Genomic DNA, 172,023 nt, shown 5'->3' with positions numbered 1-172,023 from the left:
CAAATGCGACGCAGCAACCCGTCATGCCTGATGACCATAGCGAGTCGGTACCACCCCTTCCCATCCCGAACAGGACCGTGAAACGACTCCACGCCGATGATAGTGCGGATTGCCCGTGTGAAAGTAGGTAATCGTCAGGCTCCTTATTCAAGCCAAGACCCCGCCCTCAAAAGCGGGGTCTTGGCGTTTGTGGGGCGCGCGTTTTGACGTCGCTTCCCTAGCGGGCCGAGCCGCGGCGGCTTAAGCAAGTCTATTTCCACCATTCCCAGCGGCAGTCCGCCGCACAACCGTCACTCGGCTGGGCGGCGTCTGGTTCGCCAACTCGCGGCCACTTTACCGTTCACGAACCCGTTATCCTCAGCGGGACAGCAAACGCGCCGGTTCGCATATCCGTTCTGAACTCTCGGGTCCTAAGCTGTTCACGCCTCTGCCAAAAACCGCTGCGCCAACCGCACCCAGTACGTGGCTCCGACCGGCAGCAACTCATCGTTGAAATCGTAGCTCGCATTGTGCAGCATGCAGGGACCGGCGCCATGCCCGGCCTCGCGATGCCCACCGTTGCCGTTTCCAAGAAACGCATAACACCCAGGTTTCGCCAGCAGCATGAACGAAAAGTCTTCTGCGCCCATCGTCGGTTCGACGGTATCGTCAACCTTCTCCTCACCGACGACTTCCTTCATCACCGCCGCAGCGAATCGTGCTTCCTTCCCGCTATTGATCGTCGGCGGATAGTTGCGATGGAAGGTCATTTCGACCGAACACTCGTAGGCTTCAGCTGTGCTCTGCACGATCTTCCGCATCCGCGCCTCGATCAGATCGAGCGTCACCGTCGTGAAAGTCCGAACGGTCCCCGCAAGCCACGCGGAATCGGGCACGACGTTGACGGCATCGCCGGCATGAATCTGGGTGATCGACAGGACGGCGGTATCGAGCGGCTTCTTGTTTCGCGTGATCACGCTTTGCAGGCCATTTGCGATTTGCACGGCCGTGAACACAGGATCACGTCCGTTATGCGGCAAAGCCGCATGCGAGCCCACGCCCGTGATTTCAATGCGGAATTCGTTACTCGACGCCATGATCGGACCTTCGGTGACGCCGAAATGTCCGGCCGGCATGCCCGGCCAGTTGTGGATGCCGAATACGGCATCGACCGGAAAGCGCGTGAACAGCCCGTCGTCGATCATCGCCTGCGCGCCGGCACCGCCTTCCTCGGCCGGTTGAAAGATGAAGACGATCGTGCCGTCGAAATCACCGTGCTTGGCGAGATGGCGCGCCGCGCCCAGCAGCATCGCGGTATGTCCATCGTGACCGCAAGCATGCATCTTCCCTTTGTTTTTCGAGCGGTGATCGAAGGTATTCAGTTCATGGATCGGCAGCGCGTCCATATCAGCGCGCAAGCCGATCGACTTCGTCCCCGTCCCCCGCTTGAGCAGGCCAACCACACCGGTTTTTCCGATGCCTTCATGCACCTCGATACCCCATCCAGCCAACGTTTTAGCAACGAGTGACGCTGTCTGCGTTTCTTCGTATCGCAATTCGGGATTGGCGTGGATTGTTCGTCGGAGAGTCTGAATTTCGCCGCGAGCGGCTTGGATTTCAGGAAGCAGTTTCATGATGGATTGAGTGTCTGGCTGTGTGCAGTTTGATCCGGACAGTCGATTCCGGAGAAGATCAAAATCGATTCTACGCCCATCCCTATTTTTGACGGCCATGTGTCAGATCCGGACGCCGGAACGTAATAAAATCAACACCTTCATCCGCGCAGTCCCTCGATACAAAACATGAACGCTCCCGCTGAATTCGCCCGCGCCGTCTGTCCGCACGATTGCCCTGATACCTGCGCGATGCGCGTGACCGTCGACAACGGCCGCGCGATCAAGGTTGTCGGCGAACCAGATCACCCGCCGACACAAGGCGTCCTATGCACGAAGGTCAGCCGATATGCGGATCGCGTGCATCATCCACGCCGGCTGACGACGCCGATGCGGCGGATCGGGCGAAAAGGCGAAGGGCGCTTCGAGCCGATCAGTTGGGACGAAGCGCTGCGCCTCGCGGGCGAGCGTCTGTCGGAAATCGCGGGCCGCGCGCCGGAAGCGATCGTGCCGTACAGCTATGCCGGCACGATGGGTTTCGTGCAGGGCGACAGCATCGCGCAGCGGTTTTTCCATAAGCTCGGTGCATCGCAACTGGACCGAACCATTTGCGCAGCGGCTGGCGCGGCGGGCCTCAAATATACATACGGCGCAAGCCTCGGGATGCTTACGGAGTTTTTCTCCGAGAGCGAGGTGATTCTGATCTGGGGAGCAAACCCGATCGCGTCGAATTTGCACTTCTGGACGCGTGCGCAGGAAGCGAAACGCAACGGCGCGCGCCTGATCGCAATCGATCCGTACCGCTCGCTCACTGCCGAAAAATGCCATCAGCACATCGCACTCAAGCCGGGCACCGACGGCGCGCTTGCGCTCGGCATGATGCATGTACTGATCGCGGAAGACATGCTCGATCACGCTTACATTGCCGATCACACGCTTGGTTTCGATCAACTGAAAGCGCGCGCGCTCGACTATCCGCCTGCGCGCGTCGCTGAAATCTGTGGAATCGACGAGCAGGTGGTCGTGGATCTCGCGCGTCTCTATGGCGGCACGAAAAAGTCGGCGATTCGGCTGAACTACGGCATGCAGCGCGTGCGCGGCGGCGGCAACGCCGTTCGCGCGATCGCCTGTCTGCCGTCACTGACGGGCGCCTGGCGCGAGCGCGCGGGCGGTGCGCTGTTGTCATCGTCGGGCTGGGCGCCCGTCGATTCGCATGCGTTGTCGAGGCCCGACCTGATGCCGGGTTGGCCGTCGAAGCAGCCGCGCGTCGTGAACATGAACGCGATCGGCGACGCGCTGTGCCATCCGGGTGACGCCGCATTCGGGCCGAAGGTCGAAGCGATCGTCGTGTACAACTCGAACCCGGTCGCGGTGGCGCCGGACTCCGAACGCGTCGCCGCCGGATTTGCGCGCGAGGATCTGTTCACGATCGTGCTCGAGCACTTCCAGACAGACACGGCCGACTATGCCGATTTGCTGCTGCCCGCGACGACCCAGCTCGAGCATCTCGATGTCCACAAGTCGTACGGCCACACGCACGTGATGGTCAACTTGCCCGCGATCGCGCCTGTCGGCGACGCGCGTCCGAACACGGAAATCTTCCGCGGCATCGCGCGCGCGATGGGCCTCGACGAGCCGGCGCTGTATGAAAGCGATGAGGCGGTGGCGTCGACGGCGTTTCGTTGGGACGATTCGATGCTGGAAGGCTGCAACTGGGAAACGCTCAAGCGCGATGGCTGGGCAAAGCTGAATGTCCCCGATGCGCCGTTCGCGAACGGCGGCTTTCGCACGCCGTCCGGCAAGTGCGAGTTCTATAGCGAGCGTCTCGCGCAAGCGGGCCTCGAACCGGTGCCGGACTATCTGCCGCCTTATGAGTCGGCGGACGGTTCGCCCGAGCTCGCGGCCCGTTATCCGCTCGCGATGATCTCTCCGCCCGCGCGCAATTTCCTCAACAGTACGTTCGTGAACGTCGAAAGCCTGCGTGCGACGGAAGGCGAGCCGCACCTCGATATCCATCCCGACGACGCAAGCGAACGCGGCATCAACGACGGCGATCAGGTCCGCATCTTCAACGATCGCGGCTCGATGCAGGCACGCGCCCGCGTGACCGACAAGGCGCGTGTGGGGCTCGTCGTCGGCTTGTCGATCTGGTGGAAAAAGCTCGCGCCGGACGGCCGCAACGCCAACCAGGTGACCAGCCAGGCGCTGACCGACCTCGGCGGCTCCGCCACTTTCTACGATTGTCTCGTTGAGGTCGAACGAGCCTGAGTCGCTTTTTCGCACGCGCAGCGGACGCAAGTGCTGCGCCTTCGCGCCCCGATCCGCGCTTTCGAGTACGGCGTCTAACTGGGGGCTTATCCCGAATCTCGGCGCGTGTGCGCATGCTACGATGCGGGTTTTAGCACGACCATTCGAAAATCACGGAGGAGACGCCGTATGGAAAAAGTCTGGCTGAAGTCGTATCCGCCCGGCGTGCCAAAAGAGATCGATCCGACGCAATACGAATCGGTCACTGCGATGCTGGAGGAGAGCTTCCGCGAATATCGCGCAAAGCCGGCATTCGCCTGCATGGGCAAGCAGATCACGTACGGCGAACTCGACAGCCTGTCGACGCGGCTTGCCGGTTGGCTCCAGTCGAAGGGGATCGCGCGCGGCGCGCGTATCGCCATCATGATGCCCAACGTGTTGCAGTATCCCGTCGCGCTTGCGGCGATCCTACGCGCGGGTTACGTCGTCGTGAACGTGAACCCGCTGTATACGCCACGCGAGCTCGAGCATCAACTGAAAGACAGCGGCGCGGAAGCGATCATCCTGCTCGAGAATTTCGCGGTGACGTTGCAGGCGATCGTACGCAATACGTCGATCAAACATATCGTCGTCGCGTCGATGGGCGATCTGATGGGCGCGAAGGGATTGATCGTCAATTTCGTCGTACGTCGCGTGAAGAAGATGGTGCCCGCCTGGAATCTGCCGGGCCACGTCAGCTTCAACGATGCCATTTCCGCAGGCGCGCGCAGCAAGTTCACGCCCGTGAAGCAGAGTCCCGACGACGTCGCGTTTCTTCAGTACACAGGCGGCACGACGGGCGTCGCGAAGGGCGCAACGCTCCTGCACCGCAATCTGGTCGCGAACGTGCTGCAGTCGCATGTGTGGGTCGAACCGGCGCGCAAGAAGCGCGGCGATATCGACCAGTTCGTGACCGTTGTCGCGCTGCCGCTGTATCACGTGTTCGCGCTGACGGTTTGCGGTCTGCTGACGATCCGCACGGGCGGCCTCGGTGTGCTGATTCCGAATCCGCGCGATATCGCCGGCATGATCAAGTCGCTGCACGGCTACAAAATCACGACGTTCCCCGCCGTGAATACGCTGTACAACGCGATGCTCAATCATCCTGATTTCGCAAAGCTAGATTTCTCGAATCTGCTGGTCGCGAACGCCGGTGGGATGGCCGTGCAGGAAGCCGTCGCGAACCGCTGGTACGAGCGCACGCACGCGCCGATCGTCGAAGGTTACGGCTTGTCCGAGACGTCGCCGTGCGTTACCTGCAATCCGACCACGGTCACTGAATACAGCGGCACGATCGGTCTGCCGCTGCCGTCGACGGAAGTATCGATTCGCGACGACGACGGCAATGAACTGCCGCCCGGCCAGGCGGGCGAGTTGTGTATTCGAGGTCCGCAAGTGATGGCGGGCTACTGGAACCGGCCGGACGAAACGGCGAAGGTGATGACGTCCGACGGCTTCTTCCGTTCAGGCGACATCGCGACCGTCAACGACGACGGCTTCGTGAAGATCGTCGACCGGAAGAAGGACATGATTCTGGTGTCGGGCTTCAACGTCTATCCGAACGAGATCGAGGACGTGGTCGCCAAGCACCCCGGCGTATTCGAAGTGGCGGCTGTCGGCGTGCCCGACGAGCATTCGGGCGAAGCGGTGAAGCTTTACATCGTGAAGAAGGACGACGCGATCACGGACGCCGACATCTTCGCGTACTGCAAGACTCAACTGACCGGCTACAAGCGGCCGCGGATCGTCGAGTTTCGCAAGGAGCTGCCGAAGAGCAATGTCGGCAAGATCCTGCGTCGCGAATTGCGTGACGGCCGGGCGTGAAAATCGCACTCAGGTAAGAGCACAGGCGAGAGAGACCACTAGCGCATAGATCGACACGACAGTCGGCAAACGAGACCCGAAAAGGCCTGACGGTTCATCCCGTTGGGCCTTTTCTATTTGACAGGCTGACGGGCGCACCAATAAAAAAGGGCGCCCTAAGGCGCCCTCGAGGGTAACTACGCTTTCACAACTTATTAGAACTTGTGACGGATACCGACGCGAGCCGTCAACTGGTTGTTCGAGTTCGACGGCGTCAGACCGTTGATCGAAGCAACTGCTTGCTGGCCCGTCGAGTCCGTACCCGAAGCGTGCTGGTACACGCCGATCAGGTAGACGTCCGTGCGCTTCGACAGGAAGTAGTCTGCGCCGATTGCGCCCTGGTTGTAGTGCGCGCCGCCATGACCGTTGAACGAAGCGAGGCGCGTGTAATCGTATGCTGCGCCCAGAACGAGAGCCGGCGTCAACTGATACTTGAAGTTGATTTCGCCGTTGTTGAACGTTGCCGAGCCGCGGTAAGCCGGAGCCGTGACGTTCTCCGTGCCGAGGTTGCCGAACTGGATGAACGAATACGTCACGCCGACCGTTGCTGCGCCGAACGTGTACGCACCACCTGCGCCGCCGACCTGGTACGAGTTGGCCGTAGCGAAGCCCGAGATGACCGGGTTACCCTGGACGCCCGTAACCTTGCCGATGTTGTTCGTCGGGTTCGCGCCGCTGCTCGGCACGTTGCCCCAGAACGAGGTATTCGGATCGCGGACGTTCAAGTAGCCAGCACCCAACACCAGCGGACCGTTGTTGTAGCCAGCGCCCAACGACCAGATCTGGTTGCGGCCCGTCGCGCCTGCAACGCCACCGAGGCTATACATGCCGCCGAACGTCAGGCCGGCGTAGTTCGCGCTCGTGAACTTGATTGCGTTGTTCACGCGGTTTGCGTTGTTGAAGTTGTCCAGATCGTCCGGGTGAGCCGCGATGTAGCCGCCCCACTGGTCGCCGGCTTCCAGCGGACCGACGTAGTCGACCACGGAGTCATACTGGCGACCCATCGTAACCGTACCGAACTGGCTCGACAGACCAACATAAGCCTGACGGCCGAACAGCGCGCCGCCCTGACCAGACTTGCCGGAGTTCACGTCGAAGCCGCTTTCCAGCACGAAGACCGCTTTGAGGCCACCGCCCAGATCTTCGGTACCGCGCAGGCCCCAACGGCTGCCTTGCAGAACGCCGCTCGACAGGTTGTACAGGCTCGAGTTCGTACGGCCAGTGCCAGCTGCCGTCTGCACGTGGTTCGTGTAGTTAAAACCTTCGTCAATAATGCCGTACAACGTCACGCTGCTCTGAGCATGAGCGGCGCCAGCAAACGCGCCCAATGCTGCCAGAGCGAGAAGCGACTTTTTCATCGAAAGATCTCCAAGGAATTGCGAATTATTTTCAAGCAAGGCAAGTATTTATCTGTGTTGCGACCTTGCGTAACTTCTTCGAGAAGTTGCCACGTAATGTAGCAAAGACACCAAAGCGCACAAAGAAAAAGCGGGGCGGCGACCAGGCCGCTGTTTCGTTTACGCAACATGATCTAAAATCCAGAATCGGCTGTCCTAAACGCTTCGGAATTTTCCTTGCCACCGGCCGCAAAGCCTTGATGGACAGGGGTTTGCGCGAAGCGATCCGGACGCCGCGTCGTGGAGACCAGAATGCTGCTTGATGAGTTGATTAATGAGTTCGATCGGGGTTTACGCTCAATGACCGGGGTGTCGCGCATGTCGCGTCCGCTACCCGTTCCACCCGCGTCGACGGAGCCAGTCGAACTGACTGATGAGGAGCGCGCGCACGCGGCGGGCTTGATGCGCGTGAATCACGTCGGCGAGGTATGCGCGCAGGCGCTGTATCAGGCGCAAAAACTGGCGACGCGCTCGCCGGCGCTCAAGCAGGCCTTCGAGCATGCCGCGCGCGAAGAGGAAGATCACCTCGCGTGGACGTATAAGCGCCTCGAAGCGCTCAATTCGCGTCCAAGCCTGCTCAATCCGCTCTGGTATGCTGGCGCCCTCGCGATCGGTCTTGCAGCCGGCCGCCTTGGTGATCGAGTGAGTCTTGGCTTCATGGCAGAGACGGAGCGGCAGGTGGAACTGCATCTGGACGGCCATCTGACCACGCTGCCGGAAGGCGATCACGAGTCGCGCGCGATCGTCGAACAGATGCGTATCGATGAAGCCGCACACGGCAAGGCCGCAACGGATGCGGGTGGCGTCGAGTTGCCGTTCCCGGCGCGCGCGCTGATGCGGGCCGCGTCGAAGATCATGACCCGCACGGCGTATCACGTGTAATCTGGTTTAAAGCAAAACTGTTCGAAGTGGGTGGCGCACCCCGCGTCGCCCCGGAAATTCGCTCCAAATCTTCCGTCTTCCCGCGCTTTTCATCCGCCAGGAACGCTTTTATTCCACGCTCTTCCCTCGCACATTTCACGTATCACCTTCACAAGTTTCGTTAGTTCATTCATTTATAACGATTTTCCATTTTTAGGCGTCACCTGAGCAGGCGTCGCTAAGTCCTTGTTCTAGCAAACAAAATTCGTCAAAAAACCGCCAGTCTCCCTTGACCCGTGTTGGGGGTTACTCTAAAGTGGGAGACAGTGTGAGAAAGTGTATTTTTGTGTGATCCAACGCGCTTTCTTCGGTAAATTTCCAGAATCGGGCGACATCTTTCAGCGCCCTGAAAAAAGGGGAGTGAAGTGTTCCAAGGGGCGTCAGCGCTGACACTCGATGCGAAGGGGCGGATGTCCGTCCCGTCTCGCTATCGTGATGCGCTGCAAGGACAGGCAGAAGGCCGAGTGACGATTACGCGTCACCCGGACGGCTGCCTGTTGCTGTTTCCGCGCCCTGAGTGGGAAGTCTTCCGTGCCAAGATCGTCGCACTGCCGATGGAAGCCAAATGGTTTCAGCGCATCTTCCTCGGCAGTGCTGCGGATGTCGATCTGGACACGGCTGGCCGCGTGCTGATCGCGCCCGAGCTGCGCCAGGCGGCGAAGCTGGAAAAAGAAGTGATGTTGCTGGGAATGGGAAGCCGGTTCGAGATCTGGGACAAGGAAACCTACGACGCGCAGGAACAGGCGGCGATGTCGCAGGGCATGCCCGAGTCTCTGAAGAACTTCACATTCTGACCGCAGGTAATACATATGGCGCCTGCGATGAGTAACGAATTGCAGCATCGCACGGTGCTGCTCGAAGAAGCGGTGAATGCGCTCGTCACGCGCGCGGACGGTATCTATATAGATGGCACGTTCGGGCGCGGCGGGCATAGCCGCGCGGTGCTGGCAAAGCTGGGCGAATCGGGGCGTCTGATCGGCTTCGACAAGGACCCGCTCGCCATTGCCACCGCGCAGCAGATCGCCGATCCGCGCTTCGAGATCGTGCATGAAAGTTTCGCATCACTGCGCGACGCGATGAGCGAGCGCGGGGTAGGGCGTGTGTCGGGGGTGTTGCTGGATCTGGGCGTGTCGTCGCCGCAGTTCGACGACCCGGAGCGGGGTTTCAGTTTCCGCGCCGACGGCCCGCTCGACATGCGGATGGACCCGACGCGCGGCGAGTCCGCCGCGGATTGGCTGGCTCGGGCCACGGTGCAGGAAATGACGGAGGTGATACGGGATTATGGGGAAGAACGGTTTGCTTTTCAGATTGCAAAGGCGCTTGCTGCTCGCCGGGCAGAGTCCGACCGTCTTGGGCCTCTCGTCAGCACGGGCGAGCTTGCCCAAATCGTGGCTAACGTCGTCAAAACCCGTGAGAAGGGTAAGGACCCGGCAACCCGCACCTTTCAAGCTATACGGATTCACATCAATCAAGAGCTTGCGGAGCTGCAAGTCGTACTAGAAGCAGCATTGTCGTTGCTGGAGCAAGGGGGGCGGCTGGTCGTGATCAGCTTTCATTCGCTCGAAGACCGGATCGTCAAGCGGTTCATGCAGGCGCACTCGAATGCGCCTGCTGTCGATCGCCGTCTTCCGATCCGCGCCGTCGACCTGCCGAGCCCGCCGCTCAAACTGATTGGCCGCGTATTCGCGAGCGACGCCGAAGTCGCCGCGAACCCCCGCGCCCGTTCCGCCGTGATGCGCGTCGCGGAGCGGATCGCGCCATGAACCGCCTCAATATCTTCCTGCTGATCGTCGTGATGGGTTGTGCGCTTTCCGTCGTCAACGCGACCAATCAGCAGCGTCAGTTCTTTATCCAGTTGCAGCGCGCCCAATCGCAGGAGCGCCAGCTGCAGCAGGACTATTCGCAGCTTCAATATCAGCAGAGCGCGTTGTCGAAGACCTCGCGGATCGAGCAGATCGCGACTGATTCTCTCAAGATGCAGGGCGCGACCACGGGACGCACGCAATATCTGACGCTCGACGCCGGCTCCGCCAAGGCCGAAGACGCGCCGATCCCGGTCTCGGCGCCGACTCCGGCGTCGGTCGCGAAAGCTCGTGGAGCCACGCGATGAAGAAATCGTCGAACAAGAACAAGAGCGTCGCGTTCTCGGCGAATCCGATTCTCTCGGTGCGCCTGCCGATGTGGCGCTCGAAGCTCGTCGTGTTCCTGCTCTTCATGGCGTTCGTCGCGTTGACGGCGCGCGCGTTCTGGATTCAGGGCCCGGGTAACGGCTTCTATCAGAAGCAGGGCGAAAGCCGCTATCAGCGCCGCCTGGAGTTGCCGGCCACGCGTGGCAAGATTCTCGACCGTAACGGCCTCGTGCTCGCGACGAGCCTGCCCGTGCGCGCAATCTGGGCGATTCCCGAGTCGGTGCCCGACGACCTCGGTGCGGACAAGCTCGCCGATCTCGCCAAGCTGCTCGACATGACGCAGCCGGAGCTGCGCAAGAAGCTGTCGGAAGACAAGACGTTCGTCTATGTGAAGCGCCAGGTGCCCGTCGAGGTGGCCGCGAAAGTGGAGGCGCTGGGCATCCCCGGCATCTACCAGCGCAACGAGTACAAGCGCTTTTATCCGGAAGGCGAAATCACGGCTCACCTGATCGGCTTCACGAATGTCGAGGACGAAGGTCAGGAAGGCGTCGAACTCGGCGACCAGAAGATGCTCGCGGGCGTGGCGGGCAGCCGTCGCGTGATCAAGGACCGTCTCGGCCATATCGTCGAAGACGTGGACGAGCAGGTCGTGCCGCACAACGGCGCCGACGTCGACCTGTCGATCGACAGCAAGATCCAGTACATCGCGTACACGAACCTGAAAGCGGCCGTGCAGAAGTTCAAGGCCAAAGCGGGCGCCGCGATGGTGATCGACGTGCAAACGGGCGAAGTGCTCGCGCTCGTCAATTATCCGACCTATAACCCGAACGACCGCTCGCATCTGACGGGCGAGCAGCTGCGCAACCGCATCCTGACCGACACGTTCGAGCCGGGCTCGATCATGAAGCCGTTCACGGTGTCGCTCGCGCTCGATCTGCACCGCGTTACGCCGACTACACTGGTTGATACGGGTGGCGGCCGTTTCGTGCTGGACGGCGCACCCATCACCGACGACTCCGGCTTCGGCGTGCTGACGGTCGGCGGCGTGATCCAGAAGTCGAGCAACATCGGCGCGACCAAGATCGCGATGCAGCTCAGGCCCGAAGAGATGTGGAACATGTATACGGGCATTGGTCTCGGTCAGGCGCCGAAGGTCGGTTTCCCGGGCGCGGCGGCGGGCCGTCTGCGCCCCTGGAAGAGCTGGCGCCGTATCGAGCAGGCGACGATGTCGTACGGCTACGGTCTGTCCGTGTCGCTGTTCCAGCTGGGCCGCGCCTACACGGCCATCGCGAACGACGGCCGGATCCTGCCCGTGTCGATTTTCCGCACACCGAAAGACCAGCCGGCCACTGGCACGCAAGTCTTCGCGCCGACCACCGCGCGCGAAGTCCGCGCGATGCTCGAAACCGTTGTGTCGCCTGGCGGTACGTCGCCGGATGCGGCCGTGCCCGGCTATCGCGTAGGCGGCAAGTCGGGTACGGCGTACAAGCACGTCGGCCGTGGCTATGACCACAGCAAGTACCGCGCGTCGTTCGTCGGCATGGCGCCGATGCCGAATCCGCGCATCGTGGTGGCCGTGTCTGTCGACGAACCGACGGCGGGCAGCCACTTCGGCGGCCAGGTGTCGGGTCCGGTGTTCTCGTCGATCGTCGGCGACACGCTGCGCTCGCTGAACGTGCCGCCCGATCAGCCCGTCAAGCAGATGGTCGTGTCGGACGAAATGAATCCCGCGAAGCCTGCCGCCGCGTCGCAACCTGCCGCGAACGGCGCAAACAACGGTGCAAAGAAACTTTCGACGCACGCCGCGCCGAAGAAGCTGCAGATTTCAGACAGTACGAAGAACCGCCCCGGAGTTGTTAGATGAGTGCGCTGCGTTCTTCTCATCCAGCGCAACAGCAGATTGCTGACGCGCTAACCTGGCTGCGCGCACGCGTGCAGCCAGGCGCACATTTGCACGCCGATACCCGCAAGATCGCGGCAGGCGACGTGTTTCTCGCGTATGCCGTCGACGGCGCGGACAACCGTCCGTTCATCGCGAACGCGATCGAGCGCGGCGCGGCTGCCGTACTCGTGCAGTCGGACGGTTTTGCGGGCGATATCGACGCCGCGACGATGTTCGCCGTGCCGAGCCTGAACGAACTGGCAGGCACAATCGCGAGCGCGTGGTACGGCGATCCGAGCGACGCAATGCGCGTGATCGGCGTGACGGGCACGAACGGCAAGACGTCCTGCACGAACTGGATTTCGGCCGCGCTGACGGCGCTCGGCCAGCCGTGCGCGATCATCGGCACGCTGGGCAGCGGCATGCCGGGCCACCTCGTGTACACAGGCTTCACGACGCCCGACGCACCGCAACTGCAACGCAACCTCGCGCATTTGCGCGCCGCGGGTGCGAAGGCCGTCGCGATGGAAGTGTCGTCGCACGCGCTGCATCAGGGGCGCGTGAACGGCACCGCGTTCAGTGTCGCCGTGTTCACGAATCTCACGCAGGATCACCTCGACTATCACGGCACATTCGAAGCCTACGAAGCCGCGAAAGCGCGCCTGTTCGCGTGGCCCGAACTGAAGGCCGCCGTCATCAACGCCGATGACGAAGCGGGCCGCCGCCTGATCGCAAGCACGAAAGGTCACGCGAAAACCATCGCATACGCGCTTCAATCGCACGCCGACGTGCAGGCCGACGCGTCGATCGTCGCGTCCAATGTGCGCGCGACGGCGACGGGCACGGCGTTCCACATCGCGTCGGACTGGGGCAATACCGACATCGAGGTCAACACGCTCGGCACGTTCAACGTGAGCAATCTGCTCGGCGTGCTCGGCGCGCTGCTCGCATCCGACGTGCCGTTCGACGCCGCGGTCGCGCAACTCGCGAAGCTCGAATCGGTGAACGGCCGGATGGAGCGCCTCGGCGGCCGCCTGCAGAACGACGAGCCACTCGTCGTGATCGACTTTGCGCACACGCCGGATGCGCTCGAAAAGACACTGACAGCATTGCGCCCGATCGCCGATGCGCGCGGCGGCAAGCTGATCTGCATGTTCGGCTGCGGCGGCGACCGCGACGCGACCAAGCGTCCGTTGATGGGTGAAATCGCGGAGCGCTGCGCCGATGGCGTCGTTGTGACGAGCGACAACCCGCGCAGCGAAGATCCGCAAAGAATCATCGACCAGATCGCGGCCGGCATGAAGGACGCGTCGAAGGCGCGCCGCATTGAAGACCGCGCGAGCGCGATCCTGCAAGCCGTGCGTTGCGCGGCGCGCGAGGACGTCATCGTGCTGGCGGGCAAGGGTCACGAATCGACGCAGGAAATCATGGGCAAGAAGCGCGCGTTCTCGGATCAGGATCACGCGCGGCTCGCGCTGGCTGCACGCACCACGCACGCACGCGGAGGTAGCGAATCATGATGTTCACGCTGCGTGAAGCCGCCGCACTGATTCCTGGCGCAACAGTAACGGGCGACGAATCGGTCGCGTGCGAGCGTGTTTCGACGGACAGCCGTTCGTGCGGTCCCGGCGATCTGTTCGTCGCGCTGAAGGGCGACCGTTTCGACGCGCACGATTTTCTGGCCGACGTCGCCGCGCGCAACGTGAGCGCGGTGCTCGTCACCCGCACGCCGGACAACTTCAACGTGCCCGCATTGCGCGTGACGGGCGATACGCGCACGGCGTTGGGCGCATTGGCCAACGGCTGGCGTCGCCGCTTTGCGATGCCGCTAGTCGCGGTAACGGGCAGCAACGGCAAGACGACGGTCAAGGAAATGATCTCGTCGATCTTCGCGGCGGCTGTCGGTGAGCAATCGCGTCTTGCGACGGCCGGCAATTTCAACAACGACGTCGGCTTGCCGCTGACGCTGTTCCGTCTGAACGAAACGCACCAGCTCGCCGTCGTCGAACTCGGCATGAACCATCCGGGCGAAACGGCGCTGCTCGGCACGATCGCCGAGCCGACTGTCGCGGTCGTCAACAACGCGCAGCGCGAGCATCAGGAATTCATGGCGACGGTCGAGGCCGTCGCGCTCGAGCACGCGAGCGTGATTCACGCGCTTAAAGCCGAAGGCGTCGCCGTGTTCCCGGCCAACGATGCCTATGCCGGCATCTGGCGCGTCGCGGCAACGGGCAATCGTATCGTCGATTTCGCGCTGAACACGGACGAACGCACGACGGAAGCTGCGGTCCAAGGCACACTCGACGGCAATCAGTTGAGCATCGATACGCCCGAAGGCCACGTCGATGTCACGCTGCAAGTGCTCGGCGCGCACAACGCGCACAACGCTCTGGCAGCGACGGCGGCAGCGCTCGCCTCAGGTGTTTCGCTCGAAGCGATCAAGCGCGGTCTCGAAGCATTTGGCGCAGTGAAGGGCCGCTTGCAGGTGAAGCGCGCGGTGCTCGGCTCGATGGCTGGCGCGACCGTGATCGACGACACCTACAACGCGAATCCCGATTCGATGCTCGCCGCCATCGACGTGCTCGCTGAGCGTCCGTCGCCGCGCGTGCTGGTGATGGGCGACATGGGTGAAGTCGGCGACAACGGTCCGGAGTTTCATCGCGAAGTCGGCGCGTACGCGAAGGCGCGCGGCATCGATGCGCTGTATGCGCTGGGCGATGCATCCCGTGATGCCTGCGCCGCGTACGGCAGCGAAGCACACCATTGCGACGACGTGAACACGCTCGTCGCGCAATTGCAGCAGGCCGGTTACGGCGCGGCTGCGACGTATCTCGTGAAAGGCTCGCGCTTCATGAAAATGGAGCGCGTGGTGGACGCCGTTACGAGTCCACAACCCGCTGCACCGGGCTCGACGCCCGGCGCACACTGAAAGAGAAGGACAGAAGTATGTTACTGGCGCTGGCGCAATGGCTGCAGAACGACGTAGGCTTTTTGCGCGTGTTCAGTTATCTGACGTTTCGTGCTGTCGCGGCGACGATCACCGCGCTGTTGATCGGGCTCGTCTGCGGCCCGTGGGTGATCCGCAAGCTCGCGCAGATGAAGGTCGGCCAGGCCGTGCGCAAGGACGGCCCGCAGACGCACCTCGTGAAATCGGGCACGCCGACGATGGGCGGCGTGCTGATTCTGATCGGCATCGCCGTGTCCACGCTGTTGTGGGCCGACCTGACCAACCGCTTCATCTGGATCGTGATGCTCGTCACGTTCGGTTTTGGCGTGATCGGCTGGGTCGACGACTATCGCAAGGTCGTCTACAAGGACCCGCGCGGCATGTCGTCGCGCGAAAAGTATTTCTGGCAGTCGGTGATTGGTCTCTTCGCAGCCGTGTATCTCGCGTTCAGCGTGTCGGAAGCGAGCAACGTGCGCGTGTTCGACCTGTTCATGGCGTGGGTGCGCAGCGGCCTTTCGATGGGCCTGCCCGCGCGTGCCGACCTGTTGCTGCCGTTCCTCAAGTCGATGACCTATCCGCTCGGCGTGTGGGGCTTCATCGCGCTGACGTATTTCGTGATCGTCGGTTCGAGCAACGCAGTGAATCTCACCGACGGTCTCGACGGCCTCGTCATCATGCCCGTCGTGCTGGTCGGCTCGTCACTCGGCGTGTTCGCGTACGTGATGGGCAGTGCCGTCTATTCGAAATACCTGCTGTTTCCGCACATCGCGGGCGCGGGCGAAATGCTGATCTTCTGCTCGGCGATGGGCGGGGCAGGGCTCGCGTTCCTGTGGTTCAACACGCACCCGGCGCAAGTGTTCATGGGCGACGTCGGCGCGCTCGCGCTGGGCGGCGCGCTCGGCACGATCGCCGTGATCGTGCGTCAGGAAATCGTGCTGTTCATCATGGGCGGGATTTTCGTCGCCGAGACGGTGTCGGTGATGTTGCAAGTCACGTGGTTCAAGTTCACGAAGGCGCGTTTCGGTGAAGGCCGCCGCATCTTCAAGATGGCGCCGCTGCATCACCACTTCGAATTGTCGGGCTGGAAGGAAACGCAAGTGGTGGTGCGTTTCTGGATCATCACGCTGATGTTGTGCCTGTTCGGTTTGTCCACGCTCAAGTTGCGTTAAGCCGCATTCGAGTCGTACTTAAAGTCGCAAGCAAGTCGCAAAGCAAGGGGAAGCAGTCGATGTTTGGCGAGAAGTTTCGGGATCGGCAAAAGCCGATGGTGCTCGTGCTGGGGCTCGGTGAATCGGGCCTCGCGATGGCGCGCTGGTGCGCGCGGCATGGTTGCCGCCTGCGCATTGCCGACACGCGCGAAGTGCCGCCGAATCTGTCCGCGCTCGAAGCGCATGGCATCGACGGGGATTTTGTCGGCGGGCCGTTTTCCGAGGTGCTGCTGGAAGGCGTCGAGCTGGTCGCGATCAGCCCGGGCCTGTCGCCGCTCGCCGCCGATCTCGTGCCGCTGATCGCCGCCGCGCGCGAACGCGATATCCCCGTGTGGGGCGAACTCGAATTCTTCGCGCAAGCGTTGCGCACGCTTGGCGAAAGCGGTTACGCGCCGAAGGTGATCGCGATCACGGGTACGAATGGCAAGACCACGACGACAAGTCTGACGGGCCTGTTGTGCGAGCGCGCGGGCAAGAAGGTCGCGGTCGCGGGCAACATCAGCCCGGCCGCGCTCGACAAGCTGACGGAAGCGATCGACAACACCGCGCTGCCCGACGTATGGGTGCTCGAGCTGTCGAGCTTCCAGCTGGAAACTGCGCACACGTTCGAGCCGGACGCTGCCGTGATCCTGAACATCACGCAGGATCATCTGGACTGGCACGGTGGTCTCGATGCGTACGCAGCGGCGAAGGGCAAGATTTTCGGCAAGAACACGGTGCGTGTGCTCAACCGCGACGACGCTCGCGTCATGGCGCTCGCGCCGTCGCAGCCAGGCGGCGCGCAGGTGGTGACGTTCGGCACAGGCGAACCGGCGCGCGACGGCGACCTCGGCTTGATGCGCGAGAGCGGCATGATCTGGCTCGTTGATGCGCACGATCGCGACGCGACCGACGAACCCGCGCCCACGCGCCGTCGCAAGAGTGAATCCACGACGCCGCCGAACATCGGGCTGAAGCGTCTGATGCCCGCCGACGCGCTGCGTATCCGCGGCTTGCACAACGCGACCAACGCGCTGGCCGCGTTCGCGCTCGCGCGCGCCATCGGTCTGCCAGGCGCGCCGCTGTTGCACGGCTTGCGCGAGTATCGCGGCGAGCCGCATCGAGTCGAACTGATTGCGTCGATCGACGGTGTCGATTACGTCGACGACAGCAAGGGCACCAACGTCGGCGCGACGGTTGCCGCGCTCGACGGCCTCGCACAGCGCGTCGTGTTGATCGCGGGCGGCGACGGCAAGGGCCAGGAATTCGATCCGCTCGCCGAGCCGGTGATGCGCTGGTGCCGCGCGGTGATGCTGATCGGCCGCGACGCGCCGCAGATTCGCGCGGCGCTCGCGCATACGGGCATCGCGATGACCGATCACGCCACACTCGAAGAAGCGACGCGCGCAGCCAGCGCCGTCGCGCAACCGGGCGACGCCGTCCTGCTGTCGCCCGCGTGCGCCAGCTTCGACATGTTCAAGGGTTACGCGCATCGCGCCGCAGTGTTCAAGAGCGCGGTCGAAGACATCGCTGCCGAACGGGGGACGATGATATGAGCTGGACGGAACGCTTCGGGTCGCAACTCGGCAAACAGCGTGGCTCCGCAGGTGGCGCGGCGGCAGCCGAGCGCACGTCGCGCACGGGCGGGCTGTCGAGCGCCGTCAACGGTGTGCGTCCGCTGCGCTCGCGGATGCTCGACTACGACCACTCGCTGCTGTGGGTGGTCGTCGCGCTGCTCGGTCTCGGCATCGTGATGGTGTACTCGGCGTCGATTACGATGCCGGACTCGCCGAAGTACGCGGCGTATCACGACTATGCATTCCTCGTGCGCCAGATCCTCTTTGTCGTGATGGGATCGGTGGCGGGCGTGATCGCGTTCCGCATCCCCATTTCGACGTGGGACAAATACGCGCCCAAGCTCTTTCTGATCGCGCTCGTCACGCTCGTGATCGTGCTGATCCCGCACGTCGGCAAGGGCGTGAACGGCGCGCGCCGCTGGATTCCCCTCGGCATCACGAACATGCAGCCGTCGGAAATCATGAAGCTCGCCGTGACGATCTACGCGGCGAACTACACGGTGCGCAAGCAGGAATACATGCACAGCTTCGCCAAGGGCTTTCTGCCGATGGGCTTCGCCGTCGGCGTGGTCGGCATGCTGCTGCTGCTCGAGCCGGACATGGGCGCGTTCATGGTGATCGCGGCAATCGCGATGGGCCTGTTGTTCCTCGGCGGCGTGAACGGGAAGATTTTCGGCGGACTAGTGGCGACGGCTGTCGGTACATTCACGTTGCTCGTGTGGGCGTCGCCGTGGCGTCGCGAGCGGATCTTCGCGTACCTCGATCCGTGGGATGACCGTTATGCGCAGGGCAAGGCGTATCAATTGACGCACTCGCTGATCGCGTTTGGCCGTGGCGAATGGTTTGGCGTGGGACTCGGCGGCAGTGTCGAGAAGCTCAACTATCTGCCCGAAGCGCACACCGACTTCATTCTCGCCGTGATCGGCGAAGAACTCGGCTTCGTCGGCGTGCTCGTCGTGATCCTGATGTTTTACTGGATCGTGCGCCGTTCGTTCGAGATTGGCCGTCAGGCGCTCGCACTCGACCGCACGTTTGCAGGTCTGGTCGCGAAGGGCGTCGGCATCTGGTTCGGCGCGCAGACCTTCATCAACATGGGCGTGAACCTCGGCCTGCTGCCGACCAAGGGTCTCACGCTGCCGCTCGTCAGCTACGGCGGCTCGGGCATTTTGCTGAACTGCGTGGCGGTTGCGGTGCTGATGCGGGTCGACTACGAGAACCGGGTCCTCATGCGCGGGGGCAAGGTATGACGATGCAACAACGCACGCTGATGGTGATGGCGGGAGGCACCGGGGGACACGTGTTCCCGGGCCTCGCCGTCGCGCACCTGATGCAGGCGTGGGGCTGGCGCGTCGTGTGGCTCGGCAATCCCGCCGGCATGGAAGCGACGCTCGTCCCGAAACACGGCATTCCGATGGAGTACGTGCAGTTCGGCGGCCTGCGCGGCAAGGGCATGAAGACCAAGCTGATGCTGCCCGTGAATCTGCTGCGCGCGTGCATGCAGAGTCTGTCGGTGCTGCGTCGCGTGAAGCCCGATGTCGTGCTCGGCATGGGCGGCTACATCACGTTCCCGGCGGGTGTGATGACGGCATTGAGCGGCACGCCGCTCGTGCTGCATGAACAGAATTCAATCGCCGGTCTCGCGAACAAGGTGCTCGCGAAGCTCGCCAAGCGCGTGCTCGTCGCTTTTCCGGATGCGTTGCCGCATGCGGAATGGACGGGTAATCCAATTCGTGAGGAACTTGCGCGCACGCCAGCACCCAAAGCACGCTACGCGGCGCGTAGTGGACCGCTTAACGTGCTGGTGGTGGGCGGCAGCCTGGGCGCGGCGGCATTGAATGAAGTGGTGCCTCGCGCGCTGGCGCAACTCGCACCGCAAGAGCGTCCGCGCATCGTGCATCAGGCGGGCGCAAAGCATATCGACGCATTGCGCGCGAACTACGAAGCAGCAGGCATCGCGACGGGTGACGACGTACAACTCGTGCCGTTCATCGACGACATGACGAGCGCCTATGCGAACGCCGATCTCGTGATCTGCCGTTCGGGCGCGATGACAGTCGCCGAGATCGCGGCGGTGGGCGTGGCGGCATTCTTCGTGCCGTTCCCGTACGCCGTCGACGATCACCAGACAACTAACGCAGCGTTTCTCGCCGATCACGGCGCGGCGCTGCTCGTGCAACAACGCGACCTGTCGGTGGATAACCTCGCCGACTGGTTGCGCAGCCAGACGCGGGCGTCGCTCGCTGAGATGGCGGAGCGTTCGCGCTCGCTCGCGAAACCCGATGCCACCGAACAGGTCGCGCAGATCTGCGCAACGGTGGCAGGCGTGACACCGAGCCTGAGCCCGGAAGGAAAGCAGCAATGAAACATATCGTCAAACACATTCACTTCGTCGGGATCGGCGGCGCGGGCATGAGCGGCATCGCCGAAGTGCTCGTCAATCTCGGCTATCAGGTGAGCGGTTCGGATCTGTCGCGCAATGCGGTGACGGAGCGCCTCGCCGCGCTCGGCGCGCGTATCGCGATCGGTCACGACGCAGAGAACATCGAAGGCGCGAATGCCGTTGTCGTTTCGACGGCTGTGCGCAGCGACAACCCGGAAGTGCTGGCCGCGCGCCATCGCCGTATTCCCATCGTGCCGCGCGCGGTGATGCTCGCGGAACTGATGCGCCTGAAGCAGGGCATCGCGATTGCCGGCACGCACGGCAAGACGACCACGACGTCGCTGGTGGCGAGCGTGCTCGCGGCGGGCGGTCTCGATCCGACGTTCGTGATCGGCGGGCGGCTGATCAGCGCGGGCGCGAATGCGCGCCTCGGTACGGGCGATTTCATCGTCGCCGAAGCGGATGAATCGGATGCGTCGTTCCTGAACCTGTTCCCGGTGATCGAAGTCATCACGAACATCGACGCCGATCACATGGACACCTACGGCCACGACTTCGCGCGGCTCAAGCAGGCGTTCATTGAATTTACGCACCGTCTGCCGTTCTACGGTATTGCGGTGCTGTGCGTCGACGATCCGAACGTGAAGGAGATCCTGCCGTTCGTGTCGAAGCCGATCATCCGTTACGGCTTCGCGCCCGACGCGCAGGTGCGCGCGGTCAATGTCGAAGCGCACGAAGGCAAGATGCATTTCACGGCGATGCGCGAAGACGCGGCGCCTATCGACATCGTTTTGAACCTGCCTGGTCTCCACAACGTGCAGAACGCGTTGGCCGCAATTGCAATTGCGACTGAACTTGAGGTGAAAGATGCCGATATCCAGCGAGCGCTCGCGGATTTCAACGGCGTCGGCCGGCGTTTCCAGCGCTACGGCGAAGTGAGCGTGACGGGCGGCGGCGCCTACACGCTCGTCGACGATTACGGCCACCACCCCGTGGAAATGGCCGCGACGATTGCGGCGGCGCGTGGCGCATTCCCCGACAAGCGCCTCGTGCTCGCATTCCAGCCGCACCGCTTCACGCGCACGCGCGACTGCTTCGAAGATTTCGTGAAGGTGCTGTCGACGGTCGATGCGCTCGTGCTGACGGAAGTCTACGCAGCGGGCGAAGCGCCTATCGTCGCGGCGGACGGCCGTGCGCTCACGCGTTCGATCCGTGTGGTGGGCAAGGTCGAGCCGGTGTTTGTCGAATCAGTGGATGAAGTGCCGGACGCGCTCGCTGCAATTGTGCGTGACGGCGATGTGGTGATCACGATGGGCGCAGGTTCGATCGGCAGCGTGCCGGGTCGGCTTGCAGGAAACGAAGGTGCGAAATGAGCAGTATCGATCCTAAATCTTTTGGCAAGGTTGCGGTCCTTCTCGGCGGTGTGTCCGCCGAGCGCGAAGTGTCGCTGAACTCGGGCCGTCTCGTGCTGCAAGGGCTGCGCGATGCGGGTGTCGACGCGCATCCGTTCGATCCGTCCGAGCGTCCGCTTGCGGCGTTGAAGGACGAAGGCTTCGTGCGCGCGTTCAACGCGCTGCATGGCGGCTACGGCGAGAACGGTCAGATTCAGGGCGCGCTCGATTTCTACGGCATCCGGTATACGGGCAGCGGCGTGCTCGGCTCGGCGCTCGGTCTCGACAAGTTCCGCACGAAGCTCGTGTGGCAGCAACTCGGCGTGCCGACGCCGCCGTTCGAAGCGGTGCTGCGCGGCGACGACTACGCCGCGCGCGCGAACGACATCGTCGCGAAGCTCGGTTTGCCGCTGTTCGTGAAGCCGGCGAGCGAAGGTTCGAGCGTCGCCGTCATCAAGGTGAAGACGGCCGATGCGCTCGTGCCCGCGCTCGAAGAAGCGGTGAAGTTCGACAAGATCGTCGTCGTCGAAAAGAGCATCGAAGGCGGCGGTGAGTACACGGCGTGCATCGCGGGCGATCTCGATCTGCCCGTCATCCGCATCGTGCCCGCCGGCGAGTTCTACGACTATCACGCGAAGTACATCGCCAACGACACGCAGTACCTGATTCCATGCGGCATTGCCGCCGACGAAGAAGCGCGCCTGAAGAAGATCGCGCGCCAGGCGTTCGACGTGCTCGGCTGCACCGATTGGGGCCGCGCCGACTTCATGCTGGACGGCGAAGGCAATCCGTATTTCCTGGAAGTGAACACGGCGCCCGGCATGACGGACCACTCGTTGCCGCCGAAGGCCGCGCGTGCTGTCGGCATCAGCTACCAGGAACTGGTGGTGAAGGTGCTTGCATTGACGCTGAAGGACTAAGAGGATCGCGCCCGGATCATGTGGAACAACGTACGCCAGCTCAATCTCGCCGCCAACGCGTTGCACGCGTTGTTGCTGCTCGTGCTGCTGGCGGCGGGCGCGTACTGGCTGATCCAGCGCCCGAACTTCACGCTGCGCGAGATCCGTATCGATGGCGATACCGAGCACATCAACTCGCCGACGGTGCGCGCGGGTGTGGTCGGCCGGTTGAAGGGCAACTTCTTCACTGTCGATCTCGACACGGCGCGCCAGGCGTTCGAGCAGATGCCGTGGGTGCGTCACGCGAGCGTGCGCCGCGTTTGGCCGAATGCGCTCGCGGTGACGCTCGAAGAGTACAAGCCGCTCGGCACATGGGGAGCCGATCAGCTGGTGAGCACCGACGGAGAGGTGTTCACGGCGAACCAGGGCGAGCTCGAAGAAGAGCTGCCCGCGTTCGATGGCCCGGATGGGTCCGCGAAAGAAGTCGTCGCGCGTTATCAGGACTTCAAGAAGTGGTTCGCGCCCGTAGGGGCGACGCCGGATGAAGTGACACTGACACCACGCTTTGCGTGGACGGTGAAGCTGTCGAACGGCATGCAGGTCGAAATTGGACGCGAGCGCAATCAGGACACGCTCTACGACCGCTGCAAGCGGCTCACCGCGGCATGGGGCGCGGTGACGCAACGTTGGGGGAAGGACATCGAATATGCGGACTTGCGTTATCCGAACGGTTTCGCCATTCGTGCGGCAGGCATGCGCTTCATTACGGAACCCGACAAGGGCAAGAAGTAACAGGACATCACACGCAATGAGCACGCTATGAGTAAAGACTATAAAGATCTGCTGGTAGCCCTCGACATCGGCACGGCGAAAGTGGTCGCCATCGTCGCCGAGCTGAAGGGCGAAGGTCATTACGAGGTGATCGGACTCGGCCAGAGCGAATCGAAAGGGCTCAAGAAAGGCGTCGTGGTGAACATCGAGGCCACGGTGCAGTCTATTCAGCGCGCGCTCGAAGAAGCCGAACTGATGGCCGACTGCAAGATCACGAACGTGTTCACCGGGATCGCTGGCAGCCATATCCGCAGCTTCAATTCGAGCGGGATGGTCGCGATCAAGGAAAAGGAAGTGACGCAGACGGACGTCGCGCGTGTGATCGAGACGGCCAAGGCGATCAACATTCCGACCGATCAGCAGGTGCTGCACATCCTGACGCAGGAATTCATCATCGACGGCCAGGAAGATGTGCGCGAGCCGATCGGCATGAGCGGCATCCGCCTCGAAGTGAAGGTCCACATCGTGACGGGCGCGGTGAGCGCGGCGCAGAACATCGTCAAGTGCGTGCGCCGCTGCGGCCTCGAAGTGAACGATCTGATCCTGCAGCCGCTCGCGTCGTCGCTCGCGGTGCTGACGGAAGACGAGAAGGAACTGGGCGTGGTGCTGGTCGATATCGGCGGCGGCACGACTGACATTGCCATCTTCAGCGAAGGCGCGATCCGTCACACGGCCGTGATCCCCATTGCCGGCGACCAGATCACGAGCGATATCGCGATGGCGCTGCGCACGCCGACGCCGGATGCCGAAGACATCAAGGTCAGCTACGGCATCGCGAAGCAGGCACTTGCCGATCCCGACGAGATGATCGAGGTGCCGGGTCTGGGCGAGCGTGGTCCTCGCACGCTGTCGCGCCAGGCGCTCGCGGCCGTGGTCGAGCCGCGCGTCGAAGAACTGTTTTCGCTCGTGCAGCAGGTGGTGCGCGAGTCGGGTTACGAAGAGCTGCTGAGCTCGGGCGTCGTGCTGACGGGCGGCGCGTCGATGATGCCGGGCATGGTCGAGCTGGGTGAGGACATTTTCCTGAAGCCGGTGCGCATCGGCGTGCCGGAGTATGCAGGCGGTCTCGCGGACGTGGTGCGCAATCCGCGCTATTCGACGGCAATGGGTTTGCTAGTCGAAGGACGCTCGCAACGCATGCGTGGCCGCAAGGTCGCGGTGCAGTCGGGATCGATGGGTCAGGTGTTCACGAGGATGAAGGACTGGTTCCTCGGCAATTTCTAAAAGAATTCGAAGCAAAAGGGAAATTCGCGCCGGTGCCGGCGGCCGGCGCGCGACAGGAGGTTGCCCGATCTCTTGCCGAATAACGGCCGAGGAAGTGGTTCTTTTTTTCTTGACGGAGGCAACATGGAATTCCAGATGCTGGAAACGGAAACCAACGGCACCATCATCAAGGTGGTGGGCGTCGGTGGTGCGGGCGGCAATGCAGTCACGCACATGATCAATCGCGGCGTGCAAGGCGTCGACTTCATCGTGATGAACACGGACGCACAGGCGCTGTCGCGCTCGCGCGCGCCGAATGTCATCCAGTTGGGCAACACGGGTCTTGGCGCAGGCGCGAAGCCGGAAATGGGCCGCTCGGCAGCAGAAGAAGCACGTGAGCGCATCGCGGACGCACTGCGTGGCGCGCACATGGTGTTCATCACGGCAGGCATGGGCGGCGGCACGGGCACGGGCGCAGCACCCGTGGTCGCGCAGATCGCCAAGGAAATGGGCATCCTGACGGTTGGTGTCGTCAGCAAGCCTTTCGAGTTCGAAGGCGGCAAGCGCATGCGCGTCGCCGAAGCCGGTTCGCAGCAACTGGAGGATCACGTCGACTCGCTGATCGTCGTCCTGAACGACAAGCTGTTCGAGGTGATGGGCGATGACGCCGAGATGGACAAGTGCTTCCAGTGCGCTGACGACGTGCTCAACAACGCAGTTGCCGGTATCGCGGAAATCATCAACGTCGACGGTCTGGTGAACGTCGACTTCGAAGACGTGAAGACGGTGATGGGCGAGCAGGGCAAGGCGATGATGGGCACGGCGACGGTGGCTGGCGTCGATCGCGCGCGTCTCGCGGCGGAACAGGCCGTTGCGAGCCCGCTGCTGGAAGGCGTCGATCTGTCGGGCGCGCGTGGCGTGCTGGTGAACATCACGTCGAGCCGTTCGCTGCGTCTGTCGGAAACGCGCGAAGTGATGAACACGATTAAGAGCTATGCTGCCGATGACGCGACCGTGATTTTCGGCGCGGTGTACGACGACGCAATGGGCGATGCGCTGCGCGTGACGGTAGTGGCAACGGGTCTGGGCCGCGCTGCGAAGAAGCAGCAATCGGCACCGATGACGCTGCTGCGCACGGGTACGGACAACCAGCCGGTGGGCGCAATGCAACATGCGTACACGCCGCATCACGCAGCGACGGCGGACTACGGTTCGCTGGATACGCCGGCAGTGTGGCGCACCTCGCGTGATACGGCTGCTTCGCACGTGCAGGCGCTGCAGGAAAAGGGCGTCGACACGTACGACATCCCGGCCTTCCTGCGCAAGCAGGCGGACTGAGGTTCACGCAGGAGCGGGCTTTCTGCGGCGTAATCTTGATTGATGGTTGATTACGCGCAGCAGAACTGCACGAGCGTGGCGGGTGGAACGGCAAAAAGGCCGCGTTGGATTGCACGCGCGGCATGGACAAGTGCCCTCTTCGTGGTTGTGAAGCGGATCGGGTCACTGTCGCCGGATGAATACTCCACTGCGGCACGAGACCGTGCGAGCGTGCTCCGCATCGATGCGAAGGAACGAGCATGATTAAGGTAGGTGAAAAGCTTCCCCAGGCGACCGTTTACGAATTGATCGAAGACGAACGCGAGGGCTGCACGATCGGGCCGAACAGCTTCGACGTGCGCGAGCAGACGGCGGGCAAGCGCGTGGTGATCTTCGGATTGCCGGGCGCGTTCACGCCCACCTGTTCGGCGAAGCACGTGCCGGGCTATGTCGAGCAGGCAGAGAAATTGCGTACTGCTGGTATCGACGAAATCTGGTGCGTATCCGTCAACGACGCGTTCGTGATGGGCGCGTGGGCACGCGATCAGCACACCTCGGGCAAGGTGCGCATGATGGCGGACGGAAGCGCGGCTTTCACCCGAGCCCTCGGTCTGGAGCAGGATTTGTCGGCGCGCGGCATGGGAATCCGTTCCCAGCGCTACGCGATGGTGGTCGACGACGGCGTGGTCAAGACGCTGCACGTCGAGGCACCCGGCAAGTTCGAAGTGAGCGATGCGGCCAGTATTCTCGCGACGCTGAGCCAGCCATGACACGGCCTTGAAGCTTCGTCGCAGCCGCGCAGAGTGGTTTGTTGCGCTGCGGCAACGCTTTTCGTGACGCTGTTGTGACAGGCCGTAACGCGGGCCGATGACCGGAAACGCCTCCGTTCCGGGCATCGGCCCGTCACGCTTCCCGATTAGGTAACGTAGAGAAACAGATTGAAACGCCAGCGCAACGACGCTCCGGAAACGATTGGAGTATAATTCGTGCTATGAATTAAAAAATCCTGATTGGGATTTTCAATCGAATAGAAGACCATCATGTTGAAGCAGCGCACTATCAAACAAATCGTCAAGACGGTTGGCATCGGCCTGCATTCGGGGCGGAAGGTCGACCTGACGCTCCGCCCGGCGGCGCCGGATACGGGTATTGTGTTTTGCCGCGTGGATTTGCCCACGCCGGTGGACATTCCCGCGTCCGCAATGGCGATTGGCGATACGCGGCTCGCATCGGTGTTGCAGAAAGACGGCGCGCGCGTGTCGACGGTCGAGCACTTGATGTCCGCGTGTGCGGGCCTCGGGATCGACAACCTCTACGTCGACGTCACCGCTGAAGAAATTCCCATCATGGACGGCAGCGCAGCGTCCTTCGTGTTCCTGATCCAGTCGGCGGGCATCGAAGAGCAGAACGCAGCGAAGAAGTTCATCAAGGTCACCAAGCCCGTCGAAATCCGCGACGGCGACAAGTTTGCGCGACTCGACCCGTACTTTGGCTTCAAGCTGAAGTTCACGATCGACTTCCGCCATCCCGCTGTCGACAAGACGGGCCAGGCGCTCGAGGTGGATTTCGCGAACACGTCGTATGTGCGTGAAATCGCTCGTGCGCGTACGTTCGGCTTCGCGCATGAAGTCGAAATGATGCGCGAGCTGGGTCTGGCGCGCGGCGGCAGCATGGACAACGCGATCGTGCTCGACGAGTACCGCATCCTGAACAACGACGGTCTGCGGTACGACGACGAATTCGTGAAGCACAAGATGCTGGACGCGATTGGCGATCTGTACGTGGTCGGCCACCCGTTGCTCGCGGCATATGACGCGTACAAGTCGGGCCACGGCCTGAACAACGCACTGCTGCGCGAACTGCTGGCGCATGAAGATTCGTACGAAATCGTCACGTTCGACGATACGCAGAAGGCGCCGCGCGGTTTCGCGTACGATACGCAGACGGCTTTTGCCTAAGGCCAGTCTGTCGCCTCGGTGACAACCGGGGCTGAAATGAAAAAGCGACCTGAACGGTCGCTTTTTTCATTTCAGCACGTGATGCGCACACTCATTTCCGGTGACGAGCCGCCATGCGCGCCAGCGCTTCTCGCAACGGCGACGGTTCCAGCGTTTCGCTCAGTTCGTGCAGCGCGTCCGCGCCCGCGCGCGACATGCGCGCCTGCTTGACGCGCGGTGGCTCTTTCACAGATTGCGGACGCACGCGAATCTTCAGCGCATTGACGGCCCAGCCGCGCTGCTGCAATTCCGACAGCAGACGCGGTTCCAGATGCCGCAGCCGCGCGGCGAGCGCATTGTGGGCGGCAAACAGCGCCAGCACGCCGTCCTTGATGAAGCCGGGCTCGACGGTAGTCGCCAGATAGTCGGGCAGCAACTCGGCGAGATCGCGCTCCAGCGCGGCAACCTGCTCGACGCCCGCGCGCAGCGCGGCGAATGCATCGGTGCGGTTTAGGACCTCGACCACCGCCTGCGGCCTGCGTACGCCGAACGACTTCGAGCCCAGCTTCGGGCCGGGCTTGAGCGACTGCCTTGAAAACGGTGAGAAACGGCTCATCTGGGATTCTGGTGACGGCCCGCGCCCCGCGCGTGCCCGATGCCGGGATTGTACCGTGCGGAACTGGCGCGCAACCCCCGCCTCCCGACATGCGGGACGCCGACATCGGCAGCGCTTTCGCCCTGGCCGGATGGCCAGGCTTCTTGCCGCTGACACAGGCGTACGCGGGGGCGCGTGCTAAAATCCGTGATTCGAATTTACTCTTGGACCTAAGCCGCCGAGGCCCCTCCGACAACGAGTTGCAACAAGGTGAAAGGGTGTTAAAACCGGCCTTGCAACCCCCCGCCGAAGCCGCGACGCAACCACGATCCGATGACCACCGGTTTTCTACAAAAGATTTTTGGCAGCCGCAACCAGCGGCTCGTCAAGCAATATCAAAAGACCGTCACGGCGATCAATGCGCTCGAACCGCAGATCGAGCAATTGACGGATGATCAACTGCGCGCGAAAACCACGGAATTCCGGCAACGCGTGAGCAGCGGCGAGTCGCTCGACAAGCTTCTGCCCGAGGCGTTCGCGGTCTGTCGCGAGGCGAGCAAGCGCGTGCTGAAGATGCGGCACTTCGACGTGCAGCTGATCGGCGGCATGGTCCTGCACTACGGCAAGATCGCGGAAATGCGCACGGGCGAGGGCAAGACGCTGGTCGCCACGCTACCCGTGTACCTGAACGCGCTCTCGGGCCGCGGCGTGCACGTCGTCACGGTGAACGACTACCTCGCCCAACGCGACGCTGAGTGGATGGCGCGCCTGTACAACTTCCTCGGTCTGTCGGTGGGTATCAACCTGTCGCAGATGGACCACGGCATGAAGCAGGAAGCGTACGCCGCGGACATCACGTACGGCACGAACAACGAGTTCGGCTTCGACTACCTGCGCGACAACATGGTCTACGAGACCGATGCGCGCGTGCAGCGGGCACTGAATTTCGCGGTCGTCGACGAAGTGGACTCGATCCTGATCGACGAAGCGCGGACGCCGCTCATCATCTCGGGCCAGGCCGAAGATCACACCGAACTCTACGTGCGCATGAACGCGCTGCCGCCGCTGCTCGACCGCCAGATCGGCGAGGAGAAGGCCGACGGCACGGGCGTCGAAAAGCCGGGCGACTACACGCTGGACGAAAAGGCGCGCCAGGTGTTCCTGACGGAATCGGGCCACGAAAAGGCCGAGCGTCTGCTCGCCGAGTGGGGCCTGATCGGCGAGGGCGAAAGCCTCTACGCGCCGCAGAACATCACGCTGATGCACCACGTGTACGCCGCGCTGCGTGCGCACACGCTGTTTTACAAAGACCAGCACTACGTCGTGCAGAACAACGAAGTGGTGATCGTCGACGAATTCACGGGCCGTCTGATGGCGGGCCGGCGCTGGTCGGATGGTCTGCATCAGGCCGTCGAAGCGAAGGAACACGTGAAGATCCAGAGCGAGAACCAGACGCTCGCATCGATCACGTTCCAGAACTATTTCCGCATGTACGCGAAGCTGTCCGGCATGACGGGTACGGCCGACACGGAAGCGTACGAATTCAACGAGATCTACGGGCTTGAGACGGTCGTGATTCCGACCAATCGCCCGCCGAAGCGGATCGACAAGCAGGACCAGATCTACAAGACGGCGATGGAACGCTACAACGCCGTCATTCGCGACATCCGCGACTGCTACGAGCGTGGCCAGCCGGTGCTGGTCGGCACGACGTCGATCGAAAATTCCGAAGTGCTGTCGCAACTGCTGAACAAGGCCGGTTTGCCGCACGAAGTGCTGAACGCGAAGCAGCACGCGCGTGAAGCGGCAATCGTCGCGGAAGCGGGCCGTCCGAAGCGCGTCACGATCGCCACCAACATGGCCGGTCGCGGTACCGACATTGTGCTGGGCGGCAATGCCGAAAAGCAGGCCGCGTTCATCGAAGCCGATCTGACGATCCCCGAAGACGAAAAGGCGGGCCGCATCCAGAAGCTGCACGACGAATGGCAAGCGCTGCACGATCAGGTGAAGGCTGCGGGCGGTCTACACATCATCGGCACCGAGCGCCATGAATCGCGCCGTATCGACAACCAGTTGCGCGGCCGCGCGGGCCGTCAGGGCGATCCGGGCTCGTCGCGTTTCTATCTGTCGCTGGAAGATCCGCTGCTGCGCATTTTCGCGGGCGACCGCGTGCGCGCCATCATGGACCGCCTGAAGATGCCGGAAGGCGAGGCGATCGAAGCGGGCATCGTCACGCGTTCGATCGAATCGGCGCAGCGCAAGGTCGAAGCGCGCAACTTCGATATCCGTAAGCAACTGCTCGAATACGACGACGTGTCGAACGATCAGCGCAAGGTGATCTACCAGCAGCGCAACGAACTGCTCGAAGCGCACGACATCACCGAAACGATCGGCGCGATGCGTCACGGCGTGGTTAGCGACATCGTCCATCAGTTCGTGCCGGCGGGCAGCATCGAAGAGCAGTGGGATGTGCCTGAACTCGAAGAAGTGCTGCGCAACGACTGGCAGCTCGACCTCGCCATTCAGGAGATGATCAACGAATCACAGTCGATCAACGCCGACGAGATTCTCGAAGCCGTGACTGCGGCAGCGGACGAAGCTTACGAGTCGAAGGTCGAGCAGGTAGGCCGCGAGTCGTTCAGCGCGTTCGAGCGCTCGGTCATGCTGCAGACACTGGACCGCAGCTGGCGCGAACACCTCGCCGCGCTCGATCACCTGCGCCAGGGTATTCATCTGCGCGGCTATGCGCAGAAGAACCCGAAGCAGGAGTACAAGCGCGAAGCGTTCGAACTGTTTGCAGCGATGCTCGACTCGGTGAAGCTGGAAGTCACGCGCATCGTCATGAATGTGCAGATCCAGTCGCCGGAACAGCTGGAACTGGCCGCCGAGCAGATGGAAGAGCAAGGCAGCCATCTGGTGGACAACGTCGAGTTTCGCCATGCCGATTACGCAGAAGGCGGCGCGGCTGTCGCGGCGGCGCCCGTCGCGGCGAATGCGGCAGCAGCGATGATCGGCGATGCGATGGCTCACGGCCAGAGCGCCGCGGCGCCGCTGTCTGGCGACAACGTGCCGAAGGTCGGCCGGAACGATCCCTGCCCGTGCGGCAGCGGCAAGAAGTACAAGCAGTGCCACGGCAAGATTGCGTGACACACGAAGGCGGCGCGCGTTAAGCGCGCCGCGTCGTTTGAAGCGTGCATTGCTGGTGATTTCGCGGTGGCGCAGGTCCATCTGGCGCCATCACTTTTGATCCCTAATGCCGGCGTCCGCCGGCATTTCAGTCTCGACAGGTCGCAAACATGGCTGTCAATTTCCCCTTGATCGATCCCGCTCAACTCTATCCCGTCGCCGGCGTCACGCTAGGCTGGGCCGAGGCGAATATCCGCAAGCCGAACCGCAAGGACGTGCTCGTCATTTCCGTCGACGAAGGCGCGACGGTCGCGGGCGTGTTCACGTTGAACCGCTTTTGCGCAGCGCCCGTGACGGTGTGCCGCGAGCATCTGGAGCATGTACGCGCGGGCGGCAAGGGCATTCGCGCACTGGTCGTGAACACGGGCAATGCGAACGCTGGCACGGGCGAGCCGGGCATGGCGCACGCGCGCGAAACGTGCGACGAACTCGCGCGCCTCGCGGGTATCGCGCCCGAGCAGGTGCTGCCGTTCTCGACGGGCGTGATTCTCGAGCCGCTGCCTATTGATCGACTGAAAGCCGGTTTGCCGGCCGCGCTGGCGAACCGTCAGGCTGCCCACTGGTACGACGCCGCGCAGGCCATCATGACCACCGACACGCTGCCGAAAGCCGTGTCGCGCCAGGTCAAGGTCGACGGCCACACGGTGACCATGACGGGCATCAGCAAGGGCGCGGGCATGATCAAGCCGAACATGGCGACGATGCTCGGCTTTCTCGCATTCGATGCCAATGTCGCGCAACCGGTGCTCGACGAACTGGTCAAGCATGTCGCAGACCGCTCGTTCAACTGCGTCACGATCGACGGCGATACGTCGACCAACGACTCGTTCATCCTGATCGCATCGGGCAAGTCGACCCTGCCTGCCATCACGTCGACGGATTCGCCCGCCTATGTCGCCCTGCGCGATGCCGTGACGGAAACGGCGCAGACGCTCTCGCAACTGATCGTGCGCGACGGCGAAGGCGCGACGAAGTTCATGACGGTGCAGGTCGAAGGCGGATCGACTGTCGCCGAGTGCCGCCAGATCGCTTACGCGATCGGCCATTCGCCGCTCGTGAAGACGGCGTTCTACGCATCGGATCCGAACCTCGGCCGCATTCTGGCCGCCATCGGCTATGCAGGCGTGACGGACCTCGATGTGGGCAAGATCGACCTGTATCTGGATGATGTGCTCGTCGCGAAAGCGGGCGGGCGCAACCCCGAGTACAAGGAAGAAGACGGGCAGCGCGTGATGAAGAAGGCCGAAATCCTGATTCGCGTCGTGCTTGGTCGCGGCGATGCGCAAGCGACGATCTGGACGTGCGATCTGTCGCATGATTACGTAAGCATCAACGCCGACTACCGTTCCTGATTCACGCCGATCACGACATGGATAAACTCGAACAATTCCTGAGCCGCGCCGAAGCCGTGCTGGTGCGGCTCGAAGCGATGCTTCCGCCGGCTTCGCCGCAAATCGACTGGTCCGCGGCTGTTGCGTTCCGCTGGCGCAAGCGCCAGGGGCGCGGCTACTTGCAGCCGGTTCCCGCAATCTCGCTGATTTCGCTCGACGATCTGCAGAACATTGATCGCCAGAAAAACCTGATCGAGCAGAACACGAAGCAGTTCGTCAGCAAGCAGCCCGCCAACAACGTGCTGCTTACGGGCGCGCGTGGCACGGGCAAGTCGTCGCTGATCAAGGCGTGCCTGAACGCGTATTCGAAGGACGGTCTGCGTCTGATCGAAGTCGACAAGGACGATCTGCACGATCTGGGCGATATCGTCGATCTGATCTCGGCGCGTCCCGAACGCTTCATCGTATTCTGCGACGACCTGTCGTTCGAAGAGGGTGAGTCGGGCTACAAGGCGCTGAAGGTGGCACTCGATGGATCGGTGGCCGCGCAGTCGGACAATGTGCTGATCTACGCGACGTCGAATCGCCGCCATCTGCTGCCCGAGTACATGAGCGACAACGAGACGTACAAGCACACGTCCGACGGCGAAATTCATCCAGGCGAAGTGGTCGAAGAAAAGATCTCGCTGTCCGAGCGCTTTGGCCTGTGGGTCAGTTTCTACCCGTTCAAGCAGGACGACTATCTGTCGATCGTCGCGCACTGGCTGCATCACTTCGGCTGCAACGACGCCGATGTCGAAGCGGCGCGCGGTGACGCGCTGATCTGGGCGCTGGAGCGCGGCTCGCGCTCGGGGCGCGTCGCGTGGCAGTTCGCGCGCGACTGGTCCGGCAAGCGGGCACAGGCATGAGCGACGCAGCGCAAAGCCACGCTAGCGAGTTGAACGAAGCTGGCCGTCCCGTCACGGAAGTGGCCGTCGGCGTGCTCGTTCAGCCCGATGGCCGCTATCTGCTCGCGCAACGGCCCGCCGGTAAACCGTACGAAGGCTATTGGGAGTTTCCGGGCGGCAAGCTGGAGCCGGGTGAAACGGTGGAAGCGGCGCTCGCGCGCGAACTGCACGAAGAACTCGGCATCGACGTGCAGGCGAGCCATCGCTGGCACGTGCTCGAGCACGACTACCCGCACGCCTACGTGCGTCTCTATTTCTGCAAGGTGACGGCGTGGCACGGCGAGCCGCACGGGCGCGAAGGTCAGGCGTTCGCGTGGCAGACGCTGCCAGCGCAGGTGTCGCCGCTGTTGCCCGCGACGATTCCCGTGCTGGAGTGGCTCGCGGCGGAGTGACCTGAAGGCGGCGTCGCCTGGTGCGGCTTCCGCCTCGCTACGGATGGCGACGCGCGATGTGCCCGTTCAGTGCGAGCGGTGCTCGCCGGGCGTGTCGTCGGTTGGCGGTTCTTCGTCGGTGCCGCCGATCTTGTATTTCTCGGCAGCCCACGCGCCGAGATCGACCTGCTTGCAGCGCTCGGAACAGAAGGGACGGAAGCGGTTCTCGGGAGTCCAGCGGACATCTCTACCGCAGCTTGGGCATTTGACTACAGTGACCATTCGATAAAACGTTCAATCGCAAACAATGAAGCCAACTAAGTGAGGCTGTTCGCGTTAGTTTAAAGACTGCACAGCGTCAACTGGAACGGCACGTCGACATCGACCGCGCGCGGACGCAGATCGCCGTCCTGCACGGTGAAGCGCACCCACAACATGTACTTGTTGGCACTGGCCTCCGGAATCACCCGCAATTCCGGTGCCACGCGTACCTGCATCAGCTGATACGTGCGACCCGACAGCATTTGCTGGTAACTGCCCTGCATGGCCATCACTTTCGACGCCTGCCCCGATTCGCGCGCAAGCCGCAGCACGATGGCAGCTGCGTCACGTAGCGGCAGAAGCGGCATGACCCACTTGGCAATGTCCTGGCGACGCTGGTCGGGATGCGTCTGCTGCCACGCGTAGTACGACGGAAGATCAAACTTGCAGGTGCCGCCCGGGATGATCGCGCGGCTGCGAATGCTCGCGAGCCATTCGTTGTCAGCAAGATGCTGGCCAGTCTTGCCTTGCATTTGCGTCAGCCCGGCGAGCGTCTGTTCGATTTCGCCGAGGACGGCTTCGAGTGCGTTCTGCTCGATGCCGGGATTACCGCGAAACGGAGCGAGCGTTTGACGCTGCCGCTCCAGTTCCTTCATCAAATCGGACTTCAGATCCGCGCGGCCCGCGACTTCCGAGATTTCGAACAGCGTAGTCAGCGCGACGTGATGTTCCCTGGCATCTTCCTGAGTCAGAAAGAACGTGAAGCGCTCGAACAGATCTTCGAGGCGCAGCAGCGTCCGGATTCGCTCATTGAAGGGATACTCGTAAAGGATCAAGCGGGCTCGCCTCGGGCGTGGTCGGTGACGGAATTGCAGGACATTCTAATGCCGTGAGACTACCCTAGCAATCACACACTTTTTTGGCGAGCTTCTGTCAATTTTTGAGCGGTATTACGCGCATTCGTTGCGTGTAGATGCTGATCCCGACAACATGCGCGCACGCTACCGACAATGCACAGAATCGCTCACGGCTTAGGCACCCGCGAGCGAAACATACGTGCGATGAAGCTGATCGACGTCAACGTCGAGTTCTTCGAGGGAGCGGTTGTCGTTGACGATTACGTCGTCGGCGGCGGCAAGGCGCGCTTCGCGCGTGGCCTGGCGCGCGATGATCGCGAGTACCTGTTCGCGCGTGAACGCATTGCGGCGCATGACGCGCGCGATCTGCGTCTCGACGCTGCAATCGACGGCCAGCACGCGATTCACACGCGTTTTCCAGCTACCTGATTCGACGAGCAACGGCACGACGACGATCACATAAGGTCCCGGCGCCTGTTGACGCTGACGCTCTGTCTCCGCGCGGATCAAAGGATGCGTGATTGCTTCGAGCCGTTTGCGCGCATTCTCGTCGCTGAAAACCAGCGCGCGCATACGGGCGCGATCGAGCGAGCCGTCTGAGGCAACGAATGACGGACCGAACTCCGTCGCGATGGACGGCATGGCGAGCCCCCGCGGCGCGGTGATGCGATGCGCAATCACGTCGGTATCGACGAGGGTCACGCCGCGTTTTGCGAACAGATCGGCAACCGTGGACTTGCCGCTGCCGATGCCGCCCGTCAATCCAACAGCAAACATGCGTCAGCCTCCCAAAGCCATGTAAAGCGGCGTGCCGACGAATAGCGTCACGGCGCCGCCTGCCGCGAGGAACGGACCGAAGGGCAGCGGCTCTTCGAAACGCATGCGCCCGATCCATGTCGCCACCAGGCCGACGACGGCGCCCGTCACGGCGGCAATCAGAATGATCTGCGGCAGCGCGGCCCAACCGAGCCACGCGCCGAGCGCGGCGAGCAGCTTGAAGTCGCCATAACCCATGCCTTCGACGCCTCGCACGATCTTGAACACCCAATGTACGCACCACAGCGCCAGATAGCCTGCAATCGCGCCGATCACGGCGTCGTGCAGACTCGCGAACACTGCATTGAAATTGACGATGAGGCCGGCCCAGAGCAACGGCAAGGTCATCGAGTCCGGCAACAGGTGTGTGTCGATATCGATCGCGCTCATTGCCAGCAGCGTCGCGCATAGGGCGAACGCAGCGAGCGCGGTGCCCGTTGCGCCAAACGAGATGAGCGCGCCCAGGGCCAGCGCCGCGCTCGACAGTTCGAGCAGCGGATATCGAAAGCTCACGTGCGTCTTGCAGTGCGAGCACCGGCCGCGCAACAGCAGATAGCTGAGCACCGGGACGTTCTCCCACGCGCGCAGCACGTGGCCGCAATGTGGGCATGCGCTGCGCGGCAACCAGAGGTTGTAGCGCTCGGGCAGGCCGTCTTCATCGAATGCGTGGTCCGTCGCTTCGCTCACTTCGGCGCGCCATGCGCGCTCGAGCATGATCGGCAAGCGATGCACGACAACGTTCAGGAAGCTGCCGATCACCAGACCGAACGCAATCACGAATGCGATCTGCGCACCCGCAGGCAACATGCCGAAGGCCGCGCCGAGGCTGTCTGCGAAACGGGCGAGCGGGCCGCTGAAGGAAGGTTCTGACACGGACGTGAGCGTGGTCGGCATGATCGATTGTCTGGATTCGGCTGCGATGCTACTACACCACGTTGCCAAGTTGGATGATGGGAAGATACATCGCGACGACCAGCCCGCCGACCAGCCCGCCCAGCACGACGATCACGAGCGGCTCGCACAGGCTCGCGAGGCCCGCAATCTTTTCGTCTACCTGACGATCGCTCAGCGACGCCACGTCGAGCAGCATCGTATCCAGCGTGCCCGACTCTTCGGCGATGGCGACGGGTTGCACGATTTCTTCGGGGAAACATTGCGCTTCACGCATCGCGGGCGCGAGCCGCACGCCGCGTCTAAGTTGCGCTGAGATCGCGACTGTCGCGCGATCGAACCAGGCGTTGCCGGTTGCATGCGTGAGCGAATCGAATGCATCGGCGAGCGGCGTGCCGGCCGACAGTAACGTGCCGAGCGCGCGGCTCCAGCGCGCTGCGCACAGCGTCGTGAGCAGCGAGCCGGCGACGGGCAGACGCAGCATCGCGCGGGCGAACTGAAGACGAGCCGCTTCCGAGCGCCGCAACACGCGACGCATCGCGAACATGAGCACGCACGCGAGCGAGGCGAGTGGCACGCTCCAGCGGCCAGCCGCGGCGGACATCGCGAGTACGAGTTGCGTCGGCGCCGGCAGCTTCGCGCCGAAGCCGTCGAAGATCTGCTTGAACGTCGGGACGACCCACACGAGCAGCGCGGCTGTGATGGCGAGCGCGAGCAGCAGGATCGCGACGGGGTAGGTGAGCGCGGCGCGCACTTTCGCGCGCTGGGCGGCAGCGCGCTCGCGGTCGTCGGCGAGCCGTGCAAGGACGGTCGACAGCGCGCCCGATGCCTCGCCGACCTCGACCAGTTGGCAGTACAACGCGCCGAACTGCGCCGGGTGACGGGCAAGCGCCGACGAAAAGCCCAAGCCCGCGGTGATATCACGCGCTAACGCGTGCAGGATGCGCGGCATGCCCTTGGTTCGCGCGTGCTCATTCGATGATGCATGCGCCAACAGTTCGAGCGATGGCGCAAGCGGCAAGCCCGCGCGCAGCAGACTCGACAGCTGGCGAGTGAACAATGTGACGTCGGCGGCGCGTGCTGTGGGCTGAGGCGCTGCGCCGCGCGCAGTCCATTCGACGGCATAGAGTGCGTCCTGTTTCAGCAACGCGCGCGCTGTCGAGAGATGCGGCGCGATTACCATTCCGCGCCGACGCACGCCTTGCGCGTCGAACGCACGCCACTCGAAGCGCTGTTCCTGGATGGTCGTAGCCGTCATGCGACCTCCGTTGCGCTCAATGCTTCGGCGAGGCTCGTCGTGCCGTCGAAAGCGCGGGCCAGCGCGGCTTCGCGCAAGGTTTGCACGCGCTCGATGTGTGCCTGTCGCGCGATCTCATGCGTACCGGCGCGCGCGACGATGAGTTCGCGCATCGCGTCCGAAACGGGCATGGTTTGATGAATGCCGATTCGTCCGCGAAAGCCGATCCCATGACACGCTTCGCATCCCTGTGGAACGTAGGGGCGCCAGTGCGCTATCTGATCGTCGGACACGCCGGCCGCGCGTAGCGAAGTGGGCGTTTCCGGCGCAGCTTGCCTGCATGCAGGACACAGACGCCGCACCAGCCGCTGCGCCGTGACAAGTCGCAGCGCGGCCGCGAGGTTGTAGGGCTCGACGCCGATGTCGATCAGACGCGCGATGGCCGCGGGCGCATCGTTCGTATGCAGTGTTGACAGGACGAGGTGCCCTGTTTGCGCTGCCTTGACTGCGACGTCGGCTGTCTCTTCGTCACGGATTTCGCCGACCATGATGACGTCCGGGTCCTGACGCAGGAACGCCCGCAGCGCGACGGCAAACGTCAACCCGGCCTTGTCGCGCACGCTGACCTGGTTGATGCCCGCGAGCTGGATTTCGGCTGGATCTTCGACCGAACAGAGATTGCGCGACTCGGCATTCAGCAGTTGCAGGAAGCAGTACAGCGACATCGTCTTGCCGCTTCCCGTCGGACCCGTGACGAGCACGAGCCCGTGAGGTGAGCGGATCGACCGGTCCACGATGTCGCGCTGCCCGGGCGCGAGTCCGAGCGAATCGAGCGAGAGATTTGCGGGCAGCGCTTCGAGCCGCCGCAGCACGAGTTTTTCGCCGAACAGCGTGGGCAGCGAGTTCACGCGATAGTCTTCGACGCGACCTGCCGCGATTGGCAGGCGCAAGCGGCCGTCCTGCGGCACGCGCCGCTCAGCGATATCCATGCGCGCCAGCACTTTCACGCGCGTGATGAACGCGTCGCGCAGATGCGCGGGTGGCCGCCCAAGCTCGTGCAGCACGCCGTCGACGCGCAGACGCATCCGCCAGCCGTGCTCCATCGGTTCGATGTGCAGATCGGATGCGTTGAGGCGCGCGGCTTCCTGCAGCGTGTCGGCGAGCAGGCGTACGGCGGGCGGGCTGTCCGCGTCAGGCGTGGTGGGTTGAAGCGCCGGCCTGTTCGTGGCGACGTTGGGCGAGGGTGCTGCGGACAGAGAAGAGGTGCGCATGGGAAGCCGGCTGCGAGCCGCCTGTAAAACATGACGGCTCATCATCCGGTATCGCGCAGGGGGCCGCTATTCAGCCGAATGGCCAGGTGCGCGGTCAGCGGCCGACAAGCCGCTTGATCTTCGACCCCGGTGCGGGACCGGGGCGAAAGATCTTAACTGTTCTGATTGCCTGATCGTCGCTGCGAAGAACTTCGATTTTGATGTCGTTGATCTTTACGCAGACATCGCCTTCTGGAATTTCTTCGAGAACTTCCAGGATCAATCCGTTCAGCGTTTTCGGGCCGTCCGTCGGCAACTTCAGTTGCAGCCAGCGGTTCAACTCGCGCAGCGGCATGCTGCCAGCGACGATGCATTCACCTTCCTCGTTCCAGCCGCCGCGCGAACTGGCGCTACGCGGCACGGACGTCGTGAACTCGCCGATCAGTTCCTCGATGATGTCCTCGGGTGTCACGAGTCCCTGCAGTTCGCCGTACTCATCGACGACGAGCGCAGTGCGATGACGGCTTTCCTGGAAGAACTGGAGCTGCTGGAAAACGGGCGTGCCCGTCGGCACGAAGTACGGCTCCGCGAGCAGTTCGCGCAGCGTGTCGCGTTCCAGTTCCTGGTTGTGCAGGGCGGATAGCGTCTTGCGCACGTGGAGCACGCCGAGCACTCGGTCGAAATCGCCTTGATAGACGATCAGCTTGTTGTGATAGCAGGTTTCGAGCTGATGCATGATCTGCTCGAATGGCGCGTCGAAGTCGAGGGCTTCGATGCGGCGGCGCGGGATCATCACGTCGTCGACCGTAATGTTTTCGAGGTCGAACAGGTTGAGCAGAATGCTGCGGTGCTTGGTCGGCATGAAGCTGCCGGACTCGAGCACGATGGTGCGCAGCTCCTCCGTCGACAGCCGCTGGTCGTGCGCGCCCTTGGTATTGATATGCAGCACGCGCAGGATGGAGTTCGCGAACAGGTTGACGAACCAGATCAGCGGCTTCGACACGCGCATGAGCGGCGCGATCAGCAGGCTGGCGGGAAGCGCGATCTTTTCCGGGAACGTTGCGCCGACGATCTTCGGCGTGATTTCGGCGAACACGATGATGAGAAACGCGACGATACCCGTCGCGATCGACAGCACGACGTTATTGCTGCCGAAGGTGTGCAACGCGATCGACGTGGTCAGCACGGGGATGATCGTGTTGAACAGGTTGTTGCCGATCAGGACGGTGCTGAGCAGTTCATCCGTGCGCGCGAGCAGGCCTTGAGTGGTCTTCGCGCCGAGCGCACCCTTGGTCGCGAGATGTTTCAGGCGATGGCGGTTGATCGCCATCATCGCTGTCTCGGAAATGGCAAAGAAGCTGGAGCAGATGAGAAGCAGGACGACGGCGCCTATTTGCGCCCATAAGGGAAGTTGTTCCACGCGACGTGAATAAGAGAAGGGGAGGGATTGGGAGAATATAGCAGAGGGGCTGGGAGCCCTCAGTGGGCGGACGGGCAGCTTGGATCTCGCGCAGCCTTTCAATGCGCGGCAGTACGCGATTGCCCCTGTCCGTACGACGGACGAAAAAAAACCGCGCAATGCGCGGTTTTTTCATAATCTGGTCGGGGTGAGAGGATTCGAACCTCCGGCCTCTACGTCCCGAACGTAGCGCTCTACCAGGCTAAGCTACACCCCGATTTGGTACTGCGGTTCACTCGATCCGGACTAATCCGGCGTTTCAGTCTTATTTAAGACTGCCTCGTCGTCGAGTAAGAACATAATTCTAGCAGGCTTTCTTTGTAAATGGAATCGGGAAACGAAGAAATTGCTGCAACTGCGGCCTGTGCTTCCTGCTTCGCGCATTCGAGCGTGTGATCCAGCGCGCCGGAACGCGTGATGGCCTCGAAAATTTCGTCGAAGCGGTCCGTGCCGCCTTGCTCGATTGCCTCGCGCGCAAGCGCCGCCTGCTCTGCCGTGCCGCGTTCGATCAGATAGATGAGTGGCAGCGTCGGCTTGCCTTCACGCAGGTCGTCGCCGGCGTTCTTGCCCATCGATTCCGGCGTGCCCGTGTAGTCGAGCCAGTCGTCCATGATCTGGAATGCCGTGCCGATGCGCCGGCCGAATTCTGCTGCGGCAGCTTCAATGGTCGCGTCCGCGCCCGCCAGCACAGCGCCCAACTGAGCCGCCGCCTCGAACAGTTTCGCCGTCTTGTAGCGGATCACCTGCATGTAACGCGCTTCGTCGACGTCGGCGTCGTGCATGTTCAACAACTGCAGCACTTCGCCTTCGGAAATGATGTTGGTCGCTTCCGAAAGAATCTCCATCACACGCATCTTCCCCACGCCGACCATCATCTGGAACGAGCGGGAATACAGAAAGTCACCGACCAGCACGCTCGCCGCGTTGCCGAACAGCGCATTCGCCGTCTGGCGGCCACGGCGTAGATCGGATTCGTCGACGACGTCGTCGTGCAGGAGCGTGGCCGTATGGATGAACTCGACGACGGCCGCCAGTTCGTGCCGATACCCCGTCCTGTCGCCGAGCGCGCCTGACACGAGCAACAGCAGCGCGGGCCGCAGGCGCTTGCCTCCGGCACTGATGATGTACTCGGAGATCTGGTTGATCAGCATCACCTCGGACGCCAGACGGTGCCGGATGACGCGATTCACCTGCTGCATGTCTTCGGCGATCGGAGCGAGCAGATTTGCTGCGTTGGGGGTGGGGGTGGCGGTTGACGACATGGTGGCGAATTCGGGTAGTGCCGCGAATTATAAGGCGAACTGCGGCATTTCCGCGCCGGACACCATTAGTTCATGGCCGTTTTGACCCGTTTGCGGATGGATCGCCTGCATTTGTCGCGCACGGGACGGGTGATCGCGGTCGTTGTCAACTGATTTTGACCGCGCAGCTAACTCTATGTATAATCGAGGGTTTCCGCGCGTGGTGCGTGGGGAAAATGAATCCAGAGTGAGGTTTTCAATGTACGCGGTCATAAAAACCGGCGGCAAGCAGTATAAAGTTGCTGTCGGCGAAAAACTTAAAGTAGAACAGATACCGGCAGACATTGACGCTGAAATCACGCTCGACCAGGTTCTCGCAGTGGGCGAAGGCGAATCGATTAAGTTCGGTACGCCGCTGGTCAGTGGGGCTTCCGTCAAAGCTACCGTCGTGTCTCAAGGTCGTCACAAGAAAGTGACCATCTTCAAGATGCGCCGCCGGAAGCACTACCAGAAGCATGGCGGCCACCGCCAGAACTACACCGAACTGCGCATCGACGCGATCAACGCGTAAGCGCATCGGGCAAGGAGCTAACAAATGGCACACAAAAAGGCAGGCGGATCGTCCCGGAACGGCCGCGACTCCGAGTCGAAGCGACTTGGCGTGAAAGTGTACGGCGGTCAGGCGATCCTGGCTGGCGGCATCATCGTGCGTCAACGCGGCACGCGTATGCACCCGGGTGAAAACGTCGGCATCGGCAAGGACCACACCTTGTTCGCGCTGACGGACGGCCACGTCAAGTTCACGACGAAGGGCGCCGGCAAGAAGCATCTGGTCAACGTCGTCCCGGCTGCTGTCTGAGCTTAGTCAGGCACGGGCTTCAGGACCGGAAAAAAGGCCCCGCGAAGTTTGCGGGGCCTTTTTGTTTGCAGGCTTTTCGGACTTCTATTCGCGGACCTGCGCCGTTGCGGCATCTCGTTGTCGCGATGGGACAAGAATCAGACTCAAACTGGCCGTTTGGCCAATGGTGCGCGCGCGTCACGCGCGGCAAAATAGCAATACCTACGGGACGGAGTAACGCATGAAGTTCATTGACGAAGCGAGGATTGAAGTCATCGCCGGCGACGGAGGAGATGGCAGCGCGTCGATGCGCCGCGAGAAATTCGTCCCGTTCGGCGGTCCGGACGGCGGCGACGGCGGCCGCGGCGGCAGCGTCTTTGCAGTCGCAGACCGCAACATCAACACGCTGATCGACTACCGCTACGCGAAAAAGCATCAGGCGCGCAACGGCGAAAACGGTCGTGGCTCGGATTGCTATGGCAAGGGCGGCGACGACATCACGTTGCGCATGCCCGTCGGCACGATCATCACCGACATGGATACGGGCGAGCTGATCGCCGACCTTACCGAGCACAACCAGACTGTGCAGATCGCGCAGGGCGGCTCGGGCGGCCTCGGTAACCTGCATTTCAAGTCCAGTACGAATCGCGCGCCGCGTCAGAAGACGGAAGGCAAGCCGGGCGAGCGCCGGATGGTGCGCCTCGAATTGAAGGTGCTGGCCGACGTCGGTTTGCTCGGTATGCCGAACGCAGGCAAGTCGACGTTTATCTCGTCGGTGTCGAACGCGAAGCCGAAAATCGCGGATTATCCGTTCACCACGCTCGCGCCGAATCTCGGCGTCGTGCGCGTCGGGCCGAGCCGCAGCTTCGTGATCGCCGACATTCCGGGGCTGATCGAAGGCGCGGCGGAAGGCGCTGGCCTGGGTCATCAGTTCCTGCGGCACTTGCAGCGCACGGGCTTGCTGCTGCATATCGTCGATCTCGCGCCGTTTGACGAAGCTGTAGATCCCGTCGCGGAAGCGAAGGCGATCGTCAACGAGCTGCGCAAGTACGACGAAGAGCTGTTCGGCAAGCCTCGCTGGCTCGTGCTGAACAAGCTCGACATGGTTCCTGAAGACGAGCGCGAAGCACGCGTGGCCAAATTCCGGAAGGGCTTCGAATGGGATGGCCCGGTCTTCGAAATCTCGGCGCTCACGGGCCAAGGCTGCGAAAACCTGTGCTACGCCGTGTACGACTACATCTCCGAGCATTCGGATGCGCACCGCGAGGCGGAAGCCGAGGATCTGGCCGCTGACGTGCGCTTCCGCGAGGGGCAGGCGGGCGGTGCCGCGGGAACACCCGTCGAGCCGCAGGAGTAAGCAGCCGTACCCTGGACGCCGGCGCACTCCCAGCATGCGCCGGCCTTACGAATCATCTTGGAGACCGCGCACAATGCGTTCCGTTATCGCAGATTCCAGGCGATTGGTGGTGAAAGTCGGTTCGAGTCTCGTCACGAACGACGGGCGCGGGCTCGATCACGCGGCGATTGGCCGCTGGGCCGCGCAGATCGCCGCGCTGCGCGAGCAGGGCAAGGAAGTCGTGCTCGTCAGCTCGGGCGCGATCGCCGAGGGTATGCAGCGCCTTGGCTGGACCAAGCGTCCGCGTGAAATCGACGAACTGCAGGCGGCCGCGGCCGTCGGTCAGATGGGGCTGGCGCAGGTCTATGAAAGCCGCTTCGCCGAGCATTCCATTCGCACCGCGCAAATCCTGCTGACGCATGCCGACCTGGCCGATCGCGAACGCTATCTGAACGCGCGCTCCACGCTGCTGACGTTGCTGCGCCTTGGCGTGGTGCCGATCATCAACGAAAACGACACCGTCGTCACCGACGAAATCAAGTTCGGCGACAACGATACGCTCGGTGCGCTGGTCGCGAATCTGATCGAAGGCGATGCGCTGATCATCCTGACCGACCAGCAAGGTCTCTTCACCGCAGACCCGCGCAAAGATCCCACTGCGACGCTCGTCCAGCAGGCCGATGCGGGCTTGCCGGAACTCGAGGCGATGGCGGGCGGTGCAGGGTCGAGTCTCGGCCGCGGCGGCATGCTGACGAAAATTCTCGCGGCGAAGCGCGCGGCTCACAGCGGCGCGAATACGGTGATCGCGAGCGGCCGTGAGGCGGACGTGCTCGCGCGGCTCGCATCGGGCGAGGCGATTGGCACGCAACTGATCGCGCGTACGGCCCGCATGGCCGCGCGCAAACAGTGGATGGCGGACCACCTACAGGTGCGCGGGCATGTGGTGATCGACGATGGCGCCGTTGAAAAGCTAACGGAAGGCGGCAAGAGTCTGCTGCCGATCGGCGTGGTTGGCGTGCAGGGCGCGTTCGCGCGCGGCGAGGTGATTGCGTGTCTGAGCCCGTCGGGGCGCGAGGTGGCGCGTGGGCTGACGAACTACAGCAGCGCGGAGACGAAGCTGATCCAGCGTCGTCCGAGCGGCGAGATCGAATCGGTGTTGGGTTACATGCTGGAGCCCGAACTCATCCATCGGGACAATCTGGTGCTCATCTAGAAGCGCTCCCGTCCGCGACGCCCAGAAAAAAGCCGTTCCATCGCAAGATGGAACGGCTTTTTGTTGCGCCTGCATCGAGCCGCGGAGCCTTCCGCGGGCGGATGATAGACCGTCGTGTCAGCCTCCGCGAATCAACGTGCTGTTCACGCGCTTGTACCTGATATTGTTCAGAATCGCATCCGCCTTGCCGACGGGCAGCTTGCTCGTGCAGAAGTAATCCTGATATAGCGCCGCGTGATACGCGTTCAGATCGCCGTTTTCGATGCGCGACCAGTCGTTTTCGACCGTCCGGTCCCAACCGTCGTGATCGGCGTTGAGTCCTGCGTACAGCTTCCACGAGTAGTCCTCGCAGCGAATCCCTTCGTAGTTCACGTTGCGCGCGCCGCTCGGGCTCGTGACCACCACCGTGTAGCGAATCACGCCGTCGCTGTCGACCGTCAGCGATTTTGCATCGAGCGCGAACTGCAGCGGTGTGTTCTGCGAGACGGTGAACGGCAGCAGATCGCCGGGCTGCGGCATGGCCGGGAGCGTATCGACTTTCTTTTCGGTCCACGTCGACGGCCGGTCGAACAGATACTGAAAGTCGCTCTTGGGTCCCTCGGACTTGGAAGCGTCAGTCGGCGTGGAACTCTTGGTGCTCGAACAGCCAGCCAGCAGAACGCCCGCGGCGACACACGCCGCGGCGAAAGCAAATACTTTCAATGTGATTTCCTCGAAACGCCGGCGCAGCGTGTCACACGCCGCACCGGCAGATGCGGCCTGGACAGCCGCTTAGCGTCAGTCGCGTAGCCCCGGTGCCTGAACGGCCGCGGGATCTTCCGTCGACGAACAGTCAGACCCGATTGTCGCACGCAGCGTAGTCTCGACTACAAATGACGTCGTGACGGTCGTCACGGACGCTGCGGACTCCATCGACGCCCCAGGCGGCGCATTCACCGACGATGCCATCCGTGGATAGCGCTGCCCGTGATGATGTCCACCGGGCCGTTCCGTGCGCGGCGCAGGACGCCGCAGGAAACGGGACAATTCCGTTAACGCCAGCTGATACACATCCCGCTTGAACTCGATCACACAGTCGAGCGGCACCCAGTATTCGTTCCAGCGCCAGGCATCGAACTCAGGGTGATCGGACGCGCGCAAACAAATGTCGCAATCGCGTCCAACCATCCGGAGCAAGAACCAGATCTGCTTCTGGCCGCGGTAATGGCCGCGGACCTCACGCTTGATGAACTTGTCAGGCACCTCATAACGCAACCAGTCACGCGTGCGACCGATAACCTTGACGTGCTCCGGAAGCAGGCCGGTTTCTTCGTGCAATTCCCTGAACATCGCCTGCACGGGGGTCTCACCATACTTGATGCCCCCTTGCGGAAACTGCCAGGAATGTTCACGCAGACGCTTGCCCCAAAACACCTCGTTGTGCGCGTTCAAGAGGATGATGCCGACGTTCGGGCGAAAGCCTTCACGATCCAGCATACAACCACCTTCGAATCCTTTAAAATTGCTTTGATTATAAACAGATAACGGGTCTGACGCACCGCCTCGCACCAGATTGGCGCGATTGCCCGCAACAAGCCTCGTCCAACGCCTCGAAAGCCGCTTTCCGGCGCTTTTGGCGCGTCGTCGGACAAGTGCTCGCGCATGCGACAATCGCTTTTCGGCCTGTCGCAGCGTGCGCCGGCATGACCAGGCGCTCAGGCGCGCGAACCCATCGTCTTACCCTTTCGGGCGGCCACTTTGGTCCGCCGCTTTTGGAAAATTCTGAATGAAAGCCTCCCGATTCTTTATTGGCACCCTGAAGGAAGCGCCCGCCGACGCGGAAATCGTCAGTCACAAGCTCATGGTGCGTGCCGGCATGATCCGGCGCGTCGCTGGCGGCATCTACAACTATCTGCCAATTGGCCTGCGTTCGATCCGCAAGGTGGAAGCGATCGTGCGCGAGGAAATGAACCGGGCAGGCGGGATCGAACTGCTGATGCCGGCTGTGCAGCCGGCGGAGCTGTGGCAGGAATCGGGCCGCTGGGAAAAATATGGTCCCGAACTGCTGCGCTTCAAGGACCGCAAGCAGACTGACTTCGTGATCGGACCGACGCACGAAGAAGTCGTGACGGACATCGCGCGCAACCAGATCAAGAGCTACCGTCAGTTGCCCGTGAACTTCTATCAGATCCAGACGAAGTTCCGCGACGAAATCCGTCCGCGTTTCGGCGTGATGCGCGGCCGCGAATTCATCATGAAGGACGCGTATTCGTTCGATAAGGACATGGACGGCCTGAAAGAGTCGTATCGCAAGATGTACGACGCTTATGTGCGCATTTTCACGCGCCTCGGCCTCGATTTCCGCGCGGTCGCGGCGGACAACGGCTCGATCGGCGGCAGCGGCTCGCATGAATTCCACGTGATCGCCGATACGGGCGAGGACGACATCGCTTACTGCCCGACGTCGGACTTCGCGTCCAACGTCGAAGCGGCTGAAGCGTTGCCGCTGATTGCGGAACGCGCTGCACCGAAGGAAGAACTCAAGAAGACGCCGACGCCGGGCAAGGCCAAGTGCGAAGCCGTCGCCGAATATCTGGACATTCCGCTCGAAAAGACGATCAAGTCGATCATCCTCGCCACCGAAAACGAAGGCGCCGAGCCGACCATCTGGCTGCTGATGCTGCGCGGCGACCACGATCTGAACGAGATCAAGGTCAACAAGCTGCCGGGTCTCGCCGAGTTCCGCTTCGCGACGGAGGAAGAAATCGTCGCGTGGTTCGGCACGCCGCCGGGCTACCTCGGGCCGCTGAACACGAAGAAGCCGATCAAGGTGATCGCGGACCGCACGGTCGCGAACATGAGCGACTTCGTGGTCGGCACGAACGAAGTCGATTACCACACGACGGGCGTCAACTGGGGCCGTGATCTGCCCGAGCCGGTCGTCGCGGACATCCGCAACGTGAAGAAGGGCGATCCGTCGCCGGACGGCAAGGGCGTGATCGACATCTGCCGCGGCATCGAAGTCGGCCACGTGTTCCAGCTTGGCACGAAGTATTCGGAAGCGATGAACGCGACGTGCCTCGACGAAAACGGCAAGCCGCAGCCGATGCAAATGGGCTGCTACGGCATCGGTGTCACACGCATTCTCGGCGCTGCGATCGAGCAGAATTTCGACGACAAGGGCATCATCTGGCCGGAATCGATCGCGCCGTTCGAAGTCGTGCTGTGCCCGATGGGTTACGACCGCAGCGACGCCGTGCGCGAGCAGGCGGACAAGCTGCACGACGAACTGACGGCAGCGGGCATCGACGTGATTCTCGACGATCGCGGCGAGCGTCCGGGCGTGATGTTCGCGGACTGGGAACTGATCGGTGTGCCGCATCGTCTCGTGATCGGCGATCGTGGTCTCAAGGACGGCAAGATCGAGTATCAGGGCCGCCGCGACGCGGAAGCCACGCTGCTGCCCGTCGAAGGCGCGGCGCAGGCCGTGATCGACAAGATCAACGCAGCGCTCGCGCGCTGACGGGAGCGGACGGTGGAGTACAACTTCCTGTCCGCGACCATCCTGCTGATTCTCATCACTGATCCACTCGGCAACATCCCGCTCTTCATCAACTGCTTGCGGGGTGTTGCGCCTCACCGGCGCATCCGCGTGATTCTGCGCGAAGTCGCCATCGCGTTCGTGATCCTGCTGGTCTTCATGCTCGTCGGCGACCGCTTTCTGCGGATGATGAGCCTGACCGATCTGTCGTTGCGCATCGGCGGCGGGATCGTGCTGTTCCTGATCGCGCTGCGGATGATCTTTCCGCATCCCGACGGCCCGTTCGGCGCGGACACGCGCGCTGCCGAGCCGATGATCGTGCCGCTGGCGATTCCGGCGCTCGCGGGTCCGTCGGCGCTGGCGACGGTGATGCTGCTGACATCGCAGGCGCCGAACAAGATGTTCGAATGGGTGGCGGCGCTGACGGTGACGATGATCGTCTGCGCGATCGTGCTGGTGCTCGCGGAGCGCATCCAGCAATGGCTCGGCGAGCGCACGGTGATGGCGTTCGAGCGGCTGATGGGTCTCGTGCTCGTCGCGATTTCAGTGGAGATGATGCTCGGTGGCATCCGCACTTTCGTGCATCAGCTCGAAAAATAGCAGTTGATCGAAGCAACAAAAAAGCGACCCCGAGAGGTCGCTTTTTTTCTGCGGCGTGAGGAAGCGTCAGGCGACTTCCGTCAGCGCGCGGATAGTCGGCAGATTGCGCCAGTAGCCCTTCGCGTCCATCCCGCAGCCGAATACGTAGCGGTCCGGCACTTCGAAACCGCAGAAATCGGGGTGCAGCGGCTTCGCCTTCTGAAGAATTTTCTCGCACAGCACCGCGCTCATGAAGCGCTTCGCGCCCATATCCATGATGCGGTCGCGGATCGCGGCCATTGTCTCGCCTTCATCGAGGATGTCGTCGAGCACGAGCACGACGCGGTCCTTCACCGAACCCGAAGGCGCGACGCGCCATTGCATCTCGGCGCTGCCCTTGATCGCGTTGCGATAGCGGGTGAGGTGGATGTAGTCGAATTCGAGCGGGAAATCGAGGTGCGGCAGCAGCATGCCTGTGAACACCGCTGCGCCGCCCATCACCGACAGCACGAGCGGAAAGTCTTCGGCCATTTCGGCGCGGATCGCCTCGGCCATGTGGCTGATGGAGGCGTTGACGTCGCTGGCCGAAACGATTTCTTCGGAGTGACTGAAAATGTGGAGAGCTTCTTCGCGATTCATGACGTCTGACGGGCGGTAACTGTATACATAGTGTGAAAGACAACGACCCTGCGCGCTACAGCATATACCCGCGCCTTGGTTCGGCATACGCGCCGGGCCGTGGTGGCCGCCGCGCGCTCGCATTTGGCGGCGAGCGCACAACGGCCGGCAAGGATCAGCGCATGCCCGGCAACATGCCCTTCATGCCGCGCATCATCTTCTGCAGATTGCCGCCCTTGAGCTTTTTCATCATGGTGCGCATCTGGTCGTACTGATTCAGCAAGCGGTTGACTTCCTGCACCTGCACGCCCGCACCTGCGGCGATGCGGCGCTTGCGCGTCGCCTTGATCAGATCGGGCTTCGCGCGCTCCTGCGCGGTCATCGAGTTGATGATGCCTTCCATGCGGCGCATCTGCTTTTCAGCCTGGCCCATGTCGGCATTCGACGCGGCCTGCTGGAACTGCGCGGGCAGCTTGTCCATCAGCGACGACAGACCGCCCATCTTCTTCATCTGCGAAAGCTGTGCGCGGAAATCGTTCAGATCGAAATCGCCGCCTTTCTTGACCTTGTCGGCGAGCTTCTGCGCGGCCTGCACATCGACGCCGCGCTGCGCTTCCTCGACGAGCGCGAGAATGTCGCCCATGCCGAGAATCCGGTTCGCCATGCGATCCGGGTAGAAAATCTCGAGGCCGTCGAGCTTTTCCGCGACGCCGACGAACTTGATCGGCTTGCCCGTCACGTGACGCACGGACAGCGCCGCGCCGCCGCGCGAATCGCCGTCGAGCTTGGTCAGCACGACGCCCGTGAGCGGTAGCGCGTCGTTGAACGCCTTCGCGGTGTTCACTGCATCCTGACCGAGCATGGCGTCGACGACGAACAGCGTTTCGGCCGGATTCAGTTCCTTATGCAGCGCGGTGATCTCGTTCATCATCGCTTCGTCGATGCCGAGACGGCCGGCCGTGTCGACGAGCAGAACGTCGTGATAATGGCGCTTCGCCCAGTCGACGGCGGCGCGCGCGATATCGACGGGTTTCTGGTCCGGCTGCGACGGGAAGAAGTCGGCGCCGACTTGTTCGGTCACCGTCTTCAACTGCGCGATAGCGGCGGGGCGGTACACGTCGCACGACACCGTCAGCACTTTCTTCTTGTACTTCTCGCGCAGCAGCTTCGCGAGCTTGCCGACCGTGGTGGTTTTACCGGCACCCTGCAGGCCGGCCATCAGGATAATGGCGGGCGGCGTGACGGCGAGATCGAGTTCGGCGGCCTTGCCTTCGTAGTCGCCGCCGATCACGGCCGTCAGCTCGCGCTGCACGACGCCGACCAGCGCCTGACCCGGCGACAGGCTGGCGATCACTTCCTCGCCGAGCGCCTTCTCCTTCACCTTCGCGATGAAGTCGCGCACGACGGGCAGCGCCACGTCCGCTTCGAGGAGTGCGAGGCGCACTTCGCGCAGCATCTCCTGGGTATTCGCCTCGGTGAGCCGGGCTTCGCCGCGCAGCGTCTTGACGACGCGCGCCATCCGTTGAGTGAGGTTGTCGAGCATGGGGGGCGATGAGCAGTGCGGCCGGCTCCGTCACCGCGCGACAGCGGCGGACTTTGGAGGGCCTGGTGTAAACTTCGAATATGGATATTGTACTGTATGCCCTCACTGCGCTCCTGTACGGCGGTCTCGCCGTCGCGGGCTGGCGCGCGCACCGGCAGGCGTCGGCCGCGCCGCTGCTCGAGAGCGTGTCGCCGCTGTCTCCCGCTGCGCCGCTGCCCGCGGGCGGGCGAGGGCTCGCGGCCGCCTCCGCCGGCATGTCGATGACGACGCGCATCGTGCTGCTCGTCGCGCTGCTCGCGCACGGCGTGCTGCTGCACACCACGATTTTCCCGCACGACGCGATGGTGTTCGGCTTCGCGTTCGCGCTGTCCGCGATGTTCTGGCTCGGCGCGGGCATCTACTGGATCGAGAGTTTCTTTTTTCCGCTCGACGGCCTGCGTCTGCTCGTGCTGCCGCTCGCGTGCGTCGCGTCGCTGCTGCCGCTCGTGTTCAACGGCGTACACGTGCTGTCGTACGCTGCCGATCCGCTGTTCAAGCTGCACTTCCTGATCGCCAACGTCGCCTATGGTCTGTTCGTGATCGCCGCGCTGCACGCGGTGCTGATGCTGCTCGTCGAGCGACGTTTGCACGCGATGCGCGGCGGCGGGCTTGCGCGTCAGAGCGCCGCGAGCAACGACGGCTGGCTGTCGAGCTGGCTCGACACACTGCCGCCGCTGCTCACGCTCGAGACGCTGCTGTTCCGTCTGATCGGCGCGGGTTTCGTGCTGCTCACGCTGACGCTGGTATCGGGCATGCTGTTCAACGAACAACTGCTCGACCGCGCGCTGCAGCTCGATCACAAGACCGTGTTCGCGCTGCTGTCGTGGGTCATGTTCGGCGCGCTGCTGACGGCGCGCAAGGTGTCGGGTTGGCGCGGCCGCGCGGCATTGCGCTGGGTGCTCGCGTCGTTCGTCGCGTTGCTGCTCGCGTATGTCGGCAGCCGTTTTGTCTTCGAGGTGCTGTTGCACCGTCCTGTGGTCTGAGTGTCATGCGACAAATTTTTCTGCTGATTCTGTTGTTCATCGTTGGCCAGTGGCTGGTGAAGGCGCTGCGTCGTGCCGAAGCGTCGCGCACGTCGGCGCGTACGGGTGCGGGCGGCGACGCCGGCGCCAACGCGCGCACGGGCGCGCGCGCCAATGGTCAAGCGAGCGGTAGCGCAAACGGCAAACCCGCCGCTCAACTCGCCGAGCCGATGATCCGTTGCGCCCAATGCGGCGTGCATGCGCCGAAGAGCGATTCCGTGCTCGTCGCGGGCCAGACGTTCTGCTCGCACGATCACGCGCAGCGTTACTCCGCTCGCCCGACGGGCCGCGACGCGCGATGACGGCACACGCCACCGCGCGTTTCACCGTCGATGCAAACGGCTGGATCAACGAAGCGCGCAAGCTGCCGTCGCCGAATTTCGAGGTGCGGCCGAACGGCGCACGTCCTACGCTGATCGTCGTTCACAACATCAGCCTGCCGCCGAACGAATTCGGCGGCACGGGCATCACCGACCTCTTCCTCAACCGTCTCGATTGCGACGCGCATCCGTACTACGACGCTCATCTGCGCGACGTGCGGGTGTCCGCGCATTTCGTGATCCATCGCGACGGCGCGCTGGAGCAGTACGTATCGTGCGACGAGCGCGCGTGGCACGCGGGCGCATCCAGCTTCTTCGGGCGCGAGCGCTGCAACGACTTTTCGATCGGCATCGAGCTCGAAGGGAGCGACGCATCGGCGTTCGAAGCGGCGCAATACGAGACGCTCGCGCCGCTCGTGCAGGCACTTGCCGCGCACTATGCGATCGAGGCGCTCGCGGGCCATTCCGACATCGCGCCGGGCCGCAAGACCGATCCCGGCCCGCACTTCGACTGGCCGCGTCTGCAGCGCGATACCGCGCTCGCCGATCAGTACTTCCCCTATCTGCATCCGTCGACGCGCGCGCCGATAACCCCGTAAGCGCGTGACTTTTTCTGCGCGGTATCCAACAGACAGCGCAAGCGCGCTGTGAGCGCACGTCATTTCCCCGACAGCTTTTTCCGACGCGGGCATCGCAAAAGTCAAGATCGTCAGACCAAATAAAAGAATTTGCGATCACGGTTCAGTACACTATACTTCGTGCCGTTAATCAGTTTTTGCACAAGATGTAGTGTTTGTCAGGCGGCGCCCCGCTCCATGAGCATGGCGCCGTCAGCATTACCGGCACTGAAAAATCTGATGCGGCGCAACCAGTTACGACAACCGGTGCGTCGGCAAATTCGAAGAAAAGGCGCAGCCAAGTGATCGCGACACACACAACGTTGAAGTACGTCCCGACGGATCTGTCGCATCCGGCCTCTCTGTTTCAAGGTTCCCGCTGTTCCTCTTCTTCACCCTCATCGCATGCGTCCGGGGTGGCGCAGCGTTTGTACTAATCCGCGGTAACTCCGCACTATTCCAAGACCAGGAGCTTTGCACATGCAAACCACCGACAACGTGACGACCCGGTTCGAAGGCGCACCCGCTGGCCGCCCCGAAGCGCTCGCACAGGGCGCCGCAGCGCTCGCGCCGCAGACGAGCTACGCCGACTACAAGGTGATCCGTCGCAATGGCAGCGTGGTGTCGTTCGAGCCTTCGAAAATCGCCATCGCCGTGACGAAGGCATTTCTGGCCGTCAACGGTGGTCAGGGCGCGGCGTCGGCACGCGTTCGCGAACTGGTCGAGCAACTCACGCAGAACGTCGTGCGCGCGTTGGTGCGCAGCCGTCCGAACGGCGGCACGTTCCATATCGAAGACATTCAGGATCAGGTCGAACTCGCGCTGATGCGCACGGGTGAGCACAACGTTGCTCGCGCTTACGTGCTGTACCGCGAGAAGCGCAGCCAGGAGCGCAGCCATGAGCCGGAAGTCGCAGCAGGTGCTTCGGGTCTGAACGTGACCGACAACGGCATCACGCGTCCGCTCGATATGGCAGCGCTGCGCGGCATCATCGAATCCGCTTGCGCGAATCTGGGCGACGCAGTGAGCGCCGAGCCGATCGTTACGGAAACGATCAAGAACCTGTACGACGGCGTGCCGATGACCCAGGTCTACGACTCGGCCATCCTCGCTGCGCGCACGATGATCGAGAAGGACCCGGCATACAGCCAGGTCACGGCTCGCATCCTGCTGCACACGATCCGCCGCGAGATCCTCGAAGAAGAAGTCACGCAAGCCGAAATGGGCGAGCGCTATGCCGAATACTTCCCGCTCTTCATCAAGCGCGGTGTGAACGCCGAACTGCTCGACGAGAAGCTGCTGCAGTTCGACCTGAAGCGTCTGGGCGCCGCGCTCGACGCGAACCGCGACCTGCAATTCGGCTACCTCGGCCTGCAAACGCTGTATGACCGCTACTTCCTGCATAGCGACGGCGTGCGTATCGAAATGCCGCAGGCATTCTTTATGCGTGTCGCGATGGGTCTGTCGCTGAACGAGATCGACCGCGAAGCGCGCGCGATCGAGTTCTACAACGTGCTGTCGTCGTTCGACTTCATGTCGTCGACGCCCACGCTGTTCAACTCGGGCACGCGCCGCTCGCAACTGTCGTCGTGCTACCTGACGACGGTCGACGACGACCTCGACGGCATCTACGAAGCGCTGAAGGAAAACGCGCTGCTGTCGAAGTTCGCCGGCGGTCTGGGCAACGACTGGACGCGCGTGCGCGCGCTCGGCTCGCACATCAAGGGCACCAACGGCAAGTCGCAAGGCGTCGTCCCGTTCCTGAAGGTCGTCAACGACACGGCCGTTGCCGTGAACCAGGGCGGCAAGCGCAAGGGCGCAGTGTGCGCGTACCTGGAATCGTGGCACCTCGACATCGAAGAATTCCTCGAGCTGCGCAAGAACACGGGTGACGACCGTCGCCGCACGCACGACATGAACACGGCGAACTGGATTCCCGACCTGTTCATGAAGCGCGTTCACGAAGGCGGCGACTGGACGCTGTTCTCGCCGTCCACCTGCCCGGACCTGCACGACCTGTTCGGCGCGGACTTCGAGAAGGCCTACACGGCTTACGAAGAGAAAGCGGCGCGCGGCGAGATCAAGCTGTTCAAGAAGATCCCGGCGGCGCAACTGTGGCGCAAGATGCTCGGCATGCTGTTCGAAACGGGCCACCCGTGGATCACGTTCAAAGACCCGTGCAATGTGCGCTCGCCGCAACAGCACGTCGGCGTCGTCCACTCGTCGAACCTGTGTACGGAAATCACGCTGAACACGAGCGACACCGAAATCGCCGTCTGCAACCTCGGCTCGGTGAACCTCGTCGCGCATCTGAAGGAACAGGCGGACGGCACGGTTGTGCTCGACCACGACAAGCTGAAGCGCACGATCAGCGTCGCGATGCGCATGCTCGACAACGTGATCGACATCAACTACTACGCGGTCGCGAAGGCGCGTAACTCGAACCTGAAGCACCGCCCGGTGGGTATGGGCATCATGGGCTTCCAGGATTGCCTGCACGTGCTGCGCACGCCGTACGCATCGCAGGAAGCCGTCGAGTTCGCCGACCGTTCGATGGAAGCCGTTTGCTACTACGCATACTGGGCGTCGACGGAACTGGCGGAAGAGCGCGGCCGTTACGCGACCTACCGCGGCTCGCTGTGGGATCGCGGCATCCTCCCGCAGGACACGCTGAAGCTGCTCGAGGAAGCGCGCGGCGGCTACATCGAAGTGGATTCGAGCGAATCGATGGACTGGGCGTCGCTGCGCTCGCGCATCTCGACGTACGGCATGCGCAACTCGAACTGCGTCGCGATCGCGCCGACGGCGACGATCTCGAACATCATCGGCGTGTCTGCATGTATCGAGCCGACGTTCCAGAACCTGTATGTGAAGTCGAACCTGTCGGGCGAATTCACGGTGGTGAACGACTACCTCGTGCGTGACCTGAAGGCGCGCGGCCTGTGGGACGAAGTGATGGTCGCCGACCTGAAGTACTTCGACGGCTCGCTGTCGCGCATCGACCGCGTGCCGGGCGACCTGCGCGCAATCTACGCGACGGCGTTCGAAGTCGATGCAACGTGGCTGGTCGAAGCTGCGTCGCGCCGTCAGAAGTGGATCGACCAGGCGCAGTCGCTGAACATCTATATGGCAGGCGCGTCAGGCAAGAAGCTCGACGAGGTCTACAAGCTCGCATGGCTGCGCGGCCTGAAGACGACGTACTACCTCCGCACGATGGCGGCAACGCACGTCGAGAAGTCGACGGTCGCACACGGCGCGCTGAACGCAGTGCCGTCGAGCGACGGCGGCGCGGGTGGTGCGGGTGGTGCGGGTGGCGCAGCGGGTGGCTTCGGTGTCGGCGGCGGCGTGGGTTCGTCGGGTGTGACGGGCGGCTTCCAGGCATCGGCTGCGCCCGCAGTCGAAGCAGCGCCCGAAGCGGATGGTCCCGTGTGCATGATGCGTCCGGGCGATCCTGGCTTCGAAGAGTGCGAAGCCTGCCAGTAAGCGCAGCGCTTCATATAGTAGAGAGTCAGCCGCCGGCTCCCGCCGGCGGTAGTAGCAAAGCAGCAGACAGGAAGTAGCAGATCAGCAACACGCGATGAGCGGAGTCAGCCGAACGCGCCGCTCATCGCGACACGAAGCCAGCGTGGCGCTCGTTGCAGTCGGAAGAGCAGCAAGCGACGCAGCGAGGAACATCACGTGCTACACCTCATCGACACGTGCGAGGAAACCCTGAACGGCGCTCGCATGATGAAGTCGTAGAGTGAGCGGCGAGATGCCGATACATCACGCACCCGACACGCTTCGCACGACACGCGCAACGCAAGCGAAGCAGCAACGTTTCGAGTTCGGAACAACGCAGAAGCAACGCATACGCATCACTGAAGCAACGCGCTTTCGATCGTGCATCGTGCTTCATCGACACACGTTTCGATCGAATCGCAACGAGTGACCTTCACACACCGATGAACAAAGTGTTGTATGTAGGTCGCAACGCGATTCGAAAACAGGATTTTTCATGAGCGAGCCCTTTTAACGCTCGTGAAAAGATGGTACAAACCGATCTAAATTGATGGTGACATTTATGCTCAACTGGGATGACGAGATCACTGCCGTAACTCCCTCGAGTGCTTCGCAACAAAACGTGTTGCGCAACGCTGCGGGAACGGCCGTCGGTTCGCAAGTCGAAACGCGTTCCGCTCATCAAGCTCCCTCGGCTCAAAACATCTTCGCGAACGACTTCGCAGTCGCTCCGCTGGCAGAGATCAACTCGCCGGCAGTCGCTTCCGAAGCGCGCGTGAATGTCGCCGACAAACGCATCATCAACGGCCAGACTGACGTCAATCAGCTCGTGCCGTTCAAATACAAGTGGGCGTGGGAGAAGTACCTCTCCGGTTGCGCGAACCACTGGATGCCGCAAGAAATCAACATGTCGCGCGACATCGCTCTGTGGAAAGACCCGAACGGTCTGACTGAAGACGAGCGCCGCGTCGTCAAGCGCAACCTCGGCTTCTTCGTGACGGCCGACTCGCTCGCTGCGAACAACATCGTTCTCGGCACGTACCGCCACATCACGGCGCCCGAATGCCGCCAGTTCCTGCTGCGCCAGGCGTTCGAAGAGGCGATCCACACGCACGCATACCAGTACATCGTCGAGTCGCTCGGTCTCGACGAGGGCGAAATCTTCAACGCGTATCACGAAGTCAAGTCGATCCGCGACAAAGACGAATTCCTGATTCCGTTCATCCACACGCTGACCGACCCGGCCTTCAAGACGGGTACGCTCGAGGCAGACCAGAAACTGCTCAAGTCGCTGATCGTGTTCGCGTGCGTGATGGAAGGGCTGTTCTTCTACGTCGGCTTTACGCAAATCCTGGCGCTCGGCCGCCAGAACAAGATGACGGGCGCGGCGGAACAGTACCAATACATCCTGCGTGACGAGTCGATGCACTGCAACTTCGGCATCGACCTGATCAACCAGATCAAACTCGAAAACCCGCATCTGTGGACGGCTGAGTTCCGCGCGGAGATCCGCGAAATCTTCAAGCATGCGGTCGACCTCGAATATCGCTACGCAGAAGACACGATGCCGCGCGGGGTGCTCGGCCTCAATGCGTCGATGTTCAAGAGCTATCTGCGCTTCATCTGCAACCGCCGTTGCCAGCAGATCGGTCTCGATCCGCTGTTCCCGAACGAGGAAAACCCGTTCCCGTGGATGAGCGAGATGATCGACCTGAAGAAGGAACGCAACTTCTTCGAGACGCGGGTTATCGAATATCAGACCGGTGGCGCGCTGTCCTGGGAATAACCCAACGCGTCGCATATGTATTTGATGGGGTTGCCGCTGGCTGTGCCGCGGCAAGTTTGGTGAGGAGCATGACCGCCTGATGCAGAGCGTGCCCGGTGCGCCGTGGATAACCACGGCCTATAAAGATCACAGGCACTTTGCGAACCCTTCAGTGGGATGGGCAAACTTCCCCCCGGAAAAAGCCGTTCGCCGTAAAGCGAGCGGCTCGATCAAACGATTCGCGGCGTCGAGATTGGGCGCCGACTGGACTTGGCGCGCTGTGCCCGATGGCACGGCGCGCCTTACCGTATTCATTAGCGTAAGCGCGCTGGAGCTGCGTACGCCGATGAATAGCCCGCTTCGCAGTGGCCGCCGTGAGAAGCGTCCGCGGGAAGCGGGTTTTGACGAAGGGTGTAGTTTGAACTGACTCTCATCTGAAAACCTGAAGGAGAAAATGATGGCACTCGCCAAGAAGAAACCGGCAGCCAAGAAGGCTGCAGCGAAGAAGGTCGTTGCGAAGAAGGCTGCTCCGGCGAAGAAGGCAGCGGTGAAGAAGGTTGCCGTGAAGAAGGTCGCTGCGAAGAAAGTCGCCGTGAAGAAGGTTGCTGCGAAGAAGGCAGCACCGGCGAAGAAGGCAGCTGCGAAGAAGGTCGCAACGAAGAAAGTTGCAGCGAAGAAAGTTGCAGCGAAGAAAGTCGCCGTGAAGAAGGTTGCTGCGAAGAAGGCAGCACCGGCGAAGAAGGCTGCAGCGAAGAAAGTCGCCGTGAAGAAGGTTGCTGCGAAGAAGGCAGCGCCGGCGAAGAAGGCTGCAGCGAAGAAGGCCGCTGCTAAGAAGGCGCCTGCGAAAAAGGCTGCCGCCAAAAAGGCTGCCCCTGCGAAGAAGGCTGCCGCGAAGAAGGCCGCTGCGCCTGCGCAGAAGGCTGCGCCTGCGAAGAAGGCTGTTGCGAAGAAGGCAGCACCTGCTCCGGCTGCGCCCGCTGCTTCGACGGCGCCTGCTGCTACGGTGAAGACGGCGCTGAACCCGGCTGCAGCATGGCCGTTCCCGACGGGCAGCCGTCCGTAAGAAGTGACGCACGTGAGTGCGTCGGTTGATTGAGTAGCGGTTGTTGCTCGATCAGCGTTGATCCCGTCGCCGGGTGACTGGTGGCGGGATTTTTTGCTTTTTGGTTTTGCGTTTTGCTGCGCAGGCAGTGTGGTTTGTTTGTGTTTGCGCTGGCATCCGCAATTCGTTAGCTTGCTTCAAGCGTCGCCCCTGTGCGGGGCGGCACCTACTTTTCTTTGCCGCCGCAAAGAAAAGTAGGCAAAAGAAAGCGGCTAACACCGCCAGTGCTAGTTCCTGCCTGCGGGCCCCCAACGGCCGCGCGCTTCACACGGTAACGCGCTGGTTCGCGTATGTTGCCAACGCTCTCTCTTTACGCCTCACCCACTTCATGTACCCGCGTCGCAGCACGCCATGTCAGATAGTGCTCTGCCGCCCAGGTGGCAAACTGTGTGTAGGCTTTCGCGCCGTATGCGCACCACTCCGGACTGAATCGCAAGATTGGTGTTTCTGGTAAGAGCGCTAACCTGTGCGGTGCGACAACCTACACACAGTTTGCCACCTGGGCGGCAGCAACCATTCGCTGCCGCCAGCCGTTGTGCGGGTATTTGAAGTGGGTGAGGCGGTCATTCAGTGCGTTGGCAACGCACGCGAACAGAAATGTCGCCGCGTGAAGTGTGGGACCGGTTGGGGGCCCTCAGGCAAACACAAGAACTGGCGGTGTTAGCCGCTTTCTTTTGCCTACTTTTCTTTGCGGCGGCAAAGAAAAGTAGGTGCCGCCCCGCACAGGGGCGACGCTTGAAGCACGAAGGCAAAACGCGGATGCCAGCGAATCGGCAAACGCACAGCGGTGACACATGGAAGCACGAAGGCATGACGCGGATGCCAGCGAATCGGCAAACGCACAGTGGCAACACATGAAGCACGAAGGCATACCGCGGATGCCAGCACAAACGCAAAACCCGGATGCCACAGCAAGAGCAAAACGCGGTTGCCACCGCAAAGGCAAAAAAACCAAAACCACCGCCTCGCAGAAACGCGCAAACCACAAACCCCGATCAACAGACAAATCAAGCGCAACCAGGGAGGGGGCCCGCCGCCCCAGAAGGCAAAAAAAAACGCATGCACAGGGGAGCACATGCGTGTGAGGTTGCCGTCACGGCGCTTCCACGCCGCCGGCAGGGAAAACAGAAAAGCTCAATGCGTAACGCGAGTCACACCACCACTCGACAACAGTCGAACCCGCTCGCCTGCGCGAAAAATCTCACCCGTCGCGCTTTGCGTAATGGCGCGCATATCGCCATTATCGAGCCGCACGGTAATCTCGACGCCATCTCGCATCGCCGTGCTGTTCTCGATCGTATTACCCGCGACAGCGCCCGCCAGGCCGCCAACAATACCCGTCAGTATCGACCCGCGCCCGCCACCGATCGCGCTGCCCGCCACCGCGCCGAGCGCACCGCCACCAATCGCCCCAATGCCGCTAGGCTGGCCATTGTTCGAACTGATCTTGACCGCGCGCACGCTGTCGACAACGCCCATGCGCACCGTCTCTTCGCGCTGCGCTTGCGACGACGTATAGACATCAGCGGAACTGCTGTTGTACGCACAGCCCGTCATGGCGAGCGAACTCGCGATCACCGCGCCCAGTACCAGGCGACTCAACGTACGACTCGTTGTTTTCATTCCCTTGACTCCAAACGGGCTCGTTTCGAGCCCCTCAAACCCGACCGGTCAAGCGCGGCGTATGCGCAGCAGGCTTTACCCGACTACATCAGGCGCCCTGCGGCAGTTCGTAACCGAATGCCTGCTTGAACCGTTCGTTGATCTCCGCGCGCGACGGCGCATAATTCTGCGGCCCTTGATGTTCGATCTTGAGCGCGCCCATCAGGCTCGCGAGACGGCCGGTGGTCGCCCAGCCCAGACCCTTCTCGATGCCGTACAGCAGACCACCCCGGAACGCATCGCCGCAACCCGTGGGGTCCAGCACCTGCTTTGCCTTGACGGCCTGAATCTCTTCGATGCCGCCTGCGTGGTGAATCTGCGCCCCGTGCTCGCCGCGCGTCACGATCAGCGCATCGACGTGGCTCGCGATCTCTTCGATCGACCAGCCCGTCTTGTTGCTCACCAGCGCAGCTTCGTAATCATTGACTGCGACGTAGGTGGCAAGTTCAATCATGCGGCGCAGCGACGCGCCGTCGAAGAGGGGCAGCCCTTGGCCCGGATCGAAAATGAACGGCGTGCCCGCCGCCGCGAACTGTTCGGAGTGCTGGATCATGCCGTCGAAGCCATCCGGCGCGACGATGCCGAGCGTTACGCCAGGCTGGTCCGCGCGGTTCAGATGCGACTGCATCATCGCGCCCGGGTGGAATGCCGTGATCTGATTGTTCTCGAGATCGGTCGTAATCATCGCCTGCGCCGAGTACGTGTCGGGCAGCACGCGCACGTGCGTTTTCGACAGGCCGAGCGCGTCGAGACGGTCGATGTACACCTGCGCATCGACGGCGCCGAGCGTCGCCATGATATGCGCATCGCCGCCGAGCAGATGCAGCGAGTAGGCGATATTGCCCGCGCAGCCGCCAAACTCGCGGCGCATCGTCGGCACGAGGAAGCTGACGTTCAGGATGTGGACCTGCTCCGGCAGGATGTGCTCCCGAAAGCGCCCTTCGAAGGTCATGATGTTGTCGTAGGCGAGCGAGCCGCAAATCAGCGTAGCCAAGGCGAGCGTTCCTATAAGTGTCGTTCGGATGGAAAAAGGGTGCGACGATGTGACAGCGCCGCGCCCGGAGTGAAACGGGCGCGGCGCTGTGTCGACGCAAATATAAAGCTTACTTCAGCGCGGCGAGCGCTGCGTCGTAGTTCGGCTCGTTCTTGATTTCGCTGACGAGTTCGGCATGCACGACCTTGTCGTTTTCGTCGACGACGACCACGGCGCGTGCCGTCAGGCCGGTCAGCGGACCGCTCGTCACGTCGACGCCGTACGCCTGCGCGAACTCATGGCCGCGGAAGGTCGATGCCGTCACGACGTTTTCGATGCCTTCCGTCGTGCAGAAGCGCGAAGCCGCGAACGGCAGGTCGCCCGACACGACGATCACAGCTGTGTTGCTCAGCTTCGCGGCGGCTTCGTTGAACTTGCGCGTGGAGGTTGCGCAGGTCGGCGTGTCGAGGCTCGGGACGATGTTCAGCACCTTGCGCTTGCCCGCAAAGTCGGCGAGCGTCAGCGGCTTGAGATCCTTGCCGACCAGCGAGAAGGCAGGCGCTGCCTGGCCCACGGACGGGAACTTGCCAGCGACTTCGATCGGGTTGCCACCCAGCGTGACTTGACTCATGTTGTGCTCCGAAGATTCGTCAGGGATTGACGGGATGCGCGCCCGGTTCGTGCCGGGCGCGCGGAAAACCTGCGCGCGCCGCAGAGCTGTCAGTTACGGATAGAAGATCTGCACGCGGAAATTCGAGGCGACGGCATCGCCGGTGTCGAGGCGCACGATCATCGTCTGCGTCGTGCGGGCGGGTAGGCCCGCCGCGATCGGCGTACCGGGTTTCACATAGTCTTGCGGCCACAGCACACGCCGCACGGCGATGTTGTTGTTCTCGTCGAGCAGCGTCAGTTCGACGGCAGGATACGCGAGCGCGAGATCGAAGCGGTTGCGCAGCGGCATCTTCAGTTCGAGCCTGTGCGGACCATCGACCTGCCGCAGATCCGACGGCTCGACCAGCAAACCGTCGATATCGCGTGGCGGCTCGACCTTGCAGCCGAGATGCGCGCAGGCCTTCACGAACAGCGACTGCGCATCGGGCCACGCGACCATCACCGTTTCGCGCTGCCACCAGGCGAGCTGCACGAGCAGCAGGCAGCCAAGCAGGCCTGCCGCGACGCCGCCCAGAACCTGCCACACGAAGCGGCTCGACTCGGGCTGGCGCGGTTCGCGCGTGACGGCGAATGTGTCGCTGTCGCTGTCGGGTGTGGCGGCGAAAGGGGCGTTATAGGGATCGCGCGCGGCCGCGCCGAAGCGCGGCTCAAGATCCGGTTCGGCCGACGGCGCGCCGAAGAAGGGTTCGTGCTCGCGGTTTTGTGCCGCATGTCCGGCAAGTCCAGCGTGCTCGGCGGACGGGACGACGGTGCCGTCCTCGTCCTCGAACACGGGCTTGGCGTGCTCGTCCCGACGCGATTCGCGCAACGCGTCGTCGAACGATTCGTGCTGCGGCGCTTCCGGTTCGCGCTTCGTTTCGTTCGCGGCCTGATCGTGGCGTGCCTCCGCCGGCTCGCGGAGAGACTCGGGTTCGCGCCACGCGTGCGGCGGCGCGTGGATTGCAGGCTCGGCTTCGTGTGCGGGCGTTGCGCCGAAGGTCGGTTCCGCTTTCTGGTGCGCTTGCGGCTCCGCTGGTTGTTCGAACGTCGGCTCCGCTTGCGCTTCGACAGCGGGCTCGACGTTTGCCGCAGCTTGCGCGGCGGCGGGCGCTTCCGGTTTCGCTTCGACAGGCGCTTCGCTGTGCGGCTCGGGTGCGACCGGTTCACGCGCGATCGCCTTATCGAGGTGCATCGGTTGCGATTCGGTGAGTTCGAGCGTCAGCGGCGGCTGCGCGGAACGCGGAATCGTGACCGGGTTGAACGGGATCGTCGACGCGTTGTGGCGGATGCGCCGGTCGATCGATGCGTCGGGTGCGGGCGCCCACGGGTTCCATGCCTCGGCGCGGAAGTCGGGCTTATCCGCCGATGACGCGGGTTGAGTTTCGCCGGCAGGGAATGACGGTTCGACACGCGCCGTGTCGGCTTCGACTTCGGCGGACGCCGCCGCTACGGGCGAAGCCTGGACGGCCGCTTCGTGTCGAGCCTCGACAGCGACGTCCGGCTGCGCGACTTGCGCAGCGGCGTGCTCAGCGGCGTGCTCAGCGTGTTGTTCGGCGGGTTTTTCCTCGGAAGCCAATTCCGCGTGGGCATTGCCACTGCCGATATGCGGCTCAGCCACGCGCGCATCGAACGCTTCTGCCGGCTGCGGCGTGACCGCTTCTTCCGTGTGCGTCACAACGGGCGTCGCGAAAGGCGCGCGCGGTACATCGACAGCAGGCTTCGTTTCCGGCGCCGGCGCGATGCCGCCGTTCGCGAGCGTTTCGAGCGTATGCGCCGTCACGTCGTCGATCGTGACGTGCTTCGCCTTGTCGACGCTCACGCCGCCGCTCACGTCGAACAGGCTGCTCGATGCGTCGAACACTTCTTTGCAGTGGCCACAACGCACGAGTCCGCGGCGCAGCGTGAGCTGCTCCGGCTGGAGCCTGAAAACGGTTTCGCAGAAGGGACAGCGTGTCGCTAGAAGCATATCGAGCCGAAAGACCGGTTAGCCCTTAAGGGGCCGGAAGCAAACAAATATGCGTTATTCTAATTGCTTTCGCGTCGCGTACCCGCAAGGCATACCCAGCCTTCGTGTTCGCGCCACACTGCAATGTCGATCCACTGCTGATAGACACGTGCTACTTCATCCGCCTGTCGCGCGAGAATGCCCGACAGCGCAATGCGTCCACCCGGCTTCACCCTCGACGACAGCATCGACGCCATCAGCTTCAGCGGGTTCGACAGGATATTCGCGACAACGATATCGAACTCACCCGCGGGGCAATCATCGGGCAGACCATACGTGACTTCGGCGCGATTGCGCTCGCTATTGTGGCGCGCGGACTCGACCGCTTGCGGATCGATGTCGATGCCGACCACGGGGTTCGCGCCACACTTCTTCGCGAGTATCGCAAGGATGCCCGAACCACAACCGTAGTCGAGCACCGATTGATCCTGCTTCACGTTTTGCTCGAGCCACTCCATGCACAGACGCGTGGTCGGATGGCTGCCCGTGCCGAACGCGAGGCCCGGATCGAGTTCGAGCACGAGCGCATCAGGATCTGGCGCGGCGTGCCACGACGGCACGACCCAGATGCGCTCGCCAATCGGAATCGGATCAAACTGGGATTGCGTGAGGCGCACCCAGTCCTGTTCCTCGACTTCGCGCACGCTGAACGCCGGCGCATCGGCGAGGCCGAGTTCATTCGCAGCGGCCGCAAGCAGCACGGCCGGTTCATGTTCCGGCGCCAGCAACGCGATCACGCGCGAATGCGTCCATGCGGTGCGGTCCGGCGTGAGACCGGGCTCGCCGAACAGCGGCTGCTCGTCGGGCGTGTCGGCATCCGCGTCTTCGACGGACACCGACAGCGCGCCCAGTTCGAGCAACGCATCCGACAACGCTTCCGCGTGCTCGCGCGCGAGTTCGACGACCAGTTCCCGGTAGCTCATTGCTTACGCTTCTTCCGGTGCGGCTTGCAGCTTTGCCGCCAGCCGGTTTTCGAGGTAATGGATGCTCGTGCCGCCCTCGACGAACTTCGCGTCGAGCATCAGCTCGCGATGCAGCGGAATGTTGGTCTGAATGCCTTCGACCACCATTTCCGACAGCGCGATGCGCATCCGCTTGATCGCCTGTTCGCGCGTCGCGCCGTAAGCGATCAGCTTGCCGATCATCGAATCATAGTTCGGCGGCACGAAATAGCCGTTGTACGCATGCGAATCGACGCGAATACCGGGGCCGCCCGGCATATGCCACGACGTAAGACGACCCGGCGACGGCGTGAACTTGAACGGATCTTCCGCGTTGATACGGCATTCGATCGCATGTCCGCGGAACTGGATGTCGCGCTGGCGCATGGCGAGCTTTTCGCCCGCCGCGATGCGGATCTGTTCCTGAACGATGTCGATGCCCGTGATCAGTTCGGTGACGGGATGCTCGACCTGCACGCGCGTGTTCATTTCGATGAAGTAGAACTCGCCGTTTTCGTACAGGAACTCGAACGTGCCTGCGCCGAGATAGCCCATCTTCTTGCACGCGTCCGCGCAGCGGTCGCCGATGCGCTCGATCAGACGGCGCGCGATGCCCGGCGCCGGCGCCTCTTCGATCACCTTCTGGTGACGGCGCTGCATCGAGCAGTCGCGTTCGCCGAGCCACAGCGCGTTCTTGAACGAGTCGGCGAGGATCTGGATTTCGATGTGCCGCGGGTTCTCCAGGTATTTCTCCATGTAGACCTGCGGATTGCCGAACGCGCGGCCGGCTTCTTCGCGCGTCATGTTGACGGCATTCACGAGCGCGGCTTCCGTGTGAACGACGCGCATGCCGCGGCCACCGCCGCCGCCTGCCGCCTTGATGATCACCGGATAGCCGACCGCGCGTGCAATTTTCACGATCTCTTTCGGATCTTCCGGCAACGCGCCTTCGGAACCAGGCACGCAGGGCACGCCCGTCTTGATCATGGTCTGCTTCGCGGTGACCTTGTCGCCCATCATGCGGATCGTGTCGGGGCGTGGGCCGATGAACACGAAGCCCGATTGCTCGACGCGTTCTGCAAAGTCGGCGTTTTCCGACAGGAAGCCGTAGCCGGGGTGAATCGCTTCGGCGTCCGTGACTTCCGCCGCGCTGATCAGCGCGGGCATGTTCAGGTACGAGAGGTTCGACGGCGCCGGTCCGATGCAGACCGCCTCGTCGGCGAGCTTCACGTACTTGGCTTCCTTGTCGGCTTCGGAATAGACGACGACCGTCTTGACGCCGAGTTCGCGGCACGCGCGCTGGATACGGAGCGCGATTTCACCACGATTGGCAATGAGGATTTTTTCAAACATAGCGGATATTCGACTCATCAATGGGCGCCGCGGGCCAGTTCGGACGGGCGGCTGCCTCAGAGGATCGGTGGCGCGCCCGAAGAAGGCGGGCGCGCGGATGGCGAATGGCTACAGCGCGCCGCGTCAGCCGATCACGAAGAGCGGCTGACCGTATTCGACTGCCTGGCCGTTCTCGACGAGGATTTCCTTGATGACGCCGGCCGCATCCGATTCGATCTCGTTCAGCAGCTTCATCGCTTCGATGATGCAGATGGTCTGGCCTTCCTTGACCGTATCGCCGACCTGCACGAACGGATCGGCGCCCGGCGACGGTGCGCGGTAGAACGTGCCGACCATCGGCGACGTCACGACGTGGCCTTGCGGCGCCACCGCTGCGGGCGTCGCCGGCGCGCCGACGGCGGGTGCTTCACCGCCGTGAGCAGCGGGCGCCATGCCGGGCGCGGCGTATTGCGGCGCGTAGTTGCCAGGCTGCTGGACGTAAACCGGCGGCGCGTTCTTGACGATGCGCACCTTGCCTTCGCCCTCGGTCACTTCGAGTTCGGAGATGCCGGACTCGGAGACGAGGTCGATCAGAGTCTTCAGTTTACGTAGATCCATGGGCTTTCCCCTTCAATGCGTGAAGCGCCGGCGGTTTGCCGCCAGCGCCGAATTCGTGTTTTGGGTTGTCAGTTGCGCGACGATCCGGCCGTCCCAGCGGCCAACCGGTCGAGCACATATTCGAGTGCGTACAGATAGCCCTTCCAGCCGAGGCCGCAAATGACGCCCTCTGCCTGGTCGGAGAAATACGAGTGATGCCTGAACGGTTCTCGACGATGCACGTTCGACAGATGAATCTCGACGAACGGGATGCCGACGCCCGCTAGTGCGTCCCGGATCGCCACGCTGGTATGCGTGTACGCAGCGGGATTGATCACGATGAAATCGGTCTTCTCGGTCCGAGCGGCCTGAATGCGATCGACCAGCGCGCCTTCGTGATTGCTCTGGAAGGTGGCCAGTTCGACGCCGGCATCCGCTGCGCGGTCGGCCAGCGCCTGATCGATCTGCGGGAGCGTGACGCGGCCATAGACCTCGGGTTCCCGGGTGCCGAGAAGGTTGAGGTTGGGGCCGTGCAGAACCAGCAGTCGCGTCATGGTCGGTTCGTTTTCCGTGGAATTGGGCGCACTTTAGCGCTGATTAGAGAAATTTGTCTAGTTTCTCAAACGCGCGGCACGTCTCGTGGCCTTACCGGGATCGCAGCAACTCGCCGAACTTCTGACATCTTATTGTGAATATCGCCCAATCTGAGGCAAAAAGTTCTCAACTAAATGTCAAAAAGTTGTCGGAATCAGAGCGCGTCGAGCGTGCGTTTCAGCTCGTCCGGCTTGATCTGGCCGAGTTTTGTCGACCGTACGACGCCTTTTGCGTCAATTACGACCGTGTAAGGCAAACCACCCGCGTTGTTGCCGAAGGCGCGCGCAAGGTCCGCGCCGCCGAACCCGGCGACATAGATCGGGTAGTTGACGGGCACTTTTTGCAGGAAAGCCTTGATGTTCTTGTCGGAATCGACGCCCAGCCCGACGAACTCGATGCCCTTTTTCGAGTATTCCTTGTGCAGCGCCGATAGCGACGGCATTTCCTCGACGCAGGGCCCGCACCACGACGCCCAGAAGTTGATCACGACCGGGTGTCCCTTGAAACCGGCGAGCGACTGCGGCGCGCCGTCGGCATTGGTCACTTTCGCCGCCCACAGTTGATTGACGGCGTTGTTGCTGTCGGCGGGTGCCGCGTTTGCGACACCAGCGAGGTCGTTGTTGCCGAGCAGCCAGTGGCCCGCCACCGCGCCGCCCGCTGTCGCGACGACAGCCACCGCCGCGATTGCCAGAATCCGCTTCATATAGAGAGTGTGTCTGTTAAGGGTTCAGTTCGTGGAACGCGCGGCGTCGCTTTCGTCGATCAGCGCCTGAACCGCGCGGACGTCGGCGCGCGCGGATCGTCCGCGCGCGTCAGCGCGGACTGCGCCGCGCAGATCGTCGGTACCGTAGAGCGCGAGGTGAATACCCACGGGCTCGGCGTCGCGCCCTTCATTCACCGGACGCCAAAGAAAGCTCAATGTTTCGACGTAGCCGCGACCCGCAAAGTGCCGCGTTTCGGAAACGTCGTACTGAATGTTCGCGTTCAACAGATAAATGGCAACTTCCTTCGGGTCGTCGCAGAAGGCTTGCAGATGAACATCGGAATGCTCACCCGCCGTCCCGCCCAGCACCGCGCCGGTCAGATACGGATTGAACGGCGCGAGCCGCTGCATCCAGTCCAGCGCGACTTCGCGCAGCCGGCGCAACACGGCCGACTGGCTGTCGCCCTGGAACAGCGACTGATATTCGCGGATTTCTTCCTCGATCTGGTCGTTATCCGGCAGCCATTCGCCGGCGACGCGCGTTTCCCCGACCACCTGCCGCGCAGCCTTGCGCTTCGCAGTCGAGTAGTCGAGCCCGTCCTCGGCGATCATCCGCGCAGCCGCGATGGCGATTTCCTCGCGCACGCGCTGCGGATCGAAATGTGATTTGCGAACCATTCGCCAATCATACTAGAGAAAGCCTGACGGTCTTTTTACGCCGCCGTCGCGTCGGCGGGCCTTGAGCGGCTTTCCGGCGGCCGCGCGGCGTCGCCCGGAAAAGCACGCCCGATCAAGATCAGGCGGGCCTGTCGGTTACAATAGTCGTCCTTCGCGCGAGGGCTTTCCGGCCCCTGGCGCATGTCATCTTTCCACGCAAAACACGCCTTGCGGCGCGACAGCTTTATGCACATTCACATCCTCGGCATCTGCGGCACGTTCATGGGTGGTCTCGCGGTTCTCGCGCGCAACGCCGGTCACACGGTGACGGGCTGCGACGCCGGCGTCTATCCGCCGATGAGCACGCAACTGGAAGCGCAGGGGATCAAGCTGATCGAAGGTTGGGGTGTCGAGCAGCTCGACCTGAAGCCGGACCTCTTTGTGGTCGGCAATGTCGTGACGCGCGGCAATCCGCTGATGGAAGAAATCCTCAATCGCGGCCTGCCGTACACGTCCGGCCCGCAGTGGCTCGGCGAGCACGTGCTGAATGGCAAATGGGTGCTGGCCGTAGCCGGCACGCACGGCAAGACCACGACGAGCTCGATGCTGACGTGGCTGCTCGAAGACGCGGGCATGAACCCGGGCTTTCTGATCGGCGGCGTGCCGTTGAATTTCGGCGTTTCGGCGCGGCTGACAGATTCGAGCTTCTTCGTGATCGAAGCCGATGAATACGACACGGCGTTCTTCGACAAGCGCTCGAAGTTCGTCCACTACCGGCCGCGCACCGCGGTCCTGAACAATCTCGAATTCGATCACGCGGACATCTTCGCTGATCTCGCCGCGATCGAAACGCAATTTCACCACCTCGTGCGCACGGTGCCGGGCATTGGCCGCGTCGTGTCGAACGGCCGCGAAGCTGCGCTGGACCGCGTGCTGACGCGCGGCTGCTGGAGCGAAGTGGAACGCTTCGGCGTCGACGGCGGCTGGCAGGCGCTGCCCGCTGAAGACGGCATCGCCATCGACGAGCGGTTTGCCGTCTATCACAACGGTGAGCGCGTCGGCGTCGTCGACTGGCAGGTGCAGGGCGAGCACAACCGCATGAACGCGATCGCCGCGATCGCCGCCGCGCGCCACATCGGCGTGCCGCCCGCGCAGGCCGCGAAGTCGCTGTCGACCTTCCGCAACGTGAAGCGGCGGATGGAAGTACGCGGCAGCGTCGACGGCGTGACTGTCTACGACGATTTCGCGCATCACCCGACAGCCATCCAGACGACGGTCGCCGGTTTGCGCACGCGCATCGGCCGCGATGAAAACGGCAAACGCGCGCGCATTCTCGCCGTGCTCGAACCGCGCTCGAACACGATGAAGCTCGGCGTGATGAAGGCGCAATTGCCCGCCAGCCTCGTCGACGCCGATCTCGTATTCGGCTACGGCGCGCACACGGGCAAGGACGCGCTCGGCTGGAACCTGGCCGAAGCGCTCGCGCCGATGGGCGACAAGGCGCAAGCCTTCAACGACATCGACACGCTCGTCAAATCCGTCGTCGCGGCCGCGCGGCCGGGCGATCAGGTGCTCGTGATGAGCAACGGCGGCTTTGGCGGCGTACACCAGAAACTGCTCGACGCGCTGTCGGCGCGTCCGACGGCGCAGGCGCGGGGCGTCGCGTGATTCTCTATCTGCACGGCTTCCGCTCGTCACCCAATTCGTTCAAGGCGCGCGTGATGGCCGAGCGTCTTGCGGCGCTTGGTCGCAGCGTCGAATGGTGCTGTCCGATGCTGCCCGTGTCGCCGCTGGAGACCGTGGCGCTCGTCGAAGAACGGGTCGCGGCGGCGAATCCGGAGCAGGTGACGGTGATCGGCAGTTCGCTCGGCGGCTATTTCGCGACGCATCTCGCCGAGAAGCACGGCTGGCGCGCCGTGCTGCTGAATCCCGCGGTCGTGCCGGAGCGCGATCTCAGCCACTATCTCGGCGAGCAGCCGCTGTGGCATGGCGGCGGCAGCATCGTCGTCGAGCCGCGTCATCTTGATGAGTTGCGTGCGTTAGGCGTCGCGCGCATCACCCGCCCCGAACGCTATTATCTGTTTGCTGCCACCGGCGACGAAGTGCTCGATTACCGCGAAATGCTCGCGCACTATCCCGGCGTGCAGACCAGACTGATCGAAGGCAGCGACCACGCGATCAGCGAGTTTCCCGACTATGTCGACGACGTGCTCGCGTTTTGCGACGCCGCCGGAGCCGACACTGAGCCGCCCGCACCACGCGAGGCGGCATGATCCGATGATCCGCACACGCCGCCCACGATGAAGCACAAGGCACGCGCGTTGCGGAACACCACACCGAACACGACGCCGACGCGCGAAGCAACCGCACTGCGCGCCGGCCGACGCAAGCCAGAACGAGAGTATTGAGTGAACGTTTTCTTCGAGGAATCGGGTAGTTTCAAGGCCGGCAACGTGATGTCGCGTCAAGGCGACGCGTTTCAGGTCGAGCTGCCGGGCGGGCGCCGCGCGAAAGTTCGCGCGAAAGACGTGCTGATGGAGTTCGAGAAGCCGTCGGCGGGCGAACTGATGGAACAGGCCGATGCCGCCGCACAGGACATCGATCTGGACTTCCTGTGGGAATGCGCGCCTGAAGACGAATTCCCGTTTGCCACGCTCGGCGCCGAATACTTTGGCGAGTCGTTCGGGCCCGTCGAGCGCGCCGCGCTGATTTTGCGCATGCACGGTTCGCCCATCTATTTCCGCCGCAAGGGGCGCGGCCAATATCAGCGCGCGCCGGAAGAGCAGCTGAAGATGGCGCTCGCGTCGCTGGAGCGCAAGCGTCAGCAGGCGCTCGTGCAGCAGGGCTACGAAGAGGAACTGAAGGCGGGCCGTCTGCCGGACGGATTCCAGAGCAAGGCGCTCGGCCTGTTGACAAAGCCCGACAAGAACGCGATCGAATACAAGGCGCTCGAAGCGGCAGCGGCGGCGCGCGGCATTTCGATGGCGCGTCTGATGCTTGAGTGCGGCGGCATTCCGTCGGCGCGCGCGCTGCACGAAGCGCGCTTCCTGTCGGAATTCTTCCCGCACGGCACGGGTTTCCCCGCCGTGACGATCGGTGCGCTGCCGGAAGATCTGCCGCAAGCCGAAATCGAAGCGTTCTCGATCGACGACGTGACCACGACGGAAATCGACGATGCGTTCTCCGTCGAGCATCTGTCCGACGGGCGTGTGCGGATCGGCATTCACATCGCGGCGCCGGCGCTGGGCATCGAACGCGGCGATGCCGTCGATGCGATCGCGCGCGGCCGCTTGTCCACCGTCTACATGCCGGGCGACAAGATCACGATGCTGCCCGATTCCGTCGTGGAAAAATTCACGCTGGCCGAAGGCGGTTTGCGCCCGGCGCTGTCGCTGTACAGCATCGTGAACCGCGAGACGCAGGAAATCGTCGTTAGCGAAACGCGCGCCGAACTCGTCTACGTGAAGAACAATCTGCGCCACAACACGCTCGACGAACTCGTCACGGAAGAGGCGCTCGCCAATGGCACGGGCGACTATCCGCATAAAGAAGACATCGCAGTGCTGTGGCCGTTCGCGCAGGCGCTGTTCGAGAAGCGCCAGCTGGCGCGCGCCGGTTTCGGCCTCAAGCGCGAAGTGCAGCGCAATACGGACTTCAACTTCTACGTCGAAGGCGAGCACGTGAGCATCACGCCGCGCCGCCGCGGTTCGCCGCTCGATACGATCGTCGCCGAACTCGCCATTCTCGCGAACTCGACGTGGGGCGCGTTCCTGCACGATCACGGCGTGCCCGGCATCTATCGCTCGCAGCGCGCGTTCGGCGCGCCGACGGGACCGAAGCGCACCCGCATGCAGACGACGGCCGCGCCGCACGAAGGCCTCGGCGTGTCGCAGTACGCGTGGAGCACCTCGCCGCTGCGCCGCTACGTCGACCTCGTCAACCAGTGGCAACTGATCGCGTGCGTGCAGCACGGCGTGACGGCGAAGCTCGCGGCGCCATTCAAGCCGAAGGACGCCGACCTGTTCGCCGTCGTGCAAGGCTTCGACGACACCTACACCGCGTACGCCGATCACCAGCGTCGCATGGAGTATTTCTGGTGTCTGCGCTGGCTCACGCAGGAAGGCAAGAAACAGGTGGTCGCTTCCGTCGTGAAGGGCGATCTCGTGCGTCTCGAAGACGTGCCGCTGCTGCTGCACGTGCCGGGTCTGGGCGTGCATGCGCGCGGCACGCGGCTGATGCTCGAAGTGATGTCGGTGGATGAACTGACGGTCGAGGCATCGGTGCGGCCGTTGCACGTGCTCGACGCGCCGACCGTGACGAGCGGCGCGGAAGAAGAGGAAGAGGCCGAAGAAGAACTCATCGACGCCGCCGACGAATCCGCCGAAAGCGAAGCCGAAGCGCAAGCCGAAGCCGATACGGCTGCCGCTGAGGGCGACCAGCCCGCCGACTCGAACGATTCAACGCAACACGCGACGGAGCAGGGCCAATGACGACCGACACGACGACTCAGCGCGACCGCTACGCGGTAATCGGCAATCCGATTGCGCACAGCAAATCGCCGCTCATCCACGCGCGCTTCGCCGAACAGACGGGCGAACCCGTCGAATATGGCCGCCTGCTCGCGCCCGTCGATCAGTTTGAGTCGCACGTGCGCGCCTTCATCGCCGAAGGCGGGCGCGGCATGAACGTCACGGTGCCGTTCAAGCTCGACGCGCACGCGTTCGCGACCACGCTGTCGCCGCGTGCGGCGGCGGCGGGCGCGGTGAATACGCTGCGCTTCGAGAAAGACGGCGGCGTCTACGGCGACAACACGGATGGCTTCGGCCTCGTGCGCGACATCGAAGTGAACCTGGGCGTGTCGTTGAAGAATGCGCGCGTGCTGCTGCTCGGCGCGGGCGGTGCGGCGCGCGGCGTCGTGCTGCCGATGCTCGAACGCAAGCCGCAATCGCTCACCATCGTGAACCGCACGGCATCGAAGGCCGAGGCGCTGGTTGCACAATTCTCCAGCGCGGCCAGTGACGCCGCATGCCGTCTGACGGGCGGCAGCGCGCAGACGATTGAAACGGGCGCCTATGACGTGATCGTCAACGCGACGGCAAGCAGCCTCGACGCGTCGCTGCCCGAGTGCGACGACGGCGCGTTCGGCGCGTGTACGCTCGCGTACGACATGATGTACGGCGCGCAGCCGACCGTCTTCATGCAGCACGCCAGCCAGCTCGGCGCGCGCGCGGCCGACGGCCTCGGCATGCTGGTCGAGCAGGCGGCGGAATCGTTCTTCGTGTGGCGCGGCGTGCGTCCCGACGGCGCGCCCGTGCTCGCCGCGCTGCGCGAGATGCTGCGCGCGCCGCAAAGCGCGTGAGCGGCTGAGCGGCCGAGCAACTCATCGCAAGCGACGCGCCTCCAGATTCCACGACATGGCGACGACAATGACGAAGACGAGGCGCGCGAAGGGGCAGCGGGCCGGCGCGAGTCCCGCACGCTGGGTGATGTATGCCGGCGCGGTCTTCGTCGTCGCGTGGGTCGCCACACAGCTGTTCTATTTCGCGCAGATCGCCGTGTGGAACTCAGTGAATCCGCAATCGACGGCCTTCATGCGCTCCGATGCCTGGCGTCTTTCCCAAGACCGTCCCGATCTGTCGATCCAGCACACGTGGGTTTCCTACGATCAGATCTCACGCAATCTGAAGCGCGCGATCATCGCTTCGGAAGATGCGAACTTCGCCAATAACAACGGCTACGAGACGGACGCGATTCTCCAGGCATGGGAGAAGAACAAGGCGCGCGGCAAGATCGTCGCGGGTGGCTCCACGATCACCCAGCAGCTCGCGCGCAATCTGTTCTTGTCGCGTGAAAAGAGCTATATCCGCAAGGGCCAGGAACTGATCATCACCTGGATGCTCGAGACGCTGATGGACAAAGAGCGCATCTTCGAGATCTATCTGAATTCGGTCGAATGGGGTAATGGCGTCTACGGTGCGGAAGCGGCGGCGCGCTATTACTTCAAGACGTCGGCGGCGAAGCTGACGGCCGGGCAGTCGGCCCGGCTCGCAGTCATGCTGCCGAGGCCGAAATACTTCGACGAGCATCGTACTTCCAGCTATCTCACGCAACGCGCGCGGGTGATCGCGCGCCGGATGGGCGCGGCGGAACTGCCGGACTGAGTTCCGCACACCCAATGGCCACAGAAACGGCGGGTCCCATAACGGGACCCGCCGTTTTGCTTTCTGCACGCGCACGCATCATCCGATTCCACGCAATTCCCAAAATATGGACGTCACGCTCATATGTTGGTGAATCTCAAAAAAGCGCCCTACAATCCGGTTCAACAAGCCGACACCGGCCAGAAACACCGCCTCGTCGCCAGCGCAAAACCGCGCGGCGCACGCAGCGGGACGAAAATCGGAGACACCACGCCATGCCTTCCAGCACCTTGCTGCACAACCCGCTCGCGCCAAGCCGCGCGAATCACGCGCAGCTTCGAACCACGCCCGACGCGCGCCGTCACGCCGGCATTTCGCGGTAACTCACCTTTTGTCTGTTGCCAGTCGCCATGAACAAAGCGATGACCTCTCACGTCGAGTCCGAAGCGCCCGAGGCGCCTGAAGTCGAAGCGCCGCGCAAGCCCGCCACGCGTCCCGCCAACGGCGCCGTCGTGCCGACGCCGCCCGCCGACACGATCGGCCTGCCGAGCACGCTGCTCGACATCACGCCGCAGCAAGCCGGCACGCAAACGCTGCTGCGCGGCCTCGCGATTCTCGAAGCCGCCGCCGCGGGCGTGCGCGATCTGCGCACCTTCGGCGCCGCGCTCGGCACGACGCGCAGCACCACGCACCGTCTTGTCAGCAGCCTCGTGCAGGCGCGCTATCTGCGCCAGGTGCAGGGCGGCTACCTGCTCGGCCCGAAGCTGATCGAACTCGGCACGATCGCGCTCGAGCAGATGCCGCTCACGACCGTCGCGCGTCCGCATCTGGCGTCGCTTGCCGAACTGACGCACGACACGATCCACCTCGGCGTGCGCGACGGCGACGACGTGCTGTACATCGACAAGATTCCTGGCACGCGTGGCCTCGAAATGCGCTCGCGCGTCGGCCACCGGATGCCGCTTGCATCGACGGGTATCGGCAAGGCGATGATGCTCGACCTCGGTCCCGACCAGTGGCAGTCGCTGTTCGACGCGTCGCGCCGCGCGCTGGCGGGCGTCAGCTTCAAGCCCGACAACCGGCCTGACCAGCAGACCTTCATGCAGCGCATGACGAACTACTCGGCAGGCGGCTTCACGTTCGATCTCGAAGAGAACGAAGCGTCGATTCGCTGCGTGGCCGCGCCCGTGCGCGACGCGTCGGGTTCGATCGTCGCAGCGCTGTCGGTCGCAAGCACGATTCCGTACATGTCGCTCGAGCGCATGGACGAGCTGATTCCCGTCGTGCAGCGTGAGGCGCGCGCGATTTCGGAAGAACTGGGCTGGCGTGTTCCGCAACCGACTACCCGCAGGATCAAACGATGACTCAGACGGGCTCGACCCTGTCCACGGAACAAGCCCAGCCGGCGCAGACGGCAGCAGCGGCGGGTCATGCCGCATCGGCCGCACTGATCGCGCTCGACTGGGGCACGACGTCGCTGCGCGCCTATCTGTTCGACGCGAACGGCGCAGTGCTGGAAACGCGCGCGTCGACGGCGGGCATCATGAATCTGCCGCGCCCGGCGGCGGAAGGCGGTTTCGACGCGGCGTTCGATGCCGTCGTCGGCGCGTGGCTGGACCGCGCGCCCGAACTGCCTGTGATCGCGGCTGGCATGGTCGGCAGCGCGCAAGGCTGGAAGGAAGCGCCGTATGTGAATGCGCCCGCGAGCGCCGATGCGCTCGTCGACGGCATCGTGCGCGTGCAGACCGCGCGCGGCGTGACGCTGAATATCGTCCCCGGCGTGCTGCAGAACGGCGAACTGCCGAACGTGATGCGCGGCGAGGAGACGCAGATTTTCGGCGCGCTGGCCTGCGCGGAACCGTCGGCGGCGGGCAAGGGCCTGCTGATCGGCCTGCCGGGCACGCACGCGAAATGGGTGATGGTGCGCGACGCGCAGATCGAGCGCTTCGACACGTTCATGACGGGTGAAGTCTTCGCGGCGCTCTCCGAGCACACGATTCTCGGCCGCACGATGCTCACGCCCGACCAGCCCGACACGGAAGCCTTCCTGCGCGGCGTGCGAGTCGCGCGCGACAAGGGCAAGGCTGGCGTACTTGCAACGATTTTCAGCACTCGCACGCTGGGCCTGACGGGCCAGCTTGCGCGTGAGCAGCAACCCGATTATCTGTCCGGCCTGTTGATCGGCCACGAACTGAGCGGCCTCGAAGCGGCGCTCGCGCAACAGCAATCGACGCTCGCCGGCAGCGCGCTGCAACTGATCGGCAACGAGGCGCTGTGCGAACGCTACCGGCTCGCGCTTGCGCAATTCGGCTGCCATCAGGCGGACCTCGTAAAGCAGGCGACCGAGCGCGGTTTGTGGCGCATCGCGGCGCAAGCGGGGCTTGTCAGCGAAGCGTCGGGCGCCGCGCAGGCCACCTGAAGCGCGGACCGGAACGCGACCTGAACAAGACCCGCGCCGGCGCGCAACGAACCCAAGGAACCGACATGTCACTCGATCTGAATCTGCCCGCACCGTACCAGCCGCACGCCGGCCTGATGGCTGCGTTCGAAGCGTGCCCGCTGGTCGCGATTCTGCGCGGCATCACGCCCGCCGATGCCGCCGATCACGGCCGCGCGCTCTACGAAGCGGGCTTTCGCATCATCGAAGTGCCGCTCAATTCGCCGAACCCGTTCGACAGCATCGCGGCGATCCGCCAGGCACTGCCCGCCGATGCCATCATCGGCGCGGGCACGGTGCTGCGCGGCGAACTCGTGCATGACGTGAAGGCGGCGGGTGGCGAACTGATCGTGATGCCGCACAGCGACCCCGAAGTCGTGACGACGGCGAAGTCGCTCGCGATGGCCTGCGCGCCGGGCGTCGCAACGCCGACGGAAGCCTTTATCGCGCTGAAGAACGGCGCGGACGTGCTGAAGATGTTCCCCGCCGAACAGCTCGGCTGCCAGGTCGTGAAGGCGTGGCGCGCGGTGATTCACAAGGACGTGCCGCTGCTTCCCGTCGGCGGAGTCTTGCCGGACAACATGGGTCCGTTCCTCTCCGCAGGCGCGAATGGATTCGGCCTCGGCTCGGCGCTGTACAAGCCCGGCCAGCCAGCGACGACGACGGCTTCGCATGCGAAAGCGTTCATCAACGGCCTGCGCATCGCGCGCGCGGGCGTGAACAAATGAAACGGCTGCAAGGCAAGGTCGCGCTGGTGACGGGTGCGGGACGCGGCATCGGCGCGGCGATCGCGACGGCGTTCGCGCGCGAGGGCGCCTCAGTCGTGCTCGCGGAACTCGACATCGAAACCGCGCAGTACACGGCCGCCGACATCGCTACGCAAACGGGCGGCAAGACGCTCGCCGTGCAGACGGACGTCACGCAATCGGCTTCCGTACAGCGCGCGGTGAGCGAAGGCGAAAGCGCCTTCGGCCCGATCGACGTGCTGGTGAACAACGCAGGCATCAACGTGTTTTGCGATCCGCTCACGATGACCGACGACGACTGGCGCCGCTGTTTCGCCGTCGATCTGGACGGTGTGTGGAACGGCTGCCGCGCGGTGCTGCCGGGGATGGTCGAGCGCGGCGCGGGCAGCATCGTGAACATCGCGTCGACACACTCGTTCAAGATCATTCCGGGCTGCTTCCCGTACCCGGTCGCGAAGCACGGCGTGATCGGCCTGACGCGCGCGCTCGGCATCGAATACGCGCCGCGCAACGTGCGCGTGAATGCGATCGCGCCGGGTTACATCGAAACGCAGCTGACGCGCGACTGGTGGGACGGTCAGACCGACCCCGCCGCTGCGAAGCAAGCGACGCTCGATCTGCAGCCGATGAAGCGCATCGGCAAGCCGGAAGAAGTGGCGATGACAGCTGTCTTTCTCGCGTCGGATGAAGCGCCTTTCATCAACGCGAGTTGCATCACGGTCGATGGCGGGCGCTCGGCGCTCTACCACGACTAAAGCGGTATCGAAGAATAAAGCAGTAGCGAAGGAAACAGAAAAAGCAGCAAAGCCGCCCCGCAAACGGGGCGACGGTGTGAACCGCCTGACGCGCTGGCCGCGTGTGTCGGTGGCGGTACAAGAAGACGCGGCCAATAACCTTCTCGTTACTCATTAGTCAGGAGACACGCATTATGAAACGCAGAATTTTCCTCACGCTGGCAGCAGCGGCGACGGCGGTGCTCTTCAACGCACCTGTCGCGCAAGCCGCCGACCCGGTCAAGATCGGCTTCCTCGTGAAGCAGCCGGAAGAGCCGTGGTTCCAGGACGAGTGGAAGTTCGCCGAAGCCGCTGCCAAGGAAAAGGGCTTCACGCTGGTGAAGATCGGCGCGCCGTCGGGCGAGAAGGTCATGAGCGCAATCGACAACCTCGCTGCGCAAAAGGCACAAGGTTTCGTGATCTGCACGCCGGACGTGAAGCTCGGACCGGGCATCGTCGCGAAGGCGAAGGCTGACAACCTGAAAATGATGACGGTGGACGACCGCCTCGTGGATGGCGCAGGCAAGCCGATTGAATCGGTGCCGCACATGGGCATCTCGGCATACAACATCGGCAAGCAGGTTGGCGAAGGCATCGCGGCTGAAATCAAGAAGCGCGGCTGGGACATGAAGGACGTCGGCGCGATCGACGTGACCTACGAACAGCTGCCGACGGCCCATGACCGCACGGCTGGCGCAACCGACGCGCTGATCGCCGCCGGTTTCCCGAAGGCCAACATCATCGCCGCGCCGCAATCGAAGACCGACACGGAAAACGCGTTCAACGCAGCGAACATCGCGCTGACGAAGAATCCGAACTTCAAGCACTGGGTCGCCTACGGCCTGAACGACGAAGCCGTGCTCGGCGCCGTGCGTGCAGCGGAAGGCCGCGGCTTCAAGGCCGACAACATGATCGGCATCGGTATTGGCGGCTCGGACTCGGCGTTGAACGAGTTCAAGAAGCCGAACCCGACGGGCTTCTTCGGCACGGTGATCATCAGCCCGAAGCGCCACGGCGAAGAGACGTCGGAACTGATGTACGCGTGGATCACGCAAGGCAAGGAACCGCCGAAGCTCACGCTGACGACGGGCATGCTGGCCACGCGCGACAACGTCGGCGAAGTGCGTGAAAAGATGGGTCTCGCGTCGAAGTAAGCGGGACGAAGGCGTGTGAGTGCGCATGAGCGGCACTCACGCGCCGCGCGCCCCGTCGGCGATCGGCGGGGCGCAAGCAAGACGAAACGGTTAAGAAGCAGAGGGACAAGCCATCGTGAGCGCCGCGCCATGCAAACGCGCTGCGGCATGCACGACGGTTCAATCGAAGTAACAGGAGGCAAAGTGTCAGCGACGCTGCGTTTTGACAATATCGGCAAGGTGTTTCCAGGCGTGCGTGCGCTCGACGGCATCTCTTTCGACGTGCATGCCGGCCAGGTGCATGGCCTGATGGGCGAAAACGGCGCAGGGAAATCGACCCTGCTGAAGATTCTCGGCGGTGAATATCAGCCGGATTCCGGCCGCGTGATGATCGACGGCAACGAAGTGCGTTTTGCAAGTGCGGGCGCATCGATTGCTTCGGGCATCGCGGTGATTCACCAGGAACTGCAGTACGTGCCGGACCTGACGGTATCGGAGAACCTGCTGCTCGGCCGCTTGCCGAACACGGTCGGCTTCGTGAAGAAGGCCGATGCCAAGCGCTACGTGCGCGAGCAGCTCGCGGCGATGGGCGTGGATCTCGATCCGAACGCGAAGCTGCGCAAGCTGTCGATCGCGCAACGCCAGATGGTCGAAATCTGCAAGGCGCTGATGCGCAACGCTCGCGTGATCGCGCTCGACGAGCCGACCAGCTCGCTGTCGCACCGCGAAACGGAAGTGCTGTTCAAGCTGGTGCGCAATCTGCGCGCCGACAACCGCGCGCTGATCTACATCTCGCACCGGATGGACGAGATCTATCAGCTGTGCGACGCGTGCACGATTTTCCGCGACGGTCGCAAGGTCGCGTCACATCCGACGCTTGAAGGCGTGAGCCGCGACACGATCGTGGCCGAAATGGTCGGCCGCGAAATCTCTGACATCTACGGCTACCGGCCGCGTGAACTCGGCGAAGTGCGCTTCTCGGTGAAGAACATCGAAGGCCGTCCGCTGACGGAGCCGGCGAGCTTCGAAGTGCGGCGCGGCGAGATCGTCGGCTTCTTTGGCCTCGTGGGCGCGGGCCGCAGCGAACTGATGCACCTGATCTACGGCGACGATCCGAAGAAGGGCGGCGAACTGGTGCTTGACGGCAAGCCGATCAAGGTGAAGAGCGCCGGCGAAGCGATCCGCCAGGGCATCGTGCTGTGCCCGGAAGACCGCAAGGAAGAAGGCATCGTCGCGATTGCTTCAGTAGCGGAGAACATCAATATCAGCTGCCGCCGTCATTATCTGAAGGCGGGGTTGTTTCTCGATCGCAAGAAGGAAGCCGAAACGGCTGACCGCTTCATCAAGCTGCTGAAGATCAAGACGCCGAGCCGTCGGCAGAAGATCCGCTTCCTGTCGGGCGGCAACCAGCAGAAGGCGATTCTGTCGCGCTGGCTGGCCGAGCCGGATCTGCGCGTCGTGATTCTCGACGAGCCGACGCGCGGTATCGACGTTGGCGCGAAGCATGAAATCTACAACGTGATTTACGAGCTGGCCCAGCGTGGCTGCGCGATCGTGATGATCTCGTCGGAACTGCCGGAAGTGCTGGGCGTGTCCGACCGGATTCTCGTGATGCGCCAGGGGCGCATTTCGGGCGAACTGCCGCGCAGCGCCGCCACCGAGCAATCGGTGCTGAACCTCGCGCTGCCGAAGAGTTCGACGACGGCGCAGGCGGCCTGAACGCCTGGACACGCCGGCCGGATGAAACGAAAACCGCAAGACATCTGTAACTGACAGGATCTACAACAGTCCTGTAACCCGTGGGGAACGGGAGGAGTGAACCAAATGCAAGCCAGAGAAAACCTCGCGCAACAGGCCGCCAAGAGCGCCGCTGAAGCGCTGATTCCGCAAGCCAACGACAAGCAGAAGTGGTGGCAGCAGATCACGGAGTACAGCCTGATCGTGATCTTCGTCGTGATGTTCATCACGATGTCGCTGACCGTCGATCACTTCTTCTCGATCGAGAACATGCTCGGCCTCGCGCTGTCGATTTCGCAGATCGGCATGGTCGCGTGCACGATGATGTTCTGTCTCGCGTCGCGTGACTTCGACCTTTCCATCGGCTCGACAGTCGCCTTTGCCGGTGTGTTGTGCGCGATGGTGCTCAACGCGACGGGTAACACGTTCATCGCGATCATCGCTGCCGTCGTGGCGGGTTCGGTGATCGGCTTCGTCAACGGTGCGGTGATCGCGTATCTGCGCATCAACGCGCTGATCACGACGCTCGCGACGATGGAAATCGTGCGCGGCCTCGGGTTCATCGTGTCGCACGGTCAGGCCGTGGGCGTGTCGTCGGATACGTTCATCGCGCTCGGCAGCCTGTCGATGTTCGGCGTGTCGCTGCCCATCTGGGTGACGCTGGTCTGCTTCATCGTGTTCGGCGTGATGCTGAATTCGACGGTGTACGGCCGTAATACGCTCGCGATCGGCGGCAATCCGGAAGCGTCGCGTCTCGCGGGTATCAACGTCGAGCGCACTCGCGTCTACATCTTCCTGATTCAGGGCGCGGTGACGGCGCTGGCAGGTGTGATTCTCGCGTCGCGTATCACGTCGGGTCAGCCGAACGCTGCGGAAGGCTTCGAGTTGAACGTGATTTCGGCGTGCGTGCTGGGCGGCGTGTCGCTGCTCGGTGGCCGCGCGACGATTTCGGGGGTCGTGATCGGCGTGCTGATCATGGGCACCGTCGAAAACGTGATGAACCTGATGAACATCGACGCGTTCTATCAGTACCTCGTGCGCGGCGCGATCCTGCTCGCCGCGGTGCTGCTGGACCAGTTGAAGAATCGCGGTTCGCGTGACTGATAGCGACTGATTTCTCTTAACGCCTGATGCCAGAAGAAGGAAACCGAACGATGTCGTCTCCCGCCAACGCGAACGCGCGTGAAGAACAGGGCGTCTACGCGCGCTATCCGAGCCTCGTGGACCGCACGGTGCTGATCACGGGTGGCGCGACGGGTATCGGCGCATCGTTCGTCGAGCACTTCGTTGCGCAGGGCGCGCGCGTCGCGTTCTTCGATATCGACGAAACGGCGGGCGACGCGCTCGCCGATCAACTCGGCGATTCGCGTCACAAGCCGCTGTTTCTGCGAGTCGATCTGACCGATATCGACGCGCTGAAGAAGGCGATCGCGGACGTGCGCGCCGCGCTCGGCCCGATCGAAGTGCTGGTGAACAACGCGGCGAACGACAAGCGTCACAAGATCGAAGAAGTGACGCCCGAATCGTTCGACGCAGGCATCGCCGTCAACATCCGTCACCAGTTCTTCGCGGCGCAAGCCGTCGCCGAGGACATGAAGGCGGCGAAAAGCGGCTCGATCATCAATCTCGGCTCGATCAGCTGGATGCTGAAGAACGGCGGCTACCCTGTGTACACGCTGGCGAAGTCGGCAGTACAGGGACTCACGAAGGGACTGGCGCGCGATCTCGGTCATTTCGGCATTCGCGTGAACGCGCTGGTGCCGGGCTGGGTGATGACGGACAAGCAGAAGCGTCTGTGGCTCGACGACGCCGGGCGTCTCGCGATCAAGCAGGGCCAGTGCATCGACGCCGAGTTGTTGCCCGAAGACCTGGCGCGGATGGCGCTGTTTCTCGCCGCCGACGACAGCCGCATGATTACCGCGCAAGACATTATCGTCGATGGAGGCTGGGCATGAGCGACACGATCACCAACGTTCAGGCTGCATTGCTGGTCGATTCGAAATGCACGCTGGGCGAAGGCGCAACGTGGGACGCGCGCAGCGGCCTTTTCTACTGGACGGATATTGAAGGCGCGCGGCTCTGGCGTTACGATCCGCGCGATGGCCGCAGCACGTTCTGGCGCATGCCCGAGCGGCTGTCGACTTTTGCGTTGTGCGCCGATCCGCATTACATGTTGTTGGGCCTCGCGTCGCGGCTGGCTTTCTTCGATCTTGCAACGGCCGAGATCGAGTCCATCGTCGATGTCGAGCCGGGCATGAACACGCGCGTCAACGACGGTCGCTGCGATCGCCAGGGACGCTTCGTGTTCGGCACGAAGGACGAAGCGTCGCCAGTGCAGGCCATCGGCGGGTTTTACCGGCTGAATCACGATCTGTCGCTCGAACGTCTGGCATTGCCATCGCCGGCGATTTCGAACAGTATCGCGTTCAGCCCCGACGGCGCGACGATGTACTTCTGCGATTCGCCGACACTCGAAATCCGCGCATGCGATTACCGCGCGGACGGCAGCGTCGCGAACGAGCGGCTGTTCGTGAAGCTGACCGACAAGACGGGCGAGCCGGACGGTTCGACGGTCGATAGCGAAGGCGGCCTGTGGAATGCGCAGTGGGGCGGGCGGCGCGTGGTGCGCTACGACGCGAGCGGCGTGGAGACGGAGCGCGTCGACGTGCCGACCGTGCAGCCCAGTTGCGTCGCGCTGGGCGGCGCGCAACTCGGCACGCTGTATGTGACGAGCGCGCGCGTCGGGCTCGATGCGCAGGCGCTGGCCGGCGATACGCGCGCCGGCGGCGTGTATGTCGCGACGCAGGGCCGGCGCGGTTTGCCGGAGCCGGTGTTCAAGGGATCGCCTGCGGCGAAGCGTGGTGCGTAATGCAAGCGCGCGGTGCGCAACGCAGGCGAACTAAAAGACTTTCGCAGTATCCGAAGCAAGGTAGTCCACGCCCCGAAGGCAGTCAGATTTGGGGCGCGCAACAAAACTCAGGAGGCGGCCGCTACGACGTGCCGCCCGCACAAGCAGCCATCTGTTCTCCGATGCGCCGATCATGCCGTCCGATGCCTCTCGTGGGAGTGTGATATGACTGTCGCGAATTCCGCTGTCCCATCTTCTCCACAATCGCGCGCGCGGCGCGCCCGGCTCGAGGCCACCGTGCAGCCGGTGCTGGCCGGGCCGAGTACGTCCGCAGTGGCGGTCGGCGCGGGAAGCGCCGCCGACGTCGCGTGCGTGACGCTCGCCAATTCGCTGCTGCGTCTCGATGTGGCGCCGTCGCTGGGCGGCGGCATCACGCGCTTCGACTTTCGCAACGAAGGCACGCTCGTGCCTGTGTTCCGGCGCTGCCGTCATGTCGATGCGGACACGGACGCGAACGATCTCGCCTGTTACTCGCTGCTGCCGTATTCGAACCGGATCGGCGGCGGGCAATTCATGCTGGGCGAGCGCGCGATCGACGTGCCGTGCAACCGCACGGGCGAGCCGTTGCCGATTCACGGCGACGGCTGGCTTGCGGACTGGACCATCGCGGCCGCTGACGCCGAAAACCTTACACTGACGCTCGACCGTCGCGACGGTAAACCGTACGCGTATCGCGCGACGCAGACTTACGCGCTCGACGGCTCGACGCTCGTCATCACGCTGGAAGTCGAAAATACCGGACGCGAAGCGATGCCGTTCGGCCTCGGCGTGCATCCGTTTCTGGTGCGCGATGCCGACACGCAACTGTCGGCGGCTGCGGCGGGCTTGTGGCTGTCGGACGAAGACTGGCTGCCTGTGCGCCATGTGCCTGTGCCGCCCGCATGGCAATTCGGCGTTGCGTATCCGTTGCCGCGCTCACTCGTCAATCACGCGTTTACCGGCTGGAGCGGACATGCGACGGTCGTGTGGCCGAAGCGGCGCCTGTCGCTGACGATGTCGTCGAGCACCGAGTACTACATTCTCTACACGCCGACGTCGAAAGACTTTTTCTGCTTCGAACCCGTCGATCACCCGATCAACGCGATGAACCTGCCGGGCGGCGCTGCCGACAACGGCATGACGATGCTCGCGCGCGGCCAGCGGCTTGCACGCTCGTTCAGCTTCGCGGTCGAGCGCACAGGACTGCGCGCGATGGCGGGTGGGCGCGCGGCGAAGCGCGGGTAGCACGGGCGGGCAGCCGAAGCGGGCTGATCGCCGATGCGGCCCGCATTGCGCCGCGCGAGTAAAATACGCGGCTCATCCGTTACCCGCGCGCCGCGAGATTTTCTATGTCCACATTCATCCAGACGCTCGACCACGCATGGCACACGACCAATTCGCTGCTGTGCGTCGGCCTCGATCCCGAGCCGACCAGGTTTCCCGGCGCGTACGCCAACCGTTCTGACGCGATCTTCGATTTCTGCAAGAGGATCGTCGACGCGACAGCGCCTTACGCATCGTCGTTCAAGCCGCAGATTGCCTACTTCGCCGCGCATCGCGCGGAAGAGCAGCTGGAACAGCTGATCGCGCACATTCATCTGAAGCATCCGGGTCTGCCCGTGATTCTTGACGCGAAGCGCGGCGATATCGGCAGCACGGCCGAGCAGTACGCCCGCGAAGCGTTCGACCGTTATCGCGCCGATGCCGTCACGGTGAATCCGTACATGGGCTTCGATTCGATCGAGCCGTATCTGGAGCATGACGGCAAGGGCGTGATCGTGCTGTGCCGGACGTCGAATCCAGGCGGCTCGGATTTGCAGTTTCTGGAGACGGAAGGTCGTCCGCTGTATCAGACCGTCGCGCGGCTCGCGGCGGAAAAATGGAACGCGAAGGGCCAGCTGGGTCTGGTGGTCGGCGCGACGTTCCCGAAGGAAATCGAAGTGGTGCGCGGCATCGTCGGCGACATGCCGCTGCTGATTCCAGGTATCGGCGCGCAAGGCGGCGACGTCGAAGCGACGGTCCGGGCGGGCCGCACGGCAGCGGGCGCGGGCATGCTGATCAATTCGTCGCGTGCGATTCTGTACGCGGGCAAGGGCGACGATTGGGTCGAGGCCGCCGCGCAAGCCGCGAAGGATACGCGCGACCGCATTAACGCGTTTCGTTAAAGCGCGGCTTTAGTGCTGTGAAGGCCGGGCCCGGTTAAGCGCCGGCCGGCCCAAGCTTTTCGATCAAGTCCCGATGCTGCGGATACTCGCGCACCAACGCGTCGACATCCGCAATCTCGAACTCGCTGAACTCGAACCCCGGCGCGACCGTGCAGCCGACGAGCGCAACGCTCGCCGCGTCGTCGCATTGCGCGGCGAACCACCTACCTGACCGCACAACGGCTTGAAACACGCAGTCGGCATGTTCGAGCGCGTTGCCCAAACGATGAACGGTGAGCGAGCCGTCGTCTTCCAGCGCATAAACGTTGAGCGGATCGCCGGCATAGAAATGCCAGACTTCGTCCGACTGAATGCGGTGCCACGCGGAGTGCGCGCCATCGCAAAGCAGGTAGTAGATCGCCGTGGAAGCGGAGCGGGAATTGGCGGAACCTTCGCGCCGGATGGCATCGGACGAGCGGTACGTCTCGCGAAAGAACCCGCCTTCGGGATGTGGCTGGAGATCGAAGCGGCGGATCAGTTCATCGCGGTCGATATGACGGGCCATGATTTCCTGCTGTAGTTGAGAACCTGGAAGCTCAGCGCTCCCGCTCGTCGAGCAAGGTCAACAGCCCGCGCAATGCGTGCGTCGCCGCCTGCACGCGCACGCGCTCGCGGTCGCCCTTGAACACCAGCGTCTCGACGACGGTATGCAGCCGGTTGCTCCAACCGAAGCACACCATCCCGACCGGCTTTGTCTCGGTGCCGCCGCCGGGGCCCGCCACGCCCGTAATGGACAGCGCGACCTGCGCGCGGGAATTCCGCAACGCGCCCTCGACCATCGCCCGCGCGACGGGCTCGGACACGGCGCCGTGCTTCTCGATGAGATCGGGCGGCACGCCGATCATCTCGCTCTTGGCCTGGTTCGAGTATGTGACGAAGCCGCGCTCGAACCATCCGCTGCTGCCGGAAATATCGGTGATGGCCGTCGCGACCATGCCGCCCGTGCAGGATTCAGCCGTGGCAAGCATCAGCCGCTCATCGCGCAGACGATTGCCGGCGCGAATGGCGAGTTGGTGAACGACGGAATCGGTAGCCATGCTGGACTCGGGGTAAGAAAAACGCGGGAAACGCAGGAAACGATCAGACCGACATCCGCCAGAGCGCAATCACGAGCAACGTGAAGAACGCCGCGACGAGATCGTCGAACATGATGCCAAAGCCACCTTTCAGTCTGCGGTCGAAATAACGGATGGGCGGCGGCTTCACCATGTCGAAGAAGCGGAACACGATGAACGCCCACAGCTGTCCCGTGAAGGTGGCGGGCGTCACCATCAGCAGCACCAGCCAGAACGCGACGATCTCGTCCCACACGACAGGCGACGGATCTTCAATGCCGAGCCGGTTCGCAGTGAAGCCGCAAATGCCGATGCCCGCGACAAAACCGACGACGATCAGAATGCCCCATTCGATGACGGTCAGCTGCGCACTGAACGCAGCGAACGATGCCCAAGCGAACAGCGTGCCGAACGTGCCGGGCGCGATCGGCGACAGGCCGCTGCCGAAACCCAGCGACAAGATATGCAATGGATGTGACAGCATGAAGCGCGCGGTCGCGCGGCGGGGCCGCGGTGCGCGCGGTTCGCCGTTCGACGCTCCTTCAGGCTTGCCGTCGGGTGTGCCGCCGGATGGGCCGGGCTGTCCGCCTGTTGGCGCGTCGGAGAAACTGCCGGCCGGGCCAAGCGAGGATTCATTCTGCATGGAAATGATCGAAGCCTTGCAACGTCAATGTAAGTGGAGCGCCTGACGCGTCGTGCCACGAGATCGCGGGCACGGCGCCGGCCGCATCGAGCGGAGTTATTGTACCGACGCGCGTCACGGGCAAACGCGCCTGTTGACCCGCTGCAACGACTTCAGCGCGCGCGGACGGCGGCGCGGTGAAGCACAACTCGTAATCGTCGCCGCCCGCGATCGTGCAGCGGCGCTGGATGTCCGTAGAGAGGCGGCGCAGCGCGTCCGAGCGTGGCAGCGCGTCGGCGTCGACGGTCGCGTTCACGCGCGAGCGTTCGAGGATGTGCATCAGGTCGCCCGCCAGGCCGTCGGAAATATCCAGCGCGGCGCGCGCGACCCCGCGCAACGCGAGGCCTAGAGCGACGCGTGGCTCGGGCAACTCCATGGCGCGGCGGAATGTCGCAGCGTCGTTGGCATCGGCGGACCACTCGCCGCGTTGCACGCCGAGACTCGCGCGCGCATCGCCCAACGTGCCGGATACCCAGATGTCGTCGCCGGGCTGCGCGGCGTCGCGGCGCAGTGCGCTCTGCGGCGGCACCGAGCCGAACACGGTGATGCACAGATTCAGCGGCCCGCCCGTCGTATCGCCGCCGACCAGTTCGCAGCCGTGGCGCTCGGCGAGATCGAAGAGGCCGTCGCTGAACGCGGACAGCCAGTCGGCGTCGGCTTTCGGCAGGGAGAACGCGAGCGTGAACGCCTGCGGCTTTGCGCCCATCGCCGCGAGGTCCGACAGATTGACGGCGAGCGCCTTGTGACCGAGCGCCTTCGGATCGACGTCGGGAAAGAAGTGGCGGCCTTCGACCAGCATGTCCGTCGATATGGCGAGCATCTCGCCGGCAGGCGGCGCGAGCAGCGCGCAATCGTCACCGATGCCAAGGACCGCGCGCTGCGGGTAGGTCGAACCCGACGCGCGGCGCGCGAAGAAGCGGTCGATCAGCGAAAACTCTGAAAGCATAAATAAGGCGTATGAGCGCGAAAGACGGCGGAAGCGGGTGGATGGATGCGTTCAAGAAACGCTAATCGAAGCTAACACGACGCTAAAGGCGCGCATTGTAGTCGCGGCACGGAACCCGACAAAACGGTGTGCTTTCCTTTCACGCTGTTTCGGTCGCGGCACTTGCACCCGGATTGCAGGGTTCGACTTTTGGGATTGGCGCTACAATGCGATCGAACATCTATTCTAATCCGCACTTCCAAGTCCGCTTATGTCGACTCCCGTCAATACCAAACTCCGTGAAGCCGCTCTCGATTATCACGAATTCCCGACCCCCGGGAAGATCGCGATCGCCCCGACGAAGCAGATGATCAACCAGCGCGACCTCGCGCTGGCGTACTCGCCAGGCGTTGCGTTCGCGTGCGAGGCGATCGTCGAAAACCCGCTGAATGCGGCGCGCTTCACGGCGCGCAGCAACCTGGTCGGCGTCGTGTCCAACGGCACCGCGGTGCTGGGCCTCGGCAACATCGGGCCGCTCGCGTCGAAGCCGGTCATGGAAGGCAAGGCCGTGCTGTTCAAGAAGTTCGCCGGTATCGACGTGTTCGACATCGAGCTGAACGAGTCGGACCCGCACAAGCTGGTCGAGGTGATCGCCGCGCTCGAGCCGACCTTCGGCGGCATCAACCTTGAAGACATCAAGGCGCCGGACTGCTTCATCGTCGAGCGCGAATGCCGCAAGCGCATGAAGATCCCCGTCTTCCACGACGACCAGCACGGCACGGCAATCGTCGTCGCGGCGGCTGTCACGAACGGCCTGAAGGTGGTCGGCAAGAGCATCAAGGAAGTGAAGCTGGTCGCATCGGGCGCGGGCGCGGCGTCGCTGGCGTGTCTGAGCCTGCTGGTCGATCTCGGCATGCCGATCGAGAACATCTACGTGACCGACCTGGCCGGCGTCGTCTACAAGGGCCGCACGGAACTGATGGACCCGGACAAGGAGCGTTTCGCTCGTGAGACCGACGCGCGCACGCTGTCGGAAGTGATGGGCGGCGCGGACGTGTTCCTCGGTCTGTCGGCGGGTGGCGTGCTCAAGCAGGACATGGTCAAGGGCATGGCTGACAAGCCGCTGATTCTCGCGCTGGCCAACCCGACGCCGGAAATCCTGCCGGAACTCGCGCTGGAAGTGCGCCCCGACGCCGTGCTTGCGACGGGCCGTACCGACTATCCGAATCAGGTCAACAACGTTTTGTGTTTCCCGTTCATCTTCCGCGGCGCGCTCGACGTCGGCGCGACGGTGATTACGAAGGAAATGGAAATCGCCGCGGTCAACGCAATCGCGGAACTGGCGCGCCAGGAACAATCTGACATCGTTGCGACGGCTTACGGCATTCAGGACCTGTCGTTCGGTCCGGAATATCTGATTCCGAAGCCTTTCGATCCGCGCCTGATCGTCCAGATCGCGCCCGCCGTCGCGCAGGCCGCGATGGATGCCGGCGTCGCCACGCGTCCGATCGAAGACATGGAGGCGTACAAGCAGCATCTGCAGCAGTTCGTCTACCACAGCGGTACGACGATGAAGCCGATCTTCCAGCTCGCGCGCGGCGTCGAGCCGGAGAAGAAGCGCATCGTGTTCGCGGAAGCCGAAGAAGAGCGCGTACTGCGCGCGGTGCAGATCGTCGTTGACGAAAAGCTGGCGAAGCCGATTCTGATTGGCCGTCCGGCTGTGATCGAGCAACGCATCGCGAAATTCGGCCTGCGTCTCGTCAACGGTCAGGACTACACGATCGTCAACACCGACCACGACGAACGCTACCGCGACTTCTGGCAGACGTATCACAAGATGATGTCGCGCAAGGGCTTCACCGAGCAGATGGCGAAGCTCGAAATGCGCCGCCGCACGACGCTGATCGGCTCGATGCTGGTGAAGAAGGGTCACGCCGACGGCATGATCTGCGGCACGGTCAGCACGACGCACCGCCACCTGCACTTCATCGATCAGGTGATCGGCAAGAAGGAAGGCGCGAAGGTCTACGCGGCAATGAATGCGCTAGTGCTGCCGAACCGCCAGATTTTCCTCGTCGATACACACGTGAACGTCGATCCGACGGCGGAAGAACTGGCCGAGATCACGATCATGGCGGCGGAAGAAGTGCGCCGCTTTGGTATCGAGCCGAAGATCGCGCTGCTGTCGCACTCGAACTTCGGCACGAGCAACGCGCCTTCTGCACAGAAAATGCGCGATGTGCTGGCTATCTTGCACGAACGCGCGCCGCATCTGCAGGTGGACGGCGAAATGCACGGTGACCTGGCACTCGACGCGAACCTGCGCAAGGAAATCCTCGCGGATTCGACGCTGGAAGGCGACGCGAACCTGCTGGTGCTGCCGAACATCGACGCCGCCAACATCTCGTACAACCTGCTGAAGACGGCGGCTGGCAACAACATCGCGATCGGGCCGATCCTGCTCGGCGCGGCGCAGCCGGTACACGTGCTGACGCCGTCGGCGACGGTTCGCCGGATCGTCAACATGACGGCGCTGTTGGTCGCCGACGTGAACGCAACGCGATAAATCTGTCGTTGTTTCGGCGCGGGCTATTGGTTTTTAGCCCGCGCAGGCAAAAAAAAGAGGCGTGCCCGCAATGGGCACGCCTTCGAGCAATGGGTGGGGATTAGCCATCCCGCAAAAAGGCAGACGCTGACATGAATCCGTTGTTCGAACTGTCCGGACGACGAGGCATGAACGCCGTCCAACATCTTGCCTCGGAGATAACTTTATCTCACTCGGGCTAAAACCTCTGTCAAAATGTGTCATATCTTGCGTCGGCGCCCTGCCGTTTTCGCTTGGACGGCCTTTCGTCCGACCAATGAACATTGATTCCAAAAGACATTAGCGATACCCTTACGACTTTCGTGCGACACGCGTCGCATCGACTGGACGGCGAAAGCCGTCCCATATGCGTGGCACCTTGATGCCACCCCTGTGAAGTAAGCGAAACCTAGTGCTGCTTGCTAGGAATCGCTGCCGTGAATATTGGTCGGCGTCCGCGCCGGTCAATTTGATTGCATTGACCTGATTACCGTCAGGTTCCGCCCAGTTAGCGGCTTCAACTCCGCTAACCAAGCGGATTGGAGTATGTGATACCTGCGTCCGAGTTTGGACGTGGTTCGGCACAAGTCGAGCGCAAAGCTCGGCGTGTCATTGTTCGCCTTCGCGAGATGTAGGAGCGAAGCAGAGAACCTGCTATGCGACTAGCAGTAGCCTAAGAAGACATGCGCCACTGGCAACGGTGGGGTGTGAAGCTCTTCTGACAATGAAGCCCCCGGACGTTTCGGGCAGGCGAGTGCCGCGAGGTACCCGTCTGGTAATCCTCAGCAGCAGGGGATTCGGAGCTAGGCTGGCTGATATGGTCAACGTATGTGAATCACTGATAAACCTCGTGATAAGGAAAGTGCCAACTGCTGCTGGGCACTAACCAAAATGGTGTGCGGTCGGTTACCCCGCTGAAAGTTCGGGTTACGTCGCCAACAGACCGCCGGGGAATAGGTGGGACCTACGTCAGTCGTGTGACATGCCGGGAACGTGGTAAGCCCGTATCGTTGCCAGTGCAGGATGGCTGGCCGGCGGACCGCAAGGAACGCTTTTGACGGTGCGGGTATGGGAGGACGGAGAAAGCGAATGCCGGGCTGTAATGGCCCGGATAGGGGTTGAGACATTACCTCACGCGATAAGCGGGCAGACTTCCGTCTGGTCTACCGTCGCAAGATGGCTGACTACCCTCGGCTGGAAAGTGATTGTTGATGGGCTTCCGGACCATCAACGTACGTTTTTAACCCCCTTGCGGGAGCAGATCGCTCCCGCAAGGGGTGGTCTGGTCTCCGCTCGGGTTTCACTTCATCGAGCAGGAGAGCAGCATGAGAGTATCTGTCCGAAAGGATGGATCTGCGCTTTTCCACGCGCCGAACAACTGGCACGCCGTCGATTGGCGTCGGGTTGAACGGAACGTGAGAGGGATGCAGATTCGAATTGCGAAGGCGACGCGGGAAAGCGATTGGCGCAGGGTGAAAACTCTGCAACGGATGCTGACCCGCACGTTGTCCGCAAAGCTGTATGCGGTACGACGTGTTACGCAAAACCAGGGTGCGCGAACGGCGGGAGTCGATCGCGAGCTATGGGATTCGCCTGAAAGCCGATGGGAAGCTGTCGGCAGGTTGAAGCGGCGTGGATACAGACCCCTGCCACTACGGAGGGTCTTTATCCCCAAGGCCAATGGGAAGGAGCGCCCTCTGGGTATCCCGACCATGCGGGACAGGGCGATGCAGGCTCTGTATTTGCTGGCATTGGAGCCGGTGTCGGAATCGACGAGCGACCCGAACTCATATGGGTTCAGGCTTAACCGCTCGACGGCCGACGCGAAGAGTCAGATATTTGTTTGCACGTCCAAGAAGGCCTCGGCCCAATGGATACTGGAAGCAGATATCAAGGGCTGCTTTGACCACATCAACCACGACTGGCTGGAGAACCACGTCCCTATGGACGCGGAGATCCTGCGGAAGTGGTTGAAGGCTGGCCTGATTTACAAGGGTCAGCTGCAGGCGACTGAGGCCGGTACGCCGCAGGGAGGGATCATCTCCCCGACGCTGGCTAACGTGACGCTGAACGGGCTTGAACCCGAACTACTGAAGCACCTTCGTGCCCGGTACGGAGTGGTTAAAGCCTCGAAGCTGAAAGTGAATGTGGTGCGATACGCGGATGACTTCGTGATCACTGGCAATTCGAAGGAGTTGCTGGAAAACGAGGTGAAACCTTGGGTGGAAGCATTCCTTGACGTTCGAGGACTGCGACTATCGGAGGAGAAAACGCGGGTCACTCACATTGATGACGGCTTCGACTTCCTGGGGTGGAATTTCCGGAAGTATTCGGGAAAGCTGCTCATCAAGCCAAGCAAGAAGAACGTGAAAGCGTTCTATCGCAAGGTGGCGGAAACGATCAGTGGCAACAAGGAGGCGACTCAGGAAGGTCTGATCCTTCTGTTGAATCCGATGTTGCGAGGCTGGGCGCAGTATCACAGCCCCGTTGTGGCCAAGCAGGCGTACAGCCGCATGGAGCATCTGATTTTCAAGAGGCTCTGGCGGTGGTGCAGGCGCCGGCATCCACAGAAGAATGCCAGCTGGGTGCGAAAGAAGTACTTTCACACAGTTGGCAAACGGACGTGGGTATTCGGCGCGCCGATAGCGGAAGACGATGGCAGTACTTGGTTGCTGGAATTGTTCCGGCCGAGTAGTACGCCGGTTCGGCGGACCAAGAAAGTAGCGGGTGAATACAATCCCTTCGATGTCAGATGGGAGCAATACGGTGAGACGCTGCGTCAGGAGCGGATGTGGCTTTCCAAGCGCTACCGCAAACAATGGGTCTCGCTGTACATGTCGCAGAACGGACTTTGTGCGCACTGCGAACAGGCCTTGACGGAAGAAACGGGTTGGCACGATCATCATTTGACGTATCGGATGCTGGGCGGGTCAGACGCTATTTCCAATCGAGTGTTGCTTCACCCGGACTGCCACCGCCAGGTACATGCTGGTAAACTTGCGGTGACTAAGCCGGTTCTGCTATAAGCGGGATTTTGCATGTAGGCTTGAGCTGTATGCGGGGAAACTCGCACGTACAGTTCTTAGGGGGCCCCTGATCCGAAAGGAAAGGGGGCTACCCTACATGGTCGTCAAACTCGTTAGTCAACAGCGGGAATCCTGGACTCATGGCACGCAAGTGGCTCCGCGACGGCGTGCTGATCGCCGCCTTGACGCTTGGAGGTTTTGCCGGCGGTTTTCCGGCAGGTGGCTGGGCCCGGGAAGTGCAGCAGGGACAGGCCGGAGGCACGATCGCGGTGGCGCAATTGCCGCCGCAAGCCGTCAGCACATTGAACTTGATTGCAGCTGGCGGGCCTTATCCGTATGAGAAGGACGGCGTCGTATTCGGCAATCGTGAGCGGTTGCTGCCGCCGCACCGGCGCGGCTATTACCACGAATACACCGTTCCCACGCCAGGCGCCCGCGATCGCGGCGCACGCCGCATAGTCTGTGGAGGGCCGCTCAAGCGGACCACCAATTGCTTTTACTCAGACGACCACTACGCCAGTTTTAATCGCATTATTGAATGACATCGGGATAATCGGCATGAGCGACAACGTCTACGCGCACGACTCGAAAGTCGCGACGGATTTTCTCGCGGCCGGCGACGGCAATATGTTCCAGCGCGTCATGCAGATGCGCGATGCCGGCCAGGTCCGTGACGTCCAGAACGAAGCCAGTACGGGCCTTTCATCGGAAGAGGAGCGCATGAGTCTTTTCCAGACCGTACGACCGAACATCGTGCAGTCGATCCGCGCGTTCCGCGTGCAGGATCTCGCCGACGAAGCGGGTCGGCTCGGTCAGCATTTCCTCTATGCGTTTGTGGGCAATGCCCAGTCGAAGCAGGAAGTGATGGAAACCATCGCGACGTCGTTCCTGTTTCCGAAGCATTTCGGCAAGAATTACGACGCGCTATACGACTCGCTGACCGATCTCGTTCACAAGGCTGGCTCGCAACCGGGATTCGTCATCGTGCTGGAAGCGCTGCCTATCGCGATCAAGTTCGACAAGGAAGCGCGCGAGACGCTGCTCGACGTGTTCCGCGAAGCGGCGGAATTCTGGGCGGAGCGGAAAGTGGCGTTCCGGGTGTTTTACTCGTTCGCCTGAGTGTTGGATCTGTAATAAGAAAGGCCCGCCGATTGGCGGGCCTTTTGCATTCTTGCGTGGACTTCCTTCGGACGAAGGCGCCGGTGAGACGCGCCGCTTACCAGCCGCCCCAGCGCGCAGCCAGCGCGGACAGCACGGCGATCCCGGCTGTCTCGGTACGCAGCACGCGCGGGCCGAGACCGACGGACGTGAAGCCGTGGTCCGCTGCTGCCGCTTCTTCGGCAGCCGAGAAGCCGCCTTCCGGGCCGACCAGCACCAGCGCGCGAACTGTCGGCGGATCGGTGGGCAGGGCGGAGAAGGGCACGCTCGCGCGCGGCGACAGCAAGAGGCGCAACTCGCCGTCGGCGGGCTGCTTCGGCATGGAGCTGAGCCACGTGGCGAGTTCGCGTGTCGGCATCACTTCGGGCAGGCGGTTGCGCCCGCACTGCTCGCACGACGCCTGCACGATCCGCTGCCAGTGAACCTGGCGGCGTTGCGCCCGCTCGCCGGAGAGGCGAACGACGCTGCGGGTGGTAGTGAGCGGCACGAATTCCGACGCGCCGAGTTCGGTCGCCTTTTCGATCAGCCAATCCATCTTGTCGCTGCCGGCGATTCCCTGCGCGAGCGTCAACTGATAGGGCGGCTCAGCCTCGACGTCGCGGAACGGGCCAATCCGCACGATGGTTCCATGTCGATCCATATCGACGATTTCGGCGCCGTACTCGCCGCCGGTGCCGTTGAACAGGCTCACGGTGTCGCCCGGCTGCAGGCGCAGGACGCGCACGTGCCGATTGACTTCATCCGGTAGGGAAACGATGTCGTCGGTTTTGAACGGGGTGCCGACGAAGAAGCGAGGCATAAGGAAAGTTCTCATTCATTCAAGACAGGTGGCAGGCCAACGCCCAGCGGTAGCCGTCCAGATCTTCGATCTGGGCAAAACGGTCGCCCCAGAACTGATCTTGCGGTTCGCTCAGCGACCTGGCGCCGGCCGCAATGGCCCGCGCATAGACCGTGTCGACATCGTCGACATAAAGGTAAAACGATTGGGGTGCCGTCGTGGCCGCGCTTTTCGGCGTTTTCGCTGTCGAGCCGAACGCGCCTTCCGGGGCGAACATCACGATCAATTGATCCTGATACGTCATCTCGACATGCATGACGGCGCCGTCGTCATGCACACTGTCCCTGACCCGGAAACCAAACGCCGCCTCGAAAAATGCGATCGACGTGCGCGCATCGCGGACGGTCAGATACGGCGTCAGCCACGGCACTCCGGCTGGGCGTGAGGCAGTCATCGAACTCTCCTGAAGCAGTGGGTCGTCATGCCATCGCCTTCGCTACCAGTGTTGCCTTGCGGCTGCCAGTGCCGAAGAAGCGATGAATTTTGCAGCACTCCCAAAGCTAACGCTCTAAGAATTGGCTTAGTTTATCGCTGGATGCGCGACGAACGGCGAATAATGAAGCGCGTGGCGATATTTCCAGCGTCCGGCGTCTGCGAATTTTCGCAGGATCGTGCTGCGAAACTCGCGCGGATTGCGCTGGTTTTGCGGATTCGTAAATCGCGGTGGCACACAGAAAGATTCAGACAGCGTCGCAAAGTTCTGAAGATTGCGCGCGATCAAGCGCGCGCAAGCAGGCGGCAGATCCAGGTCGCATGGCGCCGCGACCGCCTTCCGCAGCTTGCGCCGGCCGGGCGTCCATGCGCGCCGGATCGCTCCGAAACGCCCGTCCTATGGCCGAAGACGAGCCCGGCTATCTGTTAGAATATCCCGCTTTGCAGCCCTGTCCGTTTGCTCTGCCCGCCTCGCGTCTCCCGGCGCCGCACCGTGCGCCGAAGCAGACTGGCCGCCGGGCTTCCGGACCATCAACGGCGCCTCCGCTTTTTGGACCATTCTCCGGAATCGACATGACGACCTCGTCTCCCGCCCCCACCTCCCTGATGGCCAACGCGATCCGCGCGCTCGCCATGGATGCCGTTCAACAAGCGAACTCCGGTCACCCGGGTATGCCGATGGGCATGGCCGAGATCGGCGTTGCGCTGTGGTCGAGGCACCTGCGTCACAACCCGAAAAACCCGCATTGGTCTGATCGCGACCGCTTCGTGCTGTCGAACGGTCACGGCTCGATGCTGCTGTACTCGCTGCTCCATCTGACGGGTTACGACCTTCCGATGGAAGAGCTGAAGAACTTCCGTCAGATGCACTCGAAGACGCCGGGTCACCCCGAGTACGGCATCACGCCGGGCGTCGAGACGACCACGGGCCCGCTCGGGCAGGGTCTGGCGAACTCGGTCGGCATGGCGCTCGCCGAGTCGCTGCTCGCGAACGAGTTCAACAAGCCCGACGCGAAGATCGTCGATCACCACACGTATGTGTTCCTCGGCGACGGCTGCCTGATGGAAGGCATTTCGCACGAAGCGTGCTCGCTGGCGGGCGTGCTGAAGCTGAACAAGCTGATCGCGTTCTACGACGACAACGGCATTTCGATCGACGGTGAAGTCATTCACTGGTTCCACGACGACACGCCGAAGCGCTTCGAGGCATACGGCTGGAACGTGATTCCGGGCGTGATCGGTCACGACGTCGACGCCGTCGACGCCGCGATCCAGAAGGCGAAGCAGTCGGACAAGCCGACGCTGATCTGCTGCAAGACCGTGATCGGCGAGGGCTCGCCGAACAAGGCGGGCTCGCACGACGTCCATGGCGCGGCGCTGGGCGAAAAGGAAGTCGCGGCCGTACGCGAGAAGCTCGGCTGGCACTATCCGCCGTTTGTCATTCCGCCGGAAGTCTACGCAGCGTGGGACGCGAAGGAGAATGGCGCTAAGATCGAAGGCGAATGGAACGACGCGTTCGCCGCATACCGCGCGAAGTACCCGCAGGAAGCCGCCGATTTCGAGCGCCGCATGGCCAACAAGCTCCCGGCCGACTGGGCGGAGAAGGCACAGGCGATCATCGCCGGCGCGAACGAGCGCGCAGAAACCATCGCGACCCGCAAGGCGTCGCAGCAGGCTATCGAAGGTCTCGCGGCTGTGCTGCCGGAACTGGTCGGCGGCTCGGCTGACCTGACGGGCTCGAACCTGACCAACTGGAAGGCGGCGAAGTACGTGCGCGTCGGCGAGAACGGCGCGGCGGGCAATTACGTCAACTACGGCGTGCGCGAATTCGGCATGAGCGCGGCCATCAACGGCCTCGCGGTGCATGGGGGCCACAAGGCGTTCGGCGGCACGTTCCTGACGTTCTCGGATTACAGCCGCAACGCGCTGCGCGTCGCCGCGCTGATGAAGTCGCCGTCCATCTTCGTGTTCACGCATGACTCGATCGGTCTCGGCGAAGACGGCCCGACGCACCAGTCGATCGAACACGTCGCGAGCCTGCGCCTGATTCCGCACATGCAGGTATGGCGTCCGGCGGATACCGTCGAAACGGCGGTTGCGTGGACGCAGGCCGTCGAGCATCAAGGCCCGTCGTGCCTGATCTTCAGTCGCCAGAACCTCGCGTTCAACCCGCGCACTGACGCTCAGATCGCGAATATCGCGAAGGGCGGCTACGTGCTGAAGGACTGGAACGAGGACATTCCGGCGCGCAAGATCATCCTGATCGCGACGGGTTCGGAAGTCGAACTGGCGATGAAGTCGGTCGAAGTGCTCGCGCGCGAAGGCATTGCGGCACGTGTCGTGTCGATGCCGTCCACGACCACGTTCGACAAGCAGGACGCCGAATACCGCGAGCGCGTGCTGCCGCACGGCGTGCGCCGCGTCGCGATCGAAGCGGGCGTGACGGACTTCTGGCGCAAGTATGTCGGCCTGGAAGGCGGCGTCGTCGGTATTGACGTGTTCGGTGAATCCGCGCCGGCCGGCGTGCTGTTCAAATATTTCGGCTTCACCGTCGAGAAGGTTGTCGAGACGGCCAAGGCCGCACTCGGCTAATTGCGCGCCATGTCATGCGCGCTGCGTTTCGGCGGCGCGCGTGACGGCTCGTTGCGCATCAGCCGAAGCATCACGGAAGAAATTTTTTCAGCCATCAGGAGATAGAACATGACGATTCGCGTCGCAATCAACGGCTATGGCCGGATCGGCCGCAACACGCTGCGCGCCTTCTATGAAAACGGCAAGAAGCACGACCTCGAGATCGTCGCGATCAACGACCTCGGCGACGCCAAGACGAACGCGCACCTGACGCAGTACGACACGGCGCACGGCAAGTTTCCGGGCGAAGTGACCGTCGACGGCGAGAACCTGATCGTCAACGGCGACAAGATCCGCGTGCTGGCCAACCGCAACCCGGCTGAACTGCCGTGGGGCGAACTGGGCGTCGACGTCGTGCTGGAATGCACGGGCTTTTTCACGACCAAGGAAAAGGCGAGCGCGCACATCAAGGGTGGCGCGAAGAAGGTGATCATCTCGGCGCCGGGCGGCAAGGACGTCGACGCGACGATCGTTTATGGCGTGAACCACAACGTGCTGAAGGCGTCGGACACGGTCATCTCGAACGCATCGTGTACGACGAACTGCCTCGCGCCGCTCGTCAAGCCGCTGAACGACAAGATCGGTCTGGAAACGGGTCTGATGACCACGATCCACGCGTACACGAACGACCAGGTGTTGACCGACGTGTACCACGAAGACCTGCGCCGCGCGCGCTCGGCCACGCATAGCCAGATCCCGACGAAGACGGGTGCTGCATCGGCTGTCGGTCTCGTGCTGCCGGAACTGAATGGCAAGCTGGACGGCTATGCGATTCGTGTCCCGACGATCAACGTGTCGATCGTCGATCTGTCGTTCATCGCCAAGCGCGATACGACTGTCGATGAAGTGAACGCGATCATGAAGGAAGCGTCGGAAGGCGCGCTGAAGGGCATCCTCGGGTATAACTCGGCGCCGCTGGTTTCGATCGACTTCAACCATAACCCGGCTTCGTCGACGTTCGATGCGACGCTGACCAAGGTGTCGGGCCGTCTGGTGAAGGTGTCGAGCTGGTACGACAATGAGTGGGGTTTCTCGAACCGCATGTTGGATACGGCGGTTGCACTGGCTAACGCGAAGTAAGTTTTTTTCGCTTTTCAGCGGGAAGAGGCCGTCCTTTGGGCGGCTTTTTCTTTTTTTTGGGTTTGTTTTTTGTCTGCGACGCTGGGTTGGTTTGCTTGGGTTTGCGCTGGCATCCGCGATTCGTTAGCGTGCTTCAAGCGTCGCCCCTGTGCGGGGCAGCACCTACTTTTCTTTGCCGCCGCAAAGAAAAATAGGCAAAAGAAAGCGGCTAACACCGCCACTTCTAGTTCTTGCCTGAGGGCCCTCAAAGGTTCTTACGCTTCACACGGCAACCGCGTGACCCACGTTCGTTGCCAGCGCTCTTGCGGTGCGCCTCACCCGCTTCATATGTCCGCGTTACAGCACGCCTTGCCAGGTAGTCCACCGCCGCCCAGGTGGCAAACTGTGTGTAGGCCGTAGTGCCTCGCACGCCTCACTTCGAACCGATAGCGCATGCGCTCCATCCTGTAAGAGCGCCAAGCTATACGACGGGACAATCTACACACAGTTTGCCACCTGGGCGGCACATACCATTCGCTGCCGCTGGCTCTTGTTCGGGTGTTTGAAGTGGGTGAGGCGCTCATTCGAAGCGTTGGCAACGAACGCGAACAAGGACGTTGCCGTGTGAAGCGTAAGACCGGTTGGGGGCCCTCAGGCAGGAAGAAGTGTTAGCGGTGTGAGCCGCTTTCTTTTGCCTACTTTTCTTTGCGGCGGCAAAGAAAAGTAGGTGCCGCCCCGCACAGGGGCGACGCATGAATGGCAAACACCGTAACGCGGATGCCAGCGCAAACCCAAGCAAACCAACCCAGCGTCGCAGACAAAACCAAACCAAACCAAAAAAATCAAACCTGCGGCGTAGGAAAATAAACCCCAGCGCGTTGCGCCGCATTCGCAATATGCTTCTCGATAGCCAGTCCGGCCGCATGCGGATCACGGGCCTTCAAAGCATCAAGAATCGCCCGATGCTCATGATACGTAGACAGCACGAGTTCACGCCGATAAAACGGCATCCGCTGACTCTCCTTCATGATGTCAGCGCTACTCCGCAAGATGGACTCGATAGCAGCATTGCCCGCAATCGCAACGATCCGCATATGAAAGTCGAAGTCCAACTGCGCGGCATCATCGAGCTCGCCATTAGTCAGCGCCGTATGCAACGAAGCAATATTGTCCTCAAACCATTCGACGTCATTATCGCCAATAGCCAGCGCCGCCATCCGCGCAACGAAGCCTTCCAGCGCGAACCGCATCTGATAAGTATCCGGCAACGACGACTGATCTGCGAACCGCCACGGATGCGCCGACGACGCCTTCGTCGACTGCACATACACGCCCTTGCCGGGACGAATAGTCAACAGCCCGAGCGCTTCGAGCGTCGATAACGCCTCGCGCAGCGACGCCCGGCTGATATCGAGTTCTTCCGACAATTGCCGCTGCGCCGGCAGCAAACACCCGACAGGATAAACGCCACCCTCGATCCTCTCGCGAATCGTCGAGATGGCAGAGTCGGTAACAGTATGCGGCACGTTTTTCATGATGTCGGCAGCGGCTCGGTGCGGTCTGACCAGTATTGTAGAACGGCTTTCAATGTTTCGCGCAAACCTTCACCCACACGCAAGATCCGGGCGAGAAGTCCGGTCAGACCAGACCGGGTAAACACCCTCCCGACAATCCTTGACCTCTCTATATCGGCTTCCTACTATTGGCCATAACAGTACTGGTCGGACCAGTATGAACAGATGTTCTAGACCCAACTCGTGACCGGGAGAAAGCCGTGTTGAAGTTTTTCAATTCGCTGTTTGGCCGGGTGGTGATCGCTCTCGTGGCGGGCATCGTGCTCGGAGCGCTATTTCCGCATTTCGCGCAGTCGCTGCGCCCGTTGGGCGACGGCTTTCTCAAGCTGATCAAGATGGTGATCGGGCCGATCGTGTTCTGTGTGGTCGTCAGCGGCATGGCGCACGCAGGTGATCTGAAGAAAGTAGGGCGCGTCGGCCTGAAAGCCGTCGTCTACTTCGAAATCATGACGACGATCGCTCTCGTGATCGGCGCGGTGCTCGCGTATGCCACGCGGCCGGGCGTCGGCATGAACATCGATCTGCATACGCTCGACGCCGGTTCGCTCGCCACCTACACGGAGCACGCGAAGAGCCTGAAGGACACGGCCGGCTTCCTGCTGAAGATCATCCCCGACACCGCGATCGACGCATTCGCGAAGGGCGACATCCTGCAGATTCTCGTGTTCTCCGTGCTGGTCGGCTCCGCGCTGTCGCTGCTCGGGCCGCGCGCACAACGCGTCAACGATCTGATCGACGAACTCGCGCAAGTGTTCTTCCGCGTGATGAGCTTCATCATCAAGCTTGCGCCGCTCGGCGTGCTGGGCGCGATCGCGTTCACCACGGGCACGTATGGCGTCGAGTCGCTGAAGCAGCTCGGCATGCTCGTCATCGTGTTCTACGCGAGCTGCATCGTGTTCGTCGCCGTCGTGCTGGGTGTCGTGATGCGTCTCGCCGGGTTCAGCGTGTTCAAGCTGATCCGCTATCTGCGCGAAGAACTGTCGATCGTACTCGGCACCGCTTCGTCCGACGCCGTGCTGCCGCAGATCATGCGCAAGCTCGAATGGATGGGCGTGAAGGATTCGACCGTTGGTCTCGTGATTCCGACCGGCTACTCGTTCAACCTCGACGGTTTCTCGATCTATCTGACGCTCGCGGTGATCTTCATCGCACAGGCGACGAATACGCCGCTGTCGATGCACGATCTGATCGTCGTCGTGCTGGTGTCGCTGGTGACGTCGAAGGGCGCGCACGGCATTCCCGGCTCGGCGATCGTGATTCTCGCCGCGACGCTCTCGGCGATTCCCGCGATTCCTGTGCTCGGCCTCGTGCTGATCCTGCCCGTCGACTGGTTTGTCGGCATCGCCCGCGCGCTGACCAACCTGATCGGCAACTGCGTCGCGACCGTCGTCGTCGCCGTGTGGGAAAACGATATCGACAAGGCGCGCGCGCGCCATGTGCTGAACCTCGACAGCGACTACCGCTTCGTGCCCGCCAGCACCGATCACGACAACGACAACACGGCCCACGCGAATCCGGCGCACGCCGTCTGACAACGCTTTCCGCCATCTGACCGACCACTCATGGCAAACGCGGCGGACTCGCAGTCCGCCGCCTCTCATCTCTCTCGAACTCGACACTGAACCGATCATGGCCAATCCGATTCTCGATCCGAACGCACCCGCCTTCACCCGCCGCTACATGAACCTCGCCGACCCACGCCTGGGCGCGAAGGCGCTCTTTGCCAGCGACGAATTCTTCGCACCGAAAGAGCGGATGCTCGACCCGCAGCCTGCCGTGTTCATCCCCGGTAAATACGACGATCACGGCAAATGGATGGACGGCTGGGAAACGCGCCGCAAGCGCACGACGGGCCACGATTACTGCGTGGTGCGGCTCGCGCGGCCGGGCATCGTGCATGGCGTCGATCTCGATACGAGCCACTTCACGGGCAATTTCCCGCCCGCGGCATCGATCGAAGCCTGCTATTCGAACGAAGACGTACCCGCCGACAATGCCGACTGGCAAACCCTCGTTCCCGCGACCACGCTGCAAGGCAATCAGCATCACTACGTCGAAGTCAGCGATACGCGCGCGTTCACGCATCTGCGCGTGAATCTGTATCCGGACGGCGGGCTGGCGCGCCTGCGCGTCTATGGGCAACCGAAGCGCGACTGGGAGCGCATCGAACGCGGCAACCTGCTCGATCTGGCCGCTGTCGAAAATGGCGCGTATCTGGTCGCCGCGAACAACCAGCATTTCGGGCCGGCCTCGCAGATGCTGATGCCGGGACGCGGCGTGAACATGGGCGATGGCTGGGAGACGCGCCGCCGCCGCGAGCCGGGCAACGACTGGGCGATCGTGGCGCTCGCGCGGCCGGGCGTGATCCGCAAGGTCGAAGTGGATACCGCACACTTCAAGGGTAATTTCCCCGATCGCTGCTCGCTGCAGGCGGCGTCCGTGACGGGCGGCACCGACGACTCGCTCGTCACGCAAGCGATGTTCTGGCCTGTTCTGTTACCCGAACAGAAGTTGCAGATGGATAACGTGCATACGTTCAGCGCCGAACTCGCCGCGCTTGGCCCCGTGACACACGTGCGGTTCAACATTTACCCGGACGGCGGCGTATCGCGGTTGCGCCTGTGGGGCGAACTCGAATAACACACGCTGCACGGCAGAGACGATCGACGGAGACGGCCATGAACACACTGCGCATCGAGCGCCTGACACGAGACGCGTTCGCTCCATTCGGCGACGTGATCGAACTGGACGGCGCGCGCCACTATCCGATCAACGAAGGCACCACCGAGCGTTTTCACGACCTCGCGAAAGTCGATGTGAGCACGCAAGGCGGCCGCCCGCTGATCAACGTGTTTCGCGCGCAGCCGCGTGCATGGCCGATCGAGATCGCGATGATGGAGCGCCATCCGCTCGGCAGCCAGGCGTTCGTGCCGCTATCGGATGCGCCTTATCTGATCGTCGTCGCACCGGCCGGCGATCTCGATCCAGCGAAGCTAAGAGCGTTCTCGACGCGCGGCTGGCAGGGCGTCAATTACGCGAGAGGCGTCTGGCATCATCCGCTGCTCGCGTTGGAGCGCGTGAGCGATTTCCTCGTCGTCGATCGTGGCGGAGAGGGGCCGAATTGCGATGAATTGGCGTTGCCGCAAACGTGGCGTCTGGAGCGTGAATCGTTCGAAACAGCGGCGATTTAAGGGTTTGGTAAGCAGAAGAAAGCAAAAGGCCCGGTCGACGAATTCGACCGGGCCTTTCTGCGTCTTACTGTCAATTCCAGGTGCTTCGCGCGCTCGCGAAATGCCCGGAAACCCGCGTCAGTGCTTGCGATGCGGGCATTTTTCCTTCGTACACACGCCGTAGAGCGCGAGCGCGTGTTCCTGCAGCTTGAAGCCGCGTTCTTTCGCGATTGCCTGCTGGCGGTTTTCGATTTCAGGGTCGAAAAACTCTTCGACCAGCCCGCAGTCGATACACACCAGATGGTCGTGGTGCGTCCCTTCGTTCAGCTCAAAAACGGCTTTACCCGACTCGAAGTTGCTACGCGACAGCAGGCCCGCCTGTTCGAACTGTGTGAGCACGCGGTACACCGTGGCGAGCCCGATATCCAGTTCTTCATGCAGCAGGCTGCGGTAGACATCTTCGGCGGTCAGATGGCGCACCGGGCTGTGCTGAAAGATTTCCAGAATCTTGAGGCGCGGTAGGGTCGCCTTGAGTCCGATATTCTTCAGATCGGTTGGATTGGTCATGGCAAGGGATCCCTAGAGTACAATGCAGGGTTCTAATGGTAATGTGAATTGCTGTTCAGGTCATCTTACACGGAAACACGCGCGGCTCGCGTAGCCCGCACGGTGAGGGAAATGATTCCAAAAGCTCTATTGATCAACCGGGGGAGCCGCGTACGGCGTACCTTGATCGTCGCGGCGGCGGTGGCGGTTCTTGCTGGATGTTCCACGTATGACAGCCTGACTCAGCGTTTTGCCCAAAGCATCACGCCGTACCGCATTACCGTGGTTCAAGGTAACTTCGTATCGAAGGAAGCGGCTGCGCAAATGCAGGTTGGCATGTCGCGCGCTCAGGTCCGGCAGGTGCTCGGCACGCCGCTTCTTTCCGACATGTTCCACGCGGACCGCTGGGACTACGTCTTCTATTTCAAGCGCGGTTCGACGGCAGTCGTCCAGCAGCGCGATTTCATCGTGAACTTCACGGGTGATCGCGTCGCGAGCTGGTCGGGTGGCGAAGATCTGCCGTCCAACCTCGAACTGCTCGCCGAAATCGACGGCGATCGCACGGGCAAGAAGGTGAAGGTGGCGCCTGTCGTCGCCAGCGGAACGGCTGAGGCGAGCGCGGCGGCTGCTGCGAACGCGCCCGCGCCCGTAACGGTGCCCGATACCGTGCGCTCGGCCACGTCGGACGCCGCGCAGGCCGGCAATCTGCCCGCAGTCGACGCGAACGCGCAGGCCGCACAGGCTGCGAACCGCCTGACCAACGCGGTGCAATCGCCCGCGCCGGGCGCGACGCCGTCGGTACGCGCGAACACGCCGCCGTCTAACGGAGGCGTGCCGCAGAACTCGACGGAGCCGGGTCAGCCGCAGTTCCGCTTCACCCGTCCGCCGCCTCCGCAGATGCAGGGCGTACCGAGCGACAACCCCGTTGGCCCGACGGGTCCAACTGGCCCGGAAAGCAACAACGGCCAGTCGAAAGACGCGCCCGCCAAGTCGTCGCAATCTTCCTCGCAATCGGGAACGACCACGGGAACGGGCGGCTGATTCCGTTGTCCGTAACATGACGGGCGGCGTGTCCGCCTGTCATGTGTCTTGCCGCGATGCCGCTTCGCTGTGAGACATCGCCCGCTTCGTATCTTTTGTCGCCTCTCGGCGCGCTGCCTGTCGGCGCGATGTTCAGGCGCTGTTAGCAGGACTACCCATGAAAATTGCCATCGCCGGCGCGTCGGGCCGCATGGGCCGGATGCTCATCGAAACCGTCCTCAACGATCCTGAAGTCACGCTGTCGGGCGCGCTCGACCGCACAGGCGCGCCGCAACTCGGTCAGGACGCCGGCGCGTTTCTCGGCAAGCAGACGGGCGTGCTGATGTCGGACGATATCGACGCCGTGCTCGCGCAATCCGACTATCTGATCGACTTCACGCGCCCCGAAGGCACGCTTGCGCACATCGACGCGGCGCTGCGCACGAACACGAAACTCGTGATCGGCACGACGGGCTTCGACGACGCGCAGAAGGAGCAGATTCGCGCCGCGTCGGAAAAGATCGGCATCGTGTTCGCGTCGAACTTCAGCGTCGGCGTGAACGTGACGATGAAGCTGCTCGAATTCGCTGCGCCTCATTTCTCGCAAGGCTACGACATCGAAATCATCGAGGCGCATCACCGTCACAAGGTCGACGCCCCGTCGGGCACGGCGCTGACGATGGGCGAGGTGATCGCCAATTCGCTTGGCCGCAAGCTCGAAGATTGCGCCGTCTACGCGCGCGAAGGCGTGACGGGCGAACGCGATCCGTCGACCATCGGTTTTTCGGCGATTCGTGGCGGCGATATCGTCGGCGACCACACGGTGCTGTTCGCGGGCATCGGTGAGCGCATCGAAATCACGCACAAGTCGGCGAGCCGCCTGTCGTACGCGCAAGGCGCGGTGCGCGCGGTGCGCTTCCTCGAAGGCCACCAGAACGGCCTGTTCGACATGCAGGACGTGCTCGGCTTGCGCTAAGCCCCGCGTCAGCCTGTTCTCACCCGTCAAGGCGCCGTAGCCGAGGCGACCAAAGAGCTCCGATGGCAGACACCGGCATCCTCCACTACCTGCAAACCAGCGACGCCATCACGCATGGCGTCGCGTACGTGTTGCTGGCGATGTCGGTTGCGAGCTGGTGCTTCCTCATCGTCAAAAGCTGGATACTGAGCCGCGCGAAGCGGCAAGGGCCGCGCGCCGTCGCGCGGTTCTGGCAGGCGCCGACGCTGTCGGAAGGCGTCGCAGCGCTGCGTCTCGCGGATCGCGAGCACATCTTTTCTCCATTGGCGGAAGCGGCGCTGCAGGCGTCGGAAGTCGAGACACCAGGCGTGCTGCTCGCGCGCGTCGAACGCAGCGAACGCGTGTTGCGGGCACTGCGTCAGGCGCTGCACCGCTCGCAGCGGCGGCTCGAGTTTGGGCAGGTGCTGCTGGCGTCGGTGGGCAGCACGGCGCCGTTCGTCGGCTTGCTGGGCACCGTGTGGGGCATTTATCACGCGCTCGGCAGCATCGCGCAAAGCGGGCAGGCGATGATCGAGAACGTCGCGGGTCCCGTCGGCGAGGCGCTCATCATGACGGCGTTCGGCCTCGTCGTCGCGATTCCCGCCGTGCTCGCCTATAACGTGCTTGGACGGATGGTGCGGCAGTTGTCGGAGGAACTCGACGGCTTCGCGCACGATCTGCACGCGTATGTCTGCGCGCCCGCAGGCGACGCGTCCGACAACGCACGCGGCGGCGCGAGAGACACCCACGGCGAACGGGCGCCAGCGCGCACGCAGGCGTAGAGCCGCATCGGGCAGACGGCGGCCGCGCAGGCACACCAGGTATCAAACGCGAGAAGAAACGCGAGGAACGAGGCACGACACATGGCATTCGGCGGACTCGACAGGCACAAGACGGCCGCGCCGATGGCGGACATCAACATGACGCCGCTGATCGACGTGATGCTGGTGCTGCTCGTCATTTTTATCATCACGGCGCCGCTGTTCACCCACGCGATCCGTCTGGATCTGCCGCGCGTCGCGGCCGCTGAGGCGCGCGAGACGCCGCAGACCATCACGCTGTCGATCGACGCCGCAGGCAAGCTCTACTGGAACGACAAGCCGATCACGCTCGACCAGATGCGAGCGCAGTTCAACGACGCGGGCAAGCAAAAGGAACAGCCGGAAATCCATCTGCGCGCCGAGCGCTCGACGCGCTACGAAGTGATCGCGCAGGTGATGGGCGCGGCGCAGCAGGCGGGTCTGGAGCGGATCGGTTTCGTCACGGAGCCGCCTCCAGGCGACGCCAAAGCGGGCCAGCCGACGCCTCCCGCCGCCGCATCGGCGGCGCAATAAGCCGAAGCAGCCCGTGCCGGCCAACAGCACGCTTTCACCACCCATCACGCCGAATCGGCGCGCAACGCGCATCGCACACGCTCAATCGCGCGCGGCGTGAACCCGGCCGAACGGTATAATCAGCCCTTTCCCCTTGACGAGAGGGGAATCGACAAGACTTTCATCAAGCAGAGCACCGTGCCGGTGCCGAAGCACCCGAACAGCGGCACCGAACAGCGATCCCATCACACCATGCACGAAAAATACGTTCCCTCCGACGTCGAATCCGCCGCGCAAGGACAATGGCGCGCCACCGACGCGTACAAAACGACGGAAAAGGCCGACAAGCCGAAGTTCTATTGCGTTTCGATGCTGCCGTATCCGTCGGGCAAGCTGCACATGGGGCACGTACGCAACTACACGATCAACGACGTGATGTACCGCTATCTGCGGATGAACGGCTACAACACGCTGATGCCGATGGGCTGGGACGCGTTCGGCATGCCCGCCGAAAACGCCGCGATGGCCAACAACGTGCCGCCCGCAAAGTGGACGTACGACAACATCGCGTACATGAAGAAGCAGATGCAGTCGATGGGTCTCGCCATCGACTGGTCGCGCGAAGTCGCCACCTGCAGCCCGGACTACTACAAGTGGAACCAGTGGATCTTCCTGAAGATGCTCGAAAAGGGCATCGCGTACAAGAAGACGGGCACCGTGAACTGGGACCCGGTCGATCAGACCGTGCTCGCGAACGAGCAGGTGATCGACGGCCGCGGCTGGCGTTCGGGCGCGCTCGTCGAGAAGCGCGAAATCCCGATGTACTACATGCGCATCACGCAGTACGCGGATGAACTGCTGAACGATCTCGAAGGCCTCGGCTGGCCCGAGCGCGTGAAGATCATGCAGCAGAACTGGATCGGCAAGAGCTTCGGCGTGAACTTCGGCTTCCCGTACGAACTGGACGGCGAACAGAAGCTGCTGCGTGTGTTCACGACGCGCGCCGACACGATCATGGGCGTCACCTTCTGTGCGGTCGCTGCGGAGCATCCGCTCGCCACGCATCTCGCGCAAGGCAGGCCGGAACTGCAGGCATTCATCGACGAATGCAAGCACGGCGGCGTCGCCGAAGCCGACATGGCGACGATGGAAAAGAAGGGCATGGCCACAGGCTTTTTCGTCACGCATCCGCTGACGCAGGAAAAGGTCGAGGTGTGGATTGGCAATTACGTGCTGATGAGCTACGGCGAAGGCGCCGTGATGGGCGTGCCCGCGCACGACGAGCGCGACTTCGCGTTCGTGAAGAAGTACGGCATTCCCGTCAAGCAGGTGGTTGCAGTCGAAGGCGAGCCGTTCTCGACGGACGCGTGGCACGAGTCGTACGGCGACAAGGAAAACGGCGTCCTGGTCAACAGTGGCAAGTACGACGGCCTCAAGTACAGCGAAGCCGTCGACGCGATCGCCGCTGATCTGAAAGCGCTCGGCCTCGGCGACAAGCAGGTCACGTGGCGTCTGCGCGACTGGGGCATCTCGCGCCAGCGCTACTGGGGCACGCCGATCCCGATCATCCACTGCCCGTCGTGCGGCGACGTGCCGGTGCCCGAGAAGGATCTGCCCGTCGTGCTGCCGGAAGATCTCGTGCCGGACGGCACGGGCAATCCGCTCGCGAAGTCGGAAGCGTTTCTGAACTGCACGTGTCCGACCTGCGGCGCGGCTGCGAAGCGCGAAACCGACACGATGGACACCTTCGTCGATTCGTCCTGGTACTTCTATCGCTACGCGGCACCCGACGCGAAGACGATGGTCGACGAACGCACCGATTACTGGATGCCGATGGATCAGTACATCGGCGGCATCGAACACGCGATTCTTCACCTGTTGTACTCGCGTTTCTGGGCGAAGGTCTGCCGTGATCTCGGCATCGTGAAGTTCGGCGAGCCGGCGAAGAACCTGCTCACGCAGGGCATGGTGCTCAACGAAACGTATTACCGCGAAAATGACGCGGGCAAGAAGACCTGGTACAACCCGGCCGACGTCACCGTTACGCACGACGACAAGGGCCGCCCGGTCGGCGCGACGCTGAACGCCGACGGCCAGCCCGTCGTGCTGGGCGGCGTCGAGAAGATGTCGAAGTCGAAGAACAACGGCGTCGATCCGCAAGTGCTGATCGACCAGTACGGTGCAGATACCGCGCGTCTGTTCACGATGTTCGCGGCTCCTCCCGAGCAGCAGCTTGAATGGTCGGGCGCGGGCGTCGAAGGGGCAAGCCGCTTCCTGCGCCGCGTGTGGTCGTTCGGTCAGGCGAATGAAGCGGCGCTCTCGCAGCGCGGCGCATTCGACGCCGCGAAGCTCACCGATACCGACAAGACGCTGCGCCGCGAAATCTACAGCGTGCTGAAGCAGGCCGATTTCGACTATCAGCGTCTGCAGTACAACACGGTCGTGTCGGCGGCGATGAAGATGCTCAACGCGGTCGACGGCGCGAAGGGCGCGAGCACCGCCGTGCTGCGCGAAAGCTATGGCGTGCTGCTGCGCGTGCTGTACCCGGTCGTGCCGCACGTCACGTTCCAGCTGTGGCAGGAACTCGGCTATGAGGCCGAGTTCGGCACGCTGCTCGACGCGCCGTGGCCGAAGGTCGACGAAAAGGCGCTGGAGCAGAGCGAGATCGAACTCGTGCTGCAGGTGAACGGCAAGGTGCGCGGCGCCGTGACGGTCGCGAAGGACGCATCGCGCGAAGCGATCGAAGCCGTCGCGCTCGCGCACGAAATGTTCGCGAAGTTCAGCGAAGGCAAGCCGGCGAAGAAGGTTATCGTCGTGCCGGGCCGTCTCGTGAACGTCGTCGTCTGATGCACGCATCGATTGCGCTTTAACTGCGAACCAGGAGCTCATGTGACTCGCAGATCGTTTTTGACTCTGGCGTGCAGCGCGGCGCTGCTGTCCGCGTGCGGCTTCCAGCTGCGTGGCCAGCAGGACTACGCGTTCAAACGCCTCGCCATCGCGGGCGCGTCGGCGCCCGTCGCCGCACGCCTGACGCGCATGGTGCAGGGTGGCAGCGACACGGTGATCGTGACTTCGCCCGCCAACGCCGACGCCATCCTGTCGATTTCCGAAGGGCGCGGCAACAGCGTGCTGACGCTGAACTCGCTGGGTGTCGTCGAGGAATACGCGCTCGACTACTGGCTGAACTACACGGTGCGCGGCGCCGACGGCACGCTGCTGATTCCGCCGAGCGCGATCCATCTGAATCGCGCGATGACGTATAGCGACCAGTTCTCGCAAGCGAAGGCTTCGGAAGCGGACATCCTTTACGCGGACATGCAAAACGACGCCGTCGATCAGCTGATGCGCCGTCTTGCCGTCGTGCGTTCGCTGCATCCGGCGCCGGGCCAGGAAGTGCCGGGCGTCAATCCGCGAGCACCGCTGCCGCCGCCGCCGCTTTGATCCACAGCATCGACCTGCTTTCACTCTCGTTCATCCGTCGCCATGCAACTGCGTCTTGACGCGCTCGAAGCGCATCTCGCGAAAGGTCCCGCCGGTCTGTACGTCGTGTACGGCGACGAGCATCTGCTCGCGCAGGAAGCGTGCGACCGCATCCGCGCGACGGCGCGCGCGAACGGCTTTACTGACCGCACGGTGTTCACGGTGGAGCGCGGCTTCGACTGGAGTTCGCTGCTTGGTGCGAGTCAGTCGATGTCGCTGTTCGGCGACCGGCAACTGGTCGAATTGCGCATCCCGACGGGCAAGCCCGGCAAGGAAGGCGCGGATGCGCTGAAGACGTTAGCCGCGTCGGCGAATCCTGATGTGCTGACGCTCGTGACGTTGCCGCGCCTCGATGCGGCGACGCAAAAGGCCGCGTGGTTTACGGCGCTGGCCGATGCGGGCGTCGCGTTGAAGATCGATCCTGTCGAGCGCGCGCAATTGCCCGGTTGGGTTGGGCAGCGTCTGGCGCAACAAGGCCAGCGCGTTGCGGCGGGCGAAGAGGGCAAGCGCTCGTTGCAGTTCATCGCCGAGCGCGTCGAAGGCAACCTGCTCGCTGCGCATCAGGAAATCCAGAAGCTGGGGCTGTTGTATCCGTCCGGCGCGCTGTCGTTCGAACAGGTTCACGACGCCGTGCTCAACGTCGCGCGCTACGACGTGTTCAAACTCAACGAAGCGATGCTCGCGGGCGATGTAGGCCGTCTGTCGCGGATGATCGACGGCCTGAAGGGCGAAGGCGAAGCGGCCGTGCTCGTGCTGTGGGCTGTCGTCGAAGAAATTCGCACGCTGTTGCGTATCAAGCGCGGTGTCGAGGCGGGCAAGCCGCTGCCGATGCTGCTGCGCGAAAACCGCGTGTGGGGGCCGCGTGAGCGGCTCGTTGGACCGGCGCTGTCGCGTGTGACGGAGGCGTCGCTGGAAAAGGCGCTGGCGTTCGCGGCGAAGCTCGATCGACAGGTAAAGGGGTTGTCGGGCGGCACGCCGGGCAATCATCGCAATGATCCACCGCCCGATCCGTGGGCCGGGCTTTTCGAACTTGCGATGGCCGTCGCGGGTACATCCGCTTCTCCGGTGCGTGGCATGCCAAACCGGCCAGTTCCAGCGCGACCGGCGCCAATGCGCCGACCGTCGTAGGCTGTCGCACGCCTGACGGATCTGGCCGCTGACCTCGCTTGAATAACGCGGGCGTTTCGGCGGAATACCAGATTCATCGCAATCGCGGCGCGGCAGCCTTTCCCAGCCCGTGACACGGCGCCGCTCGCCCGAGCAGACAACTGTCACACGTCATACAATCGGCGGATCGTTCCGCTTACAGAAACTGTCTGCCGCATCCACGCATATTGCGGCACAACGGGAATCATCATGGATATCGACCAGTACATGACCGACCTCGGCCGCCGCGCGCGTCACGCATCGCGTGCGATGGCGCGGGCGTCGACGGCGGCGAAGAATGCCGCGCTCGAAGCCATTGCAGTCGCCATCGAACGCGAGACGGTCAAGCTGAAAGAAGCGAATGCGCGTGACCTCGCCCGCGCTCGCGACAAGGGCCACGACGCCGCGTTCATCGATCGTCTGACGCTGTCGGACAAGGCGTTGAAGACGATGGTCGAAGGCTTGCGGCAAGTGGCTGCGCTGGCCGATCCGATCGGCGAGATCAGCAATCTGAAGTATCGGCCGAGCGGCATTCAGGTCGGCCAGATGCGTGTGCCGCTGGGCGTGATCGGCATCATCTACGAATCGCGGCCGAACGTGACGATCGACGCGGCTGCGCTGTGCCTCAAATCGGGTAACGCGACGATCTTGCGGGGCGGGTCGGAAGCGCTCGAATGCAACACGGCGCTGGCGAAGCTGATCGGCGAAGGGCTCGAGACAGCGGGCTTGCCGCAGGAAGCGGTGCAAGTGGTCGAGACGTCCGACCGTGCCGCAGTCGGCAAGCTGATCACGATGACGGAATACGTCGACGTGATCGTGCCGCGTGGCGGCAAGAGTTTGATCGCGCGTCTGATGGAAGAAGCGCGCGTGCCGATGATCAAGCACCTCGATGGCATTTGCCACGTGTATGTCGACGATCGCGCGGACATCGCGAAGGCGATGACGGTCTGCGATAACGCGAAGACGCATCGTTACGGCACCTGCAACACGATGGAGACGCTTTTGGTCGCGCGCGGTATCGCGGCCGAAGTGCTGCCGGCGCTCGGCAAACTGTATCGCGGCAAGGACGTGGAACTGCGTGTCGATCCGGCGGCGCGCAAGGTGCTCGAAGCGGATGGCGTGCAACCGCTAGTCGATGCAACGGAAGAAGACTGGCGCACCGAATATCTCGCGCCCGTGCTGGCTATCAAGGTGGTCGACGGCATCGACGAGGCGATCGAGCACATCAACGAATACGGCTCGCACCACACGGACGCGATCGTCACGGAAGATCACGACCGCGCGATGCGCTTCCTGCGCGAAGTGGATTCGGCGAGCGTGATGGTCAATGCATCGACGCGTTTTGCCGACGGCTTCGAGTTTGGGCTGGGCGCTGAGATCGGCATTTCAAACGACAAGCTGCATGCGCGCGGTCCCGTCGGCCTGGATGGGCTGACATCGATGAAATACGTCGTGCTGGGGCACGGCGAAGGCCGTCAATAATTTCGAACATCGAAACAAAAAGAAGGATTAATACCGATGTTGTGGATCAAGACGTTTCACATCGTTCTGGTGGCCTCATGGTTCGCGGGGCTTTTCTACCTGCCGCGGATCTACGTGAATCTCGCGATGGAGACCGATACGAACGCGGTGAAACGCCTCTTGATCATGGCGCGCAAGCTGTTTCGCTTCATGACGTTCATCGCGGTGCCGGCGCTGGCGTGCGGATTGTGGCTGTGGCTCGCGGTCGGCATCGGCAGCGGGCAGGGCTGGATTCACGCGAAGGTCGGCGTGGTGGTGTTGCTGATTATTTATCACGCGTATTGCGGCGTATTGCTGCGGACGTTCGAGCGCGGTGAGAACCGGCGCTCGCACAAGTGGTATCGGATGTTCAACGAACTCCCCGTGCTGGGGATGCTGGCGGCTGTCGCGCTGGTAGTCATCAAGCCGTTTTAGTTTTCGATGTAGTCGGTTCGGGAAATTCGTTCAGAAGCCCGGTTTGCTGGTAACAGCAAACCGGGATTTTTGCTTTCCTGCAATCGTTCAAGCCCAACGCGCTAACGATACTCGTCGCCATTCAGGCTGCGCGGGTTTGCGTCAAGCAGCGAGACTCGTGTCCCCATTCCCGCAAGTCATTGCGGCGACCATCGTAATACCGCCGAAGTGGCCCTCGTCTTCTCGCGTTGTCTGTGGTGCCCAGCGCACTTGATCACGAAATCCATCGTGTCGCGCGGCATACGTCTTAGCTCGGACTGAGCACGCTCACCTTCTTTCTTAAATTTCGCTGACAAAAAAACCAAACGATTCCGCCTACGCACGCGTTATCAGCATGCTTTAGGAGTCGTCCGATTCAGGCGCTTGCTGTGTCGCAATAAAGTGCATGCACGGTAGGTAGAAGGGGCGAAGTCTTAGTCGTTCTTAGGCAGCTCATCTCAAAAACCGGCTCCGGCGGCGGCTTGGGCGGATCAGCAGTCAGGGTTCTTCGGAGCCGGTCTTCCCACTTAATTTTCGCGTAAGCATCGCATTCACAGGGTGGGTGCGAGAGATATCTCGTTGCCGTGCTGGAGTAACGTTTCCCGTGCCGGCGATATTTCAATATTTTTAGGATTGCAGATGAATAAGACTTATCGATCAATCTGGAACGAAACCACGGGAACGTGGGTCGCCGCTCAGGAGAATGCCGCGTCGCGCGGCAAGGGAGGTTCTTCGAAAAAATCTGTCGGATTGCTCGGAACCGCGGTGATTATTGGCGGGGGGCGCGCTGGCGTCTGGTTTCGCATACGCGAATTCAACAGGGTATGTTAAAGACGGCAATGGCAACTCGATTGTCGCAATTAACAATTCAGGCGCTGGTAACTGCTAGACAACGCCGTCTGCCACTAACACGTTGACCGACTCTGGTTCGGCCATCGCGTTTGGTTGTATGGCGCTTGCGAACGGCACCGATGCTTTGGCTTTTGGGCAGAGCAACTCTGCGTCTGCTGATCACGCGCTGGTTTTCGGCGATAACAGCACCGCCTCGGGCGTGAGCTCCATCGCCCTCGGCACCGGTGTCAGTGGCCAGGGCACGACGGTTGGTGTCGGTGCTTCGTACCAGTGATAATCGGGAAGTAGGCGCAAGGGCGGTGCAGTAAGACCGCCTGAGCGCAGCCTTCACCAGCAGCAAGCTTCAAAACGAAACGGGCTCCTTCGGGAGCCCGTTTTGCGTTTGTATGTCCGCTTTGTCCTGGTGTCGCGCTTCACCTTGCCGTGCGGTGCGTGCCGGATCACTCATGCGGCCCGTCATCCTGCGGCGTGGCGTGCTTCAACGCACGCAGCAGACCTATTCCTGCGGCCCGATCCGGCGTCGCGCAATCACATCCTTCGCGCCCGCCAGCTTTTCTGCCAGTTCCGGTCCGCGCTGCAACGCGACGCCGACGGCCAGAATGTCGCCGATCGCGAGATGCGACGTGCGCGACGTCATCGGCGAGAAGATGTCGGTGTCTTCATCGACATTCGCGAACAGTCCGATCGACGCGATCCGAGCCAGCGGCGAATTCCCATGCGTCACGGCAATCACCTTCGCGCCCGCGGCGAGTGCGGATTTCGCCGCGTCGATGATGTCACGCGTGCGACCCGTATTCGAAATCGCGACGACGACATCGCCTTCGCCCAGCAATCCCGCCGACATCAAAAACGTATGCGGGTCGGAATAAGCGACGCTCGGCATGCCGAGCCGGAAGAACTTGTGCTGCATGTCGAGCGCGGCAATCCCCGAGCCGCCCGCGCCGTAGAACTCGATGCGCTTCGCTTGCGCCAGCAACTGGATCGCCGCCGCCACGCTGTCGGTCGACAGATTGTTGCGCACCTGGATCAGCGCGCCGATGGTCCGGTCGAGCACCTTCGCGGCGACGCCGGGCGTCGGCTCGTCGGGACGCACGTCGCGATACACGGCGGGCACTTCCGTTGCTATCCCTTGCGCAAGGCGGATCTTGAACTCGCGAAAGCCGGAGAAGCCGAGTGCATGGCAAAAGCGCGCGATGGTCGGCTGGCTGACGCCCGCGCGCGCGGCGACCTCCGTCATCGACAGGTCGAGCACTTCGCGCGGCGCCTCGATCACGTAGTCGGCAAGCTTGCGTTCGGATGGGCGCATCTGGTCGCGCATCGCTTCCACCTGGGACAGCATCATCGGGAATCTCGCACTATGCTGAAGAATGCGTGGACTATAGCTGATAGACGAGTCAAGTACAAAAACTACATATGTACCGTAGGTGATTACCCTGATGAACTGCGTTAAAACGCCGGAAACGCCAGTACATAAAGGTTTAAGGCCAATTCCGCAGTTGCGCCGATTCAGCAACTGCCACATTGTGTGCTTGTAGTTTTTCTACTAATATCCCGGTTGCCGGCTCTTCATGCCGTTTCCCGCGATACCAATCTGGCGTACAGCGCTCATGTCAAGGCGCGCAGGCCAGCGACGAAGGAGCATCGATGGTTTCCCCGCATTCGCAACTGATGAAAGTCACGAAGCGCGTGATCGAGCGCAGCAAGCCGACGCGCCACGCGTACCTGTCACGCATCGACCAGGCGCAGGGCAAGTTCCCGGCGCGCGGCGCGCTGTCCTGCGCGAACCTCGCGCACGGCTTCGCCGGCATGGAGGGCAACGACAAGCTCGTCATCAAGCAGATCCGCCAGCCGAACATCGGCATCGTCTCGTCGTACAACGAGATGCTCTCGGCGCACGCGCCGTACAAGGATTTTCCTGACATCATCAAGGCCGCCGCGCGTGAAAACGGCGGCGTAGCGCAGTTCGCGGGCGGCGTCCCGGCGATGTGCGACGGCATCACGCAGGGCAATGCGGGCATGGAACTGTCGCTGTTCTCGCGCGAAGTGATCGCGATGAGCACGGCTGTCGCGCTCACGCACAACATGTTCGACGCGGCGCTGTGTCTCGGCGTGTGCGACAAGATCGTGCCGGGCCTGTTGATCGGCGCGCTGCAATTCGGCCATCTGCCGACCATCTTCGTGCCCGCCGGCCCGATGACGAGTGGCCTGTCGAACGACGACAAGGCCAAAGTGCGCCAGGAGTTCGCGACGGGCAAATGCGGCCGCAACGAGCTGCTCGAATCCGAGGCCGCCGCGTATCACAGCCACGGCACCTGCACGTTCTACGGCACGGCCAACAGCAATCAGATGCTGATGGAAATCATGGGCCTGCATCTGCCGGGCTCGGCGTTCGTGCATCCGCATACGCCGTTGCGCGATGCGCTGACTGCGCAAGCCGCGCGCCGCGTGCTCGACCTGACGGTGGACCGCGGCCACTACATGCCAATCGGCCACGTAATCGACGAGAAAGCGATCATCAACGGCATCGTCGGTCTGCTGGCGACGGGCGGCTCGACTAATCACACGCTTCACCTCGTCGCGATCGCGCGCGCGGCGGGCATCATCATCGACTGGGACGACTTCGACACGCTGTCGGCTACGGTGCCGCTGCTCGCGAAGGTCTATCCGAACGGCAAGGCCGACGTGAACCACTTCCACGCGGCGGGCGGCATGGCGTATCTGATCCGCAACCTGCTCGAAGGCGGCTTGCTGCATGACGATGTGAACACGGTCGTCGGCAAGGGTCTTTCGCGCTACGCCGAAGAGCCGAAACTGCTCGACGGCAAGCTGACGTGGGTGCCGGCCGCAGCCGAAAGCCACGATACGGCCGTGTTGCGCGCCATCGGCGATCCGTTCCAGCCGGACGGCGGTTTGCGTCTGATGCAAGGCAAGCTCGGCCGCGGTGTGATCAAGATTTCGGCCGTTGCCAAGGCGCATCGGACGGTGAAGGCGCCCGCCATCGTGTTCGATTCGCAGGAAGCCGTGCAGGAAGCCTTCGACAACGGCGAGCTTAAGCGCGACTTCATCGCCGTCGTGCGCTTCCAGGGTGCGCGCGCAAACGGCATGCCTGAGCTGCATCGTTTGACGCCGCTGCTCGGCGTGTTGCAGGATCAGGGTTTCCATGTCGCGCTCGTCACGGACGGCCGCATGTCCGGAGCATCGGGCAAGGTGCCCGCCGTGATTCACGTGTCGCCGGAAGCGCTGCTGCAAGGCCCGCTCGGCAAGGTGCGAACGGGCGACATGCTGGTGATAGACGCCGAAGCAGGCGTGCTCGACATCGAAATCGACGACGCCGAATGGGCTGCGCGTCCGATTGCCGTGTCGCAGCATCAGGCGGAAAACGAAGTGGGCTTCGGCCGCGAACTGTTCGGCGTGTTCCGTGCGGCGGCGGCGCCGGCGGAACTCGGCGCATCGGTGTTCGGGCCGCTCGTCGGCGAAGCGTCACACGCAACGCAGCACGCAACTGGAACGGCAAGCGCCGTGGCAAGTGAAGCCAGCAACGCAATGCAGAAATAAAGCGAAAAGGAGTCTGAAGATGACGTCGAAAACAGTCAGCGAAATCGTGCGCCTCGGTCCGGTGATCCCGGTCCTCGCATTCGATACCGTCGAACAGGGCGAACACGTTTCGCGCGCACTGCACGCAGGCGGCGTGAAGGTGCTGGAAATCACGCTGCGCACGCCTGCCGGCATCGGGGCGATCGAGCGCGCGAGCCAGCTTGCCGAAGACATCGTCGTTGGCGTCGGCACGATCACGAGGCCCGAACATTGCGAGCAGGCAAAGAAGGCGGGCGCGCAGTTCGGTGTATCGCCGGGTCTCACGAAAGATATGCACAAGGCCGCGCAGGACGCCGGTCTGCCGCTTTTGCCCGGCGTAATGACACCGAGTGACATCATCGTCGCACTCGAACTGGGCTATGAAATCGTCAAGTTCTTCCCCGCGCAACAGGCGGGGGGCGTGCCGATGCTGCAAGCCTTCCACGGCCCGTTCCCGACGCTGAAGTTCTGCCCGACGGGCGGCATCACGGCGGAAACAGCGCCAAACTTCCTCGCGCTGCCGAATGTAGTGTGCGTGGGCGGCTCGTGGCTGACGCCGAAGGCGGCGCTCGCTGCGCAGAACTGGGACGAAGTCACGCGTCTCGCGCGCGCTGCGAGCGAACTGGCAGCACCTGCACACTGACGCGCAGCATCGTGTTTTGAACGAGCGCGTAACCGGCTGCTGCAACGAGCCTCGCCGCTTCAGCCCCTGACGGGCTGCAGCGGCGAGGTTTTTTTTGATTTTTGCGCGGGTTTATTCCACGCGCCACCGACGTCAACAAACAGTAAAATTCAGCGTCCGCGAAAGTGCTCGCTCAGAAGGCACTTTCAGCATCCGGAAGCGGGCGAGGTGCCGTAGCACTTTGCAATTCAAACCAACAAAGCAAAGGAGGAGCTTCATGGAAGCTGTCCACGGCAGCATGCTGCTGATCTACGCCGTGATTGCCATTGCGGTGCTGATCCTGATGATCACGCGCTTCAAGGTCTATCCGTTCCTCGTCCTCATTATCGTGTCGTTGTTGCTGGGTCTGGCCGTTGGCATGCCGGCGGGCACGATCGTGAAGTCGTTCGAAACGGGTAACGGCAATACGCTGGGTCACATCGCGATCGTCGTCGGCCTCGGCACGATGCTCGGCAAGATGATGGCCGAATCGGGCGGTGCCGAGCGTATCGCCACCACGCTAATCAACTGGTTCGGTGAAAAGAACATTCACTGGGCGATGATGTTCGTCGCGATCATCGTCGGCTTGCCGGTGTTTTTCGAAGTCGGCTTCGTGCTGCTGATTCCCATCGCGTTCAACGTCGCGAAGCGCACGGGCAAATCACTGCTGCTGATCGGCCTGCCGATGGTCGCGGGTCTGTCCGTCGTACACGGCCTGATACCGCCGCACCCGGCTGCGCTGCTTGCGGTGCAGGCGTATCACGCGGACATCGGCCGCACGATCGCGTACGGGCTGCTCGTCGGCGTGCCGACGGCGATTGTCGCTGGTCCGCTGTTCGCGCTGCTGATCCACCGTCATATCAAACTCGCCGAAAACAATCCGCTCGCCGCGCAGTTCGTCGATACCGAACATCAGGCGGGCTCGCGCGAGCTGCCGGGCTTTGGTATCACGCTCTTCACGATCCTGCTGCCTGTGATCCTGATGCTGATCGGCAGTTGGGCGGATCTCGTGTTCGCGCCGAAGACGACGCCGAACGATCTGCTGAAGTTCATCGGCACGTCTGACGTTGCGCTGCTGATTGCGGTGCTCGTCAGCTTCTGGACGTTTGGCGCGAGCCGCGGCTTCAACCGCGAGCAGATCCAGAAGTTCTGCGGCGAATGTCTTGCGCCGATCGCGGGCATTACGCTGATCGTCGGCGCGGGCGGTGGTTTTGGCCGCGTGCTGATGGATAGCGGCATCTCGAAGCAGATCGTCGAAACGGCGACGTCAGCGCATTTGTCGCCGTTGCTGCTCGGCTGGTTCGTCGCCGCGCTGATCCGTCTCGCGACGGGGTCCGCGACGGTTGCAATGACGACGGCCTGCGGCATCGTCGCGCCGATCGCGCAGGCGAGCGGCGTGCAGGTTAAGCCGGAACTGTTGGTGCTTGCAACGGGCTCGGGCTCGTTGATTTTCTCGCACGTCAACGACGGCGGTTTCTGGCTGATCAAGGAGTACTTCGGAATGACGGTGGGGCAGACGTTCCAGACGTGGTCGCTCTGCGAAACCATCATTTCGCTGATGGGCTTGGGTTTGACCTTCGCATTGGCGGCGGTCCTGTAAGGAGTTTCAGATGATTTTGATCGCGATGGGCGTGTCGGGCGCCGGCAAGACCCGTATTGGCGAAATGCTGGCGGAGCGGCTCAAGTGCAGTTTCACCGATGGCGATGCGTTTCACAGCGCTGCCAACAAGGAGAAGATGCACAACGGCATTCCGCTGACGGATGATGATCGCTGGCCGTGGCTCAGGACGATTCGCGCAGCGATCGAGGAGAAGCAGGCGGCGAATGAAGATGCCGTTTTCACTTGTTCATCGCTGAAGCGTTCTTATCGCGATATCCTGCGCGCGGGCGATAAGGATGTTTGCTTTGTCTATCTCAAGGGTTCGCGGGAAGTGCTGCAGGAGCGTCTGCAGACACGTACTGGGCATTTCTTTGATCCTTCGTTGCTGCAGAGCCAACTCGATACGCTGGAAGAGCCTGGGGATGATGAGGCGATTACTGTGAGTATCGAGTTGACGCCCGAGCAGATTGTTGAGGAAACGCTCAGTCAGTTTCGCGCGAGGTAGGGTTTTGTAGCCGTTGATTGATGGCCCGCTAGCGGTGTTTCTTTTCGCTGCGCGGGCCGTTTTTTTGTGGTTTTGATGTTGGGCCGGTAGCAGCGGTTTGGATTCGTGGCGTGGCCGGTTTGGGTGTTCTAGCGTTTTCGCTGGCATCCGCGTGTTGCCTTCGTGCTTCAAGCGTCGCCCCGCACAGGGGCGACGCTTGAAGCACGCTAACGAATCGCGGACGCCAGCGCAAGCGCAAAGCAAACCACATCGAAAGCCTGCGAACAGCAAAACCCAACGCCGCCGCAGGCAATAAACCGTTACTTGACCCGCTTGGCCAACTCAGCAGCCTTGCCAACATAAGACCCAGGCGTCATCGCAAGCAGACGCTCCTTTGCATCAGCAGGAATGGCAAGACCATTAATAAAAGTCTGCAACGCATCCCGCGTGATGCCCTTTCCACGCGTCAGTTCCTTCAGTTGCTCATAAGGATTCTCGATACCATACCGACGCATAACAGTCTGAACAGGCTCAGCCAGCACTTCCCAAGTCGCATCGAGGTCATCGTTCAGCCGCTGCGGATTCACCTCAAGCTTATCCAACCCACGATTAAGCGCGTCATACGCCAGCAACGAATACCCAAACGCAACACCAATATTCCGCAGCACCGTCGAATCGGTCAGATCCCGCTGCCAACGCGAAACCGGCAGCTTGTCTGCCAGATGCCGCAGCGTGGCATTCGCCAGCCCGAGGTTCCCTTCGGAGTTCTCAAAGTCGATCGGATTGACCTTGTGCGGCATCGTCGACGAGCCGATTTCGCCTGCCTTCGTCCTCTGCTTGAAATAGCCGATTGAGATATAACCCCACACATCGCGGTCGAGGTCGAGCAGGATCGTATTCGCGCGCGCCACGGCATCGAACAGTTCAGCCATGTAATCGTGCGGCTCGATCTGGATCGTGTACGGATTGAACGTCAGCTTCAGACGCTGCTCGACGACTTCCTTCGAAAACGCTTCCCAGTCGAACTCCGGATACGCAGACAGATGCGCATTGAAGTTGCCGACGGCGCCGTTCATCTTGCCCAGCAGTTCGACCTTCGCGATGCGGTCGATCGCACGCGACAAACGCGCAGCAACGTTCGCCATTTCCTTGCCGAGCGTGGTCGGGCTGGCGGGCTGGCCGTGCGTGCGCGAGAGCATCGGCTGATCGGCCTGCGCATGCGCGAGCGCGATGAGGCGTTGATGCACGGCGCGCAGCGCGGGCAGGATCACGTGTTCGCGCGCGCCGGCGAGCATCAGGCCGTGCGACGTGTTGTTGATGTCTTCCGACGTACACGCGAAGTGGATGAACTCGCTCGCGCGTTCCAGTTCCGGTTGGCCCTTTACCGATTCCTTCAGCCAGTACTCGACAGCCTTCACGTCGTGATTCGTCACGCGCTCGATGTCCTTGATGCGCGCGGCGTCATGCGCGGTGAAGCGCTCGACGAGTTGCAGCAGGAATTGCTCCGACGCTTCCGAGAAGCGCGGCACTTCCGCGAAACCGGCGTGCGACAACGCGATCAGCCAGTGAATTTCCACCTTCACGCGATGGCGCATGAACGCGGCTTCCGAAAGCCAGTCGCGCAGGGCTTCGGTTTTCGATGCGTAACGGCCGTCGAGCGGGGACAGGGCGGTCAGCGCGAAGAGAGTGTCGGGGCGGGTGTCGGACATGATGGGAGGGGCAGAAACCGTGAAGAGTCGGTGACAGATACAAGCGGGGAGAACCGCGAATTTTACCACTTTAGGACATCAGCCCCGGCGCACGGCCCGGCGCCGCTAGAATGCAGGCTTTCCGTTACTGGTGGAGCGCTGGTCCGTATGGAACTGAAATGGCTCGAAGACTTCGTGTCGCTGGCGGAAACGCGCAGTTTCAGCCGCTCGGCGGAATTGCGGCACGTCACGCAGCCCGCTTTTTCGCGGCGCATCCAGGCGCTCGAAGCGTGGCTCGGCACGGAATTGATCGACCGTTCGGTTTACCCGACGCGCCTCACGGCAGCGGGCCAGGTCTTCTACGAGCAGGCGCTCGCGATGCTGTCGCAGTTCCACGAGGCGCGCACGCTGTTGCGCGGCCATACGGCAACGCCCGCCGCGACGATCGAGTTCGCGGTGCCGCATACGCTGTCGCTCACGTACTTCCCGCGCTGGCTGCAGCGCATCGAGGCGCAGCTCGGCCCAATCCATACGCGGCTGCGCGCGCTGAACGTACACGACGCGGTGCTGTCGCTGGTCGAAGGCGGCTGCGATCTGGTGATGGGCTATCACCACCCGAGCCACCCGGTCGCGCTCGATCCTGCGCGCTACGACATGCTGACGCTCGGCATCGAAGCGATCAGCCCGTTCTCCGCGCCGGGCAAGGGCGGCCGCCCGCGCTACACGTTGCCCGGCACGTCGGACGCACCGACGCCGTATCTCTCGTACACGCCGAATGCCTATCTGGGGCGCATGACAGAAGTGATCTTCGCGACGGCGCCCGGGCGTCTCTACCTCGATCGCGTGTATGAAACGGACATGGCCGAAGGGCTGAAGGCGATGGCGCTCGCCGGACACGGCGTCGCATTCCTGCCGCACAGCGCCGTCGAAGATGCCGTCGCGGAAGGCCGTTTGATCCGGCTCGACCGCGCGTCGCGCGGCGTCGCGCAAGGTCAGCTCACGCTGACGATGGAGATCCGCCTCTACCGCGACAAGCTCGCCGCGCAGACCGACGACGCGCGCCAGCAACTCGTGCGCGCGTTGTGGGACGTCGTAAGCACGGAACTCACGCAAGCCTCGAAGTAACTAGCAAGGAAAGACAAGAGAGCATTGCGGGACGCGCAAATAACGGCTTTGCGACACGCATTTGCGCTTTCCCCAGCGTTATGCAAGAAAAACATAAGGGGATGACCAAACGGCATTGGACCCTTTCAGCGCTTTTTTTCGACAATGGCGTCACCCGATAAAAACGCTGGAGCGTTCATGTCTACCGCGGCAAATCTGCAGTCCATCCCGTCCTACCTTCATGCGGACGATCTCGGTCCCTGGGGCAACTATCTCCGTCAAGTCGATCGCGTTGCGCCGTATCTGGGCCCGTTGTCGCGCTGGCTCGAAACGCTCAAGCGCCCGAAGCGCATTCTCATCGTCGACGTGCCCATCGAACTCGATAACGGCACCGTTGCGCACTTCGAAGGCTATCGCGTGCAGCACAACGTGTCGCGCGGTCCGGGCAAGGGTGGCGTGCGTTATCACCAGGACGTGACGCTGTCGGAAGTGATGGCACTGTCCGCGTGGATGTCGGTGAAAAATGCAGCCGTGAACGTGCCGTACGGCGGTGCGAAGGGCGGTATCCGCGTCGATCCGCGCACGCTGTCGCGTGGTGAGCTGGAGCGCGTGACGCGCCGCTACACCAGCGAAATCGGCATCATCATCGGACCGAACACCGACATCCCCGCGCCGGACGTGAACACGAACGAGCAGATCATGGCGTGGATGATGGACACGTACTCGATGAACCAGGGCCAAACGGCCACGGGCGTCGTGACGGGCAAGCCGATCACGCTGGGCGGCTCGCTTGGCCGTCGTGAAGCAACGGGCCGCGGCGTGTTCGTCGTCGGCTGCGAAGCTGCTCGCCGTATCGGCATGGATATCGAAGGTGCGCGCATCGCCGTGCAGGGCTTCGGCAACGTCGGCGGCATCGCGGCGCGTCTGTATCAGGAAGCGGGTGCGAAGGTCGTCGCCGTGCAGGATCACACGGGCACGCTGTACAAGGCGTCGGGTATCGACGCCGTTGCGCTGCTCGAGCACGTCGCGAAGCATGGCGGCGTCGGCGGTTACGCCGAAGCCGACACGATCGCGAACGAAGACTTCTGGACGGTCGAATCGGACATCCTGATTCCGGCTGCGCTGGAAAACCAGATCACCGAGAAGAACGCGGGCAAAATTCGTACGAAGATCGTTGTGGAAGGCGCGAACGGCCCGACCACGACGGCCGCCGACGACATCCTGCACGACAAGGGCATCCTCGTGATCCCCGACGTCGTCGCGAATGCGGGCGGCGTGACGGTGTCGTACTTCGAATGGGTGCAGGATTTCTCGAGCTTCTTCTGGACGGAAGACGAGATCAACGAGCGTCTCGAACGCGTGATGCGCGAAGCGTTCGCGGCCGTGTGGCAGGTGGCGAGCGAGCAGAAGGTGTCGGTGCGTACGGCGGCGTTCATCGTTGCTTGCAAACGCATCCTTCAAGCGCGCGAAATGCGCGGCCTGTATCCCTGATACGGCGCGGCTATCTGGCAACAGATGGCCGTCACATGACGGACATGGTGCCCGGCCTGGAGGCGGGCGCCGCGCAACAACGCTTCACGAGCGCGAATCGACGGACTCGCGCAAAATAGCGGGCGGACGGCATCTTCGGGTGCCGTCCGCTTTTGTGCAGTTGAAGTTGCGCCCGAACCGGCAAAAACGACGCATCCGATGACGTTTGCATCGCTCTGGTGAAGGCGCTGTAAGCCAATACTGGCGCCGCCCCGCGCAAAGTGGTGGCTTTATGCAACACCACACGCGGAACATGGTTAACAACCATACTTTCAGAATAATTACTGAGATACACTGGCGCCGGTTCTTGCCAAGGAGATCACAAATGAAGGTTAAAAAAGCTGCGCTGCTTCTCGCGACTCTGGGATTGTTTGCGGTAGGCGCGCATGCGCAGGACGCCGGCACGCTGAAGAAGATCAAGGACACGGGCGTTATTTCGCTGGGCCACCGCGAATCGTCGATTCCGTTTTCGTACTACGACGACAAGCAGAACGTGGTCGGCTACTCGCAGGAATTCGCGCTGAAGGTCGTGGATGCCGTCAAGCAGAAGCTGAACATGCCTGACCTGAAGGTCAAGCTGACGCCGATCACGTCGCAAAACCGCATTCCGCTGGTGCAGAACGGCACCGTCGACCTCGAATGCGGCTCGACCACCAACAATGCTGAACGTCAGCAACAGGTCGCGTTCTCGAACACGATTTTCGTGATCGGCACGCGTCTGATGACGAAGAAAGACTCCGGTGTCAAAGATTGGGCGGACCTGAAGGGCAAGACCGTCGTGACGACGGCCGGCACCACGTCCGAGCGCCTGCTTCGCAAGATGAACCAGGACAAGAACATGGGCATGAACATCATCAGCGCGAAGGACCACGGCGAGTCGTTCCTGACGCTGTCGACGGGCCGCGCTGCCGCGTTCATGATGGACGACGCACTGCTCGCCGGCGAGCGCGCGAAGTCGAACACGCCGAACGATTTCATCATCGTTGGCGCGCCGCAATCGCATGAAGCGTACGGTTGCATGCTGCGCAAGAACGATCCGGAGTTCAAGAAGGTCGTCGACGACGCGATCGCGAAGGTCGAAACGTCGGGCGAAGCCGACAAGATCTACAAGAAGTGGTTCGAATCGCCGATTCCGCCGAAGGGCCTGAACCTGGCCTTCCCGGAAAGCGACGACATCAAGGCGCTGTACAAGGCGCCGAACGACAAGGCAATCGACTAACCCTCGAACAACCGTTAGCTGAACAGTCAACGTGTTGAACAGAACGGAAGGGGCAAGCGCTTCTTCCGTTTCTTTTTGTTGGAGTCTTCGTCATGTCATACCACTGGAACTGGGGCATTCTGCTGAGTCCGGTTTCCACCGGCGAGCCGACCACCTATCTCGGCTGGCTGCTGTCCGGTCTCTGGGTGACGGTCACCGTTTCGCTGTGCGCCTGGGTGATCGCGCTGATCGTCGGGTCGTTCTTCGGCGTGCTGCGCACGGTCCAGAACCCGCGCGTCGCGGCAATCGGCACTGTGTACGTCGCCATCTTCCGTAATATCCCGCTGATCGTTCAGTTCTTCGTCTGGTATCTGGTGATACCTGAACTGCTGCCTGTATCCATCGGCACATGGTTCAAGCAACTACCGCCCAGCGCGCAGTTCTTCTCGTCGTCGATCATCTGTCTCGGGCTGTTCACCGCCGCGCGCGTGTGCGAGCAGGTGCGCTCGGGCATCAACGCGCTGCCGCGCGGCCAGCGCTTCGCGGGTTTCGCGCTCGGCCTGACGCAATGGCAGACGTATCGTTACGTGCTCTTGCCTGTGGCGTATCGAATCATCGTGCCGCCGCTCACGTCCGAGTTCCTGAACATCTTCAAGAACTCCGCCGTCGCATCGACCATCGGTCTGCTCGATCTGTCCGCGCAGGCGCGCCAGCTCGTCGACTACACGGCGCAGACGTATGAGTCGTTCATTGCCGTCACGGTTGCGTATCTGCTCATCAACATGATCGTGATGACGCTGATGCGCATCGTCGAAGCCAAGAGCCGGCTGCCTGGCTATATCGGAGGCAAGTGATGCATCATTTCGACTGGAGCGGTATTCCGGGCGCACTGCCGACGCTATGGACGGGCGCCGTCGTCACGTTCAAGATCACGATTCTCGCGATCGTGATCGGCATCGTTTGGGGCACGGTGCTCGCGATCATGCGGCTGTCGTCGTTCAAGCCGTTCGAGTGGTTCGCGAAGATCTACGTGACGCTGTTCCGCTCGATCCCGCTCGTGATGGTTCTGCTGTGGTTCTTCCTGATCGTGCCGCAGCTGCTGCAAAACGTGCTGGGTCTTTCCGCCGACATCGACATCCGTCTCGCGTCGGCGATGGTCGCCTTCTCGCTGTTCGAAGCCGCGTACTACTCGGAAATCATCCGCGCGGGCATTCAGGCTGTGCCGCGCGGGCAGGTGAACGCGTCGTTCGCGCTCGGCATGAACTACGCGCAGGCAATGCGCCTCGTGGTGCTGCCGCAGGCGTTTCGCGCGATGGTGCCGCTGTTGCTCACGCAAGCCATCGTGCTGTTTCAGGATACGTCGCTCGTCTACGTGATCAGCCTCGCCGACTTCTTCCGCACGGCCACGAATATTGGCGACCGTGACGGCACGAACGTCGAAATGGTACTGTTCGCCGGTGCGTGTTACTTCGTGATCTGCGTGGTCGCGTCGAGCCTCGTCAAAAGTCTTCAGAAAAAGGTCGCAAGATGATCTCTATCAAGAATGTGTCGAAGTGGTACGGCCAGTTCCAGGTGCTGACCGACTGCACGACGGAAGTGAAAAAGGGCGAAGTGGTCGTCGTGTGCGGCCCGTCGGGTTCGGGTAAATCGACGCTGATCAAGACGGTCAACGGGCTCGAGCCGTTCCAGAAGGGCGAGATCGTGATCAACGGCCAGTCGCTCACCGACAAGAAGACCAATCTGTCGAAGCTGCGTTCGAAGGTCGGTATGGTGTTTCAGCATTTCGAGCTGTTCCCGCATCTGTCGATCACCGAGAACCTGACGCTCGCGCAGGTCAAGGTGCTCGGCCGCTCGAAGGACGAAGCGACCGCGAAGGGCCTGAAGCTGCTCGATCGCGTCGGCCTGCGCGCGCATGCGGACAAGTATCCGGGGCAGTTGTCGGGTGGTCAGCAGCAGCGTGTGGCGATCGCGCGGGCGCTGTCGATGGACCCGATTGCGATGCTGTTCGACGAACCCACTTCCGCGCTCGATCCTGAAATGATCAATGAAGTGCTCGACGTGATGGTCGAGCTGGCGCAGGAAGGCATGACCATGATGTGCGTGACGCACGAAATGGGTTTTGCGAAGAAGGTCGCGCATCGCGTGATCTTCATGGACAAGGGTCTTATCGTCGAAGACGACCGCAAGGAAGACTTTTTTGCGAATCCGAAATCGGATCGCGCGAAAGATTTTCTCGCAAAGATTCTGCATTGATATTAGCCTGCAGAGACGAAAAAGCCGCTCTTCTCAAGAGCGGCTTTTTTTATCTTTTAATCGGACATCGGGTGCGAGTTTCACAGATTTATAACCGACGCTTTATGTTAGGACTATTACTTATTACAAGATATCTGAATCAGAATCGTCTCATGTGACTTGTGCTGGCTTGAGCATAAGCTTCCCGGCGAAATGTAATGAAGGCGAGCGGGGTGCGTCGCTGTCATTCGTTTTCGATCGACAAGAGACAATCCATGAAAGTGTTTTTGATGAGCGACCTGGTCGTTCATGAGTTGGTGTCAATGCAGGTGGAAGGCAAATGGCTGACGGCTGCGCAGTTTGCAGAGTCGGCGCAGTTATGGATTGCTCGTCACGGGAAAAGAAATCAGTTATCCAAACAAATGCTCGAAGTCTTTCAGCGCGAGGCGGAACAAATCGCGGGGCGTCTGATGAAAGAGGCGAAGCCTGATGAAACAGATTCGCCTCTGAAACGCCTTCTGCTGGATATTTCCGCCGTCAACTATGCAGATCCGCTCAGCGCAAGCGCGCTTGCCGCGAGTCTCGAAGTGTGTCGCACTAAGCTGTGCGATGGTTGTTCCGCTCGCATTGGACCGAGCGACCCGAAGGAATTGCGCGAAACGGAGCAGTGGTGTTGTCATCCAGCGCTTCGACAGTTCCTGTGCGGAGGCATCCCGGTGCATGACGCCCGGGACGAAGACCGGCATTGCGAAGCCGGCCCTCCGGCGAATGCGCGCAAGCATTAGTACCGGCCCCGCGCGACAGGACCAGCGCAAAGGCAGCTATCGGGCGATCAGGATTCGTACGCGGCGGCGTCGTCGGATTCGAGATCGAGAACGGACGTGGCGGGCAGCATGCTCGCAGAAGCGCTCGGATCGCAGGCTGGATTGCGCGCCTTCTCCAGCACGGCCGGCGGCACGGGCACGTTGGCGCGCGCGATCACTTCGCCGTGCTGAAACATCAGCAGATCGCCCGGCTCGAATGCGGTCCAGACTTCGTTGTCGGTCAACGGCTGCGTGGCGATCACGGCGACGCGGTCTTCGGGGGTCGTGTACTTGGCGAAATCGATCGAAACGTCCGCGTCGACGAGATGCGCGGTCGAAAACGGCCAACTACGCACGAGATAATGCAGATGCGTCGAGCAGTGCGCGAACAGCGCCTGGCCGTTCGACATCAGAAAATTGAACACGCCGAACTGGGTGATTTCGCGCGTCAACGTTTCGAGCGCGCCGAACAGTTCGTCGAGCGGCGGCTGCGAACCAGGAAACGCCTTGCGCAACCCTTGCAGCAGCGCGCAGAACGCGAGCTCGCTATCCGTGCTGCCGACGGGCTGATACACGCCCGAGAGCACCGGGCTGTAATTCTGCAGATCGCCGTTGTGCGCGAAGATCCAATGACGTCCCCACAACTCCCGCATGAACGGGTGGCAGTTCTCGAGCACGATGTGCCCTTGCGTCGCCTTGCGGATATGCGCGATCGTGTTTTTCGACTTGATCGGGTAGCGCTTGACCATGTCGGCGATCGGCGAGGTGGCCGACGACTGGTGGTCGATGAACAGGCGACAGGCCTTGTCTTCGAAGAAGGCGATGCCCCAGCCGTCGGAGTGGTGGTCGGTGACGCCGCCGCGCGCCGCGAAGCCGGTGAACGAGAACGTGACGTCCGTGGGCGCGGCGCAATTCATTCCGAGTAGTTGGCACATGATGCGGAAGACAAGCCTTTCTAACGGGGTATGAGCCCACATGGGCCGACCCGTTACAATGATGATTTTCCAAGCATATCACCGAGCCAGAAGCGGCAAAAAGCAAAATTGACGGGTGTTTTGGCTGCATTTGTGGAAAGACCTCGTCAGTTATGCCGTCAGTTGCGCAATTTGCCGCGCCTGTGACGCTCGTGAATCCCCGCCATGACCGCATCTACTGCTTCCGTCGATACCCTCACGCTCGCCCGTCCCGATGACTGGCACCTGCACGTCCGCGACGGCGCGATGCTCGCCGCCGTCCTGCCGCACACCGCGCGCCAGTTTGGGCGCGCGATCATCATGCCGAACCTGAAGCCGCCCGTCACGACGACGGAGCTGGCGCGCGCCTATCGCGAGCGCATCATTGCGGCGATCCCGGCTGGCGTGAAGTTCGAGCCGCTGATGACGCTGTATCTGACCGACAACACCCCGCACGAAGAAATCCGCCGCGCCCGCGAAAGCGGTTTCGTGCATGGCGTGAAGCTGTATCCGGCGGGCGCGACGACGAATTCGGACGCGGGCGTCAGCGACATCCGCAAATGCGCGAAAACGCTCGAGATGATGCAGGAAACGGGCATGCCGCTGCTGATCCACGGCGAAGTGACAGATTCGTCGATCGATCTGTTCGACCGCGAGAAAGTGTTCATCGACCGCGTGATGACGCCGCTGCGCCGCGATTTCCCGGCGCTGAAGGTCGTGTTCGAGCACATCACCACCAAGGATGCCGCCGACTACGTCCGCGACGCGGGCGCGCCGCCCGAACTGCTGGGCGCAACGATCACGGCGCATCATCTGCTTTACAACCGCAACGCGATTTTCCAGGGCGGCATTCGTCCGCATTACTACTGCTTGCCCGTGCTGAAGCGCGAGACCCATCGTGTGGCGCTCGTCGAGGCGGCCACGTCGGGCAATCCGCGCTTTTTCCTCGGTACGGACAGCGCGCCGCATCCGAAGGGCCTGAAGGAGCACGCGTGCGGCTGCGCGGGCTGCTACACGGCGCTGCATGCCCTTGAGCTGTACGCGGAAGCGTTCGACAAGGCGGGCGCGCTCGACAAGCTCGAAGGCTTCGCGAGCTTCCACGGCGCGGACTTCTACCGCCTGCCGCGCAGCGAAGAGAAAGTGACGCTGCGCCGCGAAGAATGGACGCTGCCGGCGGAAGTCGCGGCAGGGGACATGCCCGTGGTGCCGTTGCGCGGCGGCGAGACGATCGGCTGGAAGCTCGTTTGAGCGCTTGCTGAGCGAATGTCGCGCGATGTCGACTCACCGGGCGGCGCACTGAAGCGCGCTGCGCCGGGCTTTGCGGATATCGACTGGTCGATGCCGTGGTTTGCGCAGGTCGCGACGCGCGGCGTGCGCTGGCAACAGGCCGCGCTGCGCAGCGCGGCGGATCAGCTGCACGAGATGAACGCAGATGCCGCGTCTGCTGCCGTCACGACGGGACGCGGAAAGCAGCTCAGCTTTATCCCACAGGACGAATTGCCGACCGGCACCGCGTACGAAGCGCATATCGCGGCATCGGGCTGTGTGCCCACGCGCCACAATCTGCATGATTTCTTCAACGCACTGATGTGGTTTCAGTTTCCGCGCGTCAAGGCGGCGCTGAGCGCGCGCGGGTCGGCGGCCGTCGATGTACTGGGCATCGGCCCGACGCGCGGCGGCACGCGCGATGCGTTGACTCTGTTCGACGAAAACGCCGTGCTGTTCGCGTGTGCGGACGAGTCGCTCGCTGCCGCATTGCACTCGTTCGACTGGAAAACGCTATTCGTGGACCAGCGAGCGGCGTGGGGCGAGCGCTGCGAGGTGCGCTGTTTCGGGCACGCGTTGCTGGAGAAGCTCGTTACGCCCTACAAGGCGTGTACGGCACACGCGTGGATCGTCGATGTGCCATCCGCGTACTTCTCCTGGCCCCGCGCTTCACGCGATGCGTTTCTGGACGAAACCGTCGCCCGCGCGCTGCTCGATACATCGGGTTTCAGCGCCCGGATGTTCGCGCCGCTGCCCGTGCTCGGCATTCCCGGCTGGTGGCGGGAGAACGAAGCGCCGTCTTTCTACGACGATGTTTCCGTGTTTCGCAATGGGCGGCGGTCTCGCGGAACGCCAGATGTTAAAATCCCCGCCAGCAAAGCAGGCCAGGCAGTCGCGGCCTCGGCGGTTTCGGCCGGCGAGGGCGAGGAAAGTCCGGACTCCACAGGGCAGGGTGATGGCTAACGGCCATCCGTGGCAACACGCGGAACAGGGCAACAGAAAGCAAACCGCCGATGGCCCGGCGCAAGTCGGGATCAGGTAAGGGTGAAACGGTGCGGTAAGAGCGCACCGCGGCTGCTGCGAGGCAGACCGGCACGGTAACCTCCACCCGGAGCAATTCCAAGTAGGCTGGCTAGCATCTTCGAGATGCAGGGCGGGGCCCCCGTCACGTCAGCGGGTAGGAAGCTTGAGCGCGTCAGCAATGGCGCGTCTAGAGGAATGGCTGCCACGCGTGGCGCGCTTTCGGGCGCGTTGCGCGCACAAAATCCGGCTTATCGGCCTGCTTTGCCGCTCAAATGACAAATGCCGGCGTCCGTTGGGACGCCGGCATTTTCTTTTTCAGCGCGCGAGCTGCTCCAGGCGGCTTTAGTCCGCGACGATGTCGAACGAATGCGTGAGCTCGGCCGTTTTCGCGATCATGATCGACGCCGAGCAATATTTGTCGTGCGACAGATTGATCGCGCGTTCCACCGTCGACGGATTGAGGTTCTTGCCCGTCACCGTGAAATGGAAGTGGACCTTCGTGAATACCTTCGGGTCCTCGCTTGCACGTTCGGCTTTCAGCGTCACCGAGCAGCCGCTGATTTCCTGACGGCTCTTCTTCAGGATCATCACGACGTCGTACGCCGTGCATCCGCCAGTGCCCAGCAGCACCATTTCCATCGGACGGGGCGCCAGATTGCGGCCGCCGCCTTCAGGCGCGCCGTCCATCGCGACGAGGTGGCCGCTGCCCGTTTCGGCGGCGAACGCCATGCCGTCCTGACCCATCCAGCTGACTTTGCATTCCATTCTTGTACTCCGCTCACAAGCTTGAATTCGAGATGCGCATTGTAGCCCGGAGGATGATGGCTTGCCCGGAGCGACATTGGCGGCGGGCTATGCGGATTGCACCTTGCCTGCTGCGCTGCGGCATGGTCGGCGCATAAGGGGTAGCACGGACGATTTTAGGTGTGTTGCTCTAGGACAACTGCAGCGGTCTTTCTGTCCGCGCAGGCTAAGTCATTGTTTTCAGGAAATTTATTTGAGATTGCGATTGTCGTGGCAAAATTCCACATAATGAAATTCAATTTCGCATTGCAAATGTTCTTGCGTCGCACAAGCACCAACCCTATAATCAGTTCATTGGTTGTCGCAGTTCGACAATCTCCGCATGTCTCCTCCACCCTCCTCCTAAGGTGGATTAAGCCCGAACCGCTAGTTCGGGCTTTTTTTCGTCCTCAGCTTTCCGTTGTCCGGGTGCTTTGACTCCTTGGCGCAAATTCCTTTATAATTCAGGGCTTTTCCGCAGTCGCGCCCGCGGATGAAGAACCAGGGAGAGCCTGCACGCGCCTCGAAGCGCACATACAAGCAGGAAAAAAACACAGGGCGCAGCACTATTTTTTGGATCGATCATGAAGACGTTTTCCGCAAAAGCCCATGAGGTTACGCGCGAATGGTACGTGATTGACGCGACGGATAAGGTTCTCGGGCGTGTCGCCAGCGAAGTGGCACACCGTCTTCGCGGCAAGCACAAGCCTGAATTCACTCCGCACGTCGACACCGGTGATTTCATCATCGTTATCAACGCCGGCAAGCTGAAGGTCACGGGTAACAAGACCACGGACAAGAAGTACTATCGCCACTCGGGCTACCCGGGCGGTATCTATGAGACGACGTTCGGCAAGATGCAAGAACGCTTCCCGGGCCGCGCGCTCGAGAAAGCGGTCAAGGGCATGCTGCCGAAGGGCCCGCTCGGCTACGCGATGATCAAGAAGCTGAAGGTCTACGCCGAAGCAACGCATCCGCATTCGGCGCAACAGCCGAAGGCGCTCGAGATCTAAGGGGAGCCCACATGATCGGTAACTGGAATTACGGTACGGGCCGCCGCAAGAGCGCTGTTGCTCGTGTCTTCATCAAGGCAGGCAAGGGCGAGATCGTCGTCAACGGCAAGCCTATCGCCGACTACTTCTCGCGCGAAACGTCGCTGATGATCGTGCGTCAGCCGCTGGAACTCACGAACCACGCTGCTACGTTCGACATCAAGGTCAACGTGACGGGCGGCGGTGAAACGGGTCAAGCTGGTGCAGTTCGCCACGGCATCACCCGCGCTCTGATGGACTACGACGCAACGCTGAAGCCGGCTCTGTCGAACGCAGGCTTCGTGACGCGTGACGCACGTGAAGTCGAGCGTAAGAAGGTCGGTTTCCACAAGGCGCGTCGCCGCAAGCAGTTCTCGAAGCGTTAATCGTTTCGAGCTGGCTCTGTTTCAGACAGGGCCTGCTGCAGAAAGCCGCCAACGCATCTGCGAAGGCGGCTTTTTTATTTGTCGTGCTGCACGTTCGGTCCGTATGCGGACATCGCTGACAGGTGTACGAGGACATGGTTGACACCTGTCGCCCGCATGAATCAGCCGGTCTGCATAAGAACCTATTGATTTCATGGGCTTCAGCACGATATTGGGAACAGCAATACAATAGCGTGTAGAAGCTATTTTGGAGAGTTCGCATGAACGCAGTGACCGACACCCCCGTGGCCGAGATGCCGGCACCGTTCGTCTTTACTGACGCGGCGGCTGACAAGGTTAAAGAACTGATCGAAGAAGAAGGCAACCCGGAGCTGAAACTGCGCGTTTTCGTGCAGGGTGGCGGCTGCTCGGGCTTCCAGTACGGCTTCACGTTTGACGAAGCCATCAACGAAGACGACACCGTGATGAACAAGAGCGGCGTCCAGTTGCTGATCGATTCGATGAGCTACCAGTATCTGGTTGGCGCAGAGATCGATTACAAGGACGACATCAACGGCGCGCAGTTCGTCATCAAGAACCCGAACGCCACGACCACCTGTGGTTGCGGCTCGTCGTTCTCGGTGTAATCGCTGCTTTTTCGCGTAAGTTGCAGCAAAAACGGGGCTTTGGCCCCGTTTTTTATTTCTACGCTAGTTTCGCATGCCGCGTCAGCGCGGATAAATCGCGCCAAGCACTCGCTCGTCCGCCGCGCCCGTCACGGACGGCAAATTCCCCGGTTCGCGTGCAACGCAACGCATGGCCAGCCACGCAAAGGCCAGCGGCTCCACCTGATGCGGCGGCACGCCGAGCGCCTCCGTCGTCATGACGGGGACGCCGCTGCAGCCGCTTTCGGCGAGCGCGCCCTGCAGTGCCTTCATGATTTCCGGATTGCGTGCGCCGCCGCCACACACATACACCGCCTTGCAATCGGGCGCGTGGCGCTCGACCTCGCGCGCGACCGTCACGGCCGTCAGCGCGACCAGCGTCGCCTGAACGTCGGCGGGGCTGACATTGGCGAATCCTTGCAACCGGGTGTCGAGCCATTCGGGGTTGAACAGGTCGCGGCCCGTGCTCTTCGGCGGCTGCGCCTCGAAAAATGGCTCGTCGAGAAAAGCGTTCAGCAACGGACGATGCACCTGACCCGACGCCGCGAACTGGCCGTTCTCGTCGAATGGCTTGTTCAGATGCCGGTGCGCCCATTCGTCGAGCAGCGCGTTAGCGGGGCCGCAATCGAAGCCGCGCACCGCGCCGTTTGCCGACAGGATCGTGATATTGCTGATTCCGCCCAGATTGCAGACCACGCGCGTCTCGTTCTTCGCGCCGAAAACCGTCGCGTGGAAGGCCGGCACGAGCGGCGCGCCCTGACCGCCCGCCGCGACGTCGCGACTGCGGAAATCGGCGATCACGTCGATATGCATCATTTCGGCCAGCAGCGCCGGATTGTTGATCTGCTTCGTGTAGCCCTTTTCCGGCCGATGTCGCACCGTCTGCCCATGCACGCCGATCGCGCGGACGTCCGCAGCCGACAGGTTGCCCGAGCGCAGCAACTCATGGCAGCACACCGTGTAGCGCGCGGCTAGCGCGTTGGCGGCGAGCGCCTCGCGCTCGATCTCGTTGTCTCCTGGTTGCTGGAGGGCGAACAGCGCGTCGCGCAAACCTTCGGAGAAGCCCACGAACGCCTGCGACCGCACGACGGGCGCCTTGCCCTTCGCGAATTCGACCGCGATGCCGTCCACGCCGTCCATGCTCGTGCCTGACATCAACCCGAAATACACGCCATCTGCCGTGTCTTTGGCCACGCTTTGCTCCTCTGATCGTCGTTCGTCGCGCCTCGTGAATGCTTCCGGCGCCTCGTTGACGACGATTGTCGCTCATCGGTGCGCCGCGAAACAATCGATGAAACGAGCGGCGCGAGCGCGCACGACGGTCCACATTCGCCGCCCGCGCCATATCCTGTCGCGAGTTGGACCGCGTTTCGCGTGAGATCAGGGCGCAATGCGCCGCAACTATGGGACAATCTCTCTTTTTGCGATCTCCCGTTCCAGCATGAGCACCGAGTCCACCGCCAAGCCCAATTCCGCGTTCCCGATCACCGACGAAGTCCGTCACGCGCTCGAAGTCACGAAGCGCGGCGTCGACGAACTGCTGATCGAAGAGGAGTTCGCGCAAAAGCTCGCGAAAAGCGCGGCCACGGGTACGCCGCTGCGCATCAAGCTCGGTCTCGATCCGACGGCGCCCGACATCCACATCGGCCACACCGTTGTGCTGAACAAGATGCGCCAGTTGCAGGATCTCGGCCACACGGTGATCTTCCTGATCGGCGATTTCACCTCGCTGATCGGCGATCCGTCCGGCCGCAACGCAACGCGCCCGCCGCTCACGCGCGAGCAGATCGAATCGAACGCGAAGACGTACTTCGAGCAGGCCGCGCTGGTGCTCGACCGCGAGAAGACGGAAATCCGCTACAACAGCGAATGGTCGATGCCGCTCGGCGCCGACGGCATGATCAAGCTCGCGTCGCGCTACACAGTCGCGCGTATTCTGGAGCGAGAAGACTTCACGAAGCGTTTCCAGGGCGGCGTACCCATCTCGATCCACGAATTCCTGTATCCGCTGATGCAGGGCTACGACTCGGTCGCGCTGAACGCCGACCTCGAACTCGGCGGCACGGATCAGAAGTTCAATCTGCTGGTCGGCCGCGAACTGCAGAAGCAGTACGGCCAGGAACAGCAGTGCATTCTGACGATGCCGCTGCTCGAAGGACTGGATGGCGTCGAGAAGATGTCGAAGTCGAAGGGCAACTACGTCGGTATCGGCGAAAAGCCAAACGACATGTTCGGCAAGCTGATGAGCATCTCCGACGTGCTGATGTGGCGCTACTTCGAACTGCTGTCGTTCCGTCCGATGGCCGAGATCGAAGGGTTCAAGCGTGAAATCGAAGGCGGTCGCAATCCGCGCGACTTCAAGGTGTTGCTCGCGCAGGAAATCGTCGCGCGGTTCCACTCGCAAGGCGACGCCGAGCGCGCGCTGGAAGACTTCAACCACCGCGCGAAGGGCGGCGTGCCGGACGATATCCCGTCGGTGACACTCGCGGGCGCGCCGATCGCGATCGGGCAACTGCTGAAGCAGGCAGGTCTCGTGCCGTCGACGAGCGAAGCGCTGCGTAACATCGAGCAGGGCGGCGTGAAGATCGACGGCGCGACTGTGTCGGACAAGGGCCTGAAGATCGAAGCCGGCGAGTTCGTCGTGCAGGTCGGCAAGCGCCGTTTTGCACGTGTCACGCTGACGGCATGATGTTCTGCGAGCCTCTGCAAGCGACGCAACGGCAGCGCGCCGCATGATCGCGCTGATTCAACGCGTGCGGCGCGCCGAGGTGCGCGTGGCTGACCGCGTGACGGGCGCAATCGACGCGGGCCTGCTCGCGCTGGTCTGCGCCGAGCGCGGCGATACCGATACCGCCGCCGACAAACTGCTCGCCAAAATGCTCGGCTACCGCGTGTTCAGCGACGCCGCGGGCAAGATGAACCTGCCCGTGCAGAATATCGACGGCGCGGGGCGCGCGGGCGGCCTGCTGCTCGTGTCGCAGTTCACGTTGGCCGCCGATACCAACAGCGGCCTGCGCCCGAGCTTCACGCCCGCCGCACCGCCCGACGAAGGCAAGCGCCTGTTCGACTACTTCGTGGCCGCGGCGCGCGCGAAGCATCCCATCGTCGAGACGGGCGAATTCGGCGCGGACATGCAGGTGTCGCTCGTCAACGACGGCCCGGTGACGTTCTGGTTGCAGACGCGCGCATAACCTTTGTTTTCCGGCTCCGATTCCATGGCAACACAAGTCCTCTTCATCCGACACGGCGAGACCGACTGGAACCGCATCAAGCGGATTCAAGGGCACATCGATATTCCGCTCGCGACGAGCGGCGTCGACCAGGCGCAACGTCTCGCCGAACGTTTCGCGCGCGAGGCGCGGGAAGGCGCGCGGCTCGACGCGATCTATTCGAGCGATCTCATGCGCGCGCAACAAACGGCGCAGCCATTTGCAGACGTGCTAGGGCTGCCGCTGAACCTCAGCAAGGGCTTGCGCGAGCGCAATTACGGCGCGTTTCAGGGACACGACAGCGACGAGATCGCGCTGCGCTTCCCCGACGAATACTCGCAGTGGCAGACGCGCGATCCGGGCTTTTCGCCGCCCGAGGGTGAATCGCAGCGCGTGTTTTATCATCGCGTTCTGCATGCGCTTGAGCCGGTCGTCGCCGCGCATCCGAACGGACGGATTTCGGTCGTCGCGCATGGCGGTGTGCTGGACTGCGTGTATCGCTTCGCGAATGGTTTGCCGCTGGATGCGCCGCGCAACTACGCGTTGCTGAACACGAGCGTGAATGTGGTCGAATTCGAAGACGGCCGCGCGAAGGTTGTGTCATGGGCCGATGTCGCGCATCTCGACGGCCACGCCGAAGACGACAGCTTCAAGAAAAAAACGCCCGAAGCCGGGCGTTGAGTCTGATGACGCGGCAGCGCCGCGTTTCCCATCCAGGAGCCGCTTAGGTCGGCTCCGAATCCCACAGATTGCGTACCGGGCTTGCCGTATCAGGTGCGGCAAGGCCGAAGTGCCGATACGTCAACAGCGTGGCGACGCGTCCGCGCGGCGTGCGCTGCAAGAAGCCTTGCTGGATCAGATACGGTTCGAGCACGTCTTCGATCGTGTCGCGCTCTTCGCCGATCGCGGCCGCCAGATTATCCACGCCGACTGGCCCGCCATCGAACTTGTGCAGGATCGCTTCGAGCAGCTTGCGGTCCATCAGATCGAAGCCAACGGGATCGACGTCGAGCATTTTCAGCGCGGCATCCGCGACCTTCGCGGTGATATTGCCGTCCGCCTTCACCTCGGCGAAGTCGCGCACGCGGCGCAGGAGCCGGTTCGCGATACGCGGCGTGCCGCGCGAGCGCTTGGCGATTTCCAGCGCGCCATCGGGATGAATCTGCGCGCCCAGCAGCGAGGCCGAGCGGCTCACGATGCGCGCCAGTTCCTCGGCGTTATAAAACTCCAGCCGCGCGACGATACCGAAGCGGTCGCGCAACGGATTGGTCAGCATGCCCGCGCGCGTGGTCGCGCCGACCAGCGTGAACGGCTGCAGATCGAGCTTCACGCTGCGCGCAGCGGGCCCTTCGCCGATCATGATGTCGATCTGGTAATCCTCGAGCGCCGGGTACAGGATTTCCTCGACGACGGGCGACAGCCGGTGAATCTCGTCGATGAAGAGCACGTCGTTGGCTTCGAGATTGGTCAGCAGCGCGGCGAGGTCGCCCGCGCGTTCCAGCACGGGGCCCGACGTCTGCCGCATATTGACGCCCATCTCGCGCGCGATGATATGCGCGAGCGTGGTTTTGCCGAGGCCCGGCGGCCCGAACAGCAGCACGTGATCCAGCGATTCCTTGCGGCGCTTGGCGGCTTCGATGAAGATTTCCAGCTGGCCGCGCACCTTTTCCTGGCCGACATATTCATCGAGTTGGCGCGGGCGCAACGCGCGCTCGAACGCTTCCTCGTTCGACGACACGGGCGTGGCGGCGATGATGCGTTCGGCGGCGAGTTTGTCGTGTTCGATCATGCAGGCATTGTACCGCGCACCGCTCGCTCGAATACCTGGCCGAATGGCCAGGGTGCGCGTGCTTTGGCGGCGTGCGAAGCTTCATACACGCCGCTCGTTGAAAGCACGATCAGGCCTTCGACAGCGCCTTCAACGCGAGCTTGATGCCTTCGGAAACGCCCGTACCCGCAGGCACGTTCTTGATGGCAGCCAAGGCTTCTTTTTCGGAGTAACCCAATGCCAGCAACGCATTCAGGATGTCGGACGCGTGATCGGATTGCGACGCGGCGCCCGCCATCGCACCAAGGTCGGCGCCGAGTTTGCCCTTCAGTTCGAGCAGGAGTCGCTCCGCCGTCTTCTTGCCGATGCCCGGCACGCGCGTGAGGCGCGCGGCGTCCTGCATCGTCACCGTCTGCGACAGTTCCTGCACGCTCATGCCGGACAGCACGGCGAGCGCCATGCGCGCACCGATGCCCGTGATCTTTAACAACTCGCGAAACGTCGAACGTTCTTGCGGCGTGAGAAAGCCGTACAGCAGATGCGCGTCTTCGCGCACGATCATCTGCGTGAGGAGCACGACTTTTTCACCTGTGCCGGGCAGGTTGTAGAACGTGCTCATCGGCACATCGACTTCGTAGCCGACGCCGTTGCAGTCGATCAGAAGATGAGGCGGATTCTTTTCCAGCAGGACGCCGGCGATGCGACCGATCATGGCGAGTTCTATCGAGAGAGAAAGCGCGAGTGTAGCGCAGGGTAGAGGGCTTTCGTACGCCGCTTCTTACGAAGTGGAAGGGCGGCCGATTGACCAGGCCGCAGCGGCTCAATACACTGAGATCCCTTTTGGACGTTCCGTAGTTAACCAAAAGGGGTCTTCGATGCTGAGTCTCACCACGCTCGCGCTGTTCTCAGGCGCGTGTCTCGCGCTTACCGCCACGCCCGGTCCCGATATGTTGCTGATTGCTTCCCGCAGCGTGAGCCAGGGAAGGGCAGCGGGTTTTGCGTCGCTCGCCGGGATTCTGATGGGCACGTATTGCCATGCGCTTGCCGCCGCGTTCGGCCTGTCACAGCTCTTTCTTGCCGCGCCGATGGCCTACGACATCGTGCGCTTCGCGGGCGCGGCTTATCTGCTTTATCTTGCATGGAAGACGTTCCGCTCGGACGGCACGATGCTCGCGCCGGACGCATCGATGCGGCGCTATCCCGTTGGCAGAATTTTCAGGCAAGGGTTGTTCACGAATCTGCTCAATCCGAAGGTTGCGCTGTTCGTGCTCGCATTGTTCCCGCAGTTCGTGAAGCCTGAGGCGGGATCGGTTGCGTTGCAGATCATGTTGCTTGCGACCGTGCTCAATGTGATCGGCTTCTTTGTGAATGGCAGCGTGATTCTGCTTGCTAGCAGACTGAGCCGGAAACTGACTAGCGGCAAGCGCCCGTCGCGCTGGCCGCAGTATTTGCTCGGCTCGGTGTTTGCCGGTCTGGCATGTCGGCTGGCATTGGCGGGGCAACGCTGACAGTAAAGTTAAAGGCGTCTAGCCGATCAGCCGCCCACGCCGTACCCGCAAGCCTTTCTTCGCAAGCGCGGGCGCAATACCGCCCAGCGTGCTCAACGTGCCGCCGCCATGCGCGTGGCAGATTGCCATGCCGAGCGCATCAGCGGCGTCAGTGGAAGGAATGCCCGACAGGCACAACAGCCGTACGACCATCTGCTGCATCTGCTCTTTGGTCGCGCGTCCGTAGCCGACCACGGCTTGCTTCAACTGCAACGCCGTGTACTCGGCAACGGGCACGCCACCCGCCACCAGCCCGCAGATCGCGGCGCCGCGCGCCTGGCCGAGCAGCAGTGTCGATTGCGGATTGACGTTGACGAACACCTTTTCGATCGCCGACTGGTCCGGCGCATGTTGGCGGATCAGCGTGGAAATACCCTCGAATATGGTGCCCAGGCGTGACGGCAGATCGGCATCGGCGGTCTTGATGACGCCGCTCGTCACGTAAGTGAGCTGATGGCCGGACTGATCAATCACGCCGAAACCGGTGACGCGCAAGCCTGGGTCGATGCCGAGAATTCTCATAGGTGCCGTGCTTATTCAGTGCCTGCGATACTACAACGGCACAACGTCAAACGCGAAATGCAAAACGGCCCGGCAGTTGCAACTGCCGGGCCGTTTCAGAAGAAGCAGGTCAGTCGATCAGTGGCGGAAGTGGCGGATGCCCGTCACGACCATCGCGATGTTGTGCTCGTCGGCGGCGGCGATCACTTCGTCGTCGCGCATCGAGCCGCCCGGCTGGATCACGCAGGTTGCGCCCGCGTTCACGACCACGTCGAGACCGTCGCGGAACGGGAAGAACGCATCCGATGCCACCGCCGTGCCCGACAGCGTCAGGCCCGCGTTCTGCGCCTTGATGCTCGCGATGCGCGCCGAATCCACGCGGCTCATCTGGCCCGCGCCGACGCCCATCGTCATGCCGTTCGCGCAGAACACGATCGCGTTCGACTTGACGAACTTCGCGACGCGCCATGCAAACAGCAGATCGTCCATTTCCTTCGGCGTCGGGTGACGCTTCGTGACGACGCGCAGTTCGTGCGGCTGCACGTTCTTCGCATCGAGCGATTGCACGAGCAGACCGCCGCCCACGCGCTTCAGATCAAATGTGTTATGCCCTTCGCCCAACGCGATTTCGAGCAGACGCACGTTCTGCTTGGCCGCGAACACTTGCTTGGCGGCGTCGCTGAACGACGGCGCGATCAGCACTTCGACGAATTGCTTCGCGACAGCCTGCGCCGCCGTTTCGTCGACTTCGCGGTTGAACGCGATGATGCCGCCGAACGCCGAGGTCGGGTCCGTCTGGAACGCCTTCGAATACGCTTCGTGCGGGTTCGCGCCGACAGCCACGCCACACGGGTTCGCGTGCTTGATGATCACGCAGGCGGGCGCGTCGAACGTCTTCACGCATTCCCACGCGGCGTCCGAGTCGGCGATGTTGTTGTACGACAGTTCCTTGCCCTGCAACTGGCGATAGTTCGCGAGCGCGCCGGCCGGCACCGCGATGTCGCGGTAGAACGCTGCGCTCTGGTGCGGGTTCTCGCCGTAGCGCAGGTCCTGCACCTTGTCGAACGCGAGGTTGAACGTGGCCGGATACGTGTTGCGCTCGCGGTGCTGCAGTTCTTCCGTGAGGCTCGTCAGGTAGTTCGTGATCGCGCCGTCGTACTGCGCGGTGTGCGCGAACACCTTGGTCGCGAGGCGGAAGTTGGTCTTGTAGCCGACCGAGTTGCCGTTCGCGCGCATTTCTTCGAGCACGGTCGCGTAGTCAGCGGGATCGACCACGACGGTCACGTCGCGATGATTCTTCGCTGCCGAACGCAGCATGGTCGGGCCGCCGATATCGATATTCTCGATCGCGTCTTCGAGCGAGCACTCTTCCTTCGAGATCGTCTGCACGAACGGATACAGGTTCACGACGAGCAGATCGATTGTGGGGATGTCGTGCTTTTCGAGCGCGGCCATGTGCTCGGGCAGATCGCGGCGGGCGAGGATGCCGCCATGCACCTTCGGGTGCAACGTCTTCACGCGCCCATCCAGCATTTCCGGAAAGCCCGTGTAGTCGGCCACTTCGGTGACGGGAAGGCCGGCGTCCGCGAGCAGTTTCGCGGTGCCGCCCGTCGACAGGATCTTAACGCCGAGGTCCGACAACGATTTCGCGAAATCGACGATGCCGGACTTGTCGGAAACGGAGATGAGCGCTTGCTTGATCATGATGAGAACAAAAGCCGATGAAAGGCGTGGCAGGGCGCCGAAACTACAGCAGGCCGTGCTGTTGCAGTTTCTTGCGCAGCGTATTGCGGTTGATGCCGAGATACTCGGCTGCCAGCGACTGATTGCCGCCGGCCTGCTCGAGCACCACCTCGAGCAACGGTTTTTCTACGCACGAAATTACCATGTCGTAGACGTCGTGCGGATTGGAGCCGTCGAGATCCTGAAAATACATCCCCAGGCTATCGCGGACACATTGTTCGATATTGTGCTTGCTCATGCTGCTAGTCGGTCGGTTTGGTCCTGCTCACCGTTATTGTTGACTTCGTTGTCGACGTACACGAGGCGGTCTGAAATCGCCTTTTGCGCGTCGAAGAATTCATTGACGGCGAGCAGTTGTTCGCGCGTCGTGTCCAGCGTATTCATACGATGGCGGAACACGTTGGCGCCAGAAAGGCCGCGAGTGTACCAGCCGATGTGCTTGCGCGCAGTGCGAACGCCTGTAAATTCGCCGTAGAACGCGTAGTGATCCTCCAGATGCTCGTTCATCACCTGCTGGATCTCGTCGATGCGCGGCGCTTCCATCAGCTCGCCCGTCAGCAGGAAATGTTCGATCTCGCGGAAGAGCCACGGGCGCCCCTGGGCGGCGCGGCCGATCATGATGGCATCCGCGCCCGTCGCGGCGAGCACCTCGCGCGCCTTGTGCGGCGACGTAATGTCGCCGTTCGCCACCACAGGAATCTTCACCGCGGCCTTCACGGCGGCAATCGTTTCGTACTCCGCTTCGCCGTGATACAGGTCCGCACGCGTGCGGCCATGCACCGTCAGCATCGAAATGCCGGCGCTTTCGGCGAGGCGCGCGATGGTCAGCGCATTCTTGTTGTCGCGGTCCCAGCCGGTGCGGATTTTCAGCGTGACGGGCACGGCATCCGGACCGACGCCAACGGCATTCACCACGGCTTCGACGATCCGCTGCACGAGCGGCTCGTTCTGCAGCAGCGCTGAACCGGCCGCGACGTTGCAAACCTTCTTGGCCGGGCAGCCCATGTTGATGTCGATGATCTGCGCACCGTTCGCGACGTTGTAGCGCGCGGCCTCGGCCATCATCTGCGGATCGGCGCCCGCGATCTGCACGGCGATCGGCTCGACTTCGCCCGTATGGTTGGCGCGGCGCATCGTCTTTTCGCTTTTCCACAACTGCGCGTTCGACGCGACCATCTCCGACACCGCATAGCCCGCGCCCATGCGCTTGCAGAGTTGGCGGAACGGCCGGTCGGTCACGCCTGCCATCGGGGCGACGAACAGGTTGTTGCGCAGAGTGTGGGAGCCGAGAGTGGGCATAGCGGACATCGGCGGCGAGCGAAGGGTGCGCCAAAACCTTGGAAATCGCGCACCGCACGTACCGCAAAATACGAGGGAAAACCGCTATTTTAGCGTTAACGCGCTGACCCAGATCGAACCGCGTCTGAGGTAACTCATTAAATCTTCTATGAAAGTGGCCGCGCTCATAGAACGGCGGCCACTTCTACGGGATGTCGCAACGCGCTAGCGGCGTTGGCCGAACATCATCTGGCGGGCGAGCGCCGTCTTCACGGGCGGCACGAATTCGAGCGCGGTGAGGGCGAGACCGCGCAGCGCCGCCAGCGGCGGAAAGTCGATGGTGAAAAGGCGCGCGAGCGTGTCGGTGGCACCGATCGTCATGCGGCGGTCGAGCGCGCGGCGCTGCGCGAACGCGATCAGCGCGCTGCGGGTCGCGCCGTAGTGCGAGAGCGCGTCGGCGAGCGCGTGCGCATCGCGCAAGCCGAGGTTCAGCCCCTGGCCGGCGACGGGATGCAGCGTCTGCGCCGCATTGCCGATCGCGACGACGTTGCCCTTGACGAGCGTATCAACGGTGTTCAGCCCGAGCGGGAACGACGCGCGTCCCTTGATTTGCACGAAGCGACCCATCCGGTCGCCGAACTGGGCGCTGAGTTCGCGCAAGAAATCTTCGTCCGGCAATTGCGCGCGACGCACCGCTTCTTCCGGCGCGCAGCACCAGACCAGCGCGTAGTCCGCGCTGCGCACGCCGCCCGTCGGCAGGAGCGCAATCGGACCTTGCGACGTGAATCGTTCCCACGCGACATGCGGCTGCGGCGACGACAGCGTCACCGTGCCGACCAGCGCGGTTTGCCCGTAATCGCGCGTTTCGCCCGAACCCGCCTGCTGTTCGCCGAACAGGCCGCCTTCGGCGTTCACCAGAATGCGCGTGCGCAGCGTGCGTGCGACGTGCGCGCTTTCGATCGGGAGCAGCACGCCGTCGTCTTCGAGTTGCTGCGGCGCCTGTGCTTTTGTCGATTTGAACCAGTGGACGGGCGTCGAGCGCACGGTCGCGGCGAGTGCATGGACGATCGAGCCATAACGCAGCACGTAGCCGAGCGCGGGCAGGCCATGCTCCGAGTGATCGATCAGCGTGCGCCCGAAATGGCCGCGCTGAGAGACGTGAATGCGCTGGATCGCGGTCGCGTCGGACGGCCAGGCGAGCGGCTCGAGAATCATCCGGCTGCCGTGCGATACGGCGATCGCGCGCGGATCGGCAACCGAATCTTCCGGCTCGCGCGCGTCGATCAGCGCCACGTTCAGCTTCTGCGTCGCACTGCGCCGCGCGAGCCAGCCCGCGAGCGCGAGACCGACCGGACCCGCGCCGACGATCGTCACGTCGTAATCGTAGGGCGGGTTGCTCGCAGGGAGGGAGGGCGCGTTGGCCGCCTGGTGGACTTCGCTCATCTTCTTGTCTGTTCCTTGCGCTCAGGCCGCGCCGGCCTTCTGCGCGGGTTGCGCCTGCTGCATCAGCGCTTCGATTTCGTCCGCGTCGACGGGAACGTCGCGCGTAATCAGCTCACAGCCGGTGGCCGTGACGATCGCGTCGTCCTCGATGCGGATGCCGATATTCCAGTACTTTTCGGGCACATCATCGGCGGCGCGGATATAAAGGCCCGGCTCGATCGTCAGCGCCATGCCCGGCTTCAGCGTGCGCCAAGGCAGCGCGCCGGTTTCATCGGCGGGCGCGCCGCGCTCGCGATAGTCGCCCGCGTCATGCACGTCCATGCCGATCCAGTGGCCCGTGCGATGCATATAGAAGCGCGCATACGCACGCTCCTCGATGACTTCATCGACGCCCGCGAACAGATCGCGATTGAGAATGCCCGTGTCGAGCAGCCCTTGCGCGAGCACGCGCACGGCGGCCTGATGCGGCGCGTCGAAGGTCGCGCCCGGTTTGGTTACGTCGATCGCGGCCTTCTGCGCGGCCAGCACGATGTCGTAAAGCTCGCGCTGCGCGGGCGTGAAGCGGCCGCTGGCCGGGAAAGTGCGCGTGATGTCGGACGCGTAACCGTCGAGTTCGCACGCCGCGTCGATCAGGATCAGATCGCCGTCCTGCGCAGCCGCGTTGCCGGCCGGGTAGTGCAGCACGCACGCGTTCGCGCCCGCGGCGACGATCGAGCCGTACGCCGGCGCTTGCGCGCCGTGCTTGCGGAACGTGTACAGCAGTTCGGCTTCGAGCTCGTATTCGCGCACGCCGGGGCGGCATGCCGCCATCGCATGACGGTGCGCCTGCGCGGAGATCGCGGCGGCGCGTCGCATGATCGCGAGTTCGTGGTCGTCCTTCACGAGGCGCATCTCATCGAGCAGCGGCATCAGATCATGCACCGCCGACGGCGCGAGCACGCCGCTTCTGCCCTGCATGCGCACCGCGTCGAGCCACTGGCGCACCTTGCCGTCGAACTGTTCCGACGCGCCGAGCGCGTAGTGCAGCGCCGGCTTGTCGGCGATGATGCGCGGCAACTGCGTGTCGATCTCTTCGAAGGCAAAGGCCGCGTCGAAGCCGAATGCTTCGCGCGCGCCTTCCGGACCGAAGCGGAAGCCTTCCCATGTCTCGCGCTCCGCGTTCTTCGCGCGGCAGAACAGGATCGCCGCGGGCTCGTCCTGCTTCGCGCTCGCGTCGAGCACGAGCATCGCTTCCGGTTCGGTGAAGCCCGTCAGATAGTAGAAGTAGCTGTCGTGCCGGTACGGATAGTCGGCGTCGCGGTTGCGCAGCACTTCGGGCGCGGTCGGGACGATTGCGACGCCGCCGCCCGTCGCGCGCAGCGCATCGAGCACGCGCGCGCGGCGCTGGCGGTAGATATCGGTTGCCGGAGTCAGATCGGTCATGAGTGCGGTCGGCGGTTCATCGTGCGTGGTGGAGGGCGGTGCGGCGGGCGAGATCATTCACCGCGCGGCAATGTTGCGATTGTATCGCCCTACGGGAAACGCTTCCGGGTCGCCAGTGACCGCGCGGGCCGGGCAATCCGGCGGCGCATCGAAACGCCGGGCGCGGGTCGGGATACACGCGGGGCGCCTCGGCGAACGCATCGTGCGGCGCCTTGGCTATCAGGCCAGGTAGACGGTCCCGCGCCCGCACGGCATTGTTGCAATCTGTCTACAACCCGCGCGGCGGCGGGGCGAAGCGCGGCGCGCAGCGCACGGAAAACCTTCCAGCGCCCGCCGGCGCACTTATACTTTCGCCCAATTTCAATCCAAGGCAGGATGTAATGAAACTCATCGGTTCGCTGTCGAGCCCATTTGTCCGCAAGGCGCGGATCGTGCTCGCCGAAAAGAAAATCGACTACAAGCTCGAACTCGAAAACGTCTGGGCCGACGACACGGCGATCCACGACTTCAACCCGATCGGCAAGGTGCCGTGTCTCGTGATGGAAGACGGCGCGGCCGTGTTCGATTCGCGCGTGATCTGCGAATACGTCGACACGCTGTCGCCCGTGTGCAAGCTCGTGCCGCAGTCGGGCCGCGAACGCGTCGAGGTGCGCTGCTGGGAAGCGCTGGCGGACGGCATCATGGACGCCGCCGTGTTGATCCGCCTCGAAGGCGTGCTGCGTGAAGAGGCGCATCGCAGCGAATCGTGGGTTGCGCGTCAGCGTCACAAGATCGACGATGGCCTGATCGCGATGGCGCAAGGTCTCGCCGCGAAGGCCTGGTGCGCGGGCAATCACTACACGCTCGCCGACGTGGCCGTCGGCTGCGCGCTGGGCTATCTGGACTTCCGCATGCCGCAGCTCAACTGGCGCGAGCAGCATCCGAATCTCGACAAGCACTATCAGAAGCTGTCGCTGCGTCAGTCGTTTATCGACACCGTATTGACCTGATCCGCGCCCCCGGCGATTCATCGCGCATCGAAACGCCGCGCGCGTATCGCTTGAGCGTGACGGAGTGTTAAGAAAGCTTTCGTTTTCCACGAAAATACCTTTCGATATGTTAAAAAGTGCCTGCCTGTCAGGCGCTTTTTCTTTGGGCGTCAGTCCGGATGAAACCCGCCGCGGCGCGTGCGTTCGCGGTATGAGGCGGGGGCGCCCAGGCGCTCGCACGACCATCGATCACATCGTCAAAGGGACGTTCGTCATGAAAGCGATCCGCGTTGCTCTCGCCGCCGCCGCGTGCGGTGTGCTCGCCGCCTGTTCGGGGATGAGCCTCGATCCCAACACCCTCGTTCAGTCCGGCACGCAGGCCGTGCAGGCTGCGTCGCTCACCGACACCGACGTGCGCACGCTGTCCGACAAATCGTGCGCGCAGCTGGACGCGGAAAACAAGATTGCGCCCGCCGGCAGCCCATACACGAAGCGCCTGAACAAGATCGCCGCGCAGCTCGGCGACAACATCAACGGCGTGCCTGTCAACTACAAGGTCTACCTCACGAAGGACGTGAATGCGTGGGCGATGGCGAACGGTTGCGTGCGTGTCTATAGCGGTTTGATGGACATGATGACGGACGACGAAGTACGCGGCGTGGTCGGTCACGAGATGGGGCACGTCGCGCTCGGCCATACGAAGAAGGCGATGCAGGTCGCGTATGCGACGTCAGCGCTGCGCTCGGTGGCGTCGTCGACGGGCGGCGTCACGGCCGCGATCTCGTCGTCGCAACTTGGGGATTTCTCCGAGAAGCTGATCAACGCGCAGTTCTCGCAGTCGCAGGAGTCGGCGGCGGACGACTATTCGTTCGATATCCAGAAGAAGAAAGGTCAGGACCCGGCTGGGCTCGTTACTGCGTTCAATAAGCTGGCCAAGCTTGATGGTGGGAAGTCGAGTATGTTGAGTTCGCATCCGGCGTCGGCGGCGCGGGCGCAACATATCCAGCAACGGATTGCTGCGAATAAGTAACCGGATCAGGGATTTGTTTTTGCTTGCGCAGGCGGGGTGGTTTGCTTGTGTTTTCGCTGGCATCCGCGAGTTGTTATCTAGCTTCAAGCGTCGCCCCTGTGCGGGGCGGCACCTACTTTTCTTTGCCGCCGCAAAGAAAAGTAGGCAAAAGAAAGCGGCTAACACCGCCAATTCTTGTTCTTGCCTGAGGGCCCCCAACCGGTCCCTCGCTTCACACGGCAACCACGTGACGCATGCTTGTTGCCAACGCTTCGAATGAGCGCCTCACCCGCTTCACGCAATCGCCGTGCGGCATGCCGTGCCAGATATCTCACCGCCGCCCAGGTGGCAAACTGTGTGTAGGCTTTCGCGCCATACCCGCATCACTCCGGACTGAGTAGCAAGATTGGTGTTTCTGGTAAGAGCGCTGACCTTTGCGGTGCGACAACCTACACACAGTTTGCCACCTGGGCGGCACAAACCATTCGCTGCCGCTAGATCTTGTTCGGGTGTTTGAAGTGGGTGAGGCGCTCATTCAGCGCGTTGGCAACGAACGCGAACAGAAATGCTGCCGTGTGAAGCGTAAGAGCCTTTGGGGGCCCTCAGGCAAGAAGAAATGTTGGCGGTGTTAGCCGCTTTCTTTTGCCTACTTTTCTTTGCGGCGGCAAAGAAAAGTAGGTGCCGCCCCGCACAGGGGCGACGCCTGAACGGCAAACACCGTAACGCGGACGCCGGCGAAAACACGGGCAAACAACCCAGCGTCGCAGACAACCAAAAGCAGGTGCCGCCCCGCACAGGGGCAACACTAGCAAACCAGAAGCAAACCGCGGATGCCCGCCAAAAAAAACGTCACACAACAACCGGCTCAAGTTCCGGCGCAAACGAATCACTGCGCGCCACTGGCCACCATTTCTCATACAACGTATAGCGATACTGCCCAACCAGCAGATCGCCAGGTTCAAGATACTTGAGCAAATCCGACATCAACCGCACTTCATACGATGACACCCGCCGCACGATGTGATGCGCGCGCAGATCGGCGGGATGCCGCAGGCCAGCGGCCTGGATGATCTCCTGCAGCGCATGCAGCGTGTTGTGATGGAAGTTGAACACGCGGTCCGACTTGTCGGTGACGATCAGCGCGCGCTGGCGCACCGGGTCCTGCGTCGCGACGCCCGTCGGACAGCGTCCCGTGTGACACGTCTGCGCCTGAATACACCCAACCGCGAACATGAACCCGCGCGCCGCATTCACCCAGTCGGCCCCAATCGCAAGCGTCTTCGCGATATCGAAAGCCGTGATCATCTTGCCGCTCGCGCCAATGCGAATCTTGTCGCGCAAGCCGACGCCAACTAACGTGTTATGCACGAGCAGCAACCCTTCCTGCAGCGGCACGCCGATGTGATCGGTGAATTCCAGCGGCGCCGCGCCCGTGCCGCCTTCCGCGCCGTCGACGACGATGAAGTCCGGCAGGATGCCCGTCTCCAGCATCGCCTTGGCAATGCCAAAAAATTCCCACGGATGCCCGATGCACAGCTTGAAGCCCGTCGGCTTGCCGCCCGACAGGTTGCGCAGACGCTCGACAAATTCGAGCAGCTCACGCGGCGTCGAGAATTCCGAGTGCGTAGCGGGCGAGATGCAGTCGCGGCCCATCGGCACGCCGCGCGTTTCGGAAATTTCGGGCGTGATCTTCGCAGCGGGCAGCACACCGCCGTGACCCGGCTTTGCGCCTTGCGACAGCTTCACCTCGATCATCTTCACTTGCGGCTCGCTCGCCTGCTTCGCGAACTTGTCGGCGTTGAACGTGCCGTCGTCGTTGCGGCAGCCGAAGTAGCCCGACGCGATTTCCCAGATGATGTCGCCGCCGTGCTCGCGGTGATACTTCGACATTGAGCCTTCGCCCGTGTCGTGCGCGAAGTTGCCTTTCTTCGCGCCGAGGTTCAGCGCGAGAATCGCGTTCGCCGACAGCGAGCCGAAGCTCATCGCGGAGATGTTGAAAATCGACATCGAATATGGCTGCGCGCGGTTCGCGCCGACCACGACGCGAAAGTCGTGACCGTCGAGCTTCGTCGGCACGAGCGAATGGCTGATGAATTCGTGGCCTGTCGCTTTCACGTCCATTTCCGTGCCGTAAGGGCGGCTGTCGACTTCATTCTTCGCGCGCTGATAGACGATGCTGCGTTGCGCGCGCGAGAACGGCTTCTCTTCCGTATCGTCTTCGACGAAATACTGGCGGATCTCAGGCCGGATGAACTCGAACAGGAAGCGGAAATGCCCCCACAGCGGATAGTTGCGCAGGATCGCGTGGCGCTCCTGCGTCAGATCGTAGGCGCCGAGCGCGACCAGCAGCACGGGCACGATGATCCACAGCCATGCGATGTGACCGGTTGCCGCGAGCGCGGCGCAGGCCGCGAGCAGCAGGATGGCACACCACATCGCCAGATAACGTCGAGAAAACATGACAACTCCATTGCGGTGAATTCATCGCAGCGGAAGCATCCGGCGCGGAGGGCGTCGGGGTCTTCTCGTGAAAACAGCGGGCGTCCGTGGGGATGGATCGCGCTGCGAACGGTACGGCGGGTTGTTCTTGCCCAGTTAACGGCCTGTTTGCCGGAACATGAAGCGAACCGTAAGCGCGCCGAAACGCGGGCGGCAGGACAACCGTCGCCCGGAAGATACAACGAAGCGGGAATCAGTGCAGCGATGTCTGCGGGAAAAGCTCGCGGATCGTGCCCGCGAGCCTTTCCCCGCGGGGCTCAGCGCGCGGTCAGCAGCGCCGCTTTCTGAGGCTGGCGGACGACCGGCTGCGCGGTGGCCGCGTGCTCGATGATGCCGCCGCCGAGGCACACGTCGCCATCGTAGAGCACGGCCGATTGCCCCGGTGTGACAGCCCATTGGGCGTCGGCGAAATGAAGGGAAAAGAGCGCGTTCTTGTCGGCGCCGTCGGCAGCGCCGAACGTGCATGCCGCATCGGCCTGGCGATAGCGTGTCTTCGCCGCGCACGCATGGCCTTCCTCGGGCGCGTGGCCCGCGACCCAGCTCGTGTTGCCCGCCGTCAGCGTATGGCTCAGCAGCCACGGATGATCGTGGCCCTGCGCGACATACAGCGTGTTCGACGCGATGTCCTTGCCCGCGACGAACCACGGCTCGCCGCTGCCGTCCTTGCTGCCGCCGAGGCCGATGCCCTTGCGCTGTCCGAACGTGTAGAACGCGAGGCCGATGTGTTCGCCGACCGTCTTGCCTTCGGTGGTTTTCATTGGGCCGGGTTTGGTTGGCAGATAGCGGTTCAGGAAGTCGCGGAACGGCCGTTCGCCGATAAAGCAGATGCCCGTCGAGTCCTTCTTCTTCGCGTTCGGCAGGCCGATCTGCTCGGCGATCTCGCGGACCTTCTTCTTCGGGATTTCGCCGAGCGGGAACAGTGTCTTCGACAGTTGCGCCTGATTCAGGCGATGCAGGAAGTACGACTGGTCCTTCGTGTGATCGAACGCCTTGAGCAGCTCGAAACGGCCGTCGATTTCGCGCACGCGCGCGTAGTGGCCCGTCGCGATGGTTTCCGCGCCGAGCGACATCGCGTGATCGAGGAACGCCTTGAACTTGATCTCAGCGTTGCACAGCACGTCCGGGTTCGGCGTGCGGCCCGCCGAATATTCGCGCAAGAATTCGGCGAATACGCGGTCCTTGTATTCGGCCGCGAAGTTCACCGCTTCGACGTCGATGCCGATCAGGTCCGCAACCGACACGACGTCGATCCAGTCCTGACGCGTCGAACAGTATTCGCTGTCGTCGTCGTCTTCCCAGTTCTTCATGAACAGGCCGACCACGTCGTAACCCTGTTCCTTCAGCAGCCATGCCGTGACGGACGAATCGACGCCGCCCGACATGCCTACCACCACTTTCTGTTTGCTCATGTGACTCTGCCTGACTGCTCTTTGTCGTGCCGAAGCACGCGTTCTATCGGGAGGGCCCGACCGAATGCGTTTGCACGAAGTCGAGCGGGAAACGCCGGCCCGCGAGGTAATCGTCGATACATTGCATCACGAGCGGCGTGCGATGCCGCTCGGGACACGCGCGCAACTCGTCGGCGGTCATCCAGACGGTGCGGACGATATCGGGATCGAGCGCGCGGGCCTCTGGAGGTTCGCTATCCGTCGAGCCGCAATACGTGAAGCGCAGATACGTGACGCCATCCTGCGGGCCATCGACGGTGTCGGGCCGGCTGAAATGCGTCATGTAGACGCCGACCAGCGCCGCGGGCACGAATGACTGCGCCGTCTCTTCGAGCGTTTCGCGGATAACGGCTTGCATCAGTGACTCGCCCGCTTCCAGATGCCCGGCGGGCTGGTTCAGTCGCAGCCCGGCGGGCGTATGTTCTTCGACCAGCAGGAAGCGCCCATCGCGTTCGACGACGGCCGCCACCGTGACATGCGGAGCCCAGGTTTCCGGTTTCATGGGACGGCATTTTACCGTTTATGGCCGGGGCTTGCCGGCGCCTGCGAAGAATGGACCGCCTCGCTCTAGCACATATCGATGCAAAAGGCACGGAAAGACACGAGGATCGTGTTCCTGAATACCGGGATCGTTACCAATTTCGATCCGCCCCTAGGTTTCGGTTAAAGTGGACCTCGTGGCTGAAGCCCCAGCCGTGCGTAGCCGTTGCACTTGCCTTTTGCATTGCCGGCGTTGCCCTTCGTCGGCGATTCCAGATTTTCATAACAGGATGGTCGAGGAGGATTCACGATGCACATCGGAGTGCCAGCCGAGACGCGGCCGTACGAAACACGCGTCGCCGCGACGCCCGAGACGGTCAAGAAGTACGTGTCGCAGGGCCACAGGGTTACCGTACAGAGCGGCGCAGGAACGGCCGCGAGCTATCTGGACGACGCGTACGCAGCTGCGGGCGCAGAACTCGTCGATGCGCCGACCGCGTTCGGCGCAGAGATCGTTCTCAAGGTTCAAAGCCCCACCGATTCAGAACTCCCGCTTCTTAAACGAGGTGCGGTGCTGGTCGGCATGCTGGAGCCGTTTAATGCCGAGAACGCATCAAAGCTTGCAGCCGCAGGCATAACTGCGTTCGCGCTCGAAGCCGCGCCGCGCACAACGCGTGCGCAAAGCCTCGACGTACTGTCGTCTCAAGCCAACATTGCGGGGTACAAAGCGGTCTTGCTCGCCGCCGATCTTTACCCGCGCTTCATGCCGATGCTGATGACGGCGGCAGGCACCGTGAAAGCGGCGCGTGTGCTGATTCTCGGCGCGGGCGTCGCCGGTTTGCAGGCGATCGCGACCGCGAAGCGCCTTGGCGCCGTGATCGAAGCGTCGGACGTGCGTCCTGCCGTGAAGGAGCAGATCGAGTCGCTGGGCGGCAAATTCCTCGATGTGCCTTACGAAACCGATGAGGAACGCGAAGCGGCCGTTGGCGTCGGCGGCTACGCGCGGCCGATGCCGCCCTCGTGGCTCGCGCGCCAGTCTGCGCTGGTTCACGAGCGGGCGAAGCAGGCCGACATCGTGATCTCCACCGCGCTGATTCCCGGCCGTGCCGCGCCGACCTTGATCTCCGTTGAAACCGTGCAGGCGATGAAACCGGGCACGGTTCTCATCGACCTCGCAGCAGGACGCGGCCCCGAGTATGAAGGGCAGCGTGGCGGCAACTGTCCGCTGACGGAAGCCGACAAGGTCGTCGTCAAGCATGGCGTGACGATCGCGGGGTATACGAACCTCGCGTCGATGGTCGCGTCGGATGCTTCGGCACTGTACGCACGCAATCTGCTCGACTTCATGAAGCTGATCTTCACGAAGGAAGGCGCGCTCAATATCGATCTCGCGGACGACATCGTCGCGGCCACGCTGCTGGCCCGTGACGGCGAAGTCACGCGCAAGGCATAAGGAGACGGGTGATGGAAGTCATCAACCATACAGTGATCAACCTGATCATTTTCGTGCTGGCGATCTACGTCGGCTACCACGTCGTCTGGAACGTGACGCCGGCGCTGCATACGCCGCTGATGGCCGTGACGAATGCGATTTCGGCGATTGTCATTGTCGGCGCGATGCTCGCAGCGGGCCTGACGGTCGGCGGCACGGGCAAGTTCTTCGGCACGGTTGCCGTCGCGCTTGCGGCGGTGAATGTGTTCGGCGGGTTCCTCGTGACCAGGCGAATGCTGGAGATGTTCAAGAAGAAGGAGCCGAAGAAGATCGCGGCACCCGGTGGTTCGAAGGAGGGTGCGTAAATGAGCCTCAACGTCGTTACGCTCCTTTATCTGATCGCCTCCGTCTGCTTCATCCAGGCGCTCAAGGGGCTGTCCAATCCGAAGACAGCGCGCACGGGCAACATGTTCGGCATGGTCGGCATGGCGATCGCCATTCTGACGACCGTCGCGCTGATCTCGAAGCAGGCGGCCGCGCTCGGCTCGAATCTGTCGCTGGGTCTTTCGCTGGTGTTCGTTGCGCTGGTTGTCGGTGGCGGGATCGGTGCGTTTGTCGCCGCGCGCGTCGAGATGACGAAGATGCCGGAACTGGTCGCGGCGATGCACTCGCTGATCGGTATGGCTGCCGTGTGTATCGCGTATGCGGTGGTGTCGGAACCGGCTGCGTTCGGCCTCGGCGCCGAGGAAGGCATTCCGGGCTTCCTGCCGTATGGCAACCGGATCGAACTGTTTATCGGCACGTTCGTTGGCGCGATTACGTTTAGCGGTTCGGTGATCGCGTTCGGCAAGCTGTCGGGCAAATACAAGTTCCGGCTCTTCCAGGGCGCGCCTGTCGTTTATGCGGGCCAGCATCTGATCAACCTGCTGCTTGCGCTCGCGATGATCGGCTTCGGCGTGATCTTCTTCCTCACGCAATCGTGGCTGCCGTTCATCATCATGACGTTGATCGCGTTTGCGCTGGGCGTGCTGATCATCATCCCGATCGGCGGTGCGGACATGCCCGTCGTCGTGTCGATGCTGAACTCGTACTCGGGCTGGGCGGCGGCGGGCATTGGCTTCTCGCTGAACAACGCGATGCTAATTATTGCCGGTTCTCTTGTTGGTTCTTCGGGTGCGATTCTGTCGTACATCATGTGCAAGGCGATGAACCGCTCGTTCTTCAATGTGATTCTCGGCGGCTTCGGCGGCGAAGCGAGCGCGGCGACGGCGGGTGGATCGGCGGAGCAGCGGCCTGTGAAGTCGGGGTCGGCGGAAGATGCGTCGTTCATGCTGGGCAATGCTGAGACCGTTGTGATCGTGCCGGGTTATGGGCTGGCCGTTGCACGCGCTCAACATGCGCTGAAGGAACTGACCGATCTGCTGATCGAGAAGGGCGTGGATGTGAAGTATGCGATTCACCCTGTTGCCGGGCGTATGCCTGGGCATATGAACGTGCTGCTGGCGGAAGCTGAAGTGCCGTATGAGATTGTCCATGAGATGGAGGATATCAACGGCGAGTTTGGCCAGGTCGATGTGGTTCTTGTGCTTGGGGCGAATGACGTTGTTAATCCTGCGGCCAAGACCGATCCGAAGTCGCCGATCGCTGGTATGCCCATTATTGAGGCCTATAAGGCCCGGACTGTTATCGTGAATAAACGCTCGATGGCGGCGGGGTATGCCGGGCTCGATAATGATCTGTTCTATATGGACAAGACCATGATGGTGTTTGGGGATGCCAAGAAGGTGATTGAGGATATGGTCAAGTCTGTCGATTGAGGTTGGGCTTTACGCGGAGGCGCTTGGTTTTTTTGCGCCTTCGCAGTTTGCTTGGTGGTTCTGGCTTTTGTGCTGGCATCCGTGTTATGCCTTCGTGTTTCAGGCTTTGCCGTTCGGTGTTTTGGCCTTTGCGCTGGCATCCGCGCTGTGCCTTCGTGCTTCAAACGTCGCCCCTGTGCGGGGCGGCACCTACTTTTCTTTGCCGCCGCAAAGAAAAGTAGGCAAAAGAAAGCGGCTAACACCGCCAACATTTCTCCCTGCCTGAGGGCCCCCAACCGGTCCCTCACTTCACACGGCAATCACGTGACCCACGTCCGTTGCCAACGCTCTGAATAAGCGCCTCACCCGCTTCACGCACCCGCGTCGGAGTACGCCGTGCCAGCTATTCCTCCGCCGCCCAGGTGGCAAACTGTGTGTAGGCGTTCGCACCATAAACGCACCACTCCGGACCGATAGGGCACGCGCACCGCCCTTTAAGAACGCCAAGCTATACGCCGCGACAACCTACACACAGTTTGCCACCTGGGCGGCACAAACCATTCGCTGCCGCTAGCTTTTCTGCGGGTGTTTGAAGTGGGTGAGGCGATCATTCGAAGCGTTGGCAACTAACGCGAACAAGGACGTTGCCGTGTGAAGCGTAAGACCCGTTGGGGGCCCTCAGGCAGGAACTAGCACTGGCGGTGTTAGCCGCTTTCTTTTGCCTACTTTTCTTTGCGGCGGCAAAGAAAAGTAGGTGCCGCCCCGCACAGGGGCGACGCTTGAACGGCAAACACCATAACGCGGATGCCAGCGCGAAGGCCAAAAAACACCGAATGGCATCGCCCGTGCCGCGCAGCCGCTCACCGAGCCTTCACCCCAATACTCCGCATAAAATCCGCAAGCCGCCTCCCTTCGACATCAGGAAACGGCTCCAGCACATCAAGCTGGCCAATATTCGTAAGTGCGAAATGTCGAAAATCCCCCCGCAACTCGCACCACGCGCCGAGCGTAAACCTCGCCCCCCAAAAAGCAAGAGCAAGCGGCCAAACCCGCCGCTGCGTCGCGGCGCCATGCCGATCCTGATACGCAAAACTGACAACATGCCGCGAATCAATCGCACGATGCAGCGTATCGACAATCACCGACACATTCCCATCGACATGAAACGACGGCGCAAAGAACGCCAGCCTGTCAATAGTGGCCCGCTTGTCAGCGGGCATAGCCGAGGCAATCTTCGCCAGCGCGCCGCGCGCACCCGCCGCCATACTCTCGCCGCCCCATGATTCCAGCATCCGCGCGCCCGCAGCAAGCGCCATCAACTCGTCAGCGGTGAAGGTGAGCGGCGGCAAACTCGCGCTGCGGCTCAAGCGATACCCAATGCCCGGTTCCCCTTCGATCGGCACGCCCGACAACTGCAAATCCTGCACATCGCGATAAACGGTGCGCAGCGACACGTGCAGCCAATCGGCCAGTTGCTGAGCGGTCGTGAGCCGCCGGCCGCGCAACAGTTCGGCGATCTGGAACAGGCGGTCGGCGCGACGCGTCATCGTGGGGGTCTCCCGGAAATAGACGGGGAATCTCCCGCGATGATAGCGCCGCACGACGCACTCCCGCCGCGTTGCCCGTTACTTCACGCGTTGGTCTTCGAATGCAGGCCGATGCGATTGCCTTCGGTGTCGGTGAAAAAGCCAATCCAGCCGATATCGTGCGGCAACTGCACGGCAGGGCCTTCGACCTTGCCGCCAGCGCGCTTCACGCGTTCGAGCGTCGCGTTGACGGTCGGGCGCGCGTCCAGATAAACGAGCGAACCCGTTTGCGACGGTTCGAGCGTCGGGCTCTGCACGATACAGCCGCCCGTCGACGGCTCGTCGTAACTGAAGACGGCCATTGGCATGCCGAAATCTTCGCGGCGCAGTTTCGTATCGAGCGCGGCCTCGTAGAAGCGCACGGCGCGTTCGAAATCGACGGAAGGAATCTCGAACCACGCGATGGCGCGATTGATTTGTGCTGACATGACGTTCTCCTGTTGATGGCGGTGAGCCGTGTGTGTCGCCGGATGGCGTAGGAGAAGTGTGCGGGCGGGCTACTGACAGCGTTCTGTCAGTAGCGTTGAGGAAGTCATCAGAAACGCGAACAACAAAAAAGCGGGCATTGAGCCCGCTTCTCTTGCAACCGGCAATCCAAAAACTCGCCGTTTACTCCTTCGGCGCATCGGCCGCCGGCCTTTGCCTGACGCTGCCCGCAATCAGATCAAAGCGGAACAGCCGGCATTCGAGCGCGCCATTGAACAACGGCGTCTTTGTCGACTCCCGCAACCGCATTTGCCCCGGCAGCTTCCGGTCCGACGTCAGCACGAACGCGTGCCACCCGGTAAAGCGCTTCTTGAGCGCATCCCCGAACGACTGGAAGAACTCCGTCATGTCGGGCGCTTCTTCGCTCTCCACGCGACGGAAGCCGCCTTCTTCGCGCCCAGTATTGCGAATCTCGCCCCGCGGACCTCGCACTTCGATCCGCTCGCCGTAAGGCGGATTCGCAACGAGAATGCCCGCTTCGCCCGCAGGCGGCATCATGTTGCGCGCATCGATCTGCTTCAACGGCAGCGCCGGAAAACCAGCGCGTTCGAAGTTCGCGCGCGCCTTCTGGAGCATGTTGTCGGAAATATCGCTGCCAAAGATCAGCAGATCGCCGCGGCCCGCGCGTGCCGCGCGCTTCGCGTCCTGCGCGGCGACTTTCAGCGTCTGCCATGCCGACACGTCGTACTGCTTGAACTTCTCGAAGCCGAAGCGCCGCTCGACGCCCGGTGCAATGTTCAGCGCGACCTGAGCCGCTTCCGCGAGGAACGTGCCGCTGCCGCACATCGGGTCATACAAAGGCGTGCCGGGCGTCCAGCCAGTCAGCCGCAGGATGCCCGCCGCGAGATTCTCGCGCAACGGTGCCGCGCCCTTGTCCAGGCGCCAGCCGCGCTTGAAGAGCGGCTCGCCGGAGGTGTCGAGATAAAGCGTGCAGTCGGTGGCCGTCAGGAACGCGAACACGCGGGCGTCGGGTGAGCCCGTGTCGATGCTCGGGCGCGCGCCTGTCTTGTCGCGCAGACGGTCGCAGATGGCATCCTTCACGCGCAGTGTCGCGAATTCGAGGCTGCGCAGCGGCGACTTGATCGCGGTGACGTCGACGCGCAGCGTCTCGTTCGCCGAGAACCATTGCTCCCAGCTCTGCTCGAGCGCGAGCCCGTAAATGTCCTGCTCGTTGCGATACGGGCGATGCGCGATCTTCAGCAGCACACGGCTCGCGATCCGTGAATGCAGGTTGGCGGCCATGCCGGCTGCCCAGCCGCCCTTGAAATGCACGCCGCCGGGCACCTGCGCGCCAGCCGCGAACGGCGCGCCGTTCAGATGACGCGCGGCGATCTCGGCGAGTTCGGCGGCGAGCGCGGCTTCAAGGCCGCGCGGGCAGGGAATGAAAAATTCGAAGGACATGGAGATTGCCGCATGGCGTTGATTAAGGCGACATTGTACGCGGTCGCCTCGCCTCGCCGTGCCTTGCGGCAAGTATCGCGCGCGGGCGCGATGCGCTACCCGCGCGGCTTGCGTCCGTCAGCCCTTCGTTGCCGTATTCGAGGCTGACGGCGCGGTTGACGGGGCAGCGGACGGCCCCGAGGTCGATGCCGGGCACGTCACAGCCGCGCCGCGCGCCGGCGCCGCCGCGAGATTGCGCACGGCCGCCGCGATTTCCGTCGCAATCCGCTGGACCGCGCGCCGATGCCCTTCGGCAAGCGCGTCGTAGCCGCCCGAAACGGGCTCGCTGACCGCACTGCGGCAAGTCAGCACGGCCTGCGTGCGCACGGCACGCACGCTCCACACGGCGTCGATCTGCGCGCGCGAGCCGGGCCACGATTCGAAGCGCTGCACGTTCACGCTGACGCGATAGACGGGCACACGGTCGGGATACGGCGAGCCGTACACGTCGATCGTGCCCAACTGCTGCGTCAGCGAACTGGACAGCGCCCGGCGGATCTCGTCACCCGGCAGCGACGCCCAGCGTTCCTGTTCGAGCACCTGCACCTGGGTCGGTCCCGTCTGCACGACGAACTGGTTTTTCGCCACTTGCGGCGGCACGTCGACGGGTGGCACTTCGATCAGGAACGCCGGGTTGCTCGCGGTACGCACGGCATCCGGTGACTGGTCGCCTGCAGAGAGCGTGTAGAAGTGGCTCGGCGGCGACGAACACGCGGCCAGCGCGGCAATCAGCAGGGCAGAAAGCGCGGCGGCGCGCATCGTTCGGGGGACGCGTGCAAACGTCATGGCTTGTCTCCTGATTTACCGCGCAGCAACGATTCGGGATGGCGTTCGAGATAGTCCGACAGCGCATTCAGCGACTGCAGCGTGCGCGTCAGTTCCTGCAGCGCCTGATGCACATCGGATTGCAGCGGCGAGTCCTGCTGCAGCGTCGCTTCCGCCGAGCCGAACGTCTGCTTCGCGGCCGCGAGCGTGTCGCGCGTCTGAGGCAGCACTTCCTTGTCGAGCTGCGTGAACAGGTGGTCGGCGTTCTTCAGGGCGGCGTTCAGGTTGTTGCCGATCTGGTCGAACGGCACCTGATCGAGTTTCTTCGCGATATCGGCGATCTGCAGTTGCAGTTCGTCGAGCGAGTTCGGGATCGTCGGCAGTTCGATCGGGTCGCGCGTGACGTCCACGGTTGCCTTCGGCACTTTCGGGAACAGGTCGATCGCCACATACAACTGGCCCGTCAGCAGGTTGCCCGTGCGCAACTGGCCGCGCAGGCCGTGATTGACGAGCGCGAGCAGCATTTTCTGGCTGGCTTCCGTGCCGGATTCGGGCACGGGCTGGCCGCGCGACCGGCGGCGCAGGCGGTCAGGATAGAGATCCATCGTGACGGGCATGTTGAAGTTCTTCGTCTGCGGATCGTATTCGACGCCGATGTTCGTTACCTGGCCGAGCACGATGCCGCGGAAATCGACGGGCGCGCCGACGGACAGCCCGCGCAGCGACTGGTTGAAGTTCATCACGACGCGCACCGGCTCGCCGTCGGGCTCGCGCATCGAGTCGGCTTCGTCGGAGCCGAGGCGGAACGTCATGTTGTTCGGCGCCTGCACGCCGACGGCCTGACCCGGCGGCGACTGGAACGCCAGCCCGCCGACGATCACCGTCGCCAGCGACTGCGTGTTCAGCTTGAAGCCGCCCGAATCGAGCCGCACGTCGACGCCGCTCGCATGCCACCAGCGCGAGTTCGTGCCCACATACTGGTCGAACGGTGCGCTGACGAACACCTGCACCGTGACGCCCGTGCCGTCCTTGTCGAGCGAGAAGCCCGTCACCTGGCCGACCTGCACGCGCCGGTAGAACACGGGCGATCCGATATCGATCGAGCCGAGTGATTCGCCGCGCAGCGTGAACTGATGGCCTTTCTGGTCGACGGTGACGGCGGGCGGCGATTCGAGGCCGACGAACTGCGTCTGCGTTTCCGTCGAGCGTCCACCGTCCACGCCGATGTATGCGCCCGACAGCAGCGTGCCGAGCCCCGACACGCCGCTTGCGCCGATGCGCGGACGCACCACCCAGAAGCGGCTGTCCTTTACCGCGAAATCTTCGGCTTCCTTCGTCAACTGCACTTCGACGTTCACGCGCGAGTGGTTCTTCGCGAGCTTGATGGCCTTCACGAAGCCGATGTCGACGTCCTTGTACTTGACCTTGGTCTTGCCGGGCTCGAGCCCTTCCGCGCTGATGAAGCTGATGTTGATGGTCGGTCCTTTTTCGAGTACCGACTTCACGACCAGTCCGACGCCGATCAACGCCGCGATCAGCGGAATCACCCAGACGAGCGAAGGCAGCCAACCCCGTTTCGTGACGATCTCGGGCTCGGGCACGGGGTCGTTCTTCGGCGGGCCGGAAGGTGGCGTCGGCGCTTGAGGGCTATTCATGTTTCGGGTCCTGAGGTTTTACGGCTTTTCGGCTTGTTTGGGGCGGCGTCGCCAAGGTCTTTGTCCACGTCGTCCCAGATCAGGCGTGGATCGAATTGCATCGAGGCGATCATTGTGAGAATCACGACCGAGCCGAACGCGAGCGCGCCCGGTCCCGCCGTGATGACGGCCAGCGACTTGAAGCGCACCAGCGCGACAGTCAGCGTGATGACGAAGATGTCGAGCATCGACCATCGACCGATGCGTTCGACGATCCGGTACAGCTTGGTGCGTTCGAGCGGCCGCCATGTCGAGTGGCGTTGCGCGGTGATGGTCAGCAGCGCCAGCACCGTGAGCTTGAGCATCGGCACGAGAATGCTCGCGACGAACACGATGATCGCCAGCGGCCAGTCGCCCGATGTCCAGAAGTAGACGACACCGCTCATGATCGTGTCGTCCTCCGTGCCGACCAGCGAGGCCGTGTGCAGCACGGGCAGCAGGTTCGCGGGAATGTAGAGCACGGCGGCTGCGATCAGCAGCGCCCAGGTGCGCATCAGGCTGTCGGGGTTGCGACGGTGCAGGATCGCGCCGCAGCGCGTACAGCGCTGCTCTTTGGTGCGTAAGCGCGGCTGCACGCGCGAGCACGCGTGACAGGCGACCAGACCGGCGCGCGAGGCCGTGGTGTATTTCATCGGCCCGTCATCCCCGGTGCGGTGTGGCCGAACCATCGACGTCCGGTGCGCCTGCCGCGCGATCGTTGCGACCGTCGGGCGTGTCGCTATCCATGTCGCCGCGCGCCTCGTCTTCGCGAGCGTGCCGTTCGCGCCGCGCCTGCAGGACGCCGAGGGTTTCGGCAACATCCCACAGCGTGCGCGGGTCGAACGTGACGACCACGACGAACATCAGCGTGAGCGCACCGAACGCGAACATCGCGGCTTCGGGAATCACGCGCGCGATGCTCACCATTTTCACGATCGTCACCAGCACGCCGAGCATGAAGACTTCGATCATGCCCCACGGGCGCACGAATTGAATCGCGCGCAGCACCTGGTTGAAGAACGGCGGCAGATAGCCGGCGCGGATCGGCAGCAGCAGATAGAGCAGTGCGAGCAGTTCGGTGAGCGGAAAGAGCGTGGTCGAGCAGAACACGATGATGGCGACGATCTGCATGTTTTCGTCCCACAGCGCGACAATGGCGCCGAGCAGACTCGTCTGCGACGTGATGCCGTTGGTCTCCAGTTCGACGATGGGAAAGCCCTGCGCGATCAGGAACGTGATCAGCGCGGCGACCGTCATCGCCGTGATGCCGTCCAGCCGACCCGATGCGCTCCAGTACAGCATCGCGCCGCACCGCTGGCAGCGCGCAATCCGCCCGCGTCCAAGGCGCGGCTTCTGGAACAGCGCGTCGCATTCGTGACAGGCAATCAGGTGGTCATGGTCCATGCAGGCAATCGGGAAACGATGTTGTTGTCGTGGTTGCGGTCGGTGTCTTACAGATTGTTGCCGCGCAAGTGACTCGCACGTCACGGCCCGGGGGCAATAGTATCAAAGCTCGTCGCAGTGAGGCCTTACAGGTGGGTGCGCGGGGCGATGACGGCGGATGCGGTGATCTGCGGCCCGTCGTAGGCTTTGTCCGACAGATGCGGCGCGCATCCGTACAAGCGGGAATAGCAAATTCCGCGCCGCGCGCAAAGCTGTCAGCCAGTTGCCGCTGCATGCGGTACGATGAGCGCCGCGCAGACCGTTGGCGCCGATGCTGGACGCGAGCGGAATAATGGCATCGCCCGGGTCGTTTAACTTTCATGTTGGCGTCGGATCTGTCATGGCACATACCTCTTCGTTTCATTCGTTTTCCGCGCGCGGTTCGTCATACACGTCGACGGCCATCGCGTTGCATTGGCTGATCGCGCTGCTGATCGTCTGCGGATTCGCCCTCGGCTGGGTGATGACGGACATCCCCGGTTTCACGCCGACCAAGCTCAAATACTTTTCGTGGCATAAATGGATCGGCGTGACCGTGTTCGCGCTGGTCATCATCCGCATTCTGTGGCGCGCGACGCATGCCACGCCGCCGATGCCCTCGCACATGCCCAAATGGCAGCGCGGCATCGCGCATCTCACGCACTTCCTGTTGTACGTGCTGATGGTCGTGATCCCCGTGTCGGGCTATCTGTACAGCTCCGCGGCGAACGTGCCTGTCGTCTATCTCGGGCTCGTGCCGCTGCCGCGCCTGATCGCGCCCGATCCGCATCTGAAGGAAGTGTTGAAGTCCGTTCACATCGCGTTGAACTACACGCTGCTCGTGCTGGTCGTGTTGCATGTGCTGGCGGCGCTCAAGCATCAGATTCTCGATCGCGACGGCCTGTTGTCGCGCATGATCCCTTTCCTCAAATAAGGACAAACATGAAGGTATCGTTCTACCGCTACATGCTCGCCGCATTTGCGGCGGCGTCGCTGGCCGCGTCGGGCGGCGCGTTCGCGCAGGTCGACATGGGCAAGAGCACGGTCACGGCGATCTCGAAGCAGATGAACGTGCCCGTCGAAGGCAAGTTCAACAAGTTCACCGCGCAGATTGCGTTCGATCCGGCAAACCCGGCGGCGGGCAGCGCGCAGGTCACGGTCGATACGTCGAGCTACGATCTCGGCGACGAAAGCTATAACGAGCAGGTGCGCGGCAAGGAATGGTTCGATTCGAAAACCTTCCCGACGGCCACTTTCGTCTCGAGCGCGATCGCGCCTGCGGGCACCAACCAGTTCAAGGTGACGGGCAAGCTGACGATGAAAGGCAAGTCGCAGACGGTCGTGGTGCCCGTCACGGTGACGAAGCAGGGCGCCGCGCAGGTGTATGACGGCGCGGTGACCGTCAAGCGGTCGCAGTTCGATATCGGCACGGGGGAATGGAAGGACACGTCGGTGGTCGCTGACGACGTGACGATCAAGTTTCATATCGTCGCCGCAGGCAAGTGATTCGTGGATTCGTAGCAGGCATGCAGACAGAAAAGGAGAATGAATTGAAACCGATGCTTATGATTGTTGCCGGCGCGCTGGCGTCGTCGATGGCGGCAGGCGCATTTGCCGCCGATACCTATCAGCTCGATCCGACGCACACCTATCCGAGCTTCGAAGCGGACCACATGGGCGGCGTGTCGACGTGGCGCGGCAAGTTCACCAAAAGCTCGGGCACGGTGACGCTCGATCGCGCGGCGAAGACGGGTACAGTGGACGTGACCATCGATACGTCTTCGATCCAGATCGGCAACACGAAGCTCGAAGAGCATCTGCGCTCGCCCGATTTCTTCGATGTCGCAAAGTATCCGACGGCGACGTACAAAGGCACCGCGATCAAGTTCGACGGCGATACGCCCGTTGCAGTGGATGGCCAACTCACGATGAAGGGCGTCACGAAGCCGGTGAATCTCAAGATCGACTCGTTCAAATGCATCCAGCATCCCGTGCTCAAGCGTGAGGTGTGCGGCGTGGAGGCGGAGGGCGAATTCAATCGCTCGGACTTTGGGATGGACTTCGGCACCAAATATGGCTTCAGCATGAAAACCGTGCTGCATATCCAGGCGGAAGGCATCAAGCAGTAAAGGTTTGGTTTTTGTGCTACGCAGGCGGTTTGGTTTGCTCGGGTTTGTGCTGGCATCCGCGGTTTGACTTCGTGGCGCGGCCCGTTTGGTGTTTTGGCGTTTGCGCTGGCATCCGCGATTCGTTAGCGTGCTTCAAGCGTCGCCCCTGTGCGGGGCGGCACCTACTTTTCTTTGCCGCCGCAAAGAAAAGTAGGCAAAAGAAAGCGGCTAACACCGCCA

The 172,023-nt window shown here is 62.7% G+C and carries 157 protein-coding genes, 1 tRNA gene, 1 rRNA gene, 1 other RNA gene and 1 pseudogene; 104 read left to right on the top strand and 57 right to left on the bottom strand.

The window, feature by feature from the left end; translation table 11 throughout:
• Nucleotides 1-26: 26 nt before the first annotated feature.
• Nucleotides 27-140 (top strand): 5S ribosomal RNA (gene rrf / locus BLT65_RS20225).
• Between the two features lie 279 nt (nt 141-419).
• Here rrf and BLT65_RS20220 read toward each other — a convergent pair.
• Nucleotides 420-1,613, bottom strand: coding sequence for a M20 aminoacylase family protein (locus BLT65_RS20220; protein WP_091780218.1), 1,194 nt, complete (start codon nt 1,611-1,613; stop codon nt 420-422).
• Between the two features lie 168 nt (nt 1,614-1,781).
• On the opposite strand from BLT65_RS20220, the gene BLT65_RS20215 reads away from it, so the two are divergent.
• Nucleotides 1,782-3,860, top strand: coding sequence for a molybdopterin-containing oxidoreductase family protein (locus BLT65_RS20215; protein WP_091780215.1), 2,079 nt, complete (start codon nt 1,782-1,784; stop codon nt 3,858-3,860).
• A 168-nt stretch (nt 3,861-4,028) separates the two neighbouring features.
• Nucleotides 4,029-5,702 (top strand): long-chain fatty acid--CoA ligase, encoded by a 1,674-nt coding sequence (locus tag BLT65_RS20210; RefSeq protein WP_042307846.1) that lies wholly within the window; start codon nt 4,029-4,031, stop codon nt 5,700-5,702.
• Nucleotides 5,703-5,896: 194 nt separating this feature from the next.
• On the opposite strand, the gene BLT65_RS20205 is transcribed toward BLT65_RS20210, so the two are convergent.
• On the bottom strand, nt 5,897-7,099 hold the full coding sequence (locus BLT65_RS20205; RefSeq protein ID WP_042307848.1) for a porin: 1,203 nt from the start codon (nt 7,097-7,099) through the stop codon (nt 5,897-5,899).
• Here BLT65_RS20205 and BLT65_RS46505 point away from each other — a divergent pair.
• The 19 genes from BLT65_RS46505 (at nt 7,069) to lpxC (ending at nt 27,757) form a co-directional block, all read left to right on the top strand.
• Entirely contained in the window at nt 7,069-7,401 is a 333-nt protein-coding gene (locus BLT65_RS46505) for a hypothetical protein (protein WP_143036530.1), read from the top strand. The genes BLT65_RS20205 and BLT65_RS46505 overlap by 31 nt on opposite strands.
• Nucleotides 7,391-8,020 (top strand): 2-polyprenyl-3-methyl-6-methoxy-1,4-benzoquinone monooxygenase, encoded by a 630-nt coding sequence (gene coq7, locus BLT65_RS20200; RefSeq protein WP_007747047.1) that lies wholly within the window; start codon nt 7,391-7,393, stop codon nt 8,018-8,020. Before BLT65_RS46505 ends, coq7 begins: the two co-directional genes overlap by 11 nt.
• A gap of 404 nt (nt 8,021-8,424) precedes the next feature.
• A complete protein-coding gene (mraZ, locus tag BLT65_RS20195) occupies nt 8,425-8,853 on the top strand; it encodes a division/cell wall cluster transcriptional repressor MraZ (RefSeq protein ID WP_009771045.1) in 429 nt (142 codons plus the stop codon).
• Between the two features lie 15 nt (nt 8,854-8,868).
• Nucleotides 8,869-9,822: a 16S rRNA (cytosine(1402)-N(4))-methyltransferase RsmH gene (gene rsmH, locus BLT65_RS20190; protein WP_054929055.1), complete on the top strand. Its 954-nt coding sequence runs from the start codon at nt 8,869-8,871 to the stop codon at nt 9,820-9,822.
• The gene (gene ftsL / locus BLT65_RS20185; protein ID WP_042307854.1) at nt 9,819-10,169 is read left to right on the top strand and encodes a cell division protein FtsL; all 351 of its coding nucleotides are present in this window, start codon (nt 9,819-9,821) and stop codon (nt 10,167-10,169) included. Before rsmH ends, ftsL begins: the two co-directional genes overlap by 4 nt.
• A complete protein-coding gene (locus tag BLT65_RS20180; protein ID WP_091780212.1) occupies nt 10,166-12,052 on the top strand; it encodes a peptidoglycan D,D-transpeptidase FtsI family protein in 1,887 nt (628 codons plus the stop codon). Before ftsL ends, BLT65_RS20180 begins: the two co-directional genes overlap by 4 nt.
• Nucleotides 12,049-13,590, top strand: a complete 1,542-nt coding sequence (locus BLT65_RS20175; RefSeq protein ID WP_091780209.1) for a UDP-N-acetylmuramoyl-L-alanyl-D-glutamate--2,6-diaminopimelate ligase — start codon at nt 12,049-12,051, stop codon at nt 13,588-13,590. Before BLT65_RS20180 ends, BLT65_RS20175 begins: the two co-directional genes overlap by 4 nt.
• Complete coding sequence (locus tag BLT65_RS20170) at nt 13,587-14,999, top strand: UDP-N-acetylmuramoyl-tripeptide--D-alanyl-D-alanine ligase (RefSeq protein WP_091780206.1); 1,413 nt, start codon at nt 13,587-13,589, stop codon at nt 14,997-14,999. The genes BLT65_RS20175 and BLT65_RS20170 overlap by 4 nt, the downstream gene beginning before the upstream one ends.
• Nucleotides 15,000-15,016: 17 nt before the next feature.
• Complete coding sequence (mraY, locus tag BLT65_RS20165) at nt 15,017-16,186, top strand: phospho-N-acetylmuramoyl-pentapeptide-transferase (RefSeq protein WP_007747064.1); 1,170 nt, start codon at nt 15,017-15,019, stop codon at nt 16,184-16,186.
• 59 nt (nt 16,187-16,245) lie between these two features.
• On the top strand, nt 16,246-17,760 hold the full coding sequence (murD, locus tag BLT65_RS20160) for a UDP-N-acetylmuramoyl-L-alanine--D-glutamate ligase (protein ID WP_091780203.1): 1,515 nt from the start codon (nt 16,246-16,248) through the stop codon (nt 17,758-17,760).
• Complete coding sequence (gene ftsW / locus BLT65_RS20155; protein WP_042307865.1) at nt 17,757-19,028, top strand: putative lipid II flippase FtsW; 1,272 nt, start codon at nt 17,757-17,759, stop codon at nt 19,026-19,028. The genes murD and ftsW overlap by 4 nt, the downstream gene beginning before the upstream one ends.
• The gene (murG, locus tag BLT65_RS20150; RefSeq protein ID WP_091780200.1) at nt 19,025-20,143 is read left to right on the top strand and encodes an undecaprenyldiphospho-muramoylpentapeptide beta-N-acetylglucosaminyltransferase; all 1,119 of its coding nucleotides are present in this window, start codon (nt 19,025-19,027) and stop codon (nt 20,141-20,143) included. Before ftsW ends, murG begins: the two co-directional genes overlap by 4 nt.
• The gene (gene murC, locus BLT65_RS20145) at nt 20,140-21,534 is read left to right on the top strand and encodes a UDP-N-acetylmuramate--L-alanine ligase (RefSeq protein WP_042307868.1); all 1,395 of its coding nucleotides are present in this window, start codon (nt 20,140-20,142) and stop codon (nt 21,532-21,534) included. Before murG ends, murC begins: the two co-directional genes overlap by 4 nt.
• Nucleotides 21,531-22,472 carry a D-alanine--D-alanine ligase gene (locus BLT65_RS20140; protein ID WP_091780198.1) on the top strand — a complete coding sequence of 314 codons (942 nt, stop codon included), beginning with the start codon at nt 21,531-21,533 and terminating at the stop codon, nt 22,470-22,472. Before murC ends, BLT65_RS20140 begins: the two co-directional genes overlap by 4 nt.
• Before the next feature lie 18 nt (nt 22,473-22,490).
• On the top strand, nt 22,491-23,243 hold the full coding sequence (locus tag BLT65_RS20135) for a cell division protein FtsQ/DivIB (RefSeq protein ID WP_007747075.1): 753 nt from the start codon (nt 22,491-22,493) through the stop codon (nt 23,241-23,243).
• Nucleotides 23,244-23,270: 27 nt separating this feature from the next.
• Entirely contained in the window at nt 23,271-24,503 is a 1,233-nt protein-coding gene (gene ftsA / locus BLT65_RS20130; protein ID WP_028371745.1) for a cell division protein FtsA, read from the top strand.
• Between the two features lie 123 nt (nt 24,504-24,626).
• Complete coding sequence (gene ftsZ / locus BLT65_RS20125) at nt 24,627-25,820, top strand: cell division protein FtsZ (RefSeq protein ID WP_007747082.1); 1,194 nt, start codon at nt 24,627-24,629, stop codon at nt 25,818-25,820.
• A 239-nt stretch (nt 25,821-26,059) separates the two neighbouring features.
• Nucleotides 26,060-26,569 carry a peroxiredoxin gene (locus BLT65_RS20120; protein WP_091780195.1) on the top strand — a complete coding sequence of 170 codons (510 nt, stop codon included), beginning with the start codon at nt 26,060-26,062 and terminating at the stop codon, nt 26,567-26,569.
• A gap of 270 nt (nt 26,570-26,839) precedes the next feature.
• Entirely contained in the window at nt 26,840-27,757 is a 918-nt protein-coding gene (gene lpxC, locus BLT65_RS20115; RefSeq protein ID WP_042307875.1) for a UDP-3-O-acyl-N-acetylglucosamine deacetylase, read from the top strand.
• A gap of 91 nt (nt 27,758-27,848) precedes the next feature.
• On the opposite strand, the gene BLT65_RS20110 is transcribed toward lpxC, so the two are convergent.
• The gene (locus BLT65_RS20110; RefSeq protein ID WP_091780192.1) at nt 27,849-28,352 is read right to left on the bottom strand and encodes a DciA family protein; all 504 of its coding nucleotides are present in this window, start codon (nt 28,350-28,352) and stop codon (nt 27,849-27,851) included.
• Between the two features lie 312 nt (nt 28,353-28,664).
• Between BLT65_RS20110 and secA the strand changes: the two genes are divergently transcribed.
• From secA to BLT65_RS20090, 4 genes are all read left to right on the top strand, one after another.
• Complete coding sequence (secA, locus tag BLT65_RS20105; protein ID WP_091780189.1) at nt 28,665-31,478, top strand: preprotein translocase subunit SecA; 2,814 nt, start codon at nt 28,665-28,667, stop codon at nt 31,476-31,478.
• Between the two features lie 149 nt (nt 31,479-31,627).
• Nucleotides 31,628-32,869: a bifunctional glutamate N-acetyltransferase/amino-acid acetyltransferase ArgJ gene (gene argJ, locus BLT65_RS20100; RefSeq protein WP_091780186.1), complete on the top strand. Its 1,242-nt coding sequence runs from the start codon at nt 31,628-31,630 to the stop codon at nt 32,867-32,869.
• Nucleotides 32,870-32,886: 17 nt separating this feature from the next.
• Nucleotides 32,887-33,756, top strand: a complete 870-nt coding sequence (locus BLT65_RS20095) for an ATP-binding protein (protein ID WP_091780183.1) — start codon at nt 32,887-32,889, stop codon at nt 33,754-33,756.
• Nucleotides 33,753-34,187: an NUDIX domain-containing protein gene (locus BLT65_RS20090; protein WP_091780180.1), complete on the top strand. Its 435-nt coding sequence runs from the start codon at nt 33,753-33,755 to the stop codon at nt 34,185-34,187. Before BLT65_RS20095 ends, BLT65_RS20090 begins: the two co-directional genes overlap by 4 nt.
• Nucleotides 34,188-34,253: 66 nt before the next feature.
• Here BLT65_RS20090 and BLT65_RS20085 read toward each other — a convergent pair whose 3' ends face one another.
• From BLT65_RS20085 to BLT65_RS20045, 9 genes are all read right to left on the bottom strand, one after another.
• Complete coding sequence (locus BLT65_RS20085; protein ID WP_081920924.1) at nt 34,254-34,448, bottom strand: DNA gyrase inhibitor YacG; 195 nt, start codon at nt 34,446-34,448, stop codon at nt 34,254-34,256.
• A gap of 59 nt (nt 34,449-34,507) precedes the next feature.
• Entirely contained in the window at nt 34,508-35,263 is a 756-nt protein-coding gene (gene zapD, locus BLT65_RS20080) for a cell division protein ZapD (RefSeq protein ID WP_007747120.1), read from the bottom strand.
• A 195-nt stretch (nt 35,264-35,458) separates the two neighbouring features.
• On the bottom strand, nt 35,459-36,061 hold the full coding sequence (coaE, locus tag BLT65_RS20075) for a dephospho-CoA kinase (protein WP_042307886.1): 603 nt from the start codon (nt 36,059-36,061) through the stop codon (nt 35,459-35,461).
• 3 nt (nt 36,062-36,064) lie between these two features.
• Nucleotides 36,065-36,994, bottom strand: coding sequence for a prepilin peptidase (locus tag BLT65_RS20070; RefSeq protein ID WP_091780177.1), 930 nt, complete (start codon nt 36,992-36,994; stop codon nt 36,065-36,067).
• A 31-nt stretch (nt 36,995-37,025) separates the two neighbouring features.
• Nucleotides 37,026-38,249 carry a type II secretion system F family protein gene (locus BLT65_RS20065; protein ID WP_091780173.1) on the bottom strand — a complete coding sequence of 408 codons (1,224 nt, stop codon included), beginning with the start codon at nt 38,247-38,249 and terminating at the stop codon, nt 37,026-37,028.
• Entirely contained in the window at nt 38,246-39,499 is a 1,254-nt protein-coding gene (locus BLT65_RS20060) for a GspE/PulE family protein (RefSeq protein WP_091780170.1), read from the bottom strand. Before BLT65_RS20060 ends, BLT65_RS20065 begins: the two co-directional genes overlap by 4 nt.
• 94 nt (nt 39,500-39,593) lie before the next feature.
• Entirely contained in the window at nt 39,594-40,898 is a 1,305-nt protein-coding gene (locus BLT65_RS20055) for an HlyC/CorC family transporter (protein WP_091780167.1), read from the bottom strand.
• A gap of 179 nt (nt 40,899-41,077) precedes the next feature.
• A tRNA-Pro gene (locus BLT65_RS20050) sits at nt 41,078-41,154 on the bottom strand.
• 52 nt (nt 41,155-41,206) lie between these two features.
• Entirely contained in the window at nt 41,207-42,199 is a 993-nt protein-coding gene (locus tag BLT65_RS20045; protein WP_091780164.1) for a polyprenyl synthetase family protein, read from the bottom strand.
• A gap of 238 nt (nt 42,200-42,437) precedes the next feature.
• Here BLT65_RS20045 and rplU point away from each other — a divergent pair, with 238 nt between their 5' ends.
• The 4 genes from rplU to proB all read left to right on the top strand — a co-directional run bounded on the left by rplU (nt 42,438) and on the right by proB (nt 45,565).
• Nucleotides 42,438-42,749 (top strand): 50S ribosomal protein L21, encoded by a 312-nt coding sequence (gene rplU, locus BLT65_RS20040; RefSeq protein ID WP_007747161.1) that lies wholly within the window; start codon nt 42,438-42,440, stop codon nt 42,747-42,749.
• A gap of 24 nt (nt 42,750-42,773) precedes the next feature.
• The gene (gene rpmA, locus BLT65_RS20035) at nt 42,774-43,037 is read left to right on the top strand and encodes a 50S ribosomal protein L27 (RefSeq protein ID WP_007747163.1); all 264 of its coding nucleotides are present in this window, start codon (nt 42,774-42,776) and stop codon (nt 43,035-43,037) included.
• A 220-nt stretch (nt 43,038-43,257) separates the two neighbouring features.
• Nucleotides 43,258-44,373, top strand: a complete 1,116-nt coding sequence (cgtA, locus tag BLT65_RS20030) for an Obg family GTPase CgtA (RefSeq protein ID WP_091780161.1) — start codon at nt 43,258-43,260, stop codon at nt 44,371-44,373.
• Nucleotides 44,374-44,446: 73 nt separating this feature from the next.
• Nucleotides 44,447-45,565, top strand: a complete 1,119-nt coding sequence (gene proB / locus BLT65_RS20025) for a glutamate 5-kinase (protein ID WP_091780158.1) — start codon at nt 44,447-44,449, stop codon at nt 45,563-45,565.
• Between the two features lie 117 nt (nt 45,566-45,682).
• Here the strand turns inward: proB and BLT65_RS20020 are convergent, their stop codons facing one another.
• Both BLT65_RS20020 and BLT65_RS20015 read right to left on the bottom strand, forming a co-directional pair.
• Nucleotides 45,683-46,267, bottom strand: coding sequence for a CNP1-like family protein (locus BLT65_RS20020; protein ID WP_091780155.1), 585 nt, complete (start codon nt 46,265-46,267; stop codon nt 45,683-45,685).
• Nucleotides 46,268-46,342: 75 nt separating this feature from the next.
• Nucleotides 46,343-47,041 carry an RNA pyrophosphohydrolase gene (locus BLT65_RS20015; protein WP_042307909.1) on the bottom strand — a complete coding sequence of 233 codons (699 nt, stop codon included), beginning with the start codon at nt 47,039-47,041 and terminating at the stop codon, nt 46,343-46,345.
• 289 nt (nt 47,042-47,330) lie between these two features.
• On the opposite strand from BLT65_RS20015, the gene BLT65_RS20005 reads away from it, so the two are divergent.
• Nucleotides 47,331-49,067: a proline--tRNA ligase gene (locus BLT65_RS20005; protein ID WP_091780151.1), complete on the top strand. Its 1,737-nt coding sequence runs from the start codon at nt 47,331-47,333 to the stop codon at nt 49,065-49,067.
• Between the two features lie 12 nt (nt 49,068-49,079).
• Nucleotides 49,080-49,685 carry a MarC family protein gene (locus BLT65_RS20000; protein WP_042307913.1) on the top strand — a complete coding sequence of 202 codons (606 nt, stop codon included), beginning with the start codon at nt 49,080-49,082 and terminating at the stop codon, nt 49,683-49,685.
• A gap of 66 nt (nt 49,686-49,751) precedes the next feature.
• On the opposite strand, the gene BLT65_RS19995 is transcribed toward BLT65_RS20000, so the two are convergent.
• Nucleotides 49,752-50,303 (bottom strand): hypoxanthine-guanine phosphoribosyltransferase, encoded by a 552-nt coding sequence (locus BLT65_RS19995; protein WP_091780148.1) that lies wholly within the window; start codon nt 50,301-50,303, stop codon nt 49,752-49,754.
• Nucleotides 50,304-50,457: 154 nt separating this feature from the next.
• Nucleotides 50,458-51,825: a signal recognition particle protein gene (gene ffh / locus BLT65_RS19990; protein WP_091780145.1), complete on the bottom strand. Its 1,368-nt coding sequence runs from the start codon at nt 51,823-51,825 to the stop codon at nt 50,458-50,460.
• Between the two features lie 80 nt (nt 51,826-51,905).
• Between ffh and BLT65_RS19985 the strand changes: the two genes are divergently transcribed.
• The 7 genes from BLT65_RS19985 (at nt 51,906) to BLT65_RS19950 (ending at nt 60,152) form a co-directional block, all read left to right on the top strand.
• Nucleotides 51,906-52,847: a cytochrome C assembly family protein gene (locus BLT65_RS19985; RefSeq protein ID WP_091780141.1), complete on the top strand. Its 942-nt coding sequence runs from the start codon at nt 51,906-51,908 to the stop codon at nt 52,845-52,847.
• A gap of 5 nt (nt 52,848-52,852) precedes the next feature.
• Nucleotides 52,853-53,188 carry a PP0621 family protein gene (locus BLT65_RS19980; protein WP_091780138.1) on the top strand — a complete coding sequence of 112 codons (336 nt, stop codon included), beginning with the start codon at nt 52,853-52,855 and terminating at the stop codon, nt 53,186-53,188.
• Complete coding sequence (ampD, locus tag BLT65_RS19975) at nt 53,185-53,805, top strand: 1,6-anhydro-N-acetylmuramyl-L-alanine amidase AmpD (RefSeq protein WP_042307922.1); 621 nt, start codon at nt 53,185-53,187, stop codon at nt 53,803-53,805. Before BLT65_RS19980 ends, ampD begins: the two co-directional genes overlap by 4 nt.
• A 498-nt stretch (nt 53,806-54,303) precedes the next feature.
• Nucleotides 54,304-57,306 (top strand): ribonucleoside-diphosphate reductase subunit alpha, encoded by a 3,003-nt coding sequence (locus tag BLT65_RS19970; protein WP_091780135.1) that lies wholly within the window; start codon nt 54,304-54,306, stop codon nt 57,304-57,306.
• Between the two features lie 580 nt (nt 57,307-57,886).
• Nucleotides 57,887-59,110, top strand: coding sequence for a ribonucleotide-diphosphate reductase subunit beta (locus BLT65_RS19960; protein WP_042307928.1), 1,224 nt, complete (start codon nt 57,887-57,889; stop codon nt 59,108-59,110).
• Between the two features lie 79 nt (nt 59,111-59,189).
• Nucleotides 59,190-59,516 (top strand): hypothetical protein, encoded by a 327-nt coding sequence (locus BLT65_RS19955; protein ID WP_091780129.1) that lies wholly within the window; start codon nt 59,190-59,192, stop codon nt 59,514-59,516.
• 30 nt (nt 59,517-59,546) lie between these two features.
• On the top strand, nt 59,547-60,152 hold the full coding sequence (locus BLT65_RS19950) for a histone H1-like DNA-binding protein (RefSeq protein ID WP_091780126.1): 606 nt from the start codon (nt 59,547-59,549) through the stop codon (nt 60,150-60,152).
• 1,173 nt (nt 60,153-61,325) lie between these two features.
• On the opposite strand, the gene BLT65_RS19945 is transcribed toward BLT65_RS19950, so the two are convergent.
• From BLT65_RS19945 to BLT65_RS19900, 10 genes are all read right to left on the bottom strand, one after another.
• Nucleotides 61,326-61,814 carry an outer membrane lipoprotein gene (locus tag BLT65_RS19945; protein ID WP_007743651.1) on the bottom strand — a complete coding sequence of 163 codons (489 nt, stop codon included), beginning with the start codon at nt 61,812-61,814 and terminating at the stop codon, nt 61,326-61,328.
• 88 nt (nt 61,815-61,902) lie between these two features.
• The gene (locus BLT65_RS19940) at nt 61,903-62,847 is read right to left on the bottom strand and encodes a carbohydrate kinase family protein (protein ID WP_091780124.1); all 945 of its coding nucleotides are present in this window, start codon (nt 62,845-62,847) and stop codon (nt 61,903-61,905) included.
• 109 nt (nt 62,848-62,956) lie between these two features.
• Complete coding sequence (gene tpx, locus BLT65_RS19935; RefSeq protein ID WP_042307932.1) at nt 62,957-63,457, bottom strand: thiol peroxidase; 501 nt, start codon at nt 63,455-63,457, stop codon at nt 62,957-62,959.
• 93 nt (nt 63,458-63,550) lie between these two features.
• On the bottom strand, nt 63,551-65,443 hold the full coding sequence (locus BLT65_RS19930) for a DUF3426 domain-containing protein (protein WP_091780121.1): 1,893 nt from the start codon (nt 65,441-65,443) through the stop codon (nt 63,551-63,553).
• Between the two features lie 59 nt (nt 65,444-65,502).
• Nucleotides 65,503-66,405, bottom strand: a complete 903-nt coding sequence (gene prmA, locus BLT65_RS19925) for a 50S ribosomal protein L11 methyltransferase (RefSeq protein ID WP_091780118.1) — start codon at nt 66,403-66,405, stop codon at nt 65,503-65,505.
• Between the two features lie 3 nt (nt 66,406-66,408).
• Nucleotides 66,409-67,776: an acetyl-CoA carboxylase biotin carboxylase subunit gene (accC, locus tag BLT65_RS19920; RefSeq protein ID WP_042307939.1), complete on the bottom strand. Its 1,368-nt coding sequence runs from the start codon at nt 67,774-67,776 to the stop codon at nt 66,409-66,411.
• Nucleotides 67,777-67,899: 123 nt separating this feature from the next.
• Nucleotides 67,900-68,373, bottom strand: a complete 474-nt coding sequence (gene accB, locus BLT65_RS19915) for an acetyl-CoA carboxylase biotin carboxyl carrier protein (protein ID WP_042307940.1) — start codon at nt 68,371-68,373, stop codon at nt 67,900-67,902.
• Nucleotides 68,374-68,441: 68 nt separating this feature from the next.
• Nucleotides 68,442-68,906, bottom strand: coding sequence for a type II 3-dehydroquinate dehydratase (aroQ, locus tag BLT65_RS19910; RefSeq protein ID WP_042307942.1), 465 nt, complete (start codon nt 68,904-68,906; stop codon nt 68,442-68,444).
• Nucleotides 68,907-69,100: 194 nt separating this feature from the next.
• Entirely contained in the window at nt 69,101-69,649 is a 549-nt protein-coding gene (locus tag BLT65_RS19905; protein ID WP_042307944.1) for a TlpA family protein disulfide reductase, read from the bottom strand.
• Between the two features lie 24 nt (nt 69,650-69,673).
• Complete coding sequence (locus tag BLT65_RS19900) at nt 69,674-70,327, bottom strand: UDP-N-acetylmuramate--alanine ligase (RefSeq protein ID WP_091780116.1); 654 nt, start codon at nt 70,325-70,327, stop codon at nt 69,674-69,676.
• Between the two features lie 225 nt (nt 70,328-70,552).
• Between BLT65_RS19900 and mpl the strand changes: the two genes are divergently transcribed.
• The 16 genes from mpl to pyrF all read left to right on the top strand — a co-directional run bounded on the left by mpl (nt 70,553) and on the right by pyrF (nt 88,324).
• Nucleotides 70,553-71,974 carry a UDP-N-acetylmuramate:L-alanyl-gamma-D-glutamyl-meso-diaminopimelate ligase gene (gene mpl / locus BLT65_RS19895; protein ID WP_042307949.1) on the top strand — a complete coding sequence of 474 codons (1,422 nt, stop codon included), beginning with the start codon at nt 70,553-70,555 and terminating at the stop codon, nt 71,972-71,974.
• Nucleotides 71,971-72,579 (top strand): YqiA/YcfP family alpha/beta fold hydrolase, encoded by a 609-nt coding sequence (locus BLT65_RS19890; RefSeq protein ID WP_042307951.1) that lies wholly within the window; start codon nt 71,971-71,973, stop codon nt 72,577-72,579. Before mpl ends, BLT65_RS19890 begins: the two co-directional genes overlap by 4 nt.
• Nucleotides 72,580-72,714: 135 nt before the next feature.
• Complete coding sequence (locus BLT65_RS19885; protein WP_042307953.1) at nt 72,715-74,796, top strand: ribonuclease catalytic domain-containing protein; 2,082 nt, start codon at nt 72,715-72,717, stop codon at nt 74,794-74,796.
• Nucleotides 74,793-75,665, top strand: a complete 873-nt coding sequence (gene aroE, locus BLT65_RS19880) for a shikimate dehydrogenase (RefSeq protein WP_091780113.1) — start codon at nt 74,793-74,795, stop codon at nt 75,663-75,665. The genes BLT65_RS19885 and aroE overlap by 4 nt, the downstream gene beginning before the upstream one ends.
• A 67-nt stretch (nt 75,666-75,732) precedes the next feature.
• Nucleotides 75,733-76,467 (top strand): monofunctional biosynthetic peptidoglycan transglycosylase, encoded by a 735-nt coding sequence (gene mtgA / locus BLT65_RS19875; protein WP_091780110.1) that lies wholly within the window; start codon nt 75,733-75,735, stop codon nt 76,465-76,467.
• A 389-nt stretch (nt 76,468-76,856) separates the two neighbouring features.
• Nucleotides 76,857-77,810 carry an IclR family transcriptional regulator gene (locus BLT65_RS19870; protein WP_042307958.1) on the top strand — a complete coding sequence of 318 codons (954 nt, stop codon included), beginning with the start codon at nt 76,857-76,859 and terminating at the stop codon, nt 77,808-77,810.
• On the top strand, nt 77,807-78,865 hold the full coding sequence (locus BLT65_RS19865; RefSeq protein WP_042307960.1) for a 2-dehydro-3-deoxygalactonokinase: 1,059 nt from the start codon (nt 77,807-77,809) through the stop codon (nt 78,863-78,865). The genes BLT65_RS19870 and BLT65_RS19865 overlap by 4 nt, the downstream gene beginning before the upstream one ends.
• 65 nt (nt 78,866-78,930) lie before the next feature.
• Complete coding sequence (locus tag BLT65_RS19860) at nt 78,931-79,611, top strand: 2-dehydro-3-deoxy-6-phosphogalactonate aldolase (protein ID WP_042307962.1); 681 nt, start codon at nt 78,931-78,933, stop codon at nt 79,609-79,611.
• On the top strand, nt 79,608-80,384 hold the full coding sequence (locus BLT65_RS19855; protein ID WP_091780107.1) for an SDR family oxidoreductase: 777 nt from the start codon (nt 79,608-79,610) through the stop codon (nt 80,382-80,384). Before BLT65_RS19860 ends, BLT65_RS19855 begins: the two co-directional genes overlap by 4 nt.
• 173 nt (nt 80,385-80,557) lie before the next feature.
• Nucleotides 80,558-81,556, top strand: a complete 999-nt coding sequence (locus BLT65_RS19850) for an arabinose ABC transporter substrate-binding protein (protein WP_036002561.1) — start codon at nt 80,558-80,560, stop codon at nt 81,554-81,556.
• 183 nt (nt 81,557-81,739) lie between these two features.
• Nucleotides 81,740-83,254: an L-arabinose ABC transporter ATP-binding protein AraG gene (gene araG / locus BLT65_RS19845; RefSeq protein ID WP_091780243.1), complete on the top strand. Its 1,515-nt coding sequence runs from the start codon at nt 81,740-81,742 to the stop codon at nt 83,252-83,254.
• Nucleotides 83,255-83,359: 105 nt separating this feature from the next.
• Nucleotides 83,360-84,376: an L-arabinose ABC transporter permease AraH gene (gene araH, locus BLT65_RS19840; protein WP_007743609.1), complete on the top strand. Its 1,017-nt coding sequence runs from the start codon at nt 83,360-83,362 to the stop codon at nt 84,374-84,376.
• Between the two features lie 50 nt (nt 84,377-84,426).
• Nucleotides 84,427-85,227: an SDR family NAD(P)-dependent oxidoreductase gene (locus BLT65_RS19835; protein WP_042308044.1), complete on the top strand. Its 801-nt coding sequence runs from the start codon at nt 84,427-84,429 to the stop codon at nt 85,225-85,227.
• Nucleotides 85,224-86,141 (top strand): SMP-30/gluconolactonase/LRE family protein, encoded by a 918-nt coding sequence (locus BLT65_RS19830; protein ID WP_091780105.1) that lies wholly within the window; start codon nt 85,224-85,226, stop codon nt 86,139-86,141. Before BLT65_RS19835 ends, BLT65_RS19830 begins: the two co-directional genes overlap by 4 nt.
• Before the next feature lie 204 nt (nt 86,142-86,345).
• The gene (locus tag BLT65_RS19825) at nt 86,346-87,404 is read left to right on the top strand and encodes an aldose 1-epimerase (RefSeq protein ID WP_091780102.1); all 1,059 of its coding nucleotides are present in this window, start codon (nt 86,346-86,348) and stop codon (nt 87,402-87,404) included.
• A 104-nt stretch (nt 87,405-87,508) separates the two neighbouring features.
• Nucleotides 87,509-88,324, top strand: coding sequence for an orotidine-5'-phosphate decarboxylase (gene pyrF, locus BLT65_RS19820; protein WP_007743605.1), 816 nt, complete (start codon nt 87,509-87,511; stop codon nt 88,322-88,324).
• Nucleotides 88,325-88,358: 34 nt separating this feature from the next.
• On the opposite strand, the gene BLT65_RS19815 is transcribed toward pyrF, so the two are convergent.
• Genes BLT65_RS19815 through thiL form a run of 4 tightly spaced genes read right to left on the bottom strand, consistent with a single transcriptional unit; the run spans nt 88,359 to nt 91,046 of the window.
• Nucleotides 88,359-88,868 carry a cupin domain-containing protein gene (locus BLT65_RS19815; RefSeq protein WP_042307972.1) on the bottom strand — a complete coding sequence of 170 codons (510 nt, stop codon included), beginning with the start codon at nt 88,866-88,868 and terminating at the stop codon, nt 88,359-88,361.
• A gap of 31 nt (nt 88,869-88,899) precedes the next feature.
• Complete coding sequence (locus BLT65_RS19810; RefSeq protein ID WP_007743603.1) at nt 88,900-89,400, bottom strand: CinA family protein; 501 nt, start codon at nt 89,398-89,400, stop codon at nt 88,900-88,902.
• Between the two features lie 43 nt (nt 89,401-89,443).
• The gene (locus BLT65_RS19805; RefSeq protein WP_007743602.1) at nt 89,444-90,061 is read right to left on the bottom strand and encodes a phosphatidylglycerophosphatase A family protein; all 618 of its coding nucleotides are present in this window, start codon (nt 90,059-90,061) and stop codon (nt 89,444-89,446) included.
• Nucleotides 90,051-91,046 carry a thiamine-phosphate kinase gene (thiL, locus tag BLT65_RS19800; protein ID WP_007743601.1) on the bottom strand — a complete coding sequence of 332 codons (996 nt, stop codon included), beginning with the start codon at nt 91,044-91,046 and terminating at the stop codon, nt 90,051-90,053. Before thiL ends, BLT65_RS19805 begins: the two co-directional genes overlap by 11 nt.
• 250 nt (nt 91,047-91,296) lie before the next feature.
• On the opposite strand from thiL, the gene BLT65_RS19795 reads away from it, so the two are divergent.
• The 4 genes from BLT65_RS19795 to BLT65_RS19780 all read left to right on the top strand — a co-directional run bounded on the left by BLT65_RS19795 (nt 91,297) and on the right by BLT65_RS19780 (nt 97,754).
• Nucleotides 91,297-93,591 carry an NADP-dependent malic enzyme gene (locus BLT65_RS19795; RefSeq protein ID WP_042307975.1) on the top strand — a complete coding sequence of 765 codons (2,295 nt, stop codon included), beginning with the start codon at nt 91,297-91,299 and terminating at the stop codon, nt 93,589-93,591.
• A gap of 1,343 nt (nt 93,592-94,934) precedes the next feature.
• Nucleotides 94,935-96,635: a group II intron reverse transcriptase/maturase gene (gene ltrA / locus BLT65_RS19790; protein WP_091780099.1), complete on the top strand. Its 1,701-nt coding sequence runs from the start codon at nt 94,935-94,937 to the stop codon at nt 96,633-96,635.
• A 140-nt stretch (nt 96,636-96,775) separates the two neighbouring features.
• A complete protein-coding gene (locus tag BLT65_RS19785) occupies nt 96,776-97,177 on the top strand; it encodes a ribonuclease (RefSeq protein ID WP_042307977.1) in 402 nt (133 codons plus the stop codon).
• 16 nt (nt 97,178-97,193) lie between these two features.
• Nucleotides 97,194-97,754: a barstar family protein gene (locus BLT65_RS19780; RefSeq protein WP_007742464.1), complete on the top strand. Its 561-nt coding sequence runs from the start codon at nt 97,194-97,196 to the stop codon at nt 97,752-97,754.
• 97 nt (nt 97,755-97,851) lie between these two features.
• On the opposite strand, the gene BLT65_RS19775 is transcribed toward BLT65_RS19780, so the two are convergent.
• Together BLT65_RS19775 and BLT65_RS19770 are read right to left on the bottom strand one after the other, a co-directional pair.
• On the bottom strand, nt 97,852-98,592 hold the full coding sequence (locus BLT65_RS19775; RefSeq protein WP_042307979.1) for a 16S rRNA (uracil(1498)-N(3))-methyltransferase: 741 nt from the start codon (nt 98,590-98,592) through the stop codon (nt 97,852-97,854).
• A 19-nt stretch (nt 98,593-98,611) separates the two neighbouring features.
• The gene (locus tag BLT65_RS19770) at nt 98,612-99,025 is read right to left on the bottom strand and encodes a VOC family protein (protein ID WP_054928993.1); all 414 of its coding nucleotides are present in this window, start codon (nt 99,023-99,025) and stop codon (nt 98,612-98,614) included.
• A 611-nt stretch (nt 99,026-99,636) separates the two neighbouring features.
• Between BLT65_RS19770 and tkt the strand changes: the two genes are divergently transcribed.
• Nucleotides 99,637-101,655, top strand: a complete 2,019-nt coding sequence (gene tkt / locus BLT65_RS19760) for a transketolase (RefSeq protein ID WP_042307982.1) — start codon at nt 99,637-99,639, stop codon at nt 101,653-101,655.
• Nucleotides 101,656-101,763: 108 nt separating this feature from the next.
• Nucleotides 101,764-102,774: a type I glyceraldehyde-3-phosphate dehydrogenase gene (gap, locus tag BLT65_RS19755; protein ID WP_036002599.1), complete on the top strand. Its 1,011-nt coding sequence runs from the start codon at nt 101,764-101,766 to the stop codon at nt 102,772-102,774.
• Between the two features lie 821 nt (nt 102,775-103,595).
• Here the strand turns inward: gap and BLT65_RS19750 are convergent.
• Nucleotides 103,596-104,288, bottom strand: a complete 693-nt coding sequence (locus BLT65_RS19750) for a FadR/GntR family transcriptional regulator (protein ID WP_042307984.1) — start codon at nt 104,286-104,288, stop codon at nt 103,596-103,598.
• A 239-nt stretch (nt 104,289-104,527) separates the two neighbouring features.
• Between BLT65_RS19750 and BLT65_RS19745 the strand changes: the two genes are divergently transcribed.
• The 3 genes from BLT65_RS19745 to BLT65_RS19735 all read left to right on the top strand — a co-directional run bounded on the left by BLT65_RS19745 (nt 104,528) and on the right by BLT65_RS19735 (nt 107,518).
• Nucleotides 104,528-105,859 (top strand): C4-dicarboxylate transporter DctA, encoded by a 1,332-nt coding sequence (locus tag BLT65_RS19745; protein ID WP_042307986.1) that lies wholly within the window; start codon nt 104,528-104,530, stop codon nt 105,857-105,859.
• Nucleotides 105,860-105,956: 97 nt separating this feature from the next.
• A complete protein-coding gene (alc, locus tag BLT65_RS19740) occupies nt 105,957-106,967 on the top strand; it encodes an allantoicase (RefSeq protein ID WP_042307988.1) in 1,011 nt (336 codons plus the stop codon).
• A 38-nt stretch (nt 106,968-107,005) separates the two neighbouring features.
• Nucleotides 107,006-107,518, top strand: coding sequence for an ureidoglycolate lyase (locus BLT65_RS19735; protein ID WP_042307990.1), 513 nt, complete (start codon nt 107,006-107,008; stop codon nt 107,516-107,518).
• A gap of 117 nt (nt 107,519-107,635) precedes the next feature.
• Here the strand turns inward: BLT65_RS19735 and fur are convergent, their stop codons facing one another.
• On the bottom strand, nt 107,636-108,064 hold the full coding sequence (gene fur, locus BLT65_RS19730) for a ferric iron uptake transcriptional regulator (protein WP_036002612.1): 429 nt from the start codon (nt 108,062-108,064) through the stop codon (nt 107,636-107,638).
• A gap of 111 nt (nt 108,065-108,175) precedes the next feature.
• Between fur and BLT65_RS19725 the strand changes: the two genes are divergently transcribed.
• The 11 genes from BLT65_RS19725 (at nt 108,176) to BLT65_RS19675 (ending at nt 119,075) form a co-directional block, all read left to right on the top strand.
• On the top strand, nt 108,176-109,084 hold the full coding sequence (locus tag BLT65_RS19725; protein ID WP_042307993.1) for an outer membrane protein assembly factor BamE: 909 nt from the start codon (nt 108,176-108,178) through the stop codon (nt 109,082-109,084).
• A gap of 157 nt (nt 109,085-109,241) precedes the next feature.
• Nucleotides 109,242-110,039, top strand: coding sequence for a 4-hydroxy-tetrahydrodipicolinate reductase (dapB, locus tag BLT65_RS19720; protein WP_042307996.1), 798 nt, complete (start codon nt 109,242-109,244; stop codon nt 110,037-110,039).
• A 62-nt stretch (nt 110,040-110,101) separates the two neighbouring features.
• A complete protein-coding gene (locus tag BLT65_RS19715; protein WP_042307998.1) occupies nt 110,102-110,839 on the top strand; it encodes a MotA/TolQ/ExbB proton channel family protein in 738 nt (245 codons plus the stop codon).
• 81 nt (nt 110,840-110,920) lie between these two features.
• Nucleotides 110,921-111,391, top strand: a complete 471-nt coding sequence (locus tag BLT65_RS19710; protein WP_042308000.1) for an ExbD/TolR family protein — start codon at nt 110,921-110,923, stop codon at nt 111,389-111,391.
• Nucleotides 111,392-111,622: 231 nt separating this feature from the next.
• A complete protein-coding gene (gene leuS / locus BLT65_RS19705) occupies nt 111,623-114,217 on the top strand; it encodes a leucine--tRNA ligase (protein WP_042308045.1) in 2,595 nt (864 codons plus the stop codon).
• 42 nt (nt 114,218-114,259) lie between these two features.
• Nucleotides 114,260-114,811: an LPS-assembly lipoprotein LptE gene (locus tag BLT65_RS19700; protein WP_042308001.1), complete on the top strand. Its 552-nt coding sequence runs from the start codon at nt 114,260-114,262 to the stop codon at nt 114,809-114,811.
• A 42-nt stretch (nt 114,812-114,853) separates the two neighbouring features.
• On the top strand, nt 114,854-115,978 hold the full coding sequence (gene holA / locus BLT65_RS19695; RefSeq protein ID WP_042308003.1) for a DNA polymerase III subunit delta: 1,125 nt from the start codon (nt 114,854-114,856) through the stop codon (nt 115,976-115,978).
• Nucleotides 115,979-116,206: 228 nt separating this feature from the next.
• Nucleotides 116,207-117,478, top strand: coding sequence for a glutamate-5-semialdehyde dehydrogenase (locus BLT65_RS19690; protein ID WP_091780097.1), 1,272 nt, complete (start codon nt 116,207-116,209; stop codon nt 117,476-117,478).
• A 36-nt stretch (nt 117,479-117,514) separates the two neighbouring features.
• A complete protein-coding gene (locus tag BLT65_RS19685) occupies nt 117,515-117,931 on the top strand; it encodes a CopD family protein (RefSeq protein WP_042308006.1) in 417 nt (138 codons plus the stop codon).
• A gap of 657 nt (nt 117,932-118,588) precedes the next feature.
• Nucleotides 118,589-118,780, top strand: a complete 192-nt coding sequence (locus tag BLT65_RS48730) for an ESPR domain-containing protein (protein ID WP_081920933.1) — start codon at nt 118,589-118,591, stop codon at nt 118,778-118,780.
• 118 nt (nt 118,781-118,898) lie between these two features.
• Nucleotides 118,899-119,075 (top strand): hypothetical protein, encoded by a 177-nt coding sequence (locus BLT65_RS19675; protein WP_091780091.1) that lies wholly within the window; start codon nt 118,899-118,901, stop codon nt 119,073-119,075.
• Between the two features lie 222 nt (nt 119,076-119,297).
• Here the strand turns inward: BLT65_RS19675 and BLT65_RS19670 are convergent, their stop codons facing one another.
• The gene (locus BLT65_RS19670) at nt 119,298-120,143 is read right to left on the bottom strand and encodes a MurR/RpiR family transcriptional regulator (protein WP_042308008.1); all 846 of its coding nucleotides are present in this window, start codon (nt 120,141-120,143) and stop codon (nt 119,298-119,300) included.
• Between the two features lie 302 nt (nt 120,144-120,445).
• Here BLT65_RS19670 and edd point away from each other — a divergent pair, with 302 nt between their 5' ends.
• From edd to BLT65_RS19650, 4 genes are all read left to right on the top strand, one after another.
• Nucleotides 120,446-122,356 (top strand): phosphogluconate dehydratase, encoded by a 1,911-nt coding sequence (gene edd, locus BLT65_RS19665; protein ID WP_042308011.1) that lies wholly within the window; start codon nt 120,446-120,448, stop codon nt 122,354-122,356.
• 19 nt (nt 122,357-122,375) lie between these two features.
• Nucleotides 122,376-123,017 carry a bifunctional 4-hydroxy-2-oxoglutarate aldolase/2-dehydro-3-deoxy-phosphogluconate aldolase gene (gene eda, locus BLT65_RS19660; protein WP_042308013.1) on the top strand — a complete coding sequence of 214 codons (642 nt, stop codon included), beginning with the start codon at nt 122,376-122,378 and terminating at the stop codon, nt 123,015-123,017.
• A 256-nt stretch (nt 123,018-123,273) separates the two neighbouring features.
• Nucleotides 123,274-124,635: a GntP family permease gene (locus BLT65_RS19655; RefSeq protein ID WP_007588531.1), complete on the top strand. Its 1,362-nt coding sequence runs from the start codon at nt 123,274-123,276 to the stop codon at nt 124,633-124,635.
• A gap of 10 nt (nt 124,636-124,645) precedes the next feature.
• On the top strand, nt 124,646-125,140 hold the full coding sequence (locus BLT65_RS19650; protein ID WP_091780088.1) for a gluconokinase: 495 nt from the start codon (nt 124,646-124,648) through the stop codon (nt 125,138-125,140).
• A gap of 299 nt (nt 125,141-125,439) precedes the next feature.
• On the opposite strand, the gene purB is transcribed toward BLT65_RS19650, so the two are convergent.
• A complete protein-coding gene (gene purB / locus BLT65_RS19645; RefSeq protein ID WP_042308015.1) occupies nt 125,440-126,828 on the bottom strand; it encodes an adenylosuccinate lyase in 1,389 nt (462 codons plus the stop codon).
• Between the two features lie 147 nt (nt 126,829-126,975).
• Between purB and BLT65_RS19640 the strand changes: the two genes are divergently transcribed.
• The 7 genes from BLT65_RS19640 (at nt 126,976) to BLT65_RS19610 (ending at nt 133,656) form a co-directional block, all read left to right on the top strand.
• Nucleotides 126,976-127,932 carry a LysR family transcriptional regulator gene (locus BLT65_RS19640; protein WP_091780083.1) on the top strand — a complete coding sequence of 319 codons (957 nt, stop codon included), beginning with the start codon at nt 126,976-126,978 and terminating at the stop codon, nt 127,930-127,932.
• Nucleotides 127,933-128,109: 177 nt separating this feature from the next.
• Nucleotides 128,110-129,402: a Glu/Leu/Phe/Val family dehydrogenase gene (locus BLT65_RS19635; protein ID WP_042308046.1), complete on the top strand. Its 1,293-nt coding sequence runs from the start codon at nt 128,110-128,112 to the stop codon at nt 129,400-129,402.
• 364 nt (nt 129,403-129,766) lie between these two features.
• Nucleotides 129,767-130,660 (top strand): glutamate/aspartate ABC transporter substrate-binding protein, encoded by an 894-nt coding sequence (locus tag BLT65_RS19630; protein ID WP_042308017.1) that lies wholly within the window; start codon nt 129,767-129,769, stop codon nt 130,658-130,660.
• A gap of 92 nt (nt 130,661-130,752) precedes the next feature.
• On the top strand, nt 130,753-131,493 hold the full coding sequence (locus tag BLT65_RS19625; RefSeq protein WP_042308018.1) for an amino acid ABC transporter permease: 741 nt from the start codon (nt 130,753-130,755) through the stop codon (nt 131,491-131,493).
• Nucleotides 131,493-132,170 (top strand): glutamate/aspartate ABC transporter permease GltK, encoded by a 678-nt coding sequence (gene gltK / locus BLT65_RS19620; RefSeq protein WP_042308019.1) that lies wholly within the window; start codon nt 131,493-131,495, stop codon nt 132,168-132,170. Before BLT65_RS19625 ends, gltK begins: the two co-directional genes overlap by 1 nt.
• Complete coding sequence (locus BLT65_RS19615; RefSeq protein ID WP_042308020.1) at nt 132,167-132,892, top strand: amino acid ABC transporter ATP-binding protein; 726 nt, start codon at nt 132,167-132,169, stop codon at nt 132,890-132,892. Before gltK ends, BLT65_RS19615 begins: the two co-directional genes overlap by 4 nt.
• Nucleotides 132,893-133,146: 254 nt before the next feature.
• Entirely contained in the window at nt 133,147-133,656 is a 510-nt protein-coding gene (locus BLT65_RS19610; protein WP_143036529.1) for a hypothetical protein, read from the top strand.
• A gap of 47 nt (nt 133,657-133,703) precedes the next feature.
• Here BLT65_RS19610 and BLT65_RS19605 read toward each other — a convergent pair whose 3' ends face one another.
• Nucleotides 133,704-134,609, bottom strand: a complete 906-nt coding sequence (locus BLT65_RS19605) for a class II glutamine amidotransferase (protein ID WP_081920935.1) — start codon at nt 134,607-134,609, stop codon at nt 133,704-133,706.
• A 204-nt stretch (nt 134,610-134,813) separates the two neighbouring features.
• Here BLT65_RS19605 and pyrC point away from each other — a divergent pair, with 204 nt between their 5' ends.
• The 3 genes and pseudogenes from pyrC to rnpB all read left to right on the top strand — a co-directional run bounded on the left by pyrC (nt 134,814) and on the right by rnpB (nt 137,183).
• Complete coding sequence (gene pyrC / locus BLT65_RS19600; RefSeq protein WP_091780077.1) at nt 134,814-135,875, top strand: dihydroorotase; 1,062 nt, start codon at nt 134,814-134,816, stop codon at nt 135,873-135,875.
• A gap of 15 nt (nt 135,876-135,890) precedes the next feature.
• Nucleotides 135,891-136,670, top strand: a pseudogene (locus BLT65_RS19595) (DUF3025 domain-containing protein); the annotation flags it as partial.
• 99 nt (nt 136,671-136,769) lie between these two features.
• An RNA gene (gene rnpB / locus BLT65_RS19590) (RNase P RNA component class A) lies at nt 136,770-137,183 on the top strand.
• Nucleotides 137,184-137,258: 75 nt separating this feature from the next.
• Here the strand turns inward: rnpB and BLT65_RS19585 are convergent.
• Nucleotides 137,259-137,681, bottom strand: coding sequence for an OsmC family protein (locus BLT65_RS19585; RefSeq protein ID WP_007587439.1), 423 nt, complete (start codon nt 137,679-137,681; stop codon nt 137,259-137,261).
• Between the two features lie 602 nt (nt 137,682-138,283).
• On the opposite strand from BLT65_RS19585, the gene rplM reads away from it, so the two are divergent.
• The 3 genes from rplM to erpA all read left to right on the top strand — a co-directional run bounded on the left by rplM (nt 138,284) and on the right by erpA (nt 139,742).
• Complete coding sequence (gene rplM, locus BLT65_RS19580; protein WP_007587440.1) at nt 138,284-138,712, top strand: 50S ribosomal protein L13; 429 nt, start codon at nt 138,284-138,286, stop codon at nt 138,710-138,712.
• An 11-nt stretch (nt 138,713-138,723) separates the two neighbouring features.
• Complete coding sequence (gene rpsI / locus BLT65_RS19575; protein ID WP_042308025.1) at nt 138,724-139,116, top strand: 30S ribosomal protein S9; 393 nt, start codon at nt 138,724-138,726, stop codon at nt 139,114-139,116.
• 260 nt (nt 139,117-139,376) lie between these two features.
• Nucleotides 139,377-139,742, top strand: a complete 366-nt coding sequence (gene erpA / locus BLT65_RS19570) for an iron-sulfur cluster insertion protein ErpA (protein WP_042308026.1) — start codon at nt 139,377-139,379, stop codon at nt 139,740-139,742.
• Nucleotides 139,743-139,823: 81 nt separating this feature from the next.
• Here erpA and BLT65_RS19565 read toward each other — a convergent pair whose 3' ends face one another.
• Nucleotides 139,824-140,954: an anhydro-N-acetylmuramic acid kinase gene (locus BLT65_RS19565; protein ID WP_091780074.1), complete on the bottom strand. Its 1,131-nt coding sequence runs from the start codon at nt 140,952-140,954 to the stop codon at nt 139,824-139,826.
• Nucleotides 140,955-141,201: 247 nt separating this feature from the next.
• Here BLT65_RS19565 and tyrS point away from each other — a divergent pair, with 247 nt between their 5' ends.
• Genes tyrS through BLT65_RS19550 form a run of 3 tightly spaced genes read left to right on the top strand, consistent with a single transcriptional unit; the run spans nt 141,202 to nt 143,650 of the window.
• The gene (gene tyrS, locus BLT65_RS19560) at nt 141,202-142,449 is read left to right on the top strand and encodes a tyrosine--tRNA ligase (protein ID WP_042308028.1); all 1,248 of its coding nucleotides are present in this window, start codon (nt 141,202-141,204) and stop codon (nt 142,447-142,449) included.
• Between the two features lie 43 nt (nt 142,450-142,492).
• Nucleotides 142,493-142,951 (top strand): D-aminoacyl-tRNA deacylase, encoded by a 459-nt coding sequence (gene dtd / locus BLT65_RS19555; RefSeq protein ID WP_042308029.1) that lies wholly within the window; start codon nt 142,493-142,495, stop codon nt 142,949-142,951.
• Nucleotides 142,952-142,975: 24 nt separating this feature from the next.
• Nucleotides 142,976-143,650 carry a histidine phosphatase family protein gene (locus tag BLT65_RS19550; RefSeq protein WP_042308030.1) on the top strand — a complete coding sequence of 225 codons (675 nt, stop codon included), beginning with the start codon at nt 142,976-142,978 and terminating at the stop codon, nt 143,648-143,650.
• Between the two features lie 43 nt (nt 143,651-143,693).
• On the opposite strand, the gene ruvB is transcribed toward BLT65_RS19550, so the two are convergent.
• Together ruvB and ruvA are read right to left on the bottom strand one after the other, a co-directional pair.
• Complete coding sequence (ruvB, locus tag BLT65_RS19545) at nt 143,694-144,758, bottom strand: Holliday junction branch migration DNA helicase RuvB (protein WP_042308031.1); 1,065 nt, start codon at nt 144,756-144,758, stop codon at nt 143,694-143,696.
• A gap of 109 nt (nt 144,759-144,867) precedes the next feature.
• Nucleotides 144,868-145,449 (bottom strand): Holliday junction branch migration protein RuvA, encoded by a 582-nt coding sequence (gene ruvA, locus BLT65_RS19540; RefSeq protein ID WP_028371854.1) that lies wholly within the window; start codon nt 145,447-145,449, stop codon nt 144,868-144,870.
• A 163-nt stretch (nt 145,450-145,612) separates the two neighbouring features.
• Here ruvA and BLT65_RS19535 point away from each other — a divergent pair, with 163 nt between their 5' ends.
• Nucleotides 145,613-146,245, top strand: coding sequence for a LysE family translocator (locus BLT65_RS19535; protein WP_042308032.1), 633 nt, complete (start codon nt 145,613-145,615; stop codon nt 146,243-146,245).
• Nucleotides 146,246-146,263: 18 nt separating this feature from the next.
• On the opposite strand, the gene ruvC is transcribed toward BLT65_RS19535, so the two are convergent.
• From ruvC to BLT65_RS19505, 6 genes are all read right to left on the bottom strand, one after another.
• Nucleotides 146,264-146,806, bottom strand: a complete 543-nt coding sequence (gene ruvC / locus BLT65_RS19530; protein WP_007587471.1) for a crossover junction endodeoxyribonuclease RuvC — start codon at nt 146,804-146,806, stop codon at nt 146,264-146,266.
• Between the two features lie 117 nt (nt 146,807-146,923).
• The gene (gene purH / locus BLT65_RS19525; protein ID WP_042308033.1) at nt 146,924-148,489 is read right to left on the bottom strand and encodes a bifunctional phosphoribosylaminoimidazolecarboxamide formyltransferase/IMP cyclohydrolase; all 1,566 of its coding nucleotides are present in this window, start codon (nt 148,487-148,489) and stop codon (nt 146,924-146,926) included.
• A 43-nt stretch (nt 148,490-148,532) separates the two neighbouring features.
• Nucleotides 148,533-148,766: a Fis family transcriptional regulator gene (locus BLT65_RS19520; protein ID WP_007587477.1), complete on the bottom strand. Its 234-nt coding sequence runs from the start codon at nt 148,764-148,766 to the stop codon at nt 148,533-148,535.
• Entirely contained in the window at nt 148,763-149,827 is a 1,065-nt protein-coding gene (gene dusB, locus BLT65_RS19515; protein ID WP_007745700.1) for a tRNA dihydrouridine synthase DusB, read from the bottom strand. The genes BLT65_RS19520 and dusB overlap by 4 nt, the downstream gene beginning before the upstream one ends.
• 204 nt (nt 149,828-150,031) lie before the next feature.
• A complete protein-coding gene (locus BLT65_RS19510) occupies nt 150,032-151,249 on the bottom strand; it encodes a UbiH/UbiF/VisC/COQ6 family ubiquinone biosynthesis hydroxylase (RefSeq protein ID WP_042308034.1) in 1,218 nt (405 codons plus the stop codon).
• A 21-nt stretch (nt 151,250-151,270) separates the two neighbouring features.
• The gene (locus BLT65_RS19505) at nt 151,271-152,671 is read right to left on the bottom strand and encodes an aminopeptidase P N-terminal domain-containing protein (protein ID WP_091780240.1); all 1,401 of its coding nucleotides are present in this window, start codon (nt 152,669-152,671) and stop codon (nt 151,271-151,273) included.
• 380 nt (nt 152,672-153,051) lie between these two features.
• Between BLT65_RS19505 and BLT65_RS19500 the strand changes: the two genes are divergently transcribed.
• Nucleotides 153,052-153,660: a glutathione S-transferase N-terminal domain-containing protein gene (locus BLT65_RS19500; protein ID WP_042308035.1), complete on the top strand. Its 609-nt coding sequence runs from the start codon at nt 153,052-153,054 to the stop codon at nt 153,658-153,660.
• Nucleotides 153,661-153,913: 253 nt separating this feature from the next.
• Complete coding sequence (gene loiP / locus BLT65_RS19495; protein WP_042308036.1) at nt 153,914-154,669, top strand: metalloprotease LoiP; 756 nt, start codon at nt 153,914-153,916, stop codon at nt 154,667-154,669.
• A gap of 828 nt (nt 154,670-155,497) precedes the next feature.
• Here the strand turns inward: loiP and BLT65_RS19490 are convergent.
• The 3 genes from BLT65_RS19490 to BLT65_RS19480 form a co-directional block, all read right to left on the bottom strand.
• Nucleotides 155,498-157,108: an FMN-binding glutamate synthase family protein gene (locus tag BLT65_RS19490; RefSeq protein WP_042317222.1), complete on the bottom strand. Its 1,611-nt coding sequence runs from the start codon at nt 157,106-157,108 to the stop codon at nt 155,498-155,500.
• A 296-nt stretch (nt 157,109-157,404) separates the two neighbouring features.
• Complete coding sequence (gene mnmA / locus BLT65_RS19485; RefSeq protein ID WP_284692583.1) at nt 157,405-158,622, bottom strand: tRNA 2-thiouridine(34) synthase MnmA; 1,218 nt, start codon at nt 158,620-158,622, stop codon at nt 157,405-157,407.
• Nucleotides 158,600-159,097: an NUDIX hydrolase gene (locus tag BLT65_RS19480; RefSeq protein WP_042317227.1), complete on the bottom strand. Its 498-nt coding sequence runs from the start codon at nt 159,095-159,097 to the stop codon at nt 158,600-158,602. Before BLT65_RS19480 ends, mnmA begins: the two co-directional genes overlap by 23 nt.
• 288 nt (nt 159,098-159,385) lie before the next feature.
• Here BLT65_RS19480 and BLT65_RS19475 point away from each other — a divergent pair, with 288 nt between their 5' ends.
• The 3 genes from BLT65_RS19475 to BLT65_RS19465 are packed head-to-tail and all read left to right on the top strand — an operon-like array spanning nt 159,386 to nt 162,324.
• Nucleotides 159,386-160,528: a Re/Si-specific NAD(P)(+) transhydrogenase subunit alpha gene (locus tag BLT65_RS19475; RefSeq protein WP_042317228.1), complete on the top strand. Its 1,143-nt coding sequence runs from the start codon at nt 159,386-159,388 to the stop codon at nt 160,526-160,528.
• 11 nt (nt 160,529-160,539) lie between these two features.
• Entirely contained in the window at nt 160,540-160,872 is a 333-nt protein-coding gene (locus BLT65_RS19470; protein ID WP_042317230.1) for an NAD(P) transhydrogenase subunit alpha part 2, read from the top strand.
• The gene (locus BLT65_RS19465; protein WP_042317232.1) at nt 160,873-162,324 is read left to right on the top strand and encodes an NAD(P)(+) transhydrogenase (Re/Si-specific) subunit beta; all 1,452 of its coding nucleotides are present in this window, start codon (nt 160,873-160,875) and stop codon (nt 162,322-162,324) included. It abuts the gene before it with no gap.
• 839 nt (nt 162,325-163,163) lie between these two features.
• Here the strand turns inward: BLT65_RS19465 and BLT65_RS19460 are convergent.
• The 7 genes from BLT65_RS19460 to BLT65_RS19430 form a co-directional block, all read right to left on the bottom strand.
• The gene (locus BLT65_RS19460; RefSeq protein ID WP_425273136.1) at nt 163,164-163,904 is read right to left on the bottom strand and encodes a helix-turn-helix transcriptional regulator; all 741 of its coding nucleotides are present in this window, start codon (nt 163,902-163,904) and stop codon (nt 163,164-163,166) included.
• Nucleotides 163,905-163,933: 29 nt separating this feature from the next.
• A complete protein-coding gene (locus BLT65_RS19455) occupies nt 163,934-164,317 on the bottom strand; it encodes a VOC family protein (protein WP_042313170.1) in 384 nt (127 codons plus the stop codon).
• 181 nt (nt 164,318-164,498) lie between these two features.
• The gene (locus tag BLT65_RS19450) at nt 164,499-165,776 is read right to left on the bottom strand and encodes a THUMP domain-containing class I SAM-dependent RNA methyltransferase (RefSeq protein ID WP_091780068.1); all 1,278 of its coding nucleotides are present in this window, start codon (nt 165,774-165,776) and stop codon (nt 164,499-164,501) included.
• Nucleotides 165,777-165,893: 117 nt separating this feature from the next.
• Nucleotides 165,894-166,601 carry a PqiC family protein gene (locus BLT65_RS19445; protein WP_042313166.1) on the bottom strand — a complete coding sequence of 236 codons (708 nt, stop codon included), beginning with the start codon at nt 166,599-166,601 and terminating at the stop codon, nt 165,894-165,896.
• A complete protein-coding gene (locus tag BLT65_RS19440) occupies nt 166,598-168,235 on the bottom strand; it encodes a PqiB family protein (RefSeq protein WP_042313163.1) in 1,638 nt (545 codons plus the stop codon). The genes BLT65_RS19445 and BLT65_RS19440 overlap by 4 nt, the downstream gene beginning before the upstream one ends.
• Nucleotides 168,232-168,906, bottom strand: coding sequence for a paraquat-inducible protein A (locus BLT65_RS19435; RefSeq protein WP_091780064.1), 675 nt, complete (start codon nt 168,904-168,906; stop codon nt 168,232-168,234). The genes BLT65_RS19440 and BLT65_RS19435 overlap by 4 nt, the downstream gene beginning before the upstream one ends.
• A gap of 7 nt (nt 168,907-168,913) precedes the next feature.
• Nucleotides 168,914-169,657 (bottom strand): paraquat-inducible protein A, encoded by a 744-nt coding sequence (locus tag BLT65_RS19430; protein WP_042313157.1) that lies wholly within the window; start codon nt 169,655-169,657, stop codon nt 168,914-168,916.
• Between the two features lie 379 nt (nt 169,658-170,036).
• Here BLT65_RS19430 and BLT65_RS19425 point away from each other — a divergent pair, with 379 nt between their 5' ends.
• From BLT65_RS19425 to BLT65_RS19415, 3 genes are read left to right on the top strand one after another with little or no spacing between them, the layout of a single operon-like run.
• Nucleotides 170,037-170,609 carry a cytochrome b gene (locus BLT65_RS19425; protein WP_042313154.1) on the top strand — a complete coding sequence of 191 codons (573 nt, stop codon included), beginning with the start codon at nt 170,037-170,039 and terminating at the stop codon, nt 170,607-170,609.
• Nucleotides 170,610-170,617: 8 nt separating this feature from the next.
• Nucleotides 170,618-171,181: a YceI family protein gene (locus BLT65_RS19420; protein WP_091780062.1), complete on the top strand. Its 564-nt coding sequence runs from the start codon at nt 170,618-170,620 to the stop codon at nt 171,179-171,181.
• Between the two features lie 53 nt (nt 171,182-171,234).
• The gene (locus BLT65_RS19415) at nt 171,235-171,804 is read left to right on the top strand and encodes a YceI family protein (RefSeq protein ID WP_042313174.1); all 570 of its coding nucleotides are present in this window, start codon (nt 171,235-171,237) and stop codon (nt 171,802-171,804) included.
• The last annotated feature ends 219 nt before the right edge of the window (nt 171,805-172,023 follow it).

Source organism: Paraburkholderia steynii, from assembly GCF_900100565.1.
GTDB lineage: Bacteria > Pseudomonadota > Gammaproteobacteria > Burkholderiales > Burkholderiaceae > Paraburkholderia > Paraburkholderia terrae.
This window is presented reverse-complemented; position numbering and strand designations above follow the sequence as displayed.

Coding starts and splice junctions, on each gene's coding strand:
- BLT65_RS20220 (WP_091780218.1), bottom strand. CDS start 1,613: ATGAAACTGCTTCCTGAAATCCAAGCCGCTCGCGGCGAAATTCAGACT.
- BLT65_RS20215 (WP_091780215.1), top strand. CDS start 1,782: ATGAACGCTCCCGCTGAATTCGCCCGCGCCGTCTGTCCGCACGATTGC.
- BLT65_RS20210 (WP_042307846.1), top strand. CDS start 4,029: ATGGAAAAAGTCTGGCTGAAGTCGTATCCGCCCGGCGTGCCAAAAGAG.
- BLT65_RS46505 (WP_143036530.1), top strand. CDS start 7,069: ATGCTGCCAGAGCGAGAAGCGACTTTTTCATCGAAAGATCTCCAAGGA.
- BLT65_RS20205 (WP_042307848.1), bottom strand. CDS start 7,099: ATGAAAAAGTCGCTTCTCGCTCTGGCAGCATTGGGCGCGTTTGCTGGC.
- coq7 (WP_007747047.1), top strand. CDS start 7,391: ATGCTGCTTGATGAGTTGATTAATGAGTTCGATCGGGGTTTACGCTCA.
- rsmH (WP_054929055.1), top strand. CDS start 8,869: ATGGCGCCTGCGATGAGTAACGAATTGCAGCATCGCACGGTGCTGCTC.
- ftsL (WP_042307854.1), top strand. CDS start 9,819: ATGAACCGCCTCAATATCTTCCTGCTGATCGTCGTGATGGGTTGTGCG.
- BLT65_RS20180 (WP_091780212.1), top strand. CDS start 10,166: ATGAAGAAATCGTCGAACAAGAACAAGAGCGTCGCGTTCTCGGCGAAT.
- BLT65_RS20175 (WP_091780209.1), top strand. CDS start 12,049: ATGAGTGCGCTGCGTTCTTCTCATCCAGCGCAACAGCAGATTGCTGAC.
- BLT65_RS20170 (WP_091780206.1), top strand. CDS start 13,587: ATGATGTTCACGCTGCGTGAAGCCGCCGCACTGATTCCTGGCGCAACA.
- mraY (WP_007747064.1), top strand. CDS start 15,017: ATGTTACTGGCGCTGGCGCAATGGCTGCAGAACGACGTAGGCTTTTTG.
- murD (WP_091780203.1), top strand. CDS start 16,246: ATGTTTGGCGAGAAGTTTCGGGATCGGCAAAAGCCGATGGTGCTCGTG.
- ftsW (WP_042307865.1), top strand. CDS start 17,757: ATGAGCTGGACGGAACGCTTCGGGTCGCAACTCGGCAAACAGCGTGGC.
- murG (WP_091780200.1), top strand. CDS start 19,025: ATGACGATGCAACAACGCACGCTGATGGTGATGGCGGGAGGCACCGGG.
- murC (WP_042307868.1), top strand. CDS start 20,140: ATGAAACATATCGTCAAACACATTCACTTCGTCGGGATCGGCGGCGCG.
- BLT65_RS20140 (WP_091780198.1), top strand. CDS start 21,531: ATGAGCAGTATCGATCCTAAATCTTTTGGCAAGGTTGCGGTCCTTCTC.
- BLT65_RS20135 (WP_007747075.1), top strand. CDS start 22,491: ATGTGGAACAACGTACGCCAGCTCAATCTCGCCGCCAACGCGTTGCAC.
- ftsA (WP_028371745.1), top strand. CDS start 23,271: ATGAGTAAAGACTATAAAGATCTGCTGGTAGCCCTCGACATCGGCACG.
- ftsZ (WP_007747082.1), top strand. CDS start 24,627: ATGGAATTCCAGATGCTGGAAACGGAAACCAACGGCACCATCATCAAG.
- BLT65_RS20120 (WP_091780195.1), top strand. CDS start 26,060: ATGATTAAGGTAGGTGAAAAGCTTCCCCAGGCGACCGTTTACGAATTG.
- lpxC (WP_042307875.1), top strand. CDS start 26,840: ATGTTGAAGCAGCGCACTATCAAACAAATCGTCAAGACGGTTGGCATC.
- BLT65_RS20110 (WP_091780192.1), bottom strand. CDS start 28,352: ATGAGCCGTTTCTCACCGTTTTCAAGGCAGTCGCTCAAGCCCGGCCCG.
- secA (WP_091780189.1), top strand. CDS start 28,665: ATGACCACCGGTTTTCTACAAAAGATTTTTGGCAGCCGCAACCAGCGG.
- argJ (WP_091780186.1), top strand. CDS start 31,628: ATGGCTGTCAATTTCCCCTTGATCGATCCCGCTCAACTCTATCCCGTC.
- BLT65_RS20095 (WP_091780183.1), top strand. CDS start 32,887: ATGGATAAACTCGAACAATTCCTGAGCCGCGCCGAAGCCGTGCTGGTG.
- BLT65_RS20090 (WP_091780180.1), top strand. CDS start 33,753: ATGAGCGACGCAGCGCAAAGCCACGCTAGCGAGTTGAACGAAGCTGGC.
- BLT65_RS20085 (WP_081920924.1), bottom strand. CDS start 34,448: ATGGTCACTGTAGTCAAATGCCCAAGCTGCGGTAGAGATGTCCGCTGG.
- coaE (WP_042307886.1), bottom strand. CDS start 36,061: ATGTTTGCTGTTGGATTGACGGGCGGCATCGGCAGCGGCAAGTCCACG.
- BLT65_RS20070 (WP_091780177.1), bottom strand. CDS start 36,994: ATGCCGACCACGCTCACGTCCGTGTCAGAACCTTCCTTCAGCGGCCCG.
- BLT65_RS20065 (WP_091780173.1), bottom strand. CDS start 38,249: ATGACGGCTACGACCATCCAGGAACAGCGCTTCGAGTGGCGTGCGTTC.
- BLT65_RS20060 (WP_091780170.1), bottom strand. CDS start 39,499: ATGCGCACCTCTTCTCTGTCCGCAGCACCCTCGCCCAACGTCGCCACG.
- BLT65_RS20045 (WP_091780164.1), bottom strand. CDS start 42,199: ATGTCGTCAACCGCCACCCCCACCCCCAACGCAGCAAATCTGCTCGCT.
- rplU (WP_007747161.1), top strand. CDS start 42,438: ATGTACGCGGTCATAAAAACCGGCGGCAAGCAGTATAAAGTTGCTGTC.
- rpmA (WP_007747163.1), top strand. CDS start 42,774: ATGGCACACAAAAAGGCAGGCGGATCGTCCCGGAACGGCCGCGACTCC.
- cgtA (WP_091780161.1), top strand. CDS start 43,258: ATGAAGTTCATTGACGAAGCGAGGATTGAAGTCATCGCCGGCGACGGA.
- proB (WP_091780158.1), top strand. CDS start 44,447: ATGCGTTCCGTTATCGCAGATTCCAGGCGATTGGTGGTGAAAGTCGGT.
- BLT65_RS20015 (WP_042307909.1), bottom strand. CDS start 47,041: ATGCTGGATCGTGAAGGCTTTCGCCCGAACGTCGGCATCATCCTCTTG.
- BLT65_RS20005 (WP_091780151.1), top strand. CDS start 47,331: ATGAAAGCCTCCCGATTCTTTATTGGCACCCTGAAGGAAGCGCCCGCC.
- BLT65_RS19995 (WP_091780148.1), bottom strand. CDS start 50,303: ATGAATCGCGAAGAAGCTCTCCACATTTTCAGTCACTCCGAAGAAATC.
- ffh (WP_091780145.1), bottom strand. CDS start 51,825: ATGCTCGACAACCTCACTCAACGGATGGCGCGCGTCGTCAAGACGCTG.
- BLT65_RS19985 (WP_091780141.1), top strand. CDS start 51,906: ATGGATATTGTACTGTATGCCCTCACTGCGCTCCTGTACGGCGGTCTC.
- BLT65_RS19980 (WP_091780138.1), top strand. CDS start 52,853: ATGCGACAAATTTTTCTGCTGATTCTGTTGTTCATCGTTGGCCAGTGG.
- ampD (WP_042307922.1), top strand. CDS start 53,185: ATGACGGCACACGCCACCGCGCGTTTCACCGTCGATGCAAACGGCTGG.
- BLT65_RS19970 (WP_091780135.1), top strand. CDS start 54,304: ATGCAAACCACCGACAACGTGACGACCCGGTTCGAAGGCGCACCCGCT.
- BLT65_RS19960 (WP_042307928.1), top strand. CDS start 57,887: ATGCTCAACTGGGATGACGAGATCACTGCCGTAACTCCCTCGAGTGCT.
- BLT65_RS19955 (WP_091780129.1), top strand. CDS start 59,190: ATGCAGAGCGTGCCCGGTGCGCCGTGGATAACCACGGCCTATAAAGAT.
- BLT65_RS19950 (WP_091780126.1), top strand. CDS start 59,547: ATGGCACTCGCCAAGAAGAAACCGGCAGCCAAGAAGGCTGCAGCGAAG.
- BLT65_RS19945 (WP_007743651.1), bottom strand. CDS start 61,814: ATGAAAACAACGAGTCGTACGTTGAGTCGCCTGGTACTGGGCGCGGTG.
- tpx (WP_042307932.1), bottom strand. CDS start 63,457: ATGAGTCAAGTCACGCTGGGTGGCAACCCGATCGAAGTCGCTGGCAAG.
- BLT65_RS19930 (WP_091780121.1), bottom strand. CDS start 65,443: ATGCTTCTAGCGACACGCTGTCCCTTCTGCGAAACCGTTTTCAGGCTC.
- prmA (WP_091780118.1), bottom strand. CDS start 66,405: ATGAGCTACCGGGAACTGGTCGTCGAACTCGCGCGCGAGCACGCGGAA.
- accC (WP_042307939.1), bottom strand. CDS start 67,776: ATGTTTGAAAAAATCCTCATTGCCAATCGTGGTGAAATCGCGCTCCGT.
- accB (WP_042307940.1), bottom strand. CDS start 68,373: ATGGATCTACGTAAACTGAAGACTCTGATCGACCTCGTCTCCGAGTCC.
- aroQ (WP_042307942.1), bottom strand. CDS start 68,906: ATGACGCGACTGCTGGTTCTGCACGGCCCCAACCTCAACCTTCTCGGC.
- BLT65_RS19905 (WP_042307944.1), bottom strand. CDS start 69,649: ATGAAGCGGATTCTGGCAATCGCGGCGGTGGCTGTCGTCGCGACAGCG.
- BLT65_RS19900 (WP_091780116.1), bottom strand. CDS start 70,327: ATGGTTCGCAAATCACATTTCGATCCGCAGCGCGTGCGCGAGGAAATC.
- mpl (WP_042307949.1), top strand. CDS start 70,553: ATGCACATTCACATCCTCGGCATCTGCGGCACGTTCATGGGTGGTCTC.
- aroE (WP_091780113.1), top strand. CDS start 74,793: ATGACGACCGACACGACGACTCAGCGCGACCGCTACGCGGTAATCGGC.
- mtgA (WP_091780110.1), top strand. CDS start 75,733: ATGACGAAGACGAGGCGCGCGAAGGGGCAGCGGGCCGGCGCGAGTCCC.
- BLT65_RS19870 (WP_042307958.1), top strand. CDS start 76,857: ATGAACAAAGCGATGACCTCTCACGTCGAGTCCGAAGCGCCCGAGGCG.
- BLT65_RS19865 (WP_042307960.1), top strand. CDS start 77,807: ATGACTCAGACGGGCTCGACCCTGTCCACGGAACAAGCCCAGCCGGCG.
- BLT65_RS19860 (WP_042307962.1), top strand. CDS start 78,931: ATGTCACTCGATCTGAATCTGCCCGCACCGTACCAGCCGCACGCCGGC.
- BLT65_RS19855 (WP_091780107.1), top strand. CDS start 79,608: ATGAAACGGCTGCAAGGCAAGGTCGCGCTGGTGACGGGTGCGGGACGC.
- BLT65_RS19850 (WP_036002561.1), top strand. CDS start 80,558: ATGAAACGCAGAATTTTCCTCACGCTGGCAGCAGCGGCGACGGCGGTG.
- araH (WP_007743609.1), top strand. CDS start 83,360: ATGCAAGCCAGAGAAAACCTCGCGCAACAGGCCGCCAAGAGCGCCGCT.
- BLT65_RS19835 (WP_042308044.1), top strand. CDS start 84,427: ATGTCGTCTCCCGCCAACGCGAACGCGCGTGAAGAACAGGGCGTCTAC.
- BLT65_RS19830 (WP_091780105.1), top strand. CDS start 85,224: ATGAGCGACACGATCACCAACGTTCAGGCTGCATTGCTGGTCGATTCG.
- BLT65_RS19825 (WP_091780102.1), top strand. CDS start 86,346: ATGACTGTCGCGAATTCCGCTGTCCCATCTTCTCCACAATCGCGCGCG.
- pyrF (WP_007743605.1), top strand. CDS start 87,509: ATGTCCACATTCATCCAGACGCTCGACCACGCATGGCACACGACCAAT.
- BLT65_RS19815 (WP_042307972.1), bottom strand. CDS start 88,868: ATGGCCCGTCATATCGACCGCGATGAACTGATCCGCCGCTTCGATCTC.
- BLT65_RS19810 (WP_007743603.1), bottom strand. CDS start 89,400: ATGGCTACCGATTCCGTCGTTCACCAACTCGCCATTCGCGCCGGCAAT.
- BLT65_RS19805 (WP_007743602.1), bottom strand. CDS start 90,061: ATGCAGAATGAATCCTCGCTTGGCCCGGCCGGCAGTTTCTCCGACGCG.
- thiL (WP_007743601.1), bottom strand. CDS start 91,046: ATGCTTTCAGAGTTTTCGCTGATCGACCGCTTCTTCGCGCGCCGCGCG.
- BLT65_RS19795 (WP_042307975.1), top strand. CDS start 91,297: ATGTCGACTCCCGTCAATACCAAACTCCGTGAAGCCGCTCTCGATTAT.
- ltrA (WP_091780099.1), top strand. CDS start 94,935: ATGAGAGTATCTGTCCGAAAGGATGGATCTGCGCTTTTCCACGCGCCG.
- BLT65_RS19785 (WP_042307977.1), top strand. CDS start 96,776: ATGGCACGCAAGTGGCTCCGCGACGGCGTGCTGATCGCCGCCTTGACG.
- BLT65_RS19780 (WP_007742464.1), top strand. CDS start 97,194: ATGAGCGACAACGTCTACGCGCACGACTCGAAAGTCGCGACGGATTTT.
- BLT65_RS19775 (WP_042307979.1), bottom strand. CDS start 98,592: ATGCCTCGCTTCTTCGTCGGCACCCCGTTCAAAACCGACGACATCGTT.
- BLT65_RS19770 (WP_054928993.1), bottom strand. CDS start 99,025: ATGACTGCCTCACGCCCAGCCGGAGTGCCGTGGCTGACGCCGTATCTG.
- tkt (WP_042307982.1), top strand. CDS start 99,637: ATGACGACCTCGTCTCCCGCCCCCACCTCCCTGATGGCCAACGCGATC.
- gap (WP_036002599.1), top strand. CDS start 101,764: ATGACGATTCGCGTCGCAATCAACGGCTATGGCCGGATCGGCCGCAAC.
- BLT65_RS19750 (WP_042307984.1), bottom strand. CDS start 104,288: ATGAAAAACGTGCCGCATACTGTTACCGACTCTGCCATCTCGACGATT.
- alc (WP_042307988.1), top strand. CDS start 105,957: ATGGCCAATCCGATTCTCGATCCGAACGCACCCGCCTTCACCCGCCGC.
- BLT65_RS19735 (WP_042307990.1), top strand. CDS start 107,006: ATGAACACACTGCGCATCGAGCGCCTGACACGAGACGCGTTCGCTCCA.
- fur (WP_036002612.1), bottom strand. CDS start 108,064: ATGACCAATCCAACCGATCTGAAGAATATCGGACTCAAGGCGACCCTA.
- BLT65_RS19725 (WP_042307993.1), top strand. CDS start 108,176: ATGATTCCAAAAGCTCTATTGATCAACCGGGGGAGCCGCGTACGGCGT.
- dapB (WP_042307996.1), top strand. CDS start 109,242: ATGAAAATTGCCATCGCCGGCGCGTCGGGCCGCATGGGCCGGATGCTC.
- BLT65_RS19715 (WP_042307998.1), top strand. CDS start 110,102: ATGGCAGACACCGGCATCCTCCACTACCTGCAAACCAGCGACGCCATC.
- BLT65_RS19710 (WP_042308000.1), top strand. CDS start 110,921: ATGGCATTCGGCGGACTCGACAGGCACAAGACGGCCGCGCCGATGGCG.
- leuS (WP_042308045.1), top strand. CDS start 111,623: ATGCACGAAAAATACGTTCCCTCCGACGTCGAATCCGCCGCGCAAGGA.
- holA (WP_042308003.1), top strand. CDS start 114,854: ATGCAACTGCGTCTTGACGCGCTCGAAGCGCATCTCGCGAAAGGTCCC.
- BLT65_RS19690 (WP_091780097.1), top strand. CDS start 116,207: ATGGATATCGACCAGTACATGACCGACCTCGGCCGCCGCGCGCGTCAC.
- BLT65_RS19685 (WP_042308006.1), top strand. CDS start 117,515: ATGTTGTGGATCAAGACGTTTCACATCGTTCTGGTGGCCTCATGGTTC.
- BLT65_RS48730 (WP_081920933.1), top strand. CDS start 118,589: ATGAATAAGACTTATCGATCAATCTGGAACGAAACCACGGGAACGTGG.
- BLT65_RS19675 (WP_091780091.1), top strand. CDS start 118,899: ATGGCGCTTGCGAACGGCACCGATGCTTTGGCTTTTGGGCAGAGCAAC.
- BLT65_RS19670 (WP_042308008.1), bottom strand. CDS start 120,143: ATGATGCTGTCCCAGGTGGAAGCGATGCGCGACCAGATGCGCCCATCC.
- edd (WP_042308011.1), top strand. CDS start 120,446: ATGGTTTCCCCGCATTCGCAACTGATGAAAGTCACGAAGCGCGTGATC.
- eda (WP_042308013.1), top strand. CDS start 122,376: ATGACGTCGAAAACAGTCAGCGAAATCGTGCGCCTCGGTCCGGTGATC.
- BLT65_RS19655 (WP_007588531.1), top strand. CDS start 123,274: ATGGAAGCTGTCCACGGCAGCATGCTGCTGATCTACGCCGTGATTGCC.
- BLT65_RS19650 (WP_091780088.1), top strand. CDS start 124,646: ATGATTTTGATCGCGATGGGCGTGTCGGGCGCCGGCAAGACCCGTATT.
- purB (WP_042308015.1), bottom strand. CDS start 126,828: ATGTCCGACACCCGCCCCGACACTCTCTTCGCGCTGACCGCCCTGTCC.
- BLT65_RS19640 (WP_091780083.1), top strand. CDS start 126,976: ATGGAACTGAAATGGCTCGAAGACTTCGTGTCGCTGGCGGAAACGCGC.
- BLT65_RS19635 (WP_042308046.1), top strand. CDS start 128,110: ATGTCTACCGCGGCAAATCTGCAGTCCATCCCGTCCTACCTTCATGCG.
- BLT65_RS19630 (WP_042308017.1), top strand. CDS start 129,767: ATGAAGGTTAAAAAAGCTGCGCTGCTTCTCGCGACTCTGGGATTGTTT.
- BLT65_RS19625 (WP_042308018.1), top strand. CDS start 130,753: ATGTCATACCACTGGAACTGGGGCATTCTGCTGAGTCCGGTTTCCACC.
- gltK (WP_042308019.1), top strand. CDS start 131,493: ATGCATCATTTCGACTGGAGCGGTATTCCGGGCGCACTGCCGACGCTA.
- BLT65_RS19615 (WP_042308020.1), top strand. CDS start 132,167: ATGATCTCTATCAAGAATGTGTCGAAGTGGTACGGCCAGTTCCAGGTG.
- BLT65_RS19610 (WP_143036529.1), top strand. CDS start 133,147: ATGAAAGTGTTTTTGATGAGCGACCTGGTCGTTCATGAGTTGGTGTCA.
- BLT65_RS19605 (WP_081920935.1), bottom strand. CDS start 134,609: ATGTGCCAACTACTCGGAATGAATTGCGCCGCGCCCACGGACGTCACG.
- pyrC (WP_091780077.1), top strand. CDS start 134,814: ATGACCGCATCTACTGCTTCCGTCGATACCCTCACGCTCGCCCGTCCC.
- BLT65_RS19585 (WP_007587439.1), bottom strand. CDS start 137,681: ATGGAATGCAAAGTCAGCTGGATGGGTCAGGACGGCATGGCGTTCGCC.
- rplM (WP_007587440.1), top strand. CDS start 138,284: ATGAAGACGTTTTCCGCAAAAGCCCATGAGGTTACGCGCGAATGGTAC.
- rpsI (WP_042308025.1), top strand. CDS start 138,724: ATGATCGGTAACTGGAATTACGGTACGGGCCGCCGCAAGAGCGCTGTT.
- erpA (WP_042308026.1), top strand. CDS start 139,377: ATGAACGCAGTGACCGACACCCCCGTGGCCGAGATGCCGGCACCGTTC.
- tyrS (WP_042308028.1), top strand. CDS start 141,202: ATGAGCACCGAGTCCACCGCCAAGCCCAATTCCGCGTTCCCGATCACC.
- dtd (WP_042308029.1), top strand. CDS start 142,493: ATGATCGCGCTGATTCAACGCGTGCGGCGCGCCGAGGTGCGCGTGGCT.
- BLT65_RS19550 (WP_042308030.1), top strand. CDS start 142,976: ATGGCAACACAAGTCCTCTTCATCCGACACGGCGAGACCGACTGGAAC.
- ruvB (WP_042308031.1), bottom strand. CDS start 144,758: ATGATCGAACACGACAAACTCGCCGCCGAACGCATCATCGCCGCCACG.
- ruvA (WP_028371854.1), bottom strand. CDS start 145,449: ATGATCGGTCGCATCGCCGGCGTCCTGCTGGAAAAGAATCCGCCTCAT.
- BLT65_RS19535 (WP_042308032.1), top strand. CDS start 145,613: ATGCTGAGTCTCACCACGCTCGCGCTGTTCTCAGGCGCGTGTCTCGCG.
- ruvC (WP_007587471.1), bottom strand. CDS start 146,806: ATGAGAATTCTCGGCATCGACCCAGGCTTGCGCGTCACCGGTTTCGGC.
- purH (WP_042308033.1), bottom strand. CDS start 148,489: ATGATCAAGCAAGCGCTCATCTCCGTTTCCGACAAGTCCGGCATCGTC.
- BLT65_RS19520 (WP_007587477.1), bottom strand. CDS start 148,766: ATGAGCAAGCACAATATCGAACAATGTGTCCGCGATAGCCTGGGGATG.
- dusB (WP_007745700.1), bottom strand. CDS start 149,827: ATGCCCACTCTCGGCTCCCACACTCTGCGCAACAACCTGTTCGTCGCC.
- BLT65_RS19510 (WP_042308034.1), bottom strand. CDS start 151,249: ATGAGCGAAGTCCACCAGGCGGCCAACGCGCCCTCCCTCCCTGCGAGC.
- BLT65_RS19505 (WP_091780240.1), bottom strand. CDS start 152,671: ATGACCGATCTGACTCCGGCAACCGATATCTACCGCCAGCGCCGCGCG.
- BLT65_RS19500 (WP_042308035.1), top strand. CDS start 153,052: ATGAAACTCATCGGTTCGCTGTCGAGCCCATTTGTCCGCAAGGCGCGG.
- loiP (WP_042308036.1), top strand. CDS start 153,914: ATGAAAGCGATCCGCGTTGCTCTCGCCGCCGCCGCGTGCGGTGTGCTC.
- BLT65_RS19490 (WP_042317222.1), bottom strand. CDS start 157,108: ATGTTTTCTCGACGTTATCTGGCGATGTGGTGTGCCATCCTGCTGCTC.
- BLT65_RS19480 (WP_042317227.1), bottom strand. CDS start 159,097: ATGAAACCGGAAACCTGGGCTCCGCATGTCACGGTGGCGGCCGTCGTC.
- BLT65_RS19475 (WP_042317228.1), top strand. CDS start 159,386: ATGCACATCGGAGTGCCAGCCGAGACGCGGCCGTACGAAACACGCGTC.
- BLT65_RS19470 (WP_042317230.1), top strand. CDS start 160,540: ATGGAAGTCATCAACCATACAGTGATCAACCTGATCATTTTCGTGCTG.
- BLT65_RS19465 (WP_042317232.1), top strand. CDS start 160,873: ATGAGCCTCAACGTCGTTACGCTCCTTTATCTGATCGCCTCCGTCTGC.
- BLT65_RS19455 (WP_042313170.1), bottom strand. CDS start 164,317: ATGTCAGCACAAATCAATCGCGCCATCGCGTGGTTCGAGATTCCTTCC.
- BLT65_RS19450 (WP_091780068.1), bottom strand. CDS start 165,776: ATGTCCTTCGAATTTTTCATTCCCTGCCCGCGCGGCCTTGAAGCCGCG.
- BLT65_RS19445 (WP_042313166.1), bottom strand. CDS start 166,601: ATGACGTTTGCACGCGTCCCCCGAACGATGCGCGCCGCCGCGCTTTCT.
- BLT65_RS19440 (WP_042313163.1), bottom strand. CDS start 168,235: ATGAATAGCCCTCAAGCGCCGACGCCACCTTCCGGCCCGCCGAAGAAC.
- BLT65_RS19435 (WP_091780064.1), bottom strand. CDS start 168,906: ATGAAATACACCACGGCCTCGCGCGCCGGTCTGGTCGCCTGTCACGCG.
- BLT65_RS19430 (WP_042313157.1), bottom strand. CDS start 169,657: ATGGACCATGACCACCTGATTGCCTGTCACGAATGCGACGCGCTGTTC.
- BLT65_RS19425 (WP_042313154.1), top strand. CDS start 170,037: ATGGCACATACCTCTTCGTTTCATTCGTTTTCCGCGCGCGGTTCGTCA.
- BLT65_RS19420 (WP_091780062.1), top strand. CDS start 170,618: ATGAAGGTATCGTTCTACCGCTACATGCTCGCCGCATTTGCGGCGGCG.
- BLT65_RS19415 (WP_042313174.1), top strand. CDS start 171,235: ATGCTTATGATTGTTGCCGGCGCGCTGGCGTCGTCGATGGCGGCAGGC.